162 protein-coding genes, 1 rRNA gene and 5 pseudogenes (2 of these 168 cut by a window edge) are annotated in these 173,287 nt (G+C 45.8%); 62 read left to right on the forward strand and 106 right to left on the reverse strand.

Features of this window, described 5'->3' with window-relative positions:
- Window positions 1-257, reverse strand: the 5' portion of a protein-coding gene (locus AR383_RS12130; protein WP_055733374.1) for a DoxX family protein. Its footprint begins 166 nt before the window's first position; 257 of the gene's 423 nt are visible here — the first part of the coding sequence; it begins with the start codon at window positions 255-257; the stop codon falls past the left edge of the window.
- Window positions 258-606: 349 nt separating this feature from the next.
- Here AR383_RS12130 and AR383_RS22110 point away from each other — a divergent pair, with 349 nt between their 5' ends.
- From AR383_RS22110 to AR383_RS12170, 8 genes are all read left to right on the forward strand, one after another.
- Window positions 607-825 (forward strand): helix-turn-helix domain-containing protein, encoded by a 219-nt coding sequence (locus AR383_RS22110; RefSeq protein ID WP_232304802.1) that lies wholly within the window; start codon window positions 607-609, stop codon window positions 823-825.
- Window positions 798-1,493: a substrate binding domain-containing protein gene (locus AR383_RS12135; RefSeq protein ID WP_232304738.1), complete on the forward strand. Its 696-nt coding sequence runs from the start codon at window positions 798-800 to the stop codon at window positions 1,491-1,493. The genes AR383_RS22110 and AR383_RS12135 overlap by 28 nt, the downstream gene beginning before the upstream one ends.
- An 88-nt stretch (window positions 1,494-1,581) precedes the next feature.
- Window positions 1,582-2,082, forward strand: a complete 501-nt coding sequence (locus AR383_RS12140) for a hypothetical protein (RefSeq protein WP_055733375.1) — start codon at window positions 1,582-1,584, stop codon at window positions 2,080-2,082.
- 11 nt (window positions 2,083-2,093) lie between these two features.
- Entirely contained in the window at window positions 2,094-2,465 is a 372-nt protein-coding gene (locus AR383_RS12145; protein ID WP_055733376.1) for a hypothetical protein, read from the forward strand.
- Window positions 2,466-2,618: 153 nt separating this feature from the next.
- Window positions 2,619-3,727, forward strand: a protein-coding gene (locus tag AR383_RS12155; protein ID WP_157051611.1) for an IS3 family transposase whose coding sequence is annotated in 2 segments (ribosomal slippage) — window positions 2,619-2,868 and window positions 2,868-3,727 — 1,110 coding nt in all. Because the reading frame shifts where the segments join, the coding sequence is not laid out codon by codon here.
- 280 nt (window positions 3,728-4,007) lie between these two features.
- The gene (locus tag AR383_RS12160) at window positions 4,008-4,772 is read left to right on the forward strand and encodes an endonuclease I family protein (protein ID WP_055733377.1); all 765 of its coding nucleotides are present in this window, start codon (window positions 4,008-4,010) and stop codon (window positions 4,770-4,772) included.
- Window positions 4,773-4,912: 140 nt separating this feature from the next.
- Window positions 4,913-6,181 carry a GGDEF domain-containing protein gene (locus tag AR383_RS12165; protein WP_055733378.1) on the forward strand — a complete coding sequence of 423 codons (1,269 nt, stop codon included), beginning with the start codon at window positions 4,913-4,915 and terminating at the stop codon, window positions 6,179-6,181.
- Between the two features lie 127 nt (window positions 6,182-6,308).
- A complete protein-coding gene (locus AR383_RS12170) occupies window positions 6,309-8,426 on the forward strand; it encodes a methyl-accepting chemotaxis protein (RefSeq protein WP_055733379.1) in 2,118 nt (705 codons plus the stop codon).
- 44 nt (window positions 8,427-8,470) lie between these two features.
- Here AR383_RS12170 and AR383_RS12175 read toward each other — a convergent pair whose 3' ends face one another.
- The 7 genes from AR383_RS12175 to ectA all read right to left on the reverse strand — a co-directional run bounded on the left by AR383_RS12175 (window position 8,471) and on the right by ectA (window position 14,500).
- The gene (locus AR383_RS12175) at window positions 8,471-9,301 is read right to left on the reverse strand and encodes a mechanosensitive ion channel family protein (RefSeq protein ID WP_055733380.1); all 831 of its coding nucleotides are present in this window, start codon (window positions 9,299-9,301) and stop codon (window positions 8,471-8,473) included.
- Window positions 9,302-9,515: 214 nt separating this feature from the next.
- Entirely contained in the window at window positions 9,516-10,451 is a 936-nt protein-coding gene (locus tag AR383_RS12180) for a TPR end-of-group domain-containing protein (RefSeq protein WP_157051728.1), read from the reverse strand.
- Window positions 10,436-11,872: an aspartate kinase gene (locus AR383_RS12185; RefSeq protein ID WP_055733381.1), complete on the reverse strand. Its 1,437-nt coding sequence runs from the start codon at window positions 11,870-11,872 to the stop codon at window positions 10,436-10,438. The genes AR383_RS12180 and AR383_RS12185 overlap by 16 nt, the downstream gene beginning before the upstream one ends.
- Before the next feature lie 140 nt (window positions 11,873-12,012).
- On the reverse strand, window positions 12,013-12,411 hold the full coding sequence (locus AR383_RS12190; RefSeq protein ID WP_055733382.1) for an ectoine synthase: 399 nt from the start codon (window positions 12,409-12,411) through the stop codon (window positions 12,013-12,015).
- Window positions 12,412-12,420: 9 nt separating this feature from the next.
- Complete coding sequence (locus tag AR383_RS12195; protein ID WP_055733383.1) at window positions 12,421-12,657, reverse strand: hypothetical protein; 237 nt, start codon at window positions 12,655-12,657, stop codon at window positions 12,421-12,423.
- A 17-nt stretch (window positions 12,658-12,674) separates the two neighbouring features.
- Window positions 12,675-13,970 (reverse strand): diaminobutyrate--2-oxoglutarate transaminase, encoded by a 1,296-nt coding sequence (ectB, locus tag AR383_RS12200; RefSeq protein ID WP_055733384.1) that lies wholly within the window; start codon window positions 13,968-13,970, stop codon window positions 12,675-12,677.
- 8 nt (window positions 13,971-13,978) lie between these two features.
- Window positions 13,979-14,500, reverse strand: coding sequence for a diaminobutyrate acetyltransferase (ectA, locus tag AR383_RS12205; RefSeq protein ID WP_055733385.1), 522 nt, complete (start codon window positions 14,498-14,500; stop codon window positions 13,979-13,981).
- Between the two features lie 486 nt (window positions 14,501-14,986).
- Here ectA and AR383_RS12210 point away from each other — a divergent pair, with 486 nt between their 5' ends.
- Window positions 14,987-15,481, forward strand: a complete 495-nt coding sequence (locus AR383_RS12210) for a MarR family winged helix-turn-helix transcriptional regulator (RefSeq protein ID WP_055733386.1) — start codon at window positions 14,987-14,989, stop codon at window positions 15,479-15,481.
- A gap of 54 nt (window positions 15,482-15,535) precedes the next feature.
- Here AR383_RS12210 and araC read toward each other — a convergent pair whose 3' ends face one another.
- From araC to AR383_RS22120, 5 genes are all read right to left on the reverse strand, one after another.
- Window positions 15,536-16,426: an arabinose operon transcriptional regulator AraC gene (gene araC / locus AR383_RS12215; protein ID WP_198150147.1), complete on the reverse strand. Its 891-nt coding sequence runs from the start codon at window positions 16,424-16,426 to the stop codon at window positions 15,536-15,538.
- 77 nt (window positions 16,427-16,503) lie between these two features.
- The gene (gene araA, locus AR383_RS12220; RefSeq protein ID WP_055733387.1) at window positions 16,504-18,003 is read right to left on the reverse strand and encodes an L-arabinose isomerase; all 1,500 of its coding nucleotides are present in this window, start codon (window positions 18,001-18,003) and stop codon (window positions 16,504-16,506) included.
- Between the two features lie 20 nt (window positions 18,004-18,023).
- Window positions 18,024-18,743, reverse strand: coding sequence for an L-ribulose-5-phosphate 4-epimerase (locus AR383_RS12225; RefSeq protein ID WP_055733388.1), 720 nt, complete (start codon window positions 18,741-18,743; stop codon window positions 18,024-18,026).
- The gene (locus AR383_RS22115) at window positions 18,743-19,579 is read right to left on the reverse strand and encodes an FGGY-family carbohydrate kinase (RefSeq protein ID WP_232304739.1); all 837 of its coding nucleotides are present in this window, start codon (window positions 19,577-19,579) and stop codon (window positions 18,743-18,745) included. Before AR383_RS22115 ends, AR383_RS12225 begins: the two co-directional genes overlap by 1 nt.
- Before the next feature lie 41 nt (window positions 19,580-19,620).
- A complete protein-coding gene (locus tag AR383_RS22120) occupies window positions 19,621-20,412 on the reverse strand; it encodes an FGGY family carbohydrate kinase (RefSeq protein ID WP_232304740.1) in 792 nt (263 codons plus the stop codon).
- A 401-nt stretch (window positions 20,413-20,813) separates the two neighbouring features.
- On the opposite strand from AR383_RS22120, the gene chvE reads away from it, so the two are divergent.
- The 7 genes from chvE (at window position 20,814) to AR383_RS12265 (ending at window position 28,691) form a co-directional block, all read left to right on the forward strand.
- The gene (gene chvE / locus AR383_RS12235; RefSeq protein ID WP_055733389.1) at window positions 20,814-21,872 is read left to right on the forward strand and encodes a multiple monosaccharide ABC transporter substrate-binding protein; all 1,059 of its coding nucleotides are present in this window, start codon (window positions 20,814-20,816) and stop codon (window positions 21,870-21,872) included.
- A 68-nt stretch (window positions 21,873-21,940) separates the two neighbouring features.
- Window positions 21,941-23,473, forward strand: a complete 1,533-nt coding sequence (mmsA, locus tag AR383_RS12240) for a multiple monosaccharide ABC transporter ATP-binding protein (protein WP_055733390.1) — start codon at window positions 21,941-21,943, stop codon at window positions 23,471-23,473.
- A 1-nt stretch (window position 23,474) separates the two neighbouring features.
- Window positions 23,475-24,680, forward strand: coding sequence for a multiple monosaccharide ABC transporter permease (gene mmsB / locus AR383_RS12245; RefSeq protein ID WP_055733391.1), 1,206 nt, complete (start codon window positions 23,475-23,477; stop codon window positions 24,678-24,680).
- Between the two features lie 227 nt (window positions 24,681-24,907).
- Complete coding sequence (locus AR383_RS12250; RefSeq protein ID WP_055733392.1) at window positions 24,908-25,867, forward strand: HlyD family secretion protein; 960 nt, start codon at window positions 24,908-24,910, stop codon at window positions 25,865-25,867.
- Window positions 25,860-26,786 (forward strand): ABC transporter ATP-binding protein, encoded by a 927-nt coding sequence (locus AR383_RS12255; protein WP_055733393.1) that lies wholly within the window; start codon window positions 25,860-25,862, stop codon window positions 26,784-26,786. Before AR383_RS12250 ends, AR383_RS12255 begins: the two co-directional genes overlap by 8 nt.
- Window positions 26,783-27,883, forward strand: coding sequence for an ABC transporter permease (locus AR383_RS12260; protein WP_055733394.1), 1,101 nt, complete (start codon window positions 26,783-26,785; stop codon window positions 27,881-27,883). Before AR383_RS12255 ends, AR383_RS12260 begins: the two co-directional genes overlap by 4 nt.
- 157 nt (window positions 27,884-28,040) lie before the next feature.
- Window positions 28,041-28,691: a class I SAM-dependent methyltransferase gene (locus AR383_RS12265; protein WP_055733395.1), complete on the forward strand. Its 651-nt coding sequence runs from the start codon at window positions 28,041-28,043 to the stop codon at window positions 28,689-28,691.
- An 84-nt stretch (window positions 28,692-28,775) separates the two neighbouring features.
- Here AR383_RS12265 and AR383_RS12270 read toward each other — a convergent pair whose 3' ends face one another.
- Complete coding sequence (locus tag AR383_RS12270; RefSeq protein WP_373869487.1) at window positions 28,776-29,255, reverse strand: GNAT family N-acetyltransferase; 480 nt, start codon at window positions 29,253-29,255, stop codon at window positions 28,776-28,778.
- Between the two features lie 330 nt (window positions 29,256-29,585).
- Here AR383_RS12270 and AR383_RS21575 point away from each other — a divergent pair, with 330 nt between their 5' ends.
- The 10 genes from AR383_RS21575 (at window position 29,586) to AR383_RS12315 (ending at window position 38,321) form a co-directional block, all read left to right on the forward strand.
- On the forward strand, window positions 29,586-29,729 hold the full coding sequence (locus AR383_RS21575; protein WP_157051729.1) for a hypothetical protein: 144 nt from the start codon (window positions 29,586-29,588) through the stop codon (window positions 29,727-29,729).
- A 165-nt stretch (window positions 29,730-29,894) separates the two neighbouring features.
- Window positions 29,895-30,581 (forward strand): GntR family transcriptional regulator, encoded by a 687-nt coding sequence (locus AR383_RS12275; RefSeq protein WP_055733397.1) that lies wholly within the window; start codon window positions 29,895-29,897, stop codon window positions 30,579-30,581.
- A gap of 121 nt (window positions 30,582-30,702) precedes the next feature.
- Window positions 30,703-31,446 carry a maleate cis-trans isomerase family protein gene (locus AR383_RS12280; protein ID WP_055733398.1) on the forward strand — a complete coding sequence of 248 codons (744 nt, stop codon included), beginning with the start codon at window positions 30,703-30,705 and terminating at the stop codon, window positions 31,444-31,446.
- Entirely contained in the window at window positions 31,443-32,903 is a 1,461-nt protein-coding gene (hydA, locus tag AR383_RS12285; protein ID WP_055733399.1) for a dihydropyrimidinase, read from the forward strand. The genes AR383_RS12280 and hydA overlap by 4 nt, the downstream gene beginning before the upstream one ends.
- Window positions 32,896-33,687, forward strand: coding sequence for a fumarylacetoacetate hydrolase family protein (locus AR383_RS12290; protein ID WP_055733400.1), 792 nt, complete (start codon window positions 32,896-32,898; stop codon window positions 33,685-33,687). The genes hydA and AR383_RS12290 overlap by 8 nt, the downstream gene beginning before the upstream one ends.
- A gap of 27 nt (window positions 33,688-33,714) precedes the next feature.
- Entirely contained in the window at window positions 33,715-34,713 is a 999-nt protein-coding gene (locus AR383_RS12295; RefSeq protein ID WP_055733401.1) for a TRAP transporter substrate-binding protein, read from the forward strand.
- Entirely contained in the window at window positions 34,706-35,296 is a 591-nt protein-coding gene (locus tag AR383_RS12300) for a TRAP transporter small permease (RefSeq protein WP_055733402.1), read from the forward strand. Before AR383_RS12295 ends, AR383_RS12300 begins: the two co-directional genes overlap by 8 nt.
- Complete coding sequence (locus AR383_RS12305; protein ID WP_055733403.1) at window positions 35,223-36,503, forward strand: TRAP transporter large permease; 1,281 nt, start codon at window positions 35,223-35,225, stop codon at window positions 36,501-36,503. Before AR383_RS12300 ends, AR383_RS12305 begins: the two co-directional genes overlap by 74 nt.
- Window positions 36,504-36,526: 23 nt before the next feature.
- Complete coding sequence (locus AR383_RS12310; RefSeq protein ID WP_198150148.1) at window positions 36,527-37,291, forward strand: aspartate/glutamate racemase family protein; 765 nt, start codon at window positions 36,527-36,529, stop codon at window positions 37,289-37,291.
- A 169-nt stretch (window positions 37,292-37,460) separates the two neighbouring features.
- Window positions 37,461-38,321: an NAD(P)-dependent oxidoreductase gene (locus AR383_RS12315; RefSeq protein WP_055733404.1), complete on the forward strand. Its 861-nt coding sequence runs from the start codon at window positions 37,461-37,463 to the stop codon at window positions 38,319-38,321.
- 3 nt (window positions 38,322-38,324) lie between these two features.
- Here AR383_RS12315 and AR383_RS12320 read toward each other — a convergent pair whose 3' ends face one another.
- Window positions 38,325-39,209: a LysR family transcriptional regulator gene (locus AR383_RS12320; protein ID WP_055733405.1), complete on the reverse strand. Its 885-nt coding sequence runs from the start codon at window positions 39,207-39,209 to the stop codon at window positions 38,325-38,327.
- Between the two features lie 108 nt (window positions 39,210-39,317).
- Here AR383_RS12320 and AR383_RS12325 point away from each other — a divergent pair, with 108 nt between their 5' ends.
- Window positions 39,318-40,055 carry an SDR family oxidoreductase gene (locus AR383_RS12325; RefSeq protein WP_055733406.1) on the forward strand — a complete coding sequence of 246 codons (738 nt, stop codon included), beginning with the start codon at window positions 39,318-39,320 and terminating at the stop codon, window positions 40,053-40,055.
- A 66-nt stretch (window positions 40,056-40,121) separates the two neighbouring features.
- Here the strand turns inward: AR383_RS12325 and AR383_RS21770 are convergent, their stop codons facing one another.
- From AR383_RS21770 to AR383_RS12350, 7 genes are all read right to left on the reverse strand, one after another.
- On the reverse strand, window positions 40,122-40,286 hold the full coding sequence (locus AR383_RS21770; protein ID WP_188407516.1) for a hypothetical protein: 165 nt from the start codon (window positions 40,284-40,286) through the stop codon (window positions 40,122-40,124).
- A gap of 144 nt (window positions 40,287-40,430) precedes the next feature.
- On the reverse strand, window positions 40,431-40,559 hold the full coding sequence (locus tag AR383_RS22465) for a hypothetical protein (RefSeq protein WP_257720922.1): 129 nt from the start codon (window positions 40,557-40,559) through the stop codon (window positions 40,431-40,433).
- Between the two features lie 209 nt (window positions 40,560-40,768).
- Window positions 40,769-41,761, reverse strand: a complete 993-nt coding sequence (locus AR383_RS12330) for a transposase (RefSeq protein WP_055733407.1) — start codon at window positions 41,759-41,761, stop codon at window positions 40,769-40,771.
- Between the two features lie 73 nt (window positions 41,762-41,834).
- Complete coding sequence (locus AR383_RS12335; protein WP_083481591.1) at window positions 41,835-43,187, reverse strand: glycoside hydrolase family 43 protein; 1,353 nt, start codon at window positions 43,185-43,187, stop codon at window positions 41,835-41,837.
- A gap of 998 nt (window positions 43,188-44,185) precedes the next feature.
- Complete coding sequence (locus tag AR383_RS12340) at window positions 44,186-45,883, reverse strand: ABC transporter transmembrane domain-containing protein (protein WP_055733409.1); 1,698 nt, start codon at window positions 45,881-45,883, stop codon at window positions 44,186-44,188.
- 254 nt (window positions 45,884-46,137) lie between these two features.
- Window positions 46,138-47,628: a radical SAM/SPASM domain-containing protein gene (locus AR383_RS12345; RefSeq protein ID WP_055733410.1), complete on the reverse strand. Its 1,491-nt coding sequence runs from the start codon at window positions 47,626-47,628 to the stop codon at window positions 46,138-46,140.
- Window positions 47,629-47,812: 184 nt separating this feature from the next.
- Window positions 47,813-48,805: a transposase gene (locus AR383_RS12350; protein WP_055733411.1), complete on the reverse strand. Its 993-nt coding sequence runs from the start codon at window positions 48,803-48,805 to the stop codon at window positions 47,813-47,815.
- A 64-nt stretch (window positions 48,806-48,869) separates the two neighbouring features.
- Between AR383_RS12350 and AR383_RS12355 the strand changes: the two genes are divergently transcribed.
- Complete coding sequence (locus tag AR383_RS12355; protein ID WP_055733412.1) at window positions 48,870-49,853, forward strand: IS110 family RNA-guided transposase; 984 nt, start codon at window positions 48,870-48,872, stop codon at window positions 49,851-49,853.
- A 775-nt stretch (window positions 49,854-50,628) separates the two neighbouring features.
- Here the strand turns inward: AR383_RS12355 and AR383_RS12365 are convergent.
- The 5 genes from AR383_RS12365 to AR383_RS12385 form a co-directional block, all read right to left on the reverse strand.
- Window positions 50,629-51,432, reverse strand: a complete 804-nt coding sequence (locus AR383_RS12365; RefSeq protein ID WP_055733414.1) for an HNH endonuclease — start codon at window positions 51,430-51,432, stop codon at window positions 50,629-50,631.
- Between the two features lie 107 nt (window positions 51,433-51,539).
- Entirely contained in the window at window positions 51,540-51,956 is a 417-nt protein-coding gene (locus AR383_RS12370; protein ID WP_055733415.1) for a hypothetical protein, read from the reverse strand.
- Window positions 51,957-52,070: 114 nt separating this feature from the next.
- A complete protein-coding gene (locus AR383_RS22125) occupies window positions 52,071-52,355 on the reverse strand; it encodes a GNAT family N-acetyltransferase (RefSeq protein WP_335338403.1) in 285 nt (94 codons plus the stop codon).
- A 196-nt stretch (window positions 52,356-52,551) separates the two neighbouring features.
- The gene (locus AR383_RS12380) at window positions 52,552-53,289 is read right to left on the reverse strand and encodes a hypothetical protein (RefSeq protein ID WP_055733416.1); all 738 of its coding nucleotides are present in this window, start codon (window positions 53,287-53,289) and stop codon (window positions 52,552-52,554) included.
- Between the two features lie 3 nt (window positions 53,290-53,292).
- Complete coding sequence (locus AR383_RS12385) at window positions 53,293-53,673, reverse strand: hypothetical protein (RefSeq protein ID WP_055733417.1); 381 nt, start codon at window positions 53,671-53,673, stop codon at window positions 53,293-53,295.
- Between the two features lie 370 nt (window positions 53,674-54,043).
- Between AR383_RS12385 and AR383_RS12390 the strand changes: the two genes are divergently transcribed.
- Window positions 54,044-55,009 (forward strand): integron integrase, encoded by a 966-nt coding sequence (locus AR383_RS12390; RefSeq protein WP_055733418.1) that lies wholly within the window; start codon window positions 54,044-54,046, stop codon window positions 55,007-55,009.
- A gap of 93 nt (window positions 55,010-55,102) precedes the next feature.
- Here AR383_RS12390 and glmS read toward each other — a convergent pair whose 3' ends face one another.
- Window positions 55,103-56,935, reverse strand: a complete 1,833-nt coding sequence (glmS, locus tag AR383_RS12395; RefSeq protein ID WP_055733419.1) for a glutamine--fructose-6-phosphate transaminase (isomerizing) — start codon at window positions 56,933-56,935, stop codon at window positions 55,103-55,105.
- Between the two features lie 22 nt (window positions 56,936-56,957).
- Entirely contained in the window at window positions 56,958-57,722 is a 765-nt protein-coding gene (locus AR383_RS12400) for a DeoR/GlpR family DNA-binding transcription regulator (protein WP_055733420.1), read from the reverse strand.
- A 405-nt stretch (window positions 57,723-58,127) separates the two neighbouring features.
- Between AR383_RS12400 and AR383_RS12405 the strand changes: the two genes are divergently transcribed.
- The gene (locus tag AR383_RS12405; protein ID WP_055733421.1) at window positions 58,128-59,489 is read left to right on the forward strand and encodes an MFS transporter; all 1,362 of its coding nucleotides are present in this window, start codon (window positions 58,128-58,130) and stop codon (window positions 59,487-59,489) included.
- 112 nt (window positions 59,490-59,601) lie between these two features.
- Window positions 59,602-59,784, forward strand: a complete 183-nt coding sequence (locus AR383_RS12410; protein ID WP_055733422.1) for a hypothetical protein — start codon at window positions 59,602-59,604, stop codon at window positions 59,782-59,784.
- Between the two features lie 71 nt (window positions 59,785-59,855).
- Here AR383_RS12410 and AR383_RS12415 read toward each other — a convergent pair whose 3' ends face one another.
- From AR383_RS12415 to AR383_RS12440, 6 genes are all read right to left on the reverse strand, one after another.
- Window positions 59,856-60,353 carry a YehS family protein gene (locus tag AR383_RS12415; RefSeq protein WP_055733423.1) on the reverse strand — a complete coding sequence of 166 codons (498 nt, stop codon included), beginning with the start codon at window positions 60,351-60,353 and terminating at the stop codon, window positions 59,856-59,858.
- A gap of 195 nt (window positions 60,354-60,548) precedes the next feature.
- A complete protein-coding gene (locus AR383_RS12420) occupies window positions 60,549-63,272 on the reverse strand; it encodes a hypothetical protein (protein ID WP_055733424.1) in 2,724 nt (907 codons plus the stop codon).
- Window positions 63,273-63,505: 233 nt separating this feature from the next.
- Window positions 63,506-64,447: an ABC transporter substrate-binding protein gene (locus tag AR383_RS12425; RefSeq protein WP_229711231.1), complete on the reverse strand. Its 942-nt coding sequence runs from the start codon at window positions 64,445-64,447 to the stop codon at window positions 63,506-63,508.
- A gap of 128 nt (window positions 64,448-64,575) precedes the next feature.
- Window positions 64,576-65,553 (reverse strand): glutathione S-transferase family protein, encoded by a 978-nt coding sequence (locus AR383_RS12430; protein WP_055733426.1) that lies wholly within the window; start codon window positions 65,551-65,553, stop codon window positions 64,576-64,578.
- Window positions 65,554-65,657: 104 nt separating this feature from the next.
- Window positions 65,658-66,491, reverse strand: coding sequence for a pirin family protein (locus AR383_RS12435; protein WP_188407518.1), 834 nt, complete (start codon window positions 66,489-66,491; stop codon window positions 65,658-65,660).
- Between the two features lie 9 nt (window positions 66,492-66,500).
- Window positions 66,501-66,884, reverse strand: a complete 384-nt coding sequence (locus tag AR383_RS12440; RefSeq protein WP_055733428.1) for a DoxX family protein — start codon at window positions 66,882-66,884, stop codon at window positions 66,501-66,503.
- Window positions 66,885-67,020: 136 nt separating this feature from the next.
- On the opposite strand from AR383_RS12440, the gene AR383_RS12445 reads away from it, so the two are divergent.
- The 4 genes and pseudogenes from AR383_RS12445 to AR383_RS12460 all read left to right on the forward strand — a co-directional run bounded on the left by AR383_RS12445 (window position 67,021) and on the right by AR383_RS12460 (window position 70,114).
- Complete coding sequence (locus AR383_RS12445) at window positions 67,021-67,944, forward strand: LysR family transcriptional regulator (protein WP_055733429.1); 924 nt, start codon at window positions 67,021-67,023, stop codon at window positions 67,942-67,944.
- Between the two features lie 200 nt (window positions 67,945-68,144).
- Window positions 68,145-69,082, forward strand: a pseudogene (locus tag AR383_RS12450) (SPFH domain-containing protein).
- Window position 69,083: 1 nt separating this feature from the next.
- Window positions 69,084-69,542 (forward strand): NfeD family protein, encoded by a 459-nt coding sequence (locus AR383_RS12455; protein WP_055733430.1) that lies wholly within the window; start codon window positions 69,084-69,086, stop codon window positions 69,540-69,542.
- Window positions 69,543-69,646: 104 nt separating this feature from the next.
- Window positions 69,647-70,114 carry an LEA/WHy family protein gene (locus AR383_RS12460; RefSeq protein ID WP_055733431.1) on the forward strand — a complete coding sequence of 156 codons (468 nt, stop codon included), beginning with the start codon at window positions 69,647-69,649 and terminating at the stop codon, window positions 70,112-70,114.
- 1 nt (window position 70,115) lies between these two features.
- On the opposite strand, the gene AR383_RS12465 is transcribed toward AR383_RS12460, so the two are convergent.
- Window positions 70,116-70,403: a peptidylprolyl isomerase gene (locus tag AR383_RS12465; RefSeq protein WP_055733432.1), complete on the reverse strand. Its 288-nt coding sequence runs from the start codon at window positions 70,401-70,403 to the stop codon at window positions 70,116-70,118.
- 164 nt (window positions 70,404-70,567) lie between these two features.
- Here AR383_RS12465 and AR383_RS12470 point away from each other — a divergent pair, with 164 nt between their 5' ends.
- Window positions 70,568-71,863, forward strand: a complete 1,296-nt coding sequence (locus tag AR383_RS12470) for a GGDEF domain-containing protein (RefSeq protein ID WP_055733433.1) — start codon at window positions 70,568-70,570, stop codon at window positions 71,861-71,863.
- On the opposite strand, the gene ung is transcribed toward AR383_RS12470, so the two are convergent.
- Window positions 71,860-72,519 carry a uracil-DNA glycosylase gene (gene ung / locus AR383_RS12475; protein ID WP_055733434.1) on the reverse strand — a complete coding sequence of 220 codons (660 nt, stop codon included), beginning with the start codon at window positions 72,517-72,519 and terminating at the stop codon, window positions 71,860-71,862. The two genes, AR383_RS12470 and ung, sit on opposite strands and share 4 nt — an antisense overlap.
- Before the next feature lie 57 nt (window positions 72,520-72,576).
- On the reverse strand, window positions 72,577-73,356 hold the full coding sequence (gene ppk2, locus AR383_RS12480; RefSeq protein ID WP_055733435.1) for a polyphosphate kinase 2: 780 nt from the start codon (window positions 73,354-73,356) through the stop codon (window positions 72,577-72,579).
- 252 nt (window positions 73,357-73,608) lie between these two features.
- On the opposite strand from ppk2, the gene gmk reads away from it, so the two are divergent.
- From gmk to trmH, 4 genes are all read left to right on the forward strand, one after another.
- Window positions 73,609-74,235 (forward strand): guanylate kinase, encoded by a 627-nt coding sequence (gene gmk, locus AR383_RS12485; protein WP_055733436.1) that lies wholly within the window; start codon window positions 73,609-73,611, stop codon window positions 74,233-74,235.
- 73 nt (window positions 74,236-74,308) lie between these two features.
- A complete protein-coding gene (gene rpoZ, locus AR383_RS12490) occupies window positions 74,309-74,584 on the forward strand; it encodes a DNA-directed RNA polymerase subunit omega (protein ID WP_055733437.1) in 276 nt (91 codons plus the stop codon).
- A 109-nt stretch (window positions 74,585-74,693) separates the two neighbouring features.
- Entirely contained in the window at window positions 74,694-76,805 is a 2,112-nt protein-coding gene (gene spoT, locus AR383_RS12495) for a bifunctional GTP diphosphokinase/guanosine-3',5'-bis pyrophosphate 3'-pyrophosphohydrolase (RefSeq protein WP_055733438.1), read from the forward strand.
- Between the two features lie 15 nt (window positions 76,806-76,820).
- The gene (trmH, locus tag AR383_RS12500; protein ID WP_055733439.1) at window positions 76,821-77,534 is read left to right on the forward strand and encodes a tRNA (guanosine(18)-2'-O)-methyltransferase TrmH; all 714 of its coding nucleotides are present in this window, start codon (window positions 76,821-76,823) and stop codon (window positions 77,532-77,534) included.
- 49 nt (window positions 77,535-77,583) lie between these two features.
- Here trmH and AR383_RS12505 read toward each other — a convergent pair whose 3' ends face one another.
- Together AR383_RS12505 and AR383_RS12510 are read right to left on the reverse strand one after the other, a co-directional pair.
- Window positions 77,584-77,835 (reverse strand): hypothetical protein, encoded by a 252-nt coding sequence (locus AR383_RS12505; RefSeq protein ID WP_055733440.1) that lies wholly within the window; start codon window positions 77,833-77,835, stop codon window positions 77,584-77,586.
- 34 nt (window positions 77,836-77,869) lie between these two features.
- Window positions 77,870-78,301 carry an HIT domain-containing protein gene (locus AR383_RS12510; protein WP_055733441.1) on the reverse strand — a complete coding sequence of 144 codons (432 nt, stop codon included), beginning with the start codon at window positions 78,299-78,301 and terminating at the stop codon, window positions 77,870-77,872.
- A gap of 167 nt (window positions 78,302-78,468) precedes the next feature.
- Here AR383_RS12510 and AR383_RS12515 point away from each other — a divergent pair, with 167 nt between their 5' ends.
- Together AR383_RS12515 and AR383_RS12520 are read left to right on the forward strand one after the other, a co-directional pair.
- Window positions 78,469-79,368, forward strand: a complete 900-nt coding sequence (locus tag AR383_RS12515; RefSeq protein ID WP_055733442.1) for an acyltransferase — start codon at window positions 78,469-78,471, stop codon at window positions 79,366-79,368.
- 73 nt (window positions 79,369-79,441) lie between these two features.
- The gene (locus tag AR383_RS12520) at window positions 79,442-80,302 is read left to right on the forward strand and encodes a substrate-binding periplasmic protein (RefSeq protein ID WP_198150149.1); all 861 of its coding nucleotides are present in this window, start codon (window positions 79,442-79,444) and stop codon (window positions 80,300-80,302) included.
- A gap of 43 nt (window positions 80,303-80,345) precedes the next feature.
- On the opposite strand, the gene AR383_RS12525 is transcribed toward AR383_RS12520, so the two are convergent.
- The 8 genes from AR383_RS12525 to AR383_RS12560 form a co-directional block, all read right to left on the reverse strand.
- Window positions 80,346-80,951: a thiol:disulfide interchange protein DsbA/DsbL gene (locus AR383_RS12525; RefSeq protein WP_055733444.1), complete on the reverse strand. Its 606-nt coding sequence runs from the start codon at window positions 80,949-80,951 to the stop codon at window positions 80,346-80,348.
- 100 nt (window positions 80,952-81,051) lie between these two features.
- Window positions 81,052-82,707 (reverse strand): AMP-binding protein, encoded by a 1,656-nt coding sequence (locus AR383_RS12530; protein ID WP_055733445.1) that lies wholly within the window; start codon window positions 82,705-82,707, stop codon window positions 81,052-81,054.
- Between the two features lie 113 nt (window positions 82,708-82,820).
- Window positions 82,821-83,291 (reverse strand): CYTH domain-containing protein, encoded by a 471-nt coding sequence (locus AR383_RS12535; protein ID WP_055733446.1) that lies wholly within the window; start codon window positions 83,289-83,291, stop codon window positions 82,821-82,823.
- Window position 83,292: 1 nt separating this feature from the next.
- Window positions 83,293-84,264 (reverse strand): serine/threonine protein kinase, encoded by a 972-nt coding sequence (locus AR383_RS12540; RefSeq protein WP_055735035.1) that lies wholly within the window; start codon window positions 84,262-84,264, stop codon window positions 83,293-83,295.
- A gap of 105 nt (window positions 84,265-84,369) precedes the next feature.
- Entirely contained in the window at window positions 84,370-84,765 is a 396-nt protein-coding gene (locus AR383_RS12545) for an MAPEG family protein (protein WP_083481593.1), read from the reverse strand.
- 3 nt (window positions 84,766-84,768) lie between these two features.
- Entirely contained in the window at window positions 84,769-86,178 is a 1,410-nt protein-coding gene (gene ccoG, locus AR383_RS12550; protein ID WP_055733448.1) for a cytochrome c oxidase accessory protein CcoG, read from the reverse strand.
- Window positions 86,179-86,252: 74 nt separating this feature from the next.
- Window positions 86,253-86,522, reverse strand: a complete 270-nt coding sequence (locus tag AR383_RS12555; RefSeq protein WP_055735036.1) for a YihD family protein — start codon at window positions 86,520-86,522, stop codon at window positions 86,253-86,255.
- 8 nt (window positions 86,523-86,530) lie between these two features.
- Window positions 86,531-87,676 (reverse strand): GGDEF domain-containing protein, encoded by a 1,146-nt coding sequence (locus tag AR383_RS12560; RefSeq protein ID WP_157051730.1) that lies wholly within the window; start codon window positions 87,674-87,676, stop codon window positions 86,531-86,533.
- 290 nt (window positions 87,677-87,966) lie between these two features.
- On the opposite strand from AR383_RS12560, the gene pgi reads away from it, so the two are divergent.
- From pgi to AR383_RS12575, 3 genes are all read left to right on the forward strand, one after another.
- A complete protein-coding gene (pgi, locus tag AR383_RS12565) occupies window positions 87,967-89,619 on the forward strand; it encodes a glucose-6-phosphate isomerase (RefSeq protein WP_055733450.1) in 1,653 nt (550 codons plus the stop codon).
- A gap of 224 nt (window positions 89,620-89,843) precedes the next feature.
- The gene (locus AR383_RS12570) at window positions 89,844-90,359 is read left to right on the forward strand and encodes a hypothetical protein (protein ID WP_055733451.1); all 516 of its coding nucleotides are present in this window, start codon (window positions 89,844-89,846) and stop codon (window positions 90,357-90,359) included.
- Complete coding sequence (locus AR383_RS12575; protein WP_335338337.1) at window positions 90,284-90,658, forward strand: PEP-CTERM sorting domain-containing protein; 375 nt, start codon at window positions 90,284-90,286, stop codon at window positions 90,656-90,658. Before AR383_RS12570 ends, AR383_RS12575 begins: the two co-directional genes overlap by 76 nt.
- Before the next feature lie 55 nt (window positions 90,659-90,713).
- Here AR383_RS12575 and AR383_RS22130 read toward each other — a convergent pair.
- From AR383_RS22130 to AR383_RS12585, 3 genes and pseudogenes are all read right to left on the reverse strand, one after another.
- Window positions 90,714-90,887: pseudogene (locus tag AR383_RS22130) on the reverse strand (IS4 family transposase); the annotation flags it as partial.
- A 79-nt stretch (window positions 90,888-90,966) separates the two neighbouring features.
- Entirely contained in the window at window positions 90,967-91,884 is a 918-nt protein-coding gene (locus tag AR383_RS12580) for an IS5 family transposase (protein ID WP_055733453.1), read from the reverse strand.
- A 75-nt stretch (window positions 91,885-91,959) separates the two neighbouring features.
- Window positions 91,960-92,973: pseudogene (locus AR383_RS12585) on the reverse strand (IS4 family transposase); the annotation flags it as partial.
- A gap of 389 nt (window positions 92,974-93,362) precedes the next feature.
- Here AR383_RS12585 and AR383_RS12590 point away from each other — a divergent pair.
- Window positions 93,363-93,776 (forward strand): hypothetical protein, encoded by a 414-nt coding sequence (locus AR383_RS12590; RefSeq protein WP_055733455.1) that lies wholly within the window; start codon window positions 93,363-93,365, stop codon window positions 93,774-93,776.
- Entirely contained in the window at window positions 93,773-94,285 is a 513-nt protein-coding gene (locus AR383_RS12595; protein ID WP_055733456.1) for a hypothetical protein, read from the forward strand. Before AR383_RS12590 ends, AR383_RS12595 begins: the two co-directional genes overlap by 4 nt.
- Before the next feature lie 67 nt (window positions 94,286-94,352).
- On the opposite strand, the gene AR383_RS12600 is transcribed toward AR383_RS12595, so the two are convergent.
- Entirely contained in the window at window positions 94,353-94,967 is a 615-nt protein-coding gene (locus AR383_RS12600) for a sugar O-acetyltransferase (protein WP_229711247.1), read from the reverse strand.
- Window positions 94,968-95,154: 187 nt separating this feature from the next.
- Between AR383_RS12600 and AR383_RS12605 the strand changes: the two genes are divergently transcribed.
- Window positions 95,155-97,503, forward strand: coding sequence for a DNA polymerase II (locus tag AR383_RS12605; RefSeq protein WP_229711245.1), 2,349 nt, complete (start codon window positions 95,155-95,157; stop codon window positions 97,501-97,503).
- Between the two features lie 332 nt (window positions 97,504-97,835).
- On the opposite strand, the gene glgX is transcribed toward AR383_RS12605, so the two are convergent.
- The 3 genes from glgX to AR383_RS12620 all read right to left on the reverse strand — a co-directional run bounded on the left by glgX (window position 97,836) and on the right by AR383_RS12620 (window position 101,413).
- The gene (gene glgX / locus AR383_RS12610) at window positions 97,836-99,914 is read right to left on the reverse strand and encodes a glycogen debranching protein GlgX (RefSeq protein ID WP_055733457.1); all 2,079 of its coding nucleotides are present in this window, start codon (window positions 99,912-99,914) and stop codon (window positions 97,836-97,838) included.
- A 116-nt stretch (window positions 99,915-100,030) separates the two neighbouring features.
- Entirely contained in the window at window positions 100,031-100,213 is a 183-nt protein-coding gene (locus AR383_RS12615; RefSeq protein WP_055733458.1) for a hypothetical protein, read from the reverse strand.
- Between the two features lie 78 nt (window positions 100,214-100,291).
- A complete protein-coding gene (locus AR383_RS12620) occupies window positions 100,292-101,413 on the reverse strand; it encodes a 1-acyl-sn-glycerol-3-phosphate acyltransferase (protein ID WP_055733459.1) in 1,122 nt (373 codons plus the stop codon).
- Between the two features lie 85 nt (window positions 101,414-101,498).
- On the opposite strand from AR383_RS12620, the gene AR383_RS12625 reads away from it, so the two are divergent.
- Window positions 101,499-102,938, forward strand: coding sequence for an MATE family efflux transporter (locus AR383_RS12625; RefSeq protein ID WP_157051731.1), 1,440 nt, complete (start codon window positions 101,499-101,501; stop codon window positions 102,936-102,938).
- A gap of 852 nt (window positions 102,939-103,790) precedes the next feature.
- On the opposite strand, the gene AR383_RS12630 is transcribed toward AR383_RS12625, so the two are convergent.
- From AR383_RS12630 to nadE, 4 genes and pseudogenes are all read right to left on the reverse strand, one after another.
- Entirely contained in the window at window positions 103,791-104,732 is a 942-nt protein-coding gene (locus tag AR383_RS12630) for a peptidoglycan-binding domain-containing protein (RefSeq protein ID WP_055733461.1), read from the reverse strand.
- 28 nt (window positions 104,733-104,760) lie between these two features.
- Window positions 104,761-105,267, reverse strand: a complete 507-nt coding sequence (locus AR383_RS12635) for a hypothetical protein (RefSeq protein ID WP_157051732.1) — start codon at window positions 105,265-105,267, stop codon at window positions 104,761-104,763.
- Window positions 105,268-106,746: 1,479 nt separating this feature from the next.
- A pseudogene (locus tag AR383_RS12640) lies at window positions 106,747-107,366 on the reverse strand (trimeric intracellular cation channel family protein).
- Window positions 107,367-107,484: 118 nt separating this feature from the next.
- The gene (nadE, locus tag AR383_RS12645) at window positions 107,485-108,315 is read right to left on the reverse strand and encodes an ammonia-dependent NAD(+) synthetase (protein WP_055733463.1); all 831 of its coding nucleotides are present in this window, start codon (window positions 108,313-108,315) and stop codon (window positions 107,485-107,487) included.
- A gap of 146 nt (window positions 108,316-108,461) precedes the next feature.
- Here nadE and pyk point away from each other — a divergent pair, with 146 nt between their 5' ends.
- On the forward strand, window positions 108,462-109,898 hold the full coding sequence (gene pyk, locus AR383_RS12650) for a pyruvate kinase (RefSeq protein ID WP_055733464.1): 1,437 nt from the start codon (window positions 108,462-108,464) through the stop codon (window positions 109,896-109,898).
- 33 nt (window positions 109,899-109,931) lie between these two features.
- Here the strand turns inward: pyk and AR383_RS12655 are convergent, their stop codons facing one another.
- Both AR383_RS12655 and AR383_RS12660 read right to left on the reverse strand, forming a co-directional pair.
- Window positions 109,932-110,612 (reverse strand): DUF2786 domain-containing protein, encoded by a 681-nt coding sequence (locus AR383_RS12655; protein ID WP_055733465.1) that lies wholly within the window; start codon window positions 110,610-110,612, stop codon window positions 109,932-109,934.
- Between the two features lie 133 nt (window positions 110,613-110,745).
- Window positions 110,746-112,449, reverse strand: a complete 1,704-nt coding sequence (locus AR383_RS12660; RefSeq protein WP_055733466.1) for a mechanosensitive ion channel family protein — start codon at window positions 112,447-112,449, stop codon at window positions 110,746-110,748.
- A gap of 179 nt (window positions 112,450-112,628) precedes the next feature.
- Here AR383_RS12660 and AR383_RS12665 point away from each other — a divergent pair, with 179 nt between their 5' ends.
- Entirely contained in the window at window positions 112,629-113,456 is an 828-nt protein-coding gene (locus tag AR383_RS12665) for a porin family protein (protein ID WP_055733467.1), read from the forward strand.
- A gap of 46 nt (window positions 113,457-113,502) precedes the next feature.
- On the opposite strand, the gene trpB is transcribed toward AR383_RS12665, so the two are convergent.
- The 20 genes and pseudogenes from trpB to AR383_RS12760 all read right to left on the reverse strand — a co-directional run bounded on the left by trpB (window position 113,503) and on the right by AR383_RS12760 (window position 132,895).
- Window positions 113,503-114,726 carry a tryptophan synthase subunit beta gene (gene trpB / locus AR383_RS12670; protein WP_055733468.1) on the reverse strand — a complete coding sequence of 408 codons (1,224 nt, stop codon included), beginning with the start codon at window positions 114,724-114,726 and terminating at the stop codon, window positions 113,503-113,505.
- Between the two features lie 128 nt (window positions 114,727-114,854).
- Window positions 114,855-116,216: a bifunctional UDP-N-acetylglucosamine diphosphorylase/glucosamine-1-phosphate N-acetyltransferase GlmU gene (gene glmU, locus AR383_RS12675; protein ID WP_055733469.1), complete on the reverse strand. Its 1,362-nt coding sequence runs from the start codon at window positions 116,214-116,216 to the stop codon at window positions 114,855-114,857.
- Between the two features lie 90 nt (window positions 116,217-116,306).
- Window positions 116,307-117,746, reverse strand: a complete 1,440-nt coding sequence (gene viaA, locus AR383_RS12680) for an ATPase RavA stimulator ViaA (RefSeq protein WP_055733470.1) — start codon at window positions 117,744-117,746, stop codon at window positions 116,307-116,309.
- Between the two features lie 8 nt (window positions 117,747-117,754).
- Window positions 117,755-119,404: an ATPase RavA domain-containing protein gene (locus AR383_RS12685; protein WP_055735039.1), complete on the reverse strand. Its 1,650-nt coding sequence runs from the start codon at window positions 119,402-119,404 to the stop codon at window positions 117,755-117,757.
- Between the two features lie 189 nt (window positions 119,405-119,593).
- The gene (locus AR383_RS12690; protein ID WP_055733471.1) at window positions 119,594-120,019 is read right to left on the reverse strand and encodes a F0F1 ATP synthase subunit epsilon; all 426 of its coding nucleotides are present in this window, start codon (window positions 120,017-120,019) and stop codon (window positions 119,594-119,596) included.
- A gap of 31 nt (window positions 120,020-120,050) precedes the next feature.
- Window positions 120,051-121,427, reverse strand: a complete 1,377-nt coding sequence (gene atpD, locus AR383_RS12695; protein ID WP_055733472.1) for a F0F1 ATP synthase subunit beta — start codon at window positions 121,425-121,427, stop codon at window positions 120,051-120,053.
- Window positions 121,428-121,463: 36 nt separating this feature from the next.
- A complete protein-coding gene (gene atpG / locus AR383_RS12700; RefSeq protein WP_055733473.1) occupies window positions 121,464-122,327 on the reverse strand; it encodes a F0F1 ATP synthase subunit gamma in 864 nt (287 codons plus the stop codon).
- A gap of 28 nt (window positions 122,328-122,355) precedes the next feature.
- Window positions 122,356-123,897 (reverse strand): F0F1 ATP synthase subunit alpha, encoded by a 1,542-nt coding sequence (gene atpA, locus AR383_RS12705; protein WP_055733474.1) that lies wholly within the window; start codon window positions 123,895-123,897, stop codon window positions 122,356-122,358.
- A 14-nt stretch (window positions 123,898-123,911) separates the two neighbouring features.
- Window positions 123,912-124,442 (reverse strand): F0F1 ATP synthase subunit delta, encoded by a 531-nt coding sequence (gene atpH, locus AR383_RS12710; protein WP_055733475.1) that lies wholly within the window; start codon window positions 124,440-124,442, stop codon window positions 123,912-123,914.
- Between the two features lie 18 nt (window positions 124,443-124,460).
- Window positions 124,461-124,934, reverse strand: a complete 474-nt coding sequence (gene atpF / locus AR383_RS12715; RefSeq protein WP_055733476.1) for a F0F1 ATP synthase subunit B — start codon at window positions 124,932-124,934, stop codon at window positions 124,461-124,463.
- A gap of 36 nt (window positions 124,935-124,970) precedes the next feature.
- Window positions 124,971-125,225, reverse strand: coding sequence for a F0F1 ATP synthase subunit C (gene atpE / locus AR383_RS12720; protein ID WP_016400258.1), 255 nt, complete (start codon window positions 125,223-125,225; stop codon window positions 124,971-124,973).
- Window positions 125,226-125,323: 98 nt separating this feature from the next.
- Window positions 125,324-126,091 (reverse strand): F0F1 ATP synthase subunit A, encoded by a 768-nt coding sequence (atpB, locus tag AR383_RS12725; RefSeq protein ID WP_417857832.1) that lies wholly within the window; start codon window positions 126,089-126,091, stop codon window positions 125,324-125,326.
- The gene (locus AR383_RS12730) at window positions 126,081-126,485 is read right to left on the reverse strand and encodes an ATP synthase subunit I (RefSeq protein ID WP_055733477.1); all 405 of its coding nucleotides are present in this window, start codon (window positions 126,483-126,485) and stop codon (window positions 126,081-126,083) included. Before AR383_RS12730 ends, atpB begins: the two co-directional genes overlap by 11 nt.
- Window positions 126,486-126,746: 261 nt before the next feature.
- Window positions 126,747-126,953, reverse strand: coding sequence for a hypothetical protein (locus AR383_RS22775; RefSeq protein WP_470207132.1), 207 nt, complete (start codon window positions 126,951-126,953; stop codon window positions 126,747-126,749).
- Between the two features lie 57 nt (window positions 126,954-127,010).
- A pseudogene (locus tag AR383_RS22685) lies at window positions 127,011-127,684 on the reverse strand (ParB/RepB/Spo0J family partition protein); the annotation flags it as partial.
- The gene (locus tag AR383_RS12740; protein ID WP_055733478.1) at window positions 127,684-128,475 is read right to left on the reverse strand and encodes a ParA family protein; all 792 of its coding nucleotides are present in this window, start codon (window positions 128,473-128,475) and stop codon (window positions 127,684-127,686) included. The gene AR383_RS12740 and the pseudogene AR383_RS22685, both read right to left, overlap by 1 nt.
- An 11-nt stretch (window positions 128,476-128,486) precedes the next feature.
- Window positions 128,487-129,113 (reverse strand): 16S rRNA (guanine(527)-N(7))-methyltransferase RsmG, encoded by a 627-nt coding sequence (rsmG, locus tag AR383_RS12745; RefSeq protein ID WP_055733479.1) that lies wholly within the window; start codon window positions 129,111-129,113, stop codon window positions 128,487-128,489.
- A 9-nt stretch (window positions 129,114-129,122) separates the two neighbouring features.
- Window positions 129,123-131,012 carry a tRNA uridine-5-carboxymethylaminomethyl(34) synthesis enzyme MnmG gene (gene mnmG / locus AR383_RS12750; protein ID WP_055733480.1) on the reverse strand — a complete coding sequence of 630 codons (1,890 nt, stop codon included), beginning with the start codon at window positions 131,010-131,012 and terminating at the stop codon, window positions 129,123-129,125.
- A 372-nt stretch (window positions 131,013-131,384) separates the two neighbouring features.
- Window positions 131,385-131,822, reverse strand: coding sequence for an FMN-binding protein MioC (gene mioC / locus AR383_RS12755; protein ID WP_055733481.1), 438 nt, complete (start codon window positions 131,820-131,822; stop codon window positions 131,385-131,387).
- 206 nt (window positions 131,823-132,028) lie between these two features.
- Window positions 132,029-132,895, reverse strand: a complete 867-nt coding sequence (locus AR383_RS12760) for a LysR family transcriptional regulator (RefSeq protein WP_055733482.1) — start codon at window positions 132,893-132,895, stop codon at window positions 132,029-132,031.
- Window positions 132,896-133,060: 165 nt separating this feature from the next.
- On the opposite strand from AR383_RS12760, the gene AR383_RS12765 reads away from it, so the two are divergent.
- Window positions 133,061-133,786, forward strand: coding sequence for an oligogalacturonate-specific porin KdgM family protein (locus tag AR383_RS12765; protein ID WP_055733483.1), 726 nt, complete (start codon window positions 133,061-133,063; stop codon window positions 133,784-133,786).
- Between the two features lie 42 nt (window positions 133,787-133,828).
- On the opposite strand, the gene AR383_RS12770 is transcribed toward AR383_RS12765, so the two are convergent.
- The 11 genes from AR383_RS12770 to AR383_RS12815 all read right to left on the reverse strand — a co-directional run bounded on the left by AR383_RS12770 (window position 133,829) and on the right by AR383_RS12815 (window position 143,369).
- A complete protein-coding gene (locus AR383_RS12770; protein ID WP_055733484.1) occupies window positions 133,829-134,833 on the reverse strand; it encodes a cytochrome d ubiquinol oxidase subunit II in 1,005 nt (334 codons plus the stop codon).
- Between the two features lie 2 nt (window positions 134,834-134,835).
- Window positions 134,836-136,221 carry a cytochrome ubiquinol oxidase subunit I gene (locus AR383_RS12775; protein ID WP_055733485.1) on the reverse strand — a complete coding sequence of 462 codons (1,386 nt, stop codon included), beginning with the start codon at window positions 136,219-136,221 and terminating at the stop codon, window positions 134,836-134,838.
- Window positions 136,222-136,233: 12 nt separating this feature from the next.
- Window positions 136,234-136,812 carry a GbsR/MarR family transcriptional regulator gene (locus tag AR383_RS12780; protein WP_055733486.1) on the reverse strand — a complete coding sequence of 193 codons (579 nt, stop codon included), beginning with the start codon at window positions 136,810-136,812 and terminating at the stop codon, window positions 136,234-136,236.
- A gap of 347 nt (window positions 136,813-137,159) precedes the next feature.
- On the reverse strand, window positions 137,160-138,524 hold the full coding sequence (mnmE, locus tag AR383_RS12785; protein WP_055733487.1) for a tRNA uridine-5-carboxymethylaminomethyl(34) synthesis GTPase MnmE: 1,365 nt from the start codon (window positions 138,522-138,524) through the stop codon (window positions 137,160-137,162).
- 88 nt (window positions 138,525-138,612) lie between these two features.
- Window positions 138,613-140,253, reverse strand: a complete 1,641-nt coding sequence (gene yidC, locus AR383_RS12790) for a membrane protein insertase YidC (protein WP_055733488.1) — start codon at window positions 140,251-140,253, stop codon at window positions 138,613-138,615.
- A gap of 8 nt (window positions 140,254-140,261) precedes the next feature.
- Window positions 140,262-140,516: a membrane protein insertion efficiency factor YidD gene (gene yidD, locus AR383_RS21310; protein ID WP_083481595.1), complete on the reverse strand. Its 255-nt coding sequence runs from the start codon at window positions 140,514-140,516 to the stop codon at window positions 140,262-140,264.
- Window positions 140,483-140,839 (reverse strand): ribonuclease P protein component, encoded by a 357-nt coding sequence (rnpA, locus tag AR383_RS12795; protein ID WP_055733489.1) that lies wholly within the window; start codon window positions 140,837-140,839, stop codon window positions 140,483-140,485. Before rnpA ends, yidD begins: the two co-directional genes overlap by 34 nt.
- 3 nt (window positions 140,840-140,842) lie before the next feature.
- Window positions 140,843-140,977 carry a 50S ribosomal protein L34 gene (gene rpmH / locus AR383_RS12800; protein WP_055733490.1) on the reverse strand — a complete coding sequence of 45 codons (135 nt, stop codon included), beginning with the start codon at window positions 140,975-140,977 and terminating at the stop codon, window positions 140,843-140,845.
- A gap of 214 nt (window positions 140,978-141,191) precedes the next feature.
- Window positions 141,192-141,941 (reverse strand): amino acid ABC transporter ATP-binding protein, encoded by a 750-nt coding sequence (locus tag AR383_RS12805; RefSeq protein WP_055733491.1) that lies wholly within the window; start codon window positions 141,939-141,941, stop codon window positions 141,192-141,194.
- Window position 141,942: 1 nt separating this feature from the next.
- Window positions 141,943-142,611, reverse strand: a complete 669-nt coding sequence (locus AR383_RS12810) for an amino acid ABC transporter permease (RefSeq protein WP_055733492.1) — start codon at window positions 142,609-142,611, stop codon at window positions 141,943-141,945.
- Entirely contained in the window at window positions 142,611-143,369 is a 759-nt protein-coding gene (locus AR383_RS12815; RefSeq protein ID WP_157051733.1) for an amino acid ABC transporter substrate-binding protein, read from the reverse strand. The genes AR383_RS12810 and AR383_RS12815 overlap by 1 nt, the downstream gene beginning before the upstream one ends.
- A gap of 228 nt (window positions 143,370-143,597) precedes the next feature.
- Between AR383_RS12815 and dnaA the strand changes: the two genes are divergently transcribed.
- From dnaA to AR383_RS12840, 5 genes are all read left to right on the forward strand, one after another.
- A complete protein-coding gene (dnaA, locus tag AR383_RS12820) occupies window positions 143,598-145,004 on the forward strand; it encodes a chromosomal replication initiator protein DnaA (RefSeq protein ID WP_055733493.1) in 1,407 nt (468 codons plus the stop codon).
- A gap of 20 nt (window positions 145,005-145,024) precedes the next feature.
- Window positions 145,025-146,131, forward strand: coding sequence for a DNA polymerase III subunit beta (gene dnaN / locus AR383_RS12825; protein WP_055733494.1), 1,107 nt, complete (start codon window positions 145,025-145,027; stop codon window positions 146,129-146,131).
- An 11-nt stretch (window positions 146,132-146,142) separates the two neighbouring features.
- A complete protein-coding gene (recF, locus tag AR383_RS12830) occupies window positions 146,143-147,228 on the forward strand; it encodes a DNA replication/repair protein RecF (protein ID WP_055733495.1) in 1,086 nt (361 codons plus the stop codon).
- The gene (gene gyrB / locus AR383_RS12835; protein ID WP_055733496.1) at window positions 147,221-149,635 is read left to right on the forward strand and encodes a DNA topoisomerase (ATP-hydrolyzing) subunit B; all 2,415 of its coding nucleotides are present in this window, start codon (window positions 147,221-147,223) and stop codon (window positions 149,633-149,635) included. The genes recF and gyrB overlap by 8 nt, the downstream gene beginning before the upstream one ends.
- A gap of 186 nt (window positions 149,636-149,821) precedes the next feature.
- Window positions 149,822-150,289, forward strand: a complete 468-nt coding sequence (locus AR383_RS12840; RefSeq protein WP_055733497.1) for an Hsp20 family protein — start codon at window positions 149,822-149,824, stop codon at window positions 150,287-150,289.
- Between the two features lie 48 nt (window positions 150,290-150,337).
- On the opposite strand, the gene AR383_RS12845 is transcribed toward AR383_RS12840, so the two are convergent.
- The 14 genes from AR383_RS12845 to fadB form a co-directional block, all read right to left on the reverse strand.
- Window positions 150,338-151,582, reverse strand: a complete 1,245-nt coding sequence (locus tag AR383_RS12845) for a valine--pyruvate transaminase (protein ID WP_055733498.1) — start codon at window positions 151,580-151,582, stop codon at window positions 150,338-150,340.
- Between the two features lie 159 nt (window positions 151,583-151,741).
- Window positions 151,742-153,580 (reverse strand): alpha-amylase, encoded by a 1,839-nt coding sequence (locus tag AR383_RS12850; RefSeq protein ID WP_055733499.1) that lies wholly within the window; start codon window positions 153,578-153,580, stop codon window positions 151,742-151,744.
- A 68-nt stretch (window positions 153,581-153,648) separates the two neighbouring features.
- Window positions 153,649-154,098: an early set domain-containing protein gene (locus AR383_RS12855; RefSeq protein WP_055733500.1), complete on the reverse strand. Its 450-nt coding sequence runs from the start codon at window positions 154,096-154,098 to the stop codon at window positions 153,649-153,651.
- Window positions 154,099-154,336: 238 nt separating this feature from the next.
- Window positions 154,337-156,415, reverse strand: coding sequence for a glycine--tRNA ligase subunit beta (gene glyS, locus AR383_RS12860; protein ID WP_055733501.1), 2,079 nt, complete (start codon window positions 156,413-156,415; stop codon window positions 154,337-154,339).
- A 10-nt stretch (window positions 156,416-156,425) separates the two neighbouring features.
- Window positions 156,426-157,331, reverse strand: a complete 906-nt coding sequence (gene glyQ / locus AR383_RS12865; RefSeq protein WP_055733502.1) for a glycine--tRNA ligase subunit alpha — start codon at window positions 157,329-157,331, stop codon at window positions 156,426-156,428.
- A 129-nt stretch (window positions 157,332-157,460) separates the two neighbouring features.
- Window positions 157,461-157,712, reverse strand: coding sequence for a sulfurtransferase TusA (gene tusA / locus AR383_RS12870; protein ID WP_055735041.1), 252 nt, complete (start codon window positions 157,710-157,712; stop codon window positions 157,461-157,463).
- 150 nt (window positions 157,713-157,862) lie between these two features.
- Entirely contained in the window at window positions 157,863-158,975 is a 1,113-nt protein-coding gene (locus AR383_RS12875; protein WP_055733503.1) for an ABC transporter ATP-binding protein, read from the reverse strand.
- A gap of 6 nt (window positions 158,976-158,981) precedes the next feature.
- Entirely contained in the window at window positions 158,982-159,836 is an 855-nt protein-coding gene (locus AR383_RS12880) for a carbohydrate ABC transporter permease (RefSeq protein WP_055733504.1), read from the reverse strand.
- A gap of 1 nt (window position 159,837) precedes the next feature.
- The gene (locus AR383_RS12885; protein WP_188407541.1) at window positions 159,838-160,710 is read right to left on the reverse strand and encodes a carbohydrate ABC transporter permease; all 873 of its coding nucleotides are present in this window, start codon (window positions 160,708-160,710) and stop codon (window positions 159,838-159,840) included.
- An 83-nt stretch (window positions 160,711-160,793) separates the two neighbouring features.
- On the reverse strand, window positions 160,794-162,044 hold the full coding sequence (locus AR383_RS12890; RefSeq protein WP_055733506.1) for an ABC transporter substrate-binding protein: 1,251 nt from the start codon (window positions 162,042-162,044) through the stop codon (window positions 160,794-160,796).
- 141 nt (window positions 162,045-162,185) lie between these two features.
- Window positions 162,186-163,625: an ATP-binding protein gene (locus AR383_RS12895; protein ID WP_055733507.1), complete on the reverse strand. Its 1,440-nt coding sequence runs from the start codon at window positions 163,623-163,625 to the stop codon at window positions 162,186-162,188.
- On the reverse strand, window positions 163,615-164,331 hold the full coding sequence (locus AR383_RS12900) for a response regulator (protein ID WP_055733508.1): 717 nt from the start codon (window positions 164,329-164,331) through the stop codon (window positions 163,615-163,617). The genes AR383_RS12895 and AR383_RS12900 overlap by 11 nt, the downstream gene beginning before the upstream one ends.
- Window positions 164,332-164,472: 141 nt before the next feature.
- On the reverse strand, window positions 164,473-165,636 hold the full coding sequence (fadA, locus tag AR383_RS12905; RefSeq protein ID WP_055735042.1) for an acetyl-CoA C-acyltransferase FadA: 1,164 nt from the start codon (window positions 165,634-165,636) through the stop codon (window positions 164,473-164,475).
- 14 nt (window positions 165,637-165,650) lie between these two features.
- A complete protein-coding gene (fadB, locus tag AR383_RS12910) occupies window positions 165,651-167,810 on the reverse strand; it encodes a fatty acid oxidation complex subunit alpha FadB (protein WP_055733509.1) in 2,160 nt (719 codons plus the stop codon).
- A gap of 268 nt (window positions 167,811-168,078) precedes the next feature.
- On the opposite strand from fadB, the gene pepQ reads away from it, so the two are divergent.
- The 5 genes from pepQ to AR383_RS12935 form a co-directional block, all read left to right on the forward strand.
- Complete coding sequence (gene pepQ, locus AR383_RS12915) at window positions 168,079-169,404, forward strand: Xaa-Pro dipeptidase (RefSeq protein WP_055733510.1); 1,326 nt, start codon at window positions 168,079-168,081, stop codon at window positions 169,402-169,404.
- The gene (locus tag AR383_RS12920; protein WP_083481596.1) at window positions 169,395-170,021 is read left to right on the forward strand and encodes a YigZ family protein; all 627 of its coding nucleotides are present in this window, start codon (window positions 169,395-169,397) and stop codon (window positions 170,019-170,021) included. Before pepQ ends, AR383_RS12920 begins: the two co-directional genes overlap by 10 nt.
- A 77-nt stretch (window positions 170,022-170,098) precedes the next feature.
- The gene (locus AR383_RS12925; protein ID WP_055733511.1) at window positions 170,099-171,556 is read left to right on the forward strand and encodes a TrkH family potassium uptake protein; all 1,458 of its coding nucleotides are present in this window, start codon (window positions 170,099-170,101) and stop codon (window positions 171,554-171,556) included.
- Window positions 171,557-171,558: 2 nt separating this feature from the next.
- Window positions 171,559-172,092 carry a menaquinone-dependent protoporphyrinogen IX dehydrogenase gene (gene hemG / locus AR383_RS12930; protein WP_157051734.1) on the forward strand — a complete coding sequence of 178 codons (534 nt, stop codon included), beginning with the start codon at window positions 171,559-171,561 and terminating at the stop codon, window positions 172,090-172,092.
- Between the two features lie 424 nt (window positions 172,093-172,516).
- Window positions 172,517-173,287 (forward strand): 16S ribosomal RNA (locus tag AR383_RS12935) (it continues 767 nt past the right edge of the window).

Below are 173,287 nucleotides of genomic sequence, written 5' to 3' on the forward strand. Positions count from 1 at the left end.
ACACCGAGTAACAAGGCCACTAGCGGCACCGATACCCAGCGAGTGGCTACACCTAATAGCAAGGCCAAACCACCGAATAGCTCTGCCACAATGGTGAAGTAAGCAACAAATCCTGGTAGGCCTAAGCTTTCAAAATAGCCAACGGTGCCCGGAATAGTAAATACAAACACCTTAGTTAGGCCGTGGGCGACAAATAAGCCACCGGAAATTAAACGTAGTAGTAATGCTGCATAGGCTGCGGTTTTTTGCTCAATCATGACAATGTCCTCTGTTCAATCTTAATAATTAGCACGACAACCAAGCTGGCGCGATTTGTGTACCGTGACCCAAGATGTAGCCCAAATGAATGTTTAAGTAAGCTAGTGGCTCGATGTAGCGAGCGTTGCTTAAGGCGGCGTAGACAGTCATACAGCTAGGGATCTTAGGTCCGCCAAGTCCGTGCTAAACCAGAACCCATAATGGCTATATCACCCTCTCTCCTAAATGCGATGCCCGTTGTTGGGCTGCCTGTTTGCTATGGGAAAAGTATCGGCCGGAGAACTTTTCAATACAATGGTAATTATATAGAATAACAATCACCAAAATGTTCTCAATGGGGAAAGAGTGATGGATTTAGTTGATGGTTTAAAAGCCTTTGTGGCCACCGCACAATCGGGTTCGTTTACCGAAGCCGCAGAACGCTTGGGGGTATCCAATCGCATTACCTCTAAATATGTGGCACAACTGGAAGAACGCGTCGGCGCCCGTTTACTGCAACGCACCACCCGCAAGGTCGGCCTAACCCCACTGGGCAAGATTTGCTGGCCCGCGCCCCGGCACTACTAGAAGAGTTAGACGATCTGCTAGGCTGCGTATCAGAACAATCGAAAGGCCTTAACGGCCTGCTGCGCATCTCCGCCCCGGTCACCTTTGGCGAAATTTACATTACCGGCCTACTCAGCCGATTTGCCGCGCAACATCCAGGGGTGAGCTTTGACTTGCGACTCAGCGATTCCCACGTTGATTTAGCCTCCAGCGGCTTTGACTTAGCCTTTCGCATAGGTATGCCCGACATTGTCACGCTCAAAGCCCGCAAGCTCGGCGAAGTGACCAGCTGCGCGGTGGCCTCCCCAGACTACCTTGCCCAACACGGCACTCCCAAGCATCCCAAAGAGCTAGAAGAACACCTGTGCATCATCGACACCAACCGCCGTGACCATAACAAATGGAAGTTTTACAACGGCAGCCAGCAAATCACCGTTAACCCCAGTCGCAACTTAATGGTAAACAGCGCCCGCATCGCCAGAGATTGGGCGATAGATGGCCGCGGTATTTGCCTATGCCCCGACTTCGTTTTACACGACGAGCTAAAAGAAGGGCGCTTAGTGATGCTACTTGACGACTACTGTATGAAAGCCAACCCGATGAACGCAGTGTATTTAGCAGGCAACGTAATGCCCAGAAAGGTAAGAGCGCTGATCGATTTTGCCGTAGAAGATTTTGCTGCGCGGTAATTAACACTAGATTTGACCACGATATTGACATATAAGTCAGTATAAAATAACATCGATGGCACTACTTGACTCATTTACAAGGATTAAAGTGAGAAAAGCACTATTTTCCGCTCTACTATTTGTCAGCTTCGCAAGCCTAGCGTTAGAAAATGTAATATTCAGTGGCTATAAATTTCCCGTTAGTTCAGATTGGTCTGCAGTACGTTTAATGGAAGAGGACAAGGGATTTTATATAACCAAAAAAGACCTTGTTGTATTGATAGTTAAACAACACGAAGCCTCTCAGTCCCCCATCACTCTTGAAGACGGCACTGAAACCTCAGTACTAGAAATTCAATTAGACAAACTTCATGGACTCACAAATAAGTCTGAAAGTACTATTTATAAAGGCTTATTCGCGAGCTTTTCGTCAACAAAAGTACTTAAAGGTAGTGGTATTAAGTTCTTCCTAGAAGTAGATGGCGCAATAGAAGGAATGCAATTCGCTTTTATCTCCCCCGATACCAAATCGCCGATGATAGATATATCGACATCAATGATGACGGAATCCGAATTTATAAGTTATTTAAAATCAATAACCATTAACTAGGTACATAAATAATGTCAAATTCGCCAGCAACGCTAGACCAAGATGATCGAGAAAATTTGCAATACATACTTACTCAAATGTTTCCGGAAAGTAAGACGTTTAAACAGCATGCACCTACAGTGAGAACACTCGAGGTTTACATTCAAGCTGTTAGAGCAAACAAGTTTTGCAACAACGCGATGACCCACTTAACAACAGAACTGTTAGCAACACCAGCATCTCAACTATATCGTGGCAAGATGAAGGCCGTTGTAAAAAAGGCGATCAAAGAAATCAAAAACAAACACCAAAATACAGGACTTAGTTTCTTTATTTGTGAACAGGCAGTTAAACTAAGATATAAGTCTCCCTTGGCCATTACTCTAGATGGATACATGAGGTAACAAACTGATTCCAAAAGTGGAAATCCACCCGCCATCTCATGCTTACTCAGCGTAAAACAAATCATGTTTAGATTAGTAAGCCAGTGTCCACTTCCCCTAAAATGACACAAATTTAAATGGAGTTTTCTACACTCATTAACGTAGGAGAACGCCATGAAAAAATCACGCTTTACCGAAACGCAGATCGTCAACATTCTCAAAGAAGCTGACGCGGGGATGAAGGTCGAAGATATCTGTCGTAAACACGGAATGAGTAACGCCACGTACTATAAGTGGAAATCTAAGTACGGTGGCATGGATGCTTCTGAACTCAAGCGAGTCAAAGAGTTGGAAGAGGAAAATTCGAAGCTGAAAAAGTTATTTGCCGAAGTCAGTTTGGAAAACCATGCGATGAAGGAACTCTTCGCAAAAAAGGGCTGGTGACAGCAGAAAAACGGAGCTGTGCCCAATTATTGGTCGGTGCCGGCTTGAGCATTCTGAAAGCCTGTACCTTGGCTGACATCAGCCGTTCAAGTTATTACCGGCCATTAGTCGATTGGCGTCAAAGGGATGCTGCTGTCATTGATGCGTTGAATTCTGAGCTTAAGAAGTCCCCCAGAGCGGGCTTTTGGAAGTGCTTTGGCCGACTGCGTTACAAAGGGTATCCATTCAATCATAAGCGCGTTTATCGCGTGTATTGCCAAATGGGACTCAACCTTAAACGGCGGGTTAAACGAGTATTACCGAAGCGAATTGCGCAACCATTACAGGTTGAAGCGAAAGCCAACTATCAATGGGCCTTAGATTTTATGCATGACGGACTTTATTGCGGGAAACGCTTCCGCACACTTAATGTAGTAGATGAAGGTACGCGGGAATGCCTTGCCATTGAGGTAGATAGTTCATTGCCAGCAGAGCGCGTTGTACGCGTACTTGAGCAAATTAAAGCTGAGCGTAGTCTACCGGTTCAATTACGAGTCGATAACGGGCCTGAGCTTATCTCGGCAAGGCTGACAGATTGGTGTGAACAGCACCATATTCAACTGGTTTATATCCAGCCAGGTAAGCCTCAGCAAAACGGATTTGTGGAACGTTTCAATGGCTCGTTCCGTCGAGAATTTTTGGATGCGTATTTATTTGAATCGCTAGAACAAGTCCGAGAAATGGCTTGGTTCTGGCGTTTGGATTACAACGAAGAACGAACCCATGAAAGTCTCGGTAATTTGCCACCGGCTGCTTACCGAGCAAAACTGGAAAACTCTACTTTAGAACTGTCTCATTAATGGGGAAGTGGACACCAGCTTCTAAATATTTAGCCTCAATGCACTTTCTGATGCTGCGTAAGCCCACATAGTGTGAATGTATCAGCAAGCAGCTTATATACGTTTATATTAATTATCTGTTAGCAAATATACTCACATCGACCTAAAATCAGGCTTAGCCCACAACACATATGATTGGCTCTCTCCTAATAGGTCTCAATACCAAGCCCGCTATTGATAGTTAGAATATTGAACTAATCGCATGCTAAATTTCAGCGTTTTTTGCTGAATTGAGATCAAGATGTACTCGCCATTTTCTGCTCGCCCTGCGGCTTTATTTGTTCTATTACTTAGCCTGCTGCTGTCTCCATTGGTTTTAGCTAAGGGCAACCAAAGCATTGAGTCTTTTAGTACAGCTAAACGACTGCTGTTGCAGCAGGTCTATGCCACACCAGAATCGCGCCGTACTCTTTACTGCCAAGCCAGTTTCGACGAAAACAAACACGTGCAACTAAATAGTGGTTTTGCCAGCAGCAAATACCTCAATCGCTTAGCCCGCTACGAAACCGAACATGTGGTACCCGCGGAAAACTTTGGTCGCAGTTTTAAGGCTTGGCGCGAGGGTCATCCACAGTGTGTGAATAGTAAAGGTAAGGCCTACAAAGGGCGTCGCTGCGCTGAAAAAACCAGCGCCGAATACCGCTTAATGCAAGCCGATATGTACAATCTCTATCCCGCTATTGGCGCGGTCAATGCAGCTCGCTCCAATTTCAATTTTGCCATGCTCAGCAAGGCCAAATCGGACTTTGGCAGCTGTGATTTACGTATAGAAAAACGCAAAGTTCAACCTCCAGAAGCCGCCCGCGGAGCCATTGCACGCAGCTATCTGTACATGGAAGCCAGCTATCCGCGTTATTCCATGAGCAGCAGCCAACGCAAGTTAATGCAAGCTTGGGACAAACAATATCCGGTAAGCGCGGCCGAGTGCCAACGCGCCCAAATCATTGAGCGAGTGCAAAATAACCACAACTCGATTATGAGCAGCCGCTGTGCACAGTACGACTGATTAGCCAGCAAGCCAAGGCAACAAAATCAAGCCATTGGCTCAAACAATCTTCAAAACTGCGCCGCTCGGCGCGGTAAGCCAAATGATTTTTGTGGATAATAAGTCCAGTATTTACTCACTATTTTGCTAGTTGTTGAATAATGAACCCTCTGCAACGTGATGCTTATTATCCATTTTTGGTATTGATTTCGCTGACCCTAGTGCTGTGGCAGAACTTAGGGATGGAGCGCAAGCTCCTGTTAGATCTAAATAAACAAAGTGAGGTATTCCTCAACGATCAATTAGTAAATGGGCATAGCGGCAGCGGCTTATTATTAAAACAGCAAGATAAAGCCACCCTGTTTTGTAGTAGCGAAGCCCAAACCAATAGCGCCTGCGCTCTTAGCCTACAACTAAACCGAGCACTATCCGCTATTCGGCTCGATCATTATCAGCAGCTTAACTTAGACATCGCCTTTTCCAGCAACTTACCCGACAGCCTAATACTGCAATTTTATTTAGCAACGGACCCTCAGCAAAACTACCAACACTTACTACAGCAAAGCATTTTGCCGCGCCAAGGTCGGGCTAATTATCAATTATCACTGGCGCAGTTTTACACGCCCTCTTGGTGGCAACTAGCAAGGGCACAAACCACCCCCAGCGGGTCACCGCAAGTCAATCACTTCGCCTTAATCACCGGAGATAACCAACAAACCAAAAACATCGAGTTATCACTGTATCGTATCGAGCTCAGCGGCAAACTGATTGCCGCCAAAGATTTATACTTGGGGCTGCTAGCCGTATGGTTAATCAGCTTGTGTGTAAGCTATTTTAAACTCGGTCGCGGCCTCAAAGAGCAACACCAGCAATCACATAAACATGCCTTAGAACTCAATAAAATGAACAGCTATCTCAGCATTGAGCGGGATAACTACGAGTTTATGGCGAAAACCGATCCGCTCACCAGCTGCTTTAATCGTGCAGGACTGCGCAATATTTTTAGTGACATCATCATTGAATACATCGAAACCAACATGCCGGCCAGCATCGTATTATTCGACATCGACCACTTTAAACAAATTAACGATAACTACGGCCATGATGAGGGCGATAAGGTGTTAATTAACATTGCCAACCTAGTACGCCAACAAATCCGTGAAGGGGACTACCTAGCACGCTGGGGAGGAGAAGAGTTTTTAGTGGTATGTACCCATACGCGGCAAGCGGGCGCCTGTGCACTGGCAGAACATTTACGCCAAAGTATCGAACAAACCATGCTTAGCCAGCACAGTCGAATTACTAGCTCCTTTGGCGTAGCAGAAATTAACAGTGGCTTTTTAGAGCAGTGGATCAAGCGCGCCGACGAAGCGCTCTACCAAGCTAAACAAAGTGGCCGCAATCAAGTAATAGCGGCGGCCCCCCAGTAAACCCTCTCTGCCTACTTAGAAAACGCTCTAGCAGAGCTAAGACATTGATAAACTTGTCATTCGTGATAACCTGCTATTCTTATAGACAGCTAAATTACTAGCTGACCAATTTGGCATAGGAGGCCGCATGAAGCGTTTATCAATTGGCGCGAAATTACTCTGGATAAGCTCAGCCTTATTTCTGGTGGTCGTAGCGGTCCTATCATTTAGTTTATGGTGGTCGTTAAGCGAGCAGAATACTCAACTCGCCGAACAAGTTAAAAGCAGCCTACACCAAGAAACCCAACAACGCTTAAGTGCCCGCGCCGCCGAGTATGGCGAAAAAGTGGCTGGCTTTATCAACGAAGCCTACCGTATTCCATATAGCTTTGCTGGCCTTATTGAACGCACCGCACAGCAGCAAACGCTAAGCCGTTCGGGTGTAGAACAAGCGGTATATGGCACTCTGCAAAAAAACCAACTGCTTTCTTCCATGTACGCTCAGTTTGAGCCCAATGGCTACGACCAATTGGATGATCAAAATTCAGAAGGACAGAGCCACAGCGTTGTAGGCTCGGGTAGTTTAGAGATATACGTCGTGCGCAATAACGACGGCAGCATCGAGCAGCAGCAGGTTGAAGATTCGGCAGAAAAGTATGTTGCAACAAAGGATGAATTTGGCATTCGTGAAGCCGAGTGGTATCTCTGCGCCAAAGACCGCAAAAAACCCTGCTTAATGGAACCCTACCTCTACGAAATTTCTCCGGGGAACGAAGAGTTAATGACTTCGCTCACCGTGCCCGTGGTAGTTGATCAACAATTTAAGGGAGTAGTGGGTGTTGATGTAAACCTTCCGGTATTCCAGCAACTTATTGACGAGCTTTCTGCCAGCCTTTATCAAGGCAAAGCCAAGGTAACGCTACTCAGTCAATTGGGCTTGGTGGTAGCGGCTAGCCACTACCAAGATTTCGCCCGCCCGCTAGGAGAAGCCGTAGAGCCTTCGCTCGCCAAACAATACCAGCAATTAGATCAACAAGGCGGCTTTTTAGAAAGCGATAAGCAACTGGTATTTGCCTATCCGGTTAACATTCCTCTGGCTGACGCCCACTGGTCTTTGCTGATTGAAGTGGACAAGCAAGACGCCTACAAAAGCGCCTTAAGCATGAGCCAAGTGATGGCCGAGATGGCCAGCTCACTGGGCAGTTTGCTGCTGATAGTCGGCATAGTGGTATCGGTATTAGCGGTACTAGCGATTAGCATTGTGATCCGCTCGCTACTATCACCGCTTAAAGTAATTCAAGCGCGAGTTGAAAACCTAGCCAGCGCCGAAGGGGATTTAACTCAATCAATCACTGTGGATGCTCACGCCGAACTGATCGCCCTAGGGGGTGGCATTAATAGCTTTATCACCAAGCTACGTGAGTTAATTAGCCAGTTAAAAACCTTATCAGAACGGGCTCAGCACGAGAGCCAAACCTCGGCCGACATTGCCCAGCACACCCGTGACAGCGTCAACAAGCAATATCAAGAAATTGAAAGCGTGGTAACGGCGGTGAACGAAATGAGCTCTACCGCTTTAGAAGTGGCCAAGGCCTCGGAGCAAACCGCCCAAGAAACCGAAGCCATGACCGACAATGCCAGATCGGGCGAGGCGCGCCTGAAACAGGCAATGCACTACGTCACCACCATGTCAGAAGAATCCTTGCAAGCCAAAGACGCAGTAGCCAAAGTCGCCGACAGCAGTACCAACATCAGCAATATTGTGGATGTGATTAACGCCATCGCCGAACAAACCAACCTATTGGCACTGAACGCCGCCATTGAAGCCGCCCGTGCTGGTGAGCAGGGTCGCGGTTTTGCGGTAGTGGCCGATGAAGTGCGCTCGTTGGCTTCCAAAACTCAGAACTCTACCGGTGAAATTAGCCAACTAATTAATACCCTACAAAGTGAAGTGAGCAGCGCGTCTGGAATTATCGAACAGGGTGTAGAAGGGGCGCAGCGCGCAGTAGAACAAACCGAGTCGGCACTTAGCGATTTAAATACCATTGTTAGCCAAATCGAGGAAGTCTCTGGGCAAATCACCCATATTGCTACCGCGGCAGAGGAACAAAGTGCCGTCACCGAAGAGGTGAACCGTAACATTACCGCCATCTCTGATTCGGCGGCAGAGCTAGCCAGCTTGGCCGACCAAACCACTCAAAGCAGTAGCAGTTTGGCGCAGTTGGTAGAGGAGCAACAACAGCAACTTAACAAGCTAAAAACCTAAACCCCGCCCAAAGAGTTAGGCTTAGCTTACTAAGCCTAACTTGTTCAGCCTTGCTCGGCCAATAAACGCACTTCTCGCTGCGGAAAAGGAATGCTAATCCCAGCCTGTTGCAGGGCATTAAATACCGCTAAATTAGCCGCAAATTTGCTTTGATGATAGACCGGTGTAGGCACCCAAAAACGGTAGCTAATATTAATACCACTGTCGGCAAAAGCGGCTATGCCCACCTTGATGCTGGGTGAGCTTTGCACTTCTTCTATCGCCGCTAAAGTACTTTCAATAAGCTCAATCGCCTGCTCAGGTTGGCAGCCATATGCGATGGCGACTTCGCCTTCAATCAAGCTATTTTGCTCGGTGTTTTTAATGATTTCACCGACGATGTGGCGATTAGGAATGGTCACCCGCTCGTTGTCTTCATTAACCAATACCGTGGTAGCCAAGTTAATTTCTGCGACCACACCGGTGTAGCCTTTAACGGTGATGGTGTTTTTGATAACAAAGGGGCGCGTTAGAATAATGGCCAAACCCGCACCATAGTTAGACAAGGTACCTTGTATGGCTAAACCCGCACCCAAAGAAAGGGCACCTAAGGCCGCCACAAAGGGGGTAATACTAATGCCCAGCTTACCCAGCGCAATAATCACCGTGATGCTGATGAGCAATAACTTCACCAGATTGGCTATGAAGTTGGTGAGGGTAATATCGAGCCCCTTGTGCTCCAGTACTCGAAATACCCACTTAGCCACCTTGGACGCAAACCACAGCCCCAGCAACAGGATAATAACGGCGCCCACCAGCTGAAAGCTGTATTGCACCAAAAAATCCACAATGGTTTGGTAAACCGATTCGAGCTGAGCGAGTTCTTGGTCAATCATCTGGCTATCCTTACGTCAATGCAAAACCACGGCGGCACCTTGCGCTAGTTTACTCACTTAGCGCTTGTTTAATAGGATAATTTTAGCCTAAAGCGGCCCACCAAGAGCAGTCAATTACAGTCACTATTAAGGCAGCGACGAGCACCGCTAATCTTGGCGCTTAAATACCAGAAGACAGCAGCCAGAGACTGCTGGGAAATAAGCTATGTCGACACTAGTGAACCACCGCCTGATTAAGCATGCTATTTAGCTGCTGCAGCGATTCATCATTAAGCAAGGGTTGTAAGGCAGGGTCTTGACGAATGTCTTCCATGTAACTTTCGCGGCGATTTAGGGCTTCGGCCAAAAAGCGTAGCGCATCTTCGTAATGTTCCATGGTGGTGTGAGCACAGGCCAACTGGTAGAAGGCGTGGCTATTCTCAGGGTCAACTTTCAATGCCTGATGGCAAAGATTAGCAGCCCACTGCGGCTCGTTGAGTTCTAATACCGCATCGGCCTTGTAGGTTAAAGCTTCACAATCGTCTGGACGTAATTTTAAAATTTCATCGTAAATAGTGATTTTATTGGCGGCGGAGGAGTCTTGCTGGGCACGTAACCATAATGATTGAATTTCTTGAGTTAACTCAATCACTTCGCGGTTTTCTTCAATATGCAGGGTCTTTTGTTTCATTTGCTTTTCGATCAGTTCAAGACGCTGCTCATACTCCTGAACTAACTTAGAAATTTCTTCATCGGCCAGGGTATGCACCCGTTCTTTAATGTCGCGAAATGAAGACCAGCCCACCAAAACCAAGACCGAGGTCGCGGCGGCAATTAAGTAGAAAAAGTAGGTCACCGTGTCGGTGGCATAAGCCACCGCACGATCAACAGATTGATGTTCTCTATCCACAATCTGCTGCATTAGTTCATGTTTGTTCTGTGCCTGATCAACCCGCAATTGCTTTAGTTCATCCAGCACATAGCGCTCAATAAAAGGTTTATACAGCGGCTCATCTAGTTGCTCTAGCTGCGTAGCTGTTTGCTGGGCTTCTGGCGGAGGCTCTGCGGCGGCTTCGTTTGCCAATGCTTGGGCACTGGCAAACGAGGGCAGAGACACGCTCAGAAATAAAATCAGAAACAACACAGCAATGGTACTTAAGACGCTAGACATATGGCTCGCCCATGATCATGAACCTCTACCAACTCCGCATGCAAGCTCTTCACCGCCTGCTCGTAGTCGGCCTCCTTAACCACCAATTGAATGTCTACCTGACGCATCGATTGGTGAATAGCCAATACACTAACAGACTGACTAGCTAAAGCCTGTACTGTTTTGGCTAACATACCCGCCACCTGCATATCGCTGCCAATGGCTGAAACAATAGCCACTTTTTGCTGATTAAATTCAGCTTCAGGGAAGCGCTGCTCTAAGGCTTCGCGGATCCTTTTAACGGTTTTTAAATTGGTCGATAAATAGTGAGTCAGCGTATTAGCGTTAATATCTTTCGATACTAACTGCGCCTTAAAGCGTTGAATAATCGCCAATACCTGCTGGTCATATTGAGTAATACTACCCGCCATATCTTGATCAAACAACTCTAGAGCGTAAATGCCCTTACAGCCGGCGATAATCTCTACGCAGGGTGAATCACTCACATAGTCACCAGTAATCAAGGTACCACTATGCTCTGGCTCAAAGGTATTTTTCACCCTTAGGGCGATACCATTTTGTCGTAAGCCCTTGGCAGCCTTAGGATGAATCGCTTCCATGCCTAGGTTCGCCAATTGGTCGGCCACATCATAGTTAGTACGACCAATCGGTACCGCATTATGCTCGCCCACTAAACGTGGATCGGCACTACTGAGGTGAAATTCTTTGTGAATAATGGCTTCTTTAGCTTGGGTCAATACCGCCAAACGACTGAAAGTCATTTCACTGTAACCACGATCAAACGACGTCATTAAACCCGCATCACTGTGAGCATAACCAGTCACAATCGGCAACTGCTTGCTTAAATCAATTTCGGCAAAGGCTTCGCGGATCCGCTCATCCAAAGGAACGTGTTTATTGGTTAACCAGCCGGTTAAATCCACGAAACAGGCATTAACCCCATCACGTTGCAATAACTTAGCGGTGTTCCATGCACTATGCGCCTCACCGATGCTGGCGAGCATTTCTCTAACAGTGCCTAAATGAGCGTCCAGCGCGAAGTGGCCGTGCTGACAAAGACTTTGTAAGTCTAACAAGCACTGTTTGGCATCATCTAGCCGCTCATTTAGAAAAAGGTTAGCTTGCTTTAACAAGGTGCCTTCGCCAAACAACTGTAGGTTTATCTCTAACAACTGGCTCTTTACTTGCTCGAACTTTTTCAACCAACTGTCATCTTCCATGGCACTGGCAAACAAGCCATAAATACCCGGTTGACCACTTTTTTTATGCTCCAACAATTGATCGGTAATGCCGCCGTAGGCCGACACCACAAATACCCGTTGATAAAGCTGCTCTTCACTCGCTTGATAAATAATATTATCGCGCACCGACAAGTAATCACTCATCGACGTACCACCAATTTTCTCAATGGTATGATTCATTGTTATTAATCCTTTATAGCTCTAAATAAGATGGGAGTTGTCAGCAAACCCGCAAGCTAGGTCGCGCGATGGTTTGCTGGAGACACTATGATGTTTTTAGCTGGCGGGAGGCCCCGCCAGTCTATTTATTTGCTGCTGATTTAAACAGCTTCGGTGTCCAACTCGTAAGCGCCTTCGGCGTTGTGAACTTCATTACCGGTTACCGGCGGATTAAATACACAGGCCAAGGTCAATTCTTCAAAGGCACGTAGAATGTGCTTATCGTGGTTATCTAGAATGTAGATAGTGCCTGGTTCAATTGGGTGTTTTTTACCATCGGCGAGGTTTTCAATTTCACCTTTACCAGAGACGCAGTAAACCGACTCTAGGTGATTTTGATAATGCATGTAAAAATCTGCACCCTTGTAGATGGTAGTCATATGGAAAGAAAAGCCCATTTGGTCTTCTTTCAATAACAAACGCGTGCTCTCCCAATTACCATCTGGAGAAACTACACGACGGTTAGTTTTGTTTGCTTCCGCTAATGTTCTTACAATCATAATCTGCCTTTAACTTAGTTTTTTTAATTCAATTAACATGGCTTTTTTGCCCGTGAGAGTGGCGATTTCGCCACCCGCTATCAGCCTCTCGTCACCGCGCACAATGGCCTGGCGCTGAGCGCAGGACATAATCCGCAAATACCCTTCCCCTTGAACGCAGCGAAGTAGGTAACGAGCGGCGGCGTTTTCAATTGGCAATAACAGCCGCTCACCCGGCCAAACGCGTAATTGTTGGCTAGTGCTCATGGTGTAATAAAATGAAACTACGCCACCTCAAAATAAACTTTCTCTTCAGGAATGCTGTCGGTCTTGGCGCATACTTCACGGATCGCCTCTTCAACAATATCGATGCCTTTTTCTAGGTTGGCTTCACTGATCACCAGTGGACAAAGGAACTTAACGATTTGGTCGTCAGCACCACTGGTTTCAATAATCAGCCCTTTTTGGAAAGCCGCACGGGTAATTTTTCCGGCCAGTTCACCGTTCACACAGTTAATACCTTGGAACATGCCACGTCCCTTGGTGGTGAAGTTGCCATCACCATATTGCTGGACAATATTTTCCAAACGCTGCGAGATATAACGGCCTTTGCGCTTCACTTCTTCAGAGAAGGCATTGTCAGACCAATAGTGATCAAGTGCCGCTTTAGCCGTAACAAAGGCTAAGTTATTACCGCGGAAGGTGCCGTTGTGCTCACCGGGCTTCCATTGGTCTAATTCTGGCTTCATTAGCACTACCGCAAATGGCAGGCCGTAACCGCCTAAAGATTTAGACAGGGTGATAATATCGGGTTCGATGCCTGCTTCTTCAAAGCTGAAGTAATCGCCAGTACGGCCACAACCAGCCTGAATATCATCAACAATCAGCAATATTTTGTGTTTACGACACACGGTTTGCAGGTTACGCAGCCACTCGATACTCGCCGCGTTAATACCACCTTCACCTTGCACCGTTTCTACAATCACCGCCGCAGGAGAGTTAATACCACTGCTGGAGTCAGCCAATACTTTATCTAAGTATTCGGTGGTATCGATGTTGTCACCCAAGTAACCGTCATAAGGCATGCGATGGGTGCCATTTAAGCTCACACCCGAGGCATCACGGTGATGAGAGTTACCAGTGGCCGCCAAGGCACCTAAGCTCACCCCGTGGAAACCATTGGTAAAGGTAACAATGTTTTGTTGGCCGGTTACGTTACGGGCAATTTTCATGGCAGCTTCTACGGCGTTAGTCCCAGTGGGGCCCGTAAATTGCACCATGTATTCCATATTACGCGGACGCAGAATTTTATCGTTAAAGGTTTGTAGAAACTCACCTTTGGCACGAGTGTGCATATCTAAGCCATGGGTGATGCCATCTTGTTCGATGTAATCTAGCAAGGCTTGCTTAAATAAAGGGTTGTTGTGGCCGTAGTTCAGCGTGCCCGCTCCAGCTAGAAAATCTAAATACTGATTACCATCTTCGTCCCACATCCACTCACCTTTAGCGCGGTTAAAGATGCGCGGGAATGAACGAGCATAGCTTTGAACTTCAGATTCAATTTGATTAAAAATTTTCATGGTAATAGTTACTCTTGATTAACAATTAAAGAAGGTTGAAAAGGTCCGATCCGCAGTAGCTGTTCAGAATCATGTTGACCTGCAAAGTGGCGCTGCTTATCCATCCACTCACCTGAATTCAATTCTGCGTTCAGATGTTTGCTGGCTAAGGCTCTAAATAATGACCACGAAGCTTGGTTGTCTGCGGTAATAGTGGTTTCCAAATACTCCACCGCTGCACATGCAGGGCGAGCGAGGATCTGTTGCAACATCTGCGAAGCGAGGCCAATCCCTCTCGCTTGCTCTGCAACTGCCACTTGCCAAATAAACAGGGTATTTGGCCGTTCCGGAATTAAATATCCTGAAACAAATCCAACCAAGGAGCCGTCATATTCCGCTTTCACCGAGGTGGCAGAAAAATGACTGCACTGCAGTAAGTTACAGTAACTAGAATTGACATCTAGCGGTGGGCAACTTTCCACCAAACGAAATACAGCCATACCGTCTTCCAGCCTAGGCGCCTTAAAAACGATACTTCCTATATCAAGCAAAAATCCTCCCCAGTTAGAGATATTAATTTGAACCCTAAATAGTAAAGCATTAGTAAAAATGGATTTTTGTCATATAAAACAATAAAAAATAGTAATAAAACCTACTCAAACTCAACAAAAAACCATATAACTATTTAGAGTGCGAAACATAGTACACTAAATAAAATTTGATCTCCACCCCAAAATTGATGACACTGTAAATAGTGAACGCTGGGTTATTTTGATGAATGACTGTGTTAAGTCGCGGCAAACGCCGTCACTAAGACGATTAATCTTGCCGAAGGCGAGAGCAAGCAGTTGACAGCAAGGCTAGCAAATTAGCAGCTTAAGGCGCGTTATTTGGCCGTTTAACCCTGAAGCATTCAAAGCGTCGCTAATGATATAGAACACAGCTTTACTGGCTTTTAGTGAAAGCCAATAAATCATTTAGGGTTCTAAATAAATGGCGATATACTATCTTTTTAATTCGACAAACAGAGAAACACTTTGAACAGAATAGAAGAAGTCTTGGTTGCATTGCGTCGGGTGATCCGCGGAACCGACTTGTATTCCAAGCACTTAGCAAAAACAACAGGTTTAACCGCCCCACAAATGTTGCTACTGCAAACTATTCGCAACATGGGTAAGGTCACCATTGGTGAGTTAGCCAATGAAATGAGCCTAAGCCAAGCCACCGTCACCAGTATTTTGGATCGTTTAGAAAAGCGCCAACTGGTTTATCGCGAACGCTCTCAACAAGATAAACGCAAGGTGCATGCCCACCTTACCGAGCAAGCTGCTGAAGTATTAAAAGAGGCACCCATTCCGCTGCAGGAACAGTTCACTAAGCAATTTGATGAGCTGCAAGAATGGGAGCAAATGATGATTATTTCATCCTTGCAGCGAGTGGCAAAAATGATGGACGCCCATAATATCGATGCCGCACCGGTTTTGGATTTAGGGGTGCTGGACAGACAGAGCACCAACATCGACAAGGTCTAGCAACACGTAAATGTAGCTGAGCCAAATGCAGCTCAGCTTGCAGCACCAGCGCCCTTAATAAATCAAACTAAACTGCTTGCGATAGCCTTTAGGACTAATTCCATTTAGCTTCTTAAACACTCGCGAGAAATACAGCGGATCATTGTATCCCACCTGCAAGCTAATCCGGTTAATACTGACATTGTTGGTGATCAGCAATTGCTTAGCTCGGCTAATTCTTTGGTCATCGCGCCATTGAGTGATGGTCATGCCCACTTCTTCGCGGAACAAATGGCCTAAGCGAGAGCTAGACAAACAGACTGATTCGGCGATTTCCTGATACTGAAAATCGCGGGTGAGATTAACCGTCATAAAGTTAATGGCCGCCTCAATTCGCGGATCTAAGGCTTTGTTACGCACATCCGGCTGCATTTGCTTACAACGTAATAGCAGTTGCTCTAGCAAGTTAAGCGACAACTCCACATCGAAGGGATCACTGGTTTTGGCGTACAATTCAATATCGGTAAACAGCTGCTCTATTTGTAACTGTTTTTCCCGCTGCTCTGGCGGCGGCGAAAAATACACTTCATTTTTTAGCTGCGCCCAATGTAGCCAATCTTGCCAAAATGCGCGCGGGCGAAAATAGACCCAGCGATGCTTCCAAGTATCAGCATCTTCATGGCGATGGTAGTAATGGGGCACCCCCGGTGGAAACAATAGTAAGTCACCCGGATTAACATCAAAACGCTTATCATCCTTAAAGATACTGCCGCGCCCTTCACTGGTATAGTTAATGATAAAGCCTTTCATCCCCTGCGGACGATCGATGCAAAAGTCGAATTCTCCCCCTTTTTCTATCGGCGTTAAGCCCGCTACCAAATGCGCATCAAAGTTGTAACCGGGTTTTAAGGGATCATTCTGCATATGCTTCAAGTAAGTGTTATTAGCAATACGTTTTGAAATCATAGCATTAGATTCTTGGTTTAAAGTATTGACGAAGTCGCAGTTATGACATCCCAGCCATCACTGCGACTAATAGGCGATTAGCTTAGGGCATTTAAACGGTAATGCAGGTTGTTATGCCGAAGTTCCATTTCCAACTGACGAAGGTCAGTGTCTTTATCGATAATAATCAACTCGATATCGTGGATCTTGGCATAGTCGATGACCGTTTCCATGCTAAGCGCCTGAGTGTAAACCGAGTGGTGAGCAGCTCCGGCATAAATCCAAGCCGCAGCTGCTACCGCCAAATTAGGCTGTGGTTGCCATAAGGCATGCGCCACTGGCAAATTAGGCATAGATTCTGGTAAATCAACAGTATCTACCGCATTGGCCACCAGGCGGAAGCGGTCACCTAAATCAATCAATGAAAGATTAATGGCAGGGCCAGCCTTGGCCGAAAACTTAAGCCGTGGCACATCGCACTTACAACCAATGGTGTGGCGAGCAATAATCAACTCGGGTTTGTTTTCACTAATACTTGGACACACCTCTAACATGTGGGCACCCAGTACTTGGTCAACCGCGCCAAAATCGTAGGTGTAGTCTTCCATGAAGGAGCTGCCTCCCGCTTGCCCTTCAGACATGGCCTTAACAATGCGTAATAGGGCAGCCGTTTTCCAGTCACCTTCACCGCCGTAACCATAACCCTTGGCCATTAATCGTTGAGTCGCCAAACCGGGTAGATTGCTTAAACCATGTAAGTCTTCAAAACAGTTGGTAAAGGCCTTGCAGTCATGCTCCGTTAAGAAGCGTTCCATACCTATTTCTAAGCGCGCTTCGTTTATCAGTAATTGGTAGCTTTGTGGATCTTTTAACAGCGCGTCGTCAACTTTATACAGTGAGCAATATTCGTCGATTAACGCTGCGCACTCGGCTTCGCTGACTTTTTCAACGTAGGCAGCTAAATCACCCATGCTATAAGCGTTCACCTCGTAACCAAACTTAATCTGGGCCGATACTTTGTTACCTTCGGTCACCGCAACCTGACGCATGTTGTCACCAAACCGGGCCACTTTAAGGCTAGCAGACTCGTAAACACCGCGGGCAGCGCGCGCCCATTGGTCTACATCTTGTTGCACTCGGGGCTCTTGCCAATGTCCAGCCACTACCTTGCGTTGCACGTTCATCCGCGTGGCGATAAAACCAAACTCGCGACAACCGTGGGCACTTTGGTTGGTATTCATGAAGTTCATGTCAATGCTCGACCAAGGCAAGCCGGCATTAAATTGAGTATGTAAATGCAACATTGGTTTGCTAAGTTGGTTTAAACCGGCAATCCACATTTTGGCGGGAGAGAAGGTGTGCATCCACACCACCACGCCGGCACAGCTGGTGTCGTTGTTAGCGCGGCGCATGACTTCGGCGATTTCATCCGAGCTGGTCACCACACCTTGGTTATTAATCGTCAAGCAAATGCTTTCGCTATCGTTTAAGCCTTGTACTAGTTGCTCGCTGTCGCTAGCCACTTCTTTTAATACCTTGGGCCCGTATAGGTGTTGAGAGCCCGTTACAAACCATAAAGAGGGTGTTGAATTTGTCATGAATCTATCCTTTGTTAAGGCTAATCTTCTTGGCCGTAATAGGCATCTTTGCCGTGTTTACGGAGATAATGTTTGTCCAATAAAGCTTGATTTAAGCTAGTGACCTGAGGATTTAGCTGCTTAGTGTGCAGCGCCATTTTGGCCACTTCTTCCAGCACTACCGCATTGTGTACCGCGTTATCTGGGCTGGTTCCCCAAGTGAAGGGGCCATGTTCTTTGACCACGATACCTGGCATAGAAAGCGGCTCGGTTGAGCCCAGCGTTTCTTCAATCACCAAGCCGGTATTGAGCTCATAGTTAGTCGCCACTTCGGCTTCGGTTAAAGCACGGGTACAGGGTATGTCGCCATAGAAGTAATCGGCATGGGTGGTGCCTAGGGCCGGAATACTTAAACCCGCCTGGGCCCAAGCACAAGCAAAGGGCGAATGAGTGTGTACAACCCCGCCAATGTCTTCGTAAGAGCGGTACAACACCAAATGTGTAGAGGTATCGGAAGAAGGCTTGAGATCGCCTTCAATCACCTTACCGGCCAAATTTAATATCACCATGTTAGCGGGGCTTAACTTGGCATATTCTACGCCGCTAGGCTTAATCGCCACCAAGCCCAATTCGCGGTCGATGCCCGAAACATTACCCCAGGTAAAGGTCACCAAATTATGGGTTTGTAAGGCCATGTTGGCTAAGTAGACTTGCTCTCGCAGTTCAATGATACGCTGCGCTGCTGCTGAATCGGCTAACATTACTCGTCTCCCTGTTTAGCGCATAAACCTTCCACGCAATCTCCCAATTGACGATAGGCTTGATGACGCTCACGATAAAAAGCAACCCGCTCTGGATTGGGCTGATAACTTAGGTGCACGGCACTGGCCATGGCTTGCTGTGCGCTAGCAGTATCGGGATAAACTTCGGCCGCTACGGCAGCAAAAATGGCTGCGCCTAGGGCACAACACTGCTCGCTATCCATCACTAGCAACTCACAATCCATCACATCCGCACAAGTTTGCATCACTAGCGGTGATTTCTTGGCAATACCGCCAATTGCAATCACCCGTTTCACTGGAACTTGTTGATTAACAAAACAATCCATAATCGCTTTAGCACCATGAGCGGTGGCTTCCACCAAGCTATGGAAAATCATCGGGGCAGTTGAGCCCAAGTTAAGGCCACTGATGTTGCCGGTAAGTCGTTGGTTGGCAAAAGGAGTACGTCGACCATTGTGCCAGTCCACCGCCACCGGCGAATTGGCGTGCTGCTGCTGGCAATGCTCGCTTAACATTGGAATGATTTGCTGATCAAGATCTTGCAGTGCGGCTTGCAGCTCAGGCTGTTGCTCAGCCAACTGTTGCAGTGGCCATAACAGGACTCGCTTGTACCAAGCATATAAGTCACCAAAGGCCGATTGACCGGCTTCTAGGGCCACCAACTCGGGCATGGCACTACCGAGTACCTGACCACAAATACCTTCGATGGTGCGCTCGCCAAGTTCATCTGGGTCCACCATTAAAATGTCACAGGTAGAAGTACCCATTACTTTAACTAAGTCGTGAGCGCCAGCACCGGCCCCCACTGCCCCCATGTGACAATCAAAGGCCCCTACGGCTACCGCAATATCGGCATTTAAACCCAGTTTTTCAGCCCATTCGGGCTTAATCGCCCGGCTAGCTGATCGGCACTATAAACCTGTTGGAACATCCGCTCGCGGATGCCATCTAAAGTAGGAGATATCGCGCTAAGAAAGGCTTGATCGGGTAAGCCGTCCCAAGATTCATGCCACAAGGCTTTATGCCCCGCGCCACACACACCACGACGAAGTGTATCGGGAGCGGTAGTGCCAGACAGTAGCGCAGGGATCCAGTCAGCCAATTCAACCCAAGAATAAATCGACTCGGCCAGTTGTGGATCTTGTTCCGATACCCAAGCCGCCTTAGCCCAAAACCATTCACTAGAATAAATACCGCCTACATAACGGGTGTAATCCGGAAATTGTCCGCCGTGGGCCAACTGATTAATTAACTCAGCCTTGCTCACACTGGTATGGTCTTTCCACAAAATAAACATGGCATTGGGGTTGTCAGCGTGCTCATCTAACAAAGCCAGTACTTCACCGTCTTGGTTAATTGGCGCAGGGGTAGAACCCGTGGTATCAACGCCAATCCCCACAATGTTCTGGCGAATTTCTGGCGAGCAATCGGCTAAGGCCTGCTGCACTGCACTGGTCATGGCTTCGATGTAGTCGCGGGGATGGTGCCGAAACTGAGCGATATCAGCTTGTGAGTACAAGCCTTTATTCCACCTCGGATACAAGCTCACCCCACTGCATAGTTCATCGCCATTGCTGGCGTTCACCAACAGGGCTCGCACTGAATCTGAGCCGAAATCTAAGCCTATTACATACTGCTGCTTGTTCACGCTGCACACTCCTATAAAAACACAGTTATTGCATCTCATAGTGGTCGCTAGTGGGCAAACCCGCCATATACGATAACGCTAACATCATGGATATTTCCGTTGTGAGTATTTTTTTGAAACATCTGTCAAAAATCAGAAATAACCGAAGAAAAGCTTTTCAATAGGCTAAAAGTAGCCTAAACATGCTTAATATTGACTATTTTTAAAGATTCACATAATGGCAACATGTCAATAACAGCTAAATATATAGATAAAATCGCTGTCATGAAAAACTTGTTGTCCGGCTAGCGAATAAGTTTAAAAAGATGGTCAATACTAAGCCCAGTTAAACGAGAGCAACGCAACATCGCTCAACCATTAACTAACCATTAATAGCTGAATCATTTACACGGAGTGAAAAAATGAAGCTTTATAAAACGTTAATTAGTGCGGCAATGGTGTCGTTATTGGCATTAGCTCCAAGCCTTGCCAGCGCCAAACAAACAGTCGGCATTGCAATGCCTACTAAGTCATCAGCCCGCTGGATCGGCGATGGCGCTAACATGAAAGACCTTTTTGAGAAAAACGGATATAAAGTCGTTCTACAGTACGCTGGTGATGATATTCCAAACCAACTAGCACAAATTGAAAACATGGTTGTGCGTGGCGTAGATGCATTAGTTATTGCCTCTATCGACGGCACCACTCTATCTAAAGTGTTAGAGCAAGCCGCTGAAAGCGACATTCCTGTGGTTGCCTATGACCGTTTGATTAAAGGCTCTCCTCACGTTGACTACTACGCCACCTTCGATAACTTCCAAGTGGGTGTATTACAAGCTCAAACCATTGAAAAAGCGCTTGATTTAGCTAACGGAGCGGGTCCTTTCAACATCGAACTATTTGGTGGTTCACCAGACGATAACAACGCTTACTTCTTCTACAACGGTGCAATGTCGGTACTACAACCATACATCGACAGCGGTAAGTTAGTGATTCGTAGTGGTCAAACCGGCATGGAAAAAGTGTCTACACTTCGCTGGGATGGCGCAACCGCCCAAGCACGTATGGATAACCTACTCAGTGCCTTCTACACCGATGACCGCGTTGACGCTGTATTGTCACCTTACGATGGCATCAGTATTGGTATTTTATCTTCACTAAAAGGGGTGGGTTACGGTAGTGCCGATATGCCTATGCCCTTCGTATCAGGACAAGATGCTGAACTGCAATCGATTAAATCAATCATTGCCGGCGAGCAAGGTTCAACCATCTTTAAAGATACTCGTGAGTTAGCCAAAGTAACGGTAAGCATGGTAGAAGCCTTGATGAATGGTACTGAGCCACAAATCAACGATACCAGCACCTACGACAACGGCTACAAGGTAGTACCTTCTTACCTGCTAAAACCTGTACCGGTAGACAAATCTAACTGGGAAGAAGTGTTAATTGGCAGCGGTTACTACAGCAAAGACCAGTTCTAATTCGAAATAGGTTTGCCTTTGCCTAAAGGCAAACCTTGCACTTTCGACTTTGTTTTCCTGAGGGAACTATGAATACCATTTTAGAAATGCGTAACATCACCAAAACTTTCCCCGGTGTTAAGGCGCTAGACAATGTGAGCCTAAGTTTAGAGCAAGCAGAGATCCATGCGCTTGTAGGCGAAAACGGTGCTGGAAAATCAACCTTAATGAAGGTGCTTAGCGGCGTCTATCCTCATCATAGCTTTGAAGGTGAGATTATTTATCGCGGCGAAGTGCAAAAATTTAACAACATTTCTGACAGCGAAGAAAAAGGCATCATCATTATTCACCAAGAGCTGGCCTTAGTGCCTATGCTATCGATTGCCGAAAACGTATTTTTAGGCAACGAAATTGATGAAAATGGGGTAATTAACTGGCCTGAAACTTTTCTAAAAACCAAAGAAGTATTAACCAAGGTTGGTTTGGGTAAAGAAAACCCACAAACCAAAATTCAAAACCTGGGGGTAGGTAAACAGCAATTGGTAGAAATTGCCAAAGCACTCTCTAAAGACGTAGATGTATTGATTTTAGATGAGCCTACCGCCAGCCTTAATGAAACCGACAGCGATGCCTTGCTCGAATTATTACTCGAGTTTAAGCGCCAAGGGATCTCGTCCATCATCATTTCTCATAAACTCAACGAGATCGCCAAAGTCGCTGACAAAATCACCGTGATTCGTGACGGTGGCTCAGTTAGCACTATGGACTGTCGGCTAGAAAAAATCAGTGAAGATCGCATCATTCAAGACATGGTGGGTCGAGAGCTTAAAGACCGTTACCCACCACGCAAGGCGCAAATTGGTGACGAGATCCTCAGTGTCAGTAACTGGGAAGTTTACCATCCCGAACAAGCCGACCGACGGATTATTCACAACATCAACTTAGCGGTTAAACGTGGCCAAGTAGTGGGTATTGCTGGCTTAATGGGCGCAGGGCGAACCGAGCTAGCACGCAGTATTTTCGGCCACTCCTACGGCCAAAAAATTTCTGGTGAGCTCAAACTACACGGCAAAACAGTTGAATTAAATAGCATCGAAAAAGCCATTAATGCCGGTCTCGCGTACGTGACCGAAGACCGTAAAGACTATGGCTTGGTTTTAATCGACAGCATTATGCATAACATTCCCCTCGCCAATCTGCCTGCCATTTCGAAGAATTTGGTGGTGAATAATGCGAAAGAAAGTTTGCTCAGTGAAGACTTCCGTAAAAAGATGAACATTCGTTGTTCATCGATCAGCCAACATACCGAAAACCTCTCGGGTGGTAACCAACAAAAAGTGGTGTTAGCTAAGTGGCTATTTGCCGACCCCGAGGTATTGATTCTGGACGAGCCCACTCGCGGCATTGATGTAGGGGCCAAGTATGAAATCTATACCCTGATCAACAAGCTAGCCGAGCAAGGCAAAGGCATTATTGTCATTTCCTCCGAAATGCCCGAGCTACTTGGTATGTGTGACGAGATTTACGTTATGAATGAAGGGGAGCTAGTGGGATCACTCAGCCAACAAGAAGCTTCTCAAGAAAAAATTATGCAGTTAATCATTCAATCTGGGAGAGAATGAGATGAACACGAAAGTCGCAGATAGCGCTAAAGTACCCACTGAATCAGTGAGTCTCTTTGGATCATTTGCTCGCCACCTACGCGAATATGGAATTTTACTCGCCCTGATTTTTATTATGGGTTTTTTCCAAATCATTACCGATGGCACCTTGCTTAAACCGGTTAACTTAACCAACCTATTTTTGCAAAACTCTTACATCATCATCATGGCACTTGGCATGTTGTTGGTGATTGTGGCCGGCCATATTGACCTCTCGGTGGGTTCGGTGTGTGGCTTTATTGGCGCGCTCGCCGCGGTACTAATGGTTAATTTTGAATTTAACTGGTTCTTAACCGTTATCATCTGTTTAGTGGCAGGCTTCATTATTGGGGCCATGCAAGGCTACTGGATTGCCTATCACAAGATACCGGCGTTCATTGTAACCTTGGCGGGCATGTTAGTCTTTAAAGGCTTAACCATCGCCCTACTACAAGGCCAATCGGTGGGTCCTTTCCCTACCCAGTTCCAAGCACTAAGCTCAGGTTTTATTGGTGATATCTTCGATATGCACAAATTCAACCTCACCTCCTTCATCATCGGTTTGGTAGGGGTAGCAGCGTTTATTGGCTTTAACCTAAGCAGCCGTTTAAAACAGCAAAAATTAATGCCTGCAGAAGAACCTATGAACGTGTTCGTACTACGTCTTGGGTTCATCTCTTTCGCGCTATTGTACTTGGTGTACTTACTCTCCACTTACAAAGGTATTCCTAATATTTTGATGGTAATGGCGGTACTGATTTCACTGTATGTATTCATTACTAACAATACCACTATTGGTCGTCGTATCTACGCGATTGGCGGTAACGAAAAAGCCGCCCAAATGTCAGGGATTAATACCAAAAAGATTACCTTCTTAACCTTTGCCAACATGGGCATGCTAGCCGCTTTAGCCGGTCTGGTATTTGCTGCTCGCTTAAATACCGCTACTCCTAAAGCCGGTTTGGCTTTCGAGTTAGACGTAATTGCTGCGGTATTCATCGGTGGTGCTTCGGTACAAGGCGGTGTAGGTAAGATCCTCGGTGCGGTAATTGGTGCCTTCATCATGGGTGTGATGAACAACGGTATGTCAATTATGGGCGTGGGTATTGACTGGCAACAAGTGATTAAAGGCTTGGTATTGCTAGCTGCGGTTATCTTCGACGTCTACAGCAAAAAACGTGCAAGCTAGTTTGTAAAAACAGTCCATTCCATTCCTACTGTTTTTATTAGAGATTAAGCCCTGCTTAATCTCTTTTTTTATTTATAAATCAACTATCTAACCTTCAAAAAAGCCCAATTTAACAACAACAACCTAATGAGTCACAAAACTGCCTTAGGCTTCATACTATACTCAGCCTTAAGGAAGAGGCTAAAGCTTGGCCTCATTGCCCACCTTGAGTAAGGAAACCCATCACCATGCTGCAACGTTGGCTCAGTCTATTCGTCCTGATTTTGCTTAGCGCTTGCTCACCAGAACCGCCAAAGCAAGCCTTAGGTACCCTAGAACGTGATCGCATTACCTATACCGCCACCGCCAATGAAATTATTCGCGCCTTGCCGATTAAAGAAGGCCAGCCGGTCAGTCAGGGCCAAGTACTGGTTCAGCTAGATACGAAAAACCAGCGCTCGGTATTAGCTCACGCCAGCGCCGAACAAGCCAAAGCCGAGGCTTACTTGCTTAAGCTCAGCAACGGCGAGCGTCCGGAAGATATTGCCGCCGCATCCGCCCGAGTGGCACAGGCTCAAGCGCAGCTGGTAGAAGCCAATAAGCGTTACCAGCGTAACGCAGAACTGGTAAAACGCGAGCTAATTAGCCAAGCCGAGCTAGACTCAGCCCTAGCTCAACGCGACTCGGCTCGCGCCGGGCTTAACTCCGCCCAGGAGCAATTTAATAAACTCACCGCCGGCTCACGCCCCGAAGACATCGAACAAGCCAAGGCGGCACTAATGGCGGCGCAAGCCGATGTGGCACTGCAACAGCAAAAACTAGCAGAGCTTACCGTCACCGCCACCCGCGACGGGATCCTCGATAGTCTGCCCTATAACCTTGGCGAACGCGCCCCCAGTAATGCCATTATTGCGGTAATTCAGGCTAATCGCGTGCCCTATGCGCGGGTCTATGTTCCGGCCAATTACCGAGTAGATTTTGTGCCGGGGGCTCAATTTAAGGTGCATGTAGACGGGCTTAGCCAAAGCTTTCAAGGCACGGTGCGGTGGGTCGCCAGCGAACCCTCGTTTACCCCCTATTACGCGCTCACCGATAAAGAACGGGCGCGCTTAATGTATTTGGCCGAAGTCGATCTACCCGACAGCGCCGCAACGCTACCTTCCGGTATTCCCGCTCAGGTCGACTTACAGGTAAGCAACGATGACTGAGTACGCGATTCGAGCCAATTCGGTGGTGAAACGTTTTGGCCAGTTTACCGCTATCAATAATATTAATTTAAACGTAGCCAAGGGCAGCATTTATGGTTTTTTGGGGCCCAATGGTTGCGGTAAGTCCACCACGATTCGAGTATTAACCGGCTTACTCAACCCCAGCCAAGGTCAGGTGGAAGTACTGGGACTGGAGATTCCCAAACAATCCGAAAAACTGCGCCTAAAAATCGGCTATATGACCCAAAAGTTTTCTCTCTACGACGATTTAACAGTACTAGAAAACCTCGAATTTATTGGCCAAATCTTTGCCATAAACGGCCGCGAATTAAAGGCGCGCATTGCCGCCCAGCTGTCTACTTATGGGCTAAATCAACTGGCGAAGCAACGCGTAGCAGGTATGAGTGGCGGACAAAAACAGCGGCTCTCGCTGGCCGCCGCCACCATGCACCAACCTGAATTATTATTTCTCGATGAACCCACCTCGGCGGTGGATCCGCAAAACCGCCGTGACTTTTGGGAGCAGTTGTTTGACCTAAGCGCCCAAGGCACCACCATCTTAGTTACCACCCACTACATGGACGAAGCGGAACGCTGCCACCGTTTAGCGATTATGGAAGCCGGGGAAATTCGCGCCGATGGTGAACCAGAGCGGCTAATGGCAGAGATGGGCGTGAATGTGGTAGAAGCCAAAGCGGCCAACTTGCGGCAACTTAAAAACCAGCTGTTACAGTGCCAGGAAGTTCGCTCGGCGGCACAAATAGGAGCGCGGCTGCGGATCTTGATTTACCAGCAAGTCGCGCAGCCATTGGAGTGGCTAAAACAGCGCTTCCCCGAGCTCGCCCAAGCAGAGTTAAACCTAGCCCGCCCTAGCTTAGAAGATGTATTTGTCAGCGTGACCGGAGCCGGCCGCCAATGATCAACAGCCTTGCCCGAATCAAAGCGGTCATCATTAAAGAGTTACGCCAACTAAGCCGTGACCGCATCACCTTTGGCATGGTGGTGATGATTCCGCTAATTCAGCTACTGCTATTTGGTTTTGCCATTAATACCGATATTCGTAATATTCCCATTGCCGTGGTTGACCAAAGCGGCAGTGCGCTGGGGCGGGTGATTACCGAATCGGTGAAAGTCACGCAAGTGGTTAAGGTGACTCAACAATTAACTAATATTGCTCAAGCAGAACAGGCCATTCAGGACGGACAAGTGCGTGCCGCCTTAATTTTACCGCACGACCTTAGCCAGCGTATGGTTCAGGGACGAATATTAGGGCAATGGCTGGTTGATGGCTCCGATACCATGATTAGCTCGGCCATTTTAGCCCTACAAAATATGCCACTGAGCGATTTTGACTTCGAGCTACGCCCCGCGCCCAACAAAACCTTTGAAGTGGCGCTGTATTACAACCCGACTCGTCGCTCAGCCGTTAACATTGTGCCCGGCCTATTGGGGGTTATCTTAACCATGACCATGATCCTATTTACCAGCGCAGCCATCGTTCGCGAGCGCGAGCGTGGCAATTTAGAACTGCTGATTACCACCCCCATCCATTCACTGGAGTTGATGATAGCCAAAATTATTCCCTACATCTTTGTAGGGTTAATCCAAGTAGCGATAATTTTAAGCCTTGGTCATTGGGTCTTTGGCGTGCCAATTAATGGTGAACTGAGCCAGATCCTGTTAGGTACCCTGTTGTTCATCGCCGCCAGCCTCAGCTTAGGTTTGGTTATCTCCACCGTGGCTAATACTCAGCTACAAGCCATGCAGATGACGGTATTTATCTTATTACCGTCGATTCTATTGTCGGGCTTTATGTTTCCCTATGAGGGCATGCCGATAGAAGCGCAGTGGATCGCCGAGGCGCTACCCGCAACCCACTTCATGCGCATTATTCGTGGCGTAGTACTACGTGGTGCCAACTTAATTGAGCTGTGGCGCGATAGCCTGTGGTTACTTGGCTTCACCGCTTTGGGCTTGCTGTTTGCCTCGTTACGTTTTAAAAAATCACTGGATTAACACATCGGCTCAAGGCCAAACTCCACACTGGGTTATGACTGAGCAATTTTTGAGCACTTGCTTTATTCAGTTAATACTGTAAGCTGCCCGCACCTCCGTTTTGTCACTTCGCTCCCTTGGTCGCTGGCTCAGCGCTATTTATTAATGCGGCCCAACCATGACAAAGCTTCGTTTACGTTATCAAACCCTAGAGTTTGGTGATACCGACATCCATTTATGCACTCTGCGTAATACTCAAGAATTTCACGACCCCCAAGGTCGCGCCGAACAGCTCGGCATTTCTTCGGCAAGTTGGCCCATATTTGGGGTAGTTTGGCCTTCTAGTCTGGTGTTAGCTCATTACATCAACGACTACGATACCGAAGCCAAACGGATCCTAGAAATCGGCTGCGGCATGGCACTATCCAGCCTGCTACTGAACAAACAAGAAGCCGATATTACCGCCACCGACTACCACCCAGAAGTGCAACACTTTCTCAAAAGAAACGCCGCCATCAACCAAGATCAAGCCATCGCCTACCAACAAGTAGACTGGGCCGATAGCAACGACAGCTTAGGTTTGTATGATCTGATTATTGGCAGCGATTTATTATATGAAGACGAGCACATCGAGTTATTAGCCAACTTCATTCAACGCCACGCCAAGCCACACTGCGAAGTGATCATTGTGGACCCAGGCCGTGGTCGAAAAAACAAACTCGGCAAAGCCATGACAGCCGCAGGTTTTGCGATTAGCCAACACAAACCCGAACATACCGATTACCTAGACAAAGAGTTTAAAGGCTACATCCTTAGCTTTCGTCGTTAAGTGCAGCCCAACCTCAAAACGCGCGGTTGATAACACCATATGCAACGCTGATATTGCGAAACTAGATAGACCGCAGCCGGGTTATTATTTGGCGAAGTGCTCTAAGGCTTGGCCAGTTAAACGATAAAGAATCCACTCATCCTGTGGCTCGGCGCCAATCGACTGGTAGAAATCAATCGCGGGCTGATTCCAATCCAATACACACCATTCAAAACGGCCACAGTTTTCCGCCACCGCCTGCTGCGCTAAGTATTTTAATATCGCTTTGCCCGCACCAATTTTACGGTAGGGCGGCGCCACATAGAGATCTTCCAAGTAGAGACCATTTTTAGCTAACCAAGTGGAATAATTGTAAAAATACACCCCATAACCCACCGCCTCACCGTCTAGCTCGCAAATAATCGCATGGGCAGTCGCTCCTTCAGCAAACAAGCTTTGAGTAATCGACGCCACATCGGCTTTGACTTCGTGCTCGAGTTTTTCGTACTGGGCTAAGTCCTTAATAAACTGCAAAATGGTTTCTGCATCCTCGGGAATTGCCGGTCTAATATTGAGTTTATTCACTGCTACCATTACCTATTAATGACTCGCTATGCTGTTAATTTGCTTGGTTTTATAAGCGCCTAAATGAATCAAACTATCCATACTTAAGGCTTTGTAAAGGCAAAACATAACACAATTATTAGCCAATCCAAGCATGCATTTGGCCACTCACCAGCATTAAAAAACCATCAGCCCATGCTTTCGTTTATCGGGCGCTCAGCGCCAAGCAATAATATTTGCCAAGGTTCGACAAACCATCAACAATATAAAAAACAAATTGCATGCAATTATGCATTCTTTGTGTCTTAAAAAGGCATACAATAGCTAAGGTAACGTGACTTAATATGCAAGTTGAATAGCGATATTAGCTCTGGGCATAATACTAATCAGCGTGAATACTGGCCACTTCATCCGCTTTATGGGCCGTTTATTGCTACGCAGTGGCAAGATTTTACCAAGCAACTATGCCATCATTATCAACAGCAGGCTCAATAGTATAAGCAGGCCAACGATGAAGCTTTAACTTGGTGCAATGTTATAAACTTGGTCACCAATTGTGTGCAAAATTGCATTTTATTTGTGCCAAAATTACCAGCAGAATAGCCAAAGACTACCCTTAAAAAATATTTTTAAGGCACTGAGCTACAGATGAGAAAGATCATGGAACAACAAAAGTTAGCCAAACCCCAAGCGGCACAGATTGCAGAAACCATTACCAATGCCGTTATGGAACACCGCCTAGCGCCGGGCTCTAAGCTCTCGGAATCGCGCATGGCCGAGGCTTTCAAGGTATCCCGAACCAAAATCAATCAAGCCTTAGTGATGTTGGCAGAGAATGGCTTGGTGAAAAAACTGCCCAATCGCGGCTACTTCGTTAGCAGCCCAGGAGTAGCCGAGGCTAAAGAAATTTTTGCCATGCGCAACCTGCTGGAACCGGCGATCATTCGCGGGGTTATCACCCATGCTAATAAGGCCGATATCAAGCGCCTCAAGGCCCATCTCGTCGCCGAAAAACTCGCCCGAGAACAGTCGAATAGACGCGCCATTATTCGCCTATCTGGCGACTTTCATATGCTGCTGGCCAGCATGTGTGGCAACCGCTACATCGACAAGCAAATGGCCGAATTGTGCCCGCTCACCTGCCTAATCATCGCCCTTTACGATGTGCCTAATACGCCGGCCTGCCCAGAAGACGAGCACGACAACATTGTGGCGGCGATTGAAGCGGGCGACGAAGCCAAAGCCATAGCGTTGATGCAACACCACTTAGCGCATATCGAAAACGCCTTAAACCTAGACGGGGCCAGCGATATCGATGAAGTGGACTGGGAAGCCATCCTTCGCTAAGCCGATTAGTATCACGCCAACCCTTCATTTACCATTGGCATAGTTCCTGCTTCGATAATTGCATAAATAATTGCATGCAATTTTGAAAACATTAGTTTTCAGTGCTATCAGGAGTAAAGCCATGGCTGACCGCTTAGCAAGTGGACGTTGTTTGTTGGGGGTATTAACCCCCTCATCGAATACCGCTTTAGAACCACTCACAAGCCAACTGTTACAACAAGTAGACGGTGTATCGGCACACTTCTCTCGCTTTAGCGTCACCCGCATTAGCCTCGGCGAGGATGAACTAAAACAGTTCGACCTAGAGCCGATCCTGCAAGCGGCCAGTTTATTGGCCGACGCCAAAGTCGATATGATTGGCTGGTCGGGCACCGCCGCAGGTTGGATGGGCTTTCAGCAAGACCAAGAGCTCTGCCAACAAATTGAGCAGCGCACCGGCATTCCCGCCACCTCTTCAATCTTGGCCTTAAACCAAGTATTAGCGCGCATGGCGATAAAACGCATTGCCATCGTCTCGCCCTATACCAGCGACGTGCAGCAGAAAATTATTGAAAACTACCAAAGCATTGGCATTAGCACCGTGGCCGAACGCCATCTAGAGATCAGCGACAATTTCGCTTTTTCTGAAGTTAGCCCGGAGTGCTTAAAACAAGCGGTCAGCGAGGTGGCCGAGGCGGCTCCCGATGCTATTTTGCTGTATTGCACCAATCTTCGTTCAGCCGACCAAGTAGAGCAATGGGAAACCGAACTGAACATTCCGATTATCGATACCACCTCAACCGTGATTTGGAAAATGCTCGAAAGCCAAGGCTTTAACTGCAGCGAAGTGCGTGGCTGGGGCCGGTTTTTTCAGGAGGCCAAATGAGTCATCACTTTGATCTAGTTATTCGCAATGCCCATTGCGCCACCGGCGCCGATACCTTCATGGCCGACATTGGCGTGCGTGATGGCATCATCAGCGCGCTTGGCCAAGGTTTAGCCAGCGGCGCCCAAGAAATCGACGCCAAAGGCGCTTGGGTCACTCCCGGCGGAGTCGACGGGCATTGTCATCTGGCCGAACCGATTAAAGGTGATGTGGAAATGGCCGACGACTTTCTCTCTGGCCCGCGTTCGGCTGCTTGTGGTGGCACTACTACCATCATTCCTTTTGCGGTGCAGCAACGCGGCCAAAGTTTACGCGAAGCGGTGGAGCAATATCATCAACGCGCCGGTCAGCAATCCTGCGTTGATTACGCCTTTCACATGATCCTCACCGACGCCAACCAACAGGTATTAAACGAAGAGCTGCCCGCCTTGATTGAACAGGGTTATACCTCGTTTAAAATCTACATGACCTATGAAGACATGATGCTCTCAGATCGGGAAATCATTAATACTCTGGCGGTAGCGCGGGAACATGGGGCGCTAGTGATGGTGCATGCAGAGAACTTTGACTGCATTGCCTGGCTGACTGAGCGACTATTAGCCGCCGGCCATACTGCACCGAAGTATCACGCCCAATCTCGACCAATGTTAGTGGAGCGCGAAGCCACTCACCGCGCAATTAGTTTTGCGGAGTTGGTGGATGTACCGATTTTAATCGTGCACGTTTCCGGCAAAGAAGCGATAGAGCAAATCCAATGGGCGCAAAACAAAGGCTTAAAAATTTACGCCGAAACCTGCCCCCAGTATTTGTTCTTATCCACTGATGATTTAGGCGGTGAAGACGACTACGAAGCCACTAAGTGTATTTGTAGTCCACCACCGCGTGACCCTCAAAACCAAGCCTATGTATGGGATGGTTTGCAGGCCGATACCTTTTCGATTTTTTCCTCGGATCACGCGCCCTTTAGCTATGCCGACCCCAAAGGTAAACAAGCCTTTGGCGACAAACCCAGCTTCGACAAGGTGGCCAACGGCATTCCCGGTTTGGAAACCCGCTTACCGCTGCTGTTCTCTCATGGGGTAATGAGCGGCAAAATCAGCATCGAGCAATTTGTGCAAATCACCTCGACCAATGTGGCCAAAATGTATGGTTTGTACCCACGCAAGGGCTCACTGTCGATCGGTGCCGATGCCGACTTTATCATTTGGGACACCGAGACCCAGCGCACCATTCGCAACGCCAACTTACACCACGCGGTGGATTACACCCCTTACGAAGGCATAACGGTCAACGCTTGGCCCGCCATGACCTTCAGCCGTGGCACGCTGCTGTGGAACCAAGGCGAGTTTGTGGCACCTCAAGGCCACGGCCAGTTCTTAAAATGCGGCATGCCTCAGCCAGCTAAACCCAAGGTGCATTCACAACCCTTTAAACGCCAAGAGGCCCAGCATGGATAAACAGCAAAGCTTGGTAGCGCAGCTAGTGGCAGCACGCCAGCAGCGCAAGCCAATGACTTACCAACAAGCCTTAGATTTAACTCCAAGTACGGCGCAACAGGCCTATCAGGTACAGGGCGAAGTGGCTAAACAACTGGGCTGGTTTCAGCAAGGCGGCCCAACACTGTGGAAGTTGGGTGGAGAACTAGGTCATTCCAGTGCCGCCGCGCTAGACGACTCGCTATTAAGTCATCATCAAGACAGCTGCGAGCTAGTGATTCCAGCCGCTGAGGCCTGCAGTTTTAGCGCCCTAGAGTTAGAGCTAGCGTTACGCTTAAAACAACCGCTGGCTTATGGCTGCAACTTAAGTGAGGCCAAAGCGGCGATTGGCGAGGTGTATTTGGCACTAGAAGTCTGTGACTTACGCGCCGACAACTGGCAGCAACTACCAAGTTTGTATCGCTTAGCCGACCACCAAATGAACCGCCGCATTATTTTATTAGGCTCGCCGTTAAGCGGCTGGGATGAGCAATTTAGCCAAATTGCCCCAGTGATTAAACTGGGTGAGCAAACGCTTAGCGAAGGAAAGTTAACTCACCCGCAAGGTCACCCGTTAGCGGCCTTACCGTGGTTGGCCAACCTTAGTCAGGCGCTGTATCAGCAGCCACTCGCCGCCGGTAGCATCATCGCCACCGGCACTTGGGCTGGCCTACAAACTCTCACGCCAGCAACGCCGTTTTTTGCATCCCTAGAGGGTTTTGCCCCAGTGCGAGTACGGCTTGAAACAAACTCCACATTGTCATAAACAGCATCAAGATCAGGAGATTATTTAATGGAACTAAAACAGAAATTCACCAAAGGTCTAAGCACCGCGCTGTTATTTGCTGGACTAGGTTTAGCCACTGCGGCGCAAGCCCAAACCCTACGTTTTGGCAGTAACTTCGCGCTCGACCACTCCAGTACTAAAGCCATGGAAGTGTTTAAATCAGAGTTAGCCAAAACCGATGTCGATCTGGATGTAAATCTGTTCCCCGCTCTACAACTCGGTGGCGCCCAAGAGAACGTCGACCAAGTACGCTCTGGCGCGATTGCCGGTACGTGGATTGGCATCTCTTATTTGTCGCGCATCGTACCCGAGTTAGAAGCGGTGAGTATTCCTTTCGCCTTTGCCGAGCGCCAGCAAGCCTTCGACCTTATCGACGGCGCAGTGGGTGAAAAATTTAACGCCCTGCTCGCCGAAAAAGGCTTTGTCGCCCTAGGTTATATGGAGCTGGGTTTTCGTAACGTCACCAACAGTAAGCGCCCGCTAAACAGCGCCAGCGACTTCGAAGGTTTGAAAATTCGTTTACAACCTAACGAAACTCACTTGGCTACCTTCCGTGCACTAAAAGCCAACCCGATTTCCATGGATGTGAAAGAAATCTACTCGGCAATGCAGCAAGGGGTTATCGATGGTCAGGAAAACCCCTACAGCATTATTAGCACTAACCGCTTCAATGAAGTGCAAACTTACCTGTCAGACAGCCAGCACTTCTACGACTACATCGTAGTAGTGGTTAACAAAGACAGCTTTGAGCGCCTCTCCGCCAGCGAACAAGCCGCGGTAAAGGCTTCGATGACTACCGCGATTAACTGGCAACGTGAGCAAGCCGCCGCCGATGACCAAGCCGCCAAACAGGCACTGATTGACGCCGGCATGGTATTCACGCCGCTAACTGCCGAGACTCGCGCCGAGCTACGCCAACGCAGCAGTGGCATTGTGGACATGCTAAAACAAAAAATTGGTGCCGAGATTGTCGAGCAAGTGACTACGGAGTTAGCCATTGACTAAGTATGCTGAGCCCACTTCAGCCCTTACGCGCTTTAGTCAGCTACTTACTTGGCTAGATAAAGCCTCCTTCGCTGCGATTGTCGCAGCGATGGCTTTGATGGCGCTGTTGGTATCGGTGCAGGTGATACTGCGCTACTTATTCTCGGCGTCCATCGACTCGGCAGCCGAGATTTCGCGTTTATTGTTTGTATGGGCGATTTTTTTAGCGCTACCGCAGGGCATAGCGCGCGGTATTCATGTGGGCATAGATGCGCTAACTAGCCGCATGCCTAAGTCTGTTTATCACTGGATATGGCGCTTTACTACCGCGCTCAGCCTTGTGTTAATGCTGATCCTCGCTTGGCTGGCCTTAGACGCCATTGCCGATAAGTGGCAGCAAATGATGCCCACCATCAACATCACCGCCTCGGTTTATTACTTTCCGGTACTCATTTGTGGCCTGCACGGCACCTTACATTTATTGCTGTTGTTATGCCAAGACCGTCCCCCGCGGTGCAGGAGATCATTGAATGAGCGTTGCTATTATAATTGTGTTCGTCATCTTAGCGCTGATTGGCATGCCCTTGGCTTTTGCCCTAGGTAGCGCCTCGCTAGTGGGTTTATTTATTGGTGATATGAGTTTATCGGTGCTGCCGCAGCGGATGATGCACGCCATCGATAACTTCCCGCTAATGGCGATTCCCTTGTTTATGCTAGCTGGCGAGCTAATGGTCGCCGCCGGCATTTTGCAACGTTTGGTAGACTTTTCTAACTCGCTGATTGGCCGAGTGCATGGCGGCTTAGCCCATGTGGCGATTATTGCCGGCATGGTGTTAGCGGCGGTGAGTGGTGCCGCCGTAGCCAGCGCCAGTGCCCTCGGCAGCGCCTTAATTCCGTCGATGCGTAAGCAATATGACTCGGGTTATAGCAGCGCGGTGATCGCCTCGGCGGCCAACCTTGGGGCGATTATTCCCCCTTCTAACGCGATGATCGTGTACGCGCTAATGGCGGGTTCTACGGTCTCGGTGGGTGGCCTGTTTATGGCCGGAGTGATCCCAGGCATTATTCTTACCGTGGGTTTTGGCGCACTGGCTAGCCTGATTGCTTGGCGTCGTCAGTATCCGCTGAATGAAGCCAAAATTAGCCTGAAAGTGATAGCCAGCAAAACCGTACAGGCTCTGCCGATTTTGCTGATGCCCATTGTGGTAGTGGGCGGCATTGTTGCCGGCGCCTTTACCCCAACCGAAGGGGCGGCCATTGCGGTGGTTTATGCGCTAGTCATGGGTTTTGGGGTAACCAAAGAACTGAAGCTTTCAGACTTACCCACGGCGATGTTTCACGCTGCGGTGACCGCCGCCATGGTGGGTGCATTAATTGCCTTTGCTGCCACTATTACCTTTGCCTTTACCATCGATTTAGTGCCAATGCGCTTGGCTGCGTGGATCCAAAGCCTTACCGATAACCCGCACATCTTCCTCATGTTAGTGATGCTGTTATTGCTAGCGGTGGGCATGTTTATTGAGTCCAACGCCGCCTATATCATGTTGGTTCCCTTACTGGCACCGGTAGCGCAGCACTTTGGTATCGACCCGCTGCTATTTGGCTTTTTGTTTGTATTTAATTTGGTGATCGGCATGATGACTCCACCAGTTGGGGTGCTGCTGTTTGTGATGTGTGGTGTGTCTAAGATTGGCCTCAATCAACTGATCCGCAGCGCTTGGCCATTCATTCTATTGCAATATGTAGTGTTGGTGATGTGTATTTTGTTCCCCGACATTGTAACTTGGCTACCCCGCCAACTGGGCTATTAAGCGAGCCAATGAAGAAGTAAAAAATGATGAAAATTCTAATAATAAATCCCAATATTTCTAGCTCCCTGAGCGAGTTAATCGCTACCGAGGCACGCCGCTGTGCCGCGCCAGAAACTGAAATTACGGTACTAACGGCCCCCTTTGGCGTGGCCTATATCGAGACCCGCGCCGAAGCGCAAATTGCCGGTTATGCGGTAATGCAATTGGCCGCCGAGCACTATGCTGATTACGATGCGGTGATAGTGGCGGCCTTTGGCGACCCCGGCCTAGAAGCGCTGCGTGAAATGTTACCTATTCCGGTAGTTGGCATGACCGACGCCGCCCTTGCCAGCGCCGCGCAGCTAGGTGGGCGGATCTCCATCATCGCTATTTCCCAGCGCATTCAAGCCTGGTATCGAGAAACCGTAGAGCGCGAAGGCCATTTGGCTCGCTTGGTATCGATTCGAGCCTTAGATGAAACCCTCAGCGACATTAGCCAGGTGCAACAAAATCAAGGCGAAAGGCTGATTGAACTGGCCAATCAAGCGGTCAAGCAGGATGGTGCCGACAGCATCATATTAGCTGGTGCCCCCTTGGCTGGTTTGGCACGCAGCGTGAGTAGCCAACTGCCGGTGCCGGCCTTAGACGGCGTCAGCTGCGCAGTAAAACAGGCCGAAGCTTTAATTCAACTCTATCCCAACCAAGCCCAACGCAGTGGCAGTTACGCCTTGCCGCCACGTAAGGCCTGCCAGGGTTTAAGCCAAGAGTTAGCCTTGTTGATAGGTGGAGAAATTAAAGACCAAACATAACGTTTATTGACACGCATTTAGGGCTGAATTCAGCCTCACAACTAGTACTCAGCGGCTGGCACTTAAGTGCCCGCCGCTGCTTTGCTTACAGCATTTATACAAAAATGCAGGCCATTTACCTTAAAGTGAACATGGTTTGCAGAATTTTTAACACAACAGAGAGAAGTTTATGACTCGTATAGGTTTTTTAGGTTTAGGCATCATGGGTAAGGCGATGGCCTTAAACTTAGTAAAAGCGGGTTTTGAGGTGACAGTATGGAACCGTAACCCCAGCAAATGCGCAGACTTAGTCGCGCAAGGTGCCAAGCAAGCCGATAGCCCCAAAGAGCTGGCCGCCAACTGTGATATTAGCTTTGCCATGGTGGCCGACCCTGAAGCAGCCTTAGCCATTTGCCTAGGCCCCGATGGCGTAGCCGCTGGCATCGGCGAAGGGCGCGGTTATGTAGATATGTCGACGGTGGACGACAGCACCTCACAAGCGATTGCTCAAGCCATTACTGAGGCGGGCGGACGCTTTTTAGAAGCGCCGGTATCGGGCACCAAAAAACCCGCAGAAGACGGCACTTTGGTGATTTTAGCCGCCGGTGACAAGAGCCTGTATGACGACGCGCTGCCCGCCTTTGAGGTAATGGGTAAAATGTCGCCCTACCTTGGCGAAGTAGGCCAAGGCGCCAAAATGAAGCTAGTGGTGAACATGATCATGGGCGGCATGTTAAGCATCTTCAGTGAAGGCATGGCGCTGGGCTTAAAGTCAGGCTTAGACGCCCAGCAGCTTAGCGATGTACTAGACGCTGGCGCCATGGCCAACCCGATGTTTAAAGTTAAAGGGCCGATGTTATTGGCTGAAGATTACAGCACCAGCTTTCCGCTAAAACACATGCAAAAAGACCTACGCCTAGCACTCGCCTTGGGTGACAAGTTGGATTTAGCCCTACCCACGGCGGCCATTACCAACGAAGCCTTCAAGCAAGCGCGCAAGGCCGGTTACGCCGATGAAGACATTGCCGCAGTATATAAAACGGTGAAGTAGGGCTTAAGCCTTAAACGCCAGCTGCAAATAATCGATGAACACTCTCACCCGTAACGAGAGTGTTCGTTTGCGCGGGTACATGAGATAAACCGGCGAAGGCTCGGGTGGAAACTCGCTGAGTATGCACTGCAACTTGGCGGCACTTAAGTCAGCCTCTACATGGTAGCGGGGCAGCTGAATAATTCCCAAACCGAGGCGAGCGGCCTCAACTAAGGTTTCCGCTGAGTTGACCTGCACACTGCAGGGCAAGCTCAAATATTGTATTTGCTGCTCCACAGTGAACTCAAGCGGCAGCGGCTCGGCGCTGCGACTCACCCGAAAGCCCACCATTTTGTGACCCTTTAAGTCCTTGGGGTGGCGCGGACAACCATGGCGCTGTAAATAGCTCGGTGCTGCCACGCTCACTTCAGTTAAACTGGCGAGTTGCTTGGCCACCATGTCATCGGGCAAGGCCTTGCCAACCCGCAATACACAGTCGATACCTTCGCGCAGCGGATCCACCAGCCGGTCGCTATCACTCAAAAACAGCTCTATATCTGGATAGGCCTGTAAAAACTCGGCCAATTTAGGCAGCAAAAAGTGGCGTGCCAAGGTGCCATGCACTTCAACTCGCAGCTTTCCCTTAGGCTTGGCGCCAGTAAAAGCGTTTTCCGCCTCTTCCAACTGCGCCAGCAAGTTCACGCTACGCAGGTAAAATTCTTCGCCATCTAGGGTGGGGCTGACCTGCCGCGTGGTGCGCTCCAGCAAACGTACCCCAACACGCTGTTCCAGCTGCTTAATGGCTTCAGTTACCGTTGAGCGCGGTAAATTTAAACTGGCAGCCGCAGCAGCAAAACTGCGCTGTTCAAATACACGGGTATAAACCCGCATGGCATCGAAACGGTCCACGCATTGTTCCTAAAATTCGAATTCTGTTACCAAGTATTGAGTGATTATCCGAACAATACAAGCTGTTAAGCTGACTAACGAATCCCCACTATCGATTAGGAAAACAGTATGTCGGCTCAAACCAAAGTCGCGCTAATCACCGGCGCATCCCGCGGTATCGGCGCAGCCATTGCGCAAAGACTCAGCCACAGTGGTTATGCGGTGGTAATCAATTACGCCAAACAAGCCCAAGCCGCAGAGGCCTTAGCCACTCAACTGATTGCCGCTGGCGGTCAAGCCCTTGCCGTACAAGCCGATGTGGCTCAAATGGAACAAGTAGTAAGCCTCTTTGATCAAGCTGAACAGGCTTTTGGCGGCATCGATGTGCTGGTGAATAACGCCGGCATAATGACGCTGGCACCAATAGCAGAACTAGAGCAACAGCAGATTGACCAGCAATTAGATATCAACCTTAAGGGCAGTATCTATTGCCTACAACAAGCCGCAAATCGGCTGCGTAATGGCGGGAGCGTTGTTAACCTTTCTAGCTCGGTAGTAGGCTTAAACCTAGAAAGCTATGGCGTTTACGCAGCAAGCAAGGCCGCCATTGAGAGCCTAAGCCGTATCATGGCAAAGGAAATGCGCGGCCGTAATATTAGCGTGAATGCCGTTGCACCGGGGCCTACTGCCACCGAATTATTTCTAAAAGATAAGCCAGAGCAGCTTATAGAACGCCTAGCCGATATGAACCCTCTGCAACGCTTAGCGAGCGCAGAAGATATTGCCGCAGTGGTAAACTTTTTAGTGAGCCCCGATGGCGCTTGGGTCAATGGCCAAGTGCTGCGAGCCAATGGCGGAATGGTGTAAACGGCTTGATTTTATAACGTCCAGCTCATTTGGCAAAAAGCCAAGCCCATACAACTCAGTGCTAACTCAAGCCCCACTAGGCGCGGCTTTACTGCGGCTTGCAGGGCGCTTAGCAATATAAAACTGGCAGGCTTGCCGATCGGCGCTGGTGGGTTGCTCCCACGCGCCACATAAATCTTTGGCGTTTTCTCGAGTACGAGTAAATTGCAGACACCTTCCACAGCGTTCCATGTGCGTTTCATCCTTGTTTGACCAGCGCCAAAACATAACTCAGGCTTGTGCCTAGGCCTTTGACTCAGCGCAAATTTAAGCTTAAACATCAGCTTAGAGGCAGCTCAAGGGCTTTGATCCATTCGACTTGGTAGGCCTAAATCTCTATTTTTTACCCGCTTGCGGGGTTTCAATCTGCGTAATTTCGACTAAATTCCATGGCAAGCCCTGTTGTCGATATAAGCGTTTTTGCAACAGTGGGTAATCGGCCACATCACAATTAATCTTAGACACCCATTTAAAAATTAATCTTAGACACCCATTTAAAAACAAAACCAACAGCAACGCCTTTCTGTAATAGTTAACCTAGACCGAGGTTCAAAAAAACTGAGCAATTTAACGATATAACGGAAACAAGTTAGATTAACTTGGCCCCTAACCATAAGCTAGGCGAGCCAAAGCCTCAGCATGGCTGATAATTAGGTAAAGTGAATGGGGGGAAGCTAAGCGCTGTTAAGCAAGCGCCTACATCGACTCAAATTAGTGGTGCGCTTATGACCTAAGTGTTGATGGTATTGGCGTAATAGGCGCTCTTTACCCACCGCGCCGGAAAAGTGTTGTTCAAACTCACAGCTAAGACTTAGCCATTGCTCTGCGGCTATGCCTAAGCGTTGCATTATTGGGCTGGCCTCTAGGCTTAAGTGGCCTCGTTTGTCTTCTCGAACAATGCGGCCAGTACTGTCGACCAACTCCAAATAATGATGTAGTTGAAAAGGTAGTCCTTGCGGCATATTATTTCTGGGGTTACCGACAAAGGGAAACAGTACTTTAGGTTGGGCTTTTTTTTGTTGTACAGCCTTGGCTCTTAACTTAACGCTGGTGTGCTTGGATGATTCAGGCGTTGTTTCCATTTTTGCCCTGACGGGGTTTAAATCCACATAAGCCATACAAGCCATGAGCGCAGCTTCATCGAGTAAGGCTTGGGACTTAAAGCGTCCTTCCCAGAATCTGCCTGTACATTGGTCTTCTTTATTGGCTTCTCTGGCAATATGTTCATTCAGTTGGCGCATAAACCAACTTAAGTCATAGAGGCGTTGGCGGTAAATTTCGGCGGTGTCGTTAATACATTGCAGTTGGCTGGCATCTAATTGAGGGCGAAGCTCTTTATTTAAGTACATTTGGGTAAGTAAAGTACCTTTGTGCAAGCGATGCCAGCGCTCAAGCACCTCTTGTACTGACCAAGCCTCGGCCTGTTGTTGATTCACATGCAGTACGATATGCGTATGGTTGCTCATCACTGCATAGGCGCACACATCAATGGCAAACACTTCTGCGAGTCTTAACAAGTAGTCTTCTACCCACTGACGGCGGTGTTCATAGCTCTTGCCTGTTTGCTTATCCTCACCACACAAATAAGCCCGACGAACACAGCGAGAAACACAGTGGTAATAAGGCGTATCATCCAAACTCACTTGCGATTTTCTAGGCTGAGGCATAACAAGCGCTCCACGCTAAGGCTTTACTTAAGCGTAGAGCAGTGGCGATTATTTCGCCACAATTATGGGTGTCTCACCATAATTCAAGATAAACCTCTTGATTATCTGCCAGCCTCACCCGCGCATCTTTTAACTCTTTCTTCTCGCCCAAGTCACTCACCATAATGCCTAGGGTCTTACCTCCCAGCGAGTCACTGTTATACACCCGTAGGTAGTAGAAATTAATCGCACTGTAGTAGGCCACCAAGCCGGCAGACTGACGGGTACGCTCTGGTTCAAAGCTCATTTTGGTGGTGACTTCACAGTCAAAAGACTGTAGCCGCCGCGCCACTAAGCTCTTATCTCTCGGAGTAAATAGCGAGCCCTGCCCCTTCAAACCCAAACCAAGCTGCTCATCAGTTGATAGCCAGCTTTCCGAGGCGGCAATGCGGTAGGTTTGAAACTCTACCGGCAGAATAGCCGAATCAAACTCGGTGTTTTTCGAGTGATTAGTTTGTTGAATCACATCCCGCGCATGCTCTGGCGCTTGCGTTTCTAGCTGAGTTAAAACGCCACCGCTAGCCAGACGGATCCAGCCATCTTCGGTTTCGTAACACTTCTGAATCGCCGTTTCCCGCCCCAGCATACAACGCAGATCGGGAACAAACGGTCGGGCACACAGGTGGGCAATGTAAAGCTCGCCATTTTGAGTTTCCACCAAGGAGCCATGACCAGACTTCTGCAAAGCCGAACCCGGATTGTAAAAATGGAACTTATAAGCGTCGTCTATGCCGCGCTCGTTAAAGTCATAAGGTTGGCTGGTGAGCACCACTCGCTGCGGATCGGCCTCGTAAGGCCCATCGATAGAAGTAGCGCGAGACAAGACCACCGCATGACCATAACCGGTGCCGCCTTCTGCGGTCATTAAATAATAATAACCGTTGCGCTTGTACAAGTGTGGCGCTTCGATGCAGCCGCGATCAGTACCACCACGAGAGATAATAGTGGGGCGACCAAGCAATTTCTTGGCACTGTCGTCCCACTCTTGCAGGGTAATGTAGCCAGGATGCTCATAGCCATCTCTATTCTCCCAGACCAAATTCACTATCCACTTGCGACCGTCATCATCGTGGAACAAGGAAGGATCGAAACCACTACTGTTAATGTAAGTGGCTTTCGACCAACGTCCGGTCACCGAATCAGACTCCACCATGTAATTGTCTAAATCGAAATGCTGACCCTGAATGTTGTACACCACCGAGAATACCAAGTAGAACTTCTTAGTCTGTTCGCAGTAACTTAAACACGGGGCCCACGCGCCCATTGCGGTATTTAAACCGGTTAGATCAATTTGGTCTTGGTCAATTAGCGCGTGTCCAATGTGCTGCCAATTGTGCAAGTCTTTAGAATGGTACAAGGCGATGCCGGGGTTATATCTGGTGATTATTGAATGCCACTCTCTAAGGAATCATTTTCATTTACCGAAGGACAAATAGGCGTATTTGTTAATATACCTTTTGCCGCGTCTTTACGTCCCTTATACGGCATCACTGATCTATAAAGTAGCTAGAATTTTCGGCCTTACCATAAGGAGGATTTCCTCTATCGAAACGCATTTCGGGCATTTTTAATATAGAAATGGCAGCAAACCTATATGATTGCTGCCATTTGGGTATGAAACATTAATACTCAGTATGAATCTTTATTACTTGGTATGAGACTTTATTCCTCTTCCACAAAAGCTGTCGTCGAACAATAAAGTTTGATCGTAAATTCTTCTATTCGGTCAAGAATTCATAAACTTTCACCGTAAAATTTGATCATTTTTTATTATGTGTAACCTAGTTAGCCTCGCAAATCGTGACAATAAAGTTTGATCACTTTTAGAAACTGATTCTTTATAATTGGAGAAATTGATTAAGACTGTACGACGCATAAGACTATCTCGATGGCTTCCCATAACTGGTGTAACTTGTCGAAGCCAAGAAAAATCCGCTGAAGTATGAGTGTTCAACCCTTTTTGTAGTACATGCAGATATAATGATAGCGATCAGTAGTCCGTTTGGTGTCAGTGCTCCTCCTATGTACTGATACACAGGCCTCCCTGAGGGAGTCGTTTTCAACCAAAACTCACAAGAAGCTTCTGTCAAATCTGCTTTAGCTAAGCCAAAACAACCGTCACCCGTCAACGAAAAGTGGAATGGCAAGTACTTTCGAGTGTTTTCGGGGTGTTACCGGATCGAGCCGTATATAGTCCTCCTTTAACTCCCGCTCCGGTTAATTCGCACGCAAACGGAATAAAATCTTCCGAGTCATTGCTTTTAAGGTACCCCCTTACAGCCCCACCTTTCGTAATCCCTCCTAGACATGGGTGATCAGTCCTTTCAATTTTTTGTTGGTAGTATTCTTGAGCCTGACTAAGATAGGTTGTCACTATGCTCACCTTTAAATAACTTGAAGGCTAGGGCATGAATCTCGGTTAACCTTAGCATTTCGGAGGATGAAAACTTCATCCACATTATTTGCCAGATGCTTCTCGTGAGATACAACTATGAGAATGCTTGGCTGAATATGCGTCACTATATTCTTGTATATGCATTGAGCCAAGTCACCTCCAAGGTTCGACAGGCCTTCGTCAATGACTAACACTCCACCTTTATCTAGTCCTATCAAGAATCTAGCCAACACTAAGCGTTTTCGTTCCCCGTATGAGAGCTGTCGGCCTCCTTCACCAAGTTTTGTTTCCAGACCATCTTCCAGCTGGCTCTCCAAATCGGAGAGTTCGACCCACGAAAGAGCCTCACGTACTTGCTTGTTTGTGAACCTATTCCGGAAGCTGGTTACATTGTTTTTCAAAGAAGTTGAAAAAAGTTGACAGTCTTGAGGAACAAGCACCAAACGACTCAACAATGAAGCCCGAGAGTACTCCTCTTGGCTTCGCTGATTTATAGATATAGTACCTGATAGAGGTTCGCGATCTCCGCAGATTGTGGCCATTAAAGTTGACTTACCACTACCGGACTGCCCACCCAATAAATAGGCATTTCCAGCCGAGAACTTTAGTTCAACGTTCTCTAACAGGAACCTATGTTTGTTAAAGCCAATATTCACAGCTATCAAATGGATCTCATCGATGCCATTCAATTCAAGACTGTCACCTGCTTTCGGCTCTGGGTTTCCTTCGTCCAAAACATCAAAATACCTTTTTGCATATGCATCAACCTCTCGCCATTGCAGAACAGCCTTAAACAGTTCTGTCAACGGATTGTGTAAGTACGATGCCAATATTAAGAATGCGGAAAGCTGCCCAATTGATAGCTCCCCGGCCACCGTCCGGGTAGCGCCCCAAAAAATACACGCCACAAAAGAAATAGCAAAAACACTCCCAGTTGCTGAGATTTCAACTGAAGCCAAAGTACGTAGTTTCATATCTGACTTTCTAAAATGAAGAGCCGCAGCTTTCAACCGTCTGAGTACTTTGTCTTTTATTCGCAATTTCACGATAGATGAGAATAAGTACAAAGACTCATAAGATAACGTCGACATAACAGCCTGATCTTTAGCTGAGTCCATTGTCCTAGCTGTAATCTTTTGAGAAATTAATGCGTTCAAAACGAGCAAGCAAGGAAGGGGAAGTAAGGCCACCAATGTGAGCCGCCAATCAATGAAACTCATAAACACAGGTACAAAAGCTAAAAAGCAGATGTTTGAAAAAAGCCGATTGAGTATATCTATGATTTGTTTACGAGCTGAACTCGCGTCTCGTAACCTTGACAGCAAGTTGGCCACTCTCTGAGATTGAATGAACGAACTGTTCTTGTCCAACAAATTTCCGATAAATTCTTGCCTTGTTTCAAAAGATATACGGTGCTGTATAGAATTATTCAGATAGAGGGACAATGCTGTTAGCACTGGAATACAAATAAGCAATGCAACAAGGGTGATACATATTGGTATTAACTCCTCGGTATCACCCTGAAAAATGACACCGTCAAACAGGTAGGAAATGATCAAAGGTCCGGGTATGTGCAACGCCACAATAATGATGTTCATGCTAAACAAAAGAACTAAGGCAGGACGATATTCATACAGAGATTTAAGAAATCTCAAGCTGTAATTACCATTTGCTCTGGGTGTACTCATTTGATTCTCGCTTCTAAATAGACCTGCCACATTTCAGTGGCAGGAGGTGGTATCATTTAATGCCAGCAAGGGCAAGGACCACAGGGACAAGGCCCACAAGGGCAAGGGCGAGAACCGCCCCCTCCCGATAGGGCATCATTTTTTACCTGTTCTAGACTCGTATCAGTCTCACCGATAGTAAGAGATACGCTTGTTACTGAAAGATCCAGATCGTTCGTAAGCTTGTTTTTACTATTCATGATAGTTCTCCTTAGTTAAGAGATGTACTCGACTGCCAGAGCATGAAACACCGCTTTCTCAATAGCGCAGTTTTGAGTTGTTTTGAATACATCACCAGAACTGGTATGAGCATCAGCCACACAACCTCCAGAACAAAACGCTTCAATATCGCACCCTGAACAAGCCGAAATATTTCCAACAACACGGTTAACAACATTCTGATATTCTCTGGATTTAAGTGCCTCCTCAAAATTTGAAATAGTTCCCATTTTTGTTTCTAGGGCAGCGCAAGGTGTGAGATCTCCTTGCGGACTTACAGATACTTCTCCACCAATAGCTCCACAATAAACCCCCAACCTTTCACCGCTAATAAGCGTATTCCATGGGAACATTACCATTCCGGAGCTAACATCAACGGACAGAGAAGCGGAAAGCCTGATGATCTCGGTTATTCTCTGCGCTTTCCACGAAGCTGGTGTCGGAGCTTTATTTAAAGAGATTCCTTCAAAGCAAGCGCTTTGAAGCCCCACGGACACGCAGGAATCGTATAGAGTGTTCTTTTCGTGAATATAGTGAATTACGTCTTCTAAAAAAGGGTAATTATCCTCAGTCAGGGTTACCTCAATTCCAGTCGATACCCCTTCTTCTAGCAATGTGTTTATTGCCTTATCTACCTTGAGAAATGTACCTCGACCAGAGCTGTATACTCTATTTTGGTCATTGATTTCTCCTATCCCATCAAGGCTAACCGCAACATGAACAGAAAACTCCTTAAGAAATTGAGCTTTCTCCTCCTTGATCAGAGTACCGTTAGTATTTAAAAAGAAGGAAAGAGATAAATCCGGAAATTCTGATTTAGCATGCAAAAGACATTTTCTTAGCACCTTCCAGTTCAATAATGGTTCACCTCCAAAGAACCTTATCAATCCCTTTTTTCGCTTATGTTTCCTTAGGTTATTACAGAAAACTTCTATTGATTTTTTAGCGACTTCCCAGTCCATGTGGGATTCTTTTTCGGGCTTGGCTATATAGCAGTAAGTGCACTTCATATTGCAACTTTTCGTTAAGTTTAAGCGCAACTTGTTGATCAAGGCTCCTTCCGCATTCCTGTTTGAATCTAGATGGCAGTATGCGCTATTGCTTTCTTCCCCATACACTAGTAGTTTTTTTCTAAAAAGAGCCCTTAATATCGGCACTAACTCTTCCTTTGATACGCGATCAAAAAGCTCAGGAAGGGTTAGACCTTCCCTTATTGCATTCATTACTGTATCTACACCAACTCCGACCGTCGCAGCCCCTCCGTAGAAGGCGTTATATACGAGTGCCTTAGTTTCACCCCGTATCGAACGGTAATTTCTTGATACCGATATTTCCCTTATTTCCAGACCATGACTAGCTCGCCATTTTTTTTCTGTATCCAAAAGGCTGATACCAGCGGAAACAAAAACATCTAAATAATTCTTTCCTAACGAACATTTAGAAATCAACTTGTCCCAAAGTCCTCCTGATAATTTAATCTTAGACACCCATTTAAAAACAAAACCAACAGCAACGCCTTTCTGTGATAGTTAACCTAGACCGAGGTTCAAAAAAACTGAGCAATTTAACGATATAACGAAAACAAGTTAGATTAACTTGGCCCCTAACCATAAGCTAAGCGAGCAAAGCCTCAGCATGGCTGATGATTAGGTGAAAAATAAATGAGGAAAGTTAAGCGCTATTGAGCAAGCAACGGCATCGACTTAAGCCGGTGGTGCGTTTATGACCCAGGTGTTGATGGTATTGGCGTAATAGGCGCTCTTTACCCACTGCGCCGGAAAAGTGTTGTTCAAACTCGCAACTTAGGCTCAACCATTGCTCTGCTGCTATGCCTAAGCGTTGCATGATGGGGCTAGCCTCTAGGCGTAAGTGGCCTCGCTTGTCCTCTCGAACAATCCGGCCAGTGCTATCAACTAATTCCAAGTAATGATGCAGTTGAAAAGGTAAACCTTGCGGCATGTTGTTTCTGGGGTTACCGACAAAGGGGAACAGTACTTTAGGTTGGGCTTTCTTTTGTTGTACTGCCTTGGCTCTTAGCTTAACACTGGTGTGCTTGGATGATTCGGGCGTAGATTCGATTTTTGCCCTGACTGGGTTTAAGTCCACATACGCCATACAGGCCATTAAAGCGGCTTCATCTAGAAGGGCTTGCGATTTAAAACGCCCTTCCCAGAATCTGCCAGTACACTTATCTTCTTTATTGGCTTCTCTGGCAATATGTTCATTCAGTTGGCGCATAAACCAACTTAAGTCATAGAGGCGTTGGCGGTAAACTTCAGCGGTATCGTTTATACATTGCAGCTGGCTGGCATCGAGTTGTGCCCGAAGCTCAGGGTTTAAGTACATTTGGGTAAGCAAAGTGCCCTTGTGTAAGCGATGCCAGCGCTCAAGCACCTCTTGTACTGACCAAGCCTCAGCTTGTTGTTGATTCACATGCAGTACGATATGAGTATGGTTACTCATCACGGCATAAGCGCACACATCAACGGCGAACACTTCTGCTAGTCTTAACAAGTAGTCTTCTACCCATTGGCGACGATGTTCATAGCTCTTGCCTGTTTGCTTATCTTCACCACACAAATAAGCCCGTCGAACACAACGGGAAACACAGTGGTAATAAGGCGTATCATCCAAACTTACTTGCGATTTTCTTGGCTGAGGCATAACAAAAGCTCCACGCTAAGGCTTTATTTAAGCGTAGAGCAGTGGCGAATATTTCGCCATAATTATGGGTGTCTTATTTAATTCTGCTGTCATTAAAAACAGAAAAGTCTCCAGAGATAAACTGCTGCATGAAGTTCGTCAATTCCCTCCCAATACGCTGATTGCAATGGAAGCTTGTCTTTCATCCAATTATTGGGGGGAAACCATTCAAAATATGGGATATCAGGTAAAGCTGCTTCCGGCTCAGCATGTTAAACCGATGGCGCGTAGACAAAAAAATGATGCTAATGATACGCTAGCTATCTGCGAAGCTGCTTTTCGTCCCAATATTCATGCTGTGCCAATCAAGACGCGGGAGCAGCGGGATATCAAGGCGCTTCGCACTGTACGCAGTACCTTGGTTGTGCGCCGTACAGCAACGGTGAATCAGCTTCGAGCCTTAGCGGCAGAATACGGCGTGATTTTCCCAAAAGGATTAAAAACACTGCAGGAGCAGCTGCCCGCCACATTGGAAGATGCCGATAACGGCTTATCAACAGTAATACGCAGCCTGCTGCAAGGGCTGTATGATGACATTAAGATAATCTCCCGTGATATCGACTCGTTAACTGATGAGTTAACACGCTTGGCAAAGCATCATCCTCGCTATCAAGCTTTGCTAAAAATTCCCGGCTTTGGTCCCATTGTCACCGCCAGTGTACTCAGCGAACTAGGAACGGGTGAACAGTTTACCAATGGGCGGCAATTTTCTGCGTGGTGCGGTTTGGTTCCCCGCCAGCACAGTAGCGGAGGGAAGGCTACATTGATGGGCATGACTAAAAACGGCAACAGAGAACTGCGAACACTGTTGATTCATGGTGCCAGAGCAGTGCTACGGTTCGCAGCTAAGCGTCAGGATGCTATGGGACGTTGGCTTAACGGACTGGTTGCCCGACGAGGAAAAGTTAAGGCGATTGTGGCACTGGCAAATAAACTCGGCAGGATCGCCTGGCGGATCATAAGCGGAGATCAAGAGTTTCAGTTAAGCCGGGCCTTTAAAACGGCATGAATATAGAAAAAAGAGTAACAGAACTGTTTAATTAACTGATTAGGCAGAAAAAAGAGATATAAACGTCACCCTAGAGTTTGCAAACCTTGATGGAAAAACGGTTATCCGTCCCGGTAAGAGCCTGAGAATAAGACGAGGCATTTTATGCCGTGTGGGTGTATAGGCGGCCGGGTTCGGATCTCATCATGGCGCAGGGCATATTAATGAATCGCCCAACTTAAAGACGCCGGATATATGTCAGCGAACCTATCTTCAATCAAGAGTTGCAAAACACGGGGCGTCCATATATGTCTTATTTAACGTTAGGGAGCGTAGCGACGAGTTAGTGCCTTGCATTGTTATATACCTTTGCTCTGTAGTTCAGCTACATAGAATGCCGTGCCAAAATAGATGGCAGCAATAACTATGGCAAAAACAACCTGCGCGGGCTTGAGCCTACTTTCTAGGTTAAAGTTCATCAAAGCCCTTAGTCTATACGGGTAATTCTCTTTAAGCGCTATAAACAGGCAAAGCAAAGAAGTGTTTACATAAACAACTATGAAATACCAATATCCATGTGGATCGTCGAACTTCGAGAATGACTCCAGGCCTTGAACCTTTCCGTAAGCCCATACGCATTCATAGTAAAACCCCAGAAGACTCATTAGAGAAGTAACGATAAAGCCCAAAAACCACAACTTCTTAATGTGCATATTTACGTTCCGCAGGTATATAACGCCCGCATTTGCGGCTGGTTTGGAGCGCAGCGGAAAACCAGTCCGACAACATGCGCTTGTTAGCCCGTTGGGGCCAGAATTTTGGTGATTTCATCATATTCAAGGCCACTATTCTTCATATGTATATGGACTGCCTTATGGCAGTTAGGGCAAAGGAGCGCCAAATCCTGGGGCTTTATAGTGTATTTCGCTGAATAAGTAGAAATTGGCGTCTTATGGTGTGCCTCAATATACTTGACCCCATATTTATCATAAAAATTCATTGAACATATTTCGCAGACCCATGAGGTAGCGCTTTTTGCCGCAGAAACAACAGCCTTGCTTCTTTCTGCCATTAAATGGGTTACGTAGCGACGCTCACCCTCTTGATACACCGCCTCATCCTGATTATGGATAGCATTTTCAGTTGATGAGCCTTTCCGAGTGAGGACAACGAAATTATTTTCAATTTCAGAAACAGAAAAGTCACCTTCATAGCGCCATCCTTCCTTTGATTCCGTGAACAGGAGAATAGGATAAAGGTGCTGTGGTTGTTTGATTAAAACGTCGTTTGCCTTTTCCTTAAAATTAACCTTCCCGTTCCTTGCTTTGAATGAGTAGTGAAATGCCGATTTATCATCGTCAGACCATCCATCTTCTTCGTATGAGCCTGGGCGAGTCTTGATAATTACTGCTTTTACAGATGGTAAATCTCCAACCCAGTTTATGCCTTGCTGGGGCGTGTTGCCTATTGTGAACTCTGGGCCTGACCAATATGGTGAGGAATCAACTTTTGAGTACTGGATTAGATCAAATAGATTTCGCTTTGAAACTGTGTCTCCAGATGCAAGAGAAAACAAATCTTGTGGTTTACTCAAAGCCATGTGCGTACTCTAATTCTTGTGAGGGCTAACGCCTTGCTTTGCGGCGCGCGGTTAGCGCGTCCGGTGGAGGCGCGGCTCTTTGCGCCGTAACGAACAACAGCAACTTGTTAGGCTAAGCTAACTATACTGGCAGCTTCGAGCGCAAACATAACTGCCATTGCAACTATTAGGAATATAAGCAGCGTTAGTATACCCACCCCAAATATTTTCCAGTTTGACTCAAATGTGTATTCTTCACTGCCTTCGATCTGGTCTTTTTTTAATTGGGTAGTTTCAGCTATTTGTCTGGCAGCCAAACAATATGCTAAAGGCAATACCATGTTTGGGAATTTTTCTGGCAAAAAAGGAAGAATAGCCATCAGGAATATTATAAATATGGCTCCATATATAAGTGTTTTTTGCGCTAGCGCTTCATTGCCTATCAACAGATAGTTCTTCCTTAAATAATAAACTGTAGCAATTGGCCCACCCCAAAACGATCCACCAGCTATTTGTGCTGGCGATAATACCTTTTTCACTTCCACGATCTCTCCTTCTTGTGAGCCTAACGTCGTTGAACACCGGCAAAAAACGAACGCCAGTGAGTTTTTTGTCCATAGCCCGGTACGGGCGGGTGCTTCAATTTGTTATGTGATGCACTATGCCACCAAGCTTTTAGCCATTTTAAAATAGGCAATTTCGCTTTTAAAGAAACGACCACCTTCCATAGAAAATCCAAACCTTCTATAAAATTCAATTGCTGACTCTCGAGCGTCAAACCAAAACTTTTTTACATGAAGAGATTTAGAGTCTTCTATCATGTGTTGAAGCAAGGCCGTTCCAATACCTCGATTTTGAAACTCTTCAAGTGTTGCAAACTTTCTTAACCGAGCACTACCTGCATCTATATAAACTGAGGCAACACATACTAATGCTCCTTCAATTTTGACGCCATAATGTCGACCGCTTTCGTCCCCTCAACTTTACAGAATGAAGGGGCTTATCAGGCCATAGAACTTTGTGCCTTACAGGAATAGTTTCTTCCCAGTTTAAAGTGACTATTTCCATCAATATTTCACATAACGCCCGCGTAATAGGCGCGAGCTTGCGAGCGTCCTAATTGACGCGTTTGTTAAAGCCTTATCGGTAAGAAGGCGAAATCCATTCACATAGCCACCAGGTATTACTTGCCGATTTAGCCGCTTTTATGCACCCTATCTCATTGAGTTTTTTAAGTGCATGTTTTATATCCGCCTCGGAAAGAGTTTGTCTTTCGTATTTTCGGGCATGATTATCAATGGCCGGTTTAAGATCTTCGGATTTTACATTCTTATTTGAATCTTTAATCTGCCACATAACCCAGAGAGTGACAGCTTCCGCTTCCGATAAATCTATTTGGGTATTCCTCCATATGCTATTCCATAGCAATATTGCGGCAAAGGGTATTGCCCAAGGTGCTTGCGTTGCAGAAATTACGGTAAAAACGCTATTTGAAACAGCTTCAAACAAAGTGCGGACATTAAGCCTAATATTACCTAGTTTGGAGCTACGACCGCCGCCACGTCCAGATGGTGCCAAGGTAACCAGATGCATATACACCTGCTCTTTTTCAGGCGGCGTGACCTGTATAGCCTTCTCAAAAAATTCTCTTGCAGTGATTTGTATTTGAGCTTCTTCAATGCCTACCTCACGAAGATGGCATTCAATAGATTCTTGAATCTCGACTTCCTTTTCTTTTTTTCTTTCGTAGTCCCATTCCATCTCGCAATTCTCAAATTCTGATGTGTAGAGCTTTAACGCTTGCTTAAAGGGCGACAGCCAGCGGCTTGCCGCGTCGTGGCTGGCGTCCCAGGGAGCGCAGCGACCGCATTGAAGCATTTGTTAGCTTGATTGCGGTGACACATAGATAAGATTACAAGCCGTCCGTACATTTGTTGCCTCAAAACGCGACAGCAAGATACTTACAAAGTGAGCAACTACCGGGTCAACCACGATATCTGACAGGCATTCAATCTCGGCACGCAATTGCTGAATATGAGTCCAATCTAAAATGGATTTACCATCAGGCCGGAGCAGCTTCATTGTGTGAAAATCGTAGGCACGCCCGAGATGGTACAACCGGTACATAATCTGAACCGGGATAGACACTTCTGCACCAAGGAGTTCACGACTTTGACTGTCAACCACCTGAAGCGTCGAACAGCTTGAGCCTTGGTATGTTTCCAGATTCAGTTTGTCTTTCCAAGCTTTAACATTAGGCATTTCAAAATGCTCCGATTTCGATTTTCAAGCTAACAGTGTATTACCCGGACTTCTCATTAAACCCCAGCCATTTTTACCTAGGTAAAACTCATTCCAAGTAAAATTAATTAATAATGACAATAACTTACCAGCAAAAATCGAAGTTTCACAGCGCTTATTGATAAAAGACAAAGCGAGAATAGATTTACCGCGCCAAATTTTGGCGCGGTAAATTTAGAGGCACTGAAAATAAACTAAGTAAATTCAGGTGGTTGCAAAAACAGGCAAAAACAAAGCGAGAACAGTTTGACTAATTTTAGGCTCGCTTTGTCGCACATTCACTGAATTCCTATTATAACTGTATATATATACATCATTGTAGGTTGACAACATGGCGGCATCTCCATTCATTGAGTCTATTAGAGCTGAACTACGAGTGCGTCGTTATAGCCTGCAAACGGAAAAAGTATACTTATATTGGATCCGGCAATTCATTTATTTCCACAATAAAAAACACCCAAACAACATGGGAAATGAGGAAATTGAACAATTTCTTTCTCATTTAGCGAATAGTCGGCAAGTCAGCAGCGCAACTCAAAACCAAGCTTTATGTGCCTTAATATTCATGTACAGACACCTCTTGAAAAGAGACATCCAAGGACTTGCATATTCCTTTACTAAAAAACCACAGAGAATGCCCAGTGTTTTAAGCGAACATGAAGTGCAAGTCATCTTGACGCACTTAAAGGGCAAATATTGGCTTATTACCGCCTTACTCTATGGTTGTGGTTTAAGAATTAATGAAGCGCTAAAACTACGCATCAAAGATATTAATTTTAATAACCACACCGTTTTTGTGTTCCGAGGCAAGGGGGCTAAAGACCGTTACTCCATCTTGCCTCACTCACTCGATAAGGCATTGCTAGAACAAATTGAATTTGCAAAGCACCTACATCAGCTCGATACTGAGCAAGGCTTTGGTCTCACTTCACTACCCGCTTCTTTAATTCGAAAATATGGCAATGCCGCTAAAGATTTAGCTTGGCAATACTTGTTTCCTTCTTCGGTTCGCTGCACGCACCCATTCGATGACTACATTTGCCGCCATCACTTACACGAAACAGCCTATCGAAAACAATTGCGTCAAGCGGTGTTAAAAAGCGGCTTAACCCAGCGTATTACCGCTCATACCTTTCGCCATTCCTTTGCCACTGAAATTTTACGTAGCGGAGCAGACATCCGTACTGTTCAAGAATTACTTGGCCATGCTGATGTAAAAACCACCGAAATTTATACCCATGTATTAGGCTCTCGGTTTGCGTATACACAAAGCCCTTTAGATCGACTAACTCCATAAAGTTAAATACAAAAAAATGCGCTCAGCCAAAAGATGAACGCATTGATGAATGGCTTAGTCAGTTGGACTAAAACTAAATAAACCCGCCTCGGCTTATTCCACCGTCACCGACTTGGCTAGGTTACGGGGTTGGTCTACGTCGGTGCCTTTAATTAGCGCTACGTGGTAAGACAGTAGCTGTAAAGGCAAGGTGTAAACGATGGGGGCGATAAGCTCGTCTACATGCGGTACATTAATCACTCGCATGGTGTCGTCGCTTTCAAACTTGGCGTCTTTGTCGGCGAAGACATACAAAATACCACCACGGGCGCGTACTTCTTCAACGTTAGATTTAAGTTTCTCTAATAACTCGTTATTGGGCGCAACTACAATAATTGGCATGTCGGCGTCAATCAGCGCCAGAGGGCCGTGTTTCAGCTCACCTGCGGCATAGGCTTCGGCATGAATGTAAGAAATCTCTTTGAGTTTCAGCGCCCCTTCCATAGCAATCGGGTATTGAGTGCCACGCCCCAGGAATAAGCTGTGTTGCTTGTCGGCAAAGTCTTCGGCTAGCTCTTCAATGGCAGCGTCTAGATTGAGCGCCTGCTCAATCTTGGCAGGCAGCGCCAATAAAGAGCTCACAATGCGCGCTTCTAGCTCTTCAGAAATATCTTTATGACGACCAATCGCGGCCACCAGCATTAACAAGCCAGCTAATTGTACGGTGAAGGCTTTGGTTGAGGCTACGCCAATCTCGGCACCGGCTTTCATCATGTAGGCCATGTCGGATTCACGCACCAAGGATGAACCTTCCACATTACAAATGGTAAGGCTAGAGGTATAACCTTGCTGCTGGGCCAAACGTAGCGCCGCTAGGGTATCGGCGGTTTCACCACTCTGCGAGAGCGTGACTAACAAGCTGTTTTTAGGGGTAAATGACTTACGGTAACGAAACTCTGAGGCAATCTCTACGTTACAAGGAATACCAGCCAATTCTTCAAACCAGTAACGCGCTACCATGCCAGAGTTGTAAGACGTGCCACAGGCAATAATTTGCACATGCGCAATCGTCGGTAAGATTTCGGCGGCTTTAGGGCCGAAGGCACTGTCTAATACCTTGCCGTTTTTCAAGCGGCCTTCTAAGGTGCGTTGAATAGCGATAGGCTGCTCATAGGTTTCTTTAAGCATGTAGTGACGGTACTGACCTTTGTCACCGGCGTCGTGTGAGGCGGTTGATTCAGTAATTTCACGCTCTACGCGCTCGCCAGTGGCATCGTAAATAGTCACCGAGCGGCGGGTTACTTCGGCTACATCACCTTCTTCTAAAAAGGCAAAACGGCGCGTCACCGGTAACAAGGCTAGCTGATCTGAGGCGATGAAGTTTTCACCCACACCGTAACCCACCACCAAGGGGCTGCCCGAACGCGCTACCACTAGGCGTTCTGGGTCTCGCTTATCGGCAATCACCATGCCGTAGGCGCCTTCTAGCTCGGCCACTGCCGATTGCACCGCTTCTACCAAGCTTTGGTGGTGTTTTACCTTGTGCTCTACCAAGTGCACAATCACTTCGGTGTCGGTATCAGATTCAAACTGGTAACCCTTGGCGATTAACTGTTCACGTAATTCAGCGTGGTTTTCGATGATGCCATTGTGTACCACCGCAATGGTTTCACATGAAACATGGGGGTGAGCGTTGCGCTCGCTAGGTTCGCCATGTGTGGCCCAACGAGTATGGGCGATACCAGTGCCGCCCAATACTGGTGTTTGATCTAGGGCTTCGGCCAACTCTTGTACTTTACCAAGGCGACGCACTCGGCTTAGCTCGCCTTCGGCGGTAATGGTGGCCACGCCCGATGAATCATAGCCGCGGTACTCTAAGCGACGTAAACCTTCTACTAAAATATCAGCAACATCACGTTGCGCTACCGCTCCTACAATTCCACACATAGTTTTTTCCTTGTCGATAAAGTTATTGAGCAACAACCACCGTTACGCCCTGAGCAGAAATTTGCTTGGCGATGTCGGGATCGATGTGCTTGTCTGTTACTAAAGTTGAAATTTTTGACCATGCCAACTCTAGGTTATGAATTTTGCGACCAATCTTGCTAGATTCGGCCAATACCACTACTTCGCGCGCCACTTCGGCCATTACCTGACTTAAACCCACCAGCTCATTAAAGGTGGTTGAGCCTCGCTCTACATCGATGCCGTCGGCACCAATAAACAGTTGATCGAAGTCGTAGGCACGTAATACTTGTTCGGCCACTTGTCCCTGAAAAGCTTCTGAATGGGTATCCCAAGTGCCACCGGTCATTAATAGCGTAGGCTCATTTTCCAATTCACGCAGCGCCGCCGCGATACTTAAAGAATTAGTCATCACCACCAAGCCCTCTTTACCGGATAATTCGGGCAGTAAGGCGGCGGTAGTGCTGCCACTGTCGATGATGATTCGGTTATGGTCGCGAATTAAACCAGCCGCAGTATGGGCAATAGCCTGTTTCTGTTCAGACACCTGCTCGTCTTGCGATTCGTTAATCAATTCGCTGGGGATGGGTACCGCGCCGCCATAACGACGTAATAGCAGGCCATTGGCTTCTAAACTGGCCAAGTCCTTTCGGATCGTAACTTCAGAGGTTTCGAATAGCTGAGCTAGCTCGTCTACCTTGAGCTCACCTTGCTCGGCGAGCCGTTCTAGAATCAGTCTGCGGCGCTGTTGGGTGTTTCGTTTGATCATTTTACTTTTTATTAAGTTTCGATTCGAAAGTTATTATAGTTAAGCGAAACTTAAGATCAAGCAGCGAAACAACAATTTTTCCTACTTTTATCCGCCTACGCTGCATAAGCATAAATAGCGCGTCCTTAGCACGTTGACGAAGCGAACAACACCACTAACACCACGACACTAAAAACCTTATGTATTCCAAAGCACACTGCTCTCAGGAGCATTATATAATTTTGATAAAAATCAAAAAAAGCAGGGAACAAAACCGAAAAATGTGACAATGAAAACATTTTCAATACTATATGCGATCCGTGTCACTTAAATTTTGTGGATTAAATCACCTTTTGTCTTCACAATCGCGCCAGTTTTTTATTGCTTGGACTACCCAAGTGCCCGTCCTCACTAGTAGGTAAGTTTATGAACACACAGAAACCCAAACTACGCTTTTGGCAAATCTGGAACATGAGTTTCGGATTCCTAGGCATTCAATTTGGCTTTGGCTTACAGAACGCCAACGTTAGTCGTATTTTCGAAACCCTTGGTGCCAGCATCGACCAAATTCCTATTTTATGGCTGGCTGCGCCAGTGACCGGTTTATTAATTCAACCGATTATTGGTTACATGAGTGACCGCACTTGGAATGGTTTAGGTCGTCGTCGCCCTTACTTCCTAACGGGTGCAGTACTGTCTTCGCTAGCACTACTAGTAATGCCTAACTCACCTCACTTGTGGGTAGCTGCGGGTATGTTGTGGATTTTAGATGCCTCTATCAACGTATCTATGGAACCCTTCCGCGCCTTAGTTGCCGACAACTTACCATCGGAGCAACGCACTCAAGGTTTTGCCGTGCAAACCTTCTTCATTGGTGTAGGTTCGGTTATCGCTTCGGCCATGCCTTACATGCTTAGCAATTGGTTTGGCATTGCTAACACCGCGCCCGAAGGAGTGATTCCACCTTCGGTTAAGATTTCTTTTTACGCCGGTGCTATCGTATTTTTTGGCGCAGTATTATGGACGGTACTACGCACTAAAGAATACAGCCCAGAAGAAATGGCAGGTTTTGAAAGCGATGAACCAGAGCAAGAAACTGGTAACGGCTTAGCCAGTGTATGGCAAGACGTAAAACAAATGCCAAAAACCATGCGCCAACTGGCTGTGGTGCAATTCTTCTCTTGGTTTGCCCTATTCGCTATGTGGATCTACACCACTTCGGCGGTAACTAGCAGTGTTTACGGCACCAGTGATGCCTCTTCAGCCCTGTATAACGAAGGTGCTGACTGGGTAGGTTTATGTTTTGCCATGTATAACGGGGTTAGCGCCCTAGCGGCCTTTGCGCTACCTTGGCTAGCTGCTCGCACCAGCCGTAAAGTGGTTCATGCGCTTTGTTTAACCATTGGTGGTATTAGCCTGGCGGGCATGAACTTTATTAGCGACCCTAAATTGTTAATGATTAACATGGTCGGCATTGGCTTCGCCTGGGCCAGCATACTATGTATGCCTTACGCCATTTTAGCGGGCTCGTTGCCAAGCAAAAAAATGGGCTTCTTCATGGGCGTATTTAACTTCTTCATCGTTATCCCACAAATTTTAGCGGCCGGTATCTTAGGTTACGTGACCCGTGAATTCTTCGGTGGTGACTCAATGATGGCACTAATGCTAGGTGGTGCGTCAATGGTGGTAGCGGCGGTAATTACCCTTAGCGTAACCGACCGAGATGACCCACAATTAAGCGACGATAAAGAGCAATCTATTAACCTGTCTGCGGCGCAAGGCGCTTAATATCCCAAGGGGCTTGAGCTTTGGCTCGGCCCCAATTGGCTACACTGTTTAGCGATCCTTCTGCCCCTTTACTGCGTATTTATAGTTGAGCCTTTAATAGAGGAGTCAGCTGATGAGTCGCCACATCTATCAAGCCGGTCGGCGTTGCCTGTACCATCAAGGCCAAGCCTTAATTGACAATTTTAGTGAAGCCGAGGCTGTGTTTGCCAGCCATCCTTACAGCATAAGCCTTGAGCAGGATGAGCAACAGCCAGAGCTTAGTGAGCTAGAGACCAAGCTTTTTGAAGATCACTAAGACCTTGGTTTAAATAGCAAAAAGCCGAGTCTTACTCGGCTTTTTTATATTAATAAGCAACTAAGACTGGCTTACTCTTCGTCCCAACTAAAATCGGCCGCTTGCTCAGGATTAGGCCGGTATTTTAACTGTAAGCCATGTAAAAAATTACGCATCACTTGGTCTTTGCATAAACGAAAGTGTTTATGTTCAGCTTTACGAAAAAATGCACTCAGCTCATGCTTACTTAATTGAAAACCAGTCAGGCCTAGAATCTCTAGCATATCTTCGGCTTTAAGATTTAAGGCAATTTTTAACTTCTTTAATATGATGTTGTTATTTAAACGCTTTTCAGGCTCAGCTTGAGGGCCTTCGCGCTTGCCTCGTTTTTCATTAATAAAACCATTAAGAAATATCGCTAAAGTACGATCGTTTAAATTACGGTAGGCCGAGTCGTCGTCTCTCTTCAACCAGTCACTCACTTCGGCGCGGCTCACCTTTAAATCCGCTTGAGCAAAAATGCCAATCATCTTGTTATCGTTCAAATCAAAACAATAGCGAAGACGTCGAAGAATATCGTTGTTAGTCATGAAAGTTCCTGAATCAAATAAAACGCTAAGCACATTGGCTTAAAAACCAGCAGGATTTTACGCCATTGCGCCACAACTAGATAGCAAGATTAAGCGATATTCCAATTAGCCTAGTTGAAAGCACAGTTAAAGTGGTAATTCAGCGCAAAAAAAACGGCCTTAAAAGGCCGTTTGATTAACCTAAACTAAGATTATTTAAAGCGCAGGCACGTCGTCTATAGCAACAAGAGTGCGCACGTCGCTCCAAATTTCACCTTCATCGGCACTCATGTAGTCAAAGTCAGTAGCCCAATTACTTTGCTGAGCAAAGATCTTCAAGCTAAATTCGACACCATTACTTGCAACAATGGTATTGGTTTCTTCGATATCTACCGCACCACTACCATCATCAAAAGTAGCACGTAGTTTTAACTCACCGGCTTCGGTTACCTGCCATATCATGTCAATGCTTAACTGTTCATGGATGATACGAACTTCGCCTTCATACCAACCCGCTTCACTGCTGGCTACATCACTGAACAAGTAGTATTCCTCTTCCTGTTCTTCTTCGTAGCTGGCTTTTAAAGCCGTGCCTTTTAAGCGCTCAGCATCAAACTTGGCTACTCGACCAGCAATTGGCATTTGACACTCAGTCACCGCTGCTTGGTAATTGGCCAAAACTTTTTCGGTACCTTCTACAGGGACTTCGTTGGCGTCGTCCCAGTCGGAATCACCAGTTCCACAGCTATAGATGGCAGCACGATCAGTAAACCAGCCCTTGAAATACCAAGCTTCTGCGAGTTCAGAGTCCTGAGTAAATACAGCAACCGTTAGTAACTCATCTTGATTTTCAAGATCTTCAGCTGCAACAAAAGTTAATAAGTCGTAAGAGTCATCGGCAAACTCAACTTTGATGAAACCTTCGTCGGTTACGCTGTAGGTCACACCGTCAAGCAATACACCCGCGCGGTAGTAATCTACACTGCCATCCTCATTGAAGTCATAGGCACGAGTCGTTCCATCACTACCAGCTATTCTGACTAAGCGCCCATCGTAGAAATCGCTAATACCATCACTGGCAGACAAGTAGGCACAGCTGGCAAAGAAGTCTTTATACTGTTGCTCACTAAAGTCAGTAGCTAAACCCTCTAAATCACAGCTTTCACGGTGCAGCGCATCGCCCATGTCTTCAATAGCTTGTTGGTTAAACAAGTAGAAGTTTTCGGTACCCGCCATTTCTACATTACCGCGGCGAACCAATCCTTCCGCCACGGTGAAGAAGATTTCTAAATCATCACTTTCTGCACCATAAGCCACTAAAGCCAAAGGTAAGCTCACCCGCACTATTTCTTGACCGCTCACCGTTTGCGTTTGCCAAGTCGTGCTGAAGCTCAGTTTTTCAGTTGTTTGATCGTTATGGAAAATCTTGTAGAAATTCACGGTATTGGCATCGTCTTGCACAAACTCAGCCAATACACTGGTATTGCCTGCCTGAGTCGGTGTCATCCAGATGCCCTGCATGGCGTAGTCATTCTCTTCTGCTGCTTGCTCAGAGAATAACGCGTCTAGGCTGGTTGGTGCCGCTTCTTCAGCGCCGCCGCCCATATTGCGGTAAATGCGGTTACAGAATTCACCCTCTTGTTCACAATCCCAGTTGTAAATCCGGTAGCGATCTTCAGCTGCGGTTTCTGAGCCCAAGTAAGCTTGCGCACCCTCACTAAACATGGCGTTAGCCGGAATATACGGCACCAAGTCACTCGCATCTTCGGTGGCGGCAAAAGCGCGAATCGAAGCACCAGCTAAATCAACTTGTTTTAAGCTAATTGTGCGGTCTAGGCTGGCATCGCTATGCAAGCCGATATTGGTCATGGTGGCACTGCTTGCGTCAGCACTGCGGAATAGCGGCATATCGTAGTCGGCTAACCAACCTTCGCTACCCAACACCCAACGGTCAACTTCATACCCAGTGGTATCGGCAGTTGCAATAGTTTGCGCATACTCTTCATCAGCCATAGTTAAATCTAAGGCTTCACCACCTTTCACATCCCAGATGTAGAGCGATTCTGAAGTAGTCACACCATCAAAACTAATATTGCCCGTTTCAAATTCTAGGTAATCATTTTCTGAATAGGAGTTAACCCACCAAAAGCCTTGCTGTAGTAGCTCTGCCACGTTGCTATCGGCGGCGCCGGTTTCGGTTTCGATACGGTCAACCACATTATCGGCTAGCTCTTGAACTGCAGGATCTTCCAAAATATCTTCTAAGGTGAAGTCGTTACCTGAATCTAATATCGCTTGCTCGATTTGCTCACGTACTTCTTCAATCACACTGCTCACCAACTGCTGAGCCACACTCACATCACTGGCGACTTCGTTACCAGATGGCACCGCTGAAGCAAAGTCTCCCCAGTCACTGCCCGAAGTACTGGCCGCTGCAATTTGCTCAACTACTGCGCGATAAGCTGCAGTAGAGCTTAAGTCCACCTGAAACGCTTCAGAAGTCGTTGGAGCGAAAATGTTATCGCTAGGCAGAGGCTGGTTAAGTTGCACCGCTGGCGTGCCATCTAAATCAACCAGAATCACACAGTCTAAACGTACACCACCAGGTAAGGTGATCACGTAAGAACCGTCTGGTTCTTGTGACCATTGCTCGTCAGTTAATTCTACGTTTTCAATCACATTACCGTCGGCATCGATGATCGCCACGGCAAAGTTATCTTTAGTTAAACTATCTACCGGATCGGCATAAGCTTGCGTGAACAAGCTAATACCTTGAATTTGCGTGGTAATTAAACTTGGTGGAGCATCAACACTAATCGCAAAGGAAGTGCTGGTGGTCTCCTCCGGAGGAGTTGTACCGCCGTTATTATCATCACTAGAGCCACATGCACTAAGCAGGCTGGCCGAGCATATAACAGCTAAGGCGCTGAGTTTTCTCATTGTTAATATCCCTATTTACCAGGTTAGTTGTATTAGCGGTGAATCACCGAGACAGAGGCGATACTACTTACCTCCTTGTAATGCGTAGCATTATTGCGGGGATTTGTTACAAATAGATATAAAAAGCAACAAAACCAACACTAAAAGCAAACATAATATCAAATGTCAATTTACGCAAGACGAACAAACAAGCAACAAGTAAGATGTATGAATAATCAACAAAAACTGTTTATTTATTCAACAAAATCAGCTTTGTTTTGAATGTTTTCAGGTAGGGAAATGTTGTAGTGTTTTAATTGACTACGGCTAAACAAATAGCGGCCTTTTTCGGCGGTTATAGGGCCAAGAGTACGTGGTACGGCCCCAGTAGATAAGATGGTATGGGCCATTTCGGCGGCAATTTTTCCTTGCTCGTAACCCACCATCACCAAGCCGCCAATAGTTTTATTAGGGCCAACAGCAAAGTCCCAAAAACCGTAAGGTGCCAACGGGGTGTGGCTTACCGACCAACTAATCACTTGCTCTGAATCCACATTTCGCTGTGCCTCATCGGTGAGCGATTGATAAAGAATAAATGCAATAGCATCAAAACCTTCAGCCTTGGCATTTAACACGGTTTGTTGCCAGGTTCGCCAATCGTTAATCAGCCTGAGTTCCACTTCTACACCGGATATCAACTGCTGGGTTCGGTGGTTAAAAACATCACTCAAAATATATTGGGAGGTAGTGCTGTTATCTGACAATACCAGTATACGTTTGAGCTGCAGCTGGCTAATTTGCTGAATAATGGTGATAGAGCGTTTTATCAGCGGCCGCTCCAGTACCCCGGTAATATTAAAGCGCTGATGCACATGATAATGGCGAGGATTGTTATTCACCCCTAAATACACCACCGGCACAGTGGTTTCAGCAAAGCGGCGGCCCAAATACTTAAGTGCATTATCGTCGCCTAATATAACTAAATCGGGTTGAATACTTAGATAGTGCTGCCAAGCCAATTCTGCTCGGTTGGCGTGTTCGGCTGGCGGCAAGCGCTTAGTGTCCATTTCAAAGTAACTGAGTTGATAATGCTCATTCAGCACCTCTTCTATACCTTGAATATAGCTTTGATCCCAAGCGAAGCTCTGATGATAGCTTTCTATCACCAGAATTTTTGCTTGTGCGACTGCTAACATCGGCCAAAGCCACACTAATAGCAAACCGCATGCCCGCATCAAAATTATCACTAAGCACCTAATTTATATAAAGTAAATCCAGTATAGCTGGAGTATATATAAAATGCTGAGCAATTATTAACTAACTATCAAAGCTGCGCCCGCTGATGGGGCTTATCTAAGTCCAAAATCGGCCCTAGCGGTACCACTCCGGTAGGGTTGATCATAGTATGGCTTTGATAATAGTGGCCTTTAATATGGTCAAAATGAATGGTCTCGGCAATGCCTTCTATTTGGTAAAGCTCACGCAAATAACCATAAAGATTGGGGTAGTCAACAATGCGCTTTAGGTTGCACTTAAAGTGACCCACGTATACCGCATCAAAACGAATCAAGGTAGTAAACAAACGCCAATCGGCCTCGGTTAGCTGCTCACCCATTAAATAACGCTGGCTAGCAAGGCGTTGCTCCAGCTCATCTAAGGTAGCAAACAAGGGATGCAGTGCTTCCTCGTAAGCTTGCTGGGTGGTGGCAAAACCGGCTTTATACACCCCATTGTTTACCGTGTCGTAAATCTGCTGGTTAAGCGTATCTATTTGCTCACGCAGGGCTTGTGGATAATAGTCACCACTGTTGGCGCCTAGGCCATCAAAAGCCGAGTTAAACATGCGAATAATGTCGGCTGATTCATTGGATACAATGGTTTGTTGCTGTTTATCCCATAATACTGGCACAGTCACTCGCCCTGAGTAATTGGCATCGGCGGCGGTATATATTTGATGCAAAAAATCAGCCTGATGAATCGGGTCGGCCACTACCCCTGCACCCTTAGCAAAGGTCCAGCCATTTTCGGCCATTAGCCAATGCACTACCGAGAAATCGACCATCTCTTCTAAGCCTTTCAGCTTACGAAAAATCATGGTGCGGTTAGCCCATGGACAGGCATGGGAAACATACAGATGATAACGGCCCGCTTCGGCTTTAAAGCCGGCTTCACCACTAGGCCCAGCACTACCGTCGGCCGTCACCCAATTGCGAAATTGCGACTCGCTGCGCTCGAAGCGTCCCTGATTTTTATCGGTGTCGTACCATTTGTCGTGCCATTTCCCGTCTACTAATAAACCCATGTGCTTGCTCCTAATGTGTATTACCGAATAATTTCTAGTTGTGAAAATTTAAAACAATGCACTGCCACGAAGGCAGTGCCAAACTTAAGCAGGGAGCGACCCGCTTAAAAACGATTGTTTTGAAAGTCATCGAAGGCTTGCAGCACTTCTTCGCGAGTATTCATCACAAAGGGGCCTCCCCATGCAATCGGCTCGTTAATCGGCTGACCACTAATCACCAGTACTCGGCTAGCCTCAGTACTTTGTAAGCGTAGCTGCTCGCCCGTGCTCAAGACCCCCAGCTGATAAGCCTTCAGGACTTGCTGGCCGATACTTGGCTCACCTTCAATTACATAGACAAATGCTTGATCGTTAGCCGGTAAAGTTAAGTTCAAATCAGCGCCCGCAACTAAACTTATGTCCAAATAACTGGCTGGGGTGTATTGGGTTTGCACCGCTCCTTGCAAGCCATTTTCCAGTTGCCCGGCAATCACTCGAATCAAGTTACCCTGCTGATCGCGACGTTGCGGGATCTGCTCGGCGCTGAGCTCTTGGTAACCGGGAGCCGACATCTTATGTTCGGCGGCCAAATTCACCCACAACTGAAAGCCTTTCAGCAAACCGTCTTGCTGCTCGGGCATTTCGGAATGAATCACGCCACGTCCAGCATTCATCCACTGCACTCCGCCTGCTTCTATCACGCTTTCGTGGCCGGCATTGTCTTTATGGCGCATTCGCCCATTCAAAATATAGGTAACCGTTTGAAAGCCACGGTGAGGATGTTCGGGAAAGCCCGCCAAATAATCATCGGGCTTATCCGACTCAAAACAATCCAACATTAAAAAAGGATCGAGGTGGGCGAGCTGCGCATTACCCAACATGCGAGTTAACTTTACCCCTGCACCATCGCTGGTGGCTTGCCCCGCCACAACTTTTTCGATTTGTCTAAAATTATTCACAATACTCTCCTAGGCGTTACGTTGATCTAAAGAATAACGACCCGCTCCATGCGCCACTAACAGTAGGAAACCACCCGCTATGGCGATGTTTTTCATCAACATAATCATCTGTATTTGGTCGTCGGGATTAAAGTGGAACAACAGTCCAGAGACCAAACTAAAGCCTGCCAGTAAAAATGCCACGATGCGGGTTTGCCAACCCAATACAATGGCAATACCCCCCAATAACTCTAGGGCAATCACCAAGGGGAGTAGCATGCCCGGAACCCCCATGGCTTCCATATAGGCTTGGGTACCGGCATAACCGCCAATTTTGCCGTAACCCGATACAATGAAGATCAAGGCTAAAAATAGTCGTGCCAGAGCTTGGCTGACATCTTTAAGTGCGTTCATGGTGCTGTTCTCCAATAACTTAAGCGCTAATGCTTAATCACAGCTTAGTGTTGTTATTAACAATGATAAACATTAACAAAAGCAAATTATTGTTCTTATAATTGCAACAATAGATATAAGTTTGGAGTGGTAAGCGATGGGACAGCTGGAAGAAATGCAAGTCTTTGTAAGAGTGGTAGAAGCAGGTAGCATTAGCCGCGCCGCCGAACAACTGGGCGTAGCCAAATCAGTAGTAAGTCGCCGGCTTAGCGCCCTCGAACAACGCTTAGGAGGCAGCTTAATGCAACGCACTACTCGCCGTTTAAGCCTGAGCGAGACCGGCCAACAATTTTACCAACGCAGCTTGGGAATCTTGGCCGAGGTGGAGCAGTTAAACCAAGATGCCCACAATCAAAAACAAACCTTAAGTGGCAGCTTACACATTGCAGTACCACTTTCCTTTGGTCTCAGCCACCTTAATTCCGCCTTTGACGCCTTTATGCGACTTCATCCCGAGCTAAAACTAAAAATAAGCCTGTCTGATAGCCAACATAACTTGGTGGCCGAAGGGATTGATATCGCACTAAGGATTGCCGAGTTAAAAGACTCTAGCCTTAGAGCGAAAAAAATCACCCCAATTAATTTTGTGCTAGTCGCCGCGCCAAACTATTTGGCCAAACACGGTGAACCGAAACACCCACAAGATCTCAAACAGCATCAAATCCTCCACTACAGCTTAAGCCCGCCACACTGGCAACTAACCGGCCCCGATAAACAGATCCATCAGCTGCACTATCAAGCCCATGTCAGCGCCAATAATGGCGACTTGTTACGCGATTTGGCGATTGCCGGTCATGGCATAGCTTATGCGCCCACCTTTATCGCTTGGCGAGCCATTACTACTGGTGAATTAAGCGTAGTGTTGGCTGACTATCAGCTATCACCCTTACACGCTTGGGCGGTGTACCCTAATACTCGCTACCTACCGCAGCGCAGCCGAGTGATGATTGACTTTTTGGCTCAACGCTTTGGATTAAATCCCTACTGGGACCAAGCCCTAAGCCGCTATTTACAACGATGAATGAGTCAAACCGGCTAAATCACTCAGGCTTTACAAGCGGCTTCACTAAATAAAGCAAAATTACTGTATTATCAGCAAGATTTATGCTCTTCTTGCGGGTAAATAATAAGCGGTTAAGCAGCGACTTAACATCTGCACACTCGGCCTTTGGCTAAGCAACTATTCGCGATTTGATTAATTTTACAGTGAAGGAAAATATCATGCCCATCGTTTTCGATTATCTATTGACCGTACAAGTTGCGCTGCTAATTTTTGCGCTGTTTGTACTTAAATCCTCAATTAAGTTTGTCCCACAAAACTCCGCCTGGGTGGTTGAGCGTTTTGGTAAATACCAGTCAACTAAAGAGGCCGGAATTAACTTCCTGATCCCGATTGTTGACCAAGTGTCGGCGCGCCGTTCATTAAAAGAGCAAGCCTACGATGTACCAAGCCAAGCGGCGATCACCAAAGACAACATCTCCTTATCGGTAGACGGCGTACTGTATTTTCGAGTGCTCGACCCCTACAAGGCGACCTACGGTGTGGAAGACTACGTATTTGCGGTGACCCAATTGGCACAAACCACCATGCGTTCTGAAATTGGTAAAATCGAATTAGATAAAACCTTTGAAGAACGGGATGCGCTAAACGCTAAAATTGTTGCGCAAATTAACGAAGCCTCAGCCTCTTGGGGGTGGCGGTATTACGTTACGAAATTAAAGATATTACGCCACCGGCCTCTATTATGGATTCAATGGAATCACAAATGCGTGCCGAGCGGGAACGTCGCGCAAAAATATTAGAATCGGAAGGTGAAAAAGCCGCGGCAATTAATATTGCCGAAGGTCAGAAACAAGCGCGGGTACTGCAAGCCGAGGCAGAAAAACGTGAACAAGTACTGAGCGCCGAAGGTGAAGCCGAAGCGATTCTTGCGGTAGCCGATGCACAAGCTAAAGCGCTCGCCACCATTGGTGCTTCCGCGGCCACTCCTGAAGGACAAAAAGCGGTACAACTAGACCTTGCTACTAAAGCCATTGAAGCCAAACATGCGATTGCTAAAGAATCGAGTGTGGTACTGCTGCCCGACAGCAGTACCGAAGCCGGTTCATTGGTAGCACAAGCCACCACCATTTTGAACGCGCTTAACCGAGGCAACTAATATGGGCGAGCTGCTTAGCAACCACATTCCTCAAGTGATGATTGCCCTAGGCATCATCCTACTGACCATTGAGGTCGCGGTGATTGGCTTTGCCACCTTCATTTTATTTTTTGTTGGCCTGTCACTGATGTTAACCGGCTCGCTAGTGTGGATGGGGGTATTACCAGAAAGCTGGAACAGCATTCTTTTGGCCAATGCCTTAACCACGAGTGTATTGGCTGGATTGTTATGGAAGCCGATGCGCCGCTTACAAAATAGTGCCGACAACAAACAAGTGAGCAGTGATTTTGACGGCCACCGCTTCTTTTGCGAGCAAGACATCGATAAACGCGGCTTAAGCCATTACAAGTACTCTGGTGTTAGCTGGGCCTTAAAAAGTGAGCAACCGATTAAGGCAGGCACCGAAGTCTACGTAGTGCGTGCTGAAGTTGGCACCTTTTGGGTAAAAGCGGTCGATTAAATGTAAGGGCAGCGGTTTAGACTAGCTGCCCACTTCGCAATGCATGCAAAGCCCAAAAGTTTGTGCTTAACTAGCAACAAATAATTTCGACAAGTTGAGCCACAATGCGCCAAGCCCTGCAAAAAACCATCATGCTATTACTGTGTTATGGCTTAATCGCCTGCAGTTCGGTAGTACCTAGCGAGCCCCCCAAAGTGAATCTAATATCAGTGGTTCCCAACTCCAATTCAGGGCTAGCGCCAAGCTTTGACATTAATTTGCGGGTGGTCAACCCCAATAAACAAGCGCTAAACCTAGCGGGTGCAGTCTATTCTCTCTCTTTAAACGGTCATGAAGTGGTTAACGGAGCCACCAGCGAATTACCCAGCGTGCCCGCCTATGGCGAAGCGACTTTTAGCCTACCCGCTCAAGCCAACCTCATGGCCAGCATGCAGCTACTAGGTAGCTTACTACAATTGAAAAAGCCAGAACTGGACTATCAAGTAGATGTAAAACTGGATGTGGGAAGTTTTTGGCCAGCGATTCGCTTAAGCGAAAAAGGCCAATTAAAACTCGATAATGTAAAAGACTAGCTTAGTCCCAACGCTCGCTTACCTTAATTAAATGGTAACCAAATTGGGTTTTTACTGGTCCCAATACTTGGTTTAGCGGGCCGCTAAATACGGCCTTATCAAAGCTTTTAACCATCTCGCCTTTCTCAAAGCTGCCCAAATCGCCACCTTTTTTAGCCGAAGGGCAGCTAGAATAACGTGCCGCCATGGCTTCAAAAGTAGAACCCTTGTTGAGTTTCTCTAATACCTCCAAGGCCTTTTTTTCTGAATTAACAATGATGTGCTGCGCACGAGCGCTTGCTTTCGCCATTTTAAGTCTTCTCTTTTTCAACCAGCTTAACATGATAACGTGATTGTCAATCACGCTGTCTCTATTTGTAGTACCAAATCTAATTTTGCAAACGGCATTCAAGTTATTGCCGATCTATTAAGTTATTATATTTAGGTAATAGTTGACTCACCAAATGGACCAGCATGAAACTAACTCCTCGTTTTTCTTGGCTGCGAAACGTGCTTTTAATTGCTACGGTGTTAGGGTTATTTACTGTTCTCTGGGCGCCAGTAAAACGCTTGCAGCTCTACCCTCAAGACAATATGTTGGTGGATGCATTTTCTGACCACGGACAAGGAGGAAACTCCAACTTTTATTGGGAAACAGACCAGCAATTTATTTGCGACCTACAAAGTAGCCATTTACTAGACAAGTATTGTGGCTTAAGCATAAAGTTTTTTGACCCAAACCAAGACCCCGCAGCAGACAGATACACGAAATTACGCAACATCAACATTAGTGAATATGAGCAAGTTATTTTGCATGCTAATTTAGAAGGCCCAGACAGCGAACTGCGTTTTTTTATACGTAGCACCCCAAACACTAATGGCCGTGACTTATCCCACGCAAAATACATGTTTACCTACTTTGCAAAAGAAGAACTCGGGGAGCAACCCGCTGCGGCAGGTTTGAATCAATTTACTATTCCCTTGTGGTGGCTAGATAACAACTATCGATCGCGAGACGACTTCGTAGAGGATTTTTCACTAATTAAGGAAATTGGCGTAGATATACCTTCAGGCTCTCCGGATGGGGAGTACATCATTACTTTGAATAAAATAGAGGTAGAAGGAAAATGGATCAGCAACGAAAGCCTTTATGCCATAATTATTGCCGTCTGGCTGGTTTACTTTACCGCTGAGTTATTTCGCTATTTTCTGCATCAGCGCCAGCTATTTACCCAGTCGATTAACACCTTAGAGCAAAATGTTGACCAACTAAAACACTCCGCCAGCAACGACCACCTCACCGGGGTACTCAATCGCCGTGGTTTAATTGAGGCTTTCAATGAACGCCCAGAGCTCAACGATAACTACTACTTGTTTGTATTCGACATCGATCACTTTAAACAAATTAACGACCACTACGGACATAGCAATGGTGATGCGGTATTACGCTTTTTTGCTCGTCAACTCAGCGCCACCACTCGAAGCCAAGACTTATTTGGCCGCTGGGGTGGCGAAGAGTTTGTATTGCTGTCTCAACAACGCCATGATGCCGATGCCTATAGCTTTGCAGAGCGGCTACGCAAGCTAATTAATCAGCAAGACTTTTTGTTATCTTATCAAGGTCGACAATACAACATTAAACTCAGTATGAGCATTGGTCTCACTTTAATAGCCAAGGGTGAAGACTTTACTACTGCACTTAATCGTGCCGATTTAGCGCTTTATCAGGCGAAGAATGCTGGTAGAAACCGCAGCCAATTGCAAAGTTAGAGCTGCCAATTTATGGCTGATTTCCCTTGCTCTTGTAATAAGTGGTTGGTTTTTGAAAAATGCCGGCAACCAAAAAAGCCCCGATGGGCCGACAAAGGCGAAGGGTGTACCGAGCTCAGCAGATGATGTTTCCTCGATTCCACTAGCAGCCCTTTCTTTTGCGCGTGCGCACCCCATAACAGGAATACCACGCCTTCGCAGTGTTGGCTAATGGCGCTAATCACCGCATCACTAAATGTTTCCCAGCCCCACTTCGCATGCGAGTGCGCCTTGGCTTGCTCTACGGTGAGTACACTATTGAGCAGCAATACCCCCTGCTTGGCCCAAGCCGTTAAATTGCCGTGCTCGGGAATAACAAAACCGTCGATGTCGCTAGCCAGTTCCTTATAAATATTACGCAAGGATGGCGGAATTTTAGTCCCCTCAGTCACACTAAAACTTAAGCCATGTGCTTGGCCTTCGCCATGATAAGGGTCTTGCCCCAAAATCACCACTTTCACTTGCGCTAAAGGGCAAGCATCAAACGCGGCAAAGACTTGCGATTGGGGTGGGTAAATTTGCCTGCCTGCGGCTCGCTCTGCCGCGATTCGTGCTTGTAGCTGCTGGTAATAAGGCTGTTGCTGCTCAGCCGCGAATAAGGCTTGCCAATCATTCACGCTCGCGTCCTTCTCAATACTAAAAGACGGCCATTATAACTCAGTACTGGCTCACGACTAATAAAGCTCGGGCACGAAACTCTGTTCTTGCATAGGCACCCGCACATAGCCTTGTTTATCAATCGGCGGCAGAACCACTTCAGCTTGGGTAATGTCTTGATAATCAATTTGCGAGAGTAAATGGCTAATGCAGTTTAAACGAGCGCGTTTCTTATCATCGGAATTCACCACCCACCACGGCGCATGTTTGGTATCGGTATGAGCGAACATTTCATCTTTAGCCTGAGAATAAGCCGCCCAACGGGAGCGCGACTCTAAATCCATGGGGCTAAACTTCCAACGCTTCAAAGGATTATTAATCCGTTCTAAAAAACGCTTCTCCTGCTCCTCATCCGATACCGAAAACCAGTATTTAATTAATATGGTACCCGAGCGGATCAGCATTCGTTCAAATTCGGGGCAGGCCCGCAAAAAGTCCTGATGCTGTTCGTCGCTACAAAAGCCCATTACTTTTTCTACACCGGCGCGGTTATACCAAGAGCGGTCAAAAAGGACGATTTCACCAGCAGCCGGCAAGTGAGCCACATAACGTTGAAAATACCATTGGGTTTTCTCGCGCTCATTAGGCGCAGGCAGCGCGGCAATACGGCATACTCGAGGGTTCAACTTTTCAGAGATCCGTTTAATCACTCCGCCTTTACCAGCGGCGTCTCGCCCCTCAAAAATCACCACCACTTTTAGGCCTTGAGCGACCACCCATTGTTGTAACTTCACCAGCTCAGTTTGTAACTCTTCGAGGCAATTTTCGTAGCTTTTTTTATCGAGTTTATCCGCCATAAACTAACTCACCATAATTGTTGATATTTAAGCTTAGAGGCCGCCCAGCATTGCTATCCTCTTTCTAAAACAAAGACTTAATTGGCCAGTTCCTAGCAACAAATGAGCGTTTTTGTGGAATGGCATAATTTGAGTATAGGTAAATCACTTAAAATCTTGACTCATCTCTGGCAATTTCAGCACCAACAGGCTTTAAAAATAACCATAAAATGGTAACCTTAGGCGCCTTTATACATTCGCTAAGAATTCAACATGGCAACAACTGGCACTTTATACATCGTTTCCGCTCCTAGTGGTGCAGGCAAATCAAGCATGATCAATGCTTATCTTTCGCGCCATCGCGCCTATCCAGCCCAAGTGTCTATCTCTCATACCACTCGGCCGGTTCGTCCTGGAGAAATCGACGGCAACCACTACCACTTTGTTAGCCATGATGAATTTAAACAGCTGATTGCCGAGCAAGCCTTTTTCGAATATGCCGAAGTTTTCGGTAATTTTTACGGCACTTCACGCCGTAGCATCGAACAAACGCTGGCCGATGGCATTGATGTATTCTTAGATATTGATTGGCAAGGTGCTCGTCAGGTAAAACAAATGATGCCAGAAGCGGTATCAGTGTTTATTTTGCCGCCCAGTCGTGAAGAGCTAGAAAACCGTTTACATATGCGCGGTCAAGACAGCCCCGATGTAATCAAAAAGCGAATGGATGAGGCAGAAAGTGAAATGTCTCATTATAATGAATACGATTACCTCATTATTAACAGTAATTTTGACGAAGCATTGAGTGAGCTTACCGCCATTATTACTGGACAAAGATTACGAACCCGTCAACAAGCCGCGCGACATCGCCATTTGTTAGACGAACTTTTATCGAAATAATATCGTTAAGTCCTAGTAAATTATTAACAGATCGGCTAGGATCTTGCGTCATTTTTAGTCAACGGAGCTGTGCATGGCACGAGTAACAGTAGAAGATGCAGTAGAACAGGTCGGCAATCGCTTCGATCTTGTACTAATCGCCGCACGTCGTGCGCGTCAGATCGCAGTAGAAGGTAAAGACCCTCTAGTTGAGGAAGATAACGATAAACCAACCGTTATCGCTTTGCGTGAAATTGAAGAAGGCTTGATCACCACCGAAACCATGGATGCTCAAGACCGCCAAGAACGTCAGGAACGTGAGGCCGCCGAGTTGGCAGCTGTTGCCGCTATCGCAGATAAGCGCGTCTAATTCGTCCCCGTCTATAAAATTACCGTGCCGGGTTTACTCTGCACGGTAAAACTCCCATAATTCTATTCAATCATATCTATTTTAGCGCCCTCCGCTGATGAGGTAATGTTTGTACTTATTCGAAAGTTTGCGCGAAGTCGCCTCCAGTTATTTAAGTGAAGAGCATGTTGCTCAGCTGCGCGACGCCTATATCTTAGGCAAAGATGCCCATGAAGGTCAGTTCCGCTCTAGTGGCGAGCCTTATATTACCCACCCCTTAGCGGTGGCGCGGATCCTAGGAGAGCTAAGGCTCGATCACCAAACACTGATCGCTGCAGTACTCCACGACACCATTGAAGATACTCCGGTCACTTACGAACAGCTGCAACAGCAGTTTGGCACTGAAATCGCCGACTTAGTAGAAGGCGTCAGTAAACTGGACAAAATTAAGTTTCGCGACAAAAAAGAAGCTCAGGTCGAAAACTTTCGAAAAATGATGATGGCCATGGTGCAGGATATTCGGGTCATTCTGATCAAATTAGCCGACCGCACCCACAACATGCGCACCTTGGGTTCTTTGCGCCCGGATAAACGCCGCCGCATCGCTCGCGAAACCCTAGAAATTTATGCACCAATTGCTAACCGTTTAGGTATTCATAGCATTAAAAACGAGTTGGAAGAACTCGGCTTTGAAGCGCTTTACCCGATGCGTTATCGCGTACTAAAAGTATCGGTTAAAAACGCTCGAGGTAATCGCAAAGAATTAATTAACGGCATTCATCAAGAGTTGCAAGGGCGTATCGAAGAAGCAGGCATTCAAGCCACTGTTACCGGACGCGAGAAAAACCTCTACAGCATCTATAAAAAGATGGTGAACAAAGAGCTGCAATTCCATGAAGTGATGGATATCTACGCTTTTCGCATCATTGTTGACAGCTTAGACACCTGTTATCGGGTTCTGGGAATTAGCCACAGCCTCTATAAACCGCGTCCTGGCCGCTTCAAAGACTATGTTGCCATTCCTAAAGCCAACGGTTACCAAAGCTTGCATACCTCACTAGTTGGCCCACATGGGGTGCCAGTGGAAGTGCAAATTAGAACCGAGCACATGGATCAGATGGCCGACAAAGGGGTGGCCGCACATTGGTCTTATAAACAAGCTGGCGAAAACCCCGGCACCACAGCGCAGATTAGAGCACAACGCTGGATGCAAAGCCTACTCGAACTACAACAAAGCGCTGGCTCTTCGTTTGAATTTATCGAAAACGTTAAAACCGATCTCTTCCCCGATGAGATTTATGTATTCACCCCGGAAGGAAAAATCATTGAGCTCCCCGCCAGAGCGACTCCAGTCGATTTTGCCTACGCGGTGCATACTGATGTGGGTCACGCTTGTGTCGGCGCTCGGGTTAATCGCCACCCCTATCCCTTGAGTAAGGCGCTTAGCAACGGCCAAACTGTTGAAGTGATTACCGCGCCCGGAGCGCGTCCCAATGCTGCTTGGTTAAACTTTGTGGTCACCGGTAAGGCTCGCGGCAAAATCCGCCAACTATTGAAAAACCAGCGCCGCGAAGAATCCGTTAACCTTGGCCGCCGCCTGCTCAATCACGCCTTGGCCGGAGTGAAACTAGACGACATAGCCCCCGAAGTGCTTAAGCAAGTACTACAAGACCTAAAAGCTGAAAGCATTAATGATTTATTAGCCGAAATTGGTTTAGGTAATGCCATGAGTATCGTGGTAGCCAACCGCTTGCTCGGCGGCAGCGATGAGCTAGGCGACGCTAAGGGCAAAGGGCGGATCTCAATCCAAGGTGCAGAGGGCTTGTTACTCACCTATGCTAACTGTTGTCGGCCGATCCCTGGAGACCCCGTCATTGCCCACATCAGTCAAGGTAAAGGCCTAGTGGTTCACTTAGAATCATGTAAAAACATTAGTGGTTATCAAAAAGAACCCGACCGTTATATTAACGTTGACTGGTCTAAAGATGCCGCCGAAACCGCAGAATACAAAACCGAAATGCGCATCGACATGGTGAACCATCAAGGTATATTAGCCAGCTTAACCAATGTGGTAGCGTCAACCGGTGCTAACATCGTTAATATTGTCACTGAAGAAAAAGAAGGCCGCGTCTATACCATCGATTTATTGGTGACCACCCATAGCCGCGTGCATCTGGCCAATATTATGCGCAAAATACGCGTCATGCCCGAAGTACTGCGGGTAGTGCGCTTAAGAAACTAGAACAACGAGAAAACCATGACTCCTGAACGCTATCAGCGCATTCGCGCCATGTTAGATGCCCGCCAAACCGATTTAACCATTTGCATGGAAAACGTACATAAGCCGCACAATTTGTCGGCCATTGTACGTACCTGTGATGCAGTGGGTGTCGATCACGTACACGCGGTATGGGAAAACTATAAAGACGAGCTACGTCGCGGCACGGCCACAGGCAGCCAAAATTGGGTAAAAGTACATAACCACGAAAACATTCAAGATGCCGTAGCCGCGTTACGCAACAGTGGCATGCAAATCTTAGCCACCAATCTTTCAGATAGCGCCGTTGATTTTCGCCAAATTGACTATACCAAACCCACGGCTATTTTAATGGGCCAGGAAAAATATGGTATTTCCGATGAGGCGCTTGCCTTAGCCGATCAAGACATCATCATTCCCATGGTAGGCATGGTGCAATCTTTAAATGTTTCGGTCGCCAGTGCCTTGATTCTTTATGAAGCGCAGCGCCAACGTGAATTGGCAGGGATGTATCAAGGGCCTTGTAAGGTGAGCCCCGAAGAGCAAAACCGCATCATGTTTGAAGGTGGCCACCCGATCTTTGCTAAGGCCTGTAAACGCAAAGGCTTACCGATACCACAAGTAGATGAGCAGGGACAAATTGTTGCCGACGATGAATGGTGGGCCAAAATGCAGATGAACAAAGAAGCTTGGGACCAATTAGATAACGACTAATTAAGCCAAAACGAATAAAGGCCACGCTAAAAGCTGGCCTTTATTGTTATTACTGCTCGCTGGCCTCTTCCTCTGTAGCAGAGAGCTTAAATTGGTAGTCTTCGGCAAAAGGTGAGTTGTACCCCCACTCAAAAGGCTGGCCCACTTGCTTATCCATCCATAAAATTGGCGTTACCAAAAAGCGCGGGATTTCGAGGCGAATACCATTGTCTTCGGCCTTGTATAGCGAACTATTGGCATCACACCTAATTAGCAACATCAACAATATGATGATCACCAAACCACGCCAAAAACCGTCCATAGTCGTTCCTAATGTTAGTAAAAAGACTGGCTAACTATTCAGCCAGAGTTTGCCATTGACCTTGCAAGGCCTGTTGTAACGTAGCCAGTTGCTGCTGCTTTTGAGTTTCAGTATAAGGCTTAGCAGGCAACTTGCCCCATATGGGTTGCGGCCAAAGAGGGTCGCTTTTATAACGCACCACATGATGTACATGCAGTTGTGGCACCATGTTCCCCAAAGCCGCCAGATTCAGTTTATCGCCCTGATAAATATCCATTAAGGCTTCGCTAAGGCGCTTCGATTCTCGCCAAAATTGCGCTTGTTGGCAATTATCAAGTTGATAAATGTCGCTAATCCCATCTTGCATCGGCACCAATACCCACCAAGGAAACTGGCTATCGTTGATTAATAGCACTCGCGACAGCTCAAAATCTCCCGCCCATATTCCGTCTTTTTGTAACTGCGGGTGCAAACTAAATTGGTTCATTGTCTATTCCTAAATACCCCTGTATCACCATAATATGCCAAGCATGCTCAAGAGGTCAGCGTTTCGCTTATCAAAAAAGTGCTAGAATGGCGCCAACCATAATTTAAGCTGATTGAAATCACAATAACTACCAGCGTCAAGCTACCTGAAGAGTTACTTGTATCACTATGTTACGTTTTCTCCCCGCTCCTCTACTGATGGTTATTTCTGCAAGTTTAGCCATTATTAATACCGCCATAATCGGCACCTTAGTGGCCATTTGTGGTGTATTTAAGCTACTTGCACCAAAACAGCTTTATCCGCAACTTAGCCGCTTAACTAATTATTTAATGTGGTGCTGGAGCGAAGTAAACAGAGCCATTTTCAAACTAGTGAACAAGACTGAATTTGTCATTGAAGACAATAGCCAACTCAGCAAACAACACTGGTATTTGCTGATATGTAATCATCAGAGCTGGGCCGACATCGTATTGTTATGCATGCTGTTTGGCTCACGTATTCCCATGCCAAAATTCTTTTTAAAACAACAGTTATTGTATGTGCCTTTCGTCGGCTTGGCCTGCTGGGCGCTAGATATGCCCTTCATGCGCCGCTATTCACGCCAATATTTACTAAAACATCCGGAAAAACGCGGCAAAGACCTGGAGTCAACTAAGCGCTCGTGTGAGAAATTTAAAAACATGCCCACCACCGTGATTAACTTTGTGGAAGGCACCCGTTTTAATCAACAAAAACAGCAGCAGTCGAGTTCTTCTTATCAATACCTACTCCCGCCAAAGGCTTTGGGTATAGCTTACACCTTGTCGGTATTAGGCGAGCAGTTCGACCAAATCATCAATGTGACTCTGGCCTATCCCAATACCAATCCAAGCCTCACTCCGTTTAAGGCTTTGCTCTCAGGAAAACTAGATAAAGTGGTGGTTAAAATTGACACCATTCCAATCGACCAACAGCTTCGCGGAGACTATTTACAAGACAAACACTTCAAGCGTCATTTCAAACTTTGGTTAGATCAAACTTGGCAAGCCAAAGATCAATATCTAAAAACAGTGCTAAATAAAGACTAAGTCAGCACTTAAACCGTAAATAAGCTGCGTTTTACTGCTATTTTTAAAGAGCAATAAAATAAGGAGAAGCATCTTGTGGATGAACTCTTGGCGAGCTTGCTTAGCCTGCTATCAGGCTCAGTTCAAACTGGCTCAGCCAGCTAAGCGTAAGCAGGGCGTTTGCCACCGCTTAACGCAAACACTCTGCTCAACAACGCCAGGGAAGCCCCTAGAGCTTTTACTTGCTCTACTGTTGCTCATCGCCTCTACTCAAGCAAGCGCCGCTAAATTGGTGATGAACTTCTTCATTGAGCCCCCTTTTGTGACCCACGGTGACGAAGACCTCACCGGTTTGCACATCGACATTTTTAAGCAACTACAACTGCAGCAAAAAAATCTGGCCATTAAGGTGCAACTAATTCCGCTAAAACGCGCCTACCTACTAAGTGCTCAACTCCCCAATAACTGTGTTTTCGGTATTGAGCGTACACCGGCAAGAGAAACCGATTTTGTCTGGGTTAGCCCCTTGTATACTAGTCGCTACGCTCTGTATCAGCGGCCGCAAGCTAACCAAAACTTAAATCAACTAAAACAGCTAACCATTGGCAGCTACTTGGGAAGCGGGGTGGCGGAATATTTAGAGACTGCTGGCTACTCAGTCGATTTAGCAAAAACCAATCTAAACAGTGCTAAAAAGCTGCAACGCAAACGAATTCAAGCCTGGGCTAGCGATGTATTATCTGCTGCTTATATTTTTCAGCACCATTCACTCAACATAAACCCCAAAGGTCTGCCTTTTTACAGCACTAAACGGGCCATAGCCTGTAATAAAAATACCAGTTTAGAAGCACTAATAAACCTGCATCAAGGCTTAGACCAACTACATCAAAGCGGTAAGATAGAAGCCATTCTGAATCGCTATGAACAACAATATCAGGTCGATTTAGGCCAATAAAAAAGCAGCCCGAAGACTGCTTTTACTGAAGAAAGACTGAAGATTAACCTTGCAGGTTAACCAAGTACAGCACCAACTCGTTTAGCTCTTCTATTGATTTTACCGAGCCTGTTTCTACTTGATACTTACCATTCACCACCAAGGCTGGTACACCACGAATTTGGTAGTTAATGGTGTTTTTCTCCATTTGCGCGACCATGCCATTCACCACAAAGCTTTCAGCCGCACTATCAAACTTACTGGCTTCGACACCATGAGCAACAAACACTTTGCGAATATCATCACGGCTAGCGAAGTGTTGGCGCTTCATATGAATAGAATCGAAAATCGCCGCGCTAACTTCGTCATCTACCCCTAGCATATCTGCCACAGCATAAGCACGAACCATTTCTTCACCCATTTTTCCGCCGATGAAGCTAACATGGCTCTTTTTAAAGGCTACGCCAGCAGGTAAAGATTGTTTAATTTGTTTAGCTACAGGCTCAAACTTAAAACAATGTGGGCAGTAGTAAGAGAAAAATTCGAGAACCTCTGGTTTGGCGGTGGCCGTTTGTTTAATGACTTTGTAATGGGTGCCTTCTTCGAAGTTTGCCGCCATTACCATTGGCAAAGCTAACATTGCCATCAAACCAATCAGTAGCTTTTTCATCACTCGGTATTTCCTTACAGTGAACCTTATTAAAAAACCGAGCATAATGATAAGCATTGGCTCGGTCAATCATTGCTGTCTAAGTTGACATTAATTTACCTTACCAAGAGCCCGCCTCAAAGGCTACTTTGCTAGTAAATTGTTGATGAATTAGCTCACTATAATGCTGTTCTATTTGATTACGCCTAATTTTAAGTGTTGGGGTTAACAGGGCGTTATCCACGTTCCAATCTTGCTTCACCACCAGTATATGAGACAACTTAGCATGGCTCTCCAAGTGCTGATTTACCTTGTCTAAGGTTCTACCCAAGCTAGCCTCTATCTGCGCTTGAGAGTGTTGTTTCATTTCACCGGCTAATACCACCAAGGCACAGGGCTGAGCCAAGGCACTGCCCACCACACAAACCTGTTCCACCATGGAGTTTTCCGCGAGTTTTTGCTCGATAGGAACGGGTGCCACATATTTTCCCTTGGCCGTTTTAAAGCTCTCTTTTAAACGGCCAATAATTTTTACATAGCCATCGGCATCTATGCTGCCCTTATCACCGGTATGCAACCAGCCATCCACAATGGTCTGCTCATTTAGCTCTGGGTGTTTGTAGTAGCCACTCATCATGCCTTGGCCCTTAGCCAGTATTTCACCTTGCTCGGAAATTTTTATTTCTACGCCAGGGCCAGCCTTACCAATGGTGCCTATTTTGTCACTGCGAAAAGGTAAATTAAGCGTGCCATAGGCTAAGTTTTCGGTCATTCCCCAAGCTTCTGAGATATTCAAACCGATACTTTGATACCAGCGTAATAACGAGGGCGCAATCGGCGCACTACCACAGCCCAAGATACGCGCTTTATTTAGCCCCAAGGCTTTTTTGATCTTGGCTTTAATCAAGCCAGAAACCAAAGGAATGGCCAGCAATAACTTGAGTTTCTTCGGTGGTAGTTTTTCAAATACGCCTTGTTGAAAACGCGCCCACAAGCGTGGCACTGAAACGAATAGAGTAGGCTGAACACTGCGCAAATTGTCGGCAAAGGTGTCTAAGGACTCCACAAAAGACACGCTGAACTGACCACTAAAAATACTGGTGCCTTGAATGTAAACGCGCTCGGTAATATGGGCTAATGGCAGATAAGACATAACTCGGTCTTCACTACCGGCTTGCAGCACTTCAATCAATTGCTCACAGGCATAACGATAGGCAGCAAAGCTAATTTCGGCACCTTTAGGGTCGCCAGTGCTACCCGAAGTGTAAATAATGGTCATAGTGTCTTGCTCATGCCATAAATGGTGCTTGTCGATCACCGCTTGCTTAGCTAACCAATCGCTCCATTGAATATGACAAGGCATGGTGGGATAAGGCATGGCTACGGTTTTAAGCCCCACAGGCACTCCCGCAGCCTGTTTATTCCATTCATCCAGCTTACCCACAAACAATAACTTGCTTTCGCTGTGTTTAAGAATGAAAGATACCGTATCGGCGCTAGCGGTGGAATAAATCGGAATGCTGATGCAGCCGGCCATCATGATCGCCAAATCAGCAATAAACCACTCGGCACTATTTTTAGCGAGGATGGCAACCTTATCGCCTGGCTCCAAGCCAAGCGAGCGAATACCTTGGGCTATTTGCCCGGCTTCGCGCGCCACCATTGCCCAGGTTTTTTCGTGATATACGCCATCAATAGGCTGGCGTAAATAGACCCGCTGCGGATGCTGTTTTTGCCAATGCATTAATGCATTAACGGGGGTGACAAAGTTAGCCATTTACAACCTCGTTACAAATCATTCACCTTTAAGATCAATCCTATATGGCTTACGGCAGGATGCCAGTGCAAATTGATACTAAGCGAAGGCTTTGTGAACGAAGCCGCTGTTTATCACCAATTAGTGTAAGGATGTTGACTCAACATCGAGTTGTAATAGCGGTTTTGGCCCGTCACTTCTTCGCCCAACCAAGCTGGTTTGGTAAAAGCTTCCTGCTCACTTTGCAACTCCACCTCGGCCACTATCAAACCTTGGTTAGCGCCGGCAAATACATCCACTTCAAACATATGTTGGCCCACCGGCACTAAGTAACGCACCTTATCTACTGCGCCGGGTTCGCACAGCGCCAACAACTGCTCAGCTTCACTGAGGCTAATCGGCTTCTCCCACTCATAGCGGCTTAAACCCGACTCACTGCTCTGGCCTTTAATGGTAAGAAAACCCTGTTGGCCACGGATCCGCACTCGCACCGTACGTCGTTTATCGCTATTTAAATAGGCTTGTACGATACGGGTTTGCTCCACCGCTTGCTGTTTAAAGGCATCACTTTTCACTAAAAATTTTCGTTCGATTTCAAGGCTCATTTTAATACCCCGGAATCAAAGAAAGCGGCGCTTGCTGCAGGGCGGCCAGCTGCTCTTTCAAGGCTAAAATTTGCTCTTCCCAATAACGCTGCGAATTAAACCAAGGAAAAGCCCGCTGAAATGCAGCGTCTTGCCAGCGTCGTGCTAACCAACCCATGTAGTGAATCATGCGCATCGCACGTAAGGGTTCTATTAGGGCTAGCTCTCGGCTATCAAAATCACAAAAGGCCTCGTAGCCCTCCAGCAGGACTTCCAACTGCAAGCGGCGTTCATTGTCATCGCCAGCCAGCATCATCCATAAATCTTGTACCGCCGGGCCATTACGCGCGTCGTCGAGGTCCACCAGCATCGGGCCATCGCGCCATAAAATGTTGCTGGGGTGACAATCACCATGTAAACGAATAATAGACTGCGGCTGATACGCCGCCTTAGCCGCTTCGGCCACTTGCTCGGCCACGGTAAAAAACGGCACAGCCAAGCCCTCGGGCAACCAATCTCGCAACAGACTTAAGGGCTGATCGAGCATTTCTTCGGTATTAATCGACAAGCGATGCTCAAACAAAGTGCTGCCTACTTTCTGATGCATGCGACCAAGGTATTGGCCTACCCGCTCAAGCTGGTCGAGATTGTCTACTTCAAAACTACGCCCACCCACACTAGGGAAAATGGCAAAACGCCAGCCCTGATACTCAAACAAGCTTTGACCCTGAATCACTAAAGGCGCCACCACCGGTACATCCACCTCGGCCATCGACAAACTAAACTGATGTTCTTCTTCTATTTGCTGATTAGTCCAACGCTCCGGGCGATAAAACTTCACCACATAGCGAAGCCCATCATCGGCTTGAAACTGGTATACCCGATTCTCATAAGAATTTAAGGCCAATAAGCCACTACTGGGAAAAATGCCCTGCGATTCAATGGCATCAAGAATGATATCGGGATTTAAATTGGCAAATAGAAAGGCGCTCATGGTTTGGCCGCTACACAAAAGATTATCGGCGCAGTGTAGCAGCAAAGCCAAGGTGCTCGCCAGCCACGCCATTGCAATGACCACAAAAGCTAAGCGGGACTGAGCTTACAAGGCTAACAAACCAGAAGTGACGATATAAATGCAACATAACCACGCCACCAGCATTAGCGCCGAACGTAGGCTTGCCCAACCATAAACATAGGCCAGCGGGTGGAGTAATCTGCTGGCGATAAACACAATACTGGCAATCTTCAGCGAGGCTAAATCAAGCCCCGCTAAGTGGGCCAGTAGCACAGAGCCACTAAACAGTAGCAGCGCTTCCCAAGCATTTTGCTGGGCAGCGTAAAGACGCTGCCCACGGCTATCTAACTGCAGTACTTGTTGCCGAGGGTCATGGTTATCAATCCGCCCTAATTGGCGCTTGCGGGTATAAGAGCCCAAAGCCGCCAACAGGTTAGGTAGTAACAGCAACAAAGCTAAACACAGCAGTAGCGTTTTCAGCGCTTAGCCTCCACTAATAAAGCGACTAGCCTGGCTAACTTGTTGCTCACCGGCTTGCAATATAAACTCGATATCAGTAACGGAGCTAGGCAACAGATAGGGGTCACTGGCTAGGGAAATAGGCAAGCTATAGACTTCACCGGCATTCACGGTAACCTCTTGCTGGCCTATCCATTCCACCTCTTCTAAACCACGCACACTTAGGCTAAATTGACGCGCCTCAGAGGACTTGTTAATCACCTTCAAGGTATACGTATTTTCAACTAAACCTTCATTGGTTTCGGTATATAACGAAGCGCGATCGCGTATCACGTCTAGTTGCATCGGTTTCACATTCAGTAAGGTGAACACAAAAGCCACTAACATAATGCTTAATACCACTCCATAACCAATCAGCTTAGGCCGCAACACATCGGTTTTTTGCCCCGCCAAATTATGTTCGGTGGTATAGCGAATCAGGCCTTTGGGGTAATTCATTCGCTCCATGGTTTGGTCACAAGCATCGATACAGGCGCCACAGTTAATACACTCGTATTGCAGCCCATCACGAATATCGATACCCGCCGGACAGACCTGCACACAAAGGTCACAATCCACACAATCACCCAAGCCCATGGCTTTATGATCGACATTACGCTTACGCGGCCCGCGGCTTTCACCACGTTGGCTATCGTAACCCACAATAAAGGTATCTTTATCGAACATGGCCGATTGAAAACGCGCATAGGGACACATGTGAGTACATACGATGGTACGCATCCAACCCGCATTAGCGTAGGTGGCCACGGTGAAGAAAATCACCGAGAAATTCACCGCACCACTGGCGTTAAGCGTGAAGAAGTCCCACCACAACTGTTTTACGGGTACAAAATAGGCGGCAAAAGACAAGGCCGTGAATACCGATACCGCCAGCCACGCCGCGTGCTTAGCGGTTTTTCGCCAAATTTTATTGAAGTCCCAGGGAGCTTTGTCTAACTTCTTACGCTTATTGGCGCTGCCTTCAATTTTTTCTTCAAACCAAATAAAAATGAAGGTCCATACGGTTTGTGGACACAGGTAACCACACCATACTCGGCCTAAGAAGGTGGTGACAAAAAACAGCGCAAAGGCGGCAATAATAAAGAACCACGCCAGCAGCAATAGGTCTTGCGGCCACAGGGTTAAACCAAAGAAGTGGTATTGGCGCGCCGCAATATCCAACAGAATAGCCTGACGCTCTCCGTAGGGAATAAAAGGCACAATCACAAAGGCGGCAATAAACAACCAGCCCATGTATTTACGTAAGCGTTGGAAAAAACCCTTTTGCTCACGCACATAAATTTGTTCTTGGGGATTATAACGGTCGACCGGGGCGCGCTTTTTTGCGGCTCTTGGTTTAGGGCTCAGGTCTTTTACAGGGATACGATCACTCATCTCTCAGTCCTTTAGAGGGGAAGCTTCACTACACGAAGCCTATAGCATTAGGGTCAACTTAATGACCACTATGGCTAATCTACTTTGATACCACGGGCTTTTAATAAAGCGCTTTTAAAGTCATCCTCACAATCTTTGGCAATGCCAGGAATCATCTCGTCTTTACCAATACTTAGCATCTTTAGTTGATAAATAAGTATATCGTCGGTGAGTTCGCTCATTGGCTTGGCAAAGCCAGCTTGGTCGGCAATTTGAGCGATTATTTCAACAAGATTCAATTCCGGCTGCTGTTTCCAAACCGGGGTGAGCAATTCAATTAGCTCTTCAATACGATGCAGTTGCATACTCATTTTTATACTTCTCCACGGGCGGCCACTACAGCTTGGTTTCTACCTAACTGCTTGGCTCTATATAGGGCCTTGTCGGCCTTGTCTACGATCTCTTTACTACTTTGCTGAGCACTGGGGATCAGGCAACAAATGCCTATGCTCACGGTAACATAACTGGCCGCGGCAGAGTACTCGTGCCGCAGCTTTGCCTTAGCCAATAGTGTTCTAATTCTGCTGGCGACTTGCAATGCCCCTTTGGTATCAGTATTGGGCAAAATAATCACAAATTCCTCACCGCCATAACGAGCCACCATGTCATCTTCTCGCTGCAAGGCCTGATTAAACAAACTCGCCACTAGGCTTAAGCATTGATCGCCAGCAAGGTGGCCGTAATGGTCATTATAGGGTTTGAAGAAATCCACATCGATCAACAACAGACTTAAGGCGGTATTGGCGCGACTAGCTAAACGCCAGTGCTGCTGCAGGTGACGCTCAAACATGGCGCGGTTATATAAGCCGGTTAGCCCATCGCGTTCGCTTTGTTGACGCATCGAAGCATGGCTGTCGGCCAGCTCCATGGCGCGGGCGCGGTGTCGAACACCTTCTGAGAAATTGCTTGTGACCAAGGTTTCGGCGCGGCGCAGTACCACGTTAAGCAGCGCACAGCCCAATAACAATACTAAATAAGCAGCCCACTCATTACTATCTCGCCCCTGCATATTCACCAGCAAAGCCACCAACATTGGCAAGGCGAAGCCATTAAAACTGCGAATACTGAGTAGATTGGGTACCACCACCAAAGACAACAAGGCGCCCACCAATAGCATTAATAATAAACGTTGGGCTTCAACCAGTTGTGGCATAAACAACAATATACCCACTGCCCACAGCACGCCACAGGCCGAAGTCAGCGAGAAATAAGCACTTAATAAACCCGGCGGCAATTCACCTGTTTGTCTTTGACTATAGCGGCGGGTATAGAGATAGAACAGTAGCGATAGGGCCAGCATGCTAGCCAACCAAAAAGCATGGCCATTCAACTGATAACTAGGGCTAAATAAACACCACCAAATCACGCTATAAGCGGCACTCATTAATGCAACTAAGCGACCATTATTAAGTAAATAACGGGCATTTTCAGCATTCACTTGTCGCTGCAAATTTGGCAAAAATATAAAACCCTAGAGAAACGGAAACGAATAAATTTTGGGCATTGTAGCAACAAGCCCAAGCACTCGCCCAGCAAAAAGCCGCACTTTTAAGGCTAAAAATTAACAAGCGAAGCCTGATTCGCAATAAACTGAACAATTTTGTCTAAAATAAGTCGCAAGCTTTGGCACATTATTGATCTGATTGCTTGCGTCCTTTTTCCCAGAAAGGGTAAAGTGCTACACCGCAAGTGTTGGTCAATAAACTTGCCACTCGGTCATTTAGGTAAAGTATCTAAGGAACAAGGTCTATGCTGGACAATATCAACCCAACCACAACTCAGGCTTGGAAAGCACTACAAGCACATTTCGAAGCACAAAAAGAGGTTCAACTTAGCGAGCTATTCGCCGCTGACGCTGACCGTTTCAATCGTTTCTCTATTGAGTTTAACGAGCAAATCTTACTGGATTACTCGAAAAACCTGATCACTGAAGAAACCATGCAGCATTTGCTTGCACTAGCCAAAGAAACCAAGCTAGACAGCGCCATCAAAGCCATGTTCTCTGGTGAGAAAATCAACCAAACAGAAGGTCGCTCGGTACTGCATACTGCTTTACGTAATCGCAGCAATACTCCAGTAATGGTCGACGGCGAAGACGTGATGCCTGCAGTAAACGCCGTGCTAGAAAAAATGCAAGGCTTCTGCGAGAAAATCCATTCTGGTGAGTGGAAAGGCTACACCGGTAAAGCGATTGAAAGCATTGTAAACATTGGTATTGGTGGTTCAGACCTAGGCCCAGTAATGATTACTGAAGCCCTTGGCGCTTACAAAATCGAACACATTAACACCTACTTCGTTTCTAACGTAGACGGTACTCACATCGCAGAAACCTTGAAGCAAGTAGACCCAGAAACCACTTTATTCCTAGTGGCGTCTAAAACCTTTACTACCCAAGAAACCATGACTAACGCCCACAGCGCCCGTGATTGGTTCCTAGCCGCTGCTGGCGACCAAGCTCACGTAGCTAAGCACTTTGCTGCTCTATCTACCAATGCTAGCGCGGTAGCTGAGTTTGGTATTGATACCGACAACATGTTTGAATTCTGGGACTGGGTAGGCGGTCGTTACTCTTCTTGGTCAGCGATTGGCTTATCGATTGCACTAACCGTGGGCTACGACAACTTCATCGAGTTGTTAGAGGGCGCTCACGCCATGGACCAACACTTTGCTAGCGCAGAATTAGCTGAAAACCTACCGGTTATTCTTGCCTTGCTAGGTATTTGGTACAACAACTTCTACGGCGCAGAAAGCGTGTCGATTTTACCTTACGACCAGTACATGCACCGTTTTGCGGCTTACTTCCAACAAGGTGACATGGAATCTAACGGTAAAAACGTTGACCGTAACGGCAAGCCTGTGGATTACCAAACTGGGCCAATTATTTGGGGTGAACCAGGTACTAACGGCCAACACGCCTTCTACCAACTTATTCACCAAGGCACTAAATTGATCCCTTGTGACTTTATTGCGCCAGCAAATAGCCACAATCCACTATCGGATCATCACGCTAAATTGATGTCTAACTTCTTCGCACAAACCGAAGCCTTAGCCTTTGGTAAGTCTCGTGAAACAGTAGAAGCTGAATTAGTGGCCGCGGGTAAATCGGCTGACGAAATTGCCAAACTAGCACCGTTTAAAGTGTTCACTGGTAACAAACCTACCAACTCTATCTTAGTGAAGAAAATCACCCCTTACAGCTTGGGTGCCATGGTGGCAATGTACGAACACAAAATCTTTGTACAAGGCATCATCTGGAATATCTTCAGCTTCGACCAGTGGGGCGTAGAGCTAGGCAAACAATTGGCTAACCAAATCTTGCCTGAGCTTAAAGATAAAACAGCAGTGAACAGTCACGACAGCTCAACCAACGGCTTAATCAATACCTTTAAAGCCTGGAGCTAAGTACTACACTTCGCTTAATCTGCAAAAAGCTGGCTTAGGCCAGCTTTTTTATAACAACACACCCAGCCCTTCACCGCTAGGCCACGCTAGATAACACTGATATTACAATAAGTTTCTGCTCACAATTTAAGCAAGTAAAACTGGAACTGTGAGAGATCTCGCGTTACTGTCAGCGCGCTAACAAATTAATAAAAAAATAAATCAAACCATCAGCAGGGAAAGTGATGAAAAAAATCTTATGCAGCTTAGCACTGCTGCACTTTGGTGTTCAGGCAACACCATTTAGTGATAATGTGCTAAACGACATTTACAATGGGCAGCCCAATGGCATTCCTACCGCCAACGATCATAACGATGGCGTGCCAGATCTGTTTGATGCAGCAAACTTACTACTGGGCACCAGCTATACCAGCAATGCCGATTTAGACTCGCGTTTTATCGCTAACGACCAAGTTTTTGTTGGCCAGGGCCAACACAACATTGCGCTTATCGGGCTCACTGCGGGTAATTACAATACCTTAGGCGTGTACACCGATTTGGGCCAAGGGCAGAACAAACAAGTATTATTGCCTTCCGATCCGCAGTTTGGATTTACTGGTGATGGCTCTGCCGCTAATCCTTCAAAGGCGCGTCCTTCGACATCGTCGGTGAATTTGCTTGGTATTTGGAACAGGGCGGCCCCTACAACCACACCACCTTCTATTCGGAAAACCAGCTCAATGACGGTTGGGATCATATGATGACCTTTGCCATGCCGGAATTAAACGGTCAAAACACCTTCCTCGATATCGATAATCAAGTGGTGGATTACCAATTTACCAATGCCTTTTTAATTGGTTGGGAAGACCTTCCCTACGGCTATCAAAACCCAGGGATTTTAGGTGACGATGACTACGATGACATGCTCTACCTAGTTGATTTTAGACCCGCTAGCCTACCTAGTAGCATTCCCGAGCCAGCCAGTGCTTGGTTATTGGCCGCAGGTTTAGTGGGCTTGGGCTTACGCCGGCGTAACAATCAAGGCCGATTCAAGGCCTAAACCAATATACAGCAGGCTTAGGCCTGCTGCTTACTCATGGCGCTGGAGGATCCCCTCATAAATCTTTGAGTCCCGCAGAGTGACTCAACCAGCGAAACTCGTTAATTGCCCAGCGTATTCGCTGCTCTGTTATCACATATTCAGATCTTCGTCGTACTTCTTTTCCTAACCTTACAACAGATAAAACCGCTCGTTCACGGATAGTATTGGCCTGAAAGTGTCGCTGCCAACCCACTTGCTGAGCCACTAAACGGCCTTGTTGATCAATTCAGTGCAACGAACGCAGTAACCTCAAGGCGTTTTCCTCTTTATTCAGCTAGCTGACGAGCAGGCATACCTAGCCTGCTCATTTTGTTCAACGCGCACACTCCGGCCATGATTTCACCGACTTGGGCGTTGTAACAACGTAGACTCAACTTGTCGCTAAGCAGTTGTTTGAAACGATACATCGCCGTCTCCGATAGTGAACGAAGATGGTAAGCATTGTCCCGTTTCCAGTTTTCCAACTCACCTTGCTTCAAGGCTTTTACTGCAACGTTCCGTGGGTGACCCGCTTCCCACATACCTGCATTCTTGCGTGGAGGGATTAGTGCAACAGCCTTCTTACGTTGTACTTCTTGATAGCTCTGCCGTGTGTCATAGGCACCATCAGCGCTTACTGCTTTCACTTTGCGCCGCAGCGGTCTCAACAAGGTGGGTAACACTTCACTATCGTGAACCCAGTCCATCGAGACCTCAGCACTCACTATCTGATGGCTCTGGGCATCTACTGCCATATGCAGTTTTCGCCAGACTCGACGCTTTTCAGCGCCGTGTTTACGCACCTTCCACTCTCCTTCGCCAAACACCTTAAGACCTGTAGCATCGATAACGAGGTGAGCCGCTTGACCTTGGCTAGGTAGGCGATAGTTGACTTCAACAGTCTTTGCTCGCTTGCTTATACAACTGTAATCGGGAGATTTTAAGTCGACCTTGAGCAGGCGAAACAATGAGTTGATGAAGCCTTCAAGAGCACGCAGTGGTAACTTGAATACGCCTTTAATCATCAGCGTAGTTGCGATAGCGGTGTCACTGTAAGTTTGGCTGCGCCCTCGACGACCACTGCGCTCAGTGTTATTCCATAGTTCTATGGCTTTCTCATCCATCCAGAAGGTCAATGAGCCGCGTTGCTTCAGTGCACTGTTGTACAGCTTCCAGTTGGTGATGTTGCCTTTCGCTTTACCCATGTTTGGTGACCCGACAGATATAGATACTGATCAGATCCGCGACTGCTGAGTTAGTTCAATCTGATTTAGGAAACAACGCCCCACTAAACCTAACCACCACAAAATAATGTCAGCCAGTAAAGCTATCAGCAGCAGTACGTCATACCGGCGTGGGCATCGTGAGCGACTGTGGCGTAAACCAAAACCGTATTGTGGGCTTTTTAAGTCTCGAAAGGTTTCTTCTATTTGCATCCGTTTGGCATATAACTTCGTCACTTGTATCGCATTAAAGAGTTCGGGCGGTAAGTTAGTGGCGAGTACCCAAGGCTCTTTGGCTGAGCGGTGATACAGCTTCTTGGCTGAATGGTTATTACCTGAGCGACGAGAGCGTTTATCTTTACGGTGTTTATCCTTGGATTTAAATACATATAAGTGACAGGGCATGGGTTTCTTTCGCGCTACTTGCACTGCGCCTATATATTGCGCTTTATTGTTTGCTGAAGCATAAAGCGTTTTGGTGAGTACCCATCGGTCACGAAGCTGATAACAGACCTCGCCACGTAGCCTACCCAACCAATACCAGCCATAAGAAGCCACTTCTCTAAACCAGGTGTTGCGATAACCCGCATCCGTCACTATCAGCGGTGTACAGCTTGTTGGTAACACACTGGCTAGCTCAGATAAGAACTGATTATGACTACGAGGTGCATTGTAATCTTTGAACTCGAAGGTGCGTTCATACAAGGTAATGGAACGGCCTTTTATTGAGACAGAAGCGCGTAATGTCATCATCCGTAATTGCTCACGTACATCAGCCCAATCGACCAAGACCACAGGCATGGGATTAGCCCCGCAAATCTGCCGAGCATGCCATTGGTATATCGCTAAACGCTCACTATTTAAATGGTGGTTACCGAGCAAGCGGTCTATACGTTTAATGCAGTGTTTAGGTGAAACCCTGCTGGTTATATTGCGCCCGAGTTCAGTGAGAGACAATTTGTCGCCATCTAGTAGTGATGTAGTGGCAACCATCAGAGAGTTAAGGCGTTTTTTGTGAATATTGGGGCACAGCTCAATAAGCATTTGGTGTAGAATTTGAGTTTCGCGCATCCTGACTGCCTCCGTGCAGGTTTGATAGGATTTGTTTTTGGCGAAATTAATTAGATCAAACAACAGGGTGCGCGTCTACTTATATGAATTCTCAAGAGATTATGAGGGGATTCGCTAGCTCATGGCGTAGCACTGAACGAGCACAAGATGTTTCATACAAAGTATTGTCTGAAACATCTTCAAATTCAATTAATAGGAGATGGAACAGCAAATAATTGATATCTAAGTCTTAATAAGCTTCTCTTTCGAAATTTTTCCCCACTTCCAGCCATTAAGATTGAACTATAAGCAAAATACATTGAAGGCCTTAATACTTAATAGTTGTTGTTGACAATCATTTAAAACGGCCAGAGAATTGATAAATTAATCACTATAAAAATGAAGTGTTTATGAATCAAAAAATTTGCCCCACTCTAGTTGGTCTTATATTTGATGAGCAAAGTCAAAGAGCTATTAACGATATCAACAGAATAACTAAAACTAAAAAAACTGGCTGGTTCATCATCGCCATTGGCCAACTAGCACTTATATTTGGGGGAAATACTGTAAAAAGCCAGACTACTGCGGCAGGCTTGATTGATAATAACCTTTTATTTAAATCATCATCTAATGGAGTTAGCCAAACTGGTTACAATATTTATACAACTAACTGGGAGTACTTTTTCCAGTCTTTTTCTCATTTAGAACATTATGCAGAAGGGCAAATCAGTACCATAGCTGGCCTACAAATGATACGAAGTAACATTTCAGCTAAAGAGCGGCAATTCTGGAAGGCTATTCACTATGGATGTAAACCACAATGACTAAAACATTATATACCATTTGTATATTGATATTTTCCGTTCACTCTTCATCATGTTTTGCAGGTGATATTATTAGTTTTGGAACGCAAACTTTAGAAGAAAACTTTCAAAAATTCACAAGTGTTCACGCCCAATGCAGAGAAACAGCAGCCTTTAGTAAGCTTAGTGAAAAGACGATAGAAACTTTAAAAGGTTTCCCCAATAGCACAGGTGAAGCTCTCGGGTTTCTTAGCCAAGAAGCTATCCGAAAATGTAGCCAACCTTTATATACAAAGGTTTTAAGATCTCTTCTCACCTTAGAATCAATAAATCGAGAGCAACCTAGCAACATAATTTCTGAAAAGATTCAGAAATACAAAACTCTTATGTTTCCGTCAAGCGAAATATATAGTGAACTTGCTTTTAGTAAACTAACTAAAGAACAACAACACACGCTTTTGGGCATAGAAGAGCTCCGTACACCATTTAATGCAATAGATGCTTTTGAACGCACTTGGCTCAAAGAATAATAATGATGACCAAACTCCTCCCCTTTTAAATGAAAGGTAAAATCGTTTACCGCACACCTCCACAGCATTAACCTTTTGCTTGGCGCACCGTTTCACCAGGCTTAATTGCACGAATCACCTTGGCAGGATTCCCCGCCACCAATACCCCTGGCGGCACGTCTTTACTGACAATGGCTCCAGCGGCCACCACCGAACCAGCGCCTATAGTGACGCCCGCTAATACCACCGCATGTCCGCCAATCCATACATCATCACCAATGGTAATGGGGGCGGGGTAATCAATCACCTCGCGCTCCCCTTGAGCATTGATATAAGTTTTACGCAGCTCGGGGTCTAGAGCATGGTTAATCGAAAACAAACTGACATTCGGGGCAATCATCACCCGATGGCCAATGCTGATTTTACCCGAGTTAACCAAGGTAAAGTTGGTATTAATGAAGACATCATCGCCAATAAATACGGTATCGCCATAATCCACGGTGAGTGGTGGACAAATTTCAATGTTGCTGCCCACTTCAGCAAACAATTCTTTGGCTAACTGTTCTCGCTCGCTAAACTGCTCGGGTAGGGTTTGATTAAAACGATGGGTAATTTGCCGCGTTCGTAGCCGCCGCTCAGCTAAATCGTGATCCCAGCGATTAAAACTTAAGCCGGCCATCATTCGTTGAAAATGCTCGCTCATTTGTTTCTCTTAGTCATGCGTTTTCAACACTGTGCCGAGAAATTTGCCGACGATCTAGCTGCTAGCTGGCATAAACCACAAATCACAAATCCAGAAGTAAACAAAGTAAATCCAAGCACAGCGCAATAGCGCTAAACGCTCGCTTTGTGCTAAGTTTCCAGCCACTCATCGGTAAAGAGAGCACTATGTGATTCAGCACTTGCAACAGGGCCAAGGTTTTTTGCTTAACGCCACCAGCTATGATCGGCAGGGACGAGCGCATATCCAACTCTACTTAGCCAGTGAACAAGGTCCCTTGCGCTTAGAGATTAGCGACCAGCAACCGCTGTTTTTTGTGCTGAGTAGTGAGCTACCCGCAGCACTGCAAGCGCTAACTACGCCACCTGCTCGCTATCAAGACTTGCCTTTAAAAACCTTCCAGCAGCAAGCCGTAAGCGCGCTTTACTTCACCACTATAGAACAGCACCAACAAGCGGCTAAACGCTTACAACAAAGCGGTTTTAGCTGCTTTGAACACGATATAAAGCTACATGAGCGCTTTCTCACCGAGCGCTTTTGTTACGGCAGTCTCTCTTACCAGGGCCGACTTAAACCACACAGCCATTTTCCTTGCCTGCAACAGGTAAAAATTAAAGCTTGTCAGTACGCCCCCTCGTTGTCGGTCTTGTCCTTAGACATCGAGTGCAGTGAGCAAGGCCAGCTGTATTCGATAGGTTTGGCGACAAAAGACTACCAACGGGTATTGATGATAGGCCAAGAGCAGCCTGCCAGCACCCCAATTAGCTGGGTAGAGAATGAATACGCCCTGCTTAAAAAGCTAGAACAAGAGTTTGCAAAACTCGACCCGGACATCATAATTGGTTGGAATGTCATCAATTTCGATTTTCGCTTATTAGCCAAACGCGCCGCCTTACATGGCATTAAGCTTCTGCTGGGGCGGGAACAAAGCCAACTGCGCTGGCGCGAGCGCAGTGATAACCCACAAAACGGCTTTGTTAGTCTTCCTGGGCGGGTGGTGGTTGATGGAATAGATGCGCTAAAATCGGCAACCTACCAATTTGACAGTTTCAGCCTAGAGCATGTGGCCCAACAGCTTTTACAGCGCGGTAAGCTAGTCGATGAAGTGGGCGATAGAATGGCTGAAATCACTCACAACTTTCAGCATGATAAGCCGCAGTTAGCCGCCTATAACCTAGAAGACTGTCAATTGGTGCTGGATATTTTCCAGCATACGCAAATTCTCGACTACCTGTGTTTACGCAGCCAACTTACCGGACTGATGTTAGATAGAAGCGGCGGCTCGGTAGCCGCCTTTACCAATGTCTATTTACCCAAGTTGCACCGCGCCGGTTATATAGCGCCCAACCTAAGCAGAGATTTTATCGCCGATAGCCCAGGCGGTTATGTGATGAGCTCCAAGCCTGGCCTCTATCACAACGTATTGGTGCTAGATTTTAAAAGCCTTTATCCTTCGATTATTCGTACCTTTAAAGTGGACCCGCTCGGATTGGTGGAAGGCTTGGCAGAGCCAGAACAAGCGATTGAAGGCTTTCGTGGAGGCAAATTTAGCCGCGACAAACACTTTCTACCGGGCATTATTGAACAGCTCTGGCAGCAGCGCGATCAAGCTAAGGCCAACCACGACAAGGCACGCTCTCAGGCGATAAAGATCTTAATGAACAGCTTTTATGGCGTATTGGGCTCCACCGGTTGTCGCTTTCACGATCCACGCCTTGCCAGTTCCATCACCATGCGTGGCCACCAGCTAATGCAACAAACCGCAGAATGGATCCGCCAACAGGGCCACGAGGTTATTTATGGTGATACCGACTCCACCTTTGTTTGGCTTAACCAACAACTTAGCGCCGACCAAGCACAACAAATAGGCCAACAGCTGGCCGCTGGAATTAACCAATATTGGCGAGAGAAGCTGGCAACAGAAATGCAGCTAGAGAGCCACTTAGAAATTGAGTTTGAAACCCATTTTTCACGTTTCTTAATGCCCACCATTCGCGGTTCGGAAACTGGCAGTAAAAAACGCTATGCCGGTTTGGATGCCCACAACAAACTGATTATTAAAGGCTTAGAAACGGTGCGCTCGGATTGGACCGAATTAGCCAAACACTTTCAAACTGGCTTATTAGAGCGGGTCTTTAGCGACCAAGATCCACGCGCCTTTGTGCTGGAAACCATTGCTAAGTTATTAGAGGGAGAGTACGACTCACAACTGGTTTACCGTAAACGCTTACGACGCAATCTAGCCGACTACGTAAAAAACGTGCCTCCGCAAGTAAAGGCCGCGCGTTTGGCCGACCAGCAAAACCAAGCGCTAGGGAAAGCTCTGCAGTATCAGAACAAAGGCAGCATTGACTACCTAATTACCTTAAATGGACCAGAACCGCTTGCCTACCAACATAGCCACATCGATTATCAGCATTATTTAGATAAACAACTGCGCCCCATTGCCGATGCTATTCTGCCTTTTGTGGGTTTAGACTTCGAACAAATCAGCTCAGCCCAACTGGGATTGTTTTAAGTAACAAAGTTAAATTTTGCTCAAGCCATGGCTATTTATATGGCGATTTCAGCACAAAAACCCAACATAAGTCACTTTTATCAAATAAATATCCTTTTCCTATTAGAAATAAGGTAATTAATGTGGATACTAAAAATAATCAACAAACATAGTAATAATCAAATCTACTAACAAGAAGGGCGAGAAGGGGGATAATAATGGCTTTTATATCAATTGGAGCACGAATATTATTGCTGGTATTAATGCTGGGTAGCGTATTTAGCTTCTCACACACTACCCAATCATCATTAGTACAATCTTGCTCAAGTTTAACCAGCGATAAACCTGCTTAATTAGTTACAACGGCTTTCCAACAATGGATTAGCAACAAATAACATCACCGAGCGAGCCGAGACGGTTACCGTTGCAGTATCTAGCTGAGGAGCGGTTTTAAAGTCAAAAATATCGGCAGGTGGTTTCGCCGCTGTATCGACCAGCTTAAACCAGTGACCTTCAATGGCTGGCACTTCAAATTCCAAGTCTTCCCAATAGGCGTTAAACACCATGTACATTCTATCCTTAGAATAAGGGTCGAGTAGGGTTAAAGCTATCGAATGACTGTCTTCAGACCAATCTGCTTGTCCTGGTTTCACCCCATGCCACTCAATATTGGCGTCATGAATCACATCGGACAGACTGAGGTGAATTTTTTCTTCCAATACATCGTCAAAACGACGTAACTTAATCAGTTCTTTAACAAAACGCAGCAAGTCTTGGTTTTTATCCACCAAATTCCAGTCAAACCAAGATATTTCGTTGTCTTGGCAATAGGCGTTGTTATTACCTTGTTGAGTGCGTTTCACTTCGTCACCCATGGTAATCATTGGCGTACCTAAAGATAACAGCAAGGTGGCAAAGAAATTCTTCATTTGCTGCTCACGCAATTCATTTACTTTAGGATTTAAAGTTGGTCCTTCAACACCATGGTTATAACTGATGTTGTGGTTATCCCCATCACGGTTATTTTCACCGTTATCTAGATTGTGTTTGTCGTTATAGCTGACTAAATCATTCAGGGTAAAACCATCGTGGGCGGTAACTAAGTTAATCGAGCGCTGTGGTGAGTGGTTATCTTTGTAATACAGATCGGGGCTGCCCAATAGACGTGAACCAAATCGGCCAGTAACGCCATTGTCACCGCGGAAGAAAGAGCGTACATCATCACGGAATTTACCATTCCATTCATTCCAGCGGTCACCCACAAAATCGCCAACCTGGTAAAGACCAGCGGCATCCCAAGCCTCGGCTATGATTTTAGTACCCGCCAAAGCAGGATCGGAATCGATGGACCAAAGCAATGGTGGATCTTTCATTACATTGCCTTGCGAGTCTCGCGCCAATACCGATGCAAGATCAAAGCGGAAGCCGTCAACATGCATTTCATTAGCCCAAAAGCGCAATGAATCGCGGATCATCTTACGCATTACCGAATGGTTGGCATTACAGGTATTGCCACAGCCCGAGTAATTGCTATACCAACGTTTCTCGTTTTCTAGAGTGTAATAAGCATCGTTTTGCAGACCCTTCATGCTTAAAGTTGGACCATCGTGCCCACCTTCAGCGGTATGGTTAAAGACCACATCCAAAATCACCTCAATGCCTGCTTTGTGCAGCTCCCGCACCATCACTCTAAATTCGTTATAGGCACCACAAACACTCTTATCAGAGCTATAGGCGGTATGCGGAGAGAAGAAGTTGACCGGGCTATAACCCCAGTAGTTTTGCTTGCCTAGCGGAGCATCTTGAATATCAAATTGCTGCACCGGCATTAACTCAATGGCGGTCACTCCAAGCTCTTTCAAATAGGGAATTTTTTCGATTACCCCAGCGTAGGTGCCGCGCTTATGTTCAGCCACTCCCGAAGAAGGATGCTTAGTAAAGCCGGCCACATGCATTTCATAAATCACGGTATCTTGCAGTGAACGCTTAATTGGACGAGTACCTTGCCAATCAAAACCACGCAAATCGACTACCGCCCCCTTAACACATTGATCGACATTCGCATGCCCGTGTCGAGCCGCGACCTGGCGTAAGTAGTTATCGGGGAAATGCGTCATCTTAGCGTAAGGGTCTAACAATACCTTACTAGGGTCGAAGCGTAAGCCTCGCTCAGGTTGCCACGGGCCATCAACTTGAAAGCCATACAAAGTACCGACTTCTAGCTCTTCAACAAACAAGTGCCAGTAGTGATCGGTACGGTTAAATTGAGGATGAAAAGGAATTTCTGCGAAAGGTTTACGAGAATTGACTTCTTTGAAAAGGAGTAAGGTTACCCCTGTAGCGTTTTTTGAAAAAATACTAAAGTTGACGCCCGAACCTTGATAGGTTGCCCCTAATGGAAAGGCGCTCCCCGCTTGCGTTTTAATGGTCATATACTGTGCTGTCTTTTAATACTAATATTTGAGATGTAAGCCTATTGTTTGGCTCTTTTGGCTACAGTTTATCAGTAATAAAGCATGGCACAGTATATTTATTTACGCTTTAAGGTTTAAAATTTAACCGAAATTGAATGTGAACGCCCACCCACTTGACGCTTACGCCGACAATGTTGTGCTCCTAACTGGTCTAGCTCGTTTACTTCATCGGGTAACATTAATGATAATAATTGCTGCAATTTATCTTGATCAGATAATACGTTGGCAATAGTTTGGCTAGTCTTTGAACGGAACATATCATACCCCTAATATTAATACCTATTAAGGGGTATGCAGCTACAATGCCAACACAACAAAAAACTAAATTTATGTTTTTATTCAGTGAGTTGCTGTCTTGCCTTGATGGGATTGGCATACATTGCCAGCAGTTGAGATCGGACCTCTGCACTAATATCGCCAGTTTTCGCCTCAAAATAGCGCTTAGCCTGAGCAATATCCTTAGCCGATAGTTCTTCAGGAAGTTCATTGCCCAAAGCTATCCAGTTAGTTGGCATTAATTGATAATTGCCAATAATCGCTTTATCTAGGGCTTCCGCGACTTCTTTGGCATTCTCAAATGGAGCATTTAAAGGCTTAGCAAAATGTACGTGCACTCGCCCTTTTTGACCAACAATGCCACGAGAAATACTGTAAATGTCTTCGTGCTCTTGCTTTAGGTACTCGCCGTGCTGATTTTGCGCCACCAATTCATTGGCCTTGGCCACGTCGCAGGGGTCAAACTCATAGGAAATAGACACCGGTACAATGTTGAGTTGGTTAATGTAATCAGCAAAGCTCTGTTCTTTACTTCTATTTAAAGCCAGCATCGAAATTAGTGCAGCATTAGTTTGGTCTAAGCCATCTTTAGCACGCCCTTCTCGCTGAGCAATCCAAATATGATCGCCAGTTTGCTTAAGGGTATGCTGAATATAAGCCGACAGCTCTTTTGAATTCGCCAACTTTTCTCGTTTAGCGCTAGCCGAACGCTTAACGATGAAACTACGGTTTAGGCGCATTAAATCCGATACCCAGGGCTTAGTTAATAGGTTATCGCCAATGGCGATTTGCACGGTATCTTGGCCATTTACATGCAGTAGATAATTCACAAATGCCGGATCTAAGGCGATATCACGATGGTTAGAAATAAACAAATGTGGCGTCGACAAATCAAGATTATCTAAGCCACTTGAGCTTAATTGCGAAGTGGTGGTTTTAATCATATGTGCCATGTAACGTTCAACAATGAGCTGAAAATCGTACACTGTATTGACCTTTCTCACCTTAAAGCGAAGCACACTACGTAACAGCGTAGATAACAACGCCAGCGCCAAGCCTGACACCCGCGGATAACGAAAACGAATGAGGGTGGTGATAAATTCTGAGTCATTGATTAAACGTTGCAGGGTGGGTTTTACTTCAGAGTCTTGGTAAGGGCGAATACTGTCGAACTGAGACATAACTTCTCTCACTATTAAGGAAGCCGCAATTTACCGTTTTCTTAAGCCAAAGACAATCACAATGGTTAGTTTTTGAACAAACATTGTGCACTTTCACGCAGATGCTTGGTTCTTTCGCAAAAGCCTGCATCCACGTATACTGAAGTTCCATTTGCTCACTCCAACAAGCATGGAACAACAACGCCGCCAATTACTTGATGCGCCCATCACTCCACTGATTATCCGTAAAGCCAGCCCCAGCTTAGTCGGCATTTTTTCGATCATCTTTTTTAATTTAGTCGATACCTTTTTTGTTGCTATGTTAGGTACCGATGCGCTGGCAGGCGTTTCATTTACCTTTCCCATCACCTTTGCCATTACCAGCATTGCTATGGGTTTAGGTATTGGCCTTTCTTCACACGTGGGGCGCTTATTAGGAGCAGAAAAACAGCAGCAGGCGGCGCGCTTAACCAGTCACAGCCTGTTATTCAGTTTGTTATTGATTATCAGCATCGCCAGCCTAGGCTATTTGAGTATTTTCCCTCTATTTAGCTACTTAGGCGCAGAGCTACCGGTAATGCCCTACATTGAGCAATACATGCAAATTTGGTATCTCTCGGTTCCCTTGTTGGTGATTCCCATGGTTGGCAACAGCGCGATTCGTGCCAGTGGAGACAGTAAAACCCCCAGTATTGTTATGCTGGTGGCCGGCATGGTTAACGGCATTCTCGACCCCCTACTCATTTTTGGCTTAGGCCCCTTTCCCGCCATGGGTGTTCAGGGCGCGGCATTAGCCACCGCCATAGCGTGGCTCATCACCTTCTTGGTCGCACTGTATATGCTTAAGTTTAAACTTGACTTATTACGCTTAGAACCTTGCTCTATTTCGCAATTATTACGCTCTTGGCAAAAACTCTTGAGCATTGCTATTCCAGCGGTGTTCTCGCAGCTGCTCACGCCTATTGCTACAGCACTCACCTTTGTTATTTTGGCTAAAGCAGGCACCGCTACGGTGGCCGCCTATGGTTTTGCCACCCGCGTTGAAGCTTTGTTATTTATAGGGGTGATGGCGATTAACTCGGTGATTCCGATGTTGGTGGGGCAAAATGTAGGCGCAGGCCAAGCACAGCGTGCCCAGCAAGTGGTGCATCATGGGATCCGTCTAGCCGTTATTTGGCAACTGATATTAGCTCTGGTCATGTATTTACTCGCACCACTGATCAGCCACAGCTTAAACCACGATGCCGAAGTCGCCGAACTTAGCCAGTATTACCTGCAATTAGTACCGTTTTGTTATGGCATGATGGCCGTACCCTTACTATTGGCACAAACCCTAAATGCGCTGGCCAAGCCTATGCATGCCATGGTGATTAATCTAGTGCGTCTATTTGGTTTTATGCTGCCCGCCATTTTCTTAGGGGCATTATCTGGAAGCAGTAAGGTAATCTTTCTGGCGATTATTATTGCGCATACTTTAGCCGGCCTAGCGAGCTTAGTATTGCTGGCCTACCTAATGAGACAGCAAGTGTGGTGGCGTCAGCAGTAAAAAGGGCGACACCTAAGTGTCGCCCTTTTGTACGTCATCAAGCTCAGTCCTTAAACTTTAGTTGCTCCTTGCAATCCTTATGGCTGTGCACACCGTCCTTAGCGTTTCCTCTTCCCATTTCCTTTGGGCTATCCTTTAGCCTTCTTTGGCATAAGTGTTCTTCCTAAACACTTGCTCTCTCCGTCCTGGAGGTATCCCTTTACTTCTTCCTGAAGCTCTTAGGTATTTGCTTTGCGCTGCTTGCGCTGAGTTCCTAAGCTCATCAACCTTGACAAGCTTGTTCATCCTAAACAGTGCGTCCTATACCCCGGCATCTTGCCTAACTCATCCTGAGCATTGGCTCGTCCTTATGTTTATAACTATAGCGTGCTAACAAATCCTTCCCAGAGCCCAGCCCAAAATAAATTCTTACTACACAAATAAGGCAGTCACAAAACACAGTAAATTCATTTAAAAACAATTACTAAGCTAAATAACACAACGGCAAGTAACGAAATATTCGCAAAACAAATAAGGGCGATCTCTTACAAAAAAGCTAGCAAATGAAGAAAAACAAAAACAAGATAAAACAACAAACATTAATATAAAAAGCCGTCACCTATCTAAACAAAAGAAAACATCAGGATAAATAACTAAAATAAACCAAAATAGTAGTAGTTTACACACAATCTTACATATTTACTGGTAAGTTACGACTAGGTCGTACAGTCGGTCTGCTGGTATCGTAACTCATAACTGGACAGTTCCGTGCTAGCCGAGCCTACCGCCAGAGCGTCACACTCTAACGCGGAGATGGACATCTGCATGACTCTCACTCAAGCGGCTTTAACAAAGTGCGATCCCGCCTTGGCGTTAAGGCAACAACGGCAGTAGCTGATTAATTTGCGGCAGCTCCACATGCCAGCAAGAGCGCTCAATTAAAACGTTTGCGATAGGCTTTTGCGCCACGGTGTAATTTGTTTTGCTACCCGCAGAGTGCTTTCGCTTATTAAAGTTTGCACTGTAGGCAAGAAGAGCCTCTTCAAATGCTGCTTTGTCAGGATCTTTAACGCTGGAGTAGGGAATGTCTAGGATATTGTTGCTCTGATATTGGCTTTGGGTGACACAATGCAGTGATGTGCGTTCGCCGTTGGCTAGTCGTGCAATTATTTCATTAATCATCAATTGCTTAATTTCTGCATCCGTCTTTTTACCCATGTTGTCGCTGAAAATCTTATCGACAGCTTTGCCAGCAGGTTTGTATGGGTAGCCTCGATGAACCTCAACTGATACACCCTTGCTGTATGCGCTTTTGTTGTCGCCAAACATTATTCTGGCTTGATCATCCGGAGTTCGCCAAGTACTAGAGATGGCAATGTTATTTACACCTGAAAGCATCATTATCTGTTTGAGTACGCTAATGGTGTAGTGACTAAGCACCCTTTTCGCATTTGCACGGTAATTGACTGCAAAGGCTGCACTCGGACCATGAGCTGATATCGCTGAATACGAGCGGCCTGATCCCGAATGGCCCTTACTCACAATGGAGGTGTTACTTGGTGCCGAGGCTGAATAACTGCTCAGTACTTTCAAGGACCGACCGTTAGGGTCAATACGACCATCGGGGTGAACCATACGGATGATTTCTCGCTGGAATCTAAGGATAACCCTTAGCGTATGAGGACCCATCAGACCATCTTCTGTGAGTTTTGTTGAGTATCCTTTGAATAGAACCCTGTTAAGCCCGGTTTGAATCGTGCGCACATCGAGCCTGCTATTAATCCCCTTCGCGCCAACACTTCCTTGTATCTGCATTAAAATTTCCTTTTAAAGTTTGATGCTATTACATTCCTTCCGGCCCAAACCAGCGGTAGCTTATCGCGGTGTCATACATAAATGCTGGTCCGAACTCTGCGTCGACAATTTTTGTAACTTTGAATTCCATACGTGCCCCGCTGTCTTCGTCAAAGGCGACAAAGCCTGTTGGAGCTGACTGCTTCTTCAAGGCTTCGGCTATATCGTTATAGATCTCTGAATAATCTCGAGTAAGTCCCGCAAGCCATAGGCTGGTTTCAATACGCTGCATATCTGAAAGTGGTGCAGGGCTAAGATACAACATCTCTATACCTATCTGGCACTCCTCCCACTGAGCAATCAGGGTAGAACCGTCGGCAAAGTGAAAGCGTTCTCTATTTGAGCTGCCCACATGGGCGATTTCTGGTTTGCCGATGAGTTGTGCTGTTTTCTGCGGGGATAGCTTTGGTGGATTTTGTCCGTAAGAACAAAGCTCGTTGGCATTGGAAAAGCTAGCAATTGCCATCAGTAAGGGAATAGAGGCCCACTTCATCATTGAATCCTTAGTTGTGCCGCCGGTGTCGCGGTCACCTTCCAGTTGGTGGCGTTATTCTATTGTGCATTAATAACTAATTCAACAATAAGCTCGCCTGAGTGATGGGTACGCCGGACCTGCGACCAGGGTGAGATCGCGAACGTTTTTAAACTAACCATATATGTCTAGTTAATTGTGATTCTGGCTACCAGTGATTTTGCAGGCTTCCCTAACTCGTAATGGGGCAGAATCAATTAAGGAGAAGCTGTCAGCTCTAGTCAGAGTTATGAAACGAAACTGACAGATTGCATTCAGACTAATCCACCAGTCGCCAGAAAAAGAAAAGGGTGACACCTAAGTGTCACCCTTCGAATAGTCATATCGTTCTTATTCCATGAACGTTAACTGCTCCCTGCAATCCTTTTTGACTGTGTACACTATTCCTTAGTGTGTCCTCTTCCCAATTCCTTTGGGCTGTCCTTTAGCCTTCTTTGGCATAAGTGTTCGTCCTAAACACTTGCTCTCTCCGTCCTGGAGGTATCCCTTTACTTCTTCCTGAAGCCGTTCGGTATTCGCTTTAGCACTCCTGTGCCAACATCCTCAACTTATCAATCCTAATAAGCCTGCTCATCCTGAACTTTGCGTCCTAACTACCCTAGCATCCTAGCTAGTAATTCTTCCTGAATCTTGCTTCGTCCTGATGAAAAACACTTTACGCTTTAACGCAAAAGATCCCAGTAGATAAAAACAAAATAAAATTAGGTAACATCAAATGAAAAATCTTAAAAAATTAGTAAGCTTTTGATTTTATTTATTTAAATATTTATTTGACGAGAATTAAAACAGGTTTATCTGCTCAATAGAATGGTCGATCTCTTACAGAGTTTAGGGCGAAGAAGGAAGATAAGCATCTAAGCTTATCAATAAATGCTATACAAAATATCGTAGAAAGGCTGGATACAACATGGAATATGCGGGTTTAAGCCAAATAAAAGCCCAGCTAATGTTGCTAGGCTTAGAAAAAGATCGGGGCGACACTTACGTGTCGCCCCTAGTAGTCATATCGCTCAATTCCGTGAACGGGTAATTGCTCCCTGCAATCCTTTTTGACTGTGTTACTACTTCCTGTAGTTATCCTTTTCTCAAATCCTTTGAGCTGTCCTTTAGCCTTCTATGGCATAACCGGTCTTCCATACCAGTTGCACGTCTCCTTCCTGGGAGGTGTCCTTTGCTACATCCTGTAGCTATCCTTTCAGCTCCTGCTACGTTTGTCATCCTGATAAACGTCAGTGCCTCCGTGCACAAATAACTATACGGAAACTAAATTTGATAAAAAGCAGTGAAAGCAAAAAAGTTTCATTTTTTTATGAGAAAAACACAGATAAAAACATAAACCAATGAAATATATATAAATATAGTAAATGCGTCTGCAACAAATACTGCTTATTACGCACAGGCTTGTAAGAGATATCTCACAAACCTGTGCGGCATTTGTCTTGATTAACGATTTTTCGACAATTTAGGCAAAGAAAGATGATAGCGAATTGCCACCAAACGGATCAGCAAAGCAGTGACAATACAAGCGCTACTAGCAAAACCAGCAGAAGGCGTTAAATACAAAGCAGCCACCCATACCAGACCACCGGCAATACAAGCTGTCGCATAGACTTCCCTTTGTAATACCAAGGGCACTTGATTAGCCAATACATCGCGGATCATACCACCGCCACAAGCGGTAACCACGCCCATCACCACCGCCACTATCATCGGCGCACCAAAGGCTAAGGCTTTTTCAGCACCAATCGCCATAAATACCGCCATACCAATGGCATCAGCCACCGGCAATAACCAGCGCGGCGGGCTAGGAAAGTTATTCAGTAATAGAATAGAAAGTAGGCTAGCACTCACAATAACCCATATATAAAGGCTATTTTCGACCCAAAATACTGGGTTAGCCCCAAGGCCATATCACGAATAGTGCCGCCACCAATAGCGGTTACACAGGCCAGAACTAAGGCACCAAATAAGTCCATTTTACGTCGGCTGGCCACCAGCACACCGGAAATGGCAAATACGGCGGTACCAAACAAATCCAGACTATAAATAATGGTGTTAGCCAAAGTGCACTCCTCAAAAAAATAGGCGGCAATTAGACACCATCAAGAAGCAATATGATAGAGGAATAAATCAAAAAAAAGCCGCAGCCTAAAGCTTCGGCTTAGTGACAAATCAGGATGATTAATCGTAAATGGTAGGAATGGCTTGACGCTTATGCTGAGTACGCTGATAAATACCAATTAACTTCTGCTCAACTTCGGCGGCCACCGGTTTACCTTCCAAGAAATCATCAATTTGATCGTAACTCACCCCTAAGGCCACTTCATCGGGTAATTGAGGGCGGTCTTCTTCTAAATCGGCGGTGGGAGCCTTACCAATTAGCTTCTCTGGTGCCCCCAAATAGCCTGCTACTTGGCGAACCTGACGTTTATTCAAACCAAAAATTGGTACTAAATCACAAGCCCCATCACCATGTTTAGTATAAAAACCCGTGAGGTTTTCCGCAGAATGGTCGGTACCAATCACTAAGCCGCCAGTTAACCCAGCAATTTCGTATTGAGCAATCATCCGCATTCTGGCTTTCACATTACCTTTAGCAAAATCCACGGCAGCTTGCTCGGGTAGTTCTAAACCCGCAGCTTGTAGGCTTTGGCAGGCACTACTATGTAAGCCTTCGGTACCCTCTTTAATATTAGTTGTCACAATATGTGAGGGTTTAATGAAACCTAAGGCCAACTGCGCATCTTCTTCATCTTTTTGTTCGCCAAAAGGTAAACGCATGGCAATAAAGCGATAGTCATTGCTATTAGTTTCACTATTCAACTGCTCTACCGCTAACTGGGCTAAGCGGCCGGTGGTGGTAGAGTCAACACCACCACTGATGCCTAAGATTAAAGTCTTCAATCCTGCCTGTTGTAAGCGTGTCTTAATAAACGCTATTCGACGTGTTACTTCAAATTCTGGATCAATTTCTGGCAAAACCTTCATTTCGGCCAAGATTGCCTGTTTCATTCTGTCACCCCAACACAAATAATATTCCCTATCACGCAATGTACTTGAGAGACAAAAAAAAACCAAGGGACAAGCCGATTTACATATACTTAAATCTGCTACAGCGGAAAACATCAACATCTCACACAGAGTAAAGGACCAGTAACATGTTAAGACGTACTAAAATTGTCACCACCTTAGGCCCCGCCACCGACAAAGACGATGTATTAGAACAACTCATATTGAGTGGAGCCAATATGGTGCGGCTCAATTTCTCCCATGGCAGCGCCGCCGACCACATCACTCGTGCCGAAAAAGTACGCCAGTTAGCCGCTAAACATAAACTTCACGTCGCCATTCTCGGTGATTTACAGGGTCCCAAAATTCGGGTTTCCACCTTTAAAGACGGCAAAGTTGAACTCAAAATTGGCGAACGGTTTACTCTAGACGGCGAGCTAGCCAAAGGAATGGGCGACCAACAACAAGTAGGCTTGGACTACAAGCACCTGCCCAATGACGTAGCGCCAGGCGATACTCTGTTGCTCGATGATGGCCGCATTCAATTAATAGTGACCGAAGTGCAGGGAAGTAAAGTCATTACCGAGGTGAGTGTAGGCGGGATTTTATCCAATAATAAGGGCATTAATAAATTGGGTGGCGGCTTATCCGCTGCCGCTTTAACCGACAAAGACAAAGCCGACATTCTCACTGCGGCAGAAATCAAAGTTGATTATTTAGCGGTCTCTTTCCCAAATAGTGGGGAGGACATGCACTACGCTCGCCGTCTTACTCAGCAGGCGGGGCTTGCGACTAAACTGGTCGCCAAAGTAGAGCGTGCCGAAACGGTTTCCAGTGAAGAAGCGATGATAGACATAATCAAAGCCTCCGATGCGGTCATGGTGGCACGTGGTGATTTAGGGGTGGAAATTGGCGACGCCGAGCTGGTGGGCGTACAAAAAACCCTGATTAGGCTCACCCGTAAATATAACCGCGCGGTGATCACCGCCACTCAAATGATGGAGTCGATGATAAGCGCGCCCATGCCAACTCGCGCCGAGGTAATGGATGTAGCCAATGCGGTATTAGATGGCACCGATGCGGTAATGCTGTCGGGCGAAACCGCCGCGGGGCAATATCCGGTAGAAACCGTAAAAGCTATGGCCAGCGTCTGCTTAGGTGCCGAGAAGCAACGCAGTATTAATGTCTCAAAATATCGCATTGATGAAACCTTTGAGAGTATTTCGGAAACGGTGGCTATGAGCACCATGTTTGCCGCCAACCACATGCGTGGCATGAAGGCGATAATAGCCTTAACCGAATCGGGCAGTACGCCTCTATTAATGTCACGTTTAAGTAGTGGCTTACCGATTTTCTCCCTGTCTCGCCATGCCAGTACCCTGAGTCGCTGCGCCTTGTATCGCGGCGTTTACCCAATTCATTTTGAAGAGAGTGGCGAAAACATCATTCAAGTATCGCAAAGCGCCATCGACCTATTGAAACAACAAGGCTATTTAAGTAAGGGGGATTTGGTAATTCTGACTCATGGCGATGTGTTTGATCAGACCGGCCATACCAATACCAGCAAAATCTTAAAGGTGAACTAACACAGGTTTAGCCAAGCAATGCGCTTGCCTAAGTTAACGCAATAGGTGGGGGGCGCGAGCGCCTTCTACCGGGCGATTAACCGACAGCTTGCGGCCTTTTTTCATGCCGGTTTGGAAATCTGGCGTCAATTGTCCCATCGACGCCTTTATTTTAGCCTTAAAGGTTTCTCTATCGAGCTTTTCAAACATCTCATCTAAGTAGTCATCCATGTGCTCATTTCGCCCAGAGCTGGTTAAATCTGGCAGCTTTTCTAAAGCGCCTTCTAACCAACCGGCGGTAAAAGAAGAGACGCGCCGAGCAACGGTAACGTTATCGGTGCCGGAACCGGCAAAGCTATTTCTAAAGGAACCCACCTGCTGGTTCATTTCGCGGTAGATAATATCAAAAGCAAAGGCGGCAAATACCGCACGCTCGGCTAGGCCAACAAATTCAACTCGCTTTAAGCCTTTATGATTAACCAACACCGCTTCTACGCCGAAACGACCATTAATGCCACGAATAATACGCAGGATATTTTCGTTCACATTAGCCGGTAATAGCGTTTGACTAGAGGTTTTACCCATTTGGATAAGCTCGATATCCGCCTGCTCCAAACCATGCTTTAGCATCAAACGATGAGCCATGCGAATAGCTTGAGCGGCCTCATGTACATTTGAGGAGTTACCCAATTCTAAACACTTAGCTATTTTTTCTAAGGCACGTTGACGACTCACTACTACACCAAGCTCTGCTCAAAAATGAAGCGCTATTTTACTTATTTCAGGCAAATTTTCCAGCGATTACTCAAGTTCGCAAACAAGTAAGCGACGAGCAATAAGCCGCCGCTTACTCGTTGTACAACAGCAACTACTTAGCCATTTGTGAAGCTTCTGCGGTGGCCGGATAAAAATGTACATCGCGCTGCGGAAAAGGAATCGAAATCCCGTCTTTATCGAAGCGCATTTTCACTTCGCGGGTAATATCCCAATAGACATCCCAGTAATCGTCAGTTTTAACCCAAGGCCGCACGATGAAATCCACCGATGATTCATTCAGTACGTGCAGCTTCACGATAGACTCAGGTTTAGAGAGCACTTTCGGATGCTTATCTAATAGCTCTTGTAATACCGCCTCGGTTTTTTCAATATCGTCGGTGTAACTCACCCCAAACACCAAATCCACCCGACGAATTCTTTGTGCGGTCACGTTTTTAATCACATCGCCCCAGATTTTACTATTGGGGATCACTAAAGTTTGGTTATCGAAGGTAAGAATAGTGGTTGAAACAAGGTTCATACTTTTAACCTTACCAAATACGCCACCAGCCACTTCAACAATGTCTCCCACATCATAGGGGCGATAAACCAAGATCATCATGCCAGCAGCAAAATTACCCAAGGTATCTTGTAGAGCGAAACCGATGATGAAACCAGCCACACCCAAACCGGCAAGGATAGGGGCCAGTGAGATCCCTAGCTGGGCGAGGGCAACCAGTAGACCAATGATGATGACCACCCGCGCGACCGAGGAAATAATCATTTCCTTCATTAATGAAGAGAGATTTAACTTAGAAGAATCTAAACTCTTGGTCATCACCTTGCGCACCAAACGCGACAGCGAACGGAACACATAGTAAATACCCACCAATAGCACCAACTTAAATATCCACTCTCCACCATTGTCGATGAAATACTCACTCATTCGGGATATCCAACGCTGAATAATGCCACTTAACACATCCACATCCAGTACGTCGGTAGTTATTTGCCCACCTAATTTTAGTAAGGTTTGCTGATAGAATGCCGCATCAAAACCCAACTGGCTGAGTAAGTTAACGGTGAGCTTAAAGCTTTCTCCTGCTACGCCCAGTTGTTCAGTAATGGTGGCTAATTGGTCTTTAAGGCTTTGATCATCTTGGCTGATTTTAATTAGCCTAGCCAGCTCTTCGCGTTTCTTACCGACTAAGCCCACCATTCCAGAAAATACCTCGGCACGTGCATATAGGCGGTCAAGCAATTGCTGTTTATCTTCTTCAACCGCAAAACCAAGAGCTTGCTGATTGATAACCTGCTGAACCAAGGCCGAATAAATTAAATCTACGTTGGCTAAATGCTCTGTATACAACTGAAAGGCTTTAATACTGTCTTGTTCTTGCTCAGCATATTGCTTATTAAATTGTTGCTGCCTTTTGTCTAAAGCTTGTGAGAGAGCTTGAGTATTTTTATTTATGATTTGCTCAATCTGACTCAACATGGCTTGCTGTTCGATGCCTTTAGCTTGTTGCTCGATGAGGTAGTGAGCTAATTGGTCAATGGTTTCAAAAGCATGTAAATGGCGCTCTAATAAGCGATGAGAAATAGCCTGCTGCTCTACGCTAGGAAGCTCATCTAAACTAGCCTGAATTTTCTCAATTCGCGCTTGCTGACGCTGATATTTTTCTAAAAGTAATTGGCCTTGGTCGGCGCTGGCAGCATTTACATTTGTTGCGGTGTCTGCCGTAGCTAAGGACGGTAGCAATACTAAAACCGCCAATAACAATGTGTTTATAGCTAATTTAAGTCCCTTTAACATCCCTTCCTCCGCCAATTCTGTGAGTCATTTATTACTTTAACAAATAACAGTTTACTAGATACAACTCTAGATTTTCACTGCCTAAATACGTTAATTTAACAACATATTTTACTAACGAAGGGATCTCAACAACGATTCACTAAAGTGGGTAAAGTAGAATGAATAACTAAGGACAGTTTATGAAAGTTAAGTACTGGCTTAGCCTTACGCTAATCCTCAGCTTAAGTAGCTCATTTTGCCAAGCGGGAGAGGGGCAGATAAGGTTAGGCGGGTTTTGGTCACATACCGACTCATCCATCAAAACCAAGGGACTTAATAATAGGGATTTCACCTTAGATTTTGAGGACTCACTGCAACTAGAAGAGAACCAATATCTACCGTTTATTGAAGTTGGCTATAAGTTTAAAGACCGACATTATGTGTATGCCGACTGGCGCAGTTTGCATCGTGAAGCCAGCGTTATCTCCAACTACTCCTATACTTTGCCGAATAATCCAGACAAAGGTATTACCGCTGGCGCTAGAGTCAACTCTCGATTGAATATCGATATTCTGCGCACTGGCTATGCTTATTCGTTTTATCAAACAGCAAGTACGGAGCTAGGCGCGTCTATTGGTCTACACATCATGTTTATTGAAACAGGCTTTAGTGGCGAAATTTCAGCTTGCTTTGAAGATAACGGCAACATCAGTTGTGAAGAATTAGCTCTTGACGGTGAATTGGTCAGTGAATCCACTACCGCGCCCTTACCCGACATAGGGATATGGCTAGAACATAAGTTCAACCAGCACTGGGGGATCAGCGCAGCAAGTCAATTGTTCTACCTATCTATCGAGGGCAACGATGGTTATTTAGCGGATGTGAATGCTTTTGTAAATTACAGTATTAATAAAAACTGGAATGTGGAATTGGGTTACAACTACTACCTAGTGGAAGCTAACTGGAAACAGACCACGCTTAAATATCATTATCGCGGCCCCATGTTAAACCTCGCCTATACATTTTAGCGTTTTAAGGCCAGGAAGCTTAGCTTCCTGGCCTTAAGTTAAGCGCTTATAACAAGGAAGCAATACCGTATTGCTTGCCATAGTTTTCTACAACAAAATCAATATCTTTATCACCACGCCCAGACAAGTTAATTAAAATAGAACCGCGGGTGCCTTGCTTGGCAAGATTAATAGCATGAGCAACCGCATGGGCTGACTCAATGGCAGGAATGATACCTTCGAGGCGAGACAGCTCGAAAAAGGCAGCAATCGCTTCTTCATCACTCACCACACCATATTTCACTCGACCCAAATCTTTAAGATAAGCGTGCTGAGGTCCCACCGACGGATAATCTAGACCACTGGCCACTGAATATACTTCCTGCGGCTCACCTTGCTCATCTTTTAACATGTAAGAGTGGAAACCATGCATGGTTCCTGGTACACCCTTACTCAAGGTAGCTGCGTGCTCCCCAACTTGCTCTAGGCCGCGTCCAGCCGGCTCACAGCCATGCATGGCCACGCTGTCATCTTCTAGAAATGCACTAAATAAGCCCATGGCATTTGAACCACCGCCAACACAAGCCACTAGGTTGTCGGGTAACTGACCGGTCATCGCTTGAAACTGCTCACGCGCCTCTATACCAATGATGGATTGGAAGTCTCGAACCATCATAGGGAAGGGGTGTGGACCCACTACCGAACCAATCGCATATAACTGAGTATGAGGATCGGCCAAGTAGGCTTCAAAGGCGCTATCTACCGCTTCTTTCAGAGTTTTTCGGCCATGGGTAGCAGCAATTACATTAGCACCTAAAATACGCATTCTCACCACATTAGGATGCTCTTTAGCAATATCCACTTCGCCCATATGAATATCGCATTCTAAACCCAGCAAAGCCGCCGCCGTAGCTAAGGCAACCCCATGTTGACCCGCCCCAGTTTCAGCAATCACCTTGGTTTTACCCATTTTTTTAGCTAATAAGACTTCACCTAAACAATGGTTTATTTTGTGCGCGCCCGTGTGGTTAAGATCTTCACGCTTAAGGTAAATATCACAACCGTATTTTTCTGAAAGATGTTGCGCATGGAAAATCGGGCTAGGGCGGCCCACATAATGCTGGTACAAACGAGTGAGTTCGGCAACAAAACTAGGATCCTGACGAATATCCTGGTAAGCCTGATTAATATCATCCATTACCGCTTGTAGTTCTGGTGGAATAAAGCTTCCACCGTATTCACCAAAGTAGCCTTCACTATTGGGTAGTGGATGCTCAAACTGTTTAGTCATGGTTAATCCTATCTATCATGCAAAGCCTTAGTTATACCCAATAAGCGCCAATAATTATGTGCGCTATCTAGCCCTTCAAGCGATTCTTGTTATAAAAAAAGCGGCTAAAGCCGCTATTTATTAGTTACTTAAGATTTTTTTACCGGACGCTGCCAAGTGCTTATACTGCGCTGCTTGGTTCGAGAAATCGCCAGTACCTCTGGTTCAACATTGCTGGTAATGGTAGAACCGGCGCCTACGGTGGCATTTTTCCCCACGGTAACCGGAGCCACCAACTGAGTATCACTGCCAATAAAGGCACCATCTTCAATAATGGTTTGAAATTTATTCACCCCATCGTAGTTACAAGTAATGGTGCCTGCTCCAATGTTAACGTACTCGCCCACCGTGGTATCCCCAAGATAAGTAAGGTGGCCGGCTTTTGAGCCCTTACCCAAAGTGGATTTTTTCATTTCAACGAAGTTACCCACATGGGCATCTTGTGCTAATTTGGCACCCGGACGCAAACGAGCAAAAGGCCCAGCAGAGGCATCCTGAGCTAGGCTGGCTTGCTCGATAATGCTATTGGCTTTGATGGTGACGTTATCAGCAATATCACAATCAATCAGAATTACATTAGCTTCAATGGTTACGTTGTTACCAAGGGTAACTTTACCTTTAATTAAGACGTTAATGTCGATAAAACAATCGCTACCTACACTTAACTCACCACGTAAATCGAAGCGGTTGGCATCGGCCAAACTCACCCCTTGACGCAATAGTTCTTCGGCTTGGCCTTTTTGATAAGCCCGCTCTAAAGCATTAAGTTGTACTCGGTCATTCACTCCCTGTACTTCAACGATAGAATCCGGTTGTACCGCGCTCACTAAGTTACCTTCTTGCACTGCCATTTCGATAATGTCGGTAACGTAATATTCACCTTGAGCATTGTCATTGGTGAGCTGAGCCAACCAGCGATTTAAATCATCACTATTAGCCACCAATACACCGGTATTCACTTCGCGAATAGCTAGCTGTTCTTGATTGGCATCTTTGTGTTCTACGATCGCAGCCACACTGCCATTTTCGCGAACAATTCGTCCATAGCCAGTAGGGTCATCTTGATTCACCGTTAATAAGGCAATGCCCTTTTCTGGTAGCGCGGCTAATAAGCGTTGAATGGTTTGCTGAGTAATTAAGGGGGTATCGCCATACAACATCACCACTGGCTGATTGGCGGCAAAATGCGGCGCCGCTTGTTGCATGGCATGGCCGGTACCAAGTTGCTCGGCTTGTTCCACCCAGTTTAAGCTTGGGTCTTGAATTTGCTGCTGGATTAACTCGCCACCATGACCATAAATCAAATGAATCGCTTCAGGCTGTAATTTTTTCGCGGTATCTATTACGTGTTGTACCATCGGCTTATCTGCCAATTTATGCAAAACCTTAGGTAAAGCAGAACGCATTCGGGTTCCTTTACCGGCGGCCAAAATAACGACACTGAAATTCATTTGGATTCCTTATTGTGGGACTAACCATCCCGTTAACACTGATTACTTAATAATGGAATTAAGTCTAAGCGAAATGCCTTGGCTTTGGAATTAGCGTTTGAATAAACGTTGAATGGGCGAGCGGGTGTAATCCCATAAATAGTCAAAAATACTCATTAATTGAGGATTACCGTAGCTCGACAAGTTGACCGCATGGAAACGGTTTTTTTGTTGTTTTAACTGCTCGATTTGCGCCAACAAACTTTCTGGGGGAGCGGGGGCAATAAAATCCGATAGAACCAATAGGTCGGCATTTTTATATTGATCCTTGTGCATCTGCTTAATCGCTTCGCTTAAGGCCGACGGCATATCAGTGCCGCCATGAAAGCTATAAGAAAGAAAATTAAGCACTTCACGCAAGCCATCTTTTTTGGTGAGTTGGTAAGTAATTAACTCGGTGGAAAACATAATCACATAGCAATCTCGCTGTTCGGCCAAAGCAATTTGCATTAAACCGTAGGCGAGAGCCTTAGCGCATTTTTCCGGAAATCCCTGCATCGAGCCAGAGCTATCAATGGCTAAAATAAACGGCCCTTTATCGAGTAAGGCTTGTTCGGCGGCTTTCTTATAGGTTTTAACCTTGCGTAATTTACGCTGCTTTCCCTGCATTTGGTAATTCATTAATTGATGATCGAGCAGGTGTTTGTAAAAAATCACCTCTAATTCGGGATAGGCCAAAAATAACGTTTCGCTAGGCAGCAATTTGGCTAAATCATCACCCTCATGTACCCCAACAATATCATCGGTTACTTGCTCTAATTGCTCTTCAACCAACTGCGGTTCTTCTACTGGTGCATTACTGCTGTTGGGGTCGCTCACTTGGTCGGCCATTCGCCCCAGTTTTTCGGCGATATCTTGCAAGCCCTTATGCGACTTAAGAAAAGCGGAGAATTGTTTTAATAGATTAAGCTCGGTCTTAGTTAACTTGGCTGCAGCCATGTCCCACAACCGCCCCATTTTATTAGGGTTACCCGCCTCGGTCATCTCGGGCATGGCTTCTAAGGTCTCCACTCGCTGGTAGAGATCTGCCAATAGCTGTTGCTTATGTTGCTTTACTTCATCGGCTTGAGCCTGCTTGAGCTGCTGAGCGATGCTATCAAACCATTGATTGCAGAAATAGCTTTGAAACATCGGACTATAACGGTGGTGGGGGTGGGCCACTAGCTCACTGGCTTGAGAATAAAACTCCGAACACACACTTAACTGCAGCAGCAATTCATCGATGCCTTGAGTAAAAGCGTGACTGTCTAATTCAATGCTTTGCTGGTAGAGGGCGATTTCTTCGGCAAATTTTTGTTCAATAGTGACTTTGCTGAGCTTAGCGCGAATTTGGTTTTTCCACTTATGTAGCTGGTTATTCATGGAACTTTGAATACCGGGACTAGACTCGGCAATCATCATTAATTGCGGGCGCAACATCACTTCTCGAACGGCTTCTTCAAGCACCCCCGATTCAGCTAGCATTAAACCAAACTGAAGGCTATCTAACATGCCTAAACCTAATCAAAAAAGTCACCAATATTACGCATTCGATAAGCTTGCTTATCGAGTAACTCGCTCACCTGTTTCACCATCTGCTCAACCTCGATTAAGCTCGCTTCTATCGCCTCAGGTAGCTGATTAGCGATGAAGTTATGGGGTAGCGCGCCGTGAAATTGTGCACGGCTGCGTTTCAACTGAAACTCTGCTTGTTTAATGGTAGCCAAAACCTCGTCAATTTGCTGCTGCCAGTTGGCAAATTGCTGCGGCGGCAATGCTTGCTGCTGAACTAAAGCCACCGGCAGTGGTCGATTAGCGATATCTTTAATTACCAGCTGGTGGTTAATATCAATTTCAAATAACAAACGGCATAACTCGCTGCCCTGATTGATTCGGCCCAGCATCTCACAGCGGCCAGATTTAATTTTTTTACTAAATTCATTAGCATCAACATAAACCCAGCGAGTTTCGCCTTTGTCTTTCTCACTCACCGACAAATTGCTTTGTAGTACTACCAGCTTAAATAATTGGCCACCGTGGGGATTGGCATAAGACTTAGCCACACTAAAGTCATACTTATATTGCTCTTTACGTAAGCCTGAATCATGCTCAAACTGCATTTTTAGCTGCTGGCATATATCATCAGCCACCGCTTGATAATGGCGCTCTGCGCGCTCTGCCAGCTCTTTAAGCTGCACTTGGTCAAAGGCATGATTAAGCGCATAATCGCGAATACAGCCTCTGACAAACTCACGATCATCCAGGTTATGCCAGAGACAATCTTGCAGTAGCAATAAATCTAAGGGATTTACCTCTGAGCGGCCGTTAAAGAAGGCGCTCGCTTGCAATAAGTGAATTGATTTTTTCCAGCGTCGATCGGATACATACAAGCTTTGATAATCACTGTCGGCTTGACCTAAAGGCTGCTCATTTTCAACCAGCGTTTTTATAATAAAGAGTTTTTCAAATACCTCATCACTCATCGTCACCAAGTTAATTTGATGCTGCCATTGCTGATATTCTTGGTCACCAATCAACAGCTCTGAGGGAATAGCCGGTAAGCTTTGATTGCCTAAGATGAGCGCTTTAAAATTGTCTTTTTGCTGAATGCGATTAACAAACACCCGCACTAACATGCGGTCGTATAAGGCCTCTAAACCACTATCCTCTTCAGGCAATTCATTAGATGCCGAAATCAGCAGGCGCATCGGTACGGCTAGGTTTTCAGAACCATTTCTAAAAGTGCGTTCGTTCACTACGGTAAGTAGGGTATTTAGAATGGCTGGTCCCGCCTTCCATATTTCATCGAGAAAAACGATGTGAGCAGCAGGTAAATAACCCTCGGTTAAGCGAATATATTTACCGTTATCTTTTAATTCTTGAATCGATAAGGGGCCAAACACCTCTTCGGGAGTTGAAAAGCGAGTCATTAAATAGTCAAAAAAGTTTTGACTTTCAAAGGCCTGAGCTAAGCGTTTGGCGATCATGCTTTTTGCTATACCGGGAGGCCCGAGTAAAAATACACTTTCTCCAGCCAAAGCCGCCAACAAGCATAACTTAAAGCTCTGTTCGCGCTCGTAGATGCCCGAAGATAAGGCCGTTAAAAGCTTCTTAATACGCTCTGATAGTAAGGCCTGACTAGCCTGATTGAATGGCGAAACGCTTGCCATAACCGCCCCTTGCTGCTGCATGATGTTACGAAATATAAGACTAAGCTAAGCCTTAAACACTCTAGTTAGCCATAGTCTTAGTTAAGGCTGCAATAAGCTTAACTGGGTATCAGCTTTTGTTGATACCAAGGTCACTTTTTACAGACAAAAAAGGCGCTCTGTGAGCGCCTTTTACTTATCAAACTAAACTTAACGAACATTTTTACCGAGGATTTCAATAACACGAAGCTGTGCCATCGCTTTCGCGAGTTCAACTTGAGCTTTTGCAAAATCCACATCGCTGTTGGGATTGCTAATGCGATCCTCTGCAGCTTGTTTAGCTTGTTTGGCCTTGGCTTTATCGAGTTCTTCGCCTCGAATCGCGGTATCAGCCAACACAGTTACATTTCCTGGTTGTACTTCCAAGAAACCACCCGAGATATAAATTACCTCTTCGTGACCATGCTGCTTCACCATGCGAACCATACCAGGCTTAATTGGAGTTAGTAATGGGGCGTGTCCATATAACACACCCAACTCACCCTCTTCACCGGTTACTCGTAAGTGCTCAACGCGGCCAGAGAAAATTTTCTCTTCGGCGCTCACCACATCCAAGTGAACTGTCATCGCTGCCATTTCAGCCTCCTGTTACGCCAATGGGCGAAGCTTACATATTTTTGGCGCGCTCAAGCACGTCATCAATATCGCCTGCATACAAGAACGCTTGCTCAGGAATATCATCGTAATCACCAGCCAATAGGCCTTTGAAACTACGAATGGTATCTTTAAGCGGAATCAGTTTACCAGGGTTACCGGTGAACACTTCTGCTACGTGATAATCTTGAGTTAAGAATTTCTCGATCTTACGCGCGCGAGCTACGGTTTGTTTGTCTTCTTCAGACAATTCATCCATACCTAGAATCGCAATAATATCTTTCAATTCTTTATAGCGTTGTAGTACGCCTTGCACACCACGAGCCACGTCATAGTGCTCTTGACCAACAATTAGAGGATCTAACTGACGAGAGTTTGAATCCAATGGGTCAATTGCTGGGTATAAACCCATGGCCGCAATGCTACGGTTTAGCGTAACGGTTGCATCTAAGTGAGCGAAAGTAGTCGCTGGAGATGGGTCAGTTAAGTCATCCGCAGGTACATATACCGCTTGAATAGAGGTAATAGAGCCCGTCTTAGTTGAAGTAATACGCTCTTGCAGTACACCCATTTCTTCAGCCAATGTAGGCTGATAACCTACCGCTGATGGCATACGGCCAAGTAGTGCTGATACTTCGGTACCGGCCAAGGTGTAACGGTAAATGTTGTCGATGAACAACAATACGTCTTTACCTTCATCACGGAATTTTTCCGCCATGGTCAAGCCAGTTAGGGCAACCCGTAGACGGTTTCCTGGTGGCTCGTTCATCTGACCGTAAACCATGGCTACTTTATCAAGTACCCCGGCTTCTTCCATCTCGTAGTAGAAGTCATTACCTTCACGAGTACGCTCACCAACACCAGCAAACACAGACAAACCTGAGTGAGCTTTAGCGATGTTGTTGATTAACTCCATCATGTTTACGGTTTTACCTACACCGGCACCACCGAATAGACCAATTTTACCACCCTTAGCGAATGGACAAATCAAGTCAATAACTTTTACGCCTGTTTCTAGCAATTCGCTAGTGTTTGACTGCTCTTCATAAGTAGGAGCAGCACGGTGAATTTTATAAAACTCATCAGTTTCAATTTCACCTTTGTGGTCAATGGTATGACCTAGTACGTTCATAATGCGCCCAAGGGTGCCTTCACCCACAGGAACTTTAATCGCGTCACCCGTATCAACCACTTCTAGGCCGCGGCGTAAGCCTTCTGATGCACCCATACAGATACAACGAACTACACCACCACCAATTTGCTGTTGAACTTCAAGAACTAAGTCTTCGCCTTGAACTTCTAGAGCATTGTATACCTTGGGTACACTGTCATGTGGAAATTCAACGTCCACAACAGCGCCAATTACTTGGACGATGTTACCGTTACTCATGTTGATTCCTCTAAATATATTGCTTAGTGCCTCGCCTTAAACGGCAGCAGCTCCCGCAGAAATTTCGCTCAATTCTTGAGTAATCGCAGCTTGACGTTCTTTGTTGTAAACCAACTGAAGTTCGTCAATCAGACTACCCGCATTATCGGTTGCCGCTTTCATTGCAACCATTCGTGCAGCTTGTTCACAGGCTAGGTTTTCCACCACGCCTTGGTAAACTTGGGATTCGATATAACGAAATAGTAATCCGTCGAGTATCTCTTCGGCACTTGGCTCGTATAAGTAATCCCAGCTGCGAGACGCAATTTCTGGATCATCTGCTTTAGGCAGCGGCAATAATTGGTCAATCTTTGGTTCTTGTACCATGGTGTTTACAAACTTGTTGTAGACAACATAAATGCGATCTAGCTTGCCTTCATCGTAGGCTTCTAACATCACTTTCACGGTACCAATAAGCTCTTCAACGGTTGGGTTATCACCCAAGCCAGAATTTTGAGCTACAACATTTCCACCGTGGCTATCAAAAAAGGCGGTGGCCTTGCTGCCAATAACAGCTAGGTCGACTTCAGCCCCTTTATCTCTCCACTGTTGCATGTCGGTGACAGCTTTCTTAAACAAGTTAATGTTTAAGCCACCACACAAACCACGGTCAGTAGAGACCACGATATAACCTACACGCTTGGCTTCTCGTTCAATAGCATAAGGATGCTTATACTCGAGTTTGCCTAGCGCGATATGACCAATTACTTTGCGCATCGCGACGGCATAGGGACGACTGCTTTCCATGCGATCTTGAGAACGTCGCATCTTACTTGCAGCCACCATTTGCATCGCATTGGTAATTTTTTGAGTGTTTTGAACACTGCCAATCTTACCTTTAATCTCTTTAGCGCCGGCCATATCTATTGCTCCTATTCGTCAGGTTTGATTACCAAGATTGAGTCGATTTAAAGCTTTCTAACAAGCCTTTAATTGCAGCATCAATCTCGTCGCTGTAATCGCCTTTTTCGTTAATAGTGGCTAATAGATCGGCATATTCGTTGTTAGCGTAAGCTAGCAACGCTGTTTCAAAATCAACAACTTTATCGATTTCTACGTCAGCTAAAAAACCTTTCTCAGCGGCATATAGACCCAAGGCTTGTTCAGCAACAGATAATGGGCTGAATTGCTTCTGCTTCATTAGCTCAGTTACTTTTTGACCGTGGTCTAGCTGTTTACGGGTTGCATCATCTAAGTCAGAAGCAAACTGTGAGAAGGCTGCCAGTTCACGATACTGTGCCAATGCGGTACGAATACCACCAGAAAGTTTCTTAATGATCTTAGTTTGTGCTGCACCACCTACCCGAGATACCGAAATACCTGGGTCTACCGCAGGACGAGTACCAGAGTTAAATAACTGGCCAGTCAAGAAGATCTGACCGTCGGTAATCGAAATTACGTTGGTAGGTACGAAGGCTGATACGTCACCGGCTTGGGTTTCAATAATCGGCAAGGCAGTTAAAGAACCTGATTTACCTTTTACGTCACCTTTAGTGAACTCTTCTACGTATTTTTCGTTAACTTGAGACGCACGTTCTAGCAAACGAGAGTGTAGGTAGAATACGTCACCAGGGTAGGCTTCACGGCCCGGTGGACGACGTAGTAGCAATGAAATTTGGCGGTAAGCAACAGCTTGCTTAGATAAGTCATCATAAATGATAAGCGCATCTTCACCGCGGTCACGGAAATATTCGCCCATGGTACAACCTGCATAAGGAGCAAGGTATTGTAGTGCGGCTGAATCAGATGCAGAAGCTGCAACAATGGTGGTGTATTCCATTGCGCCGTATTCTTCAAGCTTACGTACTACGCTAGCGATAGTAGAGGCTTTTTGGCCAATCGCTACGTAAACACACTTAATGCCAGAATTTTTTTGGTTAATGATGGTATCAACAGCGATCGCTGTTTTACCGATCTGACGGTCACCAATAATCAACTCACGTTGACCACGACCAATTGGAATCATAGAGTCGATGGCTTTAATCCCTGTTTGTACAGGTTTATCTACCGATTTACGCTCCATAACGCCAGGGGCAATCACTTCGATTGGCGAATAGCCATCGTGCTCTACTGCACCTTTACCGTCAATAGGTTCACCTAGTGTATTCAGTACCCGTCCTAGTAGGCCACGACCTACTGGTACTTCCAAAATACGACCAGAACTTTTAACTTTGTCGCCCTCAGCCAAATCAGCATAAGGACCCATTACTACCGCACCTACAGAATCACGCTCTAGGTTTAATGCGATAGCATAACGGTTACCAGGAAGCTCAATCATTTCGCCTTGCATTACATCAGCAAGACCATTAATGCGAAGAATACCGTCACTTACAGAAACGATAGTACCTTCGTTACGAGCTTCACTGACAACTTCAAACTGCTCAATACGTTTTTTGATCAGTTCGCTTATTTCAGTGGAATTCAGTTGCATGCTCTATTCCCCAATTACGCTTGCAGTGTTTCAGAAAGTTTTGCCAATTGCCCTTTAACAGAGCTATCAATCACTAAGTCACCGGCTTGAATAATCACCCCGGCCATTAGTGAGGCATCAACACTACAGTTAAGCTTCACTTTGCGTGCTAAACGCTGTTCTAAGGAAGCACTAATTTGCGCTTGCTGCGCGGCATCTAACTCGGTAGCAGAAACAACGTTAGCGGTTATTTCCTTGGCCAATTCGGCCTTATACTCCAAGAACAGAGCTAACACAGCAGGCAACGCGTTCAAACGTCCGTTTTCGGCCATTAATTTAATCAAATTGAGACCGTTTTCGTTAAGCTGTTCTGCGCATACGGTGGTGAATAAATTCACTAAGGTATCCGCAGATTCCTTTCTCAGCAAAACCGCAATTTTTTCGTTTGTTGCCACTTCAGCAACAAAACTCAACATTTCGGTCCACTGCTCTAAGGCTTTCTGCTCAACGGCAAAATCAAACGCAGCTTTAGCGTAGGGACGAGCAATGGTGGTTAATTCAGCCATAAGCTCTACCTTTTACCCCTATTTCAGCTCAGCGACTAGCTTATCAACAATATGCTTGTTGGCTTCTTTGTCGATTGAATGCTCGAGAATTTTCTCAGCGCCAGCGATGGCTAAAGCAGCAACTTGTGCCCGCAACTCTTCACGAGCGCGATTCCGTTCCGCTTCAACTTCAGCGTTACCTTGAGCAATGATTTTGTCACGCTCAATGTTAGCCAACTCTTTTGCTTCGTCGATAATTTGATTTTTGCGTTTGTTTGCTTGCTCAATAATAACAGCAGCTTCGGACTTAGCTTCTTTCATTTGCTCAGAGGCTTTAGCTTGAGCTAATTGAAGATCTTTTCCGGCACGTTCAGCGTCAGCTAAACCATCCGCAATTTTCTTTTGACGAGCTTCTATCGCATCGATTAGTGGTGGCCAAACGTACTTAACGCAGAACCAACAAAAGATCGCAAACGATATAGCTTGTCCTAACATGGTTGCATTGATATTCACAACGACACCTCCCTATTAGTCAAGGAATCGATGAATTTAGCCCAATAAAGCAACGAAGGGGTTAGCGAATACGAAGAATAACGCAATACCCACGGCAATCATTGAGATCGCATCTAGAAGACCGGCAATAATAAACATTTTAGTTTGTAGTGCAGGGGCTAGCTCAGGCTGACGGGCTGATGCTTCTAACAACTTACCACCAAGCAGTGCGAAACCAATAGCAGTACCAAGAGCGGCCATGCTCAGCATGATTGCAACAGCGATAATAGTTAAACCAACAACAGTTTCCATGATTTTCTCCAAATAGTATTTATTAGGTTAAAGCAGTTTTTTTATTAAACTTAATTAGTGATCTTCATGGGCTAAAGCTAGATAAACTATCGTTAGCATCATGAAAATAAACGCCTGAAGCACAATGACCAAAATATGGAAAATAGCCCATGGAACAGACAAAGCCATTGAGCCCATAAAGGAACAAGTGCAGCAATAAGAATAAAGATCAATTCACCTGCATACAGGTTACCGAACAGACGCAAAGCGAGTGAGAAAGGCTTGGCCAATAAAGTGACCGACTCCAACAAGAAGTTGAAGGGAATCATTAACCAATGGTTGAAAGGATTGAGCGTAAGCTCTTTTGTGAAGCCTTTCAGTCCTTTTACTTTAATACTGTAGAAAATGATTAAACCAAACACGGCGATAGACATCCCCAGAGTTATGTTTAAATCAGTTGTCGGTACAATCTTAAAGTACTCAGCGCCCATAAGTCCGGCGACGTGGGGTACAAAGTCAACGGGGATTAAATCCATTAAATTCATGAGGAAAATCCACACAAAAATGGTTAATCCAATTGGTGCAATAACACGGTCGGTGCGATGGAAGGCATCACGTACCGCCCCATCAACAAACTCAACCATCATTTCAACAAAACACTGAAATTTGCCAGGTACACCAGTTGTTGCTTTTTGCCCTGCCTTATAAAAAATAAATAAGAACAAAGCTCCCAAGCCAACTGAAAACAGGAGTGAATCAATGTGCCAAGTCCAGAACCCTGCATCATGACAAGCGTGATTAAATGCCAAGCCACCATCGGCCATACACATTTGCGCGTTTGTCAGGTGGTGCTGGATATAGCCTGAAACGTTACCTTCAGCAGCCATTTATCATCCTATTTTTGTTACTAAGAAAAATAGAGGCAGTCCATTGCGTTAGGGTACTGAGTATAAAACCAAGCAAGAGTGCCAAAGGCTCTACATCAAGCAAGACAAATACCAGTATAAACATGATGGCTGTAAGAGAAAGTTTAACGACTTCTCCCAGATAGAAACTTAGTACTACATACTTCCTATGCCTAGCGCCTACAAACATAAATGCCATAAGGGTAAACAAAGTATTAGGTAGTAGAAAGATAATCCCTCCGAGCAACACGGAAATGGCAATATCTCTGTCAAAAAACAAGCCACTTTTTAGTGTTAGCAGTGCGACAAACCCTGTCTGAAAAATAACAAAATACAACGCCTTAAGGCGCACTTCTGTTGTTAAAGACCCAGACATTCTCGACCTCTACTAGTTTTTACATTTAACCCATTACTCAGAAAGAGTAAAAGGGCTCGCGAAAAAGCAATTTGATTATACGTCTAAAGCGCTTTTTTGCAATCAGAAGCACAGCAGAAGTCACCAATTTGTAACAGCTTATATAAAGAAATAGCGCTTATTGTTAAATTTTTTGTTACAAACTGGCGTTTTTGGTCATTTGAAAGTGAAAGGTGAGTAACCAAGATCAAGGAAATGTAATTAATATCAAGTTATAAACAACTAAAGCGTGTCGTCAGAATTAATGAATAGCGCCAATATTGCATCTAACTCATCTAAATTTGCATAGTCAATCACTAACTTACCTTGACCTTTTTTGTTTTGCTGAATTTTTACCCGAGCGCCTAAGCGTTCACTGATTTTTTGCTCTAAACGGCTAATATCAGGGTCTACTTTTGCAGGCTTTTTCGGCTCTTTTGGGTTAAGCACAGATTTAACTAATTTTTCGGTATCTCGAACAGTTAATCCTTTAGCCGCAACGTTACGTGCCGTTTCGGCCTGAACATCCCCACTAAGCGCTAATAAAGCACGCGCATGGCCCATTTCAATATCACCATGCTCTAAAAGTATTTTCACATCATCGTTAAGCCCGTTTAAGCGCAGTAAATTACTCACGGTGGTACGAGACTTACCCACGGCCTCAGCCACTTGCTGGTGAGTGAGCTCAAATTCGGTCATTAAACGGTCTAGCGCCACCGCTTCTTCCATGGCGTTAAGATCTTCACGTTGAATGTTTTCAATTAAGGCAATGGCGACGGCATTTTCGTCACTCACGTTTTTAATCAAACAAGGAACATCGTGTAGGTTAATTTGTTGAGAAGCGCGCCAACGACGTTCACCAGCAATAATTTCAAAACTATTTTCGCCGATTTCACGTACCACAATGGGCTGAATAACCCTTGTGATTCAATGGAGTGAGCCAGTTCTTCTAAGGCTTCTGCCGACATATCTTTACGTGGCTGATACTTGCCCGGATGCAACCATTCAATAGGCAATTTACGTAAATCACCACGATTTTGGTCTACCACCTGCTGATTAGAATCGGCTTTAGTGTCTTGCTCAACTTGACGCTGTCGAGCGTTATTACTGGTACTGAGTAATAAATCTAAACCTTTGCCTAATCCACGTTTTCTCGCTGACATGTGTTTATCCGTATCCATTAATCAACAGCCACTGCTTGGTTTTCTTCTTCGTGTCGACGAATGATTTCGCCGGCTAAAGCCAAATAAGCTTTAGAGCCATTAGAGGTTTTATCATAATACATGGCTGGCTTACCAAAACTAGGGGCTTCAGCTAAACGAACGTTTCTTGGGATCACAGTACGGTATACTTTTTTACCAAAATGCTGTTTAAGCTGATCACTGACATCTGAGGCCAGTCGATTACGTGGATCGAACATGGTACGTAAGATCCCTTCCACTTGTAGCTCAGGATTAACCACCGAGGCCAGTTTACTAATAGTGTCAATCAAGGCGGTTAAGCCTTCTAAAGCATAATACTCACACTGCATTGGCACGAGTACACTATCAGCTGCAGCCATGGCATTCACGGTCAACATGTTTAACGAAGGGGGACAATCAATGAAGATGTAATCGTAATAATCTCTTACCGGAGCAAGGGCATTACGCAGACGAACTTCACGCGCAAAGAATTCCATTAGTTTAATTTCTGCAGCAGTAACATCAGAATTAGCTGCGATGAGATCGAAGAAACCACTGGTGTCTTTCACCGTTACTTGAGCAATGGGTTCTTCATCAATCAATAATTCATAGGCCGTTTTAGGCACGTCATATTTATCGACACCACTGCCCATAGTGGCATTACCCTGTGGGTCAAGGTCAATAAGCAACACTTTGCGCTTAGTGGCCGCCATGGATGCCGCTAAATTTACGCTGGTTGTTGTTTTACCTACGCCACCTTTCTGGTTGGCAACCGCTATTACTCTGCCCACAATATTTTCGCCTAAGGGTTATTTTTATCAATAATAACTAGATGACGCTGACCTTCAAGCTCGGGAACAACTAAACTCTCGATACGCTGCAATTTTAGCCCTTCGGCCAGGTTTTCTAGCTCTTGCTCAGGCACTAAGCCTTTTAATGCATAGAATTTACCATTATTTGCAGGCAGGTGATAACACCAGTTGAGCATATCTTGTAAAGAAGCGAAGGCTCTGCTTATTACACCATCAAATAGTTGCTCGGGTTGGTATTTTTCTACACGACTTTGCACCGCTGTAACGTTGTCTAGTTTGAGTAAGTGGCAAACTTGGCGAATAAAGGTAATCCGTTTACCTAAGCTGTCTAACAATACAAATTGCTTATCGGGATTAATAATGGCTAAAGGCAAGCCTGGCAGGCCAGGCCCTGTTCCCACGTCAATAAAACGTTCACCTTGTAAGTAAGGACTTACCACCAAACTATCGAGGATGTGTTTTACCAACATCTCCATAGGATCTCTAACCGAAGTAAGATTGTAAGCCTTGTTCCATTTATCCAATTGCTCAACTAGCGTCACCAATTGAGAGATTTGTAGCTCGGTGAGCTGCAAAGAAGTTTGTGCTAATAAGCTTTCTAAACGTGATTTTAACACCCGATCATCCTAAGCCGACTTACGTGCTAAGTCGTGTTTTTTCAAATACACCAATAGCAATGATACCGCAGCAGGGGTAACACCTGAAATACGCGCTGCTTTACCAATAGTTTCCGGTCTAGCATTGCTTAACTTAGCCACGACTTCGTTAGACAGTCCACTGATTTTAGAGTAATCAAGATCAACGGGTAGTAAGGTATTTTCGTGCTTTTGGGTTTTCTTAATTTCTTCCAGCTGGCGTTTAATATAACCGTCGTACTTAATTTGGATCTCAACTTGCTCTGCTGCGGCGGGCAAATCTAAGCCTGGACCAAAACCTTCAATTTGCATGAGTTGCTGATAGCTAAGTTCAGGACGACGGATCAATTCTTCTAGTGAATGCTCTCGAGTAATTGGATTTTTTAGTAAAGGATTCAGATCGGCTAATTGAGTCGAAGCGGTATGCACCCAAGTATCTTTCAAACGTTGACGTTCTTGCTCAACCGCTTCCATTTTTTGGTTGAATAACTGCCAACGTTGCTCGTCGACCAAACCAAGTTGATGACCTTGCTCAGTTAAGCGTACATCGGCGTTGTCTTCACGCAGCAATAAACGGTATTCGGCACGGCTGGTAAACATGCGATAGGGTTCTTTGGTGCCTAGTGTGGCCAAATCATCGATTAATACGCCCATGTACGCTTGATCGCGACGCGGTGACCAAGCTTCTTTGCCTTGAGCATACAAGGCTGCGTTAGCACCGGCGATTAAGCCTTGAGCGCCGGCTTCTTCATAACCGGTAGTACCGTTAATTTGTCCTGCAAAGAACAAACCTTTTAAGTATTTGTTTTCAAGACTTTGTTTTAAGTCTCGAGGATCAAAGAAGTCATATTCAATGGCATAACCTGGACGGGTTATATGAGCATTCTCCAGGCCTTTCATTGAATGTACTAAAGCCACCTGAACATCAAAAGGCAAACTGGTTGAAATACCGTTTGGATACACTTCGTGGGTGGTTAAGCCCTCAGGCTCAATAAAGATCTGGTGCGAATTTTTGTCAGCAAAGCGAGTGACTTTATCTTCAATCGATGGACAGTAACGAGGTCCAGTACCCTCGATCACTCCAGTAAACATAGGACTACGATCTAAGCCACCGCGAATGATGTCGTGAGTATTCTCATTGGTATGAGTGATATAGCAAGGGATCTGTTGTGGATGATCGGTAACTTTTCCTAAAAAGGAAAATACCGGTGTAGGAGTGTCACCCGGTTGAGCTTGCATTTGAGAAAAATCAATACTACGAGCATCAATACGTGGTGGTGTACCGGTTTTAAGTCGATCTACACGCAATGGTAATTCACGTAAACGTTGAGCTAAAGCAAGAGACGGTGGATCGCCTGCTCGTCCTCCTGAATGGTGATTTAAGCCAATATGGATCATTCCACCTAAGAAAGTCCCTACGGTTAATACTACGCTACGGGCACGCAGTTCTAAGCCTATTTGAGTAACCACACCAACCACTTGATCATTTTCAACGATCAGGTCATCACAGGCCTGTTGAAAGATAGTTAGATTTTCTTGGTTTTCTAAACGGGTTCGAATTGCAGCTCGATATAAAACACGATCAGCCTGAGCGCGGGTGGCTCGTACTGCGGGGCCTTTAGAAGAGTTTAGAGTTCTAAATTGGATCCCTGCTGAATCTGCTGCTTGAGCCATTAAGCCACCTAGCGCATCAATTTCTTTAACTAGATGACCTTTACCAATACCACCAATTGCGGGGTTACAAGACATTTGTCCTAATGTTTCTATGTTATGCGTAAGCAGCAAGGTGTTTTGACCCATGCGTGCCGCAGCTGCAGCCGCTTCTGTTCCTGCATGACCACCACCGATCACTATTACGTCATATTGTTGTTTATAGAACATTGCAAATACCTCAAACCAGCCAGATCCCAAAAGGGTGCGACATTTTACTGGTTAAAGCGGCATAAGGGAATGCTTAGATTAGAATAAGATCTAGGCTAGATCTCTTATAAATATATATAAGATCTTTTTTTAAAGATCTTTTATTAGATCTACTATTAGCAAAGCGATGATCTGTAGATAAGTCATTTTTTAACTTAATGATCATCCACTTAAAGTAGATCAGATCATGTTAATTAAGGGCGATCTAAACAGGGGAAAAGCTGGGATCTAAATTGGTACTTATCCACAAGTGGAACGCTTGGTGTTTTTATCCATAGGAATAACTATAGTGAATTAATAGCTATTCCCTATGCTTATCCACAGTGTTTATGTTCAATTTAGTTCGTTTTTCCAGCTTTCTAACCATGCTGCGGCAGGTTCTTCTGGCACTGGTTCAAGATCAACATCGATTTCTAAACGCGGTTTTAGTCGAGTGGCAGCTAAACTTTCCAGCAGTAGGTCTAGATCTTTTCCTGCTCCACAGAAGGTATCGTAACTACTGCTACCAATAGCGACTACGGTATAGCTAACAGCTGAAAGATCCGGTTGTTGCTTGAGTAAATATTGGTAAAAAGGTTGAAGGTTGTCTGGTACATCACCCGCACCATGAGTTGAGCTGCAAATTAACCAAAGCGCTTGCTGATTAAGCTCTGAAAACTCAGCATCTAAGTGAATTTTGACCTGGTGTTGTTCCTTTAATAGGGCTTCTAATTCATCTGCCACATATTCTGCAGAACCAAGAGTTGAGCCCACAATGATTTCTATATCCACAAATGATCCTGTTGGTTGTTAAAAGCAAATTCATTGTAACGTGATCTTGCTTAGTTTAACTAGTTGCGTATTGACTGTGAGTCAACTGTTGATAGTTTCACGTGAAACTTTGGGAATTTGCTATTAAGCCCTTAACTAAAGCGATGATCCCTCAGTAAGCTTGTGAATAAGATCTATGCACAATTTGAGCTTAAACTTTGTAATGCTTAGCTGAAATGAGCCTTACATAAGTCGATTAAGCTGTTTAATGCTGGACTTGCTGCCCAGTGTTTTTGATAAATTAAACCTAAGCGTTCTGTGGTGATGGCGTCTTTATGATCAACTATTTTCAGCTGACCTGTCTTGAGATAGGGAGCTAATTGTTTTTGCTCACCGACAAACACACCACATCCACGTAGGCATAATTGGATGGCCAATTCATGCTGCTCAACCTCAATTTTTCGAGGAATGGAGTCTGGATCCCACAGGCTTATATCATTTGCGGCAAGTATGGTTATCCATGTATGACTAAGTATCTGCTGTAGCGTTGGTGTTGAAGTGTTAGCTAGGGGGTGGTTAGTTGCACACACGGCCACCAGCGGCATATCGCATAAGTGTTCCAGATTAAATTTATGAGGGTAGGCATCTCGATAAAAACTGAGAATGAGGTCGAGTTGAGGTTTTTCTTGCCAATTGAGTAGTTGCTCGTCGCGGCGTTGGTATAGGTGTAAATCTATATTCGGATGACGCTGATTAAACTGGCTAAGTAGCTCGGCGACAGTAGCATTTTGTAAGTAAGCACTGATGCCAATATTGAGTCTTAAACAGTCTTGCTCCGCTACGTGTTCAACTTGCTTTATTAGCTGTTGATTAGCGTTGAGTAGTTGTTCACACAGTGGCAGCATTTTTAAGCCTTGCTCGCTAAGTACCGGCTTGTGGCCACTGCGAGTAAACAATTCTACGTTCCAATCAATTTCTAAATTGCTGATCCATTGGCTCAATTGAGCCCGGTTTTTTTTCATTTTGGTCGCTGCTGCAGAAATGCTGCCTAATTGATGGCTCAATACAAAAGCTTGAATGGCATGTAAATTCATCGGTATTTTCTCTGTGTTAGAAAAGTCTAACAGACTCTGATTTGTTACGGCTTAAGGCTTAATTCATCATAGCGTCAATGGATGAATATATAAGTCTCTGACTAATATTTAATTTTAATAATGCATGGATGTTTTAGTAACTAACTATTTACTGAAAGGTTCCAAATGAAAAAATTTTTTATCGCTTCTAGTGTTTCTTTAGCCTTGATGAGTTCTTTTGTCTCAGCTGACGCCATTCGTGGTGAAGTAGCTGCTGAGAGTAATCGAAATGGTCCTCATTTTGGAGTACTAAAAGGTGGTTATGAGTTTGACACTCATCTGGGTCAATTTGGTTTTGATCTAGAGGCAAAAAGCCGTTTAGGTGGTAAGGCATATAGTGAAAATCAACACGAGTCTGGTTTACATGAAACCACTATAGCGGGAGATTATACTTACCAATTTGGTAATGCTTATCTACAACCGCGAGTTGAATATACTCGCAATGTTGCTGACGATGCCAACACCGGTAAAGTTGCCCTAAAAGGTGGTTATAACTTTGATAATGGTATCTTTATGGAGGCCCGTTACCGCTACGAAGATACCCAAAATAATAACGCCATTAATGCGCTTAATTTAGGTGATGTAAAAACCAATCGTGCTGATTTAACGGCGGGTTGGGCTGGAGATATTGTTGGCTTTTCGGTCAATTACATTGATAAAGATTCTAATGCAGAACGCAAAGATAGTAATCTTAACGCTAAAGAATTAGAAACCAAGTTATTCCTCACTAACTTAGGTAATTATCAACCTTACCTGCAATATACGCAGAAAAACTTTAATAGTAGTGATTATGACAATCTTCCACTGCAAGACGATAGCCAAGTGAAACTGGGCGTTAGCATGAAGTTTTAAAGAAACAAGAGCGCCGAGTGGCGCTCTTTTTTAAGAGCTTAATTAGTGGTAGTTTAGCGAGCTGGCTTTACCTCTAAATACCCAGTAAGAAAACGCGGTATAAGCTAAAATAACCGGTACTACCACCAGCGCACCGATTAATATCACAGTGAGTGATTCAGGCGCAGAGGCCGCTTGCCAAATGCTCATTTGTCCGGGAACCACATCAGGAAAGAAGCTGAAAGCCAAGGCGCTAAAACATAGGATAAAAATAGCCACAACCAATAAAAATGGCAGCCAACAGTGGCGATCATTTACTTTGGGTAAACGTTTCAGCAGCAGATCGTTAAACAAAAAGGCGGCAAAACACAAAGCCGGTATCAGCAATACAAACATCACTAACGGAAAATCAAACCAGCGATCAAATACTCCTGGGTTAACCATGGGATTAACGATACACACCGCTAATACTCCGATAAAACAGAGTCTCCCGCTGAGTTTTGCCCAAGTTACGGCACGTTTTTGCAGCTCTCCTTCGGTTTTCATGATCAACCAAGCCGCGCCAATGTAGCTATAAGCAAGGGTCACTCCTAAACCACTTAATAGGGCAAACAAATGAGCGCTCAGGCTGGCTTCAAAACCCATCACATATAGGCCTAACATGTAGCCTTGTGCCAAGGTGGTAAGCAGTGAGCCTGCTTTAAAGGTTCTATCCCAAGCAAGTTTATGGTCAACCGCCGCTTTGGCTCGAAAGTCAAAGGCCACGCCACGCATAATAAGTCCGATCAGCATAATGGCTACCGGTATATATAGGTGAAAGAGCACCACGCTATGGGCAGCAGGGAAGGCGATTAACATAATGCCTACTGCCAATACTAACCAAGTTTCGTTGGCATCCCAGAATGGCCCAATTGAGGCAATCATCGTGTCGCGTTGAGCTTCGTCGGCTTCCCCCATGGGCAGCAAAATGCCCACGCCTAAGTCATAACCATCGAGAATGGCGTAAACCAGAACGGAAAGTCCCATTAAGCCGATAAAAATAATTGCCAACCAGTAAGCATCCATCATCTTTAGTGACTCCCCTCGTGAGTGGTTTGTGGATTAGAAACATGGCTTAGGTTGCCATCGGCCTGCGGTTCTAGGGTTTCAAATTCTTCGACTTTAATCGCCTTACGCGCCATTAAAAATACCGTACGAGTATAGGCATAAAGTAAAAAGGCGTACACGATTAGATAAAGGGTTAATGAGAAACCCACTTTAGATGGGGGCAAGCTAGTTACCGCATCTTGGGTTTTTAATATGCCGGTGACTAACCAAGGTTGACGGCCAATTTCAGTCACATACCAACCCGCTAGCGTGGCTAGCCAACCAGAGAAGGTAGTGGCTACCAATACTTTCAGTAACCAGGCTGGTAGACCCTTCCGGCGGTAAAAGTGGTAACAAGCAAACCAACTTAGGCCAAGCATCAATAAGCCTAAGCCCACCATTACTCGGAAACTCCAGAATACAGGGGCAACTGGCGGGTGCTCCCCTGCAAACTCATTTAAGCCTTTTAGTTCACCATCCAGCTCATGAGTCAGAATCAAACTGGCAAGATTAGGTATGCCTATTTCATAGTGATTGGTTTTATTTTGCTGATCGGGTAGCGCAAATAATAATAATGGAGCGCCGCGCTCGGTGTGCCAGATCCCTTCAATGGCAGCAATTTTTGCCGGTTGATGTTCTAGAGTATTTAAACCATGAAAATCACCGACCAAGGCTTGAGTGGGGGCCAAAATGGCGGCCACAATTAACGCTACTTTTAAGCTTAAACGTGGCGCTTTTTTAGTATCGCCTTTAAGGATGCGGTAGGCCGAGATCCCAGCGATGAAGAACGATGCGGTTAAGCCCGAGGCCAATAACATATGGCTTAAGCGATAAGGAAAAGAAGGGTTAAATACAATGGCAAACCAGTCGGTTGGGTAGGCTACGCCATCACGCATTTCAAAGCCGGCCGGAGTTTGCATCCAAGAATCCAGCGCTAGGATCCAAAACGCCGATAAGCTGGTGCCGATAGCCACCAAAATGGTAGCAAAAGTATGCACTTTGTTGGGCACACGTTTGATACCAAACAGCATAATGCCAAGGAAAGTCGCTTCTAAGAAAAAGGCGGTAAGCACCTCATAGCCTAGCAATGGCCCGGCGATATTACCCACCGTTTCCATAAAGCCTGGCCAGTTAGTACCAAACTGAAAAGACATAGTAATGCCACTGACTACACCTAAGGCAAAAGACAGGGCAAATACTTTTACCCAAAAGCGATAGGCGCGCATCCAAATTGGATTGCCAGTCATATCATGGCGGATTTTAAAGAAAACCAAGAACCAGCACATGGCAATGGTGATGGTTGGAAACAGAATGTGGAAGCTGATATTCGCAGCAAACTGTATCCTTGAAAGGATTAAGGCATCAAGCATGATTAACTCTCATTAAGGTGAATAAGCGTATTCGCTGGCGGCAGTTCCTTTGTTACCAACAATTTTGTCTTTAAGTTCTAGTAATTTGTTAAGGCCAGAGCCCATTTTCATCAGTTGTTGTAATTGCTCTGGGCTAAAACTGTTTAGGGTATTGGACCATTGGGTGATGAGTTCCAATAAGTCATGAATCTCCTTCATTTTTTGTTGGGTAAACTGGTCTTCTTCATTGTCCGGCTGTTCTAGCAAGTTAGAGCGCAGTAACGACAGGGTAGGGTCTACTTCCCGTTTACTGCGTTCTTCAAATACTGTTTTAGCCATGTCCCAAATAGATCCCGCTGCGGTATAAAACTCGCGACGTTGCCCTGCTTGGTGACTCAGTTTTACCAAACGCCAAGACTGAAGTTCTTTAAGGCCCATACTGACGTTGCCGCGGCTAATACCGAGTTGCTGCATGATTTGTTCGGCATGCAAAGGATGCTGGTTTATCACCAACAGAGCCAAAATCTGACCGACGGTGCGGTTAAAGCCCCAGCGACTGCCCATTTCTCCAAAATGTAAGACAAAAGCCTGACTTTTCTCTGATAATTGCATGCGGGTTTTCCTTTTGAACGTTCAGAAAAAAGTGAAAGTTTATTTAAATATTGATTTATGTCAATTTTTTTAGCTGATGTTTTTTCTCTTGGTCAAGCTATAAGCGGGTTTAAGCTTTGTTTTAGAAGATGTTTTAGATAATCAGAATAAATTTATAGTTCCGGGTGGTTTTTAAGCGCTAAGCGTGAAGGGGAACGGCTTTAGTCATACTAAATGAGGGGGTATATCTAGGTTTTGATTTATTTATACCTGAACTAACCTTTATTTTCTAAGTAACAAGCGGCCATAAAAACCGCTTGTACTCTTACATAGGTTTTTGAGCTAGCTCTTGCCTTGGTTTTGCCACTTTACTTGCCGATACAGAAGCTAGTGAAGATGCGGCTGAGTAGATCGTCTGAGCTAAATTCGCCGGTGATCTCACTTAAGGCTTGTTGTACCAGGCGTAACTCTTCGGCAAGCAGTTCGCCGGCTTGGTAAACCTCTAGTTGGGTTTTACCATTATCTAGGTGTTCGGCAGCTTGCTCTAGGGCATTAAGGTGGCGACGACGTGCCATAAAGCCGCCTTCTAGGTTGCCGGTAAAGCCCATGCATTGTTTGAGGTGGGCTTTTAATTCACTTAGACCTAATTCGGTTTTGGCTGAGATTTTAAATACCGGATGGCCATGATCCATCACCACATCGAGGCTTTCCCTGGTAATATCGGCTTTATTACGCACTACCGTCATGCCCATGTTAGGCGGCAGTTTGGCGACAAATTCTGGCCAGATTTTTAGCGGGTCGAGCTGGTCGGTGGTGGTACCATCCACCATAAACAATACCCGATCAGCATTATTAATTTCTTCCCAAGCGCGCTCAATACCAATTTGTTCCACCACATCGGCGTCATCACGCAAACCGGCGGTATCAATGATGTGCAGCGGCATGCCATCGATGTGAATGTGTTCGCGCAATACATCACGAGTGGTGCCGGCAATGTCGGTAACAATGGCGGCCTGTTTCCCAGCTAAGGCATTCAGTAAGCTCGATTTGCCCGCATTGGGGCGCCCAGCTATGACTACTCGCATACCTTCACGTAGCAAGGAACCTTGGCGTGCTTGCGCTTGCACAGCACTGAGTTCATCAATGATGGCGTAGAGATCGCTTTGTACTTTGCCGTCACTGAGAAAATCGATTTCTTCTTCAGGAAAATCGATAGCTGCCTCAACGTAGATCCGCAAACGGGTGACGTTTTCTACCAAGCTGTAGATTTTGTTAGAAAACTCTCCCTGCAGCGACTGTAGGGCACTTTTAGCCGCTTGCTCGCTGGTTGCTTCAATTAGGTCAGCAATGGCCTCTGCTTGGGCTAAGTCGAGCTTGTCGTTAAGAAAAGCGCGTTCGCTAAACTCTCCGGGGCGAGCCATGCGTAAGCCTTCAATTTGGCAGATTTCGCGGATCAGCATATCTATTACCACTGGGCCACCATGACCTTGTAGTTCTAATACGTCTTCGCCGGTAAAGGAGTGAGGGCCTTTAAAGAATAAGGCGATGCCTTGGTCTAAGGTATCTCCCTGTAGGTTCTTAAACGCCAAATAATCGGCATAACGAGGCTTGGGGCACTTACCCAATAATTGTTCTGCTACCTGTTGCGATAAGGGGCCGGATACACGAATAATGCCTACGCCGCCGCGTCCCGGTGCTGTTGCCTGTGCCACTATGGTATCAGTTGAACTCATGCTGACTCTCTTTGCTCTTGCGGTAAAAATAAAAATGCCATTCAGCTTTCACTGAATGGCATTTTAGCACTCTCGCTAAACTTTGTGCTTAGCGTTTATGCAATCCTTTTTTCTCAAGGTTACGGTAAATCAGAGTTTGCTGAATTAGTGTAACCACGTTACTCATTAACCAGTATAGAACTAGACCTGCTGGGAACCAAAGGAAGAATACAGTGAAGATAACCGGCATGAATTGCATGATCTTCGCTTGCATTGGGTCGGCTACGGTAGTCGGAGACATCTTCTGAATGAAGAACATACTCACGCCCATTAGCACTGGCAGAATGTAGTAAGGGTCTTGTACTGACAAGTCAGTAATCCAACCAAAGAATGGTGCATGACGAAGCTCAACGCTTTCCATTAATGACCAGTACAAGGCGATGAAAATTGGCATTTGTAGCAAGATAGGGAAACAGCCACCCAGTGGGTTAACTTTCTCTTTCTTGTATAACTCCATCATGCCTTGAGACATTTTCTGACGGTCGTCGCCATACTTCTCACGTAGTGCTGCCATTTTGGGTTGTAGCAAACGCATTTTCGCCATAGAGGTGTATTGCGCTTTGGTGAGTGGATACATGATACCTTTCACCGTGAAGGTGATTAGGATAATTGCGATACCCCAGTTTCCAACGAAACTATGGAAAAACTTAAGCAGTTTAGACAGTGGCTGAGCAATAAACCACAACCAGCCGTAATCTACGGTAAGGTCTAGGTGTTTGGCGGCTTCTGCCATTTGCTCTTGTAGTTTAGGACCAACCCATAAGCTAGAGCTTAGCTGCTCACTCTGGCCTGGTGCAACAGTGTGGGCAGGGGCTTTATAACCCATGAACACAAAACCGTTATTGGCGTTTGAGTACAATTGGTTGGTGCTATTTTCGTCGGGTAACCAAGCGGTAACGAAGTAGTGCTGCATCATGGCTACCCAGCCACCAGTGGTGGTGACGTTTAGGTTAGCTTTCTGCATGTCTTTGATTTTGTATTTAGAGTAACGGGTTGAGTCACTCGAGTAAGCACCACCGCGATAAACCGGCATTACCATGCTTGATTTATGCTCTTTTTCGGTTTGCTTAAGTTGGCCATATAACTGCAGGTTTAGCGCTTGTTCGCTATTGTTAGTCACTTCATAAGTTACATCAACATCGTAACTGCCACGCTTAAGCGTGAAGCTCTTAGTGAACTGGTTACCGGCTTGGTCTTGGTAAGTCATAGCCACAACCACTTGGTCTTCGCCTTCAGCTAGCTCGAAGTTAGAGCTGCTGACTTGATAGATAGGACGACCATTGGCGCTGGCATCTGGGCCGTCGCGACCAATCAAACCACTTTGCGCAATATAGGTGAAGTTAGCATCCTCTTCTAAAAGAACGAAAGGCTCGCTAGATTCTTCTTCAATTGGGTAGGCTAATAACTCGCCACTAACAACATCACCACCTTGAGAGCTAATTTTTAGCTTTAGTACGTCGGTGGTTACAGTGATTAACTGACCTGCGCTAGTCGCTTGAGTTAAGTCTGAATCATCAGAAGACGTCGCACTTGCTGGCACATCAGGATGCGCGCCGGCTGGCGTGGCGTTAACAGTATTGGTCGCAGTAATCACTTCCGGCTGCGGGCCGTAATCTTTTTGCCATTGCTGATATATAAGAAAACTTACAAACAGCAACCCAATTATCAGTAAATTGCGTTGAGATTCCATAATATTAGTTAATCACTATTGGTTTTTTTGGAACCTGGAACAGGATCATGTCCGCCAGGATGTAGTGGATGGCATTTTAATAGACGTTGGCTTGCTAACCAACAACCTTTTATCACACCGTGCAAATTTATTGCTTCAATCGCATAATCTGAACACGTAGGCGTAAAACGGCAGCGCGGTCCAAGCAAAGGACTTATCAAATATTGATAAGCTTTGATGGGCAATATCGCTAAGCTTCGCAACGGCGCGAAAGTCTTCGCCATGATTTCTCCAGCATTTTACTTATTTCTTGATTGCTTAAATCAGCAATTCCGTGTTTAGAGATAAGCACAATATCAACAGCGGGTAACTGATGCTGATGTAATCGAAAACTCTCTCTTACCAAGCGTTTAATACGATTGCGACCTACGGCAAGCTTAATGCTTTTTTTGGAAACGGCTAGGCCTAGTCGTGGATGAGCTAAGGTATTAGGTTTGGCAAGGATGGTGAGTTGAGGAGTACCCACACGAACGGGGTTGGAGAATACGTGTTTGAAATGCATGGGAGTTAACAAACGTAACTCCCTGCCGAACGAATGTCTTTGCATTAATTATGCAGACAAACGTGCGCGACCTTTGGCACGACGACGAGCCAAAACTTGGCGGCCGTTTTTAGTTGCCATGCGAGCGCGAAAACCGTGGCTACGCTTACGCTTTAGTACGCTTGGTTGAAAAGTACGTTTCATAGTTATTACTCTGCTAGCTAGTTTTTTACTGTACAGTCGGTGCAATTAACCGAAATGGTTGGCGCACCGGGTAAAAAAGAGGCGAAATTCTAATCATTCGCCCCTTCTAAGTCAAACGAAATATCGTTTAATCTTAAATCGTTTTGCCTGGAAGATCTTTTAGATCCTGCAGCGGCATTATAGTGCTACTAATTATAGCTGCAAGTGATCTCTACTATTCAATTGCATCTCTTTTTAGTATTCGCGAAATAAACTGTTGAGTTCTTGGATCTTTCGGTTGAGTAAACAGTTGCTCCGGCGGACCTTGTTCAACAATATTACCATCACTCATAAATACGACTCGGTCGGCCACTTCGCGGGCAAAGGCCATTTCATGGGTGACGATCAGCAAGGTTTGCTTACGCTTGGCTAACATTTTTATTAAGCCAAGTACCTCACCCACCCATTCTGGATCCAATGCCGAGGTGGGTTCGTCAAATAGAATGGCTTGGCTTGGGGTAGCCATGGCTCGGCCAATACCAATACGTTGTTGCTGGCCCCCAGAAAGTTGGCTTGGGTAGTGTTTGGCTTTATCGGCGAGGCCAATATCAGCAAGAATTTGTCTTGCCTTAGTGAGTGCAGTCGCCTTGTCTTGTTTCCATACGGTAATTAAGGCTTCGGCTATATTCTGTTCGGCGTTTAAGTTGGCAAATAATGAGTAGTTTTGAAATACAAAGGCAAACTTTCGGCGTAACGCTATGATCTCACTGGCATGGTGTTGTTCAGCGTTGACCGATAGACCATCAACACTGATCATGCCGCTGTCTGCTTGTTCTAGGAAGTTTAGGCAACGTAAGAAGGTCGATTTTCCGGTGCCAGAAGGGCCGATAATCGCCACCACTTCGCCTTCATTCACCTCAAAGTCGATACCATTTAATACTTTTTGCCCATTAAAGCTTTTATGTAAGTTGGCTACTTTGATCATGCTAATAGGCCTTTGCTAAACGTTTTTCGGCGAGGTTTTGCACTTGGGTAAACACTGCCACTACCGCCCAATAAATCAACGCAACCGCTAAGAAGGCTTCAAAAAACTTAAAGCTACTCGACGCTTCCATTTGCGCTTTTGCCATAATTTCTGCCACTCCCAAAGTGAAGGCTAAAGAGGTGCTTTTGATCATATCTATCAGATAATTCATTAGCGAGGGCAGTGCGGTTCGCAGTGCTTGTGGTAGCACAATGCGTCGCAGAGCTTGAATGCGCGTCATGCCAAAGGCGTAGCTGGCATCCCATTGGCTATTGTCTATGGAGGTGATGGCTGCGCGAATACTCTCTGCCTTATAAGCTGCAAAGTGCAAGCTTAAACCGATAACAGAGGCACTAAAGGCATCAATACCTATCATAAATGGAAACAGTTGCGGCAGGCCGTAATACAAAATAAATAGCTGAACTAACAGCGGCGTTCCTCGAAAGAAGGAAATAAACACCACTGAAAACTGATTCAAAACAGGCAGCTTGAATACTCGAACCAGTGCCAATATTAGCGCTAAAATTAACGCAAAAATGGCTGCAATTGCAGCCATCTCCATGGTTGTAGCCAAATACTTAAACAGTATTGGGAACAGTTCAATCATGTAGCCAAAGTCAAAGCTAGACATTATCGGGTGATGTCTCCGTCAAACCATTTTTGGGAAATTGCGCTAAGTGTGCCATCTTTACGCATCGCTGCAAGGCTGGCATTAACTTGTTCTTGCAAAGCTTGGCCAGTCGCATTGTTTTTGAATGGCATGGCGTTTTCAATGGTTTCAAAAGGTTGCCCTGCTAATGCTAGCGGTAAACCCGATTGTTTAATTAAGGCTAAAGAAGAAACGCGGTCCATCACAAAGGCATCGGAACGACCTAATGCTACATCTTGCTCGATACCGGTGTCGTAAGTAGCAATGTTAATTTGCTGCTCTTCATCGTGCTTGCGTAGTAGTTGTTCGAAGTTAGAGCCAAGGTTAACCGCAACCTTTTTACCTTTTAGGTCATCAATGCCGTTAATTTCTTGGTTGCCTTTACGTACAACGATTTGCGCACCGTCAATCACATAAGGTGTTGAAAACAAGTATTTCGCCTTACGTTCGTCGGTGATGGTGATTTGGTTAGAAATAGTATCGATTCGGCCGGTTTCTAACATGCCAAATAGGCCTGAAAAGTTAGCAGTAACAAACTCTACTTGCCAGTCATTACGCTTGGCTAATTCGTTCCAAACATCTACCTCAAAACCTTGCAGCTGATCCTGTTTAACAAAGGTAAACGGGAAGTAGCGTCCAGACATGCCTACTTTTACGCTTTGTTGAGCAAATGCTGACCAAGGCCCTAAGCTAAGTACCAGTAATCCAAGTAATAAACGAGATTTATTCAATAGTTTCATTTTTATTTGTCTGCAAATTTAGTTATCTATAGTAAAAAATATTAATTTATAGTGGCTGTGTATACAAATACGCTGTTGTTATATCAAATAACTAAGTCGTAATTTTGTTTAAATAATTTTATTCACATTTTTGTTATCTGCTTGTGAATAATTCATAAGAAACCTAGAGTTTAAGCGGCTTCCGGTATAAAATAGACGGTCTTTTTGAGTAATAACGCGGAGTGGCTAGTGAGTGGGTCTCTTTGGCAGCAAATCTTAGTTCGATTACAAGATGAATTGCCGGCAACAGAATTTAGTATGTGGATCCGACCACTTCAAGTAGAGCAGGGTGCCGAGCTATTGGTGTTGTATGCGCCTAATCGCTTTGTATTAGATTGGGTGAAAGATAAATACCTAATCCGAGTCAATGCCCTACTTGAAGAGTTTTGTGGTAGTGACAAGCCGGGCTTACGTTTTGAAGTGGGCAGTAAGCCTCTTAGCAAAACCTTAAGCTCTGATATTAACAGTCGTAGCACAGCCTCTTCAGGTGTAAGCGCTAACCAATCCGCTAGTCAAGATAATGGTAAAAGTTGGGATAAAGAGCCTGCTGTAAAGTCAGCTTTAGAGGCTAATCATCGTAATAATATCAATGCGACTTATCAGTTCGATAACTTTGTTGAAGGTAAGTCTAACCAGTTAGCCAGAGCTGCTGCGACTCAAGTAGCCAATAATCCTGGTGGCGCCTATAACCCTTTATTTCTCTACGGTGGTACTGGTTTGGGTAAAACCCACTTACTTCATGCAGTAGGGAATGGCATTATCAATAGTAAGAAAAATGCCAAAGTGGTTTACATGCATTCTGAACGTTTTGTTCAGGACATGGTAAAAGCCTTACAAAACAATGCGATAGAAGATTTTAAACGTTATTATCGAAGTGTTGATGCGCTGCTTATAGATGATATTCAGTTCTTCGCCAATAAAGAGCGCTCTCAAGAAGAATTTTTTCACACTTTTAATGCGCTGCTAGAAGGCAATCAACAAATTATTCTTACCAGTGACCGCTACCCCAAAGAAATTGATGGGGTAGAGGATCGCCTAAAAAGCCGTTTCGGCTGGGGCTTAACGGTGGCCATTGAACCCCCCGAGTTAGAGACTCGAGTGGCCATCTTAATGACCAAGGCTAACGAAAATAATATTCGTTTACCTGATGAGGTGGCCTTTTTTATTGCTAAGCGTTTGCGCTCTAATGTTCGTGAGTTAGAGGGCGCTCTTAACCGAGTTATAGCCAACGCTAATTTTACTGGGCGAGCGATTACTATCGATTTTGTGCGAGAAGCTTTACGTGACTTACTCGCGCTACAAGAGAAGTTAGTCACCATCGATAATATTCAAAAAACCGTGGCTGAATATTACAAAATTAAGGTGGCTGATTTGCTATCTAAACGCCGCTCTCGTTCAGTAGCTCGACCTCGACAGCTGGCCATGGCCCTGGCTAAAGAGCTAACCAACCATAGCTTGCCTGAAATTGGTGACGCTTTTGGTGGGCGTGACCATACCACGGTATTACACGCTTGCCGCAAAATTTCTCAGTTGAAAGAAGAAAGTCACGATATTAAAGAAGACTATCAAAATCTTATTCGTACCTTGTCGTCATAATTGGAGAGGCGCTACTAGACATGCAATTTAGTATCAATCGAGAGCAACTGCTAAAACCGCTTCAGCAAGTAAGTGCTGCTTTGGGCGGACGACCCACGATTCCCATTCTTGGCAATGTGTTGTTAGACATCAGTAATCAGCAGTTATCGATTACCGGCACCGATATGGAGGTGGAGCTGATTGCCACCTTACCTCTAGAAAATACCGTAAATGACGGGCGAGTAACGGTTCCTGCGAAAAAGTTTGTTGATATTTGCCGTGGCCTACCTGAAGGTTGCGAGATTCATTGTAAGGCTGACGAGCATCGCTTGGTACTAAAGTCTGGTCGTAGCCGATTTTCGCTTGCTACTTTACCTGCCACTGACTTTCCCAACGTAGAAGACTGGCAAAGCCAGCAGGTGATTCAGTTGACTCAAGGTCAGTTGAAAAATCTGATAGATAGCACCCAGTTCTCTATGGCGAGCCAAGATGTTCGTTATTATTTAAACGGCATGTTATTTGAAACCGATGAAAAAGGTTTAAAAACCATTGCTACCGACGGCCACCGTTTAGCCTTGGCTGAACAAATTATCGAGCAGCCCGGTTTGCAGGCTCAACAGGTGATTGTGCCCCGTAAAGGTGTGATTGAGCTGTCACGAATGTTAGAGCATGAAGACCAACTGGTAGAGCTACACATTGGCAGTAATAACTTACGCGCTTGTATTCAAAACTTCACCTTTACCAGCAAACTGGTAGACGGACGTTTCCCTGATTATCGTCGTGTATTACCAGCGAACAGCGACAAGGCTTTGGTATCGGGACGGGAAGAGTTAAAACAAGCTTTTTCTCGAGCGGCTATTTTGTCTAATGAAAAGTTTCGCGGTGTAAGATTACAACTGCAGTCTGGCTCGTTAAAAATCACCGCGAATAACCCCGAGCAGGAAGAAGCTGAAGAAATTTTGGACGTAGATTATCAAGCCGAGGATTTAGAAATTGGCTTCAATGTGGTTTACGTTTTAGACGTGTTAAACGCCCTTAAATGCGAGCAGGTGCGCGTTAACATGAGCAATAGCAACAGTAGTGCTTTAATTGAAGATGCCGAGCAAACAGGTAAAGCAATGTACGTTGTTATGCCAATGCGTTTGTAACTGGCCGAGAAATGCATATTCAGAGTTTAGGCTTGCAGCATTTTAGAAATATTGAAGCGGCTAGCCTTTCCTTGAATCCCCAGCTTAATGTAATTTTGGGGAATAATGGTAGCGGTAAAACCAGTGTATTAGAGGCGATATATTACTTGGGCTTTGGCCGATCGTTTCGTAGTAATCGCCCTAGTAAAGTTATTACCTACCAAAAAGACAGTTTTGTAGTTTTTGCTCAACTAGAGCAGCATAAAATTGGCTTACAAAAATTCAAGAGTGGTGATACCGCCTTAAGAATTAACAAAGAGAATGTAAGAAGTCAGGCGGTGTTAGCCTCGCTGTTACCCTTGCAAATACTTCACCCAGAAGGGTATGCCTTAGTCGATGGTAGTCCCAAATATCGACGAGCCTACTTGGATTGGGGAGTGTTTCACGTGGAACATCAGTTCCACGGAGCCTGGCAAAACTATAAGCGACTGCTTAAGCAACGTAATGCCTTACTTAAGCAAACTAAAAGTTACCAAGACTTAAGTTATTGGGATAAACAATTAGTAGAGTTGGCAGAGCTAGTTAGCCAACTTAGAGCTAAATACGTAGACAGTATTAGCCAAAGCTTGTCTCAGTTAGTGAGTGAATTTCTACCTGAGTACAGTTTCGAGCTCAGCTTTTTTAAAGGCTGGGACGACAAAAATTCGTTAAGTGAATTGCTTAGCACAAGTTTTTCGCGAGATAGATTGATGGGGTTCACTCAGTATGGTCCTCATAAAGCAGACTTAAAGTTTAAATTTAACGGAGTAAATGCCGTTGATTTAATCTCTAGAGGACAGCTAAAGTTGTTTGTTTGTGCCCTGATCTTAGCTCAAGGGCAACATGCCGAGCAGGTTAGTGGCAACAAAACAATCTATCTTATCGACGATTTTGCAGCCGAACTAGACAGCGCCAAGCGGCGTTTACTAGCCGAGTGCTTGCAAAGAAATGGGTCTCAAGTGTTTGTTTCAGCAATTGAAGAACAGATGCTAGATGGATTTGATTTAGAAGGATGCACAATGTTTCACGTGGAACATGGTGTTATCAACGACTATAAAACGAGAGTAAAACATGGCTGAAAATGAATATGGCTCATCAAGTATTAAGGTACTAAAAGGCCTTGATGCGGTAAGAAAACGTCCTGGGATGTATATTGGTGATACCGATGATGGCTCAGGTTTACATCACATGGTATTCGAAGTTGTAGATAACTCCATTGATGAAGCATTAGCGGGCCACTGTCAGGATGTAGTCGTTACGATTCATAGTGATGGTTCTGTCTCTGTTTCCGATGACGGTCGAGGTATTCCGGTTGATCTTCACGAAGAGGAAGGGGTATCGGCCGCAGAAGTAATTATGACGGTGCTACACGCCGGTGGTAAGTTTGACGATAACTCCTATAAAGTATCGGGTGGTTTACATGGAGTGGGGGTTTCAGTAGTAAATGCCTTATCGATTAAACTACAGCTAACCATTAAGCGCCAAGGACACGTTTACGAACAGTTTTATACTCTAGGTGAACCTGATGCACCTTTGGCTAAAGTGGGTGATACCGATAAAACGGGTACTGAGCTTCGCTTCTGGCCAAGTGCGGAAATTTTCTCTGATACGACTTTCCATTACGATATTCTGGCAAAGCGCCTACGTGAATTATCATTCTTGAATTCTGGTGTATCGATCATCCTAAAAGATGAACGCGATGGTAAGCAGGACCACTTCTGTTATGAAGGGGGGATTCAAGCCTTCGTATCCTTCTTGAATACCAATAAAACACCGATTCATGACAAAGCCTTTAGCTTCAACTTGCAACGCGAAGATGGTATTGCTGTAGAAGTAGCAATGCAGTGGAATGATGGTTTCCAAGAGAATATTTTCTGTTTCACTAACAATATTCCACAGCGCGATGGTGGTACTCACTTAGCTGGGTTTAGAGCAGCCTTAACTCGAACCTTAAACAGCTATATGGAAAAAGAAGTTAATAAGAAAGATAAGAGCAGCGCTACCGGTGATGATGCCCGTGAAGGCTTAACTGCTGTTATTTCGGTTAAGGTTCCTGATCCAAAGTTCTCAAGCCAAACCAAAGATAAATTGGTGTCATCTGAAGTGAAATCTGCAGTTGAGCAAGCCATGGGTGAGAAGCTGAGTGATTACCTACTTGAGAACCCTCAAGAAGCTAAGATTATCACGCAAAAGATTATTGATGCAGCCCGAGCTCGTGAAGCGGCCCGTAAAGCTAGAGATATGACTCGTCGTAAAGGCGCCTTGGACCTAGCAGGCTTACCCGGTAAATTAGCCGATTGTCAGGAAAAAGACCCTGCACTTTCTGAACTATACATAGTGGAGGGTGATTCTGCGGGTGGTAGTGCTAAGCAAGCTCGTAATCGTAAGAACCAGGCGATTTTGCCACTTAAAGGTAAAATTCTAAACGTAGAGAAAGCCCGTTTCGATAAGATGCTGTCTTCCCAAGAGGTGGCAACACTGATTACCGCTATGGGCTGTGGTATTGGTCGAGATGAGTATAACCCTGATAAAACTCGTTACCATCAAATCATTATCATGACCGATGCTGATGTGGATGGTTCACATATTCGAACTCTATTGTTGACCTTCTTCTACCGCCAAATGCCGGAAATTATCGAGCGTGGTTACATATATATTGCTCAGCCTCCTTTGTATAAGGTTAAAAAAGGCAAGCAAGAACGCTATGTGAAGGATGAAGAATCTTTAACTGAATATCTCACTTCTTTAGCCTTAGATAATTCTGGTTTGCATGTGAATGCCGATGCGCCAGCTATCACCGGAGAACACTTAGAAAACTTGGTTCGTCAGTACCGCCGTGTTTGGAAAAACAATGAGCGTTTATCGCGCCGTTACCCCATCTCTTTATTAAGCCAAATGATTTACCAACGTTGCTTAACGGTTGAAGAGTTAAAAGATACCGAAGTATTGGAGCAATGGGCGGAAGAATTAATCGAACCTGTGAATGCGGAACTACCTAGTGGTAACTACTACTCAGTAGAAATTGAGAAACATGAGGAACGTGAAATTTACTACCCTGTGTTTACTCTGCGCCAGCATGGTGTAGATACCGCCTTTAAGTTTGAATCAGATTTCTTTGCTTCTCATGACTACAAAGATATTTGCAGTCTCTACGATAATTTAAACAACCTGATTGAAGAGGGTGCTTATGTTAAACGTGGAGAAAAAGTGAAGCCCGTGAATAGCTTTGAGGAAGCTCTGAACTGGTTAATGTCTGAATCACGTCGTGGCCTTTATATTCAACGTTATAAAGGTTTGGGTGAGATGAACCCTGATCAGCTTTGGGAAACCACCATGGATCCGGAAACTCGTCGTATGTTAAGAGTAACCGTTGAAGATGCTATCGCTTGTGACCAATTGTTCACAACCTTAATGGGTGATCAGGTAGAGCCACGTCGTCACTTCATTGAAGATAATGCCTTAAATGTAGAAAACCTCGACGTTTAAGCTTCGCTTCTCATTTTTAAAGCACAAAAAGGCAATATGAAAATATTGCCTTTTTTGTACTTGAAAGCCAAAAGACAGCCCTTATATATAATTATAACGCAGCGCCACATTGGGTGGGCTACGTGATAAACGGTGCAGCGCTAATGCTGACCACAACAATTTATTGCTCTATGAGGATAAACAAATATGCGTAATCAATATGACTTTTCTCCACTTTATCGTACTGCTATTGGCTTCGATCGTTTAGCTAATTTCATTGAAGCGGCTTCCAATCAAAGTGCTCAAGCACAGAGTAATGGCTATCCTCCTTATAACATCGAAGCGCTCGATGAAAATAATTACCGTATTACTTTAGCCGTGGCTGGCTTTAGCGAAGATGAGCTTACTATTGTGGCTCAAGAAAATGCATTAGTGGTGACTGGCACTAAGCAGAAGAAAAACGAACAAACTAAATTTTTACATCAAGGCATTGCGGAACGAGGGTTCGAGCGCAAATATCAAATTGCCGACCATGTGAAAGTTAAAGCGGCCAACTTAGAAAATGGTCTGTTGCAAATTGACTTGGAAAGAGAAATCCCGGAAGCCCTGAAACCTAAGCAAATCCCAATTAATGGTAAGTTGCGGGTTGAAGCTTTAGACGCTAAATCAGCCTGATAGTTAAGTAAGATAAAAGAAGAAAGGGCCATTTTAGGCCCTTTTTTGTTAGCCTAATAATGGATTAACCACATCGGCTAATATCCCTATGCCTCGTTTTACTTGTGCTTCACTTTGTGCGAAGTTGAGGCGTATACATTCTTGAGTATGCCGCCACTCACTGCTAATACCTGGGAAGAAGTAACTGCCGGGAACGATCAATAAACCCTGTTGCTTAAGGCGCTGGTACAACTGCTTATCGCTAATGCTTAAGCCTTCAAACCAGAGCCATAAAAACATTGCTCCTTCAGATTTATGTATTTTGAATTGTGTAGATGGAATAGCCTGCTGTAGCCATTTTATCGCCTGTTCAGACTTTTGTTGGTAATAAGGCTTAATGATGTTATTACTCGCATCAAGCAGGCTATTATCTTTTAGCATTTCGTTGGCTAGGGCTGGGCCTATACCTCCTGGCGAGAGGTTAATAATCCCCGAAAGGTTACTAATGGCTTTTACCGTTTCTGGCTTGGCAATTACTATCCCACAGCGAGCCCCCGGTAAACCTAGCTTGGATAAGCTTAAGCACAGAATGGTGTTTTCATCCCAGTAGGGAGTGGCTTCGGGAGTGAAAATTAAATTAGGAAAAGGCAGCCCGTAGGCGTTATCAATCAGCAAGGGAATATCGTGTTGCTTGGCCAGCTGAGAGAGCTTCAGTAACTCTTTGTCAGTAATCACATTGCCGGTTGGATTAGTTGGGCGAGAAACGCAGATCAAGCCAATGCTTTCATCGATAGTGAGTTGTTCAAAGTCAACGTGATATTTAAATTGGCGACCTTCTAGCTGCTCAATACTCGGTTTATTGCCAATAAATAAATCATCACTAAGGCCGCTATCTTCATAACCAATGTATTCTGGGGCCAAGGGAAATAATACGCGTTTATTGTGTGCTCCCTTGCCAGCAAACAAGTTAAACAGGTAGAAAAAAGCAGTTTGGCTACCGTTAGTGAGTGCTATGTTTTCTTCGTTAATATCCCATTGAAATTCATTTCTAAAAAAAGCTGCTAAATTAGAAATGAATTCTTTATTGCCTTGTGGAGCATCGTAATTACATAAGGCTTTTAATAGGCTCTGATTGTCTAGGCTACGACGCAGGTGTTGGTCGAAGATAGTATTCATGGCAGTGATTTGTGCCGGGTTGCCGCCGCCTAACATAATCATTTCGTCGCCAGCTCTAATTCCTTCGTCAAGGTCATCCATTAACTGGGTTATTCCAGCGTGGCGAGTAAACTTATTACCAAAACTCGAATACTTCATAACTTTCCCTTTGTCTTGAAGGCGTCACCTTAGCAAAAATTAAGCGTGAAAAACATTAGCTAAATAACAGCATTCGGCTCTGTGGCTTTGACTAAGCAGAGCCTAGATATGAAAAAAGCGGCCGAAGCCGCTTAGTTTTGCTTGATAGGAGTTTAGCGCCTATTTACTGGCTTGTCCGGCATACACAACTACTACCGCATCATCACCCTTACGTCGTTCAAATACATAAGGCTGCTGATTAAGTTGTTTGTGCTCACCTGCTCCTACAGCTTGGTGGCGTTTACGGAACTGTAGTAGCTTCTGCCAGTGCTTATACACCGCAAGACGTTGTTCATCAAGTTGATCCCAATTCATGTCTGAGCGGGTCGCTTGATGCTTGTCAGAGCTACGAGGGCCTTTCTCTCTGGCGGTTTCGTCACCGTAAAATACTTGTACCGCAGTAGGCATCAATAAGAAGGCCGAGCCCAATTGTTTTTGTTGCTCTAAATCTTTACTGATACTGCCATAGGCGAGACGAGTATCGTGAGACGAGACATAGCTTAGCAACTTACCATCACGTTGCGTTAGCACCTTAGCGTAACGCTCATAGCCATCTTCCATATCGGCCAAACAGTTCATGCCTTTTTTGGCCAGTTCAGTTTGGTAAGTAAAGTCGATTAAGGAATCAAAGCCACTGGCATATAGTCGAGAGTTGTTTAGGCCTTGTCCCCAAAACTCACCGGTCATCCAAAACTCATTGTCGTCTAAAACTTTATTTGGGTTGTTTTTCTTCCATTCTTGGAAGGCTTTAGTAGACGCGAGTTTTAGCTCTTGCCAGGCTTCTGGTTCTACGTGTTTAACGGTATCGGCACGGAAGCCGTCGATGCCGTATTCGCGTACCCAGTCTGAAAGCCAGGTCACTAGATAATCACGAACCGTCGCGCCAGGAATTTCCACCGCTTTAGTATCAGGTTTGTTTTTATAAAAAGGTGGTAGGCCCACAACCTTGTCTGATTCTGTTTGGAAGTCAGGTAAATAAGCCAGCGACATTTCAAAATCACTAGGACCGGGGTTAGGGTAACCAGAAATATCGGTTCTTACCCAATCTGGTCCCCACCATTTAACCCAGCCTTCGCGGTTGCCATAATCGATATAGTCATTAAAACTATGCCAAGTTTCGCCTTGGCCGGGAGTCCAGTCGGTCCATTTTTGGCCTAGGTAGGTTTCGATGGGCACGTCATACTCTTGAGTTGAGCCAAATTTAAACTCTTGCATATCGGCAAGGGTGGCATAGCCAGTATGGTTCATCACGATATCCATAACTACACGAATACCCTTGGCATGAGCGCTATCAACGAACTGTTTAAATTCCTCGGCACTGCCCATGTTTTGGTCCATCACAGTATAGTCTTGAGCATAGTAGCCGTGATAAGCGTAGTGCTTGAATTCTCCACGCATACCACCGCCAACCCAGCCTCGAATTTGTTCGTAGGGTGCGGTAATCCAAATAGCATTAATACCAAGATCTTCAATGTAATCGAGTTTTTCTGTTAGGCCGGCAATATCACCGCCGTGGAAGGTGCCGATTTCATTGGCTCCGTCTTTGCTACGACCGTAACTGTTATCGTTGCTAGGGTTACCATTGTAAAAACGGTCGGTAATAACGAAGTAGACCGAGGCGCTGTCCCAGTTAAACTTATCGGCTTTCTTGGTGGCTGACTCGAGTAACAATAGTCCTCCGCTCTCTGCTGCGGGGGTAAAGGTGACTTTTCCTTGGTAAACGGTGCTAACTTGGCCGCTGTAGAAATCTTTAACGGCGGTGCCTTCTTCAAAGCTGTTGGTTACGTCTACAGTAATGGGCTGACCATCCCATTGTAGGCATTGTTTGCTTTGACTTAGTGCTTGTTGCGAACTGGTCGCCGTAGCTGTCGTGTTTTGGTTGGCATCGTTTGATGCGCAACCCGCGATAGCTATGCTGACCAAGCAGCCCAAAAGGGCAGGTTTAATTACTTGCTGCATTGCTTAGTTCCTTTCTGTTGACCATACAAAAAAGCCCCTGTTGGGGCTTTTAACTAGCGTAGCTAGTATTACATCTCTTCTTTTTCGATGTAAACAACTGGAATTTCTTCAGACCAGTCTAGGAAGAAACGGTATACACCATCTTCTTCTGGAGTAAATTTGAAGTTATCAAAGGCTGAACATTTGTTAGATTGACGACGTTCGCCAATTTTGATGTCTGCTTCGCCAGATAGGAAACCGAAGTTAGTACCACATTGCCATGCTGCGTCACCAAATTTCCACTCGTAAGGTTGGCCATCAGCAATTAGTGGCTCGTCAACTGCAGAAGTTGCAGACCAAACGTTTTCTTTACCTTCAACGGGTTGAAGTTTAAATTCAGGAGCCGCATCCCACCAAGTGAATACACCACGTAGGTATACATCACGTGTTAATTTACTGTTTGAATCTCCAGAAGCACAACCTGCTGCAAGAACGGTGACTAGCGCTAGCACACCTGCTTTCATAATATTTTTAAGCATTTCCAATTCCTTTCTTTTTTATAGCTTTCCTTTGTCTTTGCAGACAAACATTACGTAATGAGCTGAACTCAGCAACATTTATAGCGAAGCTAGCCGTGAAAAAACGTGCCAAGCTCACACTCCCAAGCTGAAAAGGATTTCAGGATTTCCTAGAATTTATTAAAACAGTTAAGTAGATCAAAAAAAGCCGCTGAAACAGAAATTAAGCGGCTTTTAAAGAGGTTGATAGCGAGTGTTATTATTGAATAACCGAGATGTCAGCAATTTCTAAAAACAATTGTCGTAGCGAGTTTAGTAGGCTTAAACGATTGATTTTTAGTTGATCATCTTCACTCATTACCATTACGTTATCGAAGAACTGGTCAACCACTTCACGTAAGCCAGCAAGCTCGATAAGGGCTTGTTGATAATCGGCTTTGGCTAGCAAAGGTGCTACTTTTTCGGCCATGGCAGTAATTGCGTTGGCCAGTGCTTGTTCTTCAGCTTCTTTCAACAAGCTGTTATCGACTTCCGGCTTCACGAAGTCTGGGTTCTTCGCCAGAATATTAGATACCCGCTTGTTTGCTGCGGCTAAGGCTTGTGCTTGTTCTAAAGTTCGGAAATGGCTTACCGCTTTGATCCGTGACTCAATGTCAATTAACTGGCTTGGCTTGCGCTCTAACACAGCGGTAATGACGCTGGCATCGATGCCTTGTTCTAGGTACATGGCGCGTAAACGAGCGTAGATGAAGTCGAGTAACTGAGCATGAACCTGGTTTTGCTGCTCTTGAGATAGTTCAAGAGGGAGCAATAACAGCGCACTATTGATTAGCGTATTCAAGTCCAGCTGGAAGCCTTTATCTTGAATGATGCGAATGATACCTAAGCTAGCACGACGCAGAGCGAAAGGGTCTTTGTCTCCCTTAGGTAATTGACCAATGGCAAAGATACCTACCAAGGTGTCCAATTTGTCGGCGATTGCTACCGCTGAAGCCACTTTAGATTCGGGTAGTTTGTCACCAGAAAAACGCGGCCAGTATTGCTGATTTAGGGCATTGGCAACATCTTCGTGCTCACCATCAAACTTGGCGTAGTACATACCCATAACACCTTGAATGTCAGGGAATTCTAATACCATTTCACTATTTAAATCGGCTTTAGATAGTAGCCCGGCGCGTTGTGCATGTTGGCTATTACCACCAATTTCACCGGCAATTTGTGCAGCCAGTTCTGACACACGATTAGCTTTGTCTAATAAGCTGCCTAATTTTTGCTGGAATACCACATTGGCTAGTTTATCTAAGCGGCTGTCTAATCTAGATTTTTTGTCAGTTTCAAAGAAGAATTCAGCATCCGCTAGGCGAGGGCGAACCACTTTTTCGTTACCTTCAATCACCTGCTTAGGATCTTTACTCACAATGTTAGATACAAAGATGAAACGAGGTAATAAGTTACCTTCGGTATCTAAGATAGGGAAATACTTCTGGTTGTCTTTCATGGTGTAGATCAACGCTTCGGCGGGGACCGCAAGGAATTTATCCTCAAAGCTACCTACCATTGCTACAGGCCATTCCACCAATGAACATACCTCTTCCAGCAAGCTGTCGTCCATCTCCACTACGCCGCCTTCACGAGCAGCTTCGGCTTCAATTTGCTCGCGAATAATGGTTTTACGTTGTTCGTAATTAACGATCACTTTGCCGCGGCGGTCTAGTTGCTGCACGTAATCGTTGGCATGGCTAAGTTCAAACTCGGCTTCACCCATGAAGCGGTGGCCGCGCACGGTACGCGCTGACTCGATGCCTAAAATATTACCTTGTACTAGTTTTTCACCATATAACATAGTGATGGTGTGTACTGGACGAATGAACTGAGTCGCGGTAGCGCCCCAACGCATCGGTTTAGGAATGGGTAACTTGGCTAAGCCATCGGCGATAATCTCGGGAACCAATTGGTAAATGCTTTGACCGCTAATCTCAGCTTTATGCAGTAACCATTCACCTTTATCGGTGCTGATGCGTTCAGCTTGCTCAACGCTAATGCCATTTGAGCGAGCCCAGCCTTCGGCTGCCTTAGTGGCTTTGCCGTCGGCATCGAAGGCAGCACTTACCGCAGGACCGCGTTTTTCTACCACTTTGTCTGGGGTCTTTTCACTGAGCGCTGTAACTAACAAAGCTAGGCGACGAGGTGCTGCAAACCACTCAATTTTTTCAAATTGGAAGTCTGCCTTTTCTAGCCCTTGTTGCACATTGCTTTGGAACGATTCTGCTAAGCCGCGTAAGGCTTTAGGTGGCAACTCTTCGGTGCCGATTTCTACTAATAGGTTGTCGTAACTCATGCTGCCTCCGTTACTTGTTGTCTTTGCATAAAGGGAAACCGAGCTCTTCACGAGCATGGTAATAAGCTTCTGCTACGGCCTTGGATAAGGTTCTTACTCGTAGAATGAAGCGTTGCCGTTCGGTTACCGAAATTGCATGACGGGCATCAAGTAAGTTAAAGGCATGTGAGGCTTTCATTACTTGTTCATAAGCAGGCAGTGGGAGCCCTGCTTCAATTAGTTTCTGACTGTCTTTTTCACATTGATCAAACTGGGCGAATAAGGCTGTGGTATCGGCGTGCTCGAAGTTGTAAGTAGATTGTTCAACTTCATTCTGATGGAATACGTCACCGTAAGTCACCTTGCCCATGGGGCCATCGGTCCAAACTAAGTCGTAGATGCTATCTACGCCTTGAATGTACATGGCGAGGCGCTCTAAACCATAGGTAATCTCACCGGTTACAGGTGAGCACTCTAAGCCACCCACTTGTTGGAAGTAGGTAAACTGGGTGATTTCCATGCCATTTAACCATATTTCCCAGCCTAGTCCCCAAGCACCTAGAGTGGGGGATTCCCAGTTATCCTCAACGAAACGAATATCGTGAACTTCTGGGTTGATGCCTAATTCAACCAAGGAGCCAAGGTACAGCTCTTGAATGTTGTCTGGAGAAGGCTTCATGACAACTTGAAATTGGTAGTAATGTTGAAGACGATTGGGGTTTTCACCGTAGCGTCCATCAGTGGGACGGCGACATGGTTGTACATACGCACTAGACATCGGTTCTGGACCGATAGAGCGCAAGAACGTTTGCGGGTGGAAGGTGCCAGCGCCCACTTCCATGTCTAAAGGTTGAACAATGACGCAGCCTTGGCGAGCCCAGTAGTCCTGTAGGGCTAAAATCAGGCCCTGAAAGGTTTTTATATCGTATTTATGCATGATTTTGTGTCGCGCGTATGAAAAATAATCGGTTTTATAACTGACGGAGTATACCTTAGCAAGTAAGCAGACCCTAGTGCTGTTATAAGGCGAATTGCTGATAAAGTAGACTTTTTTTAAAAAACTGGCCTAACTACCTTTTTTGATCAAATACCGAAAAGGTGTTTGGTCGGTCTTTTTGGCCACTAAAGTGTGATCCATGAATTCACAAAAGCTAACCATGTCGCGAGTAGTTGAAGGATCATCTGCTTCCACCAATAAGGTTTCACCCAGACTCATGTTGCGAATGGCTTTTCTTACCATCATCACTGGCTCAGGGCAACGTAAACCCAAAGCATTTAGTTGGTGATCGGCTTGGCTTAAGTCTATTTCTTTACTCATCGAACTTGGTTCTCTCGTTGCTACTTTGGCATCGTTGTTGATAAGCAATACCAAGGGGCAGCGGTCATAAATGACGCTGAAGAATAAGCCAAGATTATCATAAACCACCGACAAATAAAAAAGGGGCCTAAGCCCCTAGTTTGATATTTATCAGCGGACTCGTTGTTCGCTATTAGGGTCGAAAAACACCGCGTTTGATAAATCAAACATTAGTTCTAAGTTTTCGCCCATTTTCGCTGGTTTGTCGGGATCTAAACGACAACTAATTTCTTTATCGTTTAGGCTCACTAAGGCAATTGTATCGGGACCAGTTGGCTCTAATACACCTAATTTTAAGTTGAGTGTGGCGACTAAGGCTTTGCCTTGCTTAGACGGATTAACATGAGTAATTTGTTCTGGGCGAATGCCCACTACTACGGATTTCCCAGCATAACTGGCTAGCTGCTCGGGCAGCGGAATATGATGGGTCTTTTGTTGGTCACAAACCAAGCTCCCTACTAAACCCTGCTCAGACTGTTCTACTCGGCAGTGTAAGAAATTCATTGCCGGAGAACCCATAAAACCGGCCACAAACATGTCTGCTGGATTATTGTAAATCTCGGCAGGCGTGCCCAGTTGCAATAACTTACCATCTTTCATTACCGCAATACGGTCGGCTAAGGTCATCGCTTCGATTTGGTCGTGGGTAACGTAAACGATGGTAGTGCCTAAACGTTGATGTAATTTCTTAATTTCATGGCGCATTTCTACACGCAGTTTGGCATCTAGGTTACTTAAGGGCTCATCGAACAGGTAAATTTTAGGCTGGCGAGCCAGTGCTCGGCCCATTGATACCCGCTGCTGTTGTCCCCCTGATAATTGTGAAGGTTTACGCTCGAGTAGGTGCTCAATTTGCAATAGCTGGGCCACTCGGGTGACTTCTTTATCGCGGGCTGCTTTTTCCATTTTTTGAATTTTTAAAGCAAACTCAATGTTGCCGCGCACCGTCATGTTGGGGTAGAGCGCGTAGGACTGAAACACCATAGCAATGTCTCTATCTTTGGGTTCTACGCTGTTAACCACTTTGCCATCGATGCAGATGTCGCCACTGGTGATACTCTCTAAACCGGCAATCATATTCATTAAGGTAGATTTTCCGCAGCCAGAAGGTCCTACTAGAATTAGAAACTCACCAGAATCGATGGAAATATTGATGTCTTCTAGAGTGTTGGGGCCGTTTTTACCATAGCGCTTGTGTAATTGTTTTATATCTAAGGTCGCCATTGCTACTTATCCTTTTACTGAGCCAGCTGTTAAGCCGCGCACAAAATATTTTCCAGCTACAACGTAAACAAATAGGGTAGGAAGGGCAGCGATAATCGCGGCGGCCATGTCTACGTTGTATTCTTTAACACCGGTACTGGTATTAACTAAGTTGTTTAATGCCACGGTAATCGGTTGTGAATCCGAGCCCGAGTAAACTACGCCAAATAGGAAGTCGTTCCATATTTGAGTGAACTGCCAAATGATGCACACCATGATGATGGGCTTGGAAATGGGCAGCATGATCTTAAAAAAGATGGTAAAAAAGCCTGCGCCATCGAGCTTGGCGGCTTTCACCAATTCGCTGGGCACCGATACATAGAAGTTGCGGAAAAATAGGGTGGTAAATACCAAACCGTAAACCACATGAACAAACACTAGGCCGGTGGTGGTATTGGCTAAGCCAAATTTGCCTAAAGTGGCTGCCATCGGTAGCAAAATTACCTGAAAGGGAATGAAGCAGCCAAATAACATCAGGGCAAAAAACAGGTTTGAGCCTTTAAAGCGCCAGTGAGCAATAACGTAGCCGTTGAGGGCACCAATTAAGGTGGAAATGAACACCGCCGGTATTGCCATTTTAAAGGAATTCCAGAAATAACCTTTAACTCCTTCACAGGTCACCCCTGTACAAGCACTTCCCCACGCTTTGGCCCAAGCCTCTACTACCCATACATCGGGTAATGACAGCAGGTTTCCGCCACGAATGTCCGGTAAAGTTTTAAAGGAGGTGAGCAACATCACCATTAACGGCATTAAATAGACCGCACAAAATAGCAGTAAAATCAGATAGATGAATAAACGTCCCGGTGTAAATTTAGTCATATTATTGCTCCCGGTTACGTAGTTCTGAGTACAAATAAGGTACGAGGATGGCCAATACGCCGGCTAACATCATCATCGCACTCGCTGCACCTAAGCCCATTTGTCCACGGGTGAAGGCATGGGTATACATGAATAAAGCGGGGAGATCTGATGAATAACCTGGTCCACCAGAGGTTAAGGCGGTGACCAAGTCAAAGCTCTTGATGGCAATGTGTGAGGTAATTATCACCGCGCTAAAGAATACCGGACGTAAGCAAGGCAGAATGATTTTCCAGTAAATGGTAGGCATACTGGCGCCGTCAATTTGTGCTGCCTTCACAATGCTGGAATCGATGCCACGTAAACCCGCTAAGAACATTGCCATCACAAAGCCAGAAGATTGCCATACCGCGGCTATGACTAGGGTGTAGACCGACATTTCGTTGCTTACTATCCAGTCAAACTTAAAGCTGCTCCAGCCCCAGTCATGCATCATTTTTTCTAAGCCCAGCCCCGGATTTAAGATCCACTTCCAGGCGGTGCCAGTAACAATGAAGGACAATGCCATGGGGTAAAGGTAAATGGTGCGAATCGCCCCTTCTTGGCGAATGTTTTGGTCTAGTAAGATTGCCAGTAACGTGCCTAAAACAATCGAAATAACGATGAATAAAACACCAAAAACCAGCAGGTTAATACAGGAAGTCAGCCAGCGGTCATTTTCCATTAGCTTTTGGTATTGCAACAAACCCGCCCACTTAAAGTTGGGTAGGAAGCGTGAATGGGTTAATGAGAGGTAGCCAGTCCAAGCGACATAGCCGTAAATACATACTGTCACCAAGAAAATCGAGGGTGACAAAATGATTTTGGGTAGCCATTTTTGCAGAATATTAAACATAGTACAGCCTCGTTCGAACATCCGGTTCAAACAATAAGATAATCGCAATAGCAAGCTCCGGCATGGCGCCGGAGCTAGGGGGCTTATTTAGCGGCTTTTACTACGCGCGCTAATTTAGTTACTGCTTGTTTCGGGTCGCCGTTAGGATCATTGAAGAAGTTGGTTACCACGTCATAGATAGCACCTTGTACATAGCCAGTAGTGGCTAAGCCGTGGGCCATACTAGGAACCAAGTCGCCTGACTCATTACTGGCCTTAAAGGTAGCCATAGAGTCCAGCGCACAACTATCAAACTTGCTCATATCCATGTCGGTACGTACCGGAATAGAACCCTTGTTTAAGTTGAACACTTCTTGGAACTCTGGCGTGAGGATGGTTTTAGCCAAGGCTTTTTGGGCTTTAACATTGTCTGCATTGCTCAACTGGAACATTGCAAAGCTATCGATGTTAAAGGTAAATTGACCATCGGTTCCTGGTGCCGGCAAACAAACGAAGTCTTTACCTGGTACTTTACCTGCGGCGATAAATTCACCTTTGGCCCAGTCGCCCATAATTTGCATCGCTGCTTGGCCATTGATCACCATGCCGGTGGCGATATTCCAATCGCGACCCGGTGAGTCACTATCGATGTAGTTACGCATTTTTTGGAAGGTGGCGAAAACGTCTACCATCTTGTCGCTGCTTAGCACCGCGTCGTCATGTTCCACGAAGGCTTTGTTGTAGTCTTCAGAACCAAGAATATCTAAGGCAACCGCCTCAAATACCGTGGCGTCTTGCCAAGCTTGACCACCATGGGCAAGAGGAATGATGCCAGCGGCTTTTAGTTTGTCTGCTGCAACAAAGAACTCATCCATAGTGGTGGGCAGTTTGGCGCCAGCTTTTTCAAATACAGCGGGGTTGGCCCATAGCCAGTTTACTCGGTGAACGTTAACCGGAACCGCAACGTAATCGCCGTTAAACTTCATTACTTTTGTGACAACGGCGGGAACCACTTGATCCCATTTTTCGGCTGCTGCTACGTCATTGAGGTTGGTTAAAAAGCCCAGATCGGCCCATTCTTGAATGTCGTGCCCTTTAATTTGGGCCGCCGCTGGTGGATTACCAGAGATGGCGCGGGTTTTCAGTACCGTCATGGCACTTTCCCCGCCACCACCTGCTACGGCAAAGTCTTTCCAAGTGTGGCCTTGGGTTTCTAACATTTGTTTAAGTACGCCGACCGATTTTGCTTCACCGCCTGAAGTCCACCAATGAAGAACTTCAACTTCGCCTGCATGAGCAAGATTGATCGCGCCAGTAAGTGCCAGGGTAGAGGCAAGAGTGACAAATTTACGCATATTATTAATGCCTTTGTTATTGTTTTGTGAATTCCATTCCTTGTTTCACCAATCTTTTTGTCGACGATTGGCTAATTAATAGTCTATGTGAAACAGCTTGATAACAAAGTAACTGATTGTAACAAAGGTGTTACAAAAGGCTTATTTTATGTGAGGCAGTTGGAGTTTTACTTCTAAACCTCCTTGAGGCAGGTTTTGCAAGCTAATATCGCCGCCGTGGGCGTGGGCAATATTGCGCGCAATACCCAAGCCTAAACCGGAACCCGCTTGATCTTGGCTTAAGCGAACATAGGGGTTAAATACGTCTTTGAGGCGGTCTTCTGGGATCCCTGGGCCATGGTCAACAAACAGTAAACACAGCTCATTGTCATCGTCGAGTAGGTAAATTTCTATCGCACTACCGTATTTAATGCCGTTTTCAACTAGGTTGCTAATACAGCGTTTAATCGCCAAAGGTTTACCGCGGTAACTGCGTGGCGTATCGCCAAATAAGGCCACCTTGTCGGCATAGGGTTCGATACAGTGTTTTAAGTGAGTCATTATATTGATATCACTTAAATTTTCATGAATGTCGGTATCTTTAACGGTTTGTAAGGCACCCTTAGCCATGATTTCCAATTCGTCTAGGTCACGGTTAAAAGCATCAATCACTTGGTCATCATCGAGTAACTCGGCGCGTAGTCGTAGCCGCGTAATTGGTGTTTTTAGATCGTGAGAGATAGAACGGAACAACAGCTCTCGATCTTCAATATAGCGTTTCAGCTTATTCTGCATGGCATTGAAGGCACGTGTGGCCTTGCGGATCTCGTCACTGCCTTCTTCTACTAAAGGGGGTTGAAATAAATCAATGGTTAAGCTAGAAGCAGCCTTGGCAAGGCGTCTAAGTGGCCGTGTTTGCCGGCGTACCAAAACAAAGGTAAATAGCAGCAAGAAAAAGGTCATTAGGGCAATGAACATGACTCGGTCTTGCGGTAGTAAGTTGTCTTTTAGGCTCATGTAGGGAGCGGGGAGTAAGGCCGCTAGGTAAATCCACTCACCACTTTCCAGCTCTATTTGAGTGACCAGTATAGGTGGGTTGAGTGGTTTGATTTGTAGCGTATGGGAAGCCCAAGAAGAGGGTAAGTCTTTAAGATAAACGTCATTTTTTAAGATTTTCAGTTGCTCTGGCATGGCGAAGTCGACATCGATCATCGGACTGCGAGCAAGCTCTCGATGTAATACTTCGCCTACCGTTTGAATCACAACGTTTTTACGATGACTGTCAGGTATTGGCTGAATATTAATGAATTCTTTATTCAGCGAAACAAAGAATCGTGTGCCACCCATTTTGCGTAGTTGATCGAGCACAATATGGCGATATTCAGAAGGCAGCGATTCAAAAAAAGTCACCGTGGAAGCAAGGCTTAGCGCTAAGTTTTCTGAAGTGGAGCGAAGCCCTTCCGTTTCCGATTGGCGCAGTTGATAAAACCAGATAAAGCTACTTACGCCTTGAGCTAAGCCAATGGCCAATAGTAGCAATAACAGCATTCTCGCCAGAAGCGAGTTAGGCTTGATGCGTTCGATAAACGCCTTAAGCTTCATGGCTGACTTGGGTGACCATCATGTAACCCACGCCGCGAATGGTACGGATTAAGCGGGTTTGGCTGCCATCGTCTTTGAGGCGTTGGCGTAGTCGGCTAATTTGCACATCGATGCCGCGTTCCATGGGCAGGCTTTCGCGTCCCCGAGTAGCATCACTAATGGTGTCTCTGTCTAAGGTTTCGTTAGGGTGTTGTAAGAATAATTGCAGTAAACGGTAGTCACTGCTCGACAGTTCGAGTTTGTCGCCGTCTTGATGCTCTAATTGCTGATTTTGGGTATCTAAGCGCCACTGACCAAAACGAATGTAGCGAGTATTGTGCTGGGAGTTGGCGGTGACTTGAGAGCGTCTTAGTAAGGCTTTAATTCGCGCCAGCAATTCGCGTGGATTAAAGGGTTTGCCAATGTAATCGTCGGCGCCCAGCTCTAAGCCAACAATTCTATCCATTTCATCGGAGTTAGCGGTAAGCATGATGATGGGCACATTGGAGGTGCGACGGATTTGCTGACACAGAGTAAAACCATCGTCTCCCGGTAGCATGATGTCCAGAATAATCAGCTCAGGATCATTGGTTTCGAGCAACTTGGTCATTTCCTCACCGTCGTTAGCACTAATCACGTCAAAACCTGACTTACTTAAATACTGTTGAAGCAAGTTACGAATTTCTTGATCGTCATCGACTACCAACAACTGTTTAGCTAAAACCATGAGCCTCTATACTGTATGAATGAAAACATTCCCATAAGAATACCAAACAACCCGCTTAGGAAAAACGCTTGTGCCAAATAAGCAAAAAAAATGGGAGCTAAATGTTACCATTTGGCTCCCATTGTTAAGAAAGACGCGGAATTATGGGCGTTCAAACACCGTTGCGATACCCTGACCTAGACCGATGCACATGGTCGCAACACCGAGCTTGGCATTTTTGGCCTCCATTAGGTTGATTAAGGTGGTAGATATACGCGTGCCAGAACAACCTAGCGGATGGCCTAAAGCAATCGCTCCACCATTGAGGTTGACCTTATCATCCATTTGCTCCAGCAAGCCTAAATCTTTAACACAAGGCAGCGATTGCGCGGCAAAGGCTTCGTTGAGTTCAAATAGGTCGATGTCATCAATGCTAAGCCCTGCACGCTTCAAGGCTTTTTGCGTAGCTGGAACTGGGCCGTAACCCATAATTGAAGGATCGCAACCGGCAATCGCCATCGACCGGACTTTAGCACGCACGCTTAGGCCTAGTTCTGCGGCCTTTTCTGCCGACATCACTAACATGGCGGAAGCGCCATCAGATAAGGCCGAAGAAGTGCCGGCGGTGACTTTACCGTTGGCAGGGTCAAATACCGGACGCAGTTGGGCCAAGGCTTCTACTGTGGTTTCTGGGCGAATTACTTCGTCGGTGTTGATTTTTTTCAGTGTGCCATCGGCGTCGTGGCCTTCTATGGGGTAGATTTCGTTAGCAAAGCGGCCTTCCAAGGTTGCTTGATGGGCCAAACGGTGAGAGCGCGCGCCAAATTCATCCATGGCTTCTCGGCTAATACCATGCATTTGCGAGAGCAACTCGGCGGTTAAGCCCATCATGCCTGCTGCCTTGGCAACCGACTTGGCCATGCCGGGGTGAAAATCTACCCCGTGGCTCATTGGCACATGGCCCATATGCTCAACCCCACCAACGATGAATACATCGCCCTGGTCTGCCATAATCGCACGCGCCGCATCATGCAGTGCTTGCATCGATGATCCGCATAAGCGGTTAACCGTTACTGCACCCGTTGAATGTGGCAGGCCAGCTAATAAGGCGGCGTTACGAGCAATATTAAAGCCTTGCTCTAAGGTTTGTTGAACACAGCCCCAGTAAACATCTTCAATATCCATTGGGTCCAGTTTGGGATTACGTTCCAGTAAACCCTTCATTAATTGAGCTGATAAGTCTTCGGCGCGAACATGCCTAAAGCAGCCGTTTTTCGAGCGGCCCATTGGAGTTCGAATACAATCAACTATCACGACTTCTTTCATTTTATATTCCTCCATTAGCCTTGCTTGCCGTAGTAAGTTTCGCCTGCCGCTGCTTTTGCGCGTAAGCCATCGGTAACGTGATATAAAGGACCTAATTCAGCGTATTGGTCTGCTAGAGCTAGATATTTATCTAAGCCCATGTTGTCTAGGTAACGGAATACGCCACCTCTAAAAGGAGGGAAACCTAAGCCATAGACCAGCGCCATATCGGCTTCACCTGGACTTTGAATAATGCCTTCTTCTAAACAGCGCACCACTTCGTTAATCATCGGGATCATCATGCGGGCGATGATTTGCTCGCTGCTGTAGTCTTGCGACTGGTTAGCCACTTTATTAAGTAGTTGATAGCTGGCTGGATCGGCATCTTTTTTCGGTTTGCCGCGGCTGTCTTTGGTATAAGCATAAAAACCCAAACCGTTTTTCTGGCCGAAACGTTGTGCTTGATACATGACATCAATGGCGTCTTCTGTGGTTTTTCCCATGCGCTCAGGGAAACCTTTAGCCATTACTTCCCCAGCGTGGTGGCCGGTATCAATACCTACTACATCAAGTAGATAGGCGGGGCCCATTGGCCAACCAAATTGTTTTTCCATGACTTTATCAACTTGAACAAAGTCGGCACCGTCTTGCAGTAGCCGAGTGAAGCCAAAGAAATAAGGAAACAGCACACGGTTAACAAAAAAGCCGGGACAATCATTTACCACTACTGGGGTTTTACCCATTTTCGCGGCGTAGGCGACAACACTGTCGATGGTCTCTTGAGAGGTTTTCTCTCCACGAATCACTTCAACCAAAGGCATGCGATGTACAGGGTTAAAGAAGTGCATACCACAGAACTTTTCGGGGCGCGCTAAATCTTTAGCTAGCAGAGAAATGGGAATAGTAGAGGTATTAGAAGCGACAATGGTGTCGGCAGAGACTTTTTGTTCAACTTCTTTTAGTACCGCCGCCTTAACTTTAGGGTTCTCAACAACCGCTTCAACCACAATATCGCTATTGGCGATAGACTCATAGTTTAGGCTTGGGTTAATCGAAGACAGTATTTTGCCCATTTTTAGGCCGTCAATGCGACCGCGTTCTAACTGCTTGTTTAGCAGTTTAGTGGCTTCGTTCATGCCAAGCTCAAGTGCGGCTTGGTTAATGTCTTTCATGATTGCTGGAATACCGCGACTGGCGCTTTGGTAGGCAATACCTCCGCCCATGATGCCAGCGCCTAATACTGCCGCTTGATTGATAGCCTGAGCATTTTTTCCGGATTTTTTGGCGAGAGCTTTAAGTTGCTGATCATTTAAGAAGATGCCTACCAAGGCTTGAGCTACCTCAGACTTGGCTAGGCCAATGAAGTTTTTGGCTTCTATTTTTAATGCTTCTTGTCGATTACAGCGGGCCGCGCTTTCAATGGTTTTAACTGCGGTGATAGGTGCAGGGTAGTGCGGCCCGGCTTTGGCGCTAACCATGCCTTTAGCGCAGTTGAAGCTCATTGTTGCTTCAATTTTATTAAGCGCTAAAGGAGCCTGTTTAGCTTTCCGGCGAGACTGCCAATCGATGTTGTTAGCAATGGCATCGTTGAGCATGCTTAAGGCCGCTTCACGTAGTTGGGCGCTATCTACGACAGCATCTACTGCAGCAAATTTTAGGCTCTCGGCAGCTTTATAGTTTTTACCTGTGGTGATCCATTCCATCGCATTGTCGGCGCCAATCACACGAGGGAGTCTTACCGTACCACCAAAGCCAGGCATGATGCCGAGCTGGGTTTCTGGTAGACCGATACGAGCATTGCTATCGGCAATGCGCAAATCGGTAGAGAGGATTAACTCACAACCGCCGCCCAGGGCATAACCATTAATTGCTGAGATGCTAGGAACCGGAAGGTCTTCCAGCGCATTAAAGATGTCATTGGCTTTATTTAGCCAAGCGCTTAGCTCGTCTTCAGGTAGAGCGAACAGCCCTAAAAATTCGGTGATGTCGGCACCGACGATAAAAGCCTCTTTGGCGGAGCTAACTAACAGACCTTTTAACTGAGCTTGGTTTTGTAATGCGCTGATAGCTTCATCGAGTGAAACCAGGGTGCTTTTGTCTAACTTATTGACACTTCCTTGCTTGGCATCGAATGTTAGTTCAGCGATACCATCGGCAATATAACGAACACTGAGGTTCTCGCCTTGATAGATCATTCCGCTCTCCTTATGTCTGGTGTTCGTTGCACCAGTTTGTGTAGGGGTTAGAGATAAGTTGTAATCAGTTTGTTACTTAAATATTAAAACAAATATAACACCTATTTAAAACACTTGTTTAATTATTTGTTGGGCAGAGCACAAATTGAGGCTTGAAATTGCCGATGGCATCGGTGGAAAATCCTTGATTAAACGCGCCAGATCTAAAAAAGCTGTGCTTAAATGGGCTATAACTAAATAGCCCACAAAAAGCCCGAGAGAGGATGCCATGGCAACGATTCAAGGTTTGTTTACTCAACACATAGAACAACTACAGCAGCGAGTGGCTAAGTTGTTAGCCCGAGAGGGTTTAGATGCGCTGATCATTCATTCTGGCTATCCTTTACGTACTTTTCTCGATGATCAGCATTATCCTTTTAAAACTAATCCCCATTTTAAGCATTGGCTGCCCTTAACCGAGCATCCCCATTGTTGGCTGGTGGTAAATGGCTTGGATAAGCCGAAATTGATTTACTATCAGCCAAGTGATTATTGGCATAAAACCGCCGATGAACCTGCTGGCTTTTGGCTAGAGAGCTTCGATATTGAGATTATGAAAAACCCTCAAGATATTGAGCCCTTCTTACCGGCTCAGCGGCAGCGTTGCGCTTATATTGGTGAACATCCCGAGTTAGCAGAGGCACTAGCTATTGGTGAACGTAATCCTGAGTCGGTATTAAATTTTCTACATTATCACCGTGCTTATAAAACCGCTTATGAGATAGACAGTATTGATGAAGCGAACCATAGAGCGGTAAAAGCGCATTTAGTGGCAAAGGAATTGTTTTTTGCTGGCGCATCAGAATTTGATATCAATCTAGCCTATTTATCCTGCTTGGGTAAAAGTGAGTACTCACTACCTTACGCCAACATCATTGCGATGAATGAGAACGCAGCGATACTGCATTACACTGCGCTTAGCGCTAAAAAGCTGGCGGAAAAACAACATTACTCGATGTTGATTGATGCTGGAGCCGAGTGTCGAGGTTACGCCGCAGATATCACTCGCACCTATCCCTATCGTAAAGGCTTGTTTGCCGAGTTAATTGCTGAAATGGATAAATTACAACTGGTGATGGTAGCGGAGCTTAAACCTGGCCTGCGTTATACCGATTTACACTTAAAAGCACACCGTCAGTTGGCTAAAGTGCTGGTGGATTTTGAGTTTGTTACATGTAGCGCCTCGGCAGCGGTTGAAACCGGTATTACTCGCTATTTCTTCCCGCATGGCTTGGGCCATCATCTGGGCCTGCAAGTACACGACATGGGCGGCTTCATGCAGGACGAAAATGGCGAGGTTCAAGCGGCTCCAGAGCAAGATCCCTTTCTACGTTGCACTCGCATACTTGAACCTTCTCAGGTTCTCACCATTGAACCTGGGCTGTATTTCATTGCCAGTTTATTGAGCGAGTTAGCTGAATCAGAACACAGTCGCTTGATTAATTGGCCGAGGATTGATGAAATGCGGCGCTTTGGCGGTATACGCATTGAAGACAATGTATTAGTGACCGAGCAAGCCCCTGTTAATTTAACCCGAGAGCAAAATTGGAAATAACCAGTAGCGATTATCTAAAACCCAAATACACGGTTATTAGTGAAGAGCTGATCAAAAAGAGCCGCTTTATTAGTTTGATTGTTCCGGTGCTTAATCGCCAGCAGGCCCAGCAACAGATTGTCGAGATAAAGCAGCAACATCCTCAGGCGCGTCATCATTGTTGGGCTTTTGTTGCTGGGCATCCTAGTGACAGCCAATGTTTAGGTTTTAGTGATGATGGTGAGCCCTCTGGTACGGCGGGAAAACCGATGCTAGCGCAGCTGCAGGGCAGTGGGCTAGGTCAGGTTCTGGCGCTAGTGGTACGTTATTCTGGTGGAATTAAGTTGGGCACCGGCGGGCTGGTTAAAGCCTATGGTGGCGGGGTTCAACAGGCCTTGTCATTAATTGAAACGGAAACTGTGGTGGCCAGTGGTGAATGCCTCTTAGAGTTTGATTATGCGCATACTAGCCAAGTTGAGCTGCTGTTAGAGCGTTACCAAGCGATTAAAGTCGATACGCAGTTTTCTGATGTTGCTCAGATGCGAATTAGTATTGCGCAAAGTTATTATGCGGAACTTAAGCAACAGCTGATCAATGTATCAAGTGGCCAGATAAATGTAGGTAAGCTGCTGTCTTAAGTTGTTTTGGAAGATGCTTTACTTCAAGATAGACAACATTGATTTAACTTCTTAAACGAACAAGAGATAAAAAACGGATGCAAATCAGAGCGATTATTAGGATCGTTGGACTTCTAGTAATGTTATTTAGTCTCGCTATGATTGTTCCTGCTCTGGTTGCCGCCGTTTATAAAGATGGCGCGGGTAAAGCATTCATGGCGGCATTTGCCTTGTGTGTGAGTGCTGGTTTCTTATTGTGGTTTCCGCAACGACAGCAAAAGAAAGATCTCAAAGCTAAAGAAGGTTTTTTGATTGTGGTGCTGTTTTGGACGGTACTGGGCAGTGTTGGGGCCTTGCCTTTTATTCTTGCTGAAAACCCCGATATGTCGATTACCGACTCCTTCTTTGAATCCTTTTCGGGACTCACCACTACCGGTGCCACGGTGATCGTGGGCATCGAAAACTTGCCCAAAGGTATTTTGTTTTATCGCCAGATGCTGCAGTGGTTAGGCGGGATGGGGATTATTGTTCTAGCGGTGGCGGTACTGCCGATCTTGGGTGTTGGGGGGATGCAGCTGTATCGAGCTGAAATACCCGGCCCAGTAAAAGATAAAAAGATGACGCCGCGTATTGCAGAAACCGCCAAAGTGCTTTGGTACATCTATTTATTTTTAACCATCTCCTGCTCAGTGGCTTTTTGGTTAGCGGGAATGTCTCTGTTTGACGCGATTTGTCACGCCTTTTCCACCATCGCCATCGGTGGCTTCTCCACCTATGATGCCAGTTTGGGCTACTTCGATAGTTCGATTATCAATACCATCTGTGCGGTGTTTTTGATTATCTCAGGGATTAACTTCTCACTGCATTACGCTGCGATTAACGGTCGTAGCATTACCTTTAGATACTATTTTCTAGACCCTGAGTGTCGTGCCTTCTTTTTTATTCAGGTTTGTCTGACCTTGGTTTGTCTCGCCATTTTACTTGCTCAACAGGTGTATGACTCAGCAGCTGTGGCCTTAGACCAAGCCTTTATTCAGTCGGTTTCTATTTCTACTACCGCCGGTTTTACCACCACTAGCTTTTCTGAGTGGCCGTTATTTCTACCGGTTTTGTTAGTGTTCTCCAGTTTTATTGGCGGCTGTGCTGGTTCAACCGGTGGCGGCTTAAAAGTAATTCGAGTGTTTTTGCTTAGCCTACAAGGGATGCGCGAATTAAAGCGCTTAGTTCATCCTCGAGCGGTGTTTCAAATTAAACTAGCCAACAAGGCCTTACCCGATCGGGTACTAGAAGCAGTATGGGGCTTCTTTTCTGCTTATACCTTGGTTTTTGTCATTTGTATGTTGGGGTTAATTGCCGCCGGTATGGATGAGCTATCGGCGTTCTCCGCAGTGGTGGCTTGTTTAAATAATCTTGGCCCCGGCTTAGGGCAAGTGGCAGTGCATTACTCAGATATTAGTGATGCCAGTAAATGGGTGTTATTAATTGCGATGTTGTTTGGTCGCTTAGAAGTCTTTACCCTGTTAGTTCTATTTACCCCCGCGTTTTGGAAGAGTTAATAATGAAACTACTGGTCTTATATTCAAGTTGTGAAGGGCAAACCTTAAAAATAGCTAAGCATATTATTGCGCAGCAGCCTCAAACAGACCTAAGCGTTGACTACCAAAACTTGGAGCAACTCCAGCAAGCAGTAAATTGGTCAGACTACGACAAAGTGCTGATTGGCGCTTCGATTCGTTATGGTAAGTTTCGGCCACATTTATACTCTCTGTTAGCTAAGTACCAACAACAGCTGGCGAACTTGCCGGTGGCATTTTTTGGAGTCTGTTTAACAGCGCGTAAGCCAGAGAAGAGTACTCCAGAAACTAGCGTCTATATGAAGAAGCTCAATCAGCGTGCTGAATGGATGCCAGAGAGCCAAGCGATATTTGCTGGTGCGCTACTTTATTCTCGTTATACCTGGTGGCAAACCCGTCTTATTCAAATGATTATGAAAATGACCGGCGGAAGTACTGATACCTCACAGGATATTGAGTTAACCGACTGGTCTAAGGTAGATGATTTCGCGATACACTTCGCAAAATTGAATAAATAATCAGCGTTTTCTACTTGTTTTCTTAAATTCTGCGCAAGCTTTGAGCAGTTGAACTGAAAATCCTATTTTTCTTCAAAAAACGCTTGCGCCGAAAGATTCGATGCCTATAATGCACCTCCACTGACACGGCACACAGCGCTGCAGAGCAACGTTGATGCAAGTCAGGGCTGGCAAGGCCTAGGGCTGAGTTAGCGACTTTCAAAGCGGTTTTTAAAATGTTTTAAAAAAGCGGTTGACAGTCACAGAGGATGGCGTAGAATGCGCACCTCGCTTCGGCAAGAAGCAACGCTCTTTAACAATTTATCAAGCAATCTGTGTGAGCACTCACAGGGCATTAAGCGAAAAAATTAAGCTTAAGTGAACTGGATGCTTGCACTGTAAAACACAGTACTATTTCAGTTTTTAACTTGAGCGAAAGAACTTTTGATTGAAGAGTTTGATCATGGCTCAGATTGAACGCTGGCGGCAGGCTTAACACATGCAAGTCGAGCGGTAACATTTCTAGCTTGCTAGAAGATGACGAGCGGCGGACGGGTGAGTAATGCTTGGGAAACTGCCTGAGAGTGGGGGACAACAGTTGGAAACGACTGCTAATACCGCATAATGTCTTCGGACCAAAGGAGGGCTCTTCGGACCTTTCGCTTTCAGATGTGCCCAAGTGGGATTAGCTAGATGGTGGGGTAATGGCCTACCATGGCGACGATCCCTAGCTGGTTTGAGAGGATGATCAGCCACACTGGGACTGAGACACGGCCCAGACTCCTACGGGAGGCAGCAGTGGGAATATTGCACAATGGGCGCAAGCCTGATGCAGCCATGCCGCGTGTGTGAAGAAGGCCTTCGGGTTGTAAAGCACTTTCAGTTGTGAGGAAGGTTGTGTGGTTAATACCCATATAATTTGACGTTAGCAACAGAAGAAGCACCGGCTAACTCCGTGCCAGCAGCCGCGGTAATACGGAGGGTGCGAGCGTTAATCGGAATTACTGGGCGTAAAGCGTACGCAGGCGGCTAATTAAGCCAGATGTGAAATCCCCGGGCTTAACCTGGGAATGGCATTTGGAACTGGTTAGCTAGAGTTTTGTAGAGGGTGGTAGAATTTCAGGTGTAGCGGTGAAATGCGTAGAGATCTGAAGGAATACCAGTGGCGAAGGCGGCCACCTGGACAAGAACTGACGCTCATGTACGAAAGCGTGGG

Origin of the sequence: Agarivorans gilvus (assembly GCF_001420915.1) — a bacterium.
GTDB lineage: Bacteria > Pseudomonadota > Gammaproteobacteria > Enterobacterales > Celerinatantimonadaceae > Agarivorans > Agarivorans gilvus.

What these genes read in the sequence shown, in the direction of transcription:
- AR383_RS22110 (WP_232304802.1), top strand. Translation starts at nt 607, where the DNA reads ATGGATTTAGTTGATGGTTTAAAAGCCTTTGTGGCCACCGCACAATCG.
- AR383_RS12145 (WP_055733376.1), top strand. Translation starts at nt 2,094, where the DNA reads ATGTCAAATTCGCCAGCAACGCTAGACCAAGATGATCGAGAAAATTTG.
- AR383_RS12160 (WP_055733377.1), top strand. Translation starts at nt 4,008, where the DNA reads ATGTACTCGCCATTTTCTGCTCGCCCTGCGGCTTTATTTGTTCTATTA.
- AR383_RS12165 (WP_055733378.1), top strand. Translation starts at nt 4,913, where the DNA reads ATGAACCCTCTGCAACGTGATGCTTATTATCCATTTTTGGTATTGATT.
- AR383_RS12170 (WP_055733379.1), top strand. Translation starts at nt 6,309, where the DNA reads ATGAAGCGTTTATCAATTGGCGCGAAATTACTCTGGATAAGCTCAGCC.
- AR383_RS12175 (WP_055733380.1), bottom strand. Translation starts at nt 9,301, where the DNA reads ATGATTGACCAAGAACTCGCTCAGCTCGAATCGGTTTACCAAACCATT.
- AR383_RS12180 (WP_157051728.1), bottom strand. Translation starts at nt 10,451, where the DNA reads ATGTCTAGCGTCTTAAGTACCATTGCTGTGTTGTTTCTGATTTTATTT.
- AR383_RS12185 (WP_055733381.1), bottom strand. Translation starts at nt 11,872, where the DNA reads ATGAATCATACCATTGAGAAAATTGGTGGTACGTCGATGAGTGATTAC.
- AR383_RS12190 (WP_055733382.1), bottom strand. Translation starts at nt 12,411, where the DNA reads ATGATTGTAAGAACATTAGCGGAAGCAAACAAAACTAACCGTCGTGTA.
- AR383_RS12195 (WP_055733383.1), bottom strand. Translation starts at nt 12,657, where the DNA reads ATGAGCACTAGCCAACAATTACGCGTTTGGCCGGGTGAGCGGCTGTTA.
- ectB (WP_055733384.1), bottom strand. Translation starts at nt 13,970, where the DNA reads ATGAAAATTTTTAATCAAATTGAATCTGAAGTTCAAAGCTATGCTCGT.
- araC (WP_198150147.1), bottom strand. Translation starts at nt 16,426, where the DNA reads ATGATTTCAAAACGTATTGCTAATAACACTTACTTGAAGCATATGCAG.
- araA (WP_055733387.1), bottom strand. Translation starts at nt 18,003, where the DNA reads ATGACAAATTCAACACCCTCTTTATGGTTTGTAACGGGCTCTCAACAC.
- AR383_RS12225 (WP_055733388.1), bottom strand. Translation starts at nt 18,743, where the DNA reads ATGTTAGCCGATTCAGCAGCAGCGCAGCGTATCATTGAACTGCGAGAG.
- AR383_RS22115 (WP_232304739.1), bottom strand. Translation starts at nt 19,579, where the DNA reads ATGGGGGCAGTGGGGGCCGGTGCTGGCGCTCACGACTTAGTTAAAGTA.
- chvE (WP_055733389.1), top strand. Translation starts at nt 20,814, where the DNA reads ATGAAGCTTTATAAAACGTTAATTAGTGCGGCAATGGTGTCGTTATTG.
- mmsA (WP_055733390.1), top strand. Translation starts at nt 21,941, where the DNA reads ATGAATACCATTTTAGAAATGCGTAACATCACCAAAACTTTCCCCGGT.
- mmsB (WP_055733391.1), top strand. Translation starts at nt 23,475, where the DNA reads ATGAACACGAAAGTCGCAGATAGCGCTAAAGTACCCACTGAATCAGTG.
- AR383_RS12250 (WP_055733392.1), top strand. Translation starts at nt 24,908, where the DNA reads ATGCTGCAACGTTGGCTCAGTCTATTCGTCCTGATTTTGCTTAGCGCT.
- AR383_RS12255 (WP_055733393.1), top strand. Translation starts at nt 25,860, where the DNA reads ATGACTGAGTACGCGATTCGAGCCAATTCGGTGGTGAAACGTTTTGGC.
- AR383_RS12260 (WP_055733394.1), top strand. Translation starts at nt 26,783, where the DNA reads ATGATCAACAGCCTTGCCCGAATCAAAGCGGTCATCATTAAAGAGTTA.
- AR383_RS12265 (WP_055733395.1), top strand. Translation starts at nt 28,041, where the DNA reads ATGACAAAGCTTCGTTTACGTTATCAAACCCTAGAGTTTGGTGATACC.
- AR383_RS12275 (WP_055733397.1), top strand. Translation starts at nt 29,895, where the DNA reads ATGGAACAACAAAAGTTAGCCAAACCCCAAGCGGCACAGATTGCAGAA.
- AR383_RS12280 (WP_055733398.1), top strand. Translation starts at nt 30,703, where the DNA reads ATGGCTGACCGCTTAGCAAGTGGACGTTGTTTGTTGGGGGTATTAACC.
- hydA (WP_055733399.1), top strand. Translation starts at nt 31,443, where the DNA reads ATGAGTCATCACTTTGATCTAGTTATTCGCAATGCCCATTGCGCCACC.
- AR383_RS12290 (WP_055733400.1), top strand. Translation starts at nt 32,896, where the DNA reads ATGGATAAACAGCAAAGCTTGGTAGCGCAGCTAGTGGCAGCACGCCAG.
- AR383_RS12295 (WP_055733401.1), top strand. Translation starts at nt 33,715, where the DNA reads ATGGAACTAAAACAGAAATTCACCAAAGGTCTAAGCACCGCGCTGTTA.
- AR383_RS12305 (WP_055733403.1), top strand. Translation starts at nt 35,223, where the DNA reads ATGAGCGTTGCTATTATAATTGTGTTCGTCATCTTAGCGCTGATTGGC.
- AR383_RS12310 (WP_198150148.1), top strand. Translation starts at nt 36,527, where the DNA reads ATGATGAAAATTCTAATAATAAATCCCAATATTTCTAGCTCCCTGAGC.
- AR383_RS12315 (WP_055733404.1), top strand. Translation starts at nt 37,461, where the DNA reads ATGACTCGTATAGGTTTTTTAGGTTTAGGCATCATGGGTAAGGCGATG.
- AR383_RS12325 (WP_055733406.1), top strand. Translation starts at nt 39,318, where the DNA reads ATGTCGGCTCAAACCAAAGTCGCGCTAATCACCGGCGCATCCCGCGGT.
- AR383_RS21770 (WP_188407516.1), bottom strand. Translation starts at nt 40,286, where the DNA reads ATGGAACGCTGTGGAAGGTGTCTGCAATTTACTCGTACTCGAGAAAAC.
- AR383_RS12330 (WP_055733407.1), bottom strand. Translation starts at nt 41,761, where the DNA reads ATGCCTCAGCCTAGAAAATCGCAAGTGAGTTTGGATGATACGCCTTAT.
- AR383_RS12340 (WP_055733409.1), bottom strand. Translation starts at nt 45,883, where the DNA reads ATGAGTACACCCAGAGCAAATGGTAATTACAGCTTGAGATTTCTTAAA.
- AR383_RS12350 (WP_055733411.1), bottom strand. Translation starts at nt 48,805, where the DNA reads ATGCCTCAGCCAAGAAAATCGCAAGTAAGTTTGGATGATACGCCTTAT.
- AR383_RS12355 (WP_055733412.1), top strand. Translation starts at nt 48,870, where the DNA reads ATGGGTGTCTTATTTAATTCTGCTGTCATTAAAAACAGAAAAGTCTCC.
- AR383_RS12365 (WP_055733414.1), bottom strand. Translation starts at nt 51,432, where the DNA reads ATGGCTTTGAGTAAACCACAAGATTTGTTTTCTCTTGCATCTGGAGAC.
- AR383_RS12380 (WP_055733416.1), bottom strand. Translation starts at nt 53,289, where the DNA reads ATGCTTCAATGCGGTCGCTGCGCTCCCTGGGACGCCAGCCACGACGCG.
- AR383_RS12385 (WP_055733417.1), bottom strand. Translation starts at nt 53,673, where the DNA reads ATGCCTAATGTTAAAGCTTGGAAAGACAAACTGAATCTGGAAACATAC.
- AR383_RS12390 (WP_055733418.1), top strand. Translation starts at nt 54,044, where the DNA reads ATGGCGGCATCTCCATTCATTGAGTCTATTAGAGCTGAACTACGAGTG.
- glmS (WP_055733419.1), bottom strand. Translation starts at nt 56,935, where the DNA reads ATGTGTGGAATTGTAGGAGCGGTAGCGCAACGTGATGTTGCTGATATT.
- AR383_RS12400 (WP_055733420.1), bottom strand. Translation starts at nt 57,722, where the DNA reads ATGATCAAACGAAACACCCAACAGCGCCGCAGACTGATTCTAGAACGG.
- AR383_RS12405 (WP_055733421.1), top strand. Translation starts at nt 58,128, where the DNA reads ATGAACACACAGAAACCCAAACTACGCTTTTGGCAAATCTGGAACATG.
- AR383_RS12410 (WP_055733422.1), top strand. Translation starts at nt 59,602, where the DNA reads ATGAGTCGCCACATCTATCAAGCCGGTCGGCGTTGCCTGTACCATCAA.
- AR383_RS12415 (WP_055733423.1), bottom strand. Translation starts at nt 60,353, where the DNA reads ATGACTAACAACGATATTCTTCGACGTCTTCGCTATTGTTTTGATTTG.
- AR383_RS12420 (WP_055733424.1), bottom strand. Translation starts at nt 63,272, where the DNA reads ATGAGAAAACTCAGCGCCTTAGCTGTTATATGCTCGGCCAGCCTGCTT.
- AR383_RS12425 (WP_229711231.1), bottom strand. Translation starts at nt 64,447, where the DNA reads ATGTTAGCAGTCGCACAAGCAAAAATTCTGGTGATAGAAAGCTATCAT.
- AR383_RS12430 (WP_055733426.1), bottom strand. Translation starts at nt 65,553, where the DNA reads ATGGGTTTATTAGTAGACGGGAAATGGCACGACAAATGGTACGACACC.
- AR383_RS12440 (WP_055733428.1), bottom strand. Translation starts at nt 66,884, where the DNA reads ATGAACGCACTTAAAGATGTCAGCCAAGCTCTGGCACGACTATTTTTA.
- AR383_RS12445 (WP_055733429.1), top strand. Translation starts at nt 67,021, where the DNA reads ATGGGACAGCTGGAAGAAATGCAAGTCTTTGTAAGAGTGGTAGAAGCA.
- AR383_RS12455 (WP_055733430.1), top strand. Translation starts at nt 69,084, where the DNA reads ATGGGCGAGCTGCTTAGCAACCACATTCCTCAAGTGATGATTGCCCTA.
- AR383_RS12460 (WP_055733431.1), top strand. Translation starts at nt 69,647, where the DNA reads ATGCGCCAAGCCCTGCAAAAAACCATCATGCTATTACTGTGTTATGGC.
- AR383_RS12465 (WP_055733432.1), bottom strand. Translation starts at nt 70,403, where the DNA reads ATGGCGAAAGCAAGCGCTCGTGCGCAGCACATCATTGTTAATTCAGAA.
- AR383_RS12470 (WP_055733433.1), top strand. Translation starts at nt 70,568, where the DNA reads ATGAAACTAACTCCTCGTTTTTCTTGGCTGCGAAACGTGCTTTTAATT.
- ppk2 (WP_055733435.1), bottom strand. Translation starts at nt 73,356, where the DNA reads ATGGCGGATAAACTCGATAAAAAAAGCTACGAAAATTGCCTCGAAGAG.
- gmk (WP_055733436.1), top strand. Translation starts at nt 73,609, where the DNA reads ATGGCAACAACTGGCACTTTATACATCGTTTCCGCTCCTAGTGGTGCA.
- rpoZ (WP_055733437.1), top strand. Translation starts at nt 74,309, where the DNA reads ATGGCACGAGTAACAGTAGAAGATGCAGTAGAACAGGTCGGCAATCGC.
- trmH (WP_055733439.1), top strand. Translation starts at nt 76,821, where the DNA reads ATGACTCCTGAACGCTATCAGCGCATTCGCGCCATGTTAGATGCCCGC.
- AR383_RS12505 (WP_055733440.1), bottom strand. Translation starts at nt 77,835, where the DNA reads ATGGACGGTTTTTGGCGTGGTTTGGTGATCATCATATTGTTGATGTTG.
- AR383_RS12510 (WP_055733441.1), bottom strand. Translation starts at nt 78,301, where the DNA reads ATGAACCAATTTAGTTTGCACCCGCAGTTACAAAAAGACGGAATATGG.
- AR383_RS12515 (WP_055733442.1), top strand. Translation starts at nt 78,469, where the DNA reads ATGTTACGTTTTCTCCCCGCTCCTCTACTGATGGTTATTTCTGCAAGT.
- AR383_RS12525 (WP_055733444.1), bottom strand. Translation starts at nt 80,951, where the DNA reads ATGAAAAAGCTACTGATTGGTTTGATGGCAATGTTAGCTTTGCCAATG.
- AR383_RS12530 (WP_055733445.1), bottom strand. Translation starts at nt 82,707, where the DNA reads ATGGCTAACTTTGTCACCCCCGTTAATGCATTAATGCATTGGCAAAAA.
- AR383_RS12535 (WP_055733446.1), bottom strand. Translation starts at nt 83,291, where the DNA reads ATGAGCCTTGAAATCGAACGAAAATTTTTAGTGAAAAGTGATGCCTTT.
- AR383_RS12540 (WP_055735035.1), bottom strand. Translation starts at nt 84,264, where the DNA reads ATGAGCGCCTTTCTATTTGCCAATTTAAATCCCGATATCATTCTTGAT.
- ccoG (WP_055733448.1), bottom strand. Translation starts at nt 86,178, where the DNA reads ATGAGTGATCGTATCCCTGTAAAAGACCTGAGCCCTAAACCAAGAGCC.
- AR383_RS12555 (WP_055735036.1), bottom strand. Translation starts at nt 86,522, where the DNA reads ATGCAACTGCATCGTATTGAAGAGCTAATTGAATTGCTCACCCCGGTT.
- pgi (WP_055733450.1), top strand. Translation starts at nt 87,967, where the DNA reads ATGCTGGACAATATCAACCCAACCACAACTCAGGCTTGGAAAGCACTA.
- AR383_RS12570 (WP_055733451.1), top strand. Translation starts at nt 89,844, where the DNA reads ATGAAAAAAATCTTATGCAGCTTAGCACTGCTGCACTTTGGTGTTCAG.
- AR383_RS12580 (WP_055733453.1), bottom strand. Translation starts at nt 91,884, where the DNA reads ATGGGTAAAGCGAAAGGCAACATCACCAACTGGAAGCTGTACAACAGT.
- AR383_RS12590 (WP_055733455.1), top strand. Translation starts at nt 93,363, where the DNA reads ATGAATCAAAAAATTTGCCCCACTCTAGTTGGTCTTATATTTGATGAG.
- AR383_RS12595 (WP_055733456.1), top strand. Translation starts at nt 93,773, where the DNA reads ATGACTAAAACATTATATACCATTTGTATATTGATATTTTCCGTTCAC.
- AR383_RS12600 (WP_229711247.1), bottom strand. Translation starts at nt 94,967, where the DNA reads ATGAGCGAGCATTTTCAACGAATGATGGCCGGCTTAAGTTTTAATCGC.
- glgX (WP_055733457.1), bottom strand. Translation starts at nt 99,914, where the DNA reads ATGACCATTAAAACGCAAGCGGGGAGCGCCTTTCCATTAGGGGCAACC.
- AR383_RS12615 (WP_055733458.1), bottom strand. Translation starts at nt 100,213, where the DNA reads ATGTTCCGTTCAAAGACTAGCCAAACTATTGCCAACGTATTATCTGAT.
- AR383_RS12620 (WP_055733459.1), bottom strand. Translation starts at nt 101,413, where the DNA reads ATGTCTCAGTTCGACAGTATTCGCCCTTACCAAGACTCTGAAGTAAAA.
- AR383_RS12630 (WP_055733461.1), bottom strand. Translation starts at nt 104,732, where the DNA reads ATGCAGATACAAGGAAGTGTTGGCGCGAAGGGGATTAATAGCAGGCTC.
- AR383_RS12635 (WP_157051732.1), bottom strand. Translation starts at nt 105,267, where the DNA reads ATGATGAAGTGGGCCTCTATTCCCTTACTGATGGCAATTGCTAGCTTT.
- nadE (WP_055733463.1), bottom strand. Translation starts at nt 108,315, where the DNA reads ATGAAACAGGCAATCTTGGCCGAAATGAAGGTTTTGCCAGAAATTGAT.
- pyk (WP_055733464.1), top strand. Translation starts at nt 108,462, where the DNA reads ATGTTAAGACGTACTAAAATTGTCACCACCTTAGGCCCCGCCACCGAC.
- AR383_RS12660 (WP_055733466.1), bottom strand. Translation starts at nt 112,449, where the DNA reads ATGTTAAAGGGACTTAAATTAGCTATAAACACATTGTTATTGGCGGTT.
- AR383_RS12665 (WP_055733467.1), top strand. Translation starts at nt 112,629, where the DNA reads ATGAAAGTTAAGTACTGGCTTAGCCTTACGCTAATCCTCAGCTTAAGT.
- trpB (WP_055733468.1), bottom strand. Translation starts at nt 114,726, where the DNA reads ATGACTAAACAGTTTGAGCATCCACTACCCAATAGTGAAGGCTACTTT.
- glmU (WP_055733469.1), bottom strand. Translation starts at nt 116,216, where the DNA reads ATGAATTTCAGTGTCGTTATTTTGGCCGCCGGTAAAGGAACCCGAATG.
- viaA (WP_055733470.1), bottom strand. Translation starts at nt 117,746, where the DNA reads ATGTTAGATAGCCTTCAGTTTGGTTTAATGCTAGCTGAATCGGGGGTG.
- AR383_RS12685 (WP_055735039.1), bottom strand. Translation starts at nt 119,404, where the DNA reads ATGGCAAGCGTTTCGCCATTCAATCAGGCTAGTCAGGCCTTACTATCA.
- AR383_RS12690 (WP_055733471.1), bottom strand. Translation starts at nt 120,019, where the DNA reads ATGGCAGCGATGACAGTTCACTTGGATGTGGTGAGCGCCGAAGAGAAA.
- atpD (WP_055733472.1), bottom strand. Translation starts at nt 121,427, where the DNA reads ATGAGTAACGGTAACATCGTCCAAGTAATTGGCGCTGTTGTGGACGTT.
- atpG (WP_055733473.1), bottom strand. Translation starts at nt 122,327, where the DNA reads ATGGCCGGCGCTAAAGAGATTAAAGGTAAGATTGGCAGTGTTCAAAAC.
- atpA (WP_055733474.1), bottom strand. Translation starts at nt 123,897, where the DNA reads ATGCAACTGAATTCCACTGAAATAAGCGAACTGATCAAAAAACGTATT.
- atpH (WP_055733475.1), bottom strand. Translation starts at nt 124,442, where the DNA reads ATGGCTGAATTAACCACCATTGCTCGTCCCTACGCTAAAGCTGCGTTT.
- atpE (WP_016400258.1), bottom strand. Translation starts at nt 125,225, where the DNA reads ATGGAAACTGTTGTTGGTTTAACTATTATCGCTGTTGCAATCATGCTG.
- atpB (WP_417857832.1), bottom strand. Translation starts at nt 126,091, where the DNA reads ATGGCTGCTGAAGGTAACGTTTCAGGCTATATCCAGCACCACCTGACA.
- AR383_RS12730 (WP_055733477.1), bottom strand. Translation starts at nt 126,485, where the DNA reads ATGTCTGGGTCTTTAACAACAGAAGTGCGCCTTAAGGCGTTGTATTTT.
- mnmG (WP_055733480.1), bottom strand. Translation starts at nt 131,012, where the DNA reads ATGTTCTATAAACAACAATATGACGTAATAGTGATCGGTGGTGGTCAT.
- AR383_RS12760 (WP_055733482.1), bottom strand. Translation starts at nt 132,895, where the DNA reads ATGAATTTACATGCCATTCAAGCTTTTGTATTGAGCCATCAATTAGGC.
- AR383_RS12765 (WP_055733483.1), top strand. Translation starts at nt 133,061, where the DNA reads ATGAAAAAATTTTTTATCGCTTCTAGTGTTTCTTTAGCCTTGATGAGT.
- AR383_RS12770 (WP_055733484.1), bottom strand. Translation starts at nt 134,833, where the DNA reads ATGATGGATGCTTACTGGTTGGCAATTATTTTTATCGGCTTAATGGGA.
- AR383_RS12775 (WP_055733485.1), bottom strand. Translation starts at nt 136,221, where the DNA reads ATGCTTGATGCCTTAATCCTTTCAAGGATACAGTTTGCTGCGAATATC.
- AR383_RS12780 (WP_055733486.1), bottom strand. Translation starts at nt 136,812, where the DNA reads ATGCAATTATCAGAGAAAAGTCAGGCTTTTGTCTTACATTTTGGAGAA.
- mnmE (WP_055733487.1), bottom strand. Translation starts at nt 138,524, where the DNA reads ATGAGTTCAACTGATACCATAGTGGCACAGGCAACAGCACCGGGACGC.
- yidC (WP_055733488.1), bottom strand. Translation starts at nt 140,253, where the DNA reads ATGGAATCTCAACGCAATTTACTGATAATTGGGTTGCTGTTTGTAAGT.
- yidD (WP_083481595.1), bottom strand. Translation starts at nt 140,516, where the DNA reads ATGGCGAAGACTTTCGCGCCGTTGCGAAGCTTAGCGATATTGCCCATC.
- rnpA (WP_055733489.1), bottom strand. Translation starts at nt 140,839, where the DNA reads ATGCAAAGACATTCGTTCGGCAGGGAGTTACGTTTGTTAACTCCCATG.
- rpmH (WP_055733490.1), bottom strand. Translation starts at nt 140,977, where the DNA reads ATGAAACGTACTTTTCAACCAAGCGTACTAAAGCGTAAGCGTAGCCAC.
- AR383_RS12805 (WP_055733491.1), bottom strand. Translation starts at nt 141,941, where the DNA reads ATGATCAAAGTAGCCAACTTACATAAAAGCTTTAATGGGCAAAAAGTA.
- AR383_RS12810 (WP_055733492.1), bottom strand. Translation starts at nt 142,611, where the DNA reads ATGTCTAGCTTTGACTTTGGCTACATGATTGAACTGTTCCCAATACTG.
- AR383_RS12815 (WP_157051733.1), bottom strand. Translation starts at nt 143,369, where the DNA reads ATGAAACTATTGAATAAATCTCGTTTATTACTTGGATTACTGGTACTT.
- dnaN (WP_055733494.1), top strand. Translation starts at nt 145,025, where the DNA reads ATGCAATTTAGTATCAATCGAGAGCAACTGCTAAAACCGCTTCAGCAA.
- recF (WP_055733495.1), top strand. Translation starts at nt 146,143, where the DNA reads ATGCATATTCAGAGTTTAGGCTTGCAGCATTTTAGAAATATTGAAGCG.
- gyrB (WP_055733496.1), top strand. Translation starts at nt 147,221, where the DNA reads ATGGCTGAAAATGAATATGGCTCATCAAGTATTAAGGTACTAAAAGGC.
- AR383_RS12840 (WP_055733497.1), top strand. Translation starts at nt 149,822, where the DNA reads ATGCGTAATCAATATGACTTTTCTCCACTTTATCGTACTGCTATTGGC.
- AR383_RS12845 (WP_055733498.1), bottom strand. Translation starts at nt 151,582, where the DNA reads ATGAAGTATTCGAGTTTTGGTAATAAGTTTACTCGCCACGCTGGAATA.
- AR383_RS12850 (WP_055733499.1), bottom strand. Translation starts at nt 153,580, where the DNA reads ATGCAGCAAGTAATTAAACCTGCCCTTTTGGGCTGCTTGGTCAGCATA.
- AR383_RS12855 (WP_055733500.1), bottom strand. Translation starts at nt 154,098, where the DNA reads ATGCTTAAAAATATTATGAAAGCAGGTGTGCTAGCGCTAGTCACCGTT.
- glyS (WP_055733501.1), bottom strand. Translation starts at nt 156,415, where the DNA reads ATGAGTTACGACAACCTATTAGTAGAAATCGGCACCGAAGAGTTGCCA.
- glyQ (WP_055733502.1), bottom strand. Translation starts at nt 157,331, where the DNA reads ATGCATAAATACGATATAAAAACCTTTCAGGGCCTGATTTTAGCCCTA.
- tusA (WP_055735041.1), bottom strand. Translation starts at nt 157,712, where the DNA reads ATGAGTAAAGAAATAGACTTAAGCCAAGCCGATCACCAACTAAATGCT.
- AR383_RS12875 (WP_055733503.1), bottom strand. Translation starts at nt 158,975, where the DNA reads ATGGCGACCTTAGATATAAAACAATTACACAAGCGCTATGGTAAAAAC.
- AR383_RS12880 (WP_055733504.1), bottom strand. Translation starts at nt 159,836, where the DNA reads ATGACTAAATTTACACCGGGACGTTTATTCATCTATCTGATTTTACTG.
- AR383_RS12885 (WP_188407541.1), bottom strand. Translation starts at nt 160,710, where the DNA reads ATGTTTAATATTCTGCAAAAATGGCTACCCAAAATCATTTTGTCACCC.
- AR383_RS12890 (WP_055733506.1), bottom strand. Translation starts at nt 162,044, where the DNA reads ATGCGTAAATTTGTCACTCTTGCCTCTACCCTGGCACTTACTGGCGCG.
- AR383_RS12895 (WP_055733507.1), bottom strand. Translation starts at nt 163,625, where the DNA reads ATGAAGCTTAAGGCGTTTATCGAACGCATCAAGCCTAACTCGCTTCTG.
- AR383_RS12900 (WP_055733508.1), bottom strand. Translation starts at nt 164,331, where the DNA reads ATGGTTTTAGCTAAACAGTTGTTGGTAGTCGATGACGATCAAGAAATT.
- fadA (WP_055735042.1), bottom strand. Translation starts at nt 165,636, where the DNA reads ATGAAAGAAGTCGTGATAGTTGATTGTATTCGAACTCCAATGGGCCGC.
- fadB (WP_055733509.1), bottom strand. Translation starts at nt 167,810, where the DNA reads ATGATCTATCAAGGCGAGAACCTCAGTGTTCGTTATATTGCCGATGGT.
- pepQ (WP_055733510.1), top strand. Translation starts at nt 168,079, where the DNA reads ATGGCAACGATTCAAGGTTTGTTTACTCAACACATAGAACAACTACAG.
- AR383_RS12925 (WP_055733511.1), top strand. Translation starts at nt 170,099, where the DNA reads ATGCAAATCAGAGCGATTATTAGGATCGTTGGACTTCTAGTAATGTTA.
- hemG (WP_157051734.1), top strand. Translation starts at nt 171,559, where the DNA reads ATGAAACTACTGGTCTTATATTCAAGTTGTGAAGGGCAAACCTTAAAA.